Source organism: Kribbella pittospori, from assembly GCF_004331465.1.
Lineage (GTDB): Bacteria > Actinomycetota > Actinomycetes > Propionibacteriales > Kribbellaceae > Kribbella > Kribbella pittospori.
Genome location: NZ_SJKB01000001.1, coordinates 57,150 through 282,860 on the forward strand (window position 1 = coordinate 57,150; position 225,711 = coordinate 282,860).

At 67.9% G+C, this 225,711-nt stretch carries 225 protein-coding genes, 1 tRNA gene and 2 pseudogenes (2 of these 228 running past the window's edge); 129 read left to right on the plus strand and 99 right to left on the minus strand.

The window, feature by feature from the left end; genetic code table 11:
* On the plus strand, window positions 1–738 hold the 3' portion of the coding sequence (locus E0H73_RS00270; protein WP_131349762.1) for an HAD-IA family hydrolase. It extends 597 nt beyond the left edge of the window; the window shows 738 of its 1,335 coding nt (coding positions 598–1,335); the start codon falls outside the window, past its left edge; its stop codon occupies window positions 736–738.
* Window positions 739–784: 46 nt separating this feature from the next.
* Window positions 785–1,162, plus strand: coding sequence for a hypothetical protein (locus E0H73_RS00275; protein ID WP_131349764.1), 378 nt, complete (start codon window positions 785–787; stop codon window positions 1,160–1,162).
* Window positions 1,163–1,199: 37 nt separating this feature from the next.
* Here the strand turns inward: E0H73_RS00275 and E0H73_RS00280 are convergent, their stop codons facing one another.
* A complete protein-coding gene (locus tag E0H73_RS00280) occupies window positions 1,200–1,943 on the minus strand; it encodes an alpha/beta fold hydrolase (protein ID WP_131349766.1) in 744 nt (247 codons plus the stop codon).
* Between the two features lie 28 nt (window positions 1,944–1,971).
* The gene (locus E0H73_RS00285) at window positions 1,972–2,382 is read right to left on the minus strand and encodes a DUF2000 domain-containing protein (RefSeq protein ID WP_165555439.1); all 411 of its coding nucleotides are present in this window, start codon (window positions 2,380–2,382) and stop codon (window positions 1,972–1,974) included.
* Window positions 2,383–2,461: 79 nt separating this feature from the next.
* Between E0H73_RS00285 and E0H73_RS00290 the strand changes: the two genes are divergently transcribed.
* Entirely contained in the window at window positions 2,462–2,914 is a 453-nt protein-coding gene (locus E0H73_RS00290) for an Lrp/AsnC family transcriptional regulator (protein WP_131349770.1), read from the plus strand.
* A 54-nt stretch (window positions 2,915–2,968) separates the two neighbouring features.
* On the opposite strand, the gene E0H73_RS00295 is transcribed toward E0H73_RS00290, so the two are convergent.
* Window positions 2,969–4,900: a TIGR03960 family B12-binding radical SAM protein gene (locus E0H73_RS00295; RefSeq protein ID WP_131349772.1), complete on the minus strand. Its 1,932-nt coding sequence runs from the start codon at window positions 4,898–4,900 to the stop codon at window positions 2,969–2,971.
* A 53-nt stretch (window positions 4,901–4,953) separates the two neighbouring features.
* Window positions 4,954–5,955 (minus strand): LacI family DNA-binding transcriptional regulator, encoded by a 1,002-nt coding sequence (locus E0H73_RS00300; RefSeq protein WP_131349774.1) that lies wholly within the window; start codon window positions 5,953–5,955, stop codon window positions 4,954–4,956.
* A 184-nt stretch (window positions 5,956–6,139) separates the two neighbouring features.
* On the opposite strand from E0H73_RS00300, the gene E0H73_RS00305 reads away from it, so the two are divergent.
* A complete protein-coding gene (locus tag E0H73_RS00305; protein WP_131349776.1) occupies window positions 6,140–9,709 on the plus strand; it encodes an alpha-glucuronidase family glycosyl hydrolase in 3,570 nt (1,189 codons plus the stop codon).
* A gap of 403 nt (window positions 9,710–10,112) precedes the next feature.
* On the opposite strand, the gene E0H73_RS00310 is transcribed toward E0H73_RS00305, so the two are convergent.
* From E0H73_RS00310 to E0H73_RS00320, 3 genes are read right to left on the minus strand one after another with little or no spacing between them, the layout of a single operon-like run.
* Window positions 10,113–11,105: a GNAT family N-acetyltransferase gene (locus tag E0H73_RS00310; RefSeq protein WP_238163727.1), complete on the minus strand. Its 993-nt coding sequence runs from the start codon at window positions 11,103–11,105 to the stop codon at window positions 10,113–10,115.
* 40 nt (window positions 11,106–11,145) lie between these two features.
* Window positions 11,146–12,024: a prephenate dehydratase gene (locus tag E0H73_RS00315; protein ID WP_131349778.1), complete on the minus strand. Its 879-nt coding sequence runs from the start codon at window positions 12,022–12,024 to the stop codon at window positions 11,146–11,148.
* Window positions 12,025–12,063: 39 nt separating this feature from the next.
* The gene (locus E0H73_RS00320) at window positions 12,064–12,867 is read right to left on the minus strand and encodes a lysophospholipid acyltransferase family protein (protein WP_131349780.1); all 804 of its coding nucleotides are present in this window, start codon (window positions 12,865–12,867) and stop codon (window positions 12,064–12,066) included.
* A 148-nt stretch (window positions 12,868–13,015) separates the two neighbouring features.
* On the opposite strand from E0H73_RS00320, the gene E0H73_RS00325 reads away from it, so the two are divergent.
* From E0H73_RS00325 to E0H73_RS00365, 9 genes are all read left to right on the plus strand, one after another.
* Window positions 13,016–15,277 (plus strand): M64 family metallopeptidase, encoded by a 2,262-nt coding sequence (locus E0H73_RS00325; protein WP_131349782.1) that lies wholly within the window; start codon window positions 13,016–13,018, stop codon window positions 15,275–15,277.
* A gap of 100 nt (window positions 15,278–15,377) precedes the next feature.
* Window positions 15,378–15,872 (plus strand): anthrone oxygenase family protein, encoded by a 495-nt coding sequence (locus tag E0H73_RS00330; RefSeq protein WP_131349784.1) that lies wholly within the window; start codon window positions 15,378–15,380, stop codon window positions 15,870–15,872.
* A 23-nt stretch (window positions 15,873–15,895) separates the two neighbouring features.
* Window positions 15,896–16,723 (plus strand): TIGR03936 family radical SAM-associated protein, encoded by an 828-nt coding sequence (locus tag E0H73_RS00335; protein WP_131349786.1) that lies wholly within the window; start codon window positions 15,896–15,898, stop codon window positions 16,721–16,723.
* 151 nt (window positions 16,724–16,874) lie between these two features.
* Window positions 16,875–20,165 (plus strand): Rne/Rng family ribonuclease, encoded by a 3,291-nt coding sequence (locus E0H73_RS00340; RefSeq protein WP_131349788.1) that lies wholly within the window; start codon window positions 16,875–16,877, stop codon window positions 20,163–20,165.
* Window positions 20,166–20,302: 137 nt separating this feature from the next.
* On the plus strand, window positions 20,303–20,620 hold the full coding sequence (gene rplU / locus E0H73_RS00345) for a 50S ribosomal protein L21 (RefSeq protein WP_131349790.1): 318 nt from the start codon (window positions 20,303–20,305) through the stop codon (window positions 20,618–20,620).
* Window positions 20,621–20,632: 12 nt separating this feature from the next.
* The gene (gene rpmA / locus E0H73_RS00350; RefSeq protein WP_131349792.1) at window positions 20,633–20,893 is read left to right on the plus strand and encodes a 50S ribosomal protein L27; all 261 of its coding nucleotides are present in this window, start codon (window positions 20,633–20,635) and stop codon (window positions 20,891–20,893) included.
* A 159-nt stretch (window positions 20,894–21,052) separates the two neighbouring features.
* Window positions 21,053–22,636 carry a GTPase ObgE gene (gene obgE / locus E0H73_RS00355; protein WP_131349794.1) on the plus strand — a complete coding sequence of 528 codons (1,584 nt, stop codon included), beginning with the start codon at window positions 21,053–21,055 and terminating at the stop codon, window positions 22,634–22,636.
* A 4-nt stretch (window positions 22,637–22,640) separates the two neighbouring features.
* A complete protein-coding gene (gene proB, locus E0H73_RS00360; RefSeq protein ID WP_131349796.1) occupies window positions 22,641–23,753 on the plus strand; it encodes a glutamate 5-kinase in 1,113 nt (370 codons plus the stop codon).
* Between the two features lie 22 nt (window positions 23,754–23,775).
* The gene (locus E0H73_RS00365; protein WP_131349798.1) at window positions 23,776–25,020 is read left to right on the plus strand and encodes a glutamate-5-semialdehyde dehydrogenase; all 1,245 of its coding nucleotides are present in this window, start codon (window positions 23,776–23,778) and stop codon (window positions 25,018–25,020) included.
* On the opposite strand, the gene E0H73_RS00370 is transcribed toward E0H73_RS00365, so the two are convergent.
* Both E0H73_RS00370 and E0H73_RS00375 read right to left on the minus strand, forming a co-directional pair.
* Window positions 24,992–25,624: a 4'-phosphopantetheinyl transferase family protein gene (locus E0H73_RS00370; RefSeq protein ID WP_165555440.1), complete on the minus strand. Its 633-nt coding sequence runs from the start codon at window positions 25,622–25,624 to the stop codon at window positions 24,992–24,994. The two genes, E0H73_RS00365 and E0H73_RS00370, sit on opposite strands and share 29 nt — an antisense overlap.
* Window positions 25,621–26,199 carry a PadR family transcriptional regulator gene (locus E0H73_RS00375; protein ID WP_131349802.1) on the minus strand — a complete coding sequence of 193 codons (579 nt, stop codon included), beginning with the start codon at window positions 26,197–26,199 and terminating at the stop codon, window positions 25,621–25,623. The genes E0H73_RS00370 and E0H73_RS00375 overlap by 4 nt, the downstream gene beginning before the upstream one ends.
* A 66-nt stretch (window positions 26,200–26,265) precedes the next feature.
* Here E0H73_RS00375 and E0H73_RS00380 point away from each other — a divergent pair, with 66 nt between their 5' ends.
* Window positions 26,266–27,153 carry an alpha/beta hydrolase gene (locus E0H73_RS00380; protein ID WP_165555441.1) on the plus strand — a complete coding sequence of 296 codons (888 nt, stop codon included), beginning with the start codon at window positions 26,266–26,268 and terminating at the stop codon, window positions 27,151–27,153.
* On the opposite strand, the gene E0H73_RS00385 is transcribed toward E0H73_RS00380, so the two are convergent.
* Window positions 27,140–28,003 (minus strand): winged helix-turn-helix transcriptional regulator, encoded by an 864-nt coding sequence (locus E0H73_RS00385; protein WP_131349806.1) that lies wholly within the window; start codon window positions 28,001–28,003, stop codon window positions 27,140–27,142. The genes E0H73_RS00380 and E0H73_RS00385 overlap by 14 nt on opposite strands.
* 79 nt (window positions 28,004–28,082) lie before the next feature.
* Here E0H73_RS00385 and E0H73_RS00390 point away from each other — a divergent pair, with 79 nt between their 5' ends.
* Window positions 28,083–29,282, plus strand: a complete 1,200-nt coding sequence (locus tag E0H73_RS00390) for an MFS transporter (RefSeq protein WP_131349808.1) — start codon at window positions 28,083–28,085, stop codon at window positions 29,280–29,282.
* On the opposite strand, the gene E0H73_RS00395 is transcribed toward E0H73_RS00390, so the two are convergent.
* A complete protein-coding gene (locus tag E0H73_RS00395; RefSeq protein ID WP_131349810.1) occupies window positions 29,215–29,664 on the minus strand; it encodes an Lrp/AsnC family transcriptional regulator in 450 nt (149 codons plus the stop codon). The genes E0H73_RS00390 and E0H73_RS00395 overlap by 68 nt on opposite strands.
* 146 nt (window positions 29,665–29,810) lie before the next feature.
* Here E0H73_RS00395 and E0H73_RS47855 point away from each other — a divergent pair, with 146 nt between their 5' ends.
* From E0H73_RS47855 to E0H73_RS00415, 6 genes are all read left to right on the plus strand, one after another.
* Entirely contained in the window at window positions 29,811–29,939 is a 129-nt protein-coding gene (locus tag E0H73_RS47855; RefSeq protein ID WP_272949102.1) for a hypothetical protein, read from the plus strand.
* Window positions 29,940–30,016: 77 nt separating this feature from the next.
* Window positions 30,017–30,175, plus strand: coding sequence for a hypothetical protein (locus E0H73_RS45675; RefSeq protein ID WP_165555442.1), 159 nt, complete (start codon window positions 30,017–30,019; stop codon window positions 30,173–30,175).
* Window positions 30,176–30,195: 20 nt separating this feature from the next.
* Window positions 30,196–30,807: a nicotinate-nucleotide adenylyltransferase gene (gene nadD, locus E0H73_RS00400; protein WP_131349812.1), complete on the plus strand. Its 612-nt coding sequence runs from the start codon at window positions 30,196–30,198 to the stop codon at window positions 30,805–30,807.
* A 9-nt stretch (window positions 30,808–30,816) separates the two neighbouring features.
* Window positions 30,817–31,194, plus strand: coding sequence for a ribosome silencing factor (gene rsfS, locus E0H73_RS00405; RefSeq protein WP_131349814.1), 378 nt, complete (start codon window positions 30,817–30,819; stop codon window positions 31,192–31,194).
* Window positions 31,191–31,838 (plus strand): histidine phosphatase family protein, encoded by a 648-nt coding sequence (locus E0H73_RS00410; RefSeq protein ID WP_131349816.1) that lies wholly within the window; start codon window positions 31,191–31,193, stop codon window positions 31,836–31,838. The genes rsfS and E0H73_RS00410 overlap by 4 nt, the downstream gene beginning before the upstream one ends.
* Before the next feature lie 621 nt (window positions 31,839–32,459).
* A tRNA-Ala gene (locus E0H73_RS00415) sits at window positions 32,460–32,532 on the plus strand.
* Window positions 32,533–32,603: 71 nt separating this feature from the next.
* On the opposite strand, the pseudogene E0H73_RS00420 reads toward E0H73_RS00415, so the two are convergent.
* From E0H73_RS00420 to E0H73_RS00435, 4 genes and pseudogenes are all read right to left on the minus strand, one after another.
* Window positions 32,604–32,852: pseudogene (locus tag E0H73_RS00420) on the minus strand (tyrosine-type recombinase/integrase); the annotation flags it as partial.
* A 229-nt stretch (window positions 32,853–33,081) separates the two neighbouring features.
* A complete protein-coding gene (locus E0H73_RS00425) occupies window positions 33,082–33,312 on the minus strand; it encodes a bacteriocin immunity protein (RefSeq protein WP_131349820.1) in 231 nt (76 codons plus the stop codon).
* Window positions 33,313–33,397: 85 nt separating this feature from the next.
* The gene (locus E0H73_RS00430) at window positions 33,398–33,724 is read right to left on the minus strand and encodes a hypothetical protein (protein ID WP_131349822.1); all 327 of its coding nucleotides are present in this window, start codon (window positions 33,722–33,724) and stop codon (window positions 33,398–33,400) included.
* A gap of 71 nt (window positions 33,725–33,795) precedes the next feature.
* Complete coding sequence (locus tag E0H73_RS00435) at window positions 33,796–34,194, minus strand: hypothetical protein (RefSeq protein WP_131349824.1); 399 nt, start codon at window positions 34,192–34,194, stop codon at window positions 33,796–33,798.
* Window positions 34,195–34,733: 539 nt separating this feature from the next.
* Between E0H73_RS00435 and E0H73_RS00440 the strand changes: the two genes are divergently transcribed.
* Both E0H73_RS00440 and E0H73_RS00445 read left to right on the plus strand, forming a co-directional pair.
* Complete coding sequence (locus tag E0H73_RS00440) at window positions 34,734–34,949, plus strand: hypothetical protein (RefSeq protein WP_131349826.1); 216 nt, start codon at window positions 34,734–34,736, stop codon at window positions 34,947–34,949.
* Between the two features lie 167 nt (window positions 34,950–35,116).
* Complete coding sequence (locus E0H73_RS00445; protein ID WP_131349828.1) at window positions 35,117–35,413, plus strand: hypothetical protein; 297 nt, start codon at window positions 35,117–35,119, stop codon at window positions 35,411–35,413.
* A 73-nt stretch (window positions 35,414–35,486) separates the two neighbouring features.
* On the opposite strand, the gene E0H73_RS00450 is transcribed toward E0H73_RS00445, so the two are convergent.
* The 3 genes from E0H73_RS00450 to E0H73_RS00460 form a co-directional block, all read right to left on the minus strand.
* On the minus strand, window positions 35,487–36,716 hold the full coding sequence (locus tag E0H73_RS00450; protein WP_131349830.1) for a YwqG family protein: 1,230 nt from the start codon (window positions 36,714–36,716) through the stop codon (window positions 35,487–35,489).
* A gap of 140 nt (window positions 36,717–36,856) precedes the next feature.
* Entirely contained in the window at window positions 36,857–37,423 is a 567-nt protein-coding gene (locus E0H73_RS00455; RefSeq protein ID WP_131349832.1) for a hypothetical protein, read from the minus strand.
* Window positions 37,424–37,576: 153 nt separating this feature from the next.
* Entirely contained in the window at window positions 37,577–38,170 is a 594-nt protein-coding gene (locus tag E0H73_RS00460; RefSeq protein ID WP_131349834.1) for a GNAT family N-acetyltransferase, read from the minus strand.
* A gap of 227 nt (window positions 38,171–38,397) precedes the next feature.
* On the opposite strand from E0H73_RS00460, the gene E0H73_RS00465 reads away from it, so the two are divergent.
* Window positions 38,398–39,018 carry a DUF6985 domain-containing protein gene (locus tag E0H73_RS00465; protein WP_131349836.1) on the plus strand — a complete coding sequence of 207 codons (621 nt, stop codon included), beginning with the start codon at window positions 38,398–38,400 and terminating at the stop codon, window positions 39,016–39,018.
* Window positions 39,019–39,152: 134 nt separating this feature from the next.
* A complete protein-coding gene (locus E0H73_RS00470; RefSeq protein WP_131349838.1) occupies window positions 39,153–39,494 on the plus strand; it encodes a DUF6547 family protein in 342 nt (113 codons plus the stop codon).
* An 853-nt stretch (window positions 39,495–40,347) separates the two neighbouring features.
* Here E0H73_RS00470 and E0H73_RS00485 read toward each other — a convergent pair.
* Window positions 40,348–40,911 carry an NUDIX domain-containing protein gene (locus E0H73_RS00485; protein ID WP_131349842.1) on the minus strand — a complete coding sequence of 188 codons (564 nt, stop codon included), beginning with the start codon at window positions 40,909–40,911 and terminating at the stop codon, window positions 40,348–40,350.
* A 303-nt stretch (window positions 40,912–41,214) separates the two neighbouring features.
* On the opposite strand from E0H73_RS00485, the gene E0H73_RS00490 reads away from it, so the two are divergent.
* Both E0H73_RS00490 and E0H73_RS47860 read left to right on the plus strand, forming a co-directional pair.
* Entirely contained in the window at window positions 41,215–42,168 is a 954-nt protein-coding gene (locus E0H73_RS00490) for a cyclase family protein (RefSeq protein WP_202867147.1), read from the plus strand.
* A gap of 642 nt (window positions 42,169–42,810) precedes the next feature.
* Window positions 42,811–42,942, plus strand: a complete 132-nt coding sequence (locus E0H73_RS47860) for a hypothetical protein (RefSeq protein WP_272949103.1) — start codon at window positions 42,811–42,813, stop codon at window positions 42,940–42,942.
* Here the strand turns inward: E0H73_RS47860 and E0H73_RS00495 are convergent, their stop codons facing one another.
* The 3 genes from E0H73_RS00495 to E0H73_RS00505 all read right to left on the minus strand — a co-directional run bounded on the left by E0H73_RS00495 (window position 42,943) and on the right by E0H73_RS00505 (window position 45,163).
* Entirely contained in the window at window positions 42,943–43,749 is an 807-nt protein-coding gene (locus tag E0H73_RS00495; RefSeq protein WP_238163728.1) for an aminoglycoside phosphotransferase family protein, read from the minus strand. It lies immediately after the preceding gene.
* Between the two features lie 205 nt (window positions 43,750–43,954).
* Window positions 43,955–44,407, minus strand: a complete 453-nt coding sequence (locus tag E0H73_RS00500; RefSeq protein WP_131349846.1) for a hypothetical protein — start codon at window positions 44,405–44,407, stop codon at window positions 43,955–43,957.
* A 51-nt stretch (window positions 44,408–44,458) separates the two neighbouring features.
* Window positions 44,459–45,163: a GAP family protein gene (locus E0H73_RS00505; protein WP_131349848.1), complete on the minus strand. Its 705-nt coding sequence runs from the start codon at window positions 45,161–45,163 to the stop codon at window positions 44,459–44,461.
* Between the two features lie 188 nt (window positions 45,164–45,351).
* Between E0H73_RS00505 and E0H73_RS00510 the strand changes: the two genes are divergently transcribed.
* A complete protein-coding gene (locus E0H73_RS00510; RefSeq protein WP_131349850.1) occupies window positions 45,352–45,795 on the plus strand; it encodes an NlpC/P60 family protein in 444 nt (147 codons plus the stop codon).
* 97 nt (window positions 45,796–45,892) lie between these two features.
* Here E0H73_RS00510 and E0H73_RS00515 read toward each other — a convergent pair whose 3' ends face one another.
* Both E0H73_RS00515 and E0H73_RS00520 read right to left on the minus strand, forming a co-directional pair.
* Complete coding sequence (locus E0H73_RS00515) at window positions 45,893–46,474, minus strand: dihydrofolate reductase family protein (protein WP_131349852.1); 582 nt, start codon at window positions 46,472–46,474, stop codon at window positions 45,893–45,895.
* Window positions 46,475–46,539: 65 nt separating this feature from the next.
* Window positions 46,540–47,370 (minus strand): helix-turn-helix domain-containing protein, encoded by an 831-nt coding sequence (locus tag E0H73_RS00520; protein WP_238163729.1) that lies wholly within the window; start codon window positions 47,368–47,370, stop codon window positions 46,540–46,542.
* Window positions 47,371–47,966: 596 nt separating this feature from the next.
* Here E0H73_RS00520 and E0H73_RS00525 point away from each other — a divergent pair.
* Window positions 47,967–48,341: a VOC family protein gene (locus E0H73_RS00525; protein WP_131349854.1), complete on the plus strand. Its 375-nt coding sequence runs from the start codon at window positions 47,967–47,969 to the stop codon at window positions 48,339–48,341.
* Between the two features lie 481 nt (window positions 48,342–48,822).
* Here the strand turns inward: E0H73_RS00525 and E0H73_RS00530 are convergent, their stop codons facing one another.
* Window positions 48,823–49,434 (minus strand): macro domain-containing protein, encoded by a 612-nt coding sequence (locus tag E0H73_RS00530; RefSeq protein ID WP_131349856.1) that lies wholly within the window; start codon window positions 49,432–49,434, stop codon window positions 48,823–48,825.
* Window positions 49,435–50,025: 591 nt separating this feature from the next.
* Between E0H73_RS00530 and E0H73_RS00540 the strand changes: the two genes are divergently transcribed.
* Entirely contained in the window at window positions 50,026–50,898 is an 873-nt protein-coding gene (locus E0H73_RS00540) for a transglutaminase-like domain-containing protein (protein WP_131349860.1), read from the plus strand.
* Window positions 50,899–50,901: 3 nt separating this feature from the next.
* Here E0H73_RS00540 and E0H73_RS00545 read toward each other — a convergent pair whose 3' ends face one another.
* Window positions 50,902–51,543 (minus strand): hypothetical protein, encoded by a 642-nt coding sequence (locus tag E0H73_RS00545; RefSeq protein ID WP_131349862.1) that lies wholly within the window; start codon window positions 51,541–51,543, stop codon window positions 50,902–50,904.
* A gap of 143 nt (window positions 51,544–51,686) precedes the next feature.
* On the opposite strand from E0H73_RS00545, the gene E0H73_RS00550 reads away from it, so the two are divergent.
* Window positions 51,687–52,355, plus strand: a complete 669-nt coding sequence (locus E0H73_RS00550; protein WP_131349864.1) for a GPR1/FUN34/YaaH family transporter — start codon at window positions 51,687–51,689, stop codon at window positions 52,353–52,355.
* A 91-nt stretch (window positions 52,356–52,446) separates the two neighbouring features.
* Here E0H73_RS00550 and E0H73_RS00555 read toward each other — a convergent pair whose 3' ends face one another.
* The 3 genes from E0H73_RS00555 to E0H73_RS00565 all read right to left on the minus strand — a co-directional run bounded on the left by E0H73_RS00555 (window position 52,447) and on the right by E0H73_RS00565 (window position 54,904).
* Window positions 52,447–52,833, minus strand: coding sequence for an SHOCT domain-containing protein (locus tag E0H73_RS00555; protein ID WP_131349867.1), 387 nt, complete (start codon window positions 52,831–52,833; stop codon window positions 52,447–52,449).
* A 169-nt stretch (window positions 52,834–53,002) separates the two neighbouring features.
* Window positions 53,003–54,136, minus strand: coding sequence for an NAD(P)-binding domain-containing protein (locus E0H73_RS00560; RefSeq protein WP_131349869.1), 1,134 nt, complete (start codon window positions 54,134–54,136; stop codon window positions 53,003–53,005).
* A gap of 87 nt (window positions 54,137–54,223) precedes the next feature.
* Window positions 54,224–54,904 (minus strand): hypothetical protein, encoded by a 681-nt coding sequence (locus E0H73_RS00565; protein WP_165555443.1) that lies wholly within the window; start codon window positions 54,902–54,904, stop codon window positions 54,224–54,226.
* Between the two features lie 37 nt (window positions 54,905–54,941).
* On the opposite strand from E0H73_RS00565, the gene E0H73_RS00570 reads away from it, so the two are divergent.
* From E0H73_RS00570 to E0H73_RS00580, 3 genes are read left to right on the plus strand one after another with little or no spacing between them, the layout of a single operon-like run.
* Entirely contained in the window at window positions 54,942–55,454 is a 513-nt protein-coding gene (locus tag E0H73_RS00570) for a CGNR zinc finger domain-containing protein (RefSeq protein WP_131349871.1), read from the plus strand.
* 32 nt (window positions 55,455–55,486) lie between these two features.
* A complete protein-coding gene (locus E0H73_RS00575) occupies window positions 55,487–55,921 on the plus strand; it encodes a VOC family protein (protein ID WP_131349873.1) in 435 nt (144 codons plus the stop codon).
* A gap of 15 nt (window positions 55,922–55,936) precedes the next feature.
* On the plus strand, window positions 55,937–57,394 hold the full coding sequence (locus E0H73_RS00580) for a serine hydrolase domain-containing protein (RefSeq protein WP_131349875.1): 1,458 nt from the start codon (window positions 55,937–55,939) through the stop codon (window positions 57,392–57,394).
* Between the two features lie 10 nt (window positions 57,395–57,404).
* Here E0H73_RS00580 and E0H73_RS00585 read toward each other — a convergent pair whose 3' ends face one another.
* A complete protein-coding gene (locus tag E0H73_RS00585) occupies window positions 57,405–57,785 on the minus strand; it encodes a VOC family protein (RefSeq protein WP_131349877.1) in 381 nt (126 codons plus the stop codon).
* 87 nt (window positions 57,786–57,872) lie between these two features.
* On the minus strand, window positions 57,873–58,457 hold the full coding sequence (locus tag E0H73_RS00590; RefSeq protein WP_131349879.1) for a dihydrofolate reductase family protein: 585 nt from the start codon (window positions 58,455–58,457) through the stop codon (window positions 57,873–57,875).
* A 290-nt stretch (window positions 58,458–58,747) separates the two neighbouring features.
* Here E0H73_RS00590 and E0H73_RS00595 point away from each other — a divergent pair, with 290 nt between their 5' ends.
* Window positions 58,748–59,683 carry an ATP-binding cassette domain-containing protein gene (locus E0H73_RS00595; protein WP_131349881.1) on the plus strand — a complete coding sequence of 312 codons (936 nt, stop codon included), beginning with the start codon at window positions 58,748–58,750 and terminating at the stop codon, window positions 59,681–59,683.
* Window positions 59,680–60,429: an ABC transporter permease gene (locus E0H73_RS00600; protein WP_131349883.1), complete on the plus strand. Its 750-nt coding sequence runs from the start codon at window positions 59,680–59,682 to the stop codon at window positions 60,427–60,429. Before E0H73_RS00595 ends, E0H73_RS00600 begins: the two co-directional genes overlap by 4 nt.
* A 2-nt stretch (window positions 60,430–60,431) precedes the next feature.
* Here the strand turns inward: E0H73_RS00600 and E0H73_RS00605 are convergent, their stop codons facing one another.
* The 4 genes from E0H73_RS00605 to E0H73_RS00620 form a co-directional block, all read right to left on the minus strand.
* A complete protein-coding gene (locus E0H73_RS00605) occupies window positions 60,432–63,554 on the minus strand; it encodes an ATP-binding protein (protein WP_238163730.1) in 3,123 nt (1,040 codons plus the stop codon).
* A gap of 123 nt (window positions 63,555–63,677) precedes the next feature.
* A complete protein-coding gene (locus E0H73_RS46960) occupies window positions 63,678–64,151 on the minus strand; it encodes a GNAT family N-acetyltransferase (RefSeq protein WP_131349888.1) in 474 nt (157 codons plus the stop codon).
* An 8-nt stretch (window positions 64,152–64,159) separates the two neighbouring features.
* Entirely contained in the window at window positions 64,160–64,420 is a 261-nt protein-coding gene (locus E0H73_RS46965; protein WP_131349889.1) for a hypothetical protein, read from the minus strand.
* 288 nt (window positions 64,421–64,708) lie between these two features.
* Entirely contained in the window at window positions 64,709–65,593 is an 885-nt protein-coding gene (locus E0H73_RS00620) for a LysR substrate-binding domain-containing protein (protein WP_131349890.1), read from the minus strand.
* Window positions 65,594–65,675: 82 nt separating this feature from the next.
* On the opposite strand from E0H73_RS00620, the gene E0H73_RS00625 reads away from it, so the two are divergent.
* Window positions 65,676–66,143 carry a cupin domain-containing protein gene (locus tag E0H73_RS00625; protein ID WP_202867149.1) on the plus strand — a complete coding sequence of 156 codons (468 nt, stop codon included), beginning with the start codon at window positions 65,676–65,678 and terminating at the stop codon, window positions 66,141–66,143.
* Here E0H73_RS00625 and E0H73_RS00630 read toward each other — a convergent pair.
* Entirely contained in the window at window positions 66,140–66,586 is a 447-nt protein-coding gene (locus E0H73_RS00630) for an iron chaperone (protein ID WP_131349892.1), read from the minus strand. The two genes, E0H73_RS00625 and E0H73_RS00630, sit on opposite strands and share 4 nt — an antisense overlap.
* A 169-nt stretch (window positions 66,587–66,755) precedes the next feature.
* Between E0H73_RS00630 and E0H73_RS47865 the strand changes: the two genes are divergently transcribed.
* The 3 genes from E0H73_RS47865 to E0H73_RS00640 all read left to right on the plus strand — a co-directional run bounded on the left by E0H73_RS47865 (window position 66,756) and on the right by E0H73_RS00640 (window position 68,486).
* Window positions 66,756–66,956 carry an NAD-dependent epimerase/dehydratase family protein gene (locus tag E0H73_RS47865; RefSeq protein ID WP_202867150.1) on the plus strand — a complete coding sequence of 67 codons (201 nt, stop codon included), beginning with the start codon at window positions 66,756–66,758 and terminating at the stop codon, window positions 66,954–66,956.
* Window positions 66,953–67,771, plus strand: a complete 819-nt coding sequence (locus E0H73_RS00635; RefSeq protein WP_272949104.1) for an NAD-dependent epimerase/dehydratase family protein — start codon at window positions 66,953–66,955, stop codon at window positions 67,769–67,771. Before E0H73_RS47865 ends, E0H73_RS00635 begins: the two co-directional genes overlap by 4 nt.
* Before the next feature lie 106 nt (window positions 67,772–67,877).
* On the plus strand, window positions 67,878–68,486 hold the full coding sequence (locus E0H73_RS00640; protein WP_238163731.1) for a TetR/AcrR family transcriptional regulator: 609 nt from the start codon (window positions 67,878–67,880) through the stop codon (window positions 68,484–68,486).
* Here the strand turns inward: E0H73_RS00640 and E0H73_RS00645 are convergent.
* Entirely contained in the window at window positions 68,483–69,589 is a 1,107-nt protein-coding gene (locus E0H73_RS00645; RefSeq protein WP_131349894.1) for an NAD(P)/FAD-dependent oxidoreductase, read from the minus strand. The two genes, E0H73_RS00640 and E0H73_RS00645, sit on opposite strands and share 4 nt — an antisense overlap.
* Window positions 69,590–69,643: 54 nt before the next feature.
* Here E0H73_RS00645 and E0H73_RS00650 point away from each other — a divergent pair, with 54 nt between their 5' ends.
* Genes E0H73_RS00650 through E0H73_RS00660 form a run of 3 tightly spaced genes read left to right on the plus strand, consistent with a single transcriptional unit; the run spans window position 69,644 to window position 71,681 of the window.
* Complete coding sequence (locus E0H73_RS00650; protein WP_238163732.1) at window positions 69,644–70,249, plus strand: cupin domain-containing protein; 606 nt, start codon at window positions 69,644–69,646, stop codon at window positions 70,247–70,249.
* A complete protein-coding gene (sigJ, locus tag E0H73_RS00655; RefSeq protein ID WP_238163733.1) occupies window positions 70,249–71,139 on the plus strand; it encodes an RNA polymerase sigma factor SigJ in 891 nt (296 codons plus the stop codon). Before E0H73_RS00650 ends, sigJ begins: the two co-directional genes overlap by 1 nt.
* The gene (locus tag E0H73_RS00660) at window positions 71,136–71,681 is read left to right on the plus strand and encodes a GNAT family N-acetyltransferase (RefSeq protein ID WP_131349895.1); all 546 of its coding nucleotides are present in this window, start codon (window positions 71,136–71,138) and stop codon (window positions 71,679–71,681) included. Before sigJ ends, E0H73_RS00660 begins: the two co-directional genes overlap by 4 nt.
* A gap of 30 nt (window positions 71,682–71,711) precedes the next feature.
* On the opposite strand, the gene E0H73_RS00665 is transcribed toward E0H73_RS00660, so the two are convergent.
* Complete coding sequence (locus E0H73_RS00665) at window positions 71,712–72,107, minus strand: VOC family protein (protein ID WP_131349897.1); 396 nt, start codon at window positions 72,105–72,107, stop codon at window positions 71,712–71,714.
* A gap of 39 nt (window positions 72,108–72,146) precedes the next feature.
* Between E0H73_RS00665 and E0H73_RS00670 the strand changes: the two genes are divergently transcribed.
* Entirely contained in the window at window positions 72,147–72,671 is a 525-nt protein-coding gene (locus tag E0H73_RS00670) for an NUDIX domain-containing protein (RefSeq protein WP_131349899.1), read from the plus strand.
* Here the strand turns inward: E0H73_RS00670 and E0H73_RS00675 are convergent.
* From E0H73_RS00675 to E0H73_RS46970, 5 genes are all read right to left on the minus strand, one after another.
* Window positions 72,664–73,269: a mobile mystery protein B gene (locus E0H73_RS00675; RefSeq protein WP_131349901.1), complete on the minus strand. Its 606-nt coding sequence runs from the start codon at window positions 73,267–73,269 to the stop codon at window positions 72,664–72,666. The genes E0H73_RS00670 and E0H73_RS00675 overlap by 8 nt on opposite strands.
* The gene (locus tag E0H73_RS00680) at window positions 73,266–73,613 is read right to left on the minus strand and encodes a helix-turn-helix domain-containing protein (RefSeq protein WP_131349903.1); all 348 of its coding nucleotides are present in this window, start codon (window positions 73,611–73,613) and stop codon (window positions 73,266–73,268) included. Before E0H73_RS00680 ends, E0H73_RS00675 begins: the two co-directional genes overlap by 4 nt.
* A gap of 75 nt (window positions 73,614–73,688) precedes the next feature.
* Window positions 73,689–74,516 carry a MauE/DoxX family redox-associated membrane protein gene (locus tag E0H73_RS00685; protein WP_131349905.1) on the minus strand — a complete coding sequence of 276 codons (828 nt, stop codon included), beginning with the start codon at window positions 74,514–74,516 and terminating at the stop codon, window positions 73,689–73,691.
* A 13-nt stretch (window positions 74,517–74,529) separates the two neighbouring features.
* Window positions 74,530–75,132: a cell wall protein gene (locus E0H73_RS00690; protein WP_131349907.1), complete on the minus strand. Its 603-nt coding sequence runs from the start codon at window positions 75,130–75,132 to the stop codon at window positions 74,530–74,532.
* 13 nt (window positions 75,133–75,145) lie between these two features.
* A complete protein-coding gene (locus E0H73_RS46970) occupies window positions 75,146–75,379 on the minus strand; it encodes a septal ring lytic transglycosylase RlpA family protein (protein WP_238162977.1) in 234 nt (77 codons plus the stop codon).
* 601 nt (window positions 75,380–75,980) lie between these two features.
* Between E0H73_RS46970 and E0H73_RS00700 the strand changes: the two genes are divergently transcribed.
* Window positions 75,981–76,967, plus strand: a complete 987-nt coding sequence (locus E0H73_RS00700) for a TerC/Alx family metal homeostasis membrane protein (RefSeq protein ID WP_131349911.1) — start codon at window positions 75,981–75,983, stop codon at window positions 76,965–76,967.
* A gap of 58 nt (window positions 76,968–77,025) precedes the next feature.
* Here the strand turns inward: E0H73_RS00700 and E0H73_RS00705 are convergent, their stop codons facing one another.
* Window positions 77,026–78,300 (minus strand): MFS transporter, encoded by a 1,275-nt coding sequence (locus E0H73_RS00705; protein WP_131349913.1) that lies wholly within the window; start codon window positions 78,298–78,300, stop codon window positions 77,026–77,028.
* Window positions 78,301–78,643: 343 nt separating this feature from the next.
* Between E0H73_RS00705 and E0H73_RS00710 the strand changes: the two genes are divergently transcribed.
* Window positions 78,644–79,381 carry an SDR family NAD(P)-dependent oxidoreductase gene (locus tag E0H73_RS00710; protein WP_131349915.1) on the plus strand — a complete coding sequence of 246 codons (738 nt, stop codon included), beginning with the start codon at window positions 78,644–78,646 and terminating at the stop codon, window positions 79,379–79,381.
* Here the strand turns inward: E0H73_RS00710 and E0H73_RS00715 are convergent.
* A complete protein-coding gene (locus E0H73_RS00715) occupies window positions 79,378–80,151 on the minus strand; it encodes a GNAT family N-acetyltransferase (protein WP_131349917.1) in 774 nt (257 codons plus the stop codon). The genes E0H73_RS00710 and E0H73_RS00715 overlap by 4 nt on opposite strands.
* Window positions 80,152–80,537: 386 nt before the next feature.
* On the opposite strand from E0H73_RS00715, the gene E0H73_RS00720 reads away from it, so the two are divergent.
* Genes E0H73_RS00720 through E0H73_RS00740 form a run of 5 tightly spaced genes read left to right on the plus strand, consistent with a single transcriptional unit; the run spans window position 80,538 to window position 87,525 of the window.
* Window positions 80,538–81,536, plus strand: a complete 999-nt coding sequence (locus E0H73_RS00720; protein ID WP_238163734.1) for an ABC transporter permease — start codon at window positions 80,538–80,540, stop codon at window positions 81,534–81,536.
* Entirely contained in the window at window positions 81,533–82,477 is a 945-nt protein-coding gene (locus E0H73_RS00725; protein ID WP_131349919.1) for a carbohydrate ABC transporter permease, read from the plus strand. The genes E0H73_RS00720 and E0H73_RS00725 overlap by 4 nt, the downstream gene beginning before the upstream one ends.
* Window positions 82,478–82,531: 54 nt before the next feature.
* A complete protein-coding gene (locus tag E0H73_RS00730) occupies window positions 82,532–84,193 on the plus strand; it encodes a type 2 periplasmic-binding domain-containing protein (protein WP_131349921.1) in 1,662 nt (553 codons plus the stop codon).
* Between the two features lie 6 nt (window positions 84,194–84,199).
* Window positions 84,200–86,482 carry a glycoside hydrolase family 95 protein gene (locus E0H73_RS00735; protein WP_131349923.1) on the plus strand — a complete coding sequence of 761 codons (2,283 nt, stop codon included), beginning with the start codon at window positions 84,200–84,202 and terminating at the stop codon, window positions 86,480–86,482.
* Window positions 86,483–86,508: 26 nt separating this feature from the next.
* Window positions 86,509–87,525 (plus strand): ABC transporter substrate-binding protein, encoded by a 1,017-nt coding sequence (locus E0H73_RS00740; protein ID WP_131349925.1) that lies wholly within the window; start codon window positions 86,509–86,511, stop codon window positions 87,523–87,525.
* Between the two features lie 272 nt (window positions 87,526–87,797).
* Here E0H73_RS00740 and E0H73_RS00745 read toward each other — a convergent pair whose 3' ends face one another.
* A complete protein-coding gene (locus E0H73_RS00745) occupies window positions 87,798–88,217 on the minus strand; it encodes a carboxymuconolactone decarboxylase family protein (RefSeq protein ID WP_131349927.1) in 420 nt (139 codons plus the stop codon).
* Between the two features lie 25 nt (window positions 88,218–88,242).
* The gene (locus E0H73_RS00750; RefSeq protein ID WP_131349929.1) at window positions 88,243–88,857 is read right to left on the minus strand and encodes a hypothetical protein; all 615 of its coding nucleotides are present in this window, start codon (window positions 88,855–88,857) and stop codon (window positions 88,243–88,245) included.
* Between the two features lie 151 nt (window positions 88,858–89,008).
* Here E0H73_RS00750 and E0H73_RS00755 point away from each other — a divergent pair, with 151 nt between their 5' ends.
* The 8 genes from E0H73_RS00755 to E0H73_RS00790 all read left to right on the plus strand — a co-directional run bounded on the left by E0H73_RS00755 (window position 89,009) and on the right by E0H73_RS00790 (window position 97,576).
* On the plus strand, window positions 89,009–90,004 hold the full coding sequence (locus tag E0H73_RS00755; RefSeq protein WP_131349931.1) for an endonuclease/exonuclease/phosphatase family protein: 996 nt from the start codon (window positions 89,009–89,011) through the stop codon (window positions 90,002–90,004).
* A 92-nt stretch (window positions 90,005–90,096) separates the two neighbouring features.
* Window positions 90,097–91,776, plus strand: a complete 1,680-nt coding sequence (locus E0H73_RS00760) for a sodium:solute symporter family protein (protein WP_131349933.1) — start codon at window positions 90,097–90,099, stop codon at window positions 91,774–91,776.
* A 14-nt stretch (window positions 91,777–91,790) separates the two neighbouring features.
* On the plus strand, window positions 91,791–92,060 hold the full coding sequence (locus E0H73_RS00765; protein WP_131349935.1) for a hypothetical protein: 270 nt from the start codon (window positions 91,791–91,793) through the stop codon (window positions 92,058–92,060).
* Between the two features lie 64 nt (window positions 92,061–92,124).
* On the plus strand, window positions 92,125–93,018 hold the full coding sequence (locus E0H73_RS00770; RefSeq protein ID WP_131349937.1) for a hypothetical protein: 894 nt from the start codon (window positions 92,125–92,127) through the stop codon (window positions 93,016–93,018).
* Window positions 93,018–94,787: a GMC oxidoreductase gene (locus E0H73_RS00775; protein ID WP_131349939.1), complete on the plus strand. Its 1,770-nt coding sequence runs from the start codon at window positions 93,018–93,020 to the stop codon at window positions 94,785–94,787. The genes E0H73_RS00770 and E0H73_RS00775 overlap by 1 nt, the downstream gene beginning before the upstream one ends.
* A 97-nt stretch (window positions 94,788–94,884) precedes the next feature.
* The gene (locus tag E0H73_RS00780) at window positions 94,885–95,652 is read left to right on the plus strand and encodes a phytanoyl-CoA dioxygenase family protein (protein WP_131349941.1); all 768 of its coding nucleotides are present in this window, start codon (window positions 94,885–94,887) and stop codon (window positions 95,650–95,652) included.
* A complete protein-coding gene (locus E0H73_RS00785; protein ID WP_131349943.1) occupies window positions 95,649–96,539 on the plus strand; it encodes a helix-turn-helix domain-containing protein in 891 nt (296 codons plus the stop codon). Before E0H73_RS00780 ends, E0H73_RS00785 begins: the two co-directional genes overlap by 4 nt.
* Before the next feature lie 152 nt (window positions 96,540–96,691).
* Complete coding sequence (locus E0H73_RS00790) at window positions 96,692–97,576, plus strand: LLM class flavin-dependent oxidoreductase (RefSeq protein ID WP_131349945.1); 885 nt, start codon at window positions 96,692–96,694, stop codon at window positions 97,574–97,576.
* A gap of 4 nt (window positions 97,577–97,580) precedes the next feature.
* Here the strand turns inward: E0H73_RS00790 and E0H73_RS00795 are convergent, their stop codons facing one another.
* Window positions 97,581–98,039, minus strand: a complete 459-nt coding sequence (locus E0H73_RS00795; RefSeq protein WP_131349947.1) for a hypothetical protein — start codon at window positions 98,037–98,039, stop codon at window positions 97,581–97,583.
* Between the two features lie 63 nt (window positions 98,040–98,102).
* Here E0H73_RS00795 and E0H73_RS00800 point away from each other — a divergent pair, with 63 nt between their 5' ends.
* From E0H73_RS00800 to E0H73_RS00820, 5 genes are all read left to right on the plus strand, one after another.
* Window positions 98,103–98,735 (plus strand): TetR/AcrR family transcriptional regulator C-terminal domain-containing protein, encoded by a 633-nt coding sequence (locus E0H73_RS00800; protein WP_238163735.1) that lies wholly within the window; start codon window positions 98,103–98,105, stop codon window positions 98,733–98,735.
* Window positions 98,736–98,903: 168 nt separating this feature from the next.
* A complete protein-coding gene (gene leuS / locus E0H73_RS00805; RefSeq protein WP_272949105.1) occupies window positions 98,904–101,384 on the plus strand; it encodes a leucine--tRNA ligase in 2,481 nt (826 codons plus the stop codon).
* Between the two features lie 48 nt (window positions 101,385–101,432).
* Complete coding sequence (locus tag E0H73_RS00810) at window positions 101,433–101,852, plus strand: secondary thiamine-phosphate synthase enzyme YjbQ (RefSeq protein WP_131349949.1); 420 nt, start codon at window positions 101,433–101,435, stop codon at window positions 101,850–101,852.
* 100 nt (window positions 101,853–101,952) lie between these two features.
* Window positions 101,953–102,159 carry a hypothetical protein gene (locus E0H73_RS00815; protein ID WP_131349951.1) on the plus strand — a complete coding sequence of 69 codons (207 nt, stop codon included), beginning with the start codon at window positions 101,953–101,955 and terminating at the stop codon, window positions 102,157–102,159.
* Between the two features lie 168 nt (window positions 102,160–102,327).
* Entirely contained in the window at window positions 102,328–104,889 is a 2,562-nt protein-coding gene (locus E0H73_RS00820) for an ATP-binding protein (RefSeq protein WP_131349953.1), read from the plus strand.
* A gap of 668 nt (window positions 104,890–105,557) precedes the next feature.
* Here E0H73_RS00820 and E0H73_RS00825 read toward each other — a convergent pair.
* Window positions 105,558–106,085: a pyridoxamine 5'-phosphate oxidase family protein gene (locus tag E0H73_RS00825; RefSeq protein ID WP_131349955.1), complete on the minus strand. Its 528-nt coding sequence runs from the start codon at window positions 106,083–106,085 to the stop codon at window positions 105,558–105,560.
* 104 nt (window positions 106,086–106,189) lie between these two features.
* Here E0H73_RS00825 and E0H73_RS00830 point away from each other — a divergent pair, with 104 nt between their 5' ends.
* The 3 genes from E0H73_RS00830 (at window position 106,190) to E0H73_RS00840 (ending at window position 110,439) form a co-directional block, all read left to right on the plus strand.
* Window positions 106,190–107,032, plus strand: a complete 843-nt coding sequence (locus E0H73_RS00830; RefSeq protein WP_131349957.1) for a DegV family protein — start codon at window positions 106,190–106,192, stop codon at window positions 107,030–107,032.
* A 70-nt stretch (window positions 107,033–107,102) separates the two neighbouring features.
* Complete coding sequence (locus E0H73_RS00835; protein ID WP_238163737.1) at window positions 107,103–108,011, plus strand: ComEA family DNA-binding protein; 909 nt, start codon at window positions 107,103–107,105, stop codon at window positions 108,009–108,011.
* Window positions 107,998–110,439, plus strand: coding sequence for a ComEC/Rec2 family competence protein (locus tag E0H73_RS00840; protein WP_131349959.1), 2,442 nt, complete (start codon window positions 107,998–108,000; stop codon window positions 110,437–110,439). Before E0H73_RS00835 ends, E0H73_RS00840 begins: the two co-directional genes overlap by 14 nt.
* Before the next feature lie 128 nt (window positions 110,440–110,567).
* Here the strand turns inward: E0H73_RS00840 and E0H73_RS00845 are convergent, their stop codons facing one another.
* Window positions 110,568–111,134 (minus strand): isochorismatase family protein, encoded by a 567-nt coding sequence (locus tag E0H73_RS00845; protein WP_131349961.1) that lies wholly within the window; start codon window positions 111,132–111,134, stop codon window positions 110,568–110,570.
* Window positions 111,135–111,207: 73 nt separating this feature from the next.
* Between E0H73_RS00845 and holA the strand changes: the two genes are divergently transcribed.
* Window positions 111,208–112,206: a DNA polymerase III subunit delta gene (holA, locus tag E0H73_RS00850; RefSeq protein WP_131349963.1), complete on the plus strand. Its 999-nt coding sequence runs from the start codon at window positions 111,208–111,210 to the stop codon at window positions 112,204–112,206.
* 500 nt (window positions 112,207–112,706) lie between these two features.
* On the opposite strand, the gene rpsT is transcribed toward holA, so the two are convergent.
* Window positions 112,707–112,967 (minus strand): 30S ribosomal protein S20, encoded by a 261-nt coding sequence (rpsT, locus tag E0H73_RS00855; protein ID WP_131349965.1) that lies wholly within the window; start codon window positions 112,965–112,967, stop codon window positions 112,707–112,709.
* Between the two features lie 324 nt (window positions 112,968–113,291).
* The gene (locus E0H73_RS00860) at window positions 113,292–113,804 is read right to left on the minus strand and encodes an SRPBCC family protein (RefSeq protein ID WP_337590309.1); all 513 of its coding nucleotides are present in this window, start codon (window positions 113,802–113,804) and stop codon (window positions 113,292–113,294) included.
* A gap of 153 nt (window positions 113,805–113,957) precedes the next feature.
* Between E0H73_RS00860 and E0H73_RS00865 the strand changes: the two genes are divergently transcribed.
* The gene (locus E0H73_RS00865) at window positions 113,958–116,792 is read left to right on the plus strand and encodes a S8 family peptidase (protein WP_238163738.1); all 2,835 of its coding nucleotides are present in this window, start codon (window positions 113,958–113,960) and stop codon (window positions 116,790–116,792) included.
* A gap of 65 nt (window positions 116,793–116,857) precedes the next feature.
* Here E0H73_RS00865 and E0H73_RS00870 read toward each other — a convergent pair whose 3' ends face one another.
* The 3 genes from E0H73_RS00870 to E0H73_RS00885 all read right to left on the minus strand — a co-directional run bounded on the left by E0H73_RS00870 (window position 116,858) and on the right by E0H73_RS00885 (window position 119,484).
* Complete coding sequence (locus E0H73_RS00870) at window positions 116,858–118,015, minus strand: hypothetical protein (RefSeq protein WP_131349971.1); 1,158 nt, start codon at window positions 118,013–118,015, stop codon at window positions 116,858–116,860.
* Window positions 118,012–118,311: an RNA polymerase sigma factor gene (locus E0H73_RS00875; protein ID WP_202867152.1), complete on the minus strand. Its 300-nt coding sequence runs from the start codon at window positions 118,309–118,311 to the stop codon at window positions 118,012–118,014. Before E0H73_RS00875 ends, E0H73_RS00870 begins: the two co-directional genes overlap by 4 nt.
* Window positions 118,312–118,584: 273 nt before the next feature.
* Window positions 118,585–119,484 carry a protein kinase family protein gene (locus tag E0H73_RS00885; protein WP_131349977.1) on the minus strand — a complete coding sequence of 300 codons (900 nt, stop codon included), beginning with the start codon at window positions 119,482–119,484 and terminating at the stop codon, window positions 118,585–118,587.
* A gap of 114 nt (window positions 119,485–119,598) precedes the next feature.
* On the opposite strand from E0H73_RS00885, the gene lepA reads away from it, so the two are divergent.
* Genes lepA through E0H73_RS00905 form a run of 4 tightly spaced genes read left to right on the plus strand, consistent with a single transcriptional unit; the run spans window position 119,599 to window position 124,269 of the window.
* Window positions 119,599–121,485, plus strand: coding sequence for a translation elongation factor 4 (lepA, locus tag E0H73_RS00890; RefSeq protein WP_202867154.1), 1,887 nt, complete (start codon window positions 119,599–119,601; stop codon window positions 121,483–121,485).
* The gene (locus E0H73_RS00895) at window positions 121,485–122,390 is read left to right on the plus strand and encodes an aminoglycoside phosphotransferase family protein (RefSeq protein ID WP_131349979.1); all 906 of its coding nucleotides are present in this window, start codon (window positions 121,485–121,487) and stop codon (window positions 122,388–122,390) included. Before lepA ends, E0H73_RS00895 begins: the two co-directional genes overlap by 1 nt.
* A gap of 44 nt (window positions 122,391–122,434) precedes the next feature.
* On the plus strand, window positions 122,435–123,061 hold the full coding sequence (locus E0H73_RS00900; protein ID WP_131349981.1) for an MOSC domain-containing protein: 627 nt from the start codon (window positions 122,435–122,437) through the stop codon (window positions 123,059–123,061).
* Window positions 123,058–124,269 carry an MFS transporter gene (locus E0H73_RS00905; RefSeq protein ID WP_131349983.1) on the plus strand — a complete coding sequence of 404 codons (1,212 nt, stop codon included), beginning with the start codon at window positions 123,058–123,060 and terminating at the stop codon, window positions 124,267–124,269. Before E0H73_RS00900 ends, E0H73_RS00905 begins: the two co-directional genes overlap by 4 nt.
* Here the strand turns inward: E0H73_RS00905 and E0H73_RS47870 are convergent.
* On the minus strand, window positions 124,254–124,991 hold the full coding sequence (locus E0H73_RS47870) for a MerR family transcriptional regulator (RefSeq protein WP_131349985.1): 738 nt from the start codon (window positions 124,989–124,991) through the stop codon (window positions 124,254–124,256). The genes E0H73_RS00905 and E0H73_RS47870 overlap by 16 nt on opposite strands.
* A gap of 49 nt (window positions 124,992–125,040) precedes the next feature.
* Here E0H73_RS47870 and E0H73_RS00915 point away from each other — a divergent pair, with 49 nt between their 5' ends.
* From E0H73_RS00915 to E0H73_RS00925, 3 genes are read left to right on the plus strand one after another with little or no spacing between them, the layout of a single operon-like run.
* The gene (locus tag E0H73_RS00915; protein WP_131349987.1) at window positions 125,041–125,871 is read left to right on the plus strand and encodes an ABC transporter ATP-binding protein; all 831 of its coding nucleotides are present in this window, start codon (window positions 125,041–125,043) and stop codon (window positions 125,869–125,871) included.
* Window positions 125,868–126,635 carry an ABC-2 family transporter protein gene (locus E0H73_RS00920; protein ID WP_131349989.1) on the plus strand — a complete coding sequence of 256 codons (768 nt, stop codon included), beginning with the start codon at window positions 125,868–125,870 and terminating at the stop codon, window positions 126,633–126,635. The genes E0H73_RS00915 and E0H73_RS00920 overlap by 4 nt, the downstream gene beginning before the upstream one ends.
* Window positions 126,636–127,415: an ABC transporter permease gene (locus tag E0H73_RS00925; protein WP_131349991.1), complete on the plus strand. Its 780-nt coding sequence runs from the start codon at window positions 126,636–126,638 to the stop codon at window positions 127,413–127,415.
* Here the strand turns inward: E0H73_RS00925 and E0H73_RS00930 are convergent.
* The 3 genes from E0H73_RS00930 to kduI are packed head-to-tail and all read right to left on the minus strand — an operon-like array spanning window position 127,412 to window position 129,791.
* Window positions 127,412–128,167, minus strand: coding sequence for an IclR family transcriptional regulator (locus tag E0H73_RS00930; protein WP_131349993.1), 756 nt, complete (start codon window positions 128,165–128,167; stop codon window positions 127,412–127,414). The genes E0H73_RS00925 and E0H73_RS00930 overlap by 4 nt on opposite strands.
* A gap of 29 nt (window positions 128,168–128,196) precedes the next feature.
* The gene (locus E0H73_RS00935; protein WP_131349995.1) at window positions 128,197–128,958 is read right to left on the minus strand and encodes an SDR family oxidoreductase; all 762 of its coding nucleotides are present in this window, start codon (window positions 128,956–128,958) and stop codon (window positions 128,197–128,199) included.
* Window positions 128,955–129,791, minus strand: coding sequence for a 5-dehydro-4-deoxy-D-glucuronate isomerase (gene kduI / locus E0H73_RS00940; protein ID WP_131349997.1), 837 nt, complete (start codon window positions 129,789–129,791; stop codon window positions 128,955–128,957). Before kduI ends, E0H73_RS00935 begins: the two co-directional genes overlap by 4 nt.
* Window positions 129,792–129,931: 140 nt before the next feature.
* Between kduI and E0H73_RS00945 the strand changes: the two genes are divergently transcribed.
* The 4 genes from E0H73_RS00945 to E0H73_RS00965 all read left to right on the plus strand — a co-directional run bounded on the left by E0H73_RS00945 (window position 129,932) and on the right by E0H73_RS00965 (window position 137,279).
* Entirely contained in the window at window positions 129,932–131,332 is a 1,401-nt protein-coding gene (locus tag E0H73_RS00945; protein WP_238163739.1) for a sodium:solute symporter family transporter, read from the plus strand.
* Between the two features lie 99 nt (window positions 131,333–131,431).
* Window positions 131,432–132,457 carry an aspartate-semialdehyde dehydrogenase gene (locus E0H73_RS00955; RefSeq protein ID WP_131350001.1) on the plus strand — a complete coding sequence of 342 codons (1,026 nt, stop codon included), beginning with the start codon at window positions 131,432–131,434 and terminating at the stop codon, window positions 132,455–132,457.
* A 90-nt stretch (window positions 132,458–132,547) separates the two neighbouring features.
* Entirely contained in the window at window positions 132,548–135,313 is a 2,766-nt protein-coding gene (locus E0H73_RS00960; RefSeq protein WP_131350003.1) for an AfsR/SARP family transcriptional regulator, read from the plus strand.
* A 142-nt stretch (window positions 135,314–135,455) separates the two neighbouring features.
* The gene (locus tag E0H73_RS00965; protein WP_131350005.1) at window positions 135,456–137,279 is read left to right on the plus strand and encodes an AMP-dependent synthetase/ligase; all 1,824 of its coding nucleotides are present in this window, start codon (window positions 135,456–135,458) and stop codon (window positions 137,277–137,279) included.
* 203 nt (window positions 137,280–137,482) lie between these two features.
* Here E0H73_RS00965 and E0H73_RS00970 read toward each other — a convergent pair whose 3' ends face one another.
* A complete protein-coding gene (locus E0H73_RS00970) occupies window positions 137,483–137,998 on the minus strand; it encodes a hypothetical protein (RefSeq protein ID WP_131350007.1) in 516 nt (171 codons plus the stop codon).
* Between the two features lie 126 nt (window positions 137,999–138,124).
* Between E0H73_RS00970 and E0H73_RS00975 the strand changes: the two genes are divergently transcribed.
* Window positions 138,125–138,991, plus strand: coding sequence for a phosphotransferase family protein (locus tag E0H73_RS00975; protein ID WP_202867155.1), 867 nt, complete (start codon window positions 138,125–138,127; stop codon window positions 138,989–138,991).
* A gap of 47 nt (window positions 138,992–139,038) precedes the next feature.
* Here the strand turns inward: E0H73_RS00975 and E0H73_RS00980 are convergent, their stop codons facing one another.
* Complete coding sequence (locus E0H73_RS00980; RefSeq protein ID WP_165555444.1) at window positions 139,039–139,908, minus strand: alpha/beta fold hydrolase; 870 nt, start codon at window positions 139,906–139,908, stop codon at window positions 139,039–139,041.
* A 226-nt stretch (window positions 139,909–140,134) separates the two neighbouring features.
* Between E0H73_RS00980 and E0H73_RS00985 the strand changes: the two genes are divergently transcribed.
* Window positions 140,135–140,893: a dienelactone hydrolase family protein gene (locus E0H73_RS00985; protein ID WP_131350011.1), complete on the plus strand. Its 759-nt coding sequence runs from the start codon at window positions 140,135–140,137 to the stop codon at window positions 140,891–140,893.
* Between the two features lie 185 nt (window positions 140,894–141,078).
* On the opposite strand, the gene E0H73_RS00990 is transcribed toward E0H73_RS00985, so the two are convergent.
* Together E0H73_RS00990 and E0H73_RS00995 are read right to left on the minus strand one after the other, a co-directional pair.
* Window positions 141,079–142,299, minus strand: a complete 1,221-nt coding sequence (locus tag E0H73_RS00990; protein WP_131350012.1) for an MFS transporter — start codon at window positions 142,297–142,299, stop codon at window positions 141,079–141,081.
* A complete protein-coding gene (locus E0H73_RS00995) occupies window positions 142,296–143,558 on the minus strand; it encodes an ATP-grasp domain-containing protein (RefSeq protein ID WP_131350014.1) in 1,263 nt (420 codons plus the stop codon). The genes E0H73_RS00990 and E0H73_RS00995 overlap by 4 nt, the downstream gene beginning before the upstream one ends.
* Window positions 143,559–143,724: 166 nt before the next feature.
* Here E0H73_RS00995 and E0H73_RS01000 point away from each other — a divergent pair, with 166 nt between their 5' ends.
* On the plus strand, window positions 143,725–144,201 hold the full coding sequence (locus tag E0H73_RS01000) for an NUDIX domain-containing protein (protein ID WP_131350016.1): 477 nt from the start codon (window positions 143,725–143,727) through the stop codon (window positions 144,199–144,201).
* A 17-nt stretch (window positions 144,202–144,218) separates the two neighbouring features.
* Here the strand turns inward: E0H73_RS01000 and E0H73_RS01005 are convergent, their stop codons facing one another.
* Together E0H73_RS01005 and E0H73_RS01010 are read right to left on the minus strand one after the other, a co-directional pair.
* Window positions 144,219–144,758 (minus strand): DinB family protein, encoded by a 540-nt coding sequence (locus E0H73_RS01005; RefSeq protein ID WP_131350018.1) that lies wholly within the window; start codon window positions 144,756–144,758, stop codon window positions 144,219–144,221.
* Window positions 144,759–144,779: 21 nt separating this feature from the next.
* The gene (locus E0H73_RS01010; RefSeq protein ID WP_131350020.1) at window positions 144,780–145,376 is read right to left on the minus strand and encodes an aromatic-ring hydroxylase C-terminal domain-containing protein; all 597 of its coding nucleotides are present in this window, start codon (window positions 145,374–145,376) and stop codon (window positions 144,780–144,782) included.
* A 25-nt stretch (window positions 145,377–145,401) separates the two neighbouring features.
* Between E0H73_RS01010 and E0H73_RS48310 the strand changes: the two are divergent.
* Window positions 145,402–145,455, plus strand: a pseudogene (locus E0H73_RS48310) (FAD-dependent monooxygenase); the annotation flags it as partial.
* On the opposite strand, the gene E0H73_RS01015 reads toward E0H73_RS48310, so the two are convergent.
* Window positions 145,454–146,041 (minus strand): FAD-dependent monooxygenase, encoded by a 588-nt coding sequence (locus tag E0H73_RS01015; RefSeq protein WP_165555445.1) that lies wholly within the window; start codon window positions 146,039–146,041, stop codon window positions 145,454–145,456. The pseudogene E0H73_RS48310 and the gene E0H73_RS01015 sit on opposite strands and share 2 nt — an antisense overlap.
* Between E0H73_RS01015 and E0H73_RS01020 the strand changes: the two genes are divergently transcribed.
* The 5 genes from E0H73_RS01020 to E0H73_RS01040 all read left to right on the plus strand — a co-directional run bounded on the left by E0H73_RS01020 (window position 145,997) and on the right by E0H73_RS01040 (window position 149,351).
* Window positions 145,997–146,560 (plus strand): TetR/AcrR family transcriptional regulator C-terminal domain-containing protein, encoded by a 564-nt coding sequence (locus E0H73_RS01020; RefSeq protein WP_202867156.1) that lies wholly within the window; start codon window positions 145,997–145,999, stop codon window positions 146,558–146,560. The genes E0H73_RS01015 and E0H73_RS01020 overlap by 45 nt on opposite strands.
* Window positions 146,561–146,627: 67 nt before the next feature.
* Window positions 146,628–146,903 (plus strand): hypothetical protein, encoded by a 276-nt coding sequence (locus E0H73_RS01025; RefSeq protein WP_131350022.1) that lies wholly within the window; start codon window positions 146,628–146,630, stop codon window positions 146,901–146,903.
* Between the two features lie 37 nt (window positions 146,904–146,940).
* A complete protein-coding gene (locus E0H73_RS01030; RefSeq protein WP_131350024.1) occupies window positions 146,941–148,314 on the plus strand; it encodes a DUF4331 domain-containing protein in 1,374 nt (457 codons plus the stop codon).
* Between the two features lie 5 nt (window positions 148,315–148,319).
* Window positions 148,320–148,721: a hypothetical protein gene (locus E0H73_RS01035; RefSeq protein ID WP_131350026.1), complete on the plus strand. Its 402-nt coding sequence runs from the start codon at window positions 148,320–148,322 to the stop codon at window positions 148,719–148,721.
* A 150-nt stretch (window positions 148,722–148,871) separates the two neighbouring features.
* Entirely contained in the window at window positions 148,872–149,351 is a 480-nt protein-coding gene (locus E0H73_RS01040; RefSeq protein WP_131350028.1) for a GNAT family N-acetyltransferase, read from the plus strand.
* 13 nt (window positions 149,352–149,364) lie between these two features.
* Here E0H73_RS01040 and E0H73_RS01045 read toward each other — a convergent pair whose 3' ends face one another.
* Window positions 149,365–149,697 carry a YqfO family protein gene (locus tag E0H73_RS01045; RefSeq protein ID WP_131350030.1) on the minus strand — a complete coding sequence of 111 codons (333 nt, stop codon included), beginning with the start codon at window positions 149,695–149,697 and terminating at the stop codon, window positions 149,365–149,367.
* Between the two features lie 189 nt (window positions 149,698–149,886).
* Here E0H73_RS01045 and E0H73_RS01050 point away from each other — a divergent pair, with 189 nt between their 5' ends.
* Complete coding sequence (locus E0H73_RS01050; protein ID WP_131350032.1) at window positions 149,887–151,416, plus strand: SulP family inorganic anion transporter; 1,530 nt, start codon at window positions 149,887–149,889, stop codon at window positions 151,414–151,416.
* On the opposite strand, the gene E0H73_RS45680 is transcribed toward E0H73_RS01050, so the two are convergent.
* A complete protein-coding gene (locus tag E0H73_RS45680) occupies window positions 151,413–152,201 on the minus strand; it encodes a hypothetical protein (RefSeq protein ID WP_165555446.1) in 789 nt (262 codons plus the stop codon). The genes E0H73_RS01050 and E0H73_RS45680 overlap by 4 nt on opposite strands.
* A gap of 231 nt (window positions 152,202–152,432) precedes the next feature.
* On the opposite strand from E0H73_RS45680, the gene E0H73_RS45685 reads away from it, so the two are divergent.
* The gene (locus E0H73_RS45685; RefSeq protein WP_165555447.1) at window positions 152,433–153,197 is read left to right on the plus strand and encodes an inositol monophosphatase family protein; all 765 of its coding nucleotides are present in this window, start codon (window positions 152,433–152,435) and stop codon (window positions 153,195–153,197) included.
* 138 nt (window positions 153,198–153,335) lie between these two features.
* On the opposite strand, the gene E0H73_RS01060 is transcribed toward E0H73_RS45685, so the two are convergent.
* A complete protein-coding gene (locus E0H73_RS01060; RefSeq protein WP_131350036.1) occupies window positions 153,336–155,354 on the minus strand; it encodes an MDR family MFS transporter in 2,019 nt (672 codons plus the stop codon).
* 83 nt (window positions 155,355–155,437) lie between these two features.
* Between E0H73_RS01060 and hemW the strand changes: the two genes are divergently transcribed.
* The 3 genes from hemW to E0H73_RS01075 all read left to right on the plus strand — a co-directional run bounded on the left by hemW (window position 155,438) and on the right by E0H73_RS01075 (window position 159,335).
* The gene (gene hemW, locus E0H73_RS01065; protein WP_131350038.1) at window positions 155,438–156,643 is read left to right on the plus strand and encodes a radical SAM family heme chaperone HemW; all 1,206 of its coding nucleotides are present in this window, start codon (window positions 155,438–155,440) and stop codon (window positions 156,641–156,643) included.
* Between the two features lie 274 nt (window positions 156,644–156,917).
* A complete protein-coding gene (locus E0H73_RS01070) occupies window positions 156,918–158,246 on the plus strand; it encodes an extracellular solute-binding protein (RefSeq protein ID WP_131350040.1) in 1,329 nt (442 codons plus the stop codon).
* Window positions 158,247–158,327: 81 nt separating this feature from the next.
* A complete protein-coding gene (locus E0H73_RS01075; RefSeq protein ID WP_131350042.1) occupies window positions 158,328–159,335 on the plus strand; it encodes a LacI family DNA-binding transcriptional regulator in 1,008 nt (335 codons plus the stop codon).
* 3 nt (window positions 159,336–159,338) lie between these two features.
* Here the strand turns inward: E0H73_RS01075 and E0H73_RS01080 are convergent, their stop codons facing one another.
* Together E0H73_RS01080 and E0H73_RS01085 are read right to left on the minus strand one after the other, a co-directional pair.
* Window positions 159,339–160,175: a hypothetical protein gene (locus E0H73_RS01080; protein ID WP_131350044.1), complete on the minus strand. Its 837-nt coding sequence runs from the start codon at window positions 160,173–160,175 to the stop codon at window positions 159,339–159,341.
* Between the two features lie 3 nt (window positions 160,176–160,178).
* Entirely contained in the window at window positions 160,179–160,838 is a 660-nt protein-coding gene (locus tag E0H73_RS01085; protein WP_131350046.1) for a hypothetical protein, read from the minus strand.
* 87 nt (window positions 160,839–160,925) lie between these two features.
* Here E0H73_RS01085 and E0H73_RS01090 point away from each other — a divergent pair, with 87 nt between their 5' ends.
* Window positions 160,926–163,508, plus strand: a complete 2,583-nt coding sequence (locus E0H73_RS01090; protein ID WP_131350048.1) for a DUF3376 domain-containing protein — start codon at window positions 160,926–160,928, stop codon at window positions 163,506–163,508.
* Here the strand turns inward: E0H73_RS01090 and E0H73_RS01095 are convergent.
* The 3 genes from E0H73_RS01095 to E0H73_RS01105 all read right to left on the minus strand — a co-directional run bounded on the left by E0H73_RS01095 (window position 163,483) and on the right by E0H73_RS01105 (window position 166,883).
* On the minus strand, window positions 163,483–164,304 hold the full coding sequence (locus E0H73_RS01095; RefSeq protein ID WP_131350050.1) for a DUF3097 domain-containing protein: 822 nt from the start codon (window positions 164,302–164,304) through the stop codon (window positions 163,483–163,485). The genes E0H73_RS01090 and E0H73_RS01095 overlap by 26 nt on opposite strands.
* Window positions 164,305–164,454: 150 nt before the next feature.
* Window positions 164,455–165,996 carry an NCS1 family nucleobase:cation symporter-1 gene (locus tag E0H73_RS01100; protein ID WP_131350052.1) on the minus strand — a complete coding sequence of 514 codons (1,542 nt, stop codon included), beginning with the start codon at window positions 165,994–165,996 and terminating at the stop codon, window positions 164,455–164,457.
* Window positions 165,997–166,112: 116 nt separating this feature from the next.
* On the minus strand, window positions 166,113–166,883 hold the full coding sequence (locus tag E0H73_RS01105) for an MBL fold metallo-hydrolase (RefSeq protein WP_131350054.1): 771 nt from the start codon (window positions 166,881–166,883) through the stop codon (window positions 166,113–166,115).
* Between the two features lie 154 nt (window positions 166,884–167,037).
* Between E0H73_RS01105 and E0H73_RS01110 the strand changes: the two genes are divergently transcribed.
* The 5 genes from E0H73_RS01110 (at window position 167,038) to E0H73_RS01130 (ending at window position 171,876) form a co-directional block, all read left to right on the plus strand.
* Window positions 167,038–167,679, plus strand: a complete 642-nt coding sequence (locus E0H73_RS01110) for a ThuA domain-containing protein (protein ID WP_238163740.1) — start codon at window positions 167,038–167,040, stop codon at window positions 167,677–167,679.
* A gap of 8 nt (window positions 167,680–167,687) precedes the next feature.
* Window positions 167,688–168,791 (plus strand): Gfo/Idh/MocA family protein, encoded by a 1,104-nt coding sequence (locus tag E0H73_RS01115; protein ID WP_202867157.1) that lies wholly within the window; start codon window positions 167,688–167,690, stop codon window positions 168,789–168,791.
* A 120-nt stretch (window positions 168,792–168,911) separates the two neighbouring features.
* The gene (gene hrcA / locus E0H73_RS01120; RefSeq protein ID WP_131350056.1) at window positions 168,912–169,934 is read left to right on the plus strand and encodes a heat-inducible transcriptional repressor HrcA; all 1,023 of its coding nucleotides are present in this window, start codon (window positions 168,912–168,914) and stop codon (window positions 169,932–169,934) included.
* A 25-nt stretch (window positions 169,935–169,959) separates the two neighbouring features.
* Complete coding sequence (gene dnaJ / locus E0H73_RS01125) at window positions 169,960–171,102, plus strand: molecular chaperone DnaJ (protein WP_131350058.1); 1,143 nt, start codon at window positions 169,960–169,962, stop codon at window positions 171,100–171,102.
* 57 nt (window positions 171,103–171,159) lie between these two features.
* Entirely contained in the window at window positions 171,160–171,876 is a 717-nt protein-coding gene (locus E0H73_RS01130) for a 16S rRNA (uracil(1498)-N(3))-methyltransferase (protein ID WP_131350060.1), read from the plus strand.
* On the opposite strand, the gene E0H73_RS01135 is transcribed toward E0H73_RS01130, so the two are convergent.
* The gene (locus E0H73_RS01135; protein WP_131350062.1) at window positions 171,873–173,012 is read right to left on the minus strand and encodes a Gmad2 immunoglobulin-like domain-containing protein; all 1,140 of its coding nucleotides are present in this window, start codon (window positions 173,010–173,012) and stop codon (window positions 171,873–171,875) included. The two genes, E0H73_RS01130 and E0H73_RS01135, sit on opposite strands and share 4 nt — an antisense overlap.
* Window positions 173,009–173,518: a SigE family RNA polymerase sigma factor gene (locus tag E0H73_RS01140; RefSeq protein WP_238162982.1), complete on the minus strand. Its 510-nt coding sequence runs from the start codon at window positions 173,516–173,518 to the stop codon at window positions 173,009–173,011. The genes E0H73_RS01135 and E0H73_RS01140 overlap by 4 nt, the downstream gene beginning before the upstream one ends.
* Before the next feature lie 291 nt (window positions 173,519–173,809).
* Between E0H73_RS01140 and E0H73_RS01145 the strand changes: the two genes are divergently transcribed.
* The 7 genes from E0H73_RS01145 (at window position 173,810) to E0H73_RS01175 (ending at window position 179,278) form a co-directional block, all read left to right on the plus strand.
* Window positions 173,810–174,736 (plus strand): PhoH family protein, encoded by a 927-nt coding sequence (locus tag E0H73_RS01145; RefSeq protein WP_238163843.1) that lies wholly within the window; start codon window positions 173,810–173,812, stop codon window positions 174,734–174,736.
* A complete protein-coding gene (gene ybeY, locus E0H73_RS01150) occupies window positions 174,733–175,215 on the plus strand; it encodes an rRNA maturation RNase YbeY (RefSeq protein ID WP_131350064.1) in 483 nt (160 codons plus the stop codon). Before E0H73_RS01145 ends, ybeY begins: the two co-directional genes overlap by 4 nt.
* A gap of 175 nt (window positions 175,216–175,390) precedes the next feature.
* Entirely contained in the window at window positions 175,391–176,695 is a 1,305-nt protein-coding gene (locus E0H73_RS01155) for a hemolysin family protein (protein WP_131350066.1), read from the plus strand.
* Between the two features lie 18 nt (window positions 176,696–176,713).
* Window positions 176,714–177,049 (plus strand): cytidine/deoxycytidylate deaminase family protein, encoded by a 336-nt coding sequence (locus E0H73_RS01160; RefSeq protein WP_131350068.1) that lies wholly within the window; start codon window positions 176,714–176,716, stop codon window positions 177,047–177,049.
* Window positions 177,033–177,962, plus strand: coding sequence for a GTPase Era (gene era / locus E0H73_RS01165; protein ID WP_131350070.1), 930 nt, complete (start codon window positions 177,033–177,035; stop codon window positions 177,960–177,962). The genes E0H73_RS01160 and era overlap by 17 nt, the downstream gene beginning before the upstream one ends.
* 24 nt (window positions 177,963–177,986) lie before the next feature.
* Window positions 177,987–178,652 carry a GNAT family N-acetyltransferase gene (locus tag E0H73_RS01170; protein ID WP_238163741.1) on the plus strand — a complete coding sequence of 222 codons (666 nt, stop codon included), beginning with the start codon at window positions 177,987–177,989 and terminating at the stop codon, window positions 178,650–178,652.
* The gene (locus tag E0H73_RS01175; RefSeq protein WP_131350074.1) at window positions 178,649–179,278 is read left to right on the plus strand and encodes a DEAD/DEAH box helicase family protein; all 630 of its coding nucleotides are present in this window, start codon (window positions 178,649–178,651) and stop codon (window positions 179,276–179,278) included. The genes E0H73_RS01170 and E0H73_RS01175 overlap by 4 nt, the downstream gene beginning before the upstream one ends.
* A 1-nt stretch (window position 179,279) precedes the next feature.
* Here the strand turns inward: E0H73_RS01175 and E0H73_RS01180 are convergent, their stop codons facing one another.
* Window positions 179,280–180,269 carry a GNAT family N-acetyltransferase gene (locus tag E0H73_RS01180; protein WP_238163742.1) on the minus strand — a complete coding sequence of 330 codons (990 nt, stop codon included), beginning with the start codon at window positions 180,267–180,269 and terminating at the stop codon, window positions 179,280–179,282.
* Window positions 180,270–180,430: 161 nt separating this feature from the next.
* Here E0H73_RS01180 and E0H73_RS01185 point away from each other — a divergent pair, with 161 nt between their 5' ends.
* The gene (locus E0H73_RS01185) at window positions 180,431–180,880 is read left to right on the plus strand and encodes a Fur family transcriptional regulator (protein WP_131350078.1); all 450 of its coding nucleotides are present in this window, start codon (window positions 180,431–180,433) and stop codon (window positions 180,878–180,880) included.
* 2 nt (window positions 180,881–180,882) lie between these two features.
* Window positions 180,883–183,087, plus strand: coding sequence for a catalase/peroxidase HPI (gene katG / locus E0H73_RS01190; protein WP_131350080.1), 2,205 nt, complete (start codon window positions 180,883–180,885; stop codon window positions 183,085–183,087).
* Between the two features lie 41 nt (window positions 183,088–183,128).
* Here katG and E0H73_RS01195 read toward each other — a convergent pair whose 3' ends face one another.
* Entirely contained in the window at window positions 183,129–183,545 is a 417-nt protein-coding gene (locus tag E0H73_RS01195) for a PPOX class F420-dependent oxidoreductase (RefSeq protein WP_131350082.1), read from the minus strand.
* A gap of 54 nt (window positions 183,546–183,599) precedes the next feature.
* Window positions 183,600–183,770 (minus strand): hypothetical protein, encoded by a 171-nt coding sequence (locus tag E0H73_RS45690; protein ID WP_165555448.1) that lies wholly within the window; start codon window positions 183,768–183,770, stop codon window positions 183,600–183,602.
* A gap of 591 nt (window positions 183,771–184,361) precedes the next feature.
* Between E0H73_RS45690 and E0H73_RS01200 the strand changes: the two genes are divergently transcribed.
* The gene (locus E0H73_RS01200; RefSeq protein ID WP_131350084.1) at window positions 184,362–185,672 is read left to right on the plus strand and encodes a DUF1800 domain-containing protein; all 1,311 of its coding nucleotides are present in this window, start codon (window positions 184,362–184,364) and stop codon (window positions 185,670–185,672) included.
* Between the two features lie 17 nt (window positions 185,673–185,689).
* Complete coding sequence (locus E0H73_RS01205) at window positions 185,690–186,940, plus strand: DUF1501 domain-containing protein (RefSeq protein WP_131350086.1); 1,251 nt, start codon at window positions 185,690–185,692, stop codon at window positions 186,938–186,940.
* A gap of 175 nt (window positions 186,941–187,115) precedes the next feature.
* Here E0H73_RS01205 and E0H73_RS01210 read toward each other — a convergent pair whose 3' ends face one another.
* Together E0H73_RS01210 and E0H73_RS01215 are read right to left on the minus strand one after the other, a co-directional pair.
* Entirely contained in the window at window positions 187,116–188,408 is a 1,293-nt protein-coding gene (locus E0H73_RS01210) for a HAMP domain-containing sensor histidine kinase (RefSeq protein WP_238163743.1), read from the minus strand.
* On the minus strand, window positions 188,405–189,073 hold the full coding sequence (locus E0H73_RS01215) for a response regulator transcription factor (RefSeq protein WP_131350088.1): 669 nt from the start codon (window positions 189,071–189,073) through the stop codon (window positions 188,405–188,407). The genes E0H73_RS01210 and E0H73_RS01215 overlap by 4 nt, the downstream gene beginning before the upstream one ends.
* Window positions 189,074–189,415: 342 nt before the next feature.
* Here E0H73_RS01215 and leuA point away from each other — a divergent pair, with 342 nt between their 5' ends.
* From leuA to E0H73_RS01260, 9 genes are all read left to right on the plus strand, one after another.
* Window positions 189,416–191,089: a 2-isopropylmalate synthase gene (gene leuA, locus E0H73_RS01220; protein WP_202867210.1), complete on the plus strand. Its 1,674-nt coding sequence runs from the start codon at window positions 189,416–189,418 to the stop codon at window positions 191,087–191,089.
* A gap of 332 nt (window positions 191,090–191,421) precedes the next feature.
* Window positions 191,422–192,525, plus strand: coding sequence for an ABC transporter permease (locus E0H73_RS01225; RefSeq protein ID WP_238163744.1), 1,104 nt, complete (start codon window positions 191,422–191,424; stop codon window positions 192,523–192,525).
* A 4-nt stretch (window positions 192,526–192,529) separates the two neighbouring features.
* The gene (locus E0H73_RS01230; protein WP_131350092.1) at window positions 192,530–193,435 is read left to right on the plus strand and encodes an ABC transporter permease; all 906 of its coding nucleotides are present in this window, start codon (window positions 192,530–192,532) and stop codon (window positions 193,433–193,435) included.
* A gap of 14 nt (window positions 193,436–193,449) precedes the next feature.
* A complete protein-coding gene (locus tag E0H73_RS01235; protein ID WP_131350094.1) occupies window positions 193,450–194,565 on the plus strand; it encodes an ABC transporter ATP-binding protein in 1,116 nt (371 codons plus the stop codon).
* The gene (locus E0H73_RS01240) at window positions 194,562–195,620 is read left to right on the plus strand and encodes an ABC transporter ATP-binding protein (protein WP_131350096.1); all 1,059 of its coding nucleotides are present in this window, start codon (window positions 194,562–194,564) and stop codon (window positions 195,618–195,620) included. Before E0H73_RS01235 ends, E0H73_RS01240 begins: the two co-directional genes overlap by 4 nt.
* Window positions 195,620–195,823, plus strand: a complete 204-nt coding sequence (locus E0H73_RS01245) for a hypothetical protein (protein ID WP_131350098.1) — start codon at window positions 195,620–195,622, stop codon at window positions 195,821–195,823. The genes E0H73_RS01240 and E0H73_RS01245 overlap by 1 nt, the downstream gene beginning before the upstream one ends.
* Before the next feature lie 64 nt (window positions 195,824–195,887).
* A complete protein-coding gene (locus E0H73_RS01250) occupies window positions 195,888–197,747 on the plus strand; it encodes an ABC transporter substrate-binding protein (protein ID WP_131350100.1) in 1,860 nt (619 codons plus the stop codon).
* Between the two features lie 45 nt (window positions 197,748–197,792).
* A complete protein-coding gene (locus E0H73_RS01255) occupies window positions 197,793–199,250 on the plus strand; it encodes a GNAT family N-acetyltransferase (protein ID WP_131350102.1) in 1,458 nt (485 codons plus the stop codon).
* A 75-nt stretch (window positions 199,251–199,325) separates the two neighbouring features.
* Entirely contained in the window at window positions 199,326–199,625 is a 300-nt protein-coding gene (locus E0H73_RS01260; protein ID WP_131350104.1) for an SAV_915 family protein, read from the plus strand.
* On the opposite strand, the gene E0H73_RS01265 is transcribed toward E0H73_RS01260, so the two are convergent.
* The 3 genes from E0H73_RS01265 to E0H73_RS01275 all read right to left on the minus strand — a co-directional run bounded on the left by E0H73_RS01265 (window position 199,584) and on the right by E0H73_RS01275 (window position 204,254).
* Entirely contained in the window at window positions 199,584–200,246 is a 663-nt protein-coding gene (locus tag E0H73_RS01265; RefSeq protein WP_131350106.1) for an ATP-binding cassette domain-containing protein, read from the minus strand. The genes E0H73_RS01260 and E0H73_RS01265 overlap by 42 nt on opposite strands.
* Window positions 200,243–201,079 carry an ABC transporter ATP-binding protein gene (locus E0H73_RS01270; protein ID WP_131350108.1) on the minus strand — a complete coding sequence of 279 codons (837 nt, stop codon included), beginning with the start codon at window positions 201,077–201,079 and terminating at the stop codon, window positions 200,243–200,245. Before E0H73_RS01270 ends, E0H73_RS01265 begins: the two co-directional genes overlap by 4 nt.
* Window positions 201,080–201,155: 76 nt before the next feature.
* Complete coding sequence (locus tag E0H73_RS01275) at window positions 201,156–204,254, minus strand: ABC transporter permease (protein WP_131350110.1); 3,099 nt, start codon at window positions 204,252–204,254, stop codon at window positions 201,156–201,158.
* A gap of 183 nt (window positions 204,255–204,437) precedes the next feature.
* Here E0H73_RS01275 and E0H73_RS01280 point away from each other — a divergent pair, with 183 nt between their 5' ends.
* From E0H73_RS01280 to recO, 3 genes are all read left to right on the plus strand, one after another.
* Window positions 204,438–205,427, plus strand: coding sequence for an aldo/keto reductase (locus tag E0H73_RS01280; protein ID WP_131350112.1), 990 nt, complete (start codon window positions 204,438–204,440; stop codon window positions 205,425–205,427).
* The gene (locus tag E0H73_RS01285) at window positions 205,424–206,251 is read left to right on the plus strand and encodes an SDR family oxidoreductase (RefSeq protein WP_131350114.1); all 828 of its coding nucleotides are present in this window, start codon (window positions 205,424–205,426) and stop codon (window positions 206,249–206,251) included. The genes E0H73_RS01280 and E0H73_RS01285 overlap by 4 nt, the downstream gene beginning before the upstream one ends.
* Before the next feature lie 393 nt (window positions 206,252–206,644).
* Entirely contained in the window at window positions 206,645–207,412 is a 768-nt protein-coding gene (gene recO, locus E0H73_RS01290; RefSeq protein WP_131350116.1) for a DNA repair protein RecO, read from the plus strand.
* 596 nt (window positions 207,413–208,008) lie between these two features.
* On the opposite strand, the gene E0H73_RS01295 is transcribed toward recO, so the two are convergent.
* The 3 genes from E0H73_RS01295 to E0H73_RS01305 form a co-directional block, all read right to left on the minus strand.
* Window positions 208,009–208,512, minus strand: a complete 504-nt coding sequence (locus E0H73_RS01295; RefSeq protein WP_131350118.1) for a hypothetical protein — start codon at window positions 208,510–208,512, stop codon at window positions 208,009–208,011.
* Between the two features lie 39 nt (window positions 208,513–208,551).
* Window positions 208,552–209,385, minus strand: coding sequence for a hypothetical protein (locus E0H73_RS01300; protein WP_131350120.1), 834 nt, complete (start codon window positions 209,383–209,385; stop codon window positions 208,552–208,554).
* A gap of 158 nt (window positions 209,386–209,543) precedes the next feature.
* Window positions 209,544–210,149, minus strand: a complete 606-nt coding sequence (locus E0H73_RS01305; RefSeq protein WP_131350122.1) for a hypothetical protein — start codon at window positions 210,147–210,149, stop codon at window positions 209,544–209,546.
* 363 nt (window positions 210,150–210,512) lie between these two features.
* On the opposite strand from E0H73_RS01305, the gene E0H73_RS01310 reads away from it, so the two are divergent.
* Complete coding sequence (locus E0H73_RS01310) at window positions 210,513–211,319, plus strand: isoprenyl transferase (protein WP_420323418.1); 807 nt, start codon at window positions 210,513–210,515, stop codon at window positions 211,317–211,319.
* Here E0H73_RS01310 and E0H73_RS01315 read toward each other — a convergent pair.
* Genes E0H73_RS01315 through E0H73_RS01330 form a run of 4 tightly spaced genes read right to left on the minus strand, consistent with a single transcriptional unit; the run spans window position 211,312 to window position 214,953 of the window.
* Window positions 211,312–211,956 (minus strand): response regulator transcription factor, encoded by a 645-nt coding sequence (locus tag E0H73_RS01315; RefSeq protein WP_131350126.1) that lies wholly within the window; start codon window positions 211,954–211,956, stop codon window positions 211,312–211,314. The genes E0H73_RS01310 and E0H73_RS01315 overlap by 8 nt on opposite strands.
* On the minus strand, window positions 211,953–213,269 hold the full coding sequence (locus E0H73_RS01320) for a sensor histidine kinase (RefSeq protein WP_238163745.1): 1,317 nt from the start codon (window positions 213,267–213,269) through the stop codon (window positions 211,953–211,955). The genes E0H73_RS01315 and E0H73_RS01320 overlap by 4 nt, the downstream gene beginning before the upstream one ends.
* Window positions 213,269–214,078 carry an ABC transporter permease gene (locus E0H73_RS01325; RefSeq protein ID WP_131350128.1) on the minus strand — a complete coding sequence of 270 codons (810 nt, stop codon included), beginning with the start codon at window positions 214,076–214,078 and terminating at the stop codon, window positions 213,269–213,271. The genes E0H73_RS01320 and E0H73_RS01325 overlap by 1 nt, the downstream gene beginning before the upstream one ends.
* The gene (locus E0H73_RS01330) at window positions 214,075–214,953 is read right to left on the minus strand and encodes an ABC transporter ATP-binding protein (protein ID WP_131350130.1); all 879 of its coding nucleotides are present in this window, start codon (window positions 214,951–214,953) and stop codon (window positions 214,075–214,077) included. Before E0H73_RS01330 ends, E0H73_RS01325 begins: the two co-directional genes overlap by 4 nt.
* Window positions 214,954–215,078: 125 nt before the next feature.
* On the opposite strand from E0H73_RS01330, the gene E0H73_RS01335 reads away from it, so the two are divergent.
* Window positions 215,079–216,173, plus strand: coding sequence for an S-(hydroxymethyl)mycothiol dehydrogenase (locus E0H73_RS01335; RefSeq protein WP_131350132.1), 1,095 nt, complete (start codon window positions 215,079–215,081; stop codon window positions 216,171–216,173).
* Here E0H73_RS01335 and E0H73_RS01340 read toward each other — a convergent pair.
* The 7 genes from E0H73_RS01340 to E0H73_RS01370 form a co-directional block, all read right to left on the minus strand.
* Entirely contained in the window at window positions 216,170–216,655 is a 486-nt protein-coding gene (locus tag E0H73_RS01340) for a GNAT family N-acetyltransferase (RefSeq protein ID WP_131350134.1), read from the minus strand. The genes E0H73_RS01335 and E0H73_RS01340 overlap by 4 nt on opposite strands.
* Window positions 216,656–216,750: 95 nt before the next feature.
* Complete coding sequence (locus E0H73_RS01345) at window positions 216,751–217,725, minus strand: aldo/keto reductase (RefSeq protein ID WP_238163746.1); 975 nt, start codon at window positions 217,723–217,725, stop codon at window positions 216,751–216,753.
* A gap of 79 nt (window positions 217,726–217,804) precedes the next feature.
* Window positions 217,805–218,281, minus strand: a complete 477-nt coding sequence (locus E0H73_RS01350) for a MerR family transcriptional regulator (protein WP_131350138.1) — start codon at window positions 218,279–218,281, stop codon at window positions 217,805–217,807.
* Between the two features lie 58 nt (window positions 218,282–218,339).
* Window positions 218,340–218,735 (minus strand): Fur family transcriptional regulator, encoded by a 396-nt coding sequence (locus E0H73_RS01355; RefSeq protein WP_131350140.1) that lies wholly within the window; start codon window positions 218,733–218,735, stop codon window positions 218,340–218,342.
* A gap of 61 nt (window positions 218,736–218,796) precedes the next feature.
* Window positions 218,797–219,801, minus strand: a complete 1,005-nt coding sequence (locus E0H73_RS01360; RefSeq protein ID WP_131350142.1) for a metal ABC transporter permease — start codon at window positions 219,799–219,801, stop codon at window positions 218,797–218,799.
* Window positions 219,798–220,559 carry a metal ABC transporter ATP-binding protein gene (locus tag E0H73_RS01365; RefSeq protein WP_131350144.1) on the minus strand — a complete coding sequence of 254 codons (762 nt, stop codon included), beginning with the start codon at window positions 220,557–220,559 and terminating at the stop codon, window positions 219,798–219,800. The genes E0H73_RS01360 and E0H73_RS01365 overlap by 4 nt, the downstream gene beginning before the upstream one ends.
* Window positions 220,556–221,527, minus strand: coding sequence for a metal ABC transporter substrate-binding protein (locus tag E0H73_RS01370; protein WP_131350146.1), 972 nt, complete (start codon window positions 221,525–221,527; stop codon window positions 220,556–220,558). The genes E0H73_RS01365 and E0H73_RS01370 overlap by 4 nt, the downstream gene beginning before the upstream one ends.
* A 52-nt stretch (window positions 221,528–221,579) precedes the next feature.
* Here E0H73_RS01370 and E0H73_RS01375 point away from each other — a divergent pair, with 52 nt between their 5' ends.
* Entirely contained in the window at window positions 221,580–222,878 is a 1,299-nt protein-coding gene (locus E0H73_RS01375) for a YibE/F family protein (protein WP_131350148.1), read from the plus strand.
* A gap of 111 nt (window positions 222,879–222,989) precedes the next feature.
* Window positions 222,990–224,141, plus strand: coding sequence for a metabolite traffic protein EboE (gene eboE, locus E0H73_RS01380; protein WP_131350150.1), 1,152 nt, complete (start codon window positions 222,990–222,992; stop codon window positions 224,139–224,141).
* A gap of 41 nt (window positions 224,142–224,182) precedes the next feature.
* Here eboE and E0H73_RS01385 read toward each other — a convergent pair whose 3' ends face one another.
* The gene (locus E0H73_RS01385) at window positions 224,183–224,491 is read right to left on the minus strand and encodes a DUF6703 family protein (RefSeq protein ID WP_131350152.1); all 309 of its coding nucleotides are present in this window, start codon (window positions 224,489–224,491) and stop codon (window positions 224,183–224,185) included.
* A gap of 39 nt (window positions 224,492–224,530) precedes the next feature.
* On the opposite strand from E0H73_RS01385, the gene E0H73_RS01390 reads away from it, so the two are divergent.
* Window positions 224,531–224,815, plus strand: coding sequence for an antibiotic biosynthesis monooxygenase family protein (locus tag E0H73_RS01390; protein ID WP_238163747.1), 285 nt, complete (start codon window positions 224,531–224,533; stop codon window positions 224,813–224,815).
* Between the two features lie 95 nt (window positions 224,816–224,910).
* A protein-coding gene (locus tag E0H73_RS01395) for a glycine--tRNA ligase (RefSeq protein ID WP_131350157.1) crosses the window boundary here: on the plus strand, window positions 224,911–225,711 show its 5' portion. Its footprint extends 585 nt past the window's final position; 801 of the gene's 1,386 nt are visible here — the first part of the coding sequence; it begins with the start codon at window positions 224,911–224,913; its stop codon lies beyond the right edge, outside the window.

The following is a 225,711-nucleotide window of genomic DNA, read 5'->3' on the forward strand; positions in this document are numbered from 1 at the left end:
GGCCTCGGGTTGAGCCAGCTGCAGATTCACCGCCTGGCGACCCGCCTCGTGCCGGTCGGCGTGCGGGCTGTGGTGTTCGACTTCGACGGTCTGCTGATGGACACGGAATCTACGTCGGTGCTGAGCTGGCAGGCCGAATGGGCGCACCACGGGCTCGAGCTGGATCTCGAGGACTTCTGGCCGGGCCACGGTGGGGACACCTCCGAGATCCGGTACGCGCGGCTCGCCTCGGCCGTCGGCGCCGGCTTCGATCGGGAGGCCAGTCATACGCGGAGGATGGCGCATCGCGAGCGGATGCACGCCGAGCTGGACTTCCGGCCGGGGGTCCGCGAGTGGGTGACGACGGCGCGCGAGTTCGGCCTGCAGGCCGGGATCGCCAGCAGCTCACCGAGCCCCTGGGTGCGCGGTCATCTGGAGCGGGTCGGGGCGATCGACCTCTTCGACGAGATCGTCACCGGCGACGAGGTCGGGACCCACAAGCCCGATCCGGCGATCTACGAGCTGGCTCTGCGTCGTCTCGGCGTACCGGGAGAGGAAGCGATCGCGGTCGAGGACACCGCCCACGGCGTTGTCGCGGCGCAGAAGGCCGGCATGTTCGCGGTCGCCATCCCCAATCCGTACGTCGCGCCGGCCACGGTCGCGGCTGCCGACCTAGTTCTGAGCAGCGCTGACCAACTCCTGCTCAGCGAGCTGCTTCTTTCAGCGACATCGAAAGGGTCGACGATCGTAACCGAGTGACCTAACCTGCTGACCTTCTGTAAATTTCCAACCGGAGGGAAAGCAGATGCGGAAGCTTCTTGGTGCTGCCGTGATGTCGGGGGCGGTTGTGGCAGGTCTGATGGTCGGGACGCCGGCCCAGGCGTCGACCACTGGGACGCAGGCGTGCGACCTGGTGACCGCGCCGAGCGTCGGCTACAGCGCACTGATGCTGTACGTCGCCGTCGGCCTGGAGGGTTGTTCGACCAGCGTCACCGAGGTCAGGGTCGAGCTGCAGAAGGGTCCGGGCGCGTCCGGCCCGTTCACCACGGTCGCTGAGACGTACGCGTACTCCGGCGGCGGTGCGTGGTTCGACGAGGGCACCGGCTGCGGCTACTACGTCGGTGTCGCCCATTGGCAGGACCAGACCGAGACGTCGCCCAACCCGGCGTACTACTGCAACTGAATCCACCGGCGCCTGGGCTCGGCGACGAGCCCAGGCGTCAGGTCAGGTGCGTGAGTAGCAGCGGATTGATGATCTCGGGGTGCGAGTAGGTCACCAGGTGAGCCGCGTTCGGGATGATTTCGAGGTGCGCGCCGGGGATCTGACCGGCCAGCGGTACGACGGTCTCGGGCGGGATCGAGGTGTCCGACTCGGCGGTGACGAGGAGGACCGGCGCGGTGATGTCGGACAGGCCGGGGAGCAGGTTGGTGCTACCGAGTGCCTCGCAGCAGGCGGCGTACCCCTCGTCGGGACTGTCGAGCAGCATCTGCCGGATCGCCGCGGTCTCGGTGAACTCGGGCAGGAACCACCGGCCGAGCGTCGCGTCGGTGATCGCCTGGGTGCCCTCGGCGCGGACCTGGGCCGCGCGGTCGGCCCACATCTGCTTGTTCTCGGCCGGGTTGGCCGGCGGGCAGATCAGCGCGAAGCGGTTGAACCGGTCCGGCGCGTTCTGGGCCAGCCACAACCCGACCGCGCCGCCGAGTGAGATACCGACGTACGACGCCTGCTCCACGAGGAGCGTGTTGAGCAGCTCGACCACGTCACCGCCGAGGTCCTCGATCGTGTACGGCCCGAGCGGTACGTCGGACCCGCCGTGGCCACGGTGGTCGAAGGTCACCACCCGGAACCGCTGCGCCAGCACCTCGAGCTGCGGCGCCCACATCGCCTGCGTCGCCCCGAGCGACGATCCCAGCAGGACCACCGGCGCGTCGTCGGAACCCGTCACCTCGTAGTTCAGTTCCATGCCCCCACACTACGGATGCGACCGCTTTCTAGCGGTATAGCGCGAGCGCGCCGGTCAACGAGTCCACGGTTTGACGGGGGCCGAAGAGGGCGAGGCCCAGGTACTCCACGTCGTCGGGCTTGGTGCCCCTCAGCGTGGTGGACATCTGGTCGTACGTCCGTGCTTGCTGGGCGATCTGGTGCATGTCGTGCACGGTGACGTCGTCCCGCGCGGCCGCCTGGGTCCGGAGGTAGTGCAGTTGCTCGGCGGATGCCCGCAGTACCGGGATCGGGTAGGCGCACATGCCGGTGTGTGGGTTGCCGGCGGCGTCCTCGGTGTCCGGGCCGACCACCTGATCGTGGTGGTGGCCGAGTCCGACGCCGAGCAGAGCAGCAGTGTTCAGGGCGACGCCGATCGGCGCTTCGGCCGCGATGACCACGACCATCTTGTTCGTCAGCACGGCGGCAAACCTAGCTTCGTGGGCGGCCGATCGCGATCGCTCCCGAGCGTCGTTCGGCAGATCTGCGAAACTGCCTGTCATGGACGAACTTGATACGGCGCTCCTGCGGATGCTGCAGAACGATGCCCGCCGGACCAACCGCGACATGGCGGCCGAGCTCGGCATCGCACCGTCGACGTGCCTGGAGCGGATCCGCGGCCTGCGCGACCGCGGCGTGATCAGCGGGTACCACGCCGAGGTCGACCTGAAGGCCATCGACCGCTCCACTCAGGCGATCATCTCGATCAAGCTCCGTCCACAGGCGATGGCTGTCGCGACCGCCTTCCAGGACTACGTGAACCAGCTACCCGAGACGCTCGCGATGTTCATGGTCTCCGGTGGCTCCGACTTCCTCGCTCACGTCGCCGTCAAGGACACCCAGGCGCTGCGCGACCTCGTCCTCGCTCTGGCCAAGCGCCAGGAGATCGCCGACATCCGCAGTTCGGTCGTCTTCGAGCATCACCGGCGTACGACGATCATGCCGCTGCGCTGACGTGCTTGTGATGGGCAGCCCCGCGCGGCGCCGGCCGGGGCTGGGTACGTTGGGCTAGACGACCGAGAGTGGCAGGAGCTTCTTGCCGGTGGGGCCGATCTGGATCTCGGTGCCCATCTGGGGGCAGACGCCGCAGTCGAAACAGGGGGTCCAGCGGCAGTCCTCGACCTCGATCGCGCCGTCCTCCTCGAGCGAGTCCTGCCAGTCCTCCCACAGCCAGTCGCGGTCGAGGCCCGAGTCCAGGTGGTCCCAGGGCAGGACTTCGGCGTACTCGCGCTCGCGGGTGGTGTACCAGGCCAGGTCGACCGGCTCGCCGGCCAGCGCCTTCTCGGCGGACGCGACCCAGCGGTCGTAGGAGAAGTGCTCGCTCCAGCCGTCGAAGCGGCCGCCGTCGCGCCAGACCTGCTCGATGATGCGGCCGACCCGGCGGTCGCCGCGGGACAGCAGGCCCTCGATGATGCCGGGCTTGCCGTCGTGGTACCGGAAGCCGATCGCCTTGGCGTAGCCCTTGTCGGAGCGGATCGCGGCGGCCAGCTTGGACAGCCGCGCGTCGGTCTCCTCGGCGCCGAGCTGCGAGGCCCACTGGAACGGCGTGTGCGGCTTCGGCACGAACCCGCCGATCGACACCGTGCACCGGATGTCACGCCGGCCGGACACCTCGCGTCCGGTCGCGATCACCTTCTTGGCCAGGTCGGCGATCGCCAGCACGTCCTCGTCGGTCTCGGTCGGCAGGCCGCACATGAAGTACAGCTTCACCTGCCGCCAGCCATGCCCGTACGCCGCCGCCACGGTGCGGATCAGGTCCTCCTCGGTGACCATCTTGTTGATCACCTTGCGCATCCGGTCCGATCCGCCCTCGGGGGCGAAGGTCAGGCCGCTGCGCCGGCCGTTGCGGGAGAACTCGTTGGCCAGCGTGATGTTGAACGCGTCGACCCTTGTCGAAGGCAACGAAAGCGAGACGTTGCTGCCCTCGTACCGGTCGCCGAGGCCCTTGGCCACGTCTGCGATCTCGCTGTGGTCGGCGGACGACAGGCTGAGCAGCCCGACCTCCTCGAAGCCGGACTGCTTCAGCCCGTTCTCGACCATGTCTCCGATCGTGGTGATGCTGCGCTCACGCACCGGCCGGGTGATCATGCCCGCCTGGCAGAACCGGCAGCCGCGGGTGCAGCCGCGGAAGATCTCCACCGAGTACCGCTCGTGCACAGTCTCGGCCAGCGGGACCAGCGGCTTCTTCGGATACGGCCAGGCGTCCAGGTCCATCACCGTGTGCTTGGCCGTCCGCCACGGCACGCCCGGACGGTTCGGCGCGACGCGCTTGATCCGGCCGTCGGCGAGGTACTCGACCGTGAAGAACTTCGGGATGTAGACGCCACCGGAGGCCGCCAGGCGCATCAGCACCTCGTCGCGCCCGCCCGGGCTGCCCTCGTCCTTCCACTCCCGGATCACGTCCGAGATCGCCAGCACGATCTCCTCGCCGTCACCCAGTACGGCGGCGTCGATGAAGTCGGCGATCGGCTCAGGATTGAACGCGGCGTGCCCGCCGGCCAGCACGATCGGGTCCTCGTCGGTCCGGTCGGCGGCGTACAGCGGGATCCCGGCCAGGTCGAGCGCGGTGAGCATGTTGGTGTAGCCGAGCTCGGTGGAGAACGACAGCCCGAACACGTCGAAGGCCCGGACCGGCCGGTGGCTGTCGAGGGTGAACTGCGGGATGTCGTTGTCCCGCATCACCTTCTCCATGTCCGGCCAGACGGAGTACGTCCGCTCGGCCAGGATGTGGTCGCGCTCGTTCAGCACCTCGTAGAGGATCTGGACGCCCTGGTTGGGCAGACCGACCTCGTACGCGTCCGGGTACATCAGGGCCCAGCGGACGCTTGCCGAGTCCCAGTCCTTGCTGACCGAGTTCAGCTCGCCTCCGACGTACTGGATCGGCTTCTGCACGCTCGGCAGCAGCGCCTCCAGGCGCGGGAACAGGGATTCGACGCTCATCGAGTACTTCCGGTCGGGGTCAGAGCGCCTACCAGCCTAACGCCGGTGACCGGCTATCCCCGCATCGGAGCGGGACCTGTGCTGGGCCGGATGACCAGCCGGGCCTGGAGGGTCCGGGTACGACGGCCTTTGCGGCCCTGGAGGAAGGGTGACAGCAGGCGCCACGCCTCCTGGCCGAACTCCGTCTGCGGCATGGCGATGGTGGTCAGGCCGGGGGAGGTGTACCGGGCGTAGACGATGTCGTCGAAACCGGCCACGGACACCCGGTCGGGGACCGCCAACCCGAGCTCCTGCAGCCGGGCCAGCGCGCCGAGCGCGACCAGGTCGTTGAAGCCGATCAGGCAGGTGGCGCCGGTGGCGAGGGCCTCGTCGGCGGCCGCGTGGCCGTCGTCCAGCATCGCGCCGGCGGGAATCCGGAGGAGCTTCGTCCGGCTCCGGATCGACGACTGGAGGGCGGACCAGCGATCACTCTCCGCCGCGGCCTCGGCGGGACCGGCGAGGTAGCAGAGCCGGGTGTGACCGAGAGCATCGAGATGACGGCAGAGCGCATCGACCGCGTCCTGGCTGTCGACGGTGACCGAGGGGAACAGGCTGCGGGCCGGCTTGCGGTTGACCACCACGATCGGCTCGTCGAGCTCGGACAGTCCGGCCAGGTCCGGCGTACTCATCCGGGGGCCGCAGAGGATCAGGCCGTCGCTCTGGCGGGCCAGCTCGTGCAGGTGGCGCATCTCTTCGCCGGGCTGCTCGTTGGCGTCGGCGACCAGGGTGCGGTAGCCGTCCTTCTCGGCCTCGGCCGAGATGCCTTTGAGGATGGCGGCAAAGAGTGGGTTGGCCAGGTCGGGGACCAGGACGCCGACGATGCCGGTCCGGCCGCGGGAGAGGTTCTGCGCGGTCCCACTCGGGCGATAGCCGAGCCGGGTGGCGACGTCGCGGACCCGGGTGACGATCTCCGGATCGACGGTGGGGGTGCCGTTCATGACCCTGGACACGGTGGACTTCGAGACGCCCGCAGCCGCCGCGACGCTCAGGATCGTCACCTGCCTGGTCCGGCGCACACAACCTCCACGTGACTAGGAACCGGTTCCTGAAAACCTACCGCGCCGACTGTGTATTCGACAGCTCACGGACCAGGAATCCCTGCCATGACACGTGTTTCATGACTCCGCGCCCTTGACTGTGGTCTATGCCGAACCTACGGTCAGGAACCGGTTCCTGACCGCCCACAGGAAGGACGTCGACATGAAGTTCACCCGGCGACAGGTGTTGCTGACCGGCGGAGCGCTCACAGCGGCCGGCCTGATCCGCCCCGAATTCGCCGCGGGGCTTCCCGACGAGGACGGGTACGAGCTGTGGCTGCGGTACCGCAAGGTCGACCGGGCCGATCTGCTGGCGGAGTACCGCCGGACCTTCACCCATCTCGTCGCTCCGACTGCCGCCAACGGCGACGTACTGCGCTCCGCGGCGACCGAAGTACTTCAGGGCCTGTCAGGTCTGACCGGGCGCACCGTCACGCAGCAGTCCAACATCCAGCGTGACGGCGCAGTCATCATCGGGACGCCTGCCACCTCGGCGCTGGTCGCGCAGTACGTCGACCGGGCCGAGCTCCGCGCCCTCGGCCCGGACGGGTACGTCGTCCTGAGTCGACGGATCGCCGGGCACGCCACGACTGTGGTCGCCAGTGAGGGAAAGCGCGGGGTGCTCTACGGCATCTTCCACCTGCTGCGGCTGCTGCAGACACAGCGTGACGTCGGCGGGCTCGACATCCATGAACGGCCGGCCAACGCGCTTCGCCTGGTCGACCACTGGGACAACCTGGATCGCAGTGTCGAACGCGGGTACGCCGGTGAGTCGATCTTCGACTGGGACGCGCTGCCGACGACTGGGCAGCGGATGACCGACTACGCCCGTACCCTCGCGTCAGTCGGCCTCAGCGGAACGGTGGTCAACAACGTCAACGCCGATCCGGTCTTCCTGTCCACCGACATGCTGCAGAAGCTGACCGGCCTGGCCGCTGTCCTGCGGACGTGGGGTCTCACCTTGCATCTGTCCGCCAACTTCGCCGCGCCGATCAGTCTCGGCGGTCTGGCCACGGCGGACCCGTTCGACGAGGGCGTGCAGGCCTGGTGGCGGGACAAGGCCCGCGAGATCTACGAGCTGATCCCGGACTTCGGTGGTTTCCTGGTCAAGGCCGACTCCGAGGGGCAACCCGGTCCGGTCAGCTACGGCCGGACCCACGCCGACGGCGCGAACCTGCTGGCCCGCGCGGTCAAGCCGTACGGCGGCATCGTGATGTGGCGCGGGTTCATCCACGACTTCGATCCGGTCACCTGGGCGAGCAAGTCGTACCTGACCTTCCAGCCGCTGGACGGGAAGTTCGACCCCAACGTCATCGTCCAGGTCAAGAACGGGCCGATCGACTTCCAGGTCCGCGAGCCGGTGCATCCGCTGTTCGGTGCGATGCCGCAGACCCGGCTGATGGCCGAGCTCCAGATCACGCAGGAGTACACCGGGCAGTCGACGCACCTGTGTTACCTGGTGCCCGAGTGGAAGCAGGTCTACGACTTCGACACGCACGCGCCCCGGCCGGAGTCGACGGTGGCAGGCATCGTCGAGGGCGCCGCCGGAGTGATGAACTTCGGCTCGGACCGCAACTGGACCAGACACCCGCTCAACGCGGCCAACACCCACGGCTATGCGCGACTGGTGTGGAACCCGGCGCTCGCGGCGGAAGAGGTCGCCGAGGAATGGGTGCGGATGACGTTCGGGTCCGACGACCGGGTGGTCCGGACGCTGACCTCGATGCTGCTCGGGTCGTGGGAGACCTATGAGGACTACACGTCTCCGCTGGGCTCAGGATTCCTGATCGGGATCGATCACTTCGCGCCCAGCCCGGAGAGCAACGCGCCCTGGAATCGCGCCGACGCCGAGGGGGCCGGCTTCGACCGGACCGTCGCGACCGGCGTGGGCTTCACCGCCCACTACCATCCGCCGCTGTCGCAGCAGTACGAGTCCTTGGCCTCCTGCCCGGACGAGTTGCTGATGTTCATCCACCACGTCCCGTACAGCCATCGGTTGCACTCCGGCAAGACCATGATCCAGCACATCTACGACACCCACTTCGACGGACTGGACGCCGTACACGGTCTGCGCGCGTCGTGGCGGTCGCTGCGGTCGCGGGTGGATCGGCGGCGGTACGACACCACGTTGGAGCGCCTGGATCAGCAGGTCGTGCAGGCGACCCTGTGGCGGGACTCGATCGTCGGTTACTACTTCGACAAGGGCCGCGTGCTGGACGAGTCGCGGTCCTGGGTGCAGCTCAAGCAGGCCGGGGACGAGCCGCTGCTCGGGGGCTGGCCCAACCTGTTCGCGATGACCGCGAGCAACGCGTCGCCGCGGCAGGCGGAGGTGAGCGCCAAGGTCGTCGAGACCGGCGGATGGAAGAGCAGCGATGGCCATGTCTCGGTGCCGTCGCGGGAGACTGTGCCGTTCACGGTTCCGGTCACGCCGCCGCTGCTGCCGCAGATCACGATGATCGACCTCGAGTGCGAGGCCGGAGGCATGCCCGCCCTCGGAGTCAGCACCCAGGTCTTCGTCACCCCGGCCGGCGGTCGCTGCCGGCTCGCCCTGGACGCCGGACCCGAGTCGAGTCCACTCCTGCCGGGCTATCAGCGACTGTCCCCGTCGGACGCCTGGGATCCGGACCGAGGATTCGGCTGGGTCGGTACGGCGCCCCAGGCCCGGGACCGGGGCAATCCCGACGTACTGCGCCGCGACTTCGTCAACGACACGGCGGCGCGGGTGCTGCGGATCCGGATTCCGGCCGGAAAGACCGATGCCTATGCACTGATTGGTGAGTCGCTCGTCCACTGCCAGCCGATGACCATCCGGTCCGAGGGCAAGGTCCTCGCAGCACTCGAGTCCCTCCTGCTGCACGGCACCTACACCTGGCTCAAGCTGTCGCTGGATGGCGGCGCGGGTGGCCGCGATGTCGACCTCGAGTTCAGCAGCATTCCCGACGAGCACTGGCATCTGGACGCCCTGGTCATCCCTGACCCGAGTCTCGAAGCCCCGGCCCTGGTGGTGACGGATGCCGCCGCGCCGTCACCGATGCTGTGTGGCCGCGACAACACGGTGACCGTCAGCATCGCCAACACCACCAGCGCGCCCCAAACCGCAACGGTCCGAATCCCGGCCCCATCCGGTTGGACGGCGGGCGAGACGAGCGCGGTCGTACCAGCCGGAGCGATCGTGCAGGTGGCCGTGACCGTGGTGCCCGGACCGGAACCCGCGGTACTTGCCCTGGACGTCGAGGCCGTACTGAACGGTGAGGTGACCGATCACCGTCGTACCAGCGAGATTCTGACCACGCCACCCGGCGACGCCGCCGTACTTGCGCTGGACGCCGGCACGGACACCAGCCCGCTGCACGCTGGTTACCAACGCCTGGCTCCGGGCTCGGCGTGGACTGCGTCGGCCGGCTTCGGATGGGCCGGGCCGGCTCCGATGGCGCGGGACCGGGAACTGCTCGACGACGTACGACGAGACTTCGTCAACGACACCACGGTCCGCACGCTCCGTCTCACCCTGCCCGACGGACCGCACGACGCTTGGCTCCTGATAGGCGACGCCACCCAACCGTCGGACCCGGTCACCATCAAGGCCGCGGGCACCGAGCTCGCTGTCAGCCCTTTGTTGCCGACCGCAACCTTCGCCTGGCTCAAGTTCACCGTCCCCGGCGGCCAGGCCGACCTCGAACTGTCCGCACCCACCGGCAAGAACTGGCGCCTGAACGCCTTGGTGATCAACTAGCTGTAGTCGGCCGGAACGTTGGTGAGGCTTGGGACACCTGTCCGGAAACCTCTCGTCGCCCGCTGTCCACCGCCGACTCTGTGCACCGGTCAACCACCAAAGACCGTCCCGCGTGGCCAGTCCGTGCACAAGGTCGCGTCAGGACCCACTCGGAGACTGGCCGATCCGCAGGGCCGTGCTAGCAGGCGATGGTCGCGTCACGGCGGACCCGCCGCACTCACCAGCCACCCGGAGGCTGAGGTCGCCACGCCCACTTCGGGCGTGGAGGTCAGCCGACGCGCAGGTTGGTGAGTGCGGCACGTCCGCACCCCGGCGGCTCCGAGATTCTGGGTGGCTCCTCGGCCAGGTGATCGCCGCGTCGACCTAGTGATCCGCCTACAGCCAACCCCATGACCGAGTTCATCTAGAGCCGGCGTTCCCAAGCGGTTCGCTGGGCGGTGGGGCGGAAGCCCAGCTTCTCGTTGACGGCGATCATCGGGGTGTTCTCCGGGGCGTTCCAGGTGTGCAGGACGGCCGATTGGGTGAGGCGGGACTGGAGGGAGCGGAGGTTGGGGAGTTTGACGGCGATGCCGAGGCGGCGGCCGCGGTGAGGCGGGTGGACGTAGGTGTCGTACTGGTTCAGGCGCTCGGGTCGCTCGGGCGTGCCGCCCATCTGGGTGTACGCCGCCAGCGCGCCTGAGTCGGTGTGGACAGCTGCAGTGGTGTAGGTGAAGCGGCCTTGCGCTACGCGGCGTGCCTCGGCCTCGCGGACGAGCTCGGGCGTCCACTGCGTCGCCTCGACCGTACGGTCGCCATGCGGTACGTCGGCGTACATCCCGGTGATCAGCTCGGCGAACTGGTCGATCCACTCGTCAGGCGTGTGCTCACCCCACTGCACGATCTCGTAACCGGGCACCGGCCGCTCCACCGCAGCCAACTGCTCCTCGGACAACGGCAGCTCGATGACCTGGTGCAGTTCGGCGTGCTTGCGAACGAATCCGCGCGCCGAGGCGAACGCCGTACCGGAACTCTCGCCCGTCACCGGATCGCCGGCCACGTTGATCCCGGTCAGCATCCGCCGACCCTCGGCTCGGGCCCGTTCGATCACGGCCTCCAACAGGCGCGACGCGACCCCACGCCGCCGGTACGCCGGATCGACCGCGAACTCCACGTCGACCGTGTCGGTGTTGTCGAGCAGCCACCAGTCGAGCCACGCGATCCCCAGCCAGGTGTCACGGTCCACCAGCGCCAGACCGTCCGCCCGGAGGTCGGAGTGGTCGCCGGTCATCAGGACCCGGGCCTCCTCCAGCCCGAGACCCACGGGGAACTCGAGCTCCTCGCGGCGTACGGCGTCCTTCACCGCGAAGAACTGCTTGAAGATGTCTGGATCCCGGCCGTCGACCGTCACGATGCGCACCCGGGAACCCTACGGGCCCCGCCGAATGGCCGCGCCCGAATTAGTGATGCGGACGCAGTGCGCGGTTCGCAGCCGGTTCGGCGATCTGGGCGCGGAACGGGTGCGAGGGGTAGACGCCGAGGATGCGGACCTCGACCGAGAAGAACGCGAGCTCCTCGAGCGCCAGGGCGACGTTCGGGTCGTCCGGGTGCCCCTCGATGTCGGCGTAGAACTGGGTCGCGAAGAACATCCCACCGAGCTGGTAGGACTCCAGCTTCGTCATGTTGACGTTGTTGGTGGCGAACCCGCCGAGCGCCTTGTAGAGCGCGGCCGACACGTTCCGGACCCGGTAGACGAAGCTGGTGATGATCGGCCCGGAGCCGACCGGAGGTACGTCGGGCTCCCGCGACAGCACCAGGAAGCGGGTGGTGTTGTGGTGCTCGTCCTCGACGTCGCTCGCCAAGGTCTCGAGGTCGTACAGGCCGGCCGCGGCCCGTGGGGACAGCGCGGCGACCGTCGGGTCGGCCAGCTCGGCGACCTCGCGGGCGGCGCCGGCGGTGTCGTCGGCGACCACCGTGGACCAGCCGTGCTCGCGGATGATCTTGCGGCACTGGCCGAGCGCGTGCACGTGGCTGCGGACGGTCTTGATCCGGTCGATCGACGTACCCGGTACGGCCAGCAGCTGGAAGTGGATCGGCAGGAAGTGCTCGCCGACGATGTGCAGCCCGGACTCCGGCAGCAGGTGGTGGATGTCGGCCACCCGGCCGGCGATCGAGTTGTCCACCGGGATCATCGCCAGCGCGGCCCGGCCGCTGCTGACCGCCTCGAGCGCGTCCTCGAACGTCGTACAGGGCAGCTGCTCACGGTCGGGAAACATCTCGGTGCACGCCATCGCCGAGTTGGCGCCTGGCTCACCCTGATAAGCGATCGGTCCGTCCACGATCTACCAGCCTAGACCAGCGCTGTCTCACGTCCCGGATCAGGTGTCCGACTTGCGGACCTTCTTCGGTGCGCCGGTGGTCGCGCGGCCCTCCAGTTGCTTGGCCTTGGTGGCGTACATGTCGATGTACTCCTGGCCGGACAACTCCATGATCTTGTACATGATCTCGTCGGTGACCGCGCGCAGGATCAGCCGGTCGCCCTCCATCCCCTCGTACCGGGAGAAGTCCAGCGGATCGCCGAACTTGACCGTGGGGGAGGCGAACGAGGCGACCACCTTGCCGGGCGGGGCGACCACGTCGGTGCCGATCACGCCGCACGGGATCACCGGTACCTTGGCCTCGAGCGCGAGCCGGGCGACGCCGGTGCGGCCCTTGTACAGCCGGCCGTCGTGGGACCGAGTGCCCTCGGGGTAGATGCCGAACAGCTCGCCGCGCTCCAGCACCTTCATCCCCGCCCGCATCGCACCCTCGGACGCGGACCCACCGGACCGGTCGATCGGCACCTGGCCGGTGCCCTTGAAGAAGCCGCGCTGGAACCGGCCCTTGATCCCGGCGCCGGTGAAGTAGTCGGACTTGGCCACGAACGTGACCCGCCGGCGCAGGACCAGCGGCATGAAGATCCAGTCGGAGTACGAGAGGTGGTTGCTGGCGATGATCGCCGGACCGAGGTCCGGGATGTTCTCGGCGCCGACGACGATCGGCCGGAAGATCCGCTTGACCGGCGGACCGACCAGCACGTTCTTCAGCACCCAGTAGATGCCCTTGCCGTCACCGTCACCGGCGTCGACCGCGTGTGGTTCGCGGTCCGGCTCGGACCGCGGCGCCTGGGCCGGTTCCGTCATCGATGTCCCTTCCTCACAGTTCCCCGACCCCTCATGATGCCGCACCGCGGCCCGGTTGGCCCGCAAGTCGCCGCGCGGGAACTCCTGACACGGATCGCCGCCGCTTCGTAAGCTGCTGACGGCAGTGTCGCCCACACTGGGAGGGGTCATGCGGACCAGACGATTCGTGGCGGTTCTCGGGGTGGTCGCGGCGGTGTTCGCGGGCCTGCCCACGGCGGCCGGAGCCAGTACGACGGAGGCCTCGGCGACCGTGGTCCCGATCCAGGTCACCGGTCCGGCGGCGTCCCGTTTCAACCTGGTGGTGATGGGCGACGGCTACACCGCCGCCGAGCTGCCGAAGTTCCGCGAGCAGGTCGACAAGCACCTGAACATCCTGTGGAGCATCGAGCCGTTCAAGTCGTACCGCGACTACTTCAACGTGTACGCCGTCGAGATCACCTCGCCGGAGAGCGGCGTCGACTGCGACCCGGACCTCACCTCGCCGCAGGTCGACACCCCACTGCAGATGGGCTTCTGGGGCGGCTGCAACCCGGGCAGCGTCCAGCGCCTGCTCACCGTCGACACCGCCGCCGCGACCCAGTACGCCAACCTCGTCCCCGGCACCACCAGTGCCAACCGCCAGATCCTTGCCATCGGCAACAGCGATACGTACGGCGGCGCCGGTGGCAGCTACGCGACCGCGTCCGGCGGCAACGCGCTGTCCGCGCTGATCACCCCGCACGAGCTCGGCCACTCTCTCGGCGGCCTCCAGGACGAGTACGACTACTACGCTCGCGGAGACCGCGGAGCGCCGTACGAAGGGCCGGAGCCGTCCTCCATCCACCACACTTTGCTGACAGAGCAGCAGATGCGGGACCAGCAGAAGAAGTGGTACCGCTGGCTGGGTGAGCCGTCCGAGTCCGGCGGCACGATCGGCCGCTACGAGGGCGGCATGTACGCCGGCTCCGGTGTCTGGCGGCCGAGCCGGCACTCGATGATGAAGGCGCTCGGCTACTACTTCGATCAGGTCGCGCGGGAGCGGATGACGCAGCGGATCTCGTCCCGGACCAACCTCTTCCAGGACAGCACGCCAGTCGGTCAGGTGGCCGGCGACCAGGTCGTCTGGCTGCAGACCCTGCACCCGCTGAGCCACGAGCTCGACGTCACCTGGACCTTGGACGGTACGGCGCTGCCGACCGCGACCACCCGTGCCATCGACCTCGCGGCCCTGGACCTGACGCCCGGCCAGCACACGCTGACCGCGAAGGTCGTCGACCCGACCGAGTTCATCCGGGATCCCGCGGCACGACCGACTGCCTCGCGATCCTGGACCGTCGACACAAGCCTGACCGCTCAGCCTTCGACTGCGCCGGTGACGTTCACCGGGTCGACGTCGACCGAGCATCCGGTCAGTGCCGACGAGGTGGTGTACGCCGAGACGACGCAGTCTTCGACCGAGCAGCCCTCGATCACGTGGCGGCTGGATGGTGCGCCGGTCGCCAACCCGGGCAATGACCGGGACTTCGACCTCGAGCCGCTGCACCTCATCGGGAAGCACACGCTGACCGCGAGTGTGGCCGGCGAGACGCTGACCTGGTCGGTCGACGGCGTCGAGCCGGTGGTGAAATCCACGCTCTCGAAGCCGTTGCTGACCGTGCAGAAGCCGACCGGGCCGGAGTACATCTACAACGACGCCTTCACCATGGGGCTGGCCGCGACGGACGACAGCGCCGGGTACGTCGTTCCGGAGTTCCGGGTCGACGGGGACGGTTGGTACAACTACTTCGGCTGGCCGACGGACGCGTCCGCGCCGTTCCGGTTCACCGCCGAGGGGACCGAGATCGACCAGCTCGTCTACGGCAAACTCGGGGTACCGCGGGTGGTGCCGTGGGACGACGTACCGCCTGGGTACGGCCGGCACCAGGTCGAGTACCGCGCCATCGATGCCACCGGCAACATCGGGACGCCGCGCCGGTTCGCGGTGACGCTGCTGCGGCCGGCTCCGGCCTGTACGTCGACCGTGACCGGAGTCCACAGCGGTCCGCTGGTGGTGAGATCCGGCGTCACCTGCCTGGTCGACGCAACGGTCAACGGTCCGCTGCTGGTCCAGTCGGGTGCGTCGTTGGTTGCCACCGGCACTCGGATCGTGGGTCCGGTCCGGGCCGACCGTGCAGCCGATCTCCAGTTGCTGCGGAGCACAGTCGCCGGACCGGTGACAGCCGATGGCGTGACCCGGAGCGTGGTCGCGGTCGGGTCCTCGGTCAACGGGCCGGTGTCCGTGACCAGGGGACGTACGACGGAGGCCGCCGTACTGGCTGGGAACACGGTCGACGGGCCGCTCAGCTGCTCGGGGAACGCGCCGGCGCCGGTGAACCTGCAGGCTCCGAACCAGGTCTCGGGACCCCGTTCGGGGCAGTGTGCGGGGTTGTGAGTTGCGCGGACATGGACGTGAGATTCGCTGACATGTCCGTGGGCTGCACGGTGCCATAGCTTTCCGGTGCGGGGTGTTCCCGCCGTACTGGAGGAGAGAGATGAACGGACTGCGGGTGGCGGCGCTGATGGCGGCCACGATCACCACCGGGCTGATGGCGGGCGTGTACGCGATCTACTCGAACGCCTTCATGCCCGGCCTGGCCACCACCGACGACAAGACCTTCGTCGGCGCGTTCCAGGCAGTCGACCGGGCCATCCTCAACCCGGTCTTCCTGCTCCTCGGCTTCGTCGGCTCGGCGGTGTTCACGCTGCTGGCCGGTCTGCTCAGCCTGAAGGAGCCATCGCTGCCATGGCTCGCGGTGGCCTTCGCCCTGAACCTGATCACGATCATCGTCACGATCGCGGTCAACGTCCCGCTCAACGACGCCCTCAAGGCGGCCGGCGACCCGAACGCCATCGACGTCGCCGCCGCCCGAGCGGCCTTCGACGAGGCCCGGTGGCGCGCGTTCAACCTGCTACGCACCGTGCTCATGGTGGTCTCCTTCGGGCTGCTCGGCTGGGGGCTCTACCTCACCGGCAAGTCCGCGGCCTGAGACGGGCCTGAGACAATGCCTGCGTGGCACCTGTTCAAGCACCGCCCTCGCAGCAACTGCCCGCGGTCCAGAAACTGCGGGTCCGGTTCGCCAAGCGCGGGCGGCTGCGATTCACCTCACACCGCGACTTCCAGCGGGCGTTCGAGCGCGCCGTCCGCCGCGCCGAGCTCCCGGTGGCGTTCTCGCACGGCTTCAGCCCGCACCCGAAGATCTCGTACGCCGGTGCCGCGCCGACCGGAGCCGCGTCGGAGGCGGAGTACCTGGAGATTTCGCTCACACACGAGCGGGACGCCGAGCAGGTCCGGGCCGCGCTGGACGAGGCGCTGCCGCCCGGGCTCGACGTACTCGAGGTGGTTGTCGCCGGCCCCGGAGCGCTGGCTGAGCGGCTGGAGGCGAGCGAGTGGCGGATCGCGTTGCCTGGGGTGGATCCCGAGGTAGCCGCCGCTGCGGTGGAGGCGTTCCTGGCCCGGGAGGAAATTCTGGTCGAGCGCATGACCAAACGGGGTCTTCGCTCGTTCGACTGTCGGGGTGCCGTTCTGCGACTCACCGTCGCGCACGAACCGGCGCCGGTTGCGACGTGTGCGATACTGCAAGTGGTGTTACGGCACGGAACCCCGGCCGTGAGACCCGACGACGTTCTCGCCGGCGTGCTAGAGGTAGCGACGCTCCCGGTGACGGGCCCGGCTCTTCTGACCAGGCTCGCCCAGGGCCCGCTCATCGCGGCCACCGGCACGGTGGACGACCCGCTCGCTCGTGACCGCGACGCCACCCAGGCGACCGCGACCGGCCAGGTAGGTCCCCACCAGACGCATCCAGCGGAGGGCGACGCCGCCGCTCCCTCTGTGCCCTGAGCGCGGTCGGAGCGGATCCAGCAGGCTTCCGCCGCGCGGGCACCGGAAAATGTGCCGCACGGCGAACCGTGACCGTCTTTCGGAGTGGCTGCGCCGGACCCGTGACAGGGGTCGCAGGCTGCGCCGGAAGGCTTGAGGAGACCCGTACCGCATGCTCGACAACGAGCCGACTACCGAGGCAGCCGAGACGGCTGCCACCGCCCAGCAGCCCAGCGCCGGCAGGACCGCCAAGAAGGCTGCCGCGAAGAAGACCACCACCCGCAAGCGCACGGCCAAGACGGCCGCCGCCGACGTCGTTCCCACCCAGTCCGACGGCGAGACCGCCGACCCGGCTCCGGTGAAGAAGACGGCCGCCAAGAAGGCCGCCGCCAAGAAGACCACGGTGAAGAAGGCCGCGGCCAAGACCGCCGCGAAGAAGACCACCGCCAAGCGCACGGCGAGGAAGACCGCCGCCCAGGACACGTTCCCTGAGCTGAACGAGGACGCCGCGCCCGACACGACCACCGCCGACGCAGGCCCGGTCGTGGAGAACGCCCCGGCGCCGGCGAAGAAGACCACCCGGAAGCGCACCTCGAAGAAGGCTGCCGCGACCGATCTGACCAGCACGGACTCACCCGTCACCGACGGGCCTGTCGCCGACGCCAGCCACCCGTCTGACGCCGCGGCCGAGGCTGCGCCGGCTGCGAAGCGCTCGTCTCGCCGCCGCGGCGCCAAGCTCACCACGACCGCCTCCGACGAGGCGCCCACCACGATCTTCCCGAAGGCTGAGGAAGAGGCCGAGACCCCGGCTGAGGAGACGACCACGCGTCGTACCCGCCGGCGTGCTCCGGCCGCTGCGGCGGTCCTGTTCCAGGCGCCCACCGACGTACCGGCTCAGGCTCCTGCGCAGGCCGCGGCGACCAGCCCGGTCGAGGCGACCGCCAAGACGACGACCCCTGAGACCACTCCGGAGACTGCCAAGGCGACCCCGGAGGCGACCCCGGAGGCGGGCGCCGACGAGCAGCCGACGACCACGCGGCGCCGCCGCAGCCGTCGCGGTCGTGACGCGGAGGCTCGTGAGGCCACCGCCGAAGAGACCACCGAGGCAGCCGAGACTCCCGCCACCCAGCAGCCCGCCGCCCGTAAGGGTGCGGAGCCGGCTGCGGACGACGAGTCCGCCGACGCTCAGCCGGAGTCGGACGCGCAGTCCGAGGACGGCGAGGAGGGTGGCGAGGGCACGCGTCGTCGCCGTCGTCGCCGCGGCGGCCGTCGCCGCCGCAAGTCCGGTGACGCCGATGGCGCCGAGGACAGCGCGGACGAGCAGTCCGACGACGACGAAGCGGACGAGCAGGACGCCGAGGCCGGCTCCGACGACGAGCAGGACGCCTCCGCCGATGGCGATGAGGAAGGCGCGGGCAGTTCGTCCCGGCGCCGCCGTCGCCGTCGTCGCCGCAAGGGCGAGGAGGGCGCGACGTCGCCCGACGACCCCGACGAGACCGTCGTCCGGGTGCGCGAGCCGCGCAGCAAGAACACCGCGAACGAGATCACCGCGGTCGAGGGCTCGACCCGGCTGGAGGCGAAGAAGCAGCGCCGCCGCGAGGGCCGGGCAGCCGGCCGCAGGCGCGCGCCGATCGTCACCGAGGCCGAGTTCCTGGCCCGGCGCGAGTCGGTCGAGCGGACCATGGTGATCCGGTCCCGCGAGGACCTGACCCAGATCGCCGTGTCCGAGGACAACGTCCTGGTCGAGCACTACGTCGCCCAGGCCGAGCAGACCTCGCTGATCGGCAACGTGTACCTGGGCCGCGTGCAGAACGTGCTGCCCAGCATGGAGGCCGCGTTCATCGACATCGGCAAGGGCCGCAACGCCGTCCTGTACGCCGGTGAGGTCGACTGGGCCACGCTCGGCGGGGCCAACGGCCCGCGCAAGATCGAGCAGGTGCTGAAGTCCGGCCAGGCGGTCCTGGTCCAGGTGACCAAGGACCCGATCGGCCACAAGGGCGCGCGGCTGACCAACCAGATCAGCCTGCCCGGCCGGTACGTCGTCTACGTACCGCGCGGCGGCAACGGCGGCATCAGCCGCAAGCTGCCCGACACCGAGCGGAACCGGCTGAAGACGATCCTCAAGGACATCGTCCCCGACGAGGCGGGCGTGATCGTCCGGACCGCGGCCGAGGGTGCGTCCGAGGAGGAGCTGACCGCGGACGTCAGCCGCCTGCAGTCGTTCTGGGAGGACATCGAGAAGAAGTCCAAGAACGGCCAGGCCCCGCAACTGCTGTACGGCGAGCCCGACCTGCTGATCCGGGTCGTCCGGGACCTGTTCACCGAGGACTTCGCCAAGCTCGTGATCTCCGGCGACCGGGCCTACGACCAGGTCCGTGAGTACGTCACCAGCGTCGCGCCGCACCTGGCCGACCGGGTGCAGAAGTGGAGCGGCGACGGCGACGTCTTCGCCAGCTTCCGGATCGACGAGCAGATCAAGAAGGCGCTGGACCGCAAGGTGTGGCTGCCGTCGGGTGGTTCGCTGATCATCGACCGGACCGAGGCGATGACGGTCGTCGACGTGAACACCGGCAAGTTCACCGGCTCCGGCGGCAACCTCGAGGAGACCGTCACCAAGAACAACCTGGAGGCGGCCGAGGAGATCGTCCGGCAGCTCCGGCTCCGCGACATCGGCGGCATCATCGTGATCGACTTCATCGACATGGTGCTGGAGTCGAACCGTGACCTGGTGCTGCGCCGGCTGGTCGAGTGCCTGGGCCGGGACCGGACCAAGCACCAGGTGGCCGAGGTCACCTCGCTCGGCCTGGTCCAGATGACCCGGAAGCGGATCGGCACCGGTCTGCTCGAGGCGTTCAGCGAGAACTGCGACCACTGTGGTGGCCGCGGCCTGATCCTGCACGACGAGCCGAAGGAGTCCCGTCGCCGGGACAGCCGCAACGGCAACGGCCAGGACAACAACAAGCCCGCGGCCGCGCAGGCGGACGAGGGTGGCCGCAAGGGCTCGCGCCGCCGGCGGGGCAAGGGCCGCGGCGAGGACGAGCAGGCGGCCGAGGACACCGCGCAGCACAACGCCGACGCCGCCCAGCGACTGGCCCAGATCGCCGCTGCTTCGGCGCTCGACGCGAAGAAGTCCGACGAGGCCGGTACGACGGAGACTCCGACCGGCTACCCGGTCTCGGGGACGGACGACGTACAGGTGAGCCCGGAGGCGACCGGATTCCCGACCGAGACTGCTGAGTCGACCACCACGGTGGGCGCCGAGGCGGCTTCGGCCTCGGCTGAGCCGGCTTCGGGCGAGGCGGCTCCGGCTGAGGCGGCTCCGGCTGAGGCGGCGAAGAACGGGAGCAGCAGGCGCCGGCGGAGCAGCCGGGGCCGTGGCAAGGCGGCGACCGAGGGTGATGCCGGTAACACCGAAGCCGGTGCGACCAGCGACGCCACGGAGCTCGTCTCCACGGGGAGTTGACCCGGTTTGACCCGTCTGTGAGCCGACCCGTAAACTTGAGCTTCGGCGCGCGTTCCGCGTGCCATGTTTGTGTGGGCCGCTAGAGGTCTGTGCAGGCCCCCGTAAGTTTTCCGAACCAGCAGAGAGCGAGATCCACGGTGTACGCGATCGTGCGCAGTGGCGGCACCCAGCAGAAGGTCGCCGTCGGCGATGTCATCGAGATCGACAGCCTGACGGACGAGGTGGGCGACACCGTGTCCCTCCCGGCGGTCATGGTCGTTGACGGCGACACCGTGACGACCGATGCCGCGGCGCTGGCCAAGGTGGCCGTTTCGGCCGAGGTCCTGGGTCGGACCAAGGGTCCCAAGATCCACATCCTCAAGTACAAGAACAAGACCGGTTACCGCAAGCGCCAGGGGCACCGTCAGCACTACACCCAGGTCAAGGTCACCGCGATCGACGCGAAGAAGAAGTGAGCTGATCCAGACATGGCACACAAAAAGGGAGCGGCGTCGACCCGTAACGGTCGCGACTCCAACGCGCAGCGCCTCGGCGTGAAGCGGTTCGGCGGTCAGCTGGTCAACGCCGGCGAGATCATCGTCCGCCAGCGGGGCACGCACTTCCACCCGGGCAACCTGGTCGGCCGTGGCGGCGACGACACGCTGTTCGCACTGGCCGAGGGCAAGGTGGAGTTCGGCACCCGGCGCGGTCGCCGCGTCGTCAACATCGTCCCGGCCCCGGCGGAGTAACACCGCCACCCGGTACACAAGCTCTGTCGAAGGGCGGGTCGCGGAATACCGCGGACCCGCCCTTCTGCTGTGTAAGACAGTGCTACGTAAGGGAAGACAAGAACCTCGTCCCTCGCTCCGCTCGGGGCGGGAGGCGAAGACAGGAAGTAGAGAACACCGATGGCGATTCCCAGCTTTGTCGACCGGGTCACGGTGCATGTCACCGCGGGCCGCGGCGGAAACGGCTGCGCCTCGGTGCACCGCGAGAAGTTCAAGCCCCTGGGCGGCCCGGACGGCGGCAACGGCGGCGACGGCGGCAGCGTGATCCTGCGCGTCGACCAGGACGTGACCACGCTGGTCGACTACCACCGCTCCAGCCACCGCACCGCGACGAACGGTGCCCAGGGCAAGGGTGACAACCAGGCCGGCAGCAACGGCGGCGACGTGGTCCTCGGCGTCCCCGACGGCACGGTCATCAGTACGGCGGATGGCGTCGTCCTCGCGGACCTCGTCGGGACCGGCGCGGAGTTCGTCGCGGCGCAGGGTGGCAAGGGCGGCCTCGGCAACGCGGCGCTCGCCAGCAGTGCCCGCAAGGCGCCCGGTTTCGCGCTGCTCGGTGAAGACGGCGAGGAGCGGACGCTCGTCCTCGAGCTCAAGGTGGTCGCGGACATCGGTCTGGTGGGCTTCCCGAGTGCCGGCAAGTCGTCGCTGGTCGCGTCGATCAGCCGGGCCCGGCCGAAGATCGCCGACTACCCGTTCACCACCCTGATCCCCAACCTCGGGGTTGTCGTTGCGGGTGACACCACGTTCACCGTGGCCGACGTACCCGGGCTGATCGAGGGTGCGAGCGAGGGCCGCGGGCTCGGGCATGACTTCCTGCGGCACGTGGAGCGGTGTGCGGCGCTCGTACACGTCATCGACTGTGCGACGTACGAGCCTGGCCGGGATCCGCTGAGTGACCTGGACACGATCGAGGCTGAGCTGCAGGCGCACGGCGGTCTGGAGGATCGGCCGCGACTCGTTGCCCTGAACAAGATCGACGTACCGGACGCCCGCGAGATCGCGGAGATGGTGCAGGCCGAGCTGGAGCAGCGCGGGCTGCGGGTGTTCCCGATCTCGACCGCCTCTCATGAAGGCCTGGAGGCCTTGAAGTTCGCGATGGCGGAGATCGTCATGCAGCGGCGGGCCGAGGAGGAGAAGCCCGACACCACGCGGATCGTGATCCGGCCGCAGGTGCACGGCGGGCCTGAGTTCAAGGTGAAGAAGCTGCCGGACGACGGCGGCTGGCTGGTGCAGGGCGAAAAGCCCGAGCGCTGGGTCAAGCAGACCGACTTCGCGAACGCGGAGGCGACCGGCTACCTGGCCGACCGGCTGAACCGGCTCGGAGTGGAGAAGGAACTGCTGGAGCGCGGCGCGATGGAGGGCGACGCGGTCGTCATCGGCGACGGGCCGAACGCGATCGTGTTCGACTTCGCACCCGAGGTCCAGGCGGGCGCGGAGATCCTGGCCCGGCGCGGCGAGGACCACCGGCTGGAGGAGGCGCGTCCCGCGGTCCAGCGGCGGCGGGCGAAAGACACCGAGTACCACGCCCACCGGGCCGGGGAGTCGTCGACCGACCTGTCGGAGTACGGCGCGGGCTGGGTCGAGGACGAGGTGGACCTGTCCCCGGCCGAGGCCAAACGAGCAGCTGAAGCTGCGGCGAAGCTGGCGCGCAAGGAAGCACGCGAGCTCGAACTGCAGAAGGAACTCGACCAGAACGGTTGATTTCATGAAGGAACGCGCGGAGGCCGTCGAGGCCACGCGGATCGTCGTCAAGGTCGGCTCGTCGTCGCTGACCCAGCGCGGCAAGATCGACCTCGAACGGCTCAGGCTGCTCGTCGACGCCATCGCGTCGCGACGGGTGGAGGGGGCCGAGGTCGTGCTCGTCTCGTCCGGCGCGATCGCCGCCGGCCTGGCCCCGATGGGTCTGCGGTCGCGACCGCGTGACTTGGCGACGCAGCAGGCGGCTGCATCGGTCGGGCAGGGGCTGCTGATGGCCCGTTACAGCGATGCGTTCGCGGCGCATGGTTTGCGGGTCGGTCAGGTGCTGCTCACCGTCGACGACGTGACCCGGCGGAGCCACTACCGCAACGCCTACCGGACGTTTGCGCGGCTGCTGGAGCTCGGCGTCGTACCGATCGTGAACGAGAACGACACAGTCGCCACCACGGAGATCCGGTTCGGCGACAACGACCGGTTGGCCGCGCTGACCAGTCACCTCGTGCACGCCAATCTGCTGCTTCTGCTGTCCGACGTGGACGGGTTGTACGACGGGGATCCGCGCAAGCCAGGGACGTCGATGGTCACCGACGTACACGGCCCCGCTGATCTGGCGCCGTTGCGGATCGGACGTACCGGCTCGTCGAATGTGGGCACCGGTGGCATGCAGACGAAGGTCGAGGCGGCCGCGATCGCCACGGAGGCAGGGATTCCGGTCCTCCTCACGTCGGCAGGTCGCGTGGGGGAGGCGCTGAAGGGCCTGCCCGTCGGCACCCTCTTCCACCCCACCGGCCGTCGTCGCAAGACCCGCCTGCTCTGGCTCGCCCACGCCACCTCGGGTCAGGGCCGGCTCCACCTCGACGAGGGCGCCGTACGAGCGGTGACAGAGCGCCGTACGTCGCTCCTTCCGGCCGGAATCACGAAGGTCGAGGGCACATTCTCGGCCGGCGACCCGGTCGACCTCGTCTCGCCTTCGGGGGCGGTCATCGCCCGCGGCCTGGTCAACTACGACGCGACCGAACTCCCTGACCTGCTGGGCCGATCGACGCGCGACCTCGCGCGGGAACTCGGCGCGGCGTACGAACGCGAGGTCGTCCACCGAGACGACCTGGTCCTGCTGTGAACCGATCGACCTAGGATGAATCATGAGCGAGATCATCGAGCTGGCCAGGCGGGCGCGGGAAGCGTCGTACGCGTTGGCCGAGGCTTCGCGGGCGACGAAGGACGCGGCGCTGCACGCGATGGCGGCGGCGTTGCGGGCGAACACGGACGCGATTGTCGCGGCGAACGCGAAGGACGTCGCATCGGCCCGTGAGGCGGGTACGCCGGAGTCGACCGTGGACCGTTTGGCGTTGAACCCGGCTCGCGTAGACGCGATGGCCGCTGGTCTGGAGCAGCTTGCCGGCCTGACCGACCCGGTTGGTGAGGTCGTGCGCGGCTACACGCTGCCGAACGGGCTGGAGCTTCGCCAGGTCCGCGTGCCGTTCGGCGTCGTCGGGATCATCTACGAGGCCCGCCCGAACGTGACCGCCGACGCGGCCGGCATCTGCCTCAAGTCGGGCAATGCGGTGCTGCTGCGCGGTTCGTCCTCGGCCGCCGCGTCCAACGAGGCGATCATCGCCGTACTGCGGTCGGCCGCCGCATCGGCCGGATTGCCCGCGGACGTGGTCCAGGGTGTGCCGACTGAGCGGGCCGCGGTGAAGGAGTTGATGCAGGCGCGCGGGCTGGTCGACGTACTGATTCCGCGCGGTGGTGCTGGGCTGATCCAGACCGTGGTCAGCGAGTCGACCGTGCCGGTGATCGAGACCGGCGTCGGCAACTGCCACGTTTATGTGGACCAGGACGCCGACCTCGACCTGGCGCTGACGATCCTGCTCAACGCGAAGACTCAGCGTCCGAGTGTCTGCAACGCGGCCGAGTCGCTGCTGGTGCACTCGTCGGTCGCCTCGGACTTCCTGGCTCGAGCCCTACCTGCGCTGGCTTCGGCCGGAGTCACGGTGCACGGCGATCCGGCTGTAGTTGCTGCGGGCAAGAATGTCGTCGTGGCGACGGAGGAGGACTTCGGCGCGGAGTACAACTCGCTGGATCTGTCCGCCGCCGTGGTCGACTCGCTCGAGTCCGCGGTGCAGCACATCCGCCGCTACAGCTCCGGTCACACCGATGCGATCATCACGCGCTCGCAGGCCGCCGCGCGCCGGTTCGTGCAGGCGGTCGACTCGGCCGCGGTCGTGGTCAACGCCAGCACGCGGTTCACCGACGGCGGCGAGTTCGGCTTCGGCGCCGAGATCGGCATCTCCACCCAGAAGTTGCACGCCCGCGGCCCGATGGGCCTGCCGGAGATGACCTCGACCAAGTACGTCGTCACCGGCGAGGGTCAGATCCGAACCTGAACGTCCTCACCACGGGCGGCTCGGCGGACACCACCGCCAGAGCCGCCACGTGGTCGGGATCCACATCGAGGTCCTCGATCTGGATTCCCGCTGTGATCTTGCGTGGCTTGGCGGGTAATCCCTCGCCGGTCGCCTTCACCGCGGCCTCCCTGCGCGTCCAGTACGTGAGGAATGCGCGCACCCTCTCGGTCTCGGCGTGCCGGCTGAGTTCGTCGATCTCCTCAGGAGTCAGCGCCACTTTCGCGAGCCCGTCGACGTCCAGGTGCGGGTCGAGCTTCTCCACATCGATCCCGACCGGCCGGTCACCGATCGCGACACCGACCAGGTCGCCGGCGTGGGTGACCGACAGTTCGACGCCGTCCGCACGCACCTTGCCGTGCGGCTTCCCACAGCGCGGGCAGGTCCGGTCCAGCCGGATACTTGCTGCAGGCAACGAGAACCGTGCCGCGAGCAACCGCCGTACCATCGTGCAGCCGAGCAGGAACCGCTTGCGGTCGTCGGCGTGGACGTATGCCGCCAACCGCCCCCGCTCGACGTCGTCCAGGTCTGCGGCGAACTCGTCGCGGGCCTGGTCGATCCGGGCCCACCAGACCTCGACCGTCATACCGGTCCGGGTGTCCAGGTCAGGCTCCCGCTGCGCAAGTCCTCGAGGATGCCGTCGATCCATTCCGCCTCGGCCACTGTGACGGACCGCTGGTACTCCGTTTCGAGCAGCGCGAACCGGGGGATCGGCGCGCCCTCGACCTCCAGCGTCAGCTCGGCGTCGAGCTCCGCCACCCGCTTGGTCAGGTGGTCCCGCCGTTGAGCCAGCAGCTCGCCGGCGGCCTCCGGAGGCACCAGCATCACGAACGACAGTCCGGCCGGGAACTCGGGGAACTCGTTGCGCGGCGTGGTCAGGATCTCGGCCAGCCACTCCCGGCAGACCGTCCGCCCGTCCTCGGTGAGGTGGTAGACGGTCCGCTCCGGGTAGCGCTCGTCCCGCTCGGTCGCGCCGGCGGTGATCAGACCGGCCTCTTCCAGCCGGACGATCATCCGGTACAGGCTGGTCCGTTGGCCGACGTTGACGACCTGGTCCTTGCCCCACTGCTTGATCAGCCGCTGGATCCCGTACGGGTGCAGCGGCCCGTTCTCCAGCAGGCCGAGGATCGCGAGCGCGAGGGGTGAGCGTCGGAAGGTCACGCCGTCAGCTTACGGGGTCAGAGATACTAGTTGCAATGCAACTAGAGGATGTGTGACTATCGAGCCATGAGAACAGCAGAACTGACCCAGGGTGCGGTCGAATCCCGCGACGGCACGTCGATCGGCTACTGGAAGGCCGGGCAGGGACCGGCGGTCGTCGTACTGCACGGCAGCATGGAGTCCGCCCGCAGCCACACGCTGCTCGCCGAGGCGCTGGCCGGCGACTTCACCGTCTACCTCCCGGATCGCCGTGGACGCGGATTGTCCGGGCCGCATCGGCCGGGCCACACCGTGCGTACCGAGGTCGAGGATCTCGAGGCGGTCCTGAACGCGGCGGGTGCGGATTGCGCTTTCGGGGTGAGCGCCGGCGGAGCCGTCGTACTCGAGGCGGCGCGGACGCTTCGGGGCCTGCAGAAGGTCGCATTGTATGAGCCTGCGATTGTTGACAATCCGACGCCGCATCGGGAGTGGCTCCTCCGCTTCGACCGAGAGGTCGCTGAGGGCAATCTCGCCGGTGCGATGGTGACGAGCATGTACGGGTTGCAGTTGGCGCCGGCGTTCTTGAAGGTGGTCCCGCGGCGGCTGATGACGCGGATCACCGAGAAGATGCTGGTCAAGGACGAGCGGCAGGCCGGCCCCGACGCCATCACGATGCGCAAGCTCGCGCCGACCATTCACTACGAAGGTGCGCTGATCGCCGAACTGGCCGGGACCTTCGAGGCCTTCCGCGATGTGTCGGCGGACGTGCTGCTGATGGGTGGCAGCAAGGGCCTCGCGGCGTTGAAGCCCTGGCGGGACACGCTGGAGAAGGTTCTTCCACACTGCCGGCGGGTCGAGTTCGACGGCCTCGACCATGGCGGGTCCAGTGACCCGGGTGGGATCAATCCAAGCGGCAGTGCTGAGGCGGTCGGTCGCGTGGCGGACGAGCTGAAGTCGTTCTTCAAGCGGTCTTGAAGGCCCAATCGACTGCGTCGGCGATGTCCGTCACGGGGTATCGCGCGGCTTTCACCACACGGTCGGCTCCGATCACCAGTACGACGCGCTTGAGTCGCTCGTACCCGCCCGCGCGGAAGGTCGGCAGCCGGAGCGCCGCGGTCAGCTCCAGCTCCAGATCGGACAGCAGGACATGTGGAATCTCCTCGGCCTTCGCGAACGCCAACTGTTCGTCGGTGCGTTGGGTGCTGACTCCGCGCACCGCGATTCCCTTGGCGACGAATTCGTCGTACCGGGCCGCGAAGAGGCGGTTCTCCAGCGTGCAGCCGTTCGCACCGGCGATCTCGCCCCAGCCTTCCGGCAGCGGAGTCGGCCGACCGGTCGCCGGGTAGCCGAACAGCACGGTCGCGCGGGCGTTCGCGTCCACCACATCCAGCGTCGTACCGCTGATGGAAGGCAGAGCGATCTCGGGGACTCGGCGGCCGACGAGTTCGTGGATCCGGTGCGTGGGCGGCTCGGCGGCGTCGTTCGTGCCGGTGAGTGAACCGTCGCCGAGGACCCAGCGGTCACCCCAGTCCTGCAGCGCAACCAGCACCGGCAGCAACGCGCGGCCGCGTGGCGTGAGGCGGTAGGCGTAGCGCGTCGGGCGGTCCTGGTACGCCGTTCGCTCGACGATCCCGCTCTCGAGCAGACCGGTGAGCCGCTCGGTCAGGACCTTGCGGGAGATGTGCAGCGAGTCGGCGAGTTGGTCGAAGCGATCGAGGCCGCGGGCCAGGTCGCGCACGATCAGCAGCTCCCAGCCGTCGCCGATCACGCCGAGGGACTGCGCGATCGCGCAGTCGGGCTCGGGGGAGAAACTGCTCCGCCGCACGTCGACCCCCAATCCGGTTGCCACCACGCTAGCTGTCCGACTAAGTTCCTGTTAGGAACTCACTCTAACTGGGGGCGGAATGTACTGGCGTCGGATCGCTGAGCTGCCGGCATGGCTCAAGGCCGTCATGCTCGGGCAACTCGTCAGCGCGGCCGGTGCGCTGGCGTGGATCTACCTGACGCTGTACCTGGTGGAGGACCGCGGCATGTCGGCGCAGGAGGCCGGGTTCGCAGCAGCGGCGTACGGCGTGGGACTGCTCGGAGGCAATCTCGGCGGTGGCTGGTTCGGCGACCGCTTCGGCCTCCGCCGGGCCGCGGTGGGCAGCCAGTTGGCCTGGTCGGTCTGCTGCTTGGCCATGCCTATCGTGCCTGGCGGGCTGCTGATCGTGGTCGGGATGCTGGCCGGTCTCTTCGGTGGGGCTGGGCGGCCCAACATGAGTGCGCTGGTCGCGACTGCTCTTCCAGCTGAGCGCCGGCGGGAGGGGATCGCGTTGTCGCGGACCGCGAGCAACGCCGGGTTCACCATCGGGCCTCCGCTGGGCGGACTGCTGGCGGCGTACAACTTCTCGCTGGTGTTCGTGATCGACGCCGTCACCAGTCTGGTGCTGGCGGCCGTCATCTGGCGGTGGGTGCCGCAGGCGTCGCGTGCTGGTTCGGCTGTTGCTCGTGGACTTTGGCGGGTCCTGCTTCGGGATCGGCAGGTGCTGATTCTGCTGGTGTCGATCGTTGCCATCGACACCGTGTACCGGCAGCTGTTCGCCACCATGCCGCTCCTGCTCCGGGACGCTGGTACGCCGGCAGTTGCCTATGGACTGCTGATCGGCCTGAGCTCTGCCGTCATCGTGTGCTGCGAGGCGCCGCTCGCCGTACGGCTTCGTGAGCACCGATCGACTCGGGTGATCGCTGTCGGCTTCGCGCTTGTGGGTCTGGGGCTGGCAGTGCTGGGCGTCTGGCCGGCGCTGGTCGGAGCGACGGTTGCGATGGTGGTCATCACAGCGGGGGAGATGCTCTACAAGCCGACTGCCACGGCTCACGTCGCCGATGCGGCTCCGGAGGGCATGGTCGGGCGCTACTCCAGCCTGTACGCCGCCGCGTCCATCAGTGGCATGTTCTTGGCGCCCGCCCTCGGTGGTGCGGCCTATCAGCACGCTCCCGACCTGCTCTACACGGTTGCGGCTGCCATTGCCTTCGGTGCGGCCGTCGTACTGCTGCTCACTCGGGCAACGGCGCGGGACGCCCTTCCCATCGGGTCGACAGCACCACAGTCGTCCGGGTCCTGACCACGCCGTTCACCCGGCGCAGCGTGCCGACGACTGCCTCGAGGTGGGTGACGTCGGCGACGCGGACCTTCACCACCAACTCCTGATCTCCGGCGACGAACCAGCAGTCCTCGACCGCCTCGATCTCCCGGACCTGGTCGACGATGTCGTCGGTCTCCACGTCGTCGCGCTGGAACAGCCCGATCAGCGCGCTCGTCCCGAGCCCGACGTGCTCGGGGGCGACCACCGCGCGGTAACCGAGCAGTACGCCGCGTTCCTCCAGCCGCCGGACCCGTTCCTGCACGCTCGGGCCGGACAGACCGACCACGCGGCCCAGCTCGGCCCAACTGGACCGGCCGTTCAGGCGGAGTGCCTCGATCAGCTGCCGATCGATCGCGTCCATGGCGCGAACCTCCCGTTCACCACAGATTCGTAGGCATATCACTCGATCTGCCTTTAATTCGTTTGTGTGAGCGTAACTCACGCCGTACGATGTGAAGTGTCGAGGCCAGCCCGCCACGATCCCGCCGTACAACCAGTGAAGGAATCATGATCACCCCCGAAGTTGCCCGTGCCCACATCGACGAGCGCCAGCGTGCCGCCGCGCAGGCCCGGCGTGCGCACGCCGTACCGTCCCAGTGGCGCCGGCTGCTGACCCGTCACATCCGCCACAGCTGACGTCCTCCGTGCGACCGGCCGGCCGATGAGGCCACCGGTCGCGCTCGTACGTCCGGGCACGAGATAGGCTCTGGGGCATGCAATCGCACATTCTGCCGCTGCTGGCGACCGTCGAAGAGGCCGGCTCCGAGGCCAAGCACATCTCGGAGTGGTGGTTCGGCGGGTTCGCCCTGTTCGTACTGGTCCTGCTGCTCCTCGTCACCGTCATCATGGGCAAGGGCCGGCCGCACTCCTGAGCGGCTGAGAACTGGCTGATATGGCTTCCGTCGAGCGGGTCCGTCGCTTGGGCGTGATGGGCGGCACGTTCGACCCGATCCATCATGGCCACTTGGTCGCGGCCAGCGAGGTACAGGCGTACTTCGACCTGGACGAGGTGATCTTCGTCCCGACCGGCCAGCCGTGGCAGAAGACCGACCGGGCGGTCTCCCCGGCCGAGGACCGGTATCTGATGACGGTCATCGCGACCGCGTCGAACCCGCGGTTCTCGGTCAGCCGGGTCGACATCGACCGGCCGGGGCCGACGTACACGATCGACACCCTGCGCGACCTGTCGGCGCTGTACCCGGACGCGGAGTTGTTCTTCATCACCGGCGCCGACGCGCTCGCCCAGATCCTCACCTGGCGCGACGTGGATGAGATGTTCAAGCTGGCGCAGTTCGTCGGCTGCACCCGGCCCGGGACCGAAGGCCTCGAGCTACCGCTGGACAAGCTACCGATGGATCGGATCACACTGCTCGAGGTGCCGGCGCTGGCGATCTCCTCGACCGAATGCCGGGCCCGGGTCGCCAAGGGCAACCCGACCTGGTACCTGGTGCCGGACGGCATCGTCCAGTACATCGCCAAGCGCGAGCTCTACACCAACCGTTAGAAGGAACCTATGCCAGCAAGCGATCGTGCCATCGAGCTGCTCACCGCGGCCGCCGAGGCCGCCCATGACAAGAAGGCCGAGAACGTCCTCGCCTTCGACGTGTCGGAGCAACTCGCCATCACCGACGCGTTCCTCGTCGCCTCGGCCTCCAACGACCGCCAGGTCCGAGCCATCGTCGACGCGGTCGAGGAGAAGCTGCGGGTCGACTTCGACGCCAAGCCGGTCCGCCGCGAAGGCGCTCGGGAAGGCCGCTGGGTGCTGCTCGACTACCTCGAGATCGTCATCCACGTTCAGCACGACGAGGAGCGCAGCTTCTACTCCCTCGAGCGCCTCTGGCGCGACTGCCCCGCCATCCCGCTGCCCTCTCCGATCCCTTCGGCTGAATGAGCGCGGGGCGACTGATCGTCTGGCGCCACGGCCGGACCGAGTGGAACCTGCAGGACAAAATGCAAGGCCAGGCCGACATCCCTCTCGATGAGGTCGGCATCGAACAGGCCCGCGCGGCAGCCGCACGGCTCGCCTCCCTCGCACCGACGCGCCTCTTCGCCAGCGACCTCCAGCGCGCCGCCGCCACCGCCGGCGAACTGGCAGCGCTCACCGGCCTCAAAATCGAGTACGACGACGCCCTCCGCGAGATCCACGTCGACGACTGGGCCGGCAAGACCTCGGCCGAAATCGCCGCCACCCAACCCGAGGCCCTCGCCCGCGTCCGCGCCGGCCAAACCCAGCGCCGCGGCACCGCCGGCGAAACCGCCGAAGAAGTCGCCGACCGCATCTCCGCTGCCCTGACCCGGATCTCTGTCGAAGGCACCTCGGAAGACACCGTCGTCATCACCACCCATGGCTTCGCCGCCCGCGTCGGCATCTGCCAGTTCCTCGGGATCCCGCAGGCGCACTGGTCGGCGTTCGGAGGGCTCGCCAACTGCAACTGGATCTCGCTGCTGCCGAGCCGCAACAACGGCTGGCGCATCGAGGAATGGAACGCCGGCTCCCTCCCCGAACCAGTAATGAGCGACGACCCCCAACGCTAGGTTTGGGGAAAGAAGCAAAGGACACCGCTGCGCGGCGGCAGTCTTGTTGGCCGCCTTCGGCGGCGCCGCAGACCGCTGTCCGTCGGGCTGTCCTCGGCGGGTGAACTCGGGTGCGGTCGAGCCGATCGGACACCGCTTCGCGGCGGCTGTCTGTTGACCGCCTTCGGCGGCGCGCAAGTCGTTCTCGGCGTACCCGCACCCGGCGGACGGACCGCCGGGATCGCGGAAAGGACACCGCTACGCGGCGGCTGGCTTATCGGCCGCCTCCGGCGGCGCCGCAGACCGCCCTCCGACGCGCTGCATTCGGCCAGTGAATCCGTGACGGGCCAGTCGGACACCGCTATTCGGCGGTGCTCTTCTCAGCGGCCTCCGATGGTCCGACAGCGCGCCTCGGCGTACTGCTCTCGGGCCAGCTAACACGGGCTGACTTCGGCGCATGAACTGGCTAACGTGAGTCAGAGTTCAGGCTCCGCCCGGCGGCGACTTGAAGCGGTTGAGCCGCCGCTTGCGAGCCGAATCCGCCTGTGTACAGCCTGCTTCCGGGGTGCCTCCGAGCGAGGGGTATCCGATTTTTCTTTGGCACCCGGTATCCGCTAAACTTCCGGAGTCGCAAGACACCGCGGGGCTTTGGCGCAGTTGGTAGCGCGCTTCCATGGCATGGAAGAGGTCAGGGGTTCGAATCCCCTAAGCTCCACCGCAGGTCAGAGGCCGGTTTCCTAGTCGGGAGACCGGCCTCTTGCATGACCCGGGAGGCAAAACGGGAGGCTAAGTCTCCGAGAGCAGCAGATCGGGGAAGATCTCGTCCATCTTCTTCGCCCCCGTTCGGAGCACCGGCCGCAACTCGTGTCGGTAGACCTTCTCCGTCACGACCGTGCTGGCGTGTCCTGCTAGCGCGGCGATGTCCTCGATGGATACGCCCTGGCTTGACAGCAGGGACACGAAGCTGTGTCGCAGCTCTCGGGGAGTCCAGTCCTCAGCGGCCAGCCCGGCCGCCTTCGCCACCTTCCGGAAGGCTCGCCGTACGTCCGGCCAGCCCCCCGTCTCTGTAGCCGCTCCAGGAACCGATCAGGATCAGCGGTTCTTAAACGGGTTCAGGGAGGCACGCCAAGATGATGGCAGCCTTTCGAAGGCGTTGGTGGGTCTTGAGCCATCTCGGTAGGCATGAGCCTCCGGGTAGACCGGAGGGTCCAGGAACATCCTGACATCGGCATGAGCGGGTGGGGACCGCGGCACGAGGGGATGTTCAGATCTCGATCGGCCGGTAGGCCAGCGCGATGTCCACGACTTCGTGGGGCGTCAAGTCGTGGTCGAAGCCCTCATGGTTCGGCCAGAAGATCAGGTTCGACACGCGCGGATGGAGCACCTGGGCCACCAGCTCTCTAAGCGCGGTGTCCTGCTCTTCGTCCGTGCCGTCACCCGACATCAGGTACGTCACGAGACGCACCAGTTCCTCGCGCTCAACCTCGGACGACATGGCGACAGCATGCCTGCTGCGGGCGCAGCTGTCATCGGCATGAGCGGGCTTCACTCTTCGCGGCATGAGCGTGCAAGGTGCAGGTTCATCTGCTCATGGCCGCCGCAAGCAGTGGCCCTGCGTACTCCTCAACGAGAGGCATCCATTCCAGCGAGTCCAACGTCCGATCAAGGAGGCGTACTGCAGTCCAGTACTCGATCGTGCTGTCAGTGGACCGCAGCAATCGCTCAATCCAGGCGAAGACATCGCGCAGCGCCGCCGGGTCGCCAATGGCGTGGCGCATCACCTCGTGGCGGAACACCCAGTCGACTCGCCCCGCGGGATCTATGCCGTCGTCGGCCTCAAGAGCGGCGGCTGCCTGCGGAAAGGTCCTTAGGAACTCCGTTTGGATGTTGTCGCTTGTGAGGAGCACGCGCACACGCTAGCTCAGGGCCCTGGTCGACTTCAGCTGCCATGGGGCTTGCCCAGCGGGATCTCGGCTGCTCAGTCGTCCGAATCCAGGCCGGCCAACTTGAGTGCCTTGCGCCATTCTCGGCTTGAGGGATCTGGCCCGATGCTGGCGTAGAGCGCGCGCCGAGCCTCCCGCTTGTCGAAGTAGATCTTGTCGTCCACTCGCCACGCCGTCAGCGGTTCCTCGGTGGAGCCGTGGGGAACCTCGACGAGGAAATAGTCCATGCCGAGCCGAGACGCGATGTCCAGTGGACTCGGCTTGGTGTGTCTCGTCGCCAACTCCCTGGCGCACGCTCGATGGTCACGGTCGGCTGGAATGACATCGGCGGCCGGGAAAAGCTTGCCCGCGGAGCGAACATAGAAGACCGGCGACTCGCTACCGTCTTGCATGACCGCGAACAGTCGTACGTCGGAGATTTCGCGTCGGCTCACGGTTCGCCCCATCGCTGCGATGGCACTCTTCTCGAGAAGTCTACGGCCCAGACCTCCGAGGCGCCCGCCCTTCGACATCACCACGCCTTACTATCCGCGGCAGATCCGTGCGTTCAGCCCTGGCCCCGCGCGCCCGACTCGGCAAGGGCGTCGCGTCTGCGCTGCTCGTCCTTCGCCCGCCTTTCGGAACGATCAGGCATCGTTACGTGGTCGACCTCGGCGTCTACATCGAAGGCAGGATAGAAACGGCCAGGGCAGGACGTACCAACTCAAGGCGCGCACCGTGACTGAGTAGCCACCAGAGCACGTCCTCCGGGGGCCTCCTCCAACGCCTCATTCACGGCGAACAGTGTTGCAGCAGTGATCGCAATCAAGGCACGAACATCGGCATGACCGTGCGGAACAACGCGGCATGGTCGAGTGCCGGACGGGAATGCCTGGGGCCGGTGCGGGCACAGGAAAGGAAGCAGCGCGTCAGGGGTCGTATGCGCGGGGAAGAACGTGGCCCGTGGTGCGCGATCCGACCCGAAGGAGCAACGATGAGCCCCGACCCGACCCAGCCCGTCAAAAAGGCGACGAAGGCCACCACCAAACCGGCCAGTCAGGCGGCGAGCACGGTCAAGCCCAGTCGGCTGACGAAACGTCTGGCCAAGCTGCTGCCCCTGAGTTTGCGCACGAGGATCCGACTGCTCTTGGCACGGCTGTGGGCCAAACTGAAGACGTGGCGCCTGCGCCGGCGCGCACGCAACGTCTAGGGAACCCGGGCCGCCTGCTGCTGGGCGTTGTGGAACGCGACACGCACTCCGCTCGGCTGTGCTCGCCAGCATGGCGCGCCCGCACGACGGCATAACCGCGCCCTACTATCTGCGGCAGATAAGTGCGATTGAGGGGACGGCGACGGGTCCTGGTGGACTATTAGTGCGTGAACCGACTTGTAGACCGGTGGCCGAAGTTGTCCATCGAGTTGCGTGACGCACTGACCGCGGAGGACGAGGCCGGCCTCGCGAGGTCCGTCGACTCCCTTGAGGTTGTGCAGCCGTGCGGATGTGGCGATGACTTCTGCCAAAGCTTCTACACCGCCGATCCACCCGACGGTGCTTATGGCCCTGGCCACCGCAACGCCCTTCTCGACCCGCCTTGGACCGGAATGCTGATCCTCGACGTCGTCGACGATGAGATCGTCTACGTGGAAGTCCTCGACCGGCCACCACTTGACTGACGCCTCCGTCTCGACAGCGGCAGATCTGGGCGTGTGCGCCGGGCGGGTTCCGCTCCACGCCGTCGCCGCGGTGTCAGCCACACTGCCAGGTGAACAGAGCGTCCTGTGGCTGTTGGGCGTTCTGGACGAGGTAGTACAGCTGACCCACATCGCCCCACATCATGCCGGCGTCGTCGTCCGAGGCCACCTGCAGCAACAGTTGCCACTCGGACGCGGCCGAGTGCACGCTCGGGTCGCTCCACTCGAACGGTTCGCCGACGAGTCCGCGCCGCAACTGTTCGACTTCCATCTCGACTGAATTCTGCTGGGGGCAGGGATGGCCCCCGATCTGATGGGTGTCGTAACCGCCGCCCGGTAGTTTCCACAGATCCTCATACAGAGCACCCACGGCTGGCGCCGGAACGCCGGGCCTTGGACCCGTCAGCCCATGCCTGTTCCAGACGGCCTGTGCCAACGGCGTCTCGTGCGACGGCCAGGTCACCGTTCGCACTGCCGCAAGAGCGACTACCGGAAACGGGGCCAGACCGGGTGGCACCGGAGTCGCGGCGTCGGTGATGCTGGCTCGGGTGCTCAGTTCCGGGTGCAGATGAAGCACCCGAAACCCGGGGTGGCTCGAAGGGTCCCAGGATCCGACCGTGCTCTCGCAGTCGTCGTACCTGTCATCGAAGTAGAAGAAGGCCAACCGGCCGTCGGTTGGCAGCCCCAGCTCGGGCAACATCGCCGCGACCGGCGCGCAATCGAAACTGAGCACGTGGCCGAGCGGTCCATGTCCTCCCCAGACCGGCCAGGAATTGATCGGCAGCGTGGGCAGTCCGCCGAGCTGCGCCACAGCCTGCTCATTCTCGCCCGCGTGGACCAGCCGAAGGGCCGGGCGCAGCATGACAAGGAAATCGTCGGCGGCACCTGTCGACAGGTGTTCTCGCGCGAGCGCGGTCACGATGCTGCGGCGCTCGTCAGACTCGTCGCGCGTCTGGATCGGCGCCACAACCTCTGACTCATTCTCTTCGGCGGCGTACTCCTCGACCTGTCCGCCCGGATCGGCGCGAAGGGTGACAGTCGACGTCACGCCGTCGACGTCCCGAAACGTCAACGTCGCTTGCAACGAGCCGTTCGCAGTCAGGCGAATGCCGTCCGTGCGGCCACTCACGGCCTCTGTCGACCCGCTCGCGAGCGGCAACTGCCTCAGCACCTCCTCACTGTGGCGCGAGAGCCGCCGGCGCACCTCCTGCTCCAGCGCCGCACGCCGCGCCATCAGCTCGTCGTACAGGTCGGCCGGATTATTCGGGTCCACACCGTTCACCATGACAGCAACCTAACCTCCTCGGCTGTCACGGACCCGATCTTCCCGCAGCATCCGAATGCGCGCACATCGGCAGTTCCGCGCTTCACCATCAGCGGCACGAGCGGACGTCTCCAAGTTAGGCGTGTCGCCTCCGGCGATCGTCAGCGGGCGCCTCGAACCAAGATGACTCGGTCGGGCTCCCCAAGACCTTCAGTTTGGATCCAGCCCGCGCCGTGCACGAAGCCCTTGGCGATGAGTTCGGCTTCCTGTCTCCGCGGCGCCCAGTCGCTGCGGTACATGTCGGCCAGCCGTTCACCCGTGTCCTCAAACAGATGGCACGTCGCGTACACCCTCCGTCGGTGCAGCCACTCGTACCTAACGACCGGCCGACGGACGTAAGTGTCCAGCAACTCGCATCCCCGGGCTGCGAGGTCGGTCGGGGTGCCTTCTAGAACGAATCCATCACGGGTTGGTGTAGGCGGGAACGTCCGATCGTCGACGCTGATCCGGTCTCCTCGCAGCCGATTCCCGCTGAGTTCCAAACCGACGTTGACCAGGGCAACGTCGGGCGCGTCGATGTCCAAGGCGAGCAGGAGTCTGTCGTCGTCAAACTCAACGCAATACGGGCGAAGGCGGCCGTCAACTAAGACACGCAGTGCCGCCAGGAACTTGAGTTGGAACGACGTCAGCTGTGCATCCTCGAACTCGAAGTATTCGCGGTCGTCCACGTTGCACACGATAGTTGAACGTGTCGTCCCCTCACGGTCTAGAGCGCGACCTCTCATCGGCAGATGAGCGCACTGTCTGCGGCATGAGCGGGCGCTTCCGGGTCAGGTGTGAGACTGCGGAATGAAGTCCTGGGCTGGCTAGGTTGGCGACGGTCATGAGGCGCCGCTCAGTCGTCGCCGCACCACGCGCCGCCGCAGGGTGGGCGAGGCGACCACCTCGTAACCGGCCTCGAGGAAGACCTGCACCAGCCCCACCGACGCCTCGTCCCAGATCACGGACTTCCCTGGTGCTGGCTCGATCGGGTAGCCCTCCAGGACGCGGGCGCCGACCTGCTGGCCGTACTCGACCGTGGCAGCGGCAAGCTCGTAGGTCAGCCCCGACTGGCGCCGCCCCTTGCGCACGACGAAACAGGTGACCGACCAGACGCCCTCCAGTTCGGGGTCCATCCGCATCCACGCCTGCTTCCGGCTCCACAGCCGGGGGTAGTTCTCCCGCTTCTCGACCGCCACCCAGCCGGCCGCCTCGCCGTCGACGTACCCGATCAGCCCGGACGTCGGGCCGGTGGTGCCGCAGGCGGTCTGCTCGAGCAGCGCGGCGTCTCGCTGCTCCTGGGTGGTGTCACGCCAGATCCATCCCGGCACCTTCAGGGCCTGGCAACGGCACTTGCGGGCGCCGCCCGTGGCGAACACCGCGTCGACGTCATCAGTCGTTGCGCGGTTGGCCGGGAGCCAGGTGAAGTCAGCCATACTGCGATCCTAGAACCGGACGGATACTTTGCAGCCAAACGTGCGCGGACCAAGGCGGCGCGGACCGGGCAAAGGCAAGCGGAACGCCCCCGCCGGCGGCGCGCGTCTCTGAGGGCTCGGAATCGGATGCGGCGGAGCGCCGCAACCCCACATCGGCATGATCGTGCACGCTCAGCGGCAGATCCGTGCGTTGCTCACGAGGTGACGTCCTGGCGACACTGCGGTACGTGGCCTCGCACATCGCTCAGGACGGCCACGTCGCGGCAGAAGAGCGCGGATCTTCACCAGGCGACCCGAGTGCGCTCGAAGGGGCCGATACTTCGCTCATGATCGTCACCATTCCGGGCCTAGGCGCACTGTCTGAAGATGAGTTCGATTGGCTAGCCAGTGAGCCGCTGGACGTTCAGGCGTTCGGAAACCGCTGCCGATTCATCGTCGACGGGTTCGAGCCTTCCGAGGCAGTGAGCCTCACCGCGACCGTCCAGTCGTTTTGTGCCCTTACCGCGGCCGGATTGAAGCGCGAAGCCGGCGATCATGTGTGGGCTTACTATCGCGACTTCGCAGTCCGCTACGCCGACGAGCCACGGTTTCCATCGATATCCGGCGCCGACCGGGTCTGGGGCTTCGTAACCTTCGGCGACGAGGTGTGGGTCAAGCGCGGCGGATCGCATTGGTACGTGAGCGTTGAGAACGAATGTGCCTGGGAGGCCGAACACGGGCTGGAGCTCGTGTTCAAGGACGGCTGGCAGTTGTTGAAGGTGGGGCAGGTCGACGGCCACCTGACGAACAGGGCGGCATTCGGCGATGACGCGATCCCCGAGGACGCCGTCTACTGGAGCCCGTTCTAGAAGAGCGCGTCTATCCGCACATCGGCATGATCGCGCCTCAGTATCGGCGGCAGGTGCGTGCGTTCCCCGCGTGGTGGCTGGGACGGCGGCTGTGGGCCAGGTCGCGCGCTGGGGCATCATTCGTGGCGTGACCGATGACCGGACTGGCTACAGGGCCACTTATCGACCGACTTGCTCTGGCCTGCAGGGTTGGGCAGGGGCAGATTGGTGCCAAGCGTGTCCGCTCCGGGCTGTGGAACGCCAGGATCGACGTGCCGGCCCAGCCGGCCGTAAACCAACTGTTGCGGAGATTGACGCCGGCCGAGCGAGAGGTGCTCGCACAGATGCTGGCGCAGGAGTTCGTCGGTGGCGTTCACGAGACGCTGGTCGTCTTATATGAAGCCCAGGTCGAGCCATTCCAAGACGGCTATGAGGGAACACCGTTCCACGACTTCGTCGGGCGCCTCGACGATTGGCCCTGGCCATCGGAACGATGAGCCCGGTCCTCAACGCGTTGCCCGGCCAGACCCAGCAGCCCGTTGATGGTGGCTAGGATGACCGGCACTCGGATCGCTAGGGGGTCGTTTCCGCAACGTCCTGAATTCGGCAGATCCGAGCGATGCGGGTCAGGCGCATCCCTACAGTGGAGGGGTGGATCGTCTTGCCAGCAGTGGTGCCCGCGCCGCTTTGCGACTGTGGGACGACTTCCCGGTGGATGCCGAACCCCGGCCCATCGTTCTGACAGCTCCGGCGAGGGCACCACGGGTCTGGCTGACGTGAACCTCCCAGGCGGGCAGATTTCGCAGGCCGCGGTCGGTGTGGAACGCGGCGGTGACGCGCGAGACTGCGAGCACCTGGACGGTGTGGCCGCGGTAGTCGCCGAGGTCCCTCGCCCCAAGCGCCCTCAGTACCTCGGGTGTGATGCCGCTGCCTGGCGCAATCGCTCCGTCCTGGAACGCGACCTTGGCCTCGTCCGAGATGAACGCGTCTGGGCCGGTAATGGGCGAATCGGGTCGCGGACACGTGTCGCGGGTCTACTGGCGGATCACATTCTGAGTGACTAACTCAGTGACCACGGGTGGCGGGCGGCCGGATATCTAGGGCCGTTGACGGGCGGTCGCCGGGCGCGCAGCCTTGACCCTCCAGGGCCACGTGTGAATGGCATGGACTTGGCTGGTCTTGCGCCCGACCAACTTTGAGATCTGTTCGATGCTGACACCCTTGGCACTGAGCAACGACACGAAGCCGTGCCGCAGCTGCCGAGGCGTCCAGTCCGCAGCGCTCAAGCCCGGTGTCAGATCGTCCGCCCTGTCGGGGGAATGATCGGGCGTTGTGAAGGGCTCAGAGAGATCACAGGCCGAGCGTCACTGGTGTGCGTGGGATGTCACCGGCGATCAGGGCCGCCAGCGGTGTGGCGATGTCTCGGGGTGAGAACAGGTCGGTTCCGCCATACTCGGCGATGTCTCCGTGCCGCCACCATCGCATCCCGCTGATGTGCTCGGCGGCGAGGTCGTCATCGGACAGCGCGCCGCGGGGATCAAAGCGCGTGGTGCGGACGAGGAAGTAGTCGTTGACCAGCCCGTCGTAGCCGTCCGCACGGCTCGGAGCGGCGACCTCCTGATGCCAGACGTGAGGCGGGTCGGCGTCAATGACAAGCCCCGTCTCCTCGTGCAGCTCCCGGCGCAGTGCCGCCAACGGCAGTTCATTGGGCTCGATGCCGCCGCCGGGGGCCGCCCATACGCCTGCTGCGCCCGTCGGTACAGCTGGATGCGGGAAGCTGAAGCGGCACAGCAGGACGCTGTCATCATCGGCCAGGATGACCGCCCGGACAGCACGTCTGAGCCTCGTCGTGGCAGGCGACTTGTTGATCGACACATCATCAGAGGGCCAGTCGCCGGCCCGCAAGCCTGTCATAGGCAGGGGACGACCGGATGTACTGGCAGATCACATCGTGAGTGACTGGCCGAGTGACAACGGGTGGCATGCGGTCGGACATCCATGGACGTTGACGGACGGTCGCCGGACGCGCAGCCGTGAGCCTCCAGGGGGCCAGTCCACCGCTGCCGGCTGATCGGTCCCTGGCAATATGAACGGCTACCGGTGCCAGAGGTGTGACCGGCCCCCTGACCGGCCGACTGATGACCCGCTGCTCTGGTGTCATACCAGCTCAGCGGCCTTGGCGGCTCGGATCGCGTGACCTGAGGAGTTGATGGTGGGATGACGGCAGAGCGAGCGATGCCCACACAGGACGACGTGCTCGGGTACTTCGACACGCTGTCGAACTGGGGGCGGTGGGGTGACGATGACGAGCTCGGCACTCTGAACCACATCACCGACGACGTCCGGCTGGCGGCAGCGCGGGCCGTGCGCCACGGCAGGAGTGTTTCGTGCGGATGGGAGGTCGCCGTACCAGAAGAGATGGAGCGGTCCACGACGACGTGCCCGTGCGCCGCCGAGATGCCGGGCGCCGAGCACATGCCGGCTGCATTCCACAACGACCGGCGCTGGGGCTTTTCGAACGAGCGGCTCGGAATCATGTTCCACGGCAACACGATCACCCACGTCGATTCGCCGTGCCACATCTTCTGGGACGGCGCGATGTACAACGGACGGTCGCATTCCCTGGTCGCCGCCGCGAAGGGATCGGCGTGGGCGGCCGTCACGGCGGCGGCGAACGGGATCATCACGCGGGGTGTCCTGCTGGACGTTGCAAGGGTCCGCGATGTGCCGTGGCTGGAACCGGGTGAGGGTGTGTTTCCCGAGGATCTCGAGGAGGCCGAGCGCCGCCAGGGTGTGCAGGTGCGCCCCGGCGACGCAGTACTCCTGCGGACTGGCTATGGCCGCGCTCGGCACGAAGCCGGTGCGGCCGGCGGTATCACGCAGGCCGGCTGGCACGCGTCCTGCCTGCCGTGGCTGCACGAAAGGGAGGTCGCGCTGATCGGCGCTGACACCCCACAGGACGTTCAGCCGTCGGGGTACGACGACGTACTGATGCCGGTTCACGCCGTCAGCCTCGTTGCGATGGGTCTGTGGCTGCTCGACAACTGCGACCTGGAGGTGTGCGCGACGACGGCTGCCGAGCTCGGCCAGTGGGACTTCCACCTCGCAGTCGCACCGGTCCGCTTCGCCGGTACGTCGGGCAGCCCGGTCAACCCAATCGCCACCTTCTGACCCACCGCGGCCCCCGGCTTCGACATCCGGTTACCATTCCCAGCTGGTCTTTGCGCGGCTATGTCTGTTGCCCGGTGCAAGAATGTTGGCATGTCACGGGATCGGGCGGGTGGCGGGCGGGTGCTCGTCGAGGTTGGTGAGTACTCCGACGAGGCTTCGGTCATGATTGCGGCGACTCAGCTAGGTTCGGCCTACTCGGAGCGGCGCAAGCGCCAGATCGTCGACGAGTGGGTTGAGTTCTTCAGGTCGGGGCCGACTCCAATCCGGTCGCTGCGCTTCACGACTCGGACACCTAAGCGGCTCTTCGACGCGTTGCCCGATCAGCACCAGTTGACGTCGCTCGCGGTCAAGTGGGGCGACTACGACGACCTCTCCATCTCAGCAACATGTCTCAGCTGCACACCCTGCGCCTCGGCGGGGCCTCCAGGATCCGGAACGTAGCTCAGCTTGCAGGTCTTCAGCGCGTGGAATCCCTTCTGGTTGAGGGGCTACGGGGTCTCGTCGATGCCAGTCCTGTCGGGAAATGCGAGCGGTCAAAGACTTGGAGCTCGGCGGAGACTGGGTGGTTCACGGAACGTCCGCCTGGAGTCGGTCGCGTTCCTCTCCCAGCTGCCCCAACTCGAGCGTCTCGTACTCCACACCTTGATCGCCGACGACCTGGACTACAGGCCGCTGCTGTCACTTTCGAACCTGAAGAAGGTGCGCGTGATGGCAGCCCGAGGGATGACACCGACCCATGACGAACTTAAGCGCCGCCTGCCGTGGGACGGCTGACTACGCCGTGAGGCGGTCCGCTTCGGCCAGCAGCAGATCGCCGAAGGGCTGAAAGCCAATACTGCAGGCATAGACGCCGCTGACGACTCGGTGGATGGTTCCCCATTCCCAGATGGCGGTGGCATCCACGCCCGTGCGAGAAGCCAGCAGCTCGGTCCGCGCCCAGAGGTCATCGCCGAGATCCGGGTTGCAACGCACGATGGTGCCGAGATCGCAGGCCGGTTCTGCCCGCAGCCCGGCTGGATCGATGAGCTTGTAGCTGCCGTCACTCGCCTGCAGGGCGTTCATCTCGTGGACATCACCGTGGACCAGAACCGCGGACCGATCGTCGTGGGCAAGGCGACGACGATTCATGCAATCCAGCGCGTCCGCCACGGTGGCCGGCGTACACGGTCGCCCCGCCTGCTCCCAGAGTTTCGGCAGCCGATCGGCGTACTGCTCAGCCAACTTCGCGCCGGTGGGAAGGTCAACGTCGGGACCGATCGGACGCCACAGGCGAACCGCCACATCGCACAGCAAGTCGTGGCGGCTTGCAGGGTCGGCCACGACGTCGTACATCGGAGCTCCGAGGCGCTCCAGCAGAAGGGCTTGTCGACCCACGTCTTCGTTCAACAGCTTGGCGCATCCCCCTCCGTTCGCCAGGCGGAACACCGTGGCCTCCGGCCCGACGTCCCGACCTGGCACACCGATCTTGAGGACCGCCGGAGTTCCGTCAACCAGCGTCACCTCGACGACCAGGGCGGCGTGACCGCCCGCGAAGCTGGGCCCGATCATCAGAGACCACTCCTGGGCCAGCGAGTCCACCACGCCCGGCAGCTCGTCCAGCCAGGATTCGTTCCCGTCGGCTATGACCGTTCTGCGGACCTGGTCAGGAATGTCGAGGCTCACACCGGCAGCCTAGAGCGAGCGAACCCGCCAGTCGCGATCTTTAACCGCCACGGCCACCACCGCAGCGGACCGAACGCGTAGCCTCGCAAGCTGGACGGCCGACGTGATATTCGCTCACCGAAGCTCAGCGGACAGGGTCGCCGGGGAGGAGGGCTCGCCACCAGGGGGTGTGGAACCATCGGTCGGTGCGGGCCGACTGCTCGTCGACGGTGGCGATCTTGGCGGGCGGGGCGTAGTCGAAGACAAAAGCCTTGTGCCGGATCCCGAGCATGGTCCGCCGGCTCAGAATGTCGACGATGTCGCCGCCCGTCCATCTGCCACCGCGCATGTGCGCGTCGATCCTCGCGCCCGCACAGCACATCCGGTGACCGAGTGGTTCGAGCTGACGCCGCAGTTCAACAAACGCTGTCCACAGGCCCTGGCCGGCTCCGGTCCACTTCGTCCCGTCGGGAGTTGTCAGGACCAGCGTCCAGTGTGAGTCCGGCGTCGCGGTCTCCTCCAGGGAGCACACGTGCTCGACGCCGTCGATTAAGCAGGTGACCGACTCCACCTCGTGATGATCGATCTGGTCGTTCATCCTCTGAATCCTAGGTTGGATATGGGATCTCCGAGCCGGCGCGCGGCGGGCTCAGCCGGTCACCCCGACGCCGATGACGAAGGCGCCGATCAGGATCATCATCGTGGCACCGACCGTGCTGGAGTGAGCGGCGATCCACCCCTTCGCGGAGAGGAGGCGAGGCTCCATCCGCCGCGGAAACAGGATCGTCGCGACGATGGGAACACTTACGGTGCAGGTGGCCATCGCTGTGTAGATGACCACCAGACCGAGGTTGTCGTAGAACCCCAAGTCCACCCCGACGATTGCCAGGCCCGCGGCCGCCGCCAGGAGGATCGCCTTCGGACGAAGGTTCAGCGCCAGGCCGATGCCGAACACGGGCAGGATGCCGACCGTGCCGAGGCTGTCCAGCCAGCGCGGTCCACGTCCGCTCCCTGCGCGGGACCGACGCGCTAGGGTCACCACGCCCAGCAGCACCAGGGCACTGCCGATCACCACCTCCAACTTCCCGACGAGGGCCTCATGTTCGCGAGGTCGTCCGGGAAGCGCATGGCCTGCCACAGCCGCCAATGCGACGGTGGCGAAGGTGCCGATCACCGTGCCGGCCAGGAAGCTCAGGCCGGAGCGGCCGCGGCTCTCCGACAGCAGGATGAAGATGGTGGCGGTGATGGGGACGCTGCTCAGCGCCGCCGCGAGGGCCAGCGGTATCAGCGTCAGCAGCGCCTGCCCCATCGCATCTCCGATCTCGACCCGCGACGAGGCTTCCCGGACTGGCATCCCCGGCCGTCCCGTCACCCGCAGTATCCCGCACCCGAAACGCAACGCCCCAGTGGAGAAGCCCCAGCCAGCAAGTCGGCAGCTCCCGCTGCCCCGCAGCCCATCAGCGACCACCACGTTCCCGCAGCCGTCGAACAAGACGGTCGCCGCCACCCAGGTGAAGTTCAGGACCCCTCCATGATGTGTTCATGGATCGGGTGCTCCAGCAACTACCGGCGGCCTTCTGGACCGTCCCGTACGTCGGCAGCCGCTTTCCGGGGTCCCGCGCAGTGACCGATCGTCCCGGCCTCGCGCTGGGTGCGAACTGCCAACTGTTCGCCTACGAGGTTCTTCGGTACTTCGATCTGGCTCCGCCTACTCTGCGGTCAAGTGAACTATGGACCGATACGAAGACGACAGCCCGCGTATCGGTCGCCCAGCCGCTTGACCTGCTGCTATTCAACGCCACCAACGATGCCTACGGCGCCCACGTAGGGGTCTGTGTGGACGACGGACGAGTGCTGCACCTCTGTGCAGAGACAGGACACCCGGCCGTCTGGAAGATGACAGGATTCGCGTCACGAGAGCGCTACCGGGTCTTGATCGGCATCAAGCGCGTGATCGCTACCCAGCCTCCCGGAAACCAGAACTAGCAGGCAGAAGCGCGCCGCGTCACGTGATCGCCATAGTTCATCGATCCCAGCTCAATACCCGCCCGTGAGCCCACGTGGCGCGCCCCGCTCGGATCGGTTAACGGCGCACCCGATGGCGCAGGTGAAGCACCCGGTTGCCCTGAATCACCACGTCAGGATCCTCCAACAGGTGCTGCGCGTGGACCGACCCGAAGTAGCGCTTGCCGGACCCGAACACGACGGGTACGACGTCCATGCGCACCTCGTCGATCAGGCCCGCGGCAAGTACCTGGCCACCGACGTCGCCGGCGGCGACCTCGACCATGCGGTCACCCGCAAGCTCCTGCGCCTTGGCCATGGCTGCCTCGACGCCGTCGACGAAGTGAAACGGCGCCTCGGGGTCCCAGCCCTCGGGCTGCGGCCGGTGCGTCACGACGACCACATTGTCGATCCCGGCCGGAGGCTTCCCATCCCAACCGTCCGTCAGGTCGAAGACGTGGCGACCGGCGACCGTCACCCCGATCTGGTCCCAGTACGCCCGGGTGTAGTCGTAGGACACCTGCGACACCTTCAACGCGCCGCTCTCGTCCAACGGGACGTCACCGCTGGTCAACCAGTCGAACAGCGGTCCGGGCTGATCGTTCTCGTCCGCGATGAAGCCGTCCACCGACACCGAGCTGTACATGACCACCGTGCCCACGGGGCGCTCCTCTGCTTGGGGTGCCCCAAAATTAGCGTGTCGTGAGCTGTCGCTCTTGTAAGAAATCAATCGGCCGGCAGCGGCCAGCCGTCGAACACGTGGCCGGGATGTTCGCGCAGAAACCGCCGCCGAACTTCGACGTACCGGGTCGGCGTGAGCCCGGTGAACGCCCGGAACTCATGGCCGAAGTGGGCCTGGTCGAAGTAGCCTGCGCGACCCGCGAGTTCGCCCCAGTCGATCGGTCCGGCAGGGTCGATCGCGAACGCGGTGGCGGTGAAGCGGTAGGTGCGGGCCAGCCGCTTCGGCGTGACGCCGATGAGCTCCTTGAACCGCTGTGCCAGATGGGTAGTGCTGACACCGGCCGCCGCGCTCAGGTCGCCGATCGCCACCGCCCCGCTGGTCGCCGCGATGACGCCGCTCGTGTGGCGGACCAGCCCCAGGCCGGAAGTCTCGGACAGCCGTCGCATCAGCTCCTCCTCGAGCAGCGTCAGCATTTCGTACGGTCCGTCCGCCGTGGCCAGCCGGTCTCGCAGCTCAGCAATAGCAGGCCGGCCCCAGACCTGCTCGATCGTCACCGGCCGGTCACACAGCTCGGCCGCGGGCATCGGCACGAACGGCGCCAGCCCCCACGGCTTGAGGTGCGCGCCGACGGACCGGGTCCGGAGTGGGTAGCCGAACTCGAACGCGCGGGTGGGCATGGTGACCACGCAGCCGTCGGCGTACTCGGCCGTCTCGTTGTCGGTGCCGCCGCGGATGCGGAACGGCGCCCCGAGGTTGACGATGAGCAAGGCCGACGGCGACGGCGGCAGCGTCAGCCGGGCGTACGGCGGCGCGCCCTCCAGGTAGTAGAGGTCGTCAATCAGGCCGTCCAGCGGTGGCCGCGGCACTCTGGACACGTACTCCACCCCCACAGCATCGCCGACACCCCGCCCGCATCGCGACCTTGGATGGTCCAGCCGCACTGCCGCCAGGATCGAGCTGGCGCCGATCCCGGACGAGCGCCCGCCCGCAGCCGCGGTCACCCTGATTGCTTGCGCCGAGGCGAAGGCGAGCACGCACCTCACCTGCGGTTCAGCGCATCTGCAGTAGCTGGCAGCGAGGTGGGGACCGCGCCAGTCGCTCGACCCACCCGCAGCACCTGACCGGTGGACATACCGGAGCTGCTCGAACCGCTGCATGTCGGGCGGGCCGTCGACCGGGCGCCCGGTTCGGGAGCACGCCTGGAGGGGGCGACGGCAAGGATTTCCCGCGCGCTGTCGATTCTCAGGGTGCCTGCTCGACGTACCGGTAGAGAATCGAGCCGGCGCCGGGAGACACGATGAAGCTCATAGTGCAGTGCAGATGTTCGTGACACTCGATGGAGCCGTGCAGTCGCCTGGCAAACCCGGTGAGGCGGCGGCGTCGCGAGCTACCGGCCGACTGGAATCCCGAGCTACGGCTCCTTCTGATAACCATCCGGGCGGAGAGAGCCGCACGGAAGGAGAGGAAAACCATGTCGGAAACCCCCAGTCCTGACTTTCTCGCGTTGCAGGTGCGCGACCTCCAGCGTTCGGCCGACTTCTATGAAGGGCATCTCGGGCTCGAACGTGAGCCCGGCGCGCCGCCTGGCGTGATCGTGTTCAGGTCGGCCACGATCCCGTTCGCGATCCGGGAACCGTTGCCCGGCACAGACCTCGACGCGGGACCGGTAGGGGTTGGCATCGCGGTGTCGCTGCGGGTCAGCGACGCGCAGCTACTGCACGACAATCTCGAAGGGGCCGGCGTCACGATTCTGATGAACCCGTTCGACACTCCGTTCGGCCGCACGTTCATGTTCCAGGACCCCGACGGGTACGCCCTGGCGGTCCATGGTGCGCTGCCGTCCTGAGGGTTCGGCGCACGAATCCCTGCGCCGCCGGGGGATTCCATGGGGACTTGAGGCCCCGGACGATTTGCGTCCGGGGCCCCTTGCGTAGCGACCCCGCCTACTGGCCGTCCCAGGACGCAAGAGTGACCAGCAAGCGAGCCATCACCACTGCGACCACGACTACAACCGCCGAGCGACGCTTGCGTCTTGTTCTTTGAATTGTCCTACTCTGACCTTCCACGGTGTCTTGGCGCTCGCGCGGGTGAGCGTGACGAACAGGGCGTGCTGCTGCGGCGCGCAGGGGTGACGGCGATGGTGCGATCAGCGCGAGCGGCGGTATCCGGTGGTGCGCCGTCTTTGGTGGCGTCGACAGCAGTGCTGGTGGTGTAGGCCCGGTGCTGGATCCAGGCGTTTCATTCCGCTCCGGGTGCGGCGACTTGACCGAGCTCAAGCAGTCGCGCGAACCGCCCAACCGGCTGAGCAGAAGCGAGCTGCTCGATGGTCAGTTGGTGTTCTCCGAGCTGATTCGGTGAAGTAGCTCCTCGCGTTGTGAGATGCGCGTGGCGGCTGGTAGGCGCCACATGGTGTAGGCGGCGGCCATGAGTTGTGCGGCCCGGCCAGGTGGCACGCGGCCGTATCCCGTACCGAAACCAGGCGCCGCGATTCTCGTGACCGTGTTGGCTGCCGGGTGACGATCGACGGCCAACAGGGCGGCCCAGAAAGCGTCGTGTACGGCGATGTCCAGCTCGCCTGACAGCGGCATCGGCACGCGCATGGTCGGTGCGTAGACAAGCCACCGACAGGGCTCGCCGCCAGACGGAACCACGCTCGCTGCCCCCACTGGTTGGTAGCCGTGATAGTCGTCAGCCACCGCTGCCCAGACCGACCGCTGAACGTTGGGCCAGTACCTGGCGAGTGCTCGATCGACACCGCCGTCCATTTGCCCGTAGCTGTTTCCTGCCGTCAGTACGGCGTCGACTTCCGGCAGCACGTCCAGCAACGATCCTTGCTGAACCTCGATCAGGCCCTCGCCGATCTGCTCGGCGAAGACCCCGCACCAGGCTGAGACGAGATCAGCATCGAGGTCGACAAGGAGCAGGTTAGGCGGCGTCACGCCGCCGCCCCGTGGGAGGAGACCAATGATGTGCCAGGACTCGGGTCAGGGTGCCGGCATGTTCTGCCGGCTTCGGTGCGTACTGCATGGATCATGTGCCGACGTTACGACACGAGTCCGCTAAGCCCTACCGCAGATCGGAGCCGGTTCCCACTCGGGAGAGTTCATCGGTCCCAGCCCCCAGTCCTGATGGTGGTAGTAGAGCGTCATCGCCTCGAAGTGGCTCGCGGCCTCGACTGTCCAGACCAATCGTGCGGAGGGTGAAAGCGTGCCTCGCGCATCGTCGCCGTGCGGACCGGCCAAGCAAAAGAGGAAAAGACCTTCGTCTTCGGGGTCGTCCCAGAGCTCATGAAGCACAGGTCAGTTCTCCTGGATTGCGACGGCGTGGAAGCCGCTGCAGGAGGCGAAGAAGTCCATGCCAGCCCTCGGTGTTGTTGGCAATCATCCGGGGCAACCCTCCTGGAACACGCGATTCGACCTCTGCCGCATTCCGGCCGGGACCATACTCGTGGCGATGATAGTGCGTGCAGCACGGAGGCGCCTGACCTTAAATGCCTGAAATGTCACCAGAAATCCGGGCAGGATCGTCGGATGACCACTCTGGACCGACTCGCGCGACATTCCGCATTCTCCGATCCGGGCCGGCATGGTCGGTTGCTCCGTGAGCTGTCCGGGATCGAGGAGATCTGCAGGGCCGTGAACAATCTCGTCCTCCACTATCGCGCCGAAGCGCACCTGCTCCGCGATGACCGTCGCGGCGAGATCAACTCGCGCTGGGTCCAAACCATCCTGGACCTCGATCAGGCGCGGCATTCCGGCCCGCTACTGGATCCGAGGCCGCCTGGCGACCGGGTAGCGGGATGCTGTCGTGATGATGCCCTGCTCGCGGTCGCTGCTCTTCGCGAGCAGGAGACCCCGGCGCGGACCCGGGTGGGTTTCACTGGGTACTTCGCTCCGGACTTCCGGGGTGATCACGTCGTCGCCGAATGGTGGAACGGTGCGCGGTGGCAGCGGTTCGATCCGGAGCTGGAGCCGGGGAGCCGTTCCTTCGACGTACGCGATCTGCCGACCGGTGAGGGAGCGCTGTTCGAGACCGCCGCGGAGGTCTGGACGGGCTATCGTTCCGGCCGCCTCGATCCCGCAGGCTATGGCGTGGCTCCGGGGTCGGAGCTGTCTGGTCCGGGATTCATCCGGACGTACGTCGTCATGGAAGTCCTGCACCGGTACGGCCATGAGGCACTCCTGTGGGACGAGGTCGGCACTGGGATCACAGATTCCGATGCCGACGAGGTCGCCCGGCTACTGCTGGCCGCCGATGCCGGAGATCTGGCGGCCGAAGACCACCTGGTGCAGCGGTTTCGGAGCGATCCGAAGCTCCGACCGGGGACAAGCGTCACCCAACTCTCGCCGTACGGCGACCCACCGGTGACGATCCAGCTCACGCCGCGCCCCGGCCGTGAATAGGTGCTACGGCGTGATGGTGAGCGGCAGAGGGCTCGACAGCATGTTGCTGTTCTCGGTGTGTAGGGCGATGACCAGCTGCCATTGGCCGGGCGGTACGGCGTACCCCAGGTCGGGGACAACCGAGGCTGTGCCGATCAGGACGGGGACGGGGCGGCTCTGGTGAGGCTCGATCGCGAATCCCACCCGAACTGCGTTGCTCGGGCCGACGTACAGACCGACGACAGTGCCGGAGTTGTCGGTCACCGCCGATGTCAGGGAGCGGTTGCTGAAGAGCACTTGCTCGTGCTCGGCTCGATTCGTTACCAGTACGTCGTTGTGAGCGAACCGACCGGTCCGGACCGACAACGGCGATGAGGATTCCACGTAGAGCCCGGCGGATTCGGCGGGGTCTCCGCGTAGCTGGCATGCCTGCTCGCTGACCCATAGCTGTCTGGCCGGAAAGGTCATCGCCCCGACCTGTAGATCCACGAGGCTCCCGTACTTCGCGTCCAGCGCGGCCGCGATCTCGGCTGCCCACGCGGCCAACTCGATGCGGAACCGCCGCTCAGACCGCTCGCTCTCGGGATGGGGAAATACCACGAGCGCGCCCGGTGACTCCTCGAGCAACCGGCGCAGGTCCACGCGCAAGCCGTCCCATCCGGCCATGGCCTGACGGTATCGAAACCGCGTCGCGATCAGCAGTGCGTGAGCGTCCGGGTGCGAGCCGTGTCTCAAATCGAGACAGATTGCCGGGGGCGAAGTGGAGACCCTGATCCGATCCGGGATACGCCCCCGAAAGGAGTTCGCCCATGACCACTATCGACGCCGATGCCTTCGGCGCCCACGAGGAACGCGCCAAACATGCCGCTGAGGCGGCTGAGGCCGAGGCCGCGGTCCCAGCGGTGACCGGAGACCCGTCGCTGATCGGTCTCCCCAGTTTCATTGTGGGATCGGTCGCGCTTGGTCTCGTCCTTGTCGGCTACGTGCCGGCGGCGGCGGTCGGTGCCTCGCTCTCCATCATCGTCGCGGCCACCGGCCTGGGCCTGGTGATCGCGGCCGTCTGGGCGGCCGGCGTCGGCCAGAGCGCGGTCGCCGGGGTGTTCGGCATCTTCGCGGGGTTCTGGCTCAGTTACGCGATGCTCGTACTGGGCCTCACCCACAACTGGCTCGGCATCGTCGCCGCGGACGCCGTCGACACACAGGGGCTGTTCCTGATCTCGTGGCTGGTCGTGATCGGGATGCTGACGCTGGCCACACTCCGGTTGCCGAGCGCCTACACGGTGCTCTTCGCGCTCATCGAAATCGCCCTGGTGCTGGTCTTGATCGGCACCCTGCAGGCATCAGCAGGCGTGCTCCACATCGCAGGTGTGGTGGTCTTCGTGTTCGCCGCGGTGGGTGTCTACCTGTTCTTCAACTCGGCTTCGCAGGCGACAGGTGGTGGCGCGCTTCCGCTCGGACCGCCGCTCGTCCACGGTTGAGCCGCCTTGTCACTGAGCTCCACCGCAGGTCGGAGGCCCTGTCCCGCTCGGGAGAGGGCCTCTGACATGTGAGCCGGTACGCCGGTTGTGGTCAGGCAAGCGCCTTGGTCTTGATGGATTCGTACTCGTCCTGCGTGATCGTTCCGGAGTCCAGCAGTTGCTTGGCGCTGGCAATCTCGTCGGTCGGGCTCTTGGAACTGCCTGCAACATCCTGGATGTACTTCTTCTGGTCGGCCTGCGCCTCCTCGAACGCCGCCTGCCGCCGCTCGTTCATGCTCCGGCCTCGGGCGATGAGGTAGATCAGTGCCCCCAGCCACGGTACGAAGATGAGCAGGATCGCCCAGCCGGCCTTGGCCCAACCGCTGAGCGAGCGGTCGCTGAACAGGTCCCACAGACAACGGAACCACACCATCAGTGCGGCGATCCAGATGAAGAACCAGAAGCTCCACAGGAGAACTTCGCCGAAGTCATTCGTCATTGCGTCCACGGTCATTCCCTCCAGAGATGAGCGCACGCGCCAGCCGGCTCACCCAGGTCGAGCCTCATGACCTGCGCCTCCGATAGGCGTCTCGGTCGCATTGCAGCAGGTCCGGACTGCCCGCGGCGTCACCCATAGTGGATGAACTCCGTTGCCATCGGCAGAGAAGTCAGCCCAGCATGTCGGTGATGGCGATGTGGGCGGCTGAGGGGCAGCCCTTGGTGAAGCCGTAGAAGGGGCCGAAGTCGCGGGTTGCCGCGAACCCGGTCAGGTAGAGGCCGGCCAGGGACGTTTCGAGGCCTTCGGTCAAGGTCGGGAAGCCCTCAGTTATGGAGACTCGATCCAGAACGCCGCCCAGGTAGGGCACGCGAGCGAGGTCGGCCCGGTAGCCGGAAGCGAAGACCACGTGATCGGCAGTCAGCGTCGTGCCATCGGAGAGAGTCAGAGTCACGTCGTGTTCGCTGATTGCTGTGGCGACCACCGCACACCCTGGATGACTGGTCACGACGGCTTCAGGGATTCGCGGTACGAGCCAGGGTTCGAGGGTGAGGCGGCCGACCTGCCAGAACTCGGCAGCGATTGCCCGCTGCCGCTCGACCGGGAGTCCTCGCCACCATCCCCGGTGCGCCAGCGTCTGGTCGACGTACTGGTCGACGAAACCCCAGCTCACCTTGGCGAACGTCGGCGTGCTGTGGCGATGTACTACGTCCACCTGCGCCGCGTCGTGGTCACACAGCAAAGCCGCCCATTCGTAGGCGCTTTGCCGGCCGCCGATGATCACGACCCGGGCACCGGCGAGCGCATCGAAGGAAACCAGTTCACACGTATGCGAGCGGCGAGCCGGGGGGACCTCGGCGTACCACTCCGGCAGGTTGAGGAAGTAGCCGATTCCGGGTGAGGCGAGAACCTTGTCCGCGGTGATCGTCGTACCGTCGTCCATCGTGGCCACGAAGCCCGCGTTCGGCTTGGTCAGGCCGGTCACGAGACGCTCGTCCACGTCGAGCCTCTTGCGCCCACGGAACCACTCCGTGTAGTCGAGGAAGACCGAGATCGGGATCGGGTCGACGTCTTCGGGTCGCAGGCCTCGATCCTCGAAGAATGCCTCGAACGTGTACTCGCCCTTTCCGTCGAGATGCCAGTCGGGACCAGATCGCAGGAACATCTCCACCGGCATGTTCTTCCGCCAGAACGCCATCGGGAGGCCCACGATCCGGGTCTCGATGCCGTTGTCACGGGCAAGGGCCGCCGCAGAGTAGGCATACGGCCCCGCACCGACGACGAGCAGATCCGTCCGGTCCGGCATCGTGTCTCCTGAAGGTGCGGCCGATCAGCGGGCGGTGAGGCCAAGAATCCTCTTCCTGATCCGTTGGCGCCAGCCACCCCGGGCGGATCAGTTGTCGGACAGGAGCCAGCCGATACGTAGTTCTTCTGCGCCCGGACGGAAGGTCCGGATGAGTTCGGCGCGCTCGGGATCGTCTTCGGGGAGGTCTTCGGCGAGGGCGGCCTGGGCGGCGATGGTCTGGGGCCGGGCGCCGAGTGCGGCGCGCAGGTGGAGTGAGCGGCGCAGCATCGCGATCCCCTCGGTGGGCTCCTTCAGATGGGCGAGGTGCCGGATGATGTACGACTCGAAGTAGCCATCGCCGTACTTCTTGGCGATCTCGAGTGCTGTCTCGTAGCGCGCGAGGGCGCCGGCCGGGTCCTCGTCGATGTTGTCCAGCAGGACGCCCCAGTGGTACTCCGCCCAACCGCGCTGCAACTCGTCGCCGCTCTGTGCCGCCGCGCGATAGCCGGCCTCGGCCACGGCGCGGTCGTCGGCCCGCGCGTCACGCTGGAACAGCAGGCGGCTGTACGCCATTCGTGCCGTGAGCAACTGCGCGGTCGGCGATGCGGGATCGAGTGCCGCGACGGACTTCTCGGCCTCCTCATGACCGTCGGTCTGGAAGAACCAGCGGTCAACGGCGATCTCCGCGCGCAGTTCGGGTTCGGAGTCCGGGTCCAAGACGGCGAGTGCGGCATCCCACTCGCCGAGCAGGTGCAGGCGTCGGGCGATGTAGGCGTCATCAGTTAGCATGGCGCCTACCATAAGAACCGATGATGTAGGTGGTCAAGTGGAATACGGCGACTACATAGGGAACGTGACGCGGCTGGCCGTCGAGCTGGCCAACACCGGCACGCTCAACGAGCACGGTGAACTGGTCGCCGCGTTCATCGCCGAGCACGAGATCGCTCCGCCGCCGGACGGCGACTACGGCGACCTGCCGGACCTCGTGCGTACGGCGCTGGCGCAGTCGGTCGACGGCGCTGCCCCCGACGCCGTGCACCGCCTGCTGCGCGATTACCCGCCGGACATGCATCTGTCCGACCACGACGGCGGCTGGCACATCCACTTCAGCCGCAACGGCACCCCGGCCAAGCGCTGGGCCGGCCAGTTGATCGCTGCCAAGCTCGCGCTGGTCGCGGCCGGGGATCCGGCGGTGACGCTGGGGCGGTGCGCCGCGGCCGGGTGCGGAAACTACTTCGTGGACCAGTCGCGGAACCGGACGCGCCGGTTCTGCTCCAACGCGTGCGCGAGCCGTACGACGGTCGCGGCGTACCGGGCGCGGGCGGCCAAAAACTCCTAGCCGAGGGTTGCGCTGTCCAGGACGATGGGCGGATGGCATCGGTCAGGCAGGTCCAGGTCACCTTCGATTGCGCGGAACCTGAGCGCGTCGCTCGCTTCTGGTGCGAGGTGCTGGGGTACGTCGTACCGCCGCCACCCGAAGGGTTTGCCACGTGGACCGATTTCCATCGCTCGCTGCCGCCCGAGCGTCAGGGGGCAGGGTTCTCCTGCGGCGATCCCAACGGTGTAGGTCCGCGGCTGTACTTCCAGCGCGTTCCCGAAGGCAAGGTCGTCAAGAATCGGGTGCATCTTGACGTGCGGGTCGGCACGGGGCTTGTGGGTGAAGAGCGCGTAGCTGTGCTCGAGGCTGAATGTGCACGACTGGTCGCGCTCGGCGCGAAGCGCGTGGGACTCCTACGGGCCGACGAGTTCAACGAGTCCTGCCTTCCGATGCTGGATGTCGAGGGCAACGAGTTCTGTCTCGACTGAATCAGGGAGTGGGGCATGGATCTTCGGGGGAGCGTCGAGGCAGGGTTGTGGCCGCTGGTCGAGTCCTTCGTCGGCTCGCACGATGTGGCGGGCCTGGCCGTCGCGGTGGTACGCGACGAGGAGGTGGTCGCGCGCGGGTTCGGCGTTCGTGACGTCGGAACGGGCGCGCCGGCCACCCCGGAGACGATGTTCCACCTGGCGTCGGTGTCCAAGCCCTTCGTCGCGACCGCCATCGTGTCGCTGGCAACCGGCCGCGAACCGGTGCTCGATCTGGATGCTCCGATCACCGATTGGGTGCCTGAGTTCACGCTGGCTGACGGTCGGGCAGGCGAGGTCACAGCCCGGCGATTGCTGAGCCATACGAGCGGTCTTCCCGACGTCATGGACTATGGCTGGCACGACCCTCAGCTCGGCGACGACGCCCTCAGCGAGTTCGCGCGCAGCCTGTCGGATTGGCGACTGCAGGCGGAGCCCGGTTCGGCGTTCGCCTACTCCAACGCCGGATTCGAGCTTCTCGGGCTGGTCTTGTCCAGGGTCACTGGGACGACGTTCGAGGACGCCGTACGGCGCAATGTCCTGGCACCACTGGGGATGCGGGACAGCACCTTCCTGCGCGGCGACGTGCCCGCGCACCTGGCCGCCTCACCGCATGTCGGGATGCCGCTGTCGGTTCCCGAGGGCTCCTGTCCGTACACCAGGCGCCATGCCCCGAGCTCGACCCTGCACTCCAACCTCGTCGAGCTGTGTCGCTGGATGGTGGCCCACTTCGAGCCGGCTTCCGACGGGCAGTGGGCGCGGCTGGACCCTGAGCTGCTCGACCTGATGTCGCAACCCGTGGTGTCGGTCGGCAACCCCCCATGGCAGGAAGCGGCGGGACTGGGCTGGGCCATCGGCAGCTACAGCGGGCATCGAACGCTGAGCCACAGTGGTTTGGACCCAGGGTTCGGGTCGAGACTCGTGCTGGTTCCTGAGCGGCGTACGGGCGTCGTCGTACTGGCGAACTCCAACACGATCCCTGCCTCGCCCATCGCGAAGGCAGCACTCGACATCGCCCTCGCGGATCACCACGTCTCCGGTGTGACGCCCGAGGGGGTGGCGGCCGTGCGCGCCTTGCTGCGCTCGGTCGTCGGCCCTGTCGCCGAGGCGCTGAAAACGTCCGGTCCGGATGCAGCAAAGGCGGCGTACCACCGATTGATCGCGGTCGAGCCGGCCGAGTTCGACCTCGACGACGAGGGGTTCGACGACGCCGTGTGGGGAGCGATCGAGCTGCACCGCACAGACCTGGTCTGGCCGCTGTTGCGAGTGTGGACCGAGTTGCGTCCGGACTCATCCGCCGCTTGGACGATGGCCGGGTGGGCGCATCAGATGGACGGGCGGCTCGACCTGGCGAGGACTGCGCTCCGACGCGCCGTCGACCTCGACCCCGGGAACGAAGACGCCGCGCAGGTCATGAACAGCCTCCCGCCGGAGTGACTGACGAGCATCAGAGTGGATTCAGGCGCGCGTTGAGCAGGCAGAACACATTGCCCTCGGGGTCGGCCAGGACATGCCAGTTCTCGTCGCCGGTCTGGCCGATGTCGGCCGGGCGCGCACCGAGCTTCAGCAGGCGTTCGAGCTCGGCGTCCTGATCGCGGTCGGTGGCGTTGACGTCGATGTGCAGCCGGGTCTTCCCCGGCTCCGGCTCGTCCCTGCGACTGATGATGATCGTCGGCTGCGGACCGCCGAACCCTTCGCGCGGCCCGATCTCCGTCGAGCCGTCGTGCATGCGATCAAGGACGACGAAGTCCAGCACCTCGCACCAGAACGTCGTCAGCACCTCCGGGTCGCGGCAACCGAGCACGAGCTCACTGATCCGACACGCCATGGGCGAAACCTGCTCTCAGCCTCGGTGGAACAATCCCGCGAGCCTACCGAACGAGGTGAGCCCGGGCGAAGTGATTTCAACGCTGACTCAGACGTGAAGGGTGGGTCGGTAGGTGAGCTCCTGGGTATGGCCGTCGAGGGTGCGTTGCTCGATCAGTTCGAGGTCGAAGTCGGCCGCGCCCTGGAAGACCGGGTCCACTCCGGTCTGACCGCTGATGACGGGGAAGATCGTCAGCTGAACGCGGTCGACCAAGCCGGCGGCCATCAGCGACCGGTTCAGCGACAGGCTGCCGGCCGAGACCATCGGTACGTCGGACTCCTCCTTGAGCCGGGCGATGACGTCGACGGCGTCGCCGTTCTCCAGAGTCGCGTTCTTCCAGGCGAGGGGTCCTTCCAGTGTCTTCGACACCACCGTTGTCGGCAGGCTCCTCATCAGGGTGTTCACCGGGTCGCGTACCTCGGACTCCTCGATGCTCGGTCCCAGAATCTCCAGGAACTGCCGGTAGGTGGTTGCCCCGAGCACCAACCGCGGATTCTCGCCGTACAAGGCAAGACGGCGGTCGAGGAACTCGGGACCTTGCTTGCCCCAGTAGCCACCCCAGTCGCCGCCCTCGCCGTACGAGCCGAAACCGTCGAGGGTGGAAAAGACGTCGAAGGTATAGACAGCGGTCATGGCGTTCTCCTTGAAACAGTCAAAGCTGGGTTGCTACCGGGACCTGTTCGGAGGGGTCGTCCAGTCGGTCGTCCTGGGCGGCTCTCACCCCGTCCACGAACGCCGCCGCCCCGATCCGACACCGACCCGCGGATTTCCTGAGAACCTCTGGTACGCCGATCGTGAGCGCCCCCGCTTTCAACAACCTTTCAGCGCGCCTTCCACCGTTCCACGAGCCTGCCGGAAGCGTGTCAGCGGGCGTGTCAGGGGCGTGTCAGTGGGGTGTCTGGGCGGGCGCCGATGGTTGGGACATGAACAGCTCAGCGATTGCAGTCTCGGGACTGCGTAAGTCTTATGGCGACAAGGTCGTGCTCGATGGCATCGATCTGGAGGTCCGGGCCGGGACGGTGTTCTCGCTGCTCGGTCCGAACGGCGCGGGCAAGACGACCACGGTGAACGTGCTGACCACCTTGCTGAAGGCAGACGGTGGGACGGCACGGGTTGCCGGCCACGACATCGACACCGAGGCCAAGGCCGTACGCTCGGTCATCGGCGTCACCGGTCAGTTCGCGGCGGTGGACGAGCTGCTGACCGGGCAGGAGAACCTGCAGTTGATGGTCGATCTGCTCGGGGTGAAGTCCGGCGGGCAGATCATCGCGGGGCTGCTGGAGCGGTTCGATCTGGTGGAGTCGGCGCAGAAGCCGGTGTCGACGTACTCCGGGGGTATGCGCCGCAAGCTGGACCTGGCGATGACCCTCGTCGGCAACCCGAAGATCATCTTCCTGGACGAGCCGACCACCGGACTCGACCCGCGCAGCCGGCGCACGATGTGGACGATCATCCGCGGGCTGGTCGCCGACGGCGTGACCATCTTCCTCACCACCCAGTACCTCGACGAGGCCGATCAGCTCGCCGACCGGATCGCCGTACTCGACCAGGGCAGATTGGTTGCCGAGGGCACCCCGGACGAACTCAAGCGCCAGCTGCCCGGGACGCACGTCCGGCTCCGGTTCAGCACCGTCGAGGAACTCGACGCGGCCGCCCGGATCTTCACCGACTCGACCCGGGACGACGAAGCGATGGACCTGCGGGTTCCGAGCGACGGCGGGACGAAGTCGCTGCGGGCGGTGCTCGACCGGCTCGACGAGTACTCGATCAGCGCCGAAGAGTTCTCCGTCCACACCCCTGACCTTGATGACGTTTTCCTCGCCCTGACGGGCCACAACACGGAGGTAGTCGCGAAATGAGCGCCCAGAACCACTCGATCGTCATGCTGCGCCGCAACTTCAAGCACATCACCCGGAACCCGACCTCGGTGTTCAACGCGGTGCTGATGCCGGTCGTGATCATGTTGATGTTCGTCTACATGCTCGGCGACGCCTTCAACGTCGGCGTCGACTACGTCGACTACGCGACACCCGGACTGATGCTGCTGGCCGTCTGCTACGGCCTGGGGGCGACCGCGACCGCGGTGAACTCCGACATGACCAAGGGCATCATCAACCGGTTCAAGGTCATGGATGTATCGCGCGGTGCGGTGCTGACCGGGCACGTGATCGCCAGCCTGCTGACCAACCTGATCGCCATCGCCGCGATCGTCGGGGTGGGTTTCCTGCTGGGATTCCGTCCGTCGGCGAGCTTCGTCGACTGGCTCGGCGTGATCGGTCTCGTCGTACTGCTCGGGTTCGCGGCCGGATGGCTGACCGTCGCCCTCGGATTGTTTGCGAAGTCGCCGGAGACCGCCGGTCTGGCCGCCGTACCGCTGGTCATGCTGCCGTTCTTCAGCAGCGCGATCGTCCCGGCGGACAAGATGGGGGCCGGCCTCAAGCAGTTCGCGGAGTACCAGCCCTTCACCCCGATCATCGAGACCCTGCGTGGGTTGCTGAACGGCGCACCGGCCGCCGGCGACGTGATCCCGGCCCTCGCGTGGTGCGTCGGAATCGCCCTCGTCGGGTACCTGTGGGCACGCTCCACCTTCGCGAAGCGAGCCTGACCTCACGAGGCGAGCGTGATCTCGACCAGGTCAGACCAGTCCGACTCCGTGCCTTCCTGCGTCACCTCGGCGAACCGTGCGTCGCCGAGGTGACGTCGTACGTCGTGCTCGATCCTGACCGCGGCCGGGTTGGACAGATCCGGCAGTCCGCGTACGCCGTCGCTGGCCGCGAGCAACCGCGCCGCCTGCTCGTACTGTTCGCGGCGCAAGGCCAGATCCGCGACCCCGACGATGGCGTGCGCGATCGTGGTTGCGTGCCCGGCCTCGGACGCCGCCTGGATCGTGGCGGCCCGGTGTTCGCGGGCCTGCTCGAGGTCGTCGGCGAAGTCGCCGAGCAGACTCTGAACGGTCGCGCGGACGTTCGCCTGATCCGCTTCGTCTCCCAGAACAGTCGTCGCGACCCCGAGTTGGCGACGTGCCTCCTCGGCGTCTCCGCGCCAGCCGGCGAGTTCCGCCTTCGCGAGGGCCAGCACGGCCAGCGCACCCGGCCAGGGGATGCGGTCCGCGTACCGTTGCGCATCTCCCATTGAGGCCTCGCTGGACTCCTCGTCGCCGAGCAGCCAGTACAGCTGAGCCTGCCGCGCGCGCAGCCGAATGACGTCGTCGACAGCACCGAATTCGGTGACGACTCCGACCGCCTGTTCGAGGTACTCGCAGGCGGCGGCGAACTCGCCGCGCGTGGCGAAGCGGTCCGCCAGCTCGGCCAGGGCGAACGAGATCCCGAACCGTTCGCCGACTGCCCGGAACTCGGTGAGCGCCAGCTCGAGATCCTTGTCCGCCTCCCACCCGGCATAGCCGAGCATGATCCGCATCTTGCCGAGCTGCAGGCGGGCCATCGCGCGTCCCCAGGGATCCTCGTGGCTGAGCAGCGACTCCCACGCGGGCAGGATCTGGTCCGGCGCCTGCAACATGCTCTCCAGCGGCGCGATCAGCCCGAGCACCGGATGAGGATCCTTGCTCTGCTGGCTGTAGCGGTACGCCTTGTGGATCCAGTCCGCGACCTGGTGCTCGTCGCCCGGCCCGGAGGTCAGGAACTGCACGACCAGGGCGTACACCATCGCGCGGACCTCGTCGGTCACCTCACCCGGTGTCGCGGTGGCCGCCATGATCAGTTCGTTGCCCTCGGTCTTGTCTCCGGCGAGCCACCAGTACCAGCCGGCGGACGCGGCCAGCCGCATCGCCCCCTGGGCCTCGCCGGCGGCAATCGCAGCACGCATCGCGGCACTGATGTTGTCATGCTCGGCCGCGAGCTTGGCGAGCCATTCCAGTTGCTCGGCGCGACGAAGGTGCGGCTCCGCGGTCTCGGCGAGCTCGGTGAAGTAGGCAAGATGCGCATGACGCGCGAGCTCCGATTCGCCGGCCTCCGCGAGCCGTTGCGCGGCGTACTCCTTGATCGTGCCGAGCATCCGGTACCGCGGCGCCTTGTCGGTGTCGGCGACCAGCAGTGACTTCTCGGTCAGTGCGGTCAGCAACTCGAGCACGTCACTCGCCTCGACCGCATCGCCGGCGCAGACTCGCTCGGCTGCCTCCAGGCTCGCGCCGCCGTAGAACACCGACAGTCTGCGCAGGACCGTCCGTTCGGCGTCGGACAGCAGCTCCCAGCTCCAGTCGATCACCGCGCGGAGGGTCCGTTGCCGCGGCAGCGCCGTACGGCTGCCGCCGGTCAGGAGACGGAAGACATCGTCGAGCCGGTCGGCCAGCTGATCGAGGGACATGGTGCGGAGCCTGGCCGCGGCCAGTTCAATCGCGAGCGGCATCCCGTCCAGCGCGCGGCAGACCCGCGCCATGGTCGACAACGTGTGGGCATCCACCGCGAAATCTGTGCGTACGGCGGCCGCCCGGTCGCGCAGCAGCTGGACAGCCGGAGAAGCCTCGATCTCACTCAGGTCCGCTTCGCTCTTGGGCAGGGCCAGCGGTACGACGTGCCACAGCGCCTCGCCGGTGATGCCGAGCGGTTCCCTGCTCGTCGCGAGGATCCGCAGCCGCCGGCACTCCCCGAGCACCCGATGGGCGAACGTCGCGGCCGACTCGATCACGTGCTCGCAGTTGTCCAGGACCAGCAGGGCGTCGCGCTCGCGGAGCGCAGTGATGACCCGATCCGTCGGCTCCGTGTCCGATGCGTCGGTGAGCAGCCCGTCCCGCAGGCTGAGCGCGGCGAGCGTCGCCTGCGCCACGTCGCCGTCTGCGCCGATGGGTGCGAGCTCCACCAGCCACACGCCGTCGGCTACGTCACCGACCAGCGTGCGTGCGGTCTCGGAGGCGAGCCTGGTCTTTCCCGCGCCGCCCGGCCCGACCAAGGTGGTGAGCCGATGACCGGCGACGAGGTCGCGGACCGTTGCGACGTCGGCGTCCTTGCCGATGAAGCTGGTCAGCTCGGCGCGCAGATTGGTGGTGCGGGTTTCCTCCCGCCGTCCCAGCTCGCCTCGCAGCAGCGCGACGTGTACGGCGGACAGCTCGGGGGAGGGGTCGACTCCCAGCTCGTCGGCCAGGGCTTCTCTCGTGCTCTCGAACAGGAGGAGCGCGTCGGCGTTGCGACCGGCCGCGGCGAGGGCACGCATCAGCGCCCCGACGAGCCGCTCTCGGACTGGGTGCGCAGCCACCAGGTCGGTCAGTTCCGTGACCATCTCCGCGCCGTTGCCGAGGTTGATCTCCGCGTCGAACCGATCCTCGAGGGCAGTCAGACGTAGTCCTTCGAGCCGCGTGACTGCTGCGTCGTACGCCGTACTGTCCTGCAAACCGACGTCCTGCAAGGCCGCGCCTCGCCACAGCGCGAGGGCTTCGCGCAGTAGTCCTATCTGAGCTGGCTGGTCGTTGCGGGCCCGGCCGAGGAGGCGTTCGAACCGGATCGCGTCGACGGCGTCGGGATCCACCATCAGCCGGTAGCCGTCGGTCTGGCCCTCCACCGATGCGTCTGGCAAAGCCTTCCGCAGCCGGGAGACCAAGCGCTGCAAGGCATTCGCGGCCTCGGCGGGCGGCTGCTCACCCCAGATCCAGTCGACAAGGGTCGCCTTCGGAACCACCTGCCCCGGGCTGAGCGCCAGCGCGATCAACAACCCCCGCAACCGGGCACCCGGCACGTCGGCGACGACCCCGTCGTCCGACCGAACCTCAAATGACCCCAGCATCCCAATCCGCACCCGCCCGATCTTGCCAGCACGGCCGGTTGCTTCGCGATGTGGGATCACGGAAACAAACTGGCGCCAGGCGGATGTTCCGGAAAGCTGAGGTCCGCGAGGCGCCCACTGCTGCTAGTCCTTGCGGAGGATGGTTTCTTCTATGGTGGTGTTTCTGGCGGGGGCGAAACCGCGATCGGTGCCGATGGTCTTGAAACCCGCTTTCGCGAGGACCCGGAGAGAGCCGGCGTTGTCGCTGGCTGCGCGGGCGTACAGAGGTCGGGTGGGGACGAGCTCGAGGAGCAGTTCCAGTGCGCGGGTCGCGATGCCCTGGCCCCAGGCTGCTCGGTCGATCCAGTAGGTGACCTCGGTCTCGCCTTCCATGACGAAGGCAGCGGTCGTGCCGACGAACTGGCCATCGCAGGTGATTGCGCGCGTGGTATTGGTCGTCGAGGCCCTGATCTTGGCCATGTGCGCGTCGAACGCCGACCGATCGTCCGGGTCCTTCGCCGTGAACGCAGCCATCCGGACCGACTCAGGGTCTCGCATCAGCTCGAACAGTCGGTCGAGATCGGAGTCCTCGATCAGCCGGAGCGCGATAACTGCCACGTCTCTCCTCAGGTCAAGCGCGGGACGATCATGATCAAGCCCATGATGAGGGCGAGCACCGACAACATCCAGCCGACAACGGCGAGGGCCTTGCCGCGACGGCGGCCGATGCAGCCGAGTACGGCGAGCAGGATGCCGAGCACCGCGAACGGGATCGGTGTGTACGCCCGGATGCCGTCCATGTTCATCGGAAGCAGCGGAACCACGCACCCGAGCAAACCGACGATCAGCGCGGCAACACCCAATCCCGCGCCCTTCGGCGGCTCCACCGGAGCCGGCCCACCTGGCCATCCCCGGCCGTGGGGATCAGTCCAAGGCTGCTGCGCTTGTGCGTATGGCGGTGCGGAGTACACGTTGGGTTCGGGCGGCGGGTTCGTCATCGGGACTCCAGGCAGGCAGAACTGCGTCGACGCTGACAGGTGTGATCGTCCGGGAACGCCACGTGTGAACGGTATCCCGCGACAGGCTCAGTACCCCGCAAAGCAAGGCCCCACGGGCGATTGCCGTACGTGCATCCGCTGAACCCGTTGCCAGCTGCAACGGCCCTATCGAGGGGCTCAGACCTTGACTTCTACCTGCCTGGCCGTCTCCAGGAAGCCGGGGAGCGCCGTGTTCGCGTTGTCCGCAGCCCAGGCGAGCTGGAGCGCGAGCTCATACCCGACGACAGGCACGAACCGGACGCCCTCCAACGACACCGCCTGGTACGACGCCGCCACGATGGTCACCCCGAGTCCAGCCGCGACGAGCCCCAACGCGGAGATGCCACTCGCCTCCTGCACGATGGCCGGGCTGAAGCCGGCACCGCGGCAGGACGCGATGAACTCGTCGTACGCCAGCACCGAGCGGTGACGCGGGAAGAACACGAACGGCTCGTCGGCGAGATCGCCCAACGCGATCCGGTCGCGCTGCGCCAGCCGGTGATCGGCGGGCACCCCAGCCAGAACCGGCTCGGTCAGCAACGTCTCCAGTTGGATGCCCGGCGGCGCCGCGGCCGCCCGCAGAAACCCGGCGTCGATCCGCCCGGCCGTGAGCGCCGCCAACTGCTCGTCGTCGAAGCTCTCGCTGATCCTGACCTCGATCGCAGGATGGGCGTCGCGGTACGAGCGAATGATCGCGGGCAACAACGCCAGCGAGACCGCCGGAAGCGCCGAGATCGCCAGCTCACCCCAGTCGCCCTCAGCGGCCAGTTGGGCCAGCCGAACTGCGCGGTCGGACTCAGTCAGCGCCCGCCGTGCCTGCTCGAGCACCGCCCGCCCGGCTGGGCTCAAGACGACTCGCCGGCTCGTCCGGTCGAAGAGCCTGACGCCCAGAATCCGTTCGAGGTCGCGGATCTGCCGCGACAGCGCGGGCTGGGTGATGTGCAGGCGCTCAGCGGCCCGGCCGTAGTGCAGTTCATCCGCCACCGTGGCGAACGACCGCCACAACCGCGCGTCCACATCCATGCACTGACGTTATCAATCAAGTACAGATCGGCCTTGGACAACATCGATGCGGCACGGTTGGCTGGTCATCGTGACTCGAGGTGTGATTTCGACCCAAGACACCCAGACGGCCCTCTGGTTCCTGGGCGTCCTGTCCCAGGTCCGCGTCAGCGGCGAACAGACCGGCGGAGCCTTCTCCATCACCGAGAACCTCGCCCGTCGCGGCAACGCCAGCCCGGTCCATTCCCACGACCACGAGGACGAGACGATCTTCGTCCTCGACGGTGACCTGCGGGTCTTCACCGGCGAGGAGGAGCACTCCGCGGGACCCGGTACAGTCGCCGTCCTGCCGAGCAGGATCAGCCACGCGTACGTCGTCACGTCCGCAACGGCTCGGTTCATCACGTTGCACATGCCCGGTGGGTTCGAGCAGTTCGCAGCCGAGGTTGGAGAGCCCGCTCAAACGCTCACGCTGCCGCCGGAACCCGCCGTACCGCCGGACTTGGCGGAGTTGACCCAGATCGCGGCCCGGCACGGCATCACGATCCTGGCCCCACCGCCTCGGCCCTAGCTCGCAGCCTTCTTCACCAGGGCGCGGATCTGCTTCTCCTCGGCGGCGGTCAGCTTCGCCAGGGCATAGGCGATCGGCCACATAGCGCCGTCGTCGAGGTTCGCCGAGTCGTTGAAGCCGAAGGTGCTGTACCGCGACTTGAATTTGCCCGCGGGCTGGAAGAAGCAGACAACCTTGCCGCCCTTGGCCCACCCGGGCATCCCGTACCAGAGCTTCGGCGTGAGCCCAGGCGCATCCGCTTTGATGATGGCGCCGATCCGCTCGGCCATCGCACGCTCGTCCGCCGGCATCTCCGCGATCTTCTCCAGCTGAGCCGCTTCCTGAGCCGCCCCGAGCGCGGCCGCCTTCATCTCCCGGGCATGCTCCTTCATCGCCCCCCGCTCCTCGTCGGTGAACCCCTCGTACGACTTGCCCTTCGAGGCCGCGGCCTTCTTCGCGTTCATTGACTTTCCCGTCTACGAGATCCACTGAGAACACTCCCCATGCTAGGAACGCCCCCGCCGCCCGAGCTTCTTCAAACCTGATCGATCTGTAAGTGGAGAGACTGTCTCCGGTTCTGTGGTACCTTGAAAGCGGAGATCACATCTCCGTTCAGGGAACTGGAGGGTGGAGATGGCTGAGACGGTGCTCGTGACCGGTGGGACCGGGTACGTCGGGGGATGGGCGATCGTCGCGTTGCTGGAGCGCGGGTACGACGTGCGTACGACGGTTCGGGCTGCGAGCAAGGAGCAGGCGGTCCGGGATGCGGTGGGGAGCGGGTGGGATTCGCGGTTGCGGATCTGGCGAAGGATGACGGGTGGGATGCGGCGATGAAGGGTGTGGATTACGTGCTGCATGTCGCGTCGCCGCTCGGGGATGAGGGGGCGAAGGATCCGGATGCGCTGATCGTGCCGGCGCGCGATGGGGCGTTGCGGGTGCTGCGGGCCGCGACTCGGGCGGGAGTGAAGCGCGTGGTGATGACCTCGGCTGCGAACTCCGCGAGTCCGGCGTCGTACAAGTCCGAGGGCGTCACGGACGAGACGCTGTGGACAATCGACTCGCCGTCGCTGCCCGCGTACCGGCGTTCGAAAACCCTTGCGGAGAAGGCGGTCTGGGACTTCATGGAGGGGTACGACGGTCCGACCCAGCTGACGACCGTGCTCCCTGGTGCGGTGTTCGGGCCGATCCTGACGTCGGACAACGTCGGTACGACGCAGATCATCCAGCGGATGCTGATGGGGAAGATGCCGGGTACGCCGAAGATCGGGCTGGAGGTTGTGGACGTCCGCGACCTGGTGGAGCTGCACATCCGCGCGATGGTTGCGCCGGAGGCGGCGGGTCAGCGGTTCCTCGGCACCGGCGAGTTCGTCTGGATGCGGGAGATCGCGGCAGCGCTCAAGGAGGCGCTCGGTCCGCAGGCTGCGAAGGTGCCCACCCGCCAGCTCCCGAACTTCATGGTGCGGCTTGCCGCGATCACCGACCCGTCGCTGCGGGCGATCACGATCTCGCTGGGGCGCCGCAACCGCCACAGCACGGAGAAGGCTGAGCGTGTGCTCGGTTGGAAGGCGCGCCCCGCCGCCCAGACGGTCGTTGAATGCGCCCAGAGTCTGATCGCGCACGGCGTCGTACCCGAAGTTGCCGCCCGGTGACCTGTCGGCTCGAGGCGATTGTGGACGAGTCGATTGTCGACAACCTTGGTCGTGACAGGGTTGCCGTATGAACGACGCTGCCCCGAGGAGTGCCCGGCGAGACTCTGTGCGGAACCGTGAGCGGCTCGTCGAAGCCGCGCGGGAGGTGTTCGCCGAGCACGGGTTCGGCGCCACCCTCGACGACATCGCCCGGCATGCGGGCCTCGGCACCGGGACGGCGTACCGGAACTTCCCGAACAAGCGCGCGATCGCCGCCGAAGTACTGCGGGAAGCCACGGAACAGCTCGCGGTCGACGCACGTGAGGCCCTGGAGGTCAAGGACCCGTGGGATGCGCTCGTGCAGTTCTTCGAGCGCACGGGCGCTCGGCAGGCCGCCAACCGAGGACTGTACGAAACCCTTACCGGGCAAGGCGATGACGAGGTCCAGGCCCGCATCTGGCCCGAGATCGTTGCCGCAGTCACCGAACTCTTCAACCGTGCGTACCGCGCCGGCGCGATCCGCCCCGACGCCGCGGTCCAGGACATCGCCGCGATCTTCGCCCTGCTCGGCCCCGCCTTCGAGCTGAGCCGAGCCATCGACCCCAACCTGTGGCGCCGCTACCTGGCCCTCCTCCTCGACGCCCTCCGCCCCGCGAACCACCCCGACCTCCCCGTCGGCCCGCCCCCCGTCGAATCCCTGGACCTCATCCTCCGCGCCAGCAAACGCAACCATTAGGTCAGGGCGGTCAGTGCTGGGTGGCGTTGGGCCAGGTAGGCGCTTCGGACGATTGTTTCTTTGTACTTCGCGGCGGTCCGGCCGGTGAGCACGGCCTCGACTGGGGTGTCGTCTGCGCGGACGAACTGGATCAGGGCGTCGTGACGGCCCAAGCTGATGCACTGGTTGAAGTACCGGAAGTGCAGATCCCGCGGCTCGCGCCCCGCTAGGCGATCGGTCAGAGCGCGGACGGCGTGCGCCGCAGCGGGGATCCCGGTTGCGCAGGCCATCCGCAGTTCCTGGCCGGTGTTCCGTCGTACGGCGGCTGCATCGCCCACTGCGTAGACGTCTGGATGCGACACCGATCGCAGCGTCCCGTCCACAACCATCCGGCCCCGTGAGTCGACTGCGAACCCCGCCTCCGCAGCCAGCCTCGACACCTCGAACCCGGTCGTCCACACCACGATGTCGGCCTCGAGCCGATCATTGCCGTCGAGCGGCAGACCCGAACCGTCGACCGACGCCACCCGCACACCTTCGACGCGCGAGATCCCGAGACGCTTGAACGTCCTGTGCAGATGCCGTCGCCCACGATCCGACAACCCGGCGCCGAACTCGCTGCTCGTCACCAGCCGCACCTCCCGACCCGGGTAGGTCTCAGCGATCTCGGTCGCGACCTCGATGCCCGTCAGACCACCACCCACGACCGCGACCGACCCCTCCTTCTCCAACCGCTCCCGCAGCCGCGTCGCATTGTCGACATCCGCCACCGTGTACGCGTACTCACTTGTCCCAGGCACCGAACTCAGATCGGTACGACTCCCCAACGCATAGATCAGTACGTCGTACCGCAGCTCCTGCCCGGTCAGTACGACGGTCCGCCGGTCCGCGTCGATGTGGATGACGCGATCGGCGACGAAGTCGACCCCGGTGCCTTCGAGCAGCTCCTTGATCGGACGCTCCGGCAGCTCCTGCCCGGACGCCAGCTGATGCATCCGGACCCGCTCGACGAACGTGTCCCGGGCGTTGACCAGCGTGACCGGCGCCCCGGTACGGCGAGCAGCCAGCTTGGACGCGACCATCCCGGAGTACCCGGCTCCCAGTACGACGATGTGCGGTGTCATGTGCGCACTCCTTTCGACATGACACCTGACAAATCGAGACGGCCCGAACGTGACGTGACGACGGTCACGTCCGAGGCCTGTCACGCACGCAGACCGCTGCCCGGTCAGGTCGGCATCGTCTACGAGGAGGAAGACATGCCACAGCAGAAGGCGGTCCTGATGCGCGGCGCGGAGGCCGAGCGGCTCGGCGATCCGCCGAACATGACCTGGCTGATTGCCGACGCCGAGCACACCAACGGCATCATGAACGTCGTCCGCACCACGCTCGGAGCCGGCGTCGACGGACCGCCGCCGCACTTCCACAAGGAATCGCCGGAGATGTTCTACCTGCTCGACGGCGCGCTGCGAATCCTGGCGGGCGACCAGGTCGTCACGGTCGACAAGGGCGACTACCTGCTCGTCCCGCCGCTGATGCCGCACGCCTGGGGTACGCCGATGGAGGTCGGCGCGGACGTGCTGATCGTCAAGGCGCCCGGGAACAACCGGTTCGACTACTTCCGGCTGGGCGACAGGATCCGTCGCGGCCAAGCGGAACCTGCCGAGGTGCTGGCGACAGCGGAGACGTTCGACAATACTTTTGTCGACAATGAGGTGTGGCGGCACGAGCTCGCCGTTCGGGAAGGTGAGCGGCGACAGTTCATCCCCTTCCCGGAGAACTGATGCCGACCGGCACAATCGGGGTCATGGACGACCTGGCCGAGTTCGAGGCGCAGCGACCCCGGATGTTCGGCATCGCCTACCGGATCATCGGTGAGGCGAGCGAGGCCGAGGACGTCGTACAGGACGCATACCTGCGCTGGCGGTCGGCCGAGGGCGTCACCACCCCGGCCGCCTGGCTGACCACGGTCGTCACCAACCTGTGCATCAACCGACTCACCTCGGCCCGGGCCCGGCGGGAGCGGTACGTCGGCCCGTGGCTGCCGGAGCCTGTTGCCACGGGCAATGACCCGCTGGAGCTGGCGGAACGCCGGGACACCATGACCATGGGCTTCCTGGTGCTGCTGGAGAAGCTGACGCCGCCGGAGCGGGCGGTCTTCGTACTGCGGGAGGCGTTCGACTACTCGCATCGCGACATCGGCGAGGTACTCGGGATCGACGAGGCGAACGCCCGGCAGCTCTACCACCGCGCGCTGACCCGCGTCGGCGACGCGCGGCGCCGGTTCTCCGCGACACCCGCGGACGGGGTGAAGCTGGTGGAGCGCTTTCTGGCCGCAACCGTCGAGGGCGATGTGGCCGGGCTGGAACAGATCCTGACCGAGGACGCGTCGGTCTGGGCCGACGGCGGCGGGAAGGCAACTGCTGCCCGCCATCCGATCTTCGGCCGCGTCGAAGCCGCTCACTACCTGACCGGCCTCGGGAAGACCCGGCGCGCGCTGACCGCGACCGTTGCCGTGGGCGAGATCAACGGTGAGCCCGCGATCCTGGTCCACGAGTCCGGTGAGCTCACCGTCATACTTGTGCCGGAGATCCACGGCGACCGGATCAGCACCATCCGCGCCGTGCTGAACCCTGACAAGCTCGCCTATGTCAAAGGACAGCTCGCAGCATGACGACGTACAGCGACTTCCCGGCCGAACTGCTGACCGAGCGCCTGCGACTCCGGAGATGGAAGCCCTCGGACGCCGAGGAGCACCGCGGACTGTGGACCGAGCGCGATCCACGAGCAGCACACCGGATCGACGCCGACGGACGGCCGACGGTCGAGGAGATGCGCGAGTGGCTGGAGGCGAACCCGCTGGGCACCGAGCCCGGGCTTGGGTTGCTGCCGATCGAGCGGCGCGACACCGGCGAGTTCGTCGGGTACTGCGGGCTGACGGTAGGGGAGGGGTCGTTCGACGAGCCCGAGATCGCCTACGAGTTGGCCCGGCGGGCGCATGGACACGGCTACGCCACCGAGGCAGGCCGAGCGGTCGTCGAGGCAGCCGAAGCCACCGGGCGTCGGCGCTTGTGGGCCACTGTGCGGGAGTGGAACGCGCCGTCGTTCCGGGTGCTCGAGAAGCTCGGTTTTCACCGCAGCGACCGGGTCACCGAGGACCCGGAGCGCGGCGACCTGATCTGGATGACCCGCGAGCTCGGTCAGCCGACGGAGTAGAGCTCGGTCAGCTCTCGGCGCAGAGCTCGGTCAGCCGTCGGCGTAGAGACAGAACGGATGGCCGGCCGGGTCGAGGAGGACGCGGACTTCCTTCTGCGGCTGGAAGTCGGCCACAGTCGCGCCGAGCTCGACGGCATGGGCGACGGCCGCCTCGAGATCGCCGACCTCGATGTCGAGGTGCATCATCATGTGCTGTTTGCCGTCCTCGGCCGGCCAGGTCGGGCGGACCCACTCGGCCGACGTCTGGGACTGGAAGGCCAGGTAGGTCTCGGAGTTCCCCGGCACGGCCAGGGTGAACTCGTTCGGCTCGTTCTTGTGGATCTCCCAGCCGAGCACCGCGTGGTAGAACAACCCGAGCGCCTGCGGATCCGGCGCATCGATCACGGTGCCGAACCAATGACCCTTCGACGAACGTCCCCGGAGCATGCGTCCTCCTAGTCTGGAAGTCTGTACGAGACTAGACCCGTGAACCGACAGGACGACCTGGCCGCCGAAGGTGAACCGGAGAAGGAGTTCAACCCCGGAATCGCGGCGAGGTTGCCGCGCAAGACCGTGGCCGGCGGCGCATTGATCCGCGACGAGGCCGGCCGCATCCTCTTCCTCGAACCGACGTACAAACCGACCCTCGACATCCCCGGGGGCATCGCCGAGTACGACGAATCGCCGTACGACGCCTGCTGCCGCGAGGTCAAGGAGGAGATCGGCCTGGACCTCGAGATCGGCCGCCTCCTCGTCGTCGACTGGGTCCCGGTCCTCGGCGTCTGGACCGACGCCCTCGCCTTCGTCTTCGACGGCGGCACCCTCGACGACCACCACCTGTCCGCGCTCACCCCCGACCCCACCGAGGTCCGCACCCACCACTTCCTCACCCTCCCCGAAGCCACCCCCAACCTCCGCCCCTCCATGACCCGGCGCCTGACCCTCGCCCTCCAAGCCCTCACCAACCCCACCCCCACCTACGCCAACTTCGGCCGCACAACCTTCAGCTGACAGCATTTGCGAGGAGAGCTGCGTAGTCTCCACCATCCGCAGCACGGAGCGCATCGAGATAGTGGCGTCGGGCCTCGCTTGCCGGCAGGCCGCTGCGAGCGCCCCAACTGAGATGGTCCGGACCGAGGCCCAGGGATTCCGCGAGTGCGCTCGCGACGAGCCGGGCATGCCGGCCGTTGCCGTTCACGAACGAATGGATGTACACGAGCCGATGGTGAAACCGTACGCAGGTTTCCGAAGAACTGAACGTTCCCCACTCGATCCAGAATCCGGCATCGCCTAGGAGGGCTTGCAACTCCTCCTGAATGCGCGCAGGTGGAAGGCCGATGGTCGTGTCGCGCTGACGAAGCCGTCCCGCCCACGTCCACACGTCACCGAACATCCGGCGGTGAGTCTCACGAAGGAAGGTGTGGTTGAGCAGATCCTTGGGCTCGAGGTCCTGATCGCCAAGCCAGAGTAACCCGTCGGCGATGTTGGACGCCTCGGCCTCGTTCAGGTCGTCTCGCGTCCGGATCCACGCGAACTCCTCGGTCAGGTGCTGAGCATCGTCGGCGTCGACCGGAGTCTGGCCGTCCTCCGAACCGCCGAGCTCAGTCACGCGGCGGAGCGTCCGATCCGATGCGCGACGATCTTGCGCAGTACACGCTGGAAGCCCTCATCCGTCAGGGCCTGAGCCTCCAGTGCCATCGTCCAAGCGACCTTCTGCGCCTTTGCGATGTCCGACTGGGTCGGCTGCTCGTCCTGCGCGAGGAGACTGAAATCAAGGATCCGCAGAACGCTGATGACCTTGTCCGCCTCCAACCGAGGGGCTCCGTTCTCCAGGCGGCTGAGCCATTCGCGCGAGACTCCGGCCTGCGCCGCGAGGGCAGCCTGCGACAACTGCCGCCGCCGTCGCTCGGCCCGAACGGCCGCACCGAGGTCGTCCATCTGCCCGATCGCCATCTCAGCGCCCTTCGTGTGTGATGGTACTGTCACACTCTAGCTGCTGTGACAGTACCATCACAACCGAGCACCGTCCTAGGCAGTGACCAGCAAGGTCGGCCGATACAGCGTCTGACCTGACGTCTCGTCGACGACGGCGACCCGGACCGATTCCGGAGTGTTGTCGTGATGCGGTACGGCGAAGACGGCGGTCGCCGGGCGGCCGTCATACCTGGCGGTGTAACTGACGAATCGCCAGTCCTCGTCGTCCCAGTAGTCGTGGATGTCGGATCGCAACAGCCCGTTGACTGCGCGGTACGCCGGACTCAGCAACAGCCGTCGCTGAGTAGCAGCAAGCGGTACGCCGTCAGTCGCAGTACCGGCGAGCGGATGCGTGATCTGCACCCGCAACCGACGCAGCGGCAGCAGCCAGTACCGATCCAGTTCAGCCGACAGCATGACGAACGCGGCGGCCTCCAGCACCAGCACCGCCACCACCGCGACAGAGCCGACCGACCACCACCCATCATCCGCAGCCGTCGCCGCCAAAGCCGTTGCCAGCAGCAACACCGCACGGCCGATCGCCCGCCGGCCAACGGGTCTGGCCGACGAACCGATGCACCCACAGGACGCATCCGGCACCACGATCTTGGCGTAGATCAAGTACCCGGTGAACCCCACCACGAGCGCCACAGCCGCAATAGCCTCGACAATCCATGCCGGCGGCAACAACAAGGCCAACGCGATCACGGCCTCAATCACACCGACCGCGCGGTACGCCGGTGCCGCGCGCGTCTCGCCAACCAGGCGAGGCAAGGCGGTCCGCTCCGCACTGTCCCGTCCGACAACTTTGCCGTACGACGACCAGAGCAGGAGCAATCCGATGAGCAGCGGCTGGGCAGCCGCCACCTGAGATGCGAACATCACAGCCTCCCGGTCAGTTCGAGGCGTAGACGGTCGCGATGTCGATCTCGTTGGTGCCCGGTCGCCAGGCACCGATCACCTGGGCATGCCGGCCGACCTTGAGCATCGACAGATCCGACACCGCCGGCGTCCCGTTGTAGACGGCCGAGGTGAGCCCGGGCTGCACGTACCCCACGACCTTCTGGCCATGGTGCTCGAGTTGCAGCGCGGACCGTCCGATCGAGGTGATGCTGACCGTCAGGTTGACGATGTTCACCCACACCGACTCGGCGGCCAAGGTGCCGTCCGGCATCAGCACGCCGCGGGCGTACAGGCCGTCGCCGACCCGGACCTGGTCGAGTGTGGTGGGCCGGAGCTTCCAGACACTGGTGACACCGGTCAGCTGGATCCGGTGCAGCCGGCCGTCGGATCCCTGTACCTGCAGGAGATCCTGGTTCCGGCCGATGATCAGGCCTTCGGCGAAGTGCGGGTCCGGCTGTCCGGGTTCGGGGTACTGCGTGGCCGCGGCGAACGCGGTCTCGGGGGCGAGTGAGCCCATGGCGCTGGCGGCGACCAGGCCGGTGGCACCGAGTGCGGCGCGGGTGAGCAGGGACCTGCGGTCCATCGTTGTGGTCATCTCAGCTCACCTCTCAGCCGACGTCGATCGTGCAGGGGATCAGTCCGGCGCTCAGGCTCGCGATCGCGGAGAACGCGGCCGGAGTCAGGTCGACGATCCGGTTGGAGGCGCACGTGCCGCCGCAGCAGGCACGCTCACCGCAGAACAGGTCGGTCTGCGGACCGCAGTCCGCGATCGACGTGACCACCCGTGATCCGTTGCACAGGTTGGTCGTGGAGTGCCGGAACCCGCAGGTCCGGCGCGACATCCCGGTGACCCCGCAGGTGTCGGGGTGGGTGATCGCGAAACAGGCGGCCGATGCGTTCGGCCACGCGTGCTGGAAGTTGCCCGAGTGGCAGGTTCCGCAAGCACCTCGTCCGGTGCTCGCACAGGGTCCCCATGCGTTGCCGCAACAGAACCATGAGACTTCGCCGTTGAGTCCGGCCATGACAGATTCCTCCAGGTCTAGGGGCGGTAAGACCTACAGAAACGTTGTACTCCGATCCGGGGGAATCTCCCAGAGCTCAGGTCGAAACGGAAACTTTTTGCCTAGAGTTCATGGAGAGATTCGATCGGAGTCGAATGCTTCAACCTCTGGCGTTGGAGTCTGTATGCGGTATACGATCCTGGCGAACGCGCTGGTTGTGACCCGGTGCACGGTGCGATGCATCGGTACCGGATAGAATCAGGGTGTTTGTGGAGGGGAGTATTCCTCTCGGGCGCCGCCCCCAGTGCGCCCGAAGCGGCAGCGTCGTCATCACGGGAGGCCCGGGCGGCCGAACCGGTGCTGCCGGCCCGGAGTTCCGGGCGGAAGAGACCTCCGGACCAAGCTGTGTGCCGTCGTCCGGAGGTTAGTCATGGTCTCTGTCATGTCCCCTGCTGTCTGGGTCTTCACCATCATCGGGTTGCTCGCGATCGTCGCCTTCGACCTGATCGTGATCGCGCGGCGCAATCACACGGTGACGATCAAGGACGCGACCCGGTGGGTGCTGTTCTACGTCGGCCTGGCCGCGCTGTTCGCGGTCGGCCTGTTCGTGTTCAGTCCGGGCCAGACCGGCGGCGAGTTCGTGGCGGGCTACATCACCGAGTACAGCCTGAGTGTCGACAACCTGTTCGTCTTCGTCATCATCATGGCCCGGTTCGCCGTACCGAGCCTGGCCCAGGACAAGGTGCTCTACATCGGCATCGTCGTCTCGATGCTGCTGCGGGCGATCTTCATCCTGGCCGGCGCGGCCGCGATCTCCGCGGCCAGCTGGGTGTTCTACATCTTCGGCGCGTTCCTGGTCTATACCGCGATCCGGCTGGCGCTGGAGGGTGAGAACGACGAGACCGACTTTCAGGAGAACGCCGTACTGCGCGGGATGCGGCGGATCCTGCCGCTGTCGCACGACTACGACGGCTCCAACCTGACCACCCGGATCGACGGCCGGCGGATGCTGACGCCGCTGGTGATCGTGATCTCCGCGATCGGGATGGCGAACGTGATCTTCGCGCTCGACTCGATCCCGGCGATCTTCGGGCTCACCCAGGACGCCTACATCGTGCTGACCGCAAACGCGTTCGCCCTGATGGGGCTGCGCCAGCTGTACTTCCTGATCGGCGGTCTGCTGGAGCGGATCATCTACCTGAACGTCGGCCTGTCGGTGATCCTCGCCTTCATCGGCGTGAAGCTGATCATCGAGGCGCTGCACGGCTCGCACATCGACGACATCGGCGCGATCCACCTGCCGCACATCGGCATCCTGACCTCGCTCGGCTTCATCGCCGGCACCCTGTTCGTGACCACGGTCGCCAGCCTGATCAAGTCGTCGTACGACCGGCGCCGGGTCGAGGTGAAGGTCCGGATCGACGACTGAGCGGACCGCCGGCACTCACCAACCTCAGCCGACGGGCTTCCCCTGAGCGGTGAACTGCTCAGGGGAGTGTGGTTGGTGAGTGCTGGGAGTCCGCCTCCTCAGTACGGCGTACCTCCCGCAGGCGCAGGTAGAGGGCCGGGATCGGCGTCAGGATCAGCCCGGAGGTGACCAGGGCGGCCCGGAGGCCGGACCGGCCCGCCAGCGCGCCGAGCGGCGGGCCCCCGGCGACCTGACCGATCGCGTTCGCCTGGGACACCATCGAGATCACCGTTGCCCGCGATCGGGAGTCGACGTGGCGGTTCAGCCAGGCCGATTCGATCGGCCAGGCGAGGGTGTCGGCGATCGTCCGCAGCCACATCGCGGCCAGTGCCAGCCAGAGGTGGTCGAGCAGCGCGAACGCGACCACGCCGACCACCTGCAGGAGGCTGAGCAGCGCGAGTACGCCGTTCGGATGCGATGCGCCGACCCGTGCCGGGGTCAGCTTGTTCAATCCCAGCGAGCTGATGAGCGACAGCAGTGTCCCGACCAGTGCGAGTACGGCGAACCAGAACGCCGGGTCCGACGTACCGAAGACTGTCGGGAAGGTGAAGTTCAGGATCTTCACCGACCACAGCCGGTCGAACGCCTCGCTCGACAGGCCGGCGATGAGGCTGATCAGGACCAGCGTCCGGACGACGGGACGCCGCCGGGCGACCGACAGGCCGTGCTTGAAGGTGTCGGCCATCTCCCGGAAGGTCTCCCGCTCCGCGGCCGGAGTCCGGTGGAAGTTCTCCTCGCGCATGAACGCCGCCAGAACAAGAGCGACCAGGATCATCCCGGCGCCGGACAGGACGAGGGGGAGCGGCAGGCTGATCAGGCCCAGCGCGCCCGCGGAGACGATGCCGGCGATCGTCGCGGCCAGGCTCACCTGCTGGCTGCGGACCATGACCGAGCCGACGCGGTCGGTGCCGATCTCGTCGGTGATCCAGGCCTGGTCGGCGCCGGAGGTGAAGGTGTAGCCGAGGCCCCACAGCACCTGGGCGGCGAGGATCGCGAGGAAGGCCGGCACCAGGCCCTGGAGCACGTAGCCGACGCCAATGAGCGCGACGCCGATGATGATCGACAGCCGTCGGCTGTACAGGTCGGCGACGATGCCGGTCGGGATCTCGAAGAGGAAGCAGGCCAGCTCCAGGGTGGTCCCGACCAGGACCATCTGGAGTGGGTCCAGTCCGGCTTCGCGGACGTAGTACACCATGCTGAGCGTGGTGGTCAGTGCGCCGAAGAACGCCCAGGCGGCGTTGTAGGCGTAGTAGGTCCGAACGGGGTCGGCGGACCGGAAGGCAGGACGAGACATCGCGGGTAGCTCCCGAAAGCGTGTGCGGGACATGACAGAGCGCGACCCGAGTAGGTCAAACGCTTGGCGTGACGCACTACGGCGGCCTACCGGCAGTGGCCCGGAACAGCGGCGGTGGTGCGCTTTCAGGAGCTACGTTGCATGGGGCTCAGAGTAGGGCAGCGACGGCGAGTCCGCCGCTCAATTTCCCGCCTCAGAGTGGTGTTGAGGAGTACCATCAGTAATGCCTGGCCCGGCCGTTCCCCCGTGATGGTCGGGTCAGGTTTTTCGTGTCAGGGATGTCGAGAACGACACGTCGGCTTCGTCCCCCGGTAGACAGTCAGTCCTACCGGAAGGAACAGCCATGCTGCTCGAGAACAAGGTCGCGATCGTGTACGGCGCCGGCGGCGCGATGGGTGGCGCGGTCGCCAGGGCGTTCGCCGCCGAAGGCGCCACCGTCCATCTGGCCGGCCGCACCCTCGCCAATCTGGAGAAGGTCGCCGCGGACATCGGTGCGGCAGTAGGTTCGATCACGGTGCTGGACGCGTACGACGTACAGGCGGTCAACGATCACGTGGCGTCGATCGAGGGTCCGATCGACGTCGTCTTCAACGGCGTCAGCATCCGGGTGAAGCAGGACATCGCGCTGGTCGACATGGATGTCGAGGACTTCGTCCGCCCGGTCGAGGACGCGGCCCGGACCAACTTCATCACGTCGACGGCGGTCGCTCGGCGGATGATCGCGCAGCGCTCCGGCGTGATCATCCTGCTGTCGTCGTCGGCCGCGCGGGAGTCCGGATTCGAGATGGGTGGGTTCAGCCTGGCGTGCGCGTCGATCGAGTGCCTGACGCGGTCCATGGCCGGCGAGGTCGGCAAGTACGGCGTGCGCGTGGTGGCGCTGCGGCCGAACTTCACCCCGGACACGCATCCGGAGTGGGACATCCCGGAGGACGGCCTCGACCACCTGCTCGAGCGCACCGCGCTCGGGCGGCTCCCGCAGAAGGCCGAAGTGGCGCGGACAGCCGCCTTCGCTGCCTCCGACCACGCCGGCCCGATGACCGGGGCCGTCCTCAACCTCAGCTGCGGCTCGATCGTCGACTAGAAGGGTTTGCGGTACCTCGGCTGCCGGTCTGTGATCCGGTAGCCGAGGCTTTCGTAGAGGGCGACGCTGCCGGTTGGGTTCTCCAGGATTGTCCACAGGGACGCCGTGCGTACGCCGTACTCCCAGAGGCTGGCGTGGTTGGCGCGCAGCAGTGCGGACGCGAGGCCGCGTCGGCGCCAGTCGGGGCGGACTCCGACCCAGGGTGTGTCGTCGACGCCGCTGATGACCCATCCGGCGAGCCGGTTGCCATCCCACGCGAGTGTCCACAGCGCGTACTCCGGGAAGTCCTCGGCCACATCGGCCTCGAACTCCTCGAAGGTGGCCTGGATGTAGCCGAGCGAGCTCCCGCCGAACACCTCGGCGTTCGCCTCGAACACCGCCCGATGATCGGCCGCCGACGCTTGTCTCAGCGCCATCCCGGCCGGTAATGCGGCTTCAGCGGGCGCGTTGAGTGGCATCGTCATTCGGACCCTGGTGAAAGCGACCCGATACCCAGCCGCCTCGAACAACGCCACCTGCCGCTCGGATTCCGGATTCCCGCCAAACATCGGCGTACCGGCACTGTCGTCCGCCGCCACATGCTCCCGCGCGCGATCCTCCTGCCAACCCAGCAACTCTCGCCCGATTCCCTTCCCTTGGTGCTCAGGCTCCACCGATCCCGTCAACAGATACAGCCGAGTCCCGTCCGCCTCATCCCACCACCGCATCCCGGCCGCTCCCACCACAACCCCGTCGACCTCAACCACCTCACCCCGCACCACCAATTCCATCCCCGCACTATCGCAGCAACTGGGGCTTGGTCAGGTCTTGACATGGGTGGGTTGCGGCGGGTTGACTGCGACATAGTTCACAGGAGAAATAAATTCTGGTCCGGACCGAAGTCGTTGGCTCAGAGCGACTTCTGCCGGGATCGTTGTCTGCCCGGATCCACTGGCGATGCCAGTGGATCATTCGGCGTTCGCCGAGGGTCGTTGCTCTCAGCAACACGGGAAAACCCTTGTGGACAAGCGGTCTGAGCGCATCGGTCAAGGTCCGGTATCGACCCGGTGCAGAAGTCTTCCGCTGCCGGGGGTTCTGTGTCATTCTCCGGGATAGCGAAACCCGAGATCCTATCGGATATCGGTTCTACTCCAGCGCGTGACGGAAAGGATGCGGAGTGAGCGCAACCTTCGAGGTGAAACCGGCGCCGGTGACACCGGCCAGGACCGAGGCGGTGAAACGCACCCCGCCGCCTCGGCCGAGCCGGCGGACCGCGGCCCGCCGCAGCCTGCGCCGGCACTGGCAGCTCTACCTGCTGATCATCCTTCCGCTGGCGTACTTCGCCATCTTCAAGTACATCCCGATCGCCAACGCGGTGATCGCGTTCAAGAACTACAGCCCGGTCAAGGGCCCGTGGGGCAGTGACTGGGTCGGGTTCAAGAACTTCGAGCTGTTCTTCCAGAACCCGGTGTTCTGGACGCTGGTGAAGAACACCTTCTTCCTGGCCGCCTACACCGTGCTCGCAAGCTTCCCGATCCCGATCATCCTGGCGATCGCGCTGAACGAAATCCGCAACGGGCGGTTCAAGAAGACCGTCCAGCTGGTCACCTACGCGCCGTACTTCATCTCCACCGTGGTGGTCGTCTCGATGACGATCCTGGTGCTGTCGCCGCGGCTCGGCTTCGTGAACGACGCGATCGGCCTGTTCGGGGTCCCGCAGATCGACTTCCTCGGCCGGCCGGACTACTTCCGGCACATCTACGTCTGGTCCGACGTCTGGCAGACCACCGGCTACTCCGCCGTCATCTACCTGGCCGCGCTGTCCGGGATCGACCCGGCGCTGCACGAGTCGGCCCGGATCGACGGCGCCAGCCGGCTGCAGCGGATCTGGAACGTCGACCTGCCCGGGATCATGCCGACCGCGGTGATCATCCTGGTCCTCGGCGTCGGCAACATCATGTCGATCGGGTTCGAGAAGGCCTTCCTGCTGCAGAACCCGCTGAACACCGCCCAGTCCGAGATCATCGCCACCTACGTCTACAAGACCGGTCTGCTGAACGCCGACTTCAGCATGGCGACCGCGATCGGGCTGTTCAACTCGGTGATCAACCTCTTCCTCCTGCTCGGCGTGAACTTCGTCGCCAAGCGGATCACAGGGAACGGACTCTGGTCATGAGTATTACCTTGCAGGGATTCCGGCGTACGGCGAGCGGCCGCTCGGAACGCACCGCGATCGAGGAGACCAAGACCGACCGGATCTTCCTGATCGGCGTGAAGATCATGCTCTGGATCGCGTTGATCATCGTCGCGGTGCCGCTGATCTACATCGTCGCGAACTCGTTCAGCAGCGCGTCGGCGGTGAGCGCCGGCCGGGTCCTGCTCTGGCCGGTCGAACCGAGCATTCGTGCGTACAAGGAGGCGTTCAGCGATCCCCTCATCATGAAGGGCTACCTGAACTCCTTCATCTATGCGATCGGCGGCACCCTGATCAGCGTCACGCTGACGATCGCGATCGCCTATCCGTTGTCGCGCCGTACCTTCTTCGGCCGCAACGTGATCATGAGTCTGCTGGTCTTCACCATGCTGTTCTCCGGCGGCCTGATTCCGACGTACCTGGTGGTGCAGGACCTGGGCATGCTGAACACCCGGTGGGCGATGGTGATCCCGAGCGCGATCGGGGTCTGGCAGGTGATCATCGCGCGGACGTTCTTCCGCTCGACCATCCCGGACGAGCTGTACGAGGCGGCCACCATCGACGGTGCCAGCGACCTGAGGTTCCTCTGGTCGATCGTGCTGCCGCTGTCCAAGCCGGTGATCGCGGTGATCGCACTGATGTACGCGATCTTCCAGTGGAACAGCTACTTCGACGCCCTGGTCTACCTGAAGGACCCGAGCCTGTATCCGCTGCAGATCGTGCTGCGGAACGTGCTGATCCTGAACACCCTCACCGGGTCGACCACTACCACCAACCTGGCCCAGCAGCTCGAACAGCAACAGCTGGCCAACGTTCTCAAGTACGCGCTCATCGTCATCTCGAGTCTGCCCGTACTGGTCATCTACCCGTTCGTCGCCCGCCACTTCACCAAGGGCGTGATGGTCGGCGCGGTCAAGGGCTGAGGCCCATTCAGAGCGGTCACGGGCTGTAAGCCCATTTCAGAAGGGAACACCGCAATGCGCTCATCCGTGAGCAAAATCGCCGCGCTGGCCGCGGCCGGAGCACTCGCCCTGGTGGCGTGCAGCTCGGACAAGTCGGCGAAGGGGGCGGCGAACGAGACGACGGCGGACGGCAAGGTCGTCATCGACACCTTCACGCCGTCGGACCAGACGATGAACCTGGACACCAACCGGGTCACGAAGATCATGAGCGACAAGTTCAAGATCCAGTTCCGCTGGCAGACCACCACGTTCGACGCCGGGCCGGCCAAGGAGAAGCGCCAGATCGCGCTGGCCAGCAACGACTACCCGGACCTGTTCTTCCTGATCCCGTGGGTCGACGCCTTCACCCAGGCCGAGGTGCTCAAGCTCGGTCAGCAGGGTGTCGCGGTCCCGCTCGAGCAGCTGATCAAGGACAACGCGCCGAACATCCAGAAGGCGCTGGACTCGAACAAGACCTACAAGGAGATGTCGACCGCGCCCGACGGTCACATCTACGCGCTGCCGCAGTGGGCCGACTGCTACCACTGCACGTACTCGGACAAGCTGTGGATGAACAGCACCTGGCTGAAGAAGCTCGGCCTGCAGGTGCCGAAGACGACCGAGGACCTGCGCAAGGTGCTCGAGGCGTTCAAGACCAAGGACCCGAACGGCAACGGCAAGGCCGACGAGATCCCGATGACGTCCGACGTCCAGGACAGCGCGCTGATCCCGTACCTGATGGGCGCCTTCGCCTACGACCCGGTCGGCGCGAACAACGGCGTCCGGTCGCTGCTCACGCTGAACGGCGACAAGGTCGTGACGCCGGTGACCTCGCCGGAGTGGAAGGAGGGGCTGAAGTACATCGCCTCCCTCTACAAGGAAGGCCTGATCGACCAGGCCGCCTTCACCCAGAACGCGCAGGCACTGCAGGCCCAGGGCAACAACCCGAAGGCGATCACGCTCGGCTCGGTGCCGGTGCTGCACCCGTACATCTTCGTCCAGGCCGACTCCAAGGACGGCCGGGACAAGCAGTACGACGCCGTACCGCCGCTGACCGGTCCGGACGGCAAGAGCTTCACGGGCTGGAACTACCCGACCTCCACCGGCTACACGTTCATGCTGACCAACAAGGCCAGCAAGGAGGCCCAGGTCGCGGCGATCAAGATGCTCGACTACATCTACACCGACGAGGGCCAGATGATCACCAACATGGGCCCGGAGGGTGTCGGCTGGACGAAGCCCGGGCCTGGTGACATCGCGCTGGACGACAAGACCAAGCCGCTGTACAAGCCGGTGCAGAACGCGCCGAAGAACATCAGCTGGGGCGCGCTGGGTCAGTACAACAACACGCTCGCCTACCGCAACGCGCAGGTGGTGCCGGCCGATATCTACACCGGCGCAGGCTACGAGCGGCGGCTGTTCCAGGCGACCAAGCTGTACGACGGTCACCAGGACAAGGCGCAGTACTTCCCGCAGACCTCGGTCTGGCCGGACCCGAGCCTGAGCGGTGAGCTCGCGACCCTGCAGACGAACCTCAACACCTACGTGAACCAGAACCAGTTGGCCTTCATCACCGGGTCGAAGAACATCGACACCGACTGGGACGCGTACGTGAAGGGACTCGACAGCACCGGGATGCCGCGGTACCTGGAGATCAACCAGCAGGCCTACGACAAGTACAAGTCCGGGAGCAAGTAACTCCTCATGTCCCACGAACTGTGGTTCCGCATGCCCGCGCCGGACTGGTTCGAGGCGTTGCCGCTGGGCAACGGTCACCTCGGTGCCAAGGTGTTCGGCCGGGTCGGTGTGGAGCGGATCGCCCTCAACCTCGACGACGTGTGGTCCGGTGACGGCCCGCGCGAGCTGACGGTGCCGGACGGTCCCGAGGTGCTGGCCGACGTACGGCGGTTGTTGCTGGAGGACGGTGATCGGCTGGCCGCGACTGAGCGGACCCGGGCGTTGCAGGGACCGCTGGTGGAGTCGTACCAGCCGCTCGCCGACCTGCTGATCAAGGCGCCCGGAGAACCACAGGAGTACCGACGGAGTCTGGACCTCCGAGCCGGGATCGCCGCCGTCGACTACACAGTCGACGGCGTGCGATTCTGCCGGGAGACGTACGTGTCCACGCCGGACCAGGTGATGGTGTGGACGATCACGGCCGACCGGCCGGGTGCGATCGATCTCGACCTGAGCCTCGAGAGCTCGCATCCGGTTCGGGTCGAGGTTGCTGATGGCACCTACGGTGTCGTCGGTCACGCGCCGTCTGATCTGACGATCGAGTACCGGCAGAGTCCGGACCCGATCCGGTACCGCGACGGTCACGGCATCGGCTTCGGTGCGGCCCTTCGCGTGGCCAACCTGGGCGGCATCGTGGACGTTGCCGATGCGGGTGTCTCGGTCCGCGGGGCCGACAGTGTGACGGTGTTGTTGTCGGCGGCAAGTACGTTCGCCGGATGGTCCGTGCCGCCCGGCCGTGATCCGCTGGTGGCATTGCGGGAGGCGATCGGCGTCCTGGATGCGGTTGCCTTGGACAAGCTTCGTGAGCGGCACGTCGAGGATCACATCGAGTTGTACGACCGCGCCGAGTTGGTGCTGGGTGAGCCCAGTGATGTGCCGACCGATGAGCGGATCAAGGCGGTGGCTGCCGGGGGCAACGATCCGGATCTGGTCGCGTTGATGTTCGGTTTCGGGCGGTATCTGCTGATGGCGTCATCTCGGCCCGGGACTCAGGCCGCCAACTTGCAAGGCATCTGGAACCAGGACCGCCGGCCGATGTGGGCGAGCGACTGGACCAACAACATCAACACCCAGATGAACTACTGGCCGGCGGATCTGACCGGCCTGGGGGAGTGCTTCGACCCGCTCACCGACCTGCTCGAGGGCCTGGCGTCGTCGGGCGCGGAGACTGCGCGAATCCTCTACGACGCTCCCGGCTGGGTCTCGCATCACAACGCTGACATCTGGCGTGCGACCTGGCCGGTCGGCGAAGGTGGCGACGACCCGGTGTGGTCGATGTGCGCGACCTGTGGCGTTTGGCTGACCGCGCATCTCATGGAGCACTACCGCTTCCAGCTCGACTCGGGCTTCTTGCGGGACCGCGCGTACCCACTGATCGCGGGTGCGGCGGAGTTCGTGCTGTCGATGCTGGTCGAGGATGACGACGGCCGGTTGCAGTTCATTCCGTCGACCGCGCCCGAGCACCACTTCATCCTTCCGTCCGGTGAGAAGGCGTCCGTCGACCTGACGTCGACGTACGACATCTGGTTGATCCGCGAGCTGTTCGCGAACCTGTGCGAGGCCGAGGAGGTGCTGGGGATCAGTTCCGACCTCGCCGTACGGGCCGCGGCCGCACGAGACCGTCTGCCTTCGGTTCGGATCACGCCGGACGGACGGCTGTTCGAATGGCCGACCGACTGGAAGCCGTCGGAGCCCGACCACCGCCATCAGTCGCATCTCTATGGGCTCTATCCGGGCGCGGAGATCGACCCAACGCGTACGCCGGAACTGGCCGCGGCCGCTCGTACTTCGCTGGAGTTGCGGACTGCGGATGCGACCAACGGTGGATGGACTGCTGCGTGGTTGGTCGCTCTCTGGGCGCGGCTGTTTGAGCCGGAGAAGGCGGCGGAGGTGATCCGTGACTATCTGAGCCGACTGGTCTCGGACAACCTGCTGCATCGCGACGGCGACATCTTCCAGATCGACGCGAACTTCGGTATGACCGGGTGCATCGCCGAGTTGTTGATCCAGAGCCACACCGACACGATTCGGTTGCTGCCGGCGTTGCCTGCGGATTGGCCGGACGGATCGTTCCGCGGCCTGCGGGCTCGGGGCGGTCTGAGCTTCGATGTCAGTTGGAGGGATGGTCGGTTGACGGCCGCGTCTGTGGTCGCGGCGCAGGGCGGTACTTACCGGATCGCGTTGCCCGACGGCGAGGTGACGGTGGAGTTGCCGGCGGGCCAACAGGTGGACCTGGTTAGGACTGCCTAACCAAAGTTGTTGTAGTCTCAACGTCCGTGAAGACGCGCATCGTAGTAGTCGTTACGGCAGCCCTGCTGGTGCTGGCCGGATGTGGTGGTGGCAACGACACCGGCAGTGCCGACACCGGGGTCGGTGACACCGACGTCGCGACCGGCGGACGGTTGTTCAAGACCGCGGACGAGGACACCGCCAAGCTCGGCTCGGACGCGCAGCCGGGTGTCTTCCCGCGGACGGTCAAGCACGCGCTCGGTGAGGCGAAGCTGGACAAGAAGCCCGAGCGGGTCGTCGTACTGGACAGTGGTGAGCTGGACGACGTACTGGCGCTCGGCATCACCCCGGTCGGGATGGCGACGACCGCGGGGCAGGCCGGCGTCCCGTCGTACCTGGCCGACAAGGCGCAGGGGATCAAGACCGTCGGTGGGATCAGCGAGCTGAACCTGGAGGCGATCGCGGCGCTCAAGCCGGACCTGATCCTCGGCAGCAAGCTCCGCGCGAACGACCTGTACGACAAGCTGAACGCGATCGCGCCAACGGTGATGAGCATCCGGCCCGGGTTCCCGTGGAAGGAGAACTTCCTGCTGGTCGCGGACGCGGTCGGCGAGGAGGACAAGGCCACCGGGATCCTGAACGACTACCAGAAGCGTGCCGACGAGGTGAAGTCGAAGGTGGACGGTTCGCCGACGATCTCGCTGGTCCGGTTCCGGCCGGCGGAGATCCGGCTGTACGGGAACCTGTCCTTCATCGGTGTGATCCTGAAGGACATCGGGCTGCCGCGGCCGAAGATCCAGGACGTCCAGGATCTCGCGGTGGAGGTGTCGCAGGAGAACATCTCGCAGGCCGCCGGTGACTGGATCTTCTACTCCAGCTACGGCAAACCGAACACCACCGCCGAGAACACCGTTGTCAACGGCAACCTCTGGAAGGCGCTGCCGGCGGTGAAGGACGGTCACGTGGCCCGCGTCGACGACGAAGTCTGGTTCCTCGGGCTTGGGCCGCTCGGCGCCATGGACGTCCTCAACGACCTCGAAAAACTCCTCGGTACCACGGGATAGTTCTTTCCCCAGCGAGCTACGCAGCCACTCCTTCGTCGCGACCGCTACGCGCGCTCCCGCCCACCCGTCATTCCCTGCGGGCTCATCGCCCGCCGGGTGACGGACGGGTGGTTGCGGCCGGAGGTGGTTCGTTGAAGGCCTGCGCTCCCGCGGACCGCCAGGCCCATCACAATCGGTGGCACGGCGGCGCGACCAGCGGGGCGGACCTCGTACCCGACGCACTTGTGCTGGCCCGGCGGTCCGTCTGCCCCGGCGCGCTTCCCCGTCGGCCGCTAGTTGGTGATTGGGAGGAGGTCGCGTTCGGCGAAGACCTTCTTCGCTGCGGTGACGGCGTTCAGGGCTCGGGGGAAGCCGCAGTAGCCGGCGGCGTGGGTGAGGGCTTCTACGATCTCGGTGGGGGTGAGGCCTACGTTGAGAGCGGTCTTCACGTGGACTTCGAGTTGTGGTTCGCAGCCGCCGAGTGCGGTCAGGATGCCTAGCGTGACCAGTTGCCGTTGCTTGGGGTCGAGGCCGGGGCGGGCGTAGATGTCGCCGAAGCCGAAGGCGACGATGTGGTGAGCGAGAGCGGGGGCGACGTCGGCGAGGCTGTCCATCACGCCGGGTGCTGATCCACCATCCACAGTGGTCAGTACCTCGAGACCTCGCTCGTACCGCTCTTGTTCCGCAGGGCTGTTGATGTCGGGTGCGGTCATCCCCCGACGCTAACCGCGCCCGGGCTCAGTCCTGGGTGCGGCCGCGGTCGGTGACGGTGACGTCGGGGGCGTAGCGAGCGACGGCTGCTACGAGGTCGTCGTAGGGGAGGGGCCGGCCGAGGATTTCGACGGTGCCGGGCCAGCGGCAGGACGGGCCCCAGGTCCTCGAACTCCGGGCGAGCGAGGTTTCGTCGTGCACCAGGACGACGAGGTACGGTTCCCAGACCTCGTCGCCTTCGGCGTTCACCTCGTGCCGCTCCACCCGGCAGACACCGTGGACGTCGGGCCAGGCGATCATGCGGCGTTGCTCACCGCCCAGGTGAATCCCGGCCGCGTCGATCGACAGCAGTACGTCGTCGGAGTCGGCCTCACGCCGTTCCTCGATTGTTGTCACGGCACCGACCAGCAGCAGGACCGGAAGGCCGACCGCGAAGATCAGCGGTGTTCCGCCGAAGGACAGCCAGATGGCCTCGAGCGGATCGCGGATCGGTTCGCCCCTGATCAGTTGCACGACGACGCAGAGCACGGTGAGCAGGACCATCAGCGCGAACAGCAGCGTGCCGAGGTACAGAACAGTCTTCGTCGTCCCGAGTCCGCGACGCTTGACGACGAACGGCTCGGCGGTCTGCACAGACGGCATAGTCGCATTGTCGGCGCGCTCCGCAGTTCGCACCAGCCTCCTCACAGAACGCTAATCATTTCGGTCCGGACCGGTCCTTCGTACGGATGAAAAGGCGCGCCGGACCCTGCGTCGGCTTTGGTCCGGACCGTGTGTCCGCAACAATCGCTGCATGCCGGACCGCCAGACCGCTGTCGCAGCACCGAAACCGCCGTCGCGGGCCACTACCCGTGGGCGCGGCAAGAACGGCAAGTGGCGTCGTGGCTGGTTCATCGCCGTCCTCGCGGTGCTGTCCGCCCTACCGCTGCTCTTCCACCGCTGGGTGCCGAACTCGGTCGGCAACCTAGGCAGCCTGCTCGACACCTTCCTGCCCTGGGTGGGCGTCGCCGTACCGGTTCTCGGTATCGCGGCCCTGGTACGACGCTCCGCCCTCGCCGGTGTCGCGTTGCTGGTGCCCGCGGTGGTGTGGGGCCTGATGTTCGGCAACCTGCTGATCCCCGGCAAGGGCGGCGGTGCGTACGACGTACGTGTCCTGTCGCACAACGTCGACGCGGACAACTCGAACCCGAAGGCGACCGCGCAGGACCTGCTCACCGCCGACGCGGACGTGATCGCCCTCGAGGAGGTCACCACGGCGGACATGAAGGTCTACAAGGCGGCGTTCGCCAAGACGTACCCGTACGAGGTGGCCCGCGACACCGTCGCCCTCTGGTCGAAGTTCCCGGTCGCGCAGAGCGAATCGGTCGACGTCGGCTTCAAGTGGACCCGCGCGCTGCGGGCCGAGGTGAGCACCCCGCAAGGCAAGGTGGCGGTGTACGTCGCCCACCTCGCCTCCGTCCGGGTCGGCACCAGCGGCTTCACCTCGGACCAGCGCAACGACACGATCGAGGCGCTCGGCCGGCAGATCTCCGACGAGAAACTGGCCGGGGTGATCGTGATGGGCGACTTCAACGGTACGGCGAACGACCGCAGCCTGGCCCCGTTGACCACCGGACTGCGCTCGGCCCAGGGCGCGGCCGGCTACGGGTTCGGCTTCACCTGGCCGGCCAAGTTCCCGATGGCGCGGATCGACCACATCATGGTGCGCGGCGTCACACCGACCAAGGCCTGGGTGATGAGCTCCACCGGCAGCGACCACCGCCCGGTCGTCGCCGAGATCCGCATCTAGCGCCGTGCGTCGGCGCGACCGTAGTTGAAAGCAGGAGTAACGTTCCTCACCGGTAATGCCACGATGCGTCACATCGAGGATCCGGAGGGCCGATGCTCGCACTTGAATCCATCCTGAGGCTGGATGCCACGGCGATCGACTACATCATCATCGCGACGTACTTCGTCTTCGTGCTCGGGATCGGGTACCTGGCCAAGAACGCGGTCTCCAACAGCCTGGACTTCTTCCTGTCCGGCCGCTCGCTGCCCGCCTGGGTGACCGGTCTGGCCTTCATCTCGGCCAACCTCGGCGCGATCGAGATCATGGGTATGTCGGCGAACGGCGCGCAGTACGGCATGCCGACCGTGCACTACTTCTGGATCGGCGCCGTCCCGGCGATGCTGTTCCTCGGCGTCGTGATGATGCCGTTCTACTACGGCTCCAAGGTGCGCAGCGTGCCGGAGTTCATGCTGCGCCGCTTCGGCAAGCCGGCACACCTGGTGAACGCGATCAGCTTCGCCGTCGCCCAGGTGCTGATCGCCGGTGTGAACCTGTTCCTGCTCGCAACCATCGTGAACGTGCTGCTCGGCTGGCCGATCTGGGTGTCGGTGATCGCGGCCGCGGCGATCGTGCTCAGTTACATCACCCTGGGCGGCCTGTCCGCGGCGATCTACAACGAGGTGCTGCAGTTCTTCGTGATCGTGGCCGCGCTGCTGCCGCTGACGCTGGTCGGCCTGCACAAGGTCGGTGGCTGGGAGGGCCTGGTCGACAAGGTCAGCGCGTCCCCGGGCGGCGCGGAGCAGATGAGCGCGTGGCCCGGTAACGCGCTGAGCGGGTTCACCTCGGACTTCCTGTCCGTCATCGGTCTGGTCTTCGGTCTCGGCTTCGTGCTGTCCTTCGGCTACTGGACGACGAACTTCGTCGAGGTCCAGCGGGCGATGGCGTCGAAGAACATGTCGGCGGCCCGGCGTACGCCGATCATCGGCTCGTACCCGAAGATGTTCATCCCGTTCATCGTGATCATCCCCGGCATCATCGCGGCCGTCATCGTGCCGGAACTGGCCCAGTTCAAGGCCAACGGGACCGGCGAGGTCACCTACAACGACGCGTTGCTGCTGCTGATGCGCGACCTGCTGCCCAACGGCATGCTCGGCTTGGCGATCACCGGTCTGCTGGCCTCCTTCATGGCCGGTATGGCGGCCAACCTCAGCTCGTTCAACACCGTCATGACCTACGACCTGATCGAGCGGTACATCGTCAAGGAACGCAGCGACGGCTTCTACCTGCGCACCGGTCGCTGGATCACCGTCGGCGGCACGCTGATCGCGATCGGTACGGCGGCGATCGCGTCCGGCTACAGCAACCTGATGGACTACCTGCAGCAGTTGTTCTCGTTCTTCAACGCACCGCTGTTCGCCACGTTCATCCTCGGTATGTTCTGGAAGCGGATGACCGCGACCGCCGGGTGGACCGGTCTGGTCAGCGGTACGGCGACGGCGATCCTGGTCTTCGTCCTGTCCGAGAACGGCGTGATCGACCTGCCGGGCCAGGGAGCCAGCTTCGTCGGTGCTGGTGCCGCGTTCGTGGTCGACATCCTGATCAGCGTGCTGGTCAGCCTGGCGACGGTGCCCAAGCGGGACTCCGAACTGGTCGGCCTGGTCTATTCGCTGACACCAAAGGAACAACGGACCGAGGTGGCGCAGGTAGGCGACCACGGCTGGTACCGCAGGCCGGTGCTGCTGGCCGGCATCTCACTGACGATGGTCATCGCCCTCAACATCATCTTCGGCTGACGGGAGGTTCAGAAATGGCTGAGCAGCAGAAGAAGACCGGAGCATTCGACATCCGGGTGGTGATCGCCGCGCTGGTCGGGATCTACGGTTTGGTGCTGACGATCCTCGGCATCATCGCCGACCCGGACGAGGTCGCCAAGGCGGCCGGCATCAACATCAACCTGTGGGGCGGCATCGCGATGCTCGTGTTCGCGGCCCTGTTCGTCCTCTGGGCCCGGCTCCGGCCCATCGTCGTACCAGTCGAGGAGCAGGCACGGGCCGAGGCCGCAAAGACCGAGGAGTAACCCCGATCCACGCGACTCGTTGTGGGACCAACAGCACAACTGGTCCCACAGCGGAGGACGGCGCATGGTCGGTGCTCGGGTACATTCCAGAAGAGCCTTCCTGGCTCGGGTCGGCGTGCTCGGCGCGGCCGTCGGTGGCGGCGGCCTGCTGACTCGGAGCCTGCTCGCTCCGGCTGACGCGGCGACCGACTCGCTGCTGCCGCCGGCCGTCGATCTGATCCGGCCGGTGCTGGCGGAGCTCGCCCGGGACACGCTGAACGGGCTCACCGTCTTCGCGATGCCCGGCCGGGATCCGTACTCGCGGACCCAGGGCACCCCGAGCCCGACGCCGGGTGCGATCGAGGCGGGCGCGACCGACTTCATCATCAACTCGCTGGACAACTTCGTCCCGTTCCCGGACGCGATCGCCCAGCCGGTCGGGGCCGCCCTGGTGACTGGCCTCGCTGACGCTGGCATCGCACTGCCGGGACTCGAGGTGCTCCCGGTCGACCTCCGCCGGTTGGATCGCGCGCTGGCGGCGTACCTGGAGAGCGACGAGGCGCTGCCGCTGTCGTTCCCGATCGCCGGCCTGCTCAACCTGATGGCGACCCAGGTCAACCCGCTCGCGGTGAACGGGCCGCACCTGTCGCCGTTCGCGCGGCTCTCGTACGCCGAGAAGGCGACGGCGTTCGAGCCGATCGAGCGGACCGACGCGGATCTCGTCGAATTGCTCGACGTGCAGTTCCCGGAGCCGCTCAAGGCGTCGGTCTCCGGGCTGCTGAAGTTCGTCGGCGGCGCGCTGATCGAGTTCGCCACCTTCGGCGCGTACGGCGAATCGGCCGTCTACGACAAGGTGACCCGTACGCTGCGGGAGCGGCCGGTCGGCTGGCAGCACACCGGCTACCAACCGGACGGCCCGGTCGAGGGCTGGGACGACTTCATCGGCTACTACGAGGGTCGGCAGAAGGTGAGCGACTGATGCGCGACGTCATCGTGATCGGGGCCGGCGGCGGCGGTCCTGTGGTGGCCAAGGAACTGGCGGCGCAGGGCCTCGACGTACTCCTGCTCGAGGCCGGCCCACGGCACGCGAAGCCGCGCGAGGAGTGGACGACGTTCGAGGACGACGCGAACAACCCACTCACCGGCTACCTGCGCTGGGGCCCGTCCGACCGGGACAAACCGGCCTGGTACCGGGAATGGCCGCAGAACTCGTTCGTCTGGCAGCTGTCCGGCGTCGGCGGCACCACGCAGCACTTCTACGGCAACTACCCACGCGCCTACCCGGGCGTCTTCGAGGGGTACGACGGCCCGGACCGCAACGGCTACGACGTCGATCACCGGTTCCCGTTCACGTACGGCGACCTGGTGCCGTACTTCGAATGGGTCGAGGCGACCATGCCGGTGATGACGGCAGCGATGGGCCACAAGGAGCAGACGTTCTTCCGCGGTGCGGAGACGCTCGGACTGCCGGTGCAGACCACCAAGACCACGCATCGGCCGTCGTACCGCCCGCAGGAGAACGCGATCCTGCAGCCGGGCGGGACGGCCGGGAAGACCGCCGACAAGGATCTGCTCGTCTATCCGAAGGCGACCGGCTGCACCTTCTGCGGCTACTGCTTCCAGGGGTGCATGCGGCCGAACGGTGCCCCGCGCAACCAATTCGCGAAGCGCTCGACGGACAACAGTTACGTCCCGATGGCGCTGACGGCGGAGGTGTGGTCGCGCGGCGGCAAGCCGGTCGACCTGATCGCCGACGCCTTCGTCACCCAGGTGCACACCGAGAAGCGGCACGGCGTACTGACCGCCACCGGGGTGACGTGGCGCTCCGGAGACACCGAGCGTCGCGAGGACGCACGCGTCGTCGTCATGTCGGGCGGCTGCACGGAGAACCCGCGGCTCTGGTTCAACAGCGGCCTGCCGAACCCGAACGGCTGGGTCGGTCGCGGCTACACCGATCACTTCTTCGACTGGGTGTTCGGCGTCTTCGACGACTACACCGGCAACCCGAAGGGCGTCGGTTCGAGCGCGCGGCTGGACTACCCGCCGTACGGCGGTCTGGAGAACGTCGGCCTGCCGCCGGCGCTCGCGGCGTTCGCGGGGACCTTGTCGGACAGCGGGATCCGCGGGCAGTACAAGAACGGTCGTGGGCGGACCGGGCCGTGGGACGGTCCAGCCGGGCGGGTGATGGGGCCGGAACTGAAGGAGGTCCTGTCGCACGGGATGGACCGCCTGCTGAGTGTGCTGGTGATCACCGACGACGACGTCGAGGCGCAGAACCGGGTCACCCTGTCGGCGCTGCCCGCGGACGAGAACGGGCCGATCCCGAAGGTCACCTTCAAGCAGCGCCGGCGCACCACGCGCACGCTGAAGAACCGCGAGTTCATGGCCCGCAAGGCGGCCGAGTTGCTGCGCGGTGCCGGTGCGAAGAAGGTGTACCGGATCGATTGGGCGCCGCTGATCCTGCACGTCCAGTCGTCGATGCGGATGGGCTCGTCGGAGAAGAACTCCGTGGTCGACCCGCGTGGCGAGACCCGCGCGGTCAAGGGCCTGTTCATCGCCGACAACTCGGCGCTGTCGAACGGTCTGGGCGGCCCGAACCCGACGCTGACCTCGCAGGCGCTGGCAACCAGGACGGCCGAGAAGATCTTCGAGACGTACTTCGACGGCGACCCGTGGGTGCACTCGAGCTCGCCCGTCGTGTCCACGGATCCGCGGATCAGCGTGCGGCTGGGACAGCTCGGTTTGTAGTCATGTCCGTTTGACGAACATCGGCGTCCGGTCCGGTCCTGCCGCCCGGGCGCCGGTGTTCGTAGTCTCGAAGTACCCGAGGAGGAGGAACTTCGAGATGACTGTCACCTCTGCCAAGCCCGATCTGTCGACCCTGGCGCAGCAGTACGCCGAGGACGGCTTCGTCCTGGTGAAAGGCCTGCTCAGCAAGGAGGAGGCGGCCTACTACCGGCAGCGCAGCCACGACCTGCTGGCCCAGTTGAACAGCAACGAGGACGCCACCTGGAAGTCCGCGATGGGACTGTCCGACGGAGCGACCCGGCTGCAGCATCTGCACGACGCGCAGTTCTACGACGCCGAGTTCAGCAAGCTCGTGATCGACCCGCGGTTCGCCGACGTGGCCGCCGCGGTGATGGGGGTGGACAACGTCCAGTTGCACCACACCAAGCTGTTCGTGAAGCCGCCGGAGAACGGCTCGCCGTTCCCGCTGCACCAGGATTACCCGTTCTTCCCGCACAAGTATCACCGGGTCGGCGCCGCGATCTTCCACTTCGACGACGCGCCGGTGGAGAAGGGCTGCGTCCGGGTGATCCCGGGCAGCCACAAGGCCGGGCCGCGCGAGCACGAGGCGGAGGGTTCGTACCACCTGATCGATCCGCCGTTCGAGGCGGCGACGCCGCAGCCGGCCGAGGCGGGCGACGTACTGTTCTTCACCTACCTGACCGTGCACGGATCCGGGGTGAACACCAGCGACGAGGCCCGGACGACCTGGCTGATCCAGTACCGCGACCCGGCGGACCCGCCGACGGTGAAGACGCACGACAGCTCGCTCGGGCAGGGCATGATGCTGCGAGGAGTCGACCCGACCGGCAGGAGTGCTGTTTGACCCTCGCGGATGTCGCGACCGCGGACCGTTTCGTCGACCTCGCCGGACTGCTCGAGTCCTGCGAGGTCGACGGGTTCCGCGCTGACTTCCTCAGCTGGGGGCACTACCAGCCGGAGTACTGGCGCAACTACTGGCACAGCCACTCGTTCCACGAGATCTGCCTGGCCTACTCCGGCTCGGGCCGCTTCGACTCAGGAGACGTGAGGTACGACGTCCAGCCGGGCTCGGTGTTCCTGGCCCGCCCCGGCGACGTCCACGAGATCGAGTCCAGCCGGACCGAGCCCCTCGGAATCGCCTTCTGGGGCTTCACCTTCCGGCCAGGCTCTGACGAACCCGGATGGTGGTCCGGCCTGACACGTGCCGATGGACCCGTGATGTCGGACCGGACCGGCTCACTCCCTGCACTGATCACAGCCCTTGCGGCTGAGGCAGCAGCACCTGTGTCCGGCTACAGCACCGCACTGGGCGCACTCGGCGCCACTCTGGTCATGGAGACCGCCCGAGCCTTCGCCCTCGACGAGGACCTCGCAGTGGAGCCGGTACGGCGGGACCGCGGCCCTCTGGTCGTGGAGGCGATGCAGCGCCACCTCCGCGACAACCTCTCCCGCCCGATCACCGTTCGGGACGTGGCCGCCGCCGCACACCTGTCAGAGCGCCATGCCGAGCGACTCTTCCAGCAGCAGACTGGCTCATCGATCATGTCTACCCTCCGCCGCCTCCGCCTGGAGCTGGCCGCCCAGCTACTGCTCGACCCCACGGTCACTGTCACGGAGGTGGCCCGGTCCTGTGGCTATTCCGACGTACGCCCGTTCTCTACTGCGTTCCGCCGCCACTACGGGCGTACTCCCGGCGAGCATCGACGCGCCGGTGGCACCGAGTTCGTGTAGACGCGGCGTGCAGCTCGACAGGAGGTGTCCACTCAAGGCGTCGCTCGGACGGAGCCGACGAGCGTGACCTGGTCATGCCGCCGGCGACACCTCCTGTCCGTGTGCACAACATCCTTGACCTCGACTTTGGTTGAGGTTCGAGGCTGGTTCCCATGCTGAAGATCGGTGTCATCTTGCCCTCCGTCGACGTCCAGCGAACCGAACACCTCGACCTGCGCGAGGCTGCGCGTTACGCCGAAGAGGCGGGGCTGGACAGCATCTGGATGGGCGACCACCTCGCCACCGGTGCCGCGACCTTGGACATGACGATCGGGCTGTCGACCGCGGCGGCTGTCACGGAGCGGATCGCGATCGGCGCGAGTGTGTTCGTGCCGGCGATCCGCCCGCTGGCCTGGGCTGCCAAGCAGATCGCCTCGCTGCAGTACGTCTCTGGCGAACGACTGATCCTCGGGGTCGGATCGGGTGGTGGCGAGGAGCAGTGGCGGGCGGCCGAGGTTCCGTTCGCCGAGCGCGGGCGACGAACCGACCGGGCTCTGCGCGCGTTGCCCGACCTGCTGGCCGGGAAGCCGGCGGAGATCGGTGTCGACGGACAGGCCGTGCAGTTGGCGCCCGCCGTCGCGAGGCCACGGTTCTGGGTCGGCAACGACTCCGCGGTGGCTCGGCGACGGGCGGCGCAACTGGGTGACGGCTGGTTCCCCTCGCTCGTGCCGGTCGAGGACGTGGCCACCGGCCGGGAGCATCTCGAGGAGCTCGCGGACCGGTTCGCGAGGCCCGTGCCCACGATCGCCATCGGCGGGGTGTCAGCCGGAGGTGCCGACGATGCTGCCGTCCGAGCGTTGGCAGCGGTGATAGCAGCCGGCTACGGCATGCCGTACGAACGGGCGCTGTCCCTGCCGCTCACGGGCACTGCCGAGCAGGTGGCCGATCAGCTCGGTCGGTACGCCGACGCCGGCGCGAGTCACGCCGTACTGGGTGTTGCTGGCACCGACTGGCGTACCCAGGTCGACCACCTCGCCGCCGTACGTGCACTGCTCTGACCGGTCAGTCTCTCCGGCGGCGCCAGAGGCCAATGACCGCGACTAGTCCGGCCAAGGACGGCAGTACGCCGATGATTCCGTGCAACGGCGGCACGATCGTGGTGTACGCCTCGCCGCCGATGGACAGACCGACCAGCTGGATGGTCGCACCAACGACGAACAGCACAGTGCTGATCGCGCGGACCCGGCGCTTGCCGCGGGCGACGCCCCAGATCGCGTACAGCCAGCCGACGAGGCCGACGACTCCGACGGCGGTCAGGTAGATGGCGATCGCGTTGCGGTCGGCTAGGACCGACTTCTGCGGCCACGCCGGGTACGCCGCCCGGACGTGGTCGGCGATGACGTCGATCGTGACGATGTCGATCAACGGCGCGAGCGTGGCGAGAACGGTCAGCAACAGGCCGACGTACAGAGCAGGTCTGACGTACGACGGTGAGCGGGGTGGTGCGGCGATGGTGGTCATCGCGATCCTCCTGATTCTTACGGTGTATGTTTCAGGGTATACTTACGCCGTAAGAATGATCAAATGAGATTCAGGGACCCGATGACTGCACGCCGTACCCGTGGCCACAGCGTGGGGCTGACCCGTGAAGCAGTACTACGGGCCGCACTCGCATTGGCCGATCGCGAAGGGCTGAAGGCGCTCTCGATGCGCCGGCTCGGCGCCGAGCTGGACGTCGAGGCCATGACGATCTACCACCACGTGCCGAACAAGGACGCCCTGCTGGACGGCCTGGTCGAGCAGCTCGTCGCCTCGATTGCCCCGCCGGTGTTCGCGACGCCTTGGCAGGACGGGATCCGCAGATACGCGCTGGATCTGCGGGCCGCACTGCTCGCGCACCCCAATCTGGTCCCACTGATCGCATCCCGACCGGCCATCACCGCACAGAACCTTCAGACGCTGGAGACCGCGTTGGAGAGCCTGCGGTCTGCTGGTCTCGCACCGGCTGACGCGCTGGATGTCATTTACGCGGTGACCGGCTTCGTCGTCGGCCAGGTCGTCACCGCATCGGAGGGCGATCCGGTCGATCAGCTGGCGCCGCTCGACCTGTCCGAGTTCCCGTTGCTGGCCGAGGCGGCGAAGGGACCGCGGGATGCGGAAGCACGCTTCGTGTTCGCCCTTGACGCCCTGGTGTCCGGTCTAGGCTCGACGCGCTAGACTGGTCGCATGCGAGTGAGCCTGCTCCTTAGTTAGCCGTACTGGCATCCAGGCGCCGATGAGCGCCGGTCAGTGCGGCGTCCCCTCCTGTGTGAGGGGCTTTTTCATTTCTGGGAACGCCGTCTGGCAGATTTAGGCTCAACAACACACGAGTGCGGGAGTAGGACCGTGAGCGAGCAGGTGGAGGACGCCCCGATCGACCGGGGTGGGTACGACTTCAACGTCATGCAGGCCAAGTGGCGGCCGGTGTGGGAGAAGCTGGACCCGTTCAAGGCACGTGACGACGGCTCGGCCGAGCGGCGTTACGCGCTCACGATGTTCTCCTACCCCTCCGGCGACCTGCACATGGGCCACGCCGAGGTCTTCGCGCTGCACGACCTGCTGTCGCGGTACTGGTTCCAGCAGGGGTACGACGTACTGAACCCGATCGGCTGGGACTCCTTCGGGCTGCCCGCCGAGAACGCGGCGATCAAGCGCAACGAGCACCCGGCGACGTACACCTACGCGAACATCGAGACGCAGGCCGAGTCGATCCGGCGCTACGGCATGAGCTTCGACTGGTCGCGCCGGCTGCACACGTCCGACCCGGAGTACTACAAGTGGACGCAGTGGCTGTTCCTGCGGTTCTACGAGCGCGGGCTGGCGTACCGCAAGGCGTCCTTCGTCAACTGGTGCCCGCACGACCAGACCGTGCTGGCCAACGAGCAGGTGATCCAGGGCCGCTGTGAGCGGTGCGGGAACGAGGTCACCAAGCGCGAGCTGACCCAGTGGTACTTCAAGACCACGGAGTACGCCCAGCGGCTGCTGGACGACATGGAGCTGCTGCAGTGGCCGGAAGAGATCCTGCTGATGCAGCGCAACTGGATCGGCCGGTCCGAGGGCGCGTTCGCGGACTTCCAGGTCGAGGGCCGGGAGGAGCCGATCCGGGTCTTCACGACCCGGCCGGACACGCTGTTCGGCGCCACCTTCATGGTGGTCGCGCCGGACGCGAAGCTGGCCGCCGAGCTGGTCACCCCTGACCAGCAGGCCGCGTTCGACGAGTACCTGACCGCGGTCAAGTCGACCACCGAGATCGAGCGGCTGAGCACCGAGCGGGACAAGACCGGTGTGTTCCTGGGGTCGTACGCGATCAACCCGGTGACCGGGGAGCGGATCCAGATCTGGGCCGCCGACTACGTGCTGGCCGACTACGGCACCGGCGCGATCATGGCAGTGCCCGGCCAGGACACGCGGGACTGGGAGTTCGCGGAGAAGTTCGGCCTGCCGATCGTGCGGACCGTGCAGCCGTCGCCCGATTTCGAGGGCAAGGCGTACACGGGCGAGGGCCCGGCGATCAACAGCGCGAACGACGAGATCAGCCTGGACGGGCTGGGCGTCGACGAGGCCAAGGCCCGGATCATCGACTGGCTGGACAGCAAGGGCCTGGGCGAGCGGACGATCAACTACCGGCTGCGCGACTGGCTGCTGAGCCGGCAGCGGTTCTGGGGCGCGCCGATCCCGATCATCCACTGCCCGACGTGTGGCGAGGTGCCGGTCCCGGACGACCAGTTGCCGATGGAGCTGCCCGACCTGCGCGGTGCCGACCTGGCGCCGAAGGGCGTGTCGCCGCTGGCCGCGGACCGTGAGTGGGTCGAGGTCGACTGCCCGAAGTGCGGTGGCAAGGCCGAGCGCGACACCGACACGATGGACACCTTCGTCGACTCGTCCTGGTACTTCCTGCGCTACCTGTCGCCGGAGTACACCGACGGCCCTTACGACCCGGCCGCGGCCGAGCGGTGGATGTCGGTCTACCAGTACGTCGGCGGCAAGGAGCACGCCGTACTGCATCTGCTGTACGCGCGGTTCTTCGTCAAGGCGCTGCACGACATGGGCATGCTGACCGTCGTCGAGCCCTTCACCCGGCTGCTGAACCAGGGCCAGGTGATCAACCAGGGCAAGTCGATGAGCAAGTCGCTGGGCAACGGCGTCAACCTGGGCGACCAGATCGACCTGTACGGCGTCGACGCAGTCCGGCTGACGATGGTGTTCGCCGGTCCGCCGGCCGACGACATCGACTGGGCCGACATGTCGCCGGGAGGCTCGCTGAAGTTCCTGCAGCGGGCCTGGCGGCTGGCGGGATCGGTCGAGGCGCCGCTGGGATCGGATCCCTCGACCGGTGACGTCGAGCTGCGCCGGATCACCCACCGGACGATCGCGGACTCGGCCGAGCTGATCGACTCGATGCGGTTCAACGTGATGGTTGCCCGGATCATGGAACTGGTGAATGCGACCCGGAAGGCGATCGACGCCGGACCGGGTGCGGCCGATCCGGCGGTCCGGGAGGCGGTCGAGACGGTGGCGGTGCTGCTGAGCCTGGTCGCGCCGTACACGGCCGAGGACATGTGGGAGACGCTGGGGCACGAGCCGACCGTCGCGAAGGCCGGCTGGCCGAAGGTCGACCCGGCGCTGCTGGTCCAGGAGACGGTCACCTGCGTGGTCCAGATCGCCGGCAAGGTGCGGGACCGGCTGGAGGTCGCGCCCGACATCAGCGACGCCGACCTGGAGCAGCTGGCGCTCGCCTCCGATGCCGTCCAGAAGGCGCTGGACGGCCGTGGTGTCCGCAAGGTCATCGTCCGCGCGCCGAAGCTGGTCAACATCGTTCCGGCCTGATCTTTCCGGCCTGGCCCGTGCCGAGGTGGCACGGGCTAGGCTGCTCAGATGCGTTCTGACCTGATCGATGTCACGACCGGCGGTGCGGAAGTCGTCTTCGACCTGACGAGCAGGTGTGAGCGGTTCGTCGACTCCGAGGCTCATCAGGCCCAGGGCGACGGACTGCTGCACATCTTCGTCCCGCACGCGACGGCGGGGATCGCCATCCTCGAGACCGGGGCCGGCAGCGACACCGACCTGCTCGCGGTGTTCGAGCAACTGCTGCCGCGCGACTTCAAGTGGCAGCATCGGCACGGTACGCCGGGGCATGGGCGCGACCACGTGCTGCCGGCGCTGATTCCGCCCTCCGCGACCATCCCGGTGCTGGACGGGCGGATGATGCTCGGCACCTGGCAGTCGATCTGCCTGGTCGATACCAATGTCGACAATCCCCGGCGGCAGGTCCGGCTTTCCTGGCTTCCCGGTTAACGGACTACCCGGTAACTCGCCGGGAGGGATTTCGGTGACTTATCGTGATGTTGCCGATCGCGTTACGTTCGCGAAACACGGCTCCGATTGAATTACCCGCATGGCAGCCCTTGAGACTCTGCGGGACCACTGGCATGGCCTCGGCACCGAACTCCTGATCCGCGCCACCCGCGCTATTTGTGACGGCAGCCTGACGAATGCCGATTCCGGCCGCGCGGACACCCGGGCCCGGCTCGACGACTGGGCCGGAATTCTTTCCCTCTACGCCGGCGACAATGAATCCGGCTCGGTTCGCGCAAGTGCTTGAATCACCGGATGGGACGTTTTCTGCGCGTTCAGTAATTGCGTTCTGAAGTAGACCCGTTGCCTTGGTCAACAGTTCTGTGTGATACCGCTCACTGGACGCACCCGGCACCGATCGCTCAGTCACGCTATGTTGTGACAGGAACGTGAGGCTCTAGAGGGGTGACGGGCTTTGTCGGACACGGATGGCCGGGTTGAGGGGCGGCGGGGCTTCGCCGATCTCCTGCTCGACTTGAGAGTCCAGTCGGGCCTCTCCCAGGAGGAGCTGGCCGACCGGGCCGGGCTCAGCGTGCGGAGTATCCGCGAGATGGAAGCCGGCCGGGTGGCGCGTCCCCGGAAGGACTCCGTCCGGCTGCTCGCCGAGGGTCTCGGGCTCGGACCCAGCGACGCGGACCGCTTCATCGCCGCGGCCGGGCACGGCGCCGTACGACCGGTGATCTCGGTCGCAGACCCGGCACCTACCGGACTGCGCTGGCGCGGGACGCGGCCGATCCCGGACGGCCTCGTCGGCCGTGAGCAGGAGCTGCTGGAGCTGGAAGGGCTGCTGCGGCAGAACCGGCTCGTCACGCTCGTCGGACCGGGTGGAGTCGGCAAGACCGAGCTAGCGCTGGCCGCGGCCGACAAGTTCTCCGGTGCTGACACCACCGTGGTGGTCGTCGACCTCACGACCGTCCAGCGGGACGCCGCCGTACCGTCCGCGATCCTGGACGCGTTCGGCACGGCTCCCGGTACGTCGGACCTGGACGACGTATTGTCCGGCCGCCGACCGGGCGACCTGGTGATCGTCGAGGACAACGCCGAGCACGTGCTCGACGGCGTCGCGACGGTGGCGAACCGGATGGTCCGCAGCTTCCCGGGGATCGGCGTGCTGGTGACCTCGCGGATCCCGCTCGGGCTGCCGGATGAGGTGGTCCGTCGGGTGCAGGTGCTCGGTGTACCGGAGAACGACAGGGACTTTGCGGACATCGCGGCGAGCCCGGCGGTGGAGATGTTCTGCCGGCGGGTGGCTCGGGTCCGGCCCGATTTCGTACTGAGCGAGGAGAACGCGTCGATCGTCGCCCGGCTGTGTCGCCGGTTGGATGGGCTGCCGCTTGCTCTGGAGCTGGCGGCCGCGCGGGCCGGGTCGCTGTCGGTGGAAACGATTCTGGCCGCGTTGGACGACCGGTTCCGGCTGCTGTCCGGGCCCCGTCGGTTCGGTGCGCCTCACCAGCGGACACTGGCCGACACGATCGCGTGGAGCGTGGACGCGCTGTCCGACGCCGCGCGGCAGTTGCTCTACCGCGCCTCGGTGCTCGGGTCGCCGTTCACGCTGGATGCGGTGGCCGGCGTGTGTACGGGCGATCCGATCGACGCGGCCGACGTACCGATGCTGCTGGCCGAGCTGGTGGACAAGTCGCTGCTGCAGCCGGTGCACGAGTTCGAGCAGTTGTACGGCGCCCGCTACAAGCTGCTGGAGACGATCCGCGAGCACGCCTACGCCGGTCTGTCGTCGCAAGGGGACGACCTGATTGAGTTCCGCGACCGCGCGGTGGCGTGGTGCTCGAACTATGTCTCCGGGCTGGAGGGCGCGTGGTCCTCGCCTGATCGGGAACGGCGCTACCGGGCCGCGAACGCCAACTCAGCTCTGTTCGAGGTGGCGCTTGCTCGCGCTGCCGAGCTTGGGCAGTGGGACGTCGCCGCGCGGATTGTGCTCGGGTTCCGGATCGCCTGGCAGTACCAGGCGAGTGTGGCCGAGAGCGGGATCCGCTGGGCGACCTTGTGCGCGGACAACGTCGCGGACAAGGAAGTCAGCGGCATGCTGCGCGCGATCGCCGGGCGGCTGTCCAGCCTCACCGGTGACGTCCGCGGTGCGCGGCGGCACTACGGCGAGGCCCGCACACTGATCCCCGGCGAGACTGAGATGGGTCTGGTCGCGCGCGGCGGATGGGTGTCGTCCGGTTCGCATCTGCTCGACACCCAGAGCCTTGCCGAGATCCCCGCGCTGGTGGACGACGCACGCAAGCACGGCGACGTGCAGCGGTCCGCGACCGTGCAGGCCATCTGCGGCCTCGCTCTGCTGCGTTGGGGTCGCCTGCCCGAGGCCAAGGAGCTGTTGCTCGCCTGGCAGGCCGCACTGGTCAACCCAGGCGTGTACCCGGACGAGATCGCGTACATGGCGCTCAGTCGCGTTGAGCTGGAGCTCGGCAACCTGGCCGACGCGCGGCGCTGGGCGCTGCTCGCCCGCGGCAGTCAGGCCTCCGACGACCCGGAGCGCACCAAGGTGGCCGGCTGCCTGGCCATGGTCGAGTACCACGACGGCCAGTACGACGAGGCGCGGGCGCTGCTCGACGAGGCGGACGCCGACATCCGCGGGCATCGCGGGTACTTCGACTACCAGGTGATGCGCTACCGCAGCCGCATGGCCCGCGACGCCGGTGACGCGGAGCAGGCCCGGATCTGCATCCGCGACGCCGTCAACCGGCTGGTTGTCGAGGGCCGGGTCGTGTACCTGCTCGAGGTCCTGCCGGAGGCCGTGGCCGTCCTGCACGCCCTCGGGAAGTCCGAGGACGGCGACGCCCTGTGTGGCCAACTGCTGGCCTGGCAGCGGTCCATGGACCCGCCGATGCTGCCGACCGCGTGGGCGGTGCTGCAGGAGTCCTGTGAGAGCGCGTCCGTGGCTCCTGGCTGGCCGGAGCCCGACCCCGCCGCGGCAGTGCTGCGGCTGGCGAACGACGTACTCGCTGCGCTTTCGTGACGCCTATCCGCTGAAGCTGCCGGACAACTGCCGGTTCTTCTGCCTCGTCCTGACATGGCCGCCGGACCAAGAATTACAGCCGTAGGACAGGTTCCACGAAGCAGAGTCCGACACCGGCAGCGGCGGCAGGAAGGGGTGGTGAACCATGACGAGGCCTTGGTTCATCGCAGCACTGGCGTCGAGTTCGGGAGAGGCAACGCGGAGGGTATCCGGTGGCCGAGTGGTGGGGGCGCCGATCGGCTGCCGAGAGCTCCGGAGTGCTGCACAGTGCGGATCTGTCCTGCCTGAACCGGGTGCCGTGCGCCGTCAGGGCGCCGGACCCGGGGCGAGGTCCCAGTATTGGGCCGGGCACACGACACAGGGGACGAGTGCCGGTCCGGCTGACACGGGGAAGCGGTGGGTTTGGTCACCTGCCGCGGTGGGTCGGCTGCTGGGGCCTCCCGGGACCTCGACGGGCTCGCGGTCAGACCGGTACTTCGCGGAACCGGCACGGGGAGTAGCTCGCCGAGGTTTCTGAGCTCAGCTGACAACAAGGGGGAGTCAGCACAAGAAGTTGGAACGCTGGCAACGAGGGGAGTCAGCGTGACGACGTGAGGGGGCCGGTCCAGTGGGGGGCGCCGGCACAACGAGGTGGAGGCCACCGGAGGGGTTGGCCTCCACCTCGTCGCTCAGTGTTTGGCGGAGTCCGCCTGCTCCAGGACTGCCTTCTTGTCGAAGGCGTAGCCGACCATCCAGGTCGGCTGGAGGCGGTAGTAGACGATGTCGTCGCCCCAGCTCGACGGTGAGCTGCCGTAGTGCTTGGTGAGGTGCGCCTCGATCTCCGCGAAGTCCGGGTGCTCCGGGGTCAACGTCTCCACCTGACCGTGGCTGAACACGCCGATCCGCTCGCCGTCGACGTACGAGACGCTGGCCGCGGGCCGGACCTTGAGGTGCCGTGCCTTGGCCGCGGACCCGGAGGTCGTGAACACCCACCGCGCGTGCAGGAAGTGTCCGTCGACCGCACTGATCCGTGGCTCACCCCGGGCGGTGACGGTGGCCAGGTTCAGCGTGCACATGCCGGTCAGAACCCGTACCAGCTCGCCGGCGTCCAGCCGGCGCGAGTCCGTGATGATGTTGTGCAGATGCTCCGTCGAGCGCTGGTACGCCGCGTCGAGGAGTTGCTGCAGCTCGGTGACTTCTGCCGCTGTCTCCTTCATCTGCGCAGTCTGGCACTGCGCGCCGACAAAGGACGTGTCTCCCGGTCCCACGCCGTCGCGTGGGACCGGGAGACACGTCCTAAACTGTCCGGTAACCTCGCTTCATGTCAGCCCGCGTGCACGTCGTCACCGACTCCACGGCTGGGCTGGCCACGCACGAGGTGCTCCGCCACCCGCTGACCGTCGTACCACTCCAGGTCGTGATCGGCGGGACGTCGTACGACGACGGCGCCACCTCCACCGACGCGGTCGCCGAGGCGCTCAAGACCTTCACCCCCGTCTCGACGAGCCGTCCGGCGCCGCAGACCTTCGCGGACACGTACGCCGCCTGTGCGAAGGACGGGGCGGAGTCGGTGGTGTCGATCCATCTGTCCGGTGACATGTCCGGCACCGTCGAGGCCGCCATGATCGGCGCCAAGGAGTCGCCGATACCGGTCCGCGTGGTCGACTCCCGGTCGCTCGGCATGGGGCTCGGGTTCCCCGTCCTGGCCGCGGCCGCCGCAGCCGCCGCGGGGGAGGACCAGGCCGGCGTCGAGGCCGCGGCCCGCGCCCGGATGGCGTCGATCTCGGCGTACTTCTACGTCGACACCCTCGAGTACCTCCGCCGCGGCGGACGCATCGGCGCGGCCCAAGCCCTCCTCGGTACGGCGCTCGCCGTCAAACCACTGCTGACGATCAGCGGCGGCCGGATCGTCCCGCTAGAGAAGGTCCGCACCTCCAGCCGAGCCATCGCCCGCCTCGCCGACATCGCCGTCCAACGCGCCGGCGACACCCCCGTCCAGCTCGCCGTCCACCACCTGGCCAACCTGGAAAAGGCCCAAACCCTAGCCGACGGCCTCGCCGACCGCCTCCCCGCCGCCGAAGAAATAGTCCTCCGAGAAGTAGGAGCCGTAATAGGAGCCCACGTAGGCCCCGGCCTCCTAGCCGTAGTAGTAGCCCCCCGCTGATCTTCTGTGGGTTCTCCACAGGTTTGAATTCGCGATTTCTGGCTGGCCTCAGACTCGTACTTTCTCAGGCGTGAAAGTCACACGTCGTGCTCCGGCGCCCGACCCGGGCGCCCGTGAGCGTGCGCTGGCGCGGCTCGCCGCCAACGCACGCGAGCACGCACCCGACGAACACCTGGAGGAGCGTGATGAGGACGTGCGCGGTGGATGGATCCCCGAATCGATCCGGCCCGAACGACTACGAGACGCCCGCTGGACCCTGTCGCCACGGCACGTCGTGGTGCTTGCCGCCGTACTCGCCATCGGCCTGTCCTGGGCCGCCTGGCAAGTCTTCCGCGCCCGCCCCGAAACCCTCCCCGACGCCCGCCCACCCACGACCATCACCTCAGGCTCACCCGTCGCCGGCGCTCCCTCACCCGGCCAGCCAAGCGCGACCTCTTCATCCGGAGCACGGCAGCCGACCGCCGGAGCGGGCCAGCCATCGCCGGGTGCCGGCCAGCCGTCGGCCGCCACCCAGGGCTCCGGCACCGGTCAGTCGCCAGCCGGTGTGGTCGTCGTACACGTCGCCGGCAAGGTCCGCCGCCCCGGCCTCGTCCGAGCCCCCACCGGCTCCCGGGTAGCCGACGTACTCACCCTCGCCGGCGGCCCACTCCCCGGCGTAGACCTCACCACCCTCAACCTCGCCCGCCCAGTCACCGACGGCGAACAAATCCTCGTAGGCATCCCCACCCCGCCCGGCGCGACCACCGCTCCAGGCGCCAACCCCACAGCTCCGCCCACCGCCGCCAACGCCCCCGTCAAGCTCAACACCGCCGACCTCACCCAACTGGACACCCTCCCCGGAGTTGGCCCAGTCCTAGCCCAACGCATCCTCGACTACCGCACCCAGAACGGCCCGTTCGCCACCATCGACCAACTCCAAGAAGTCCCAGGCGTGGGCCCCAAGAAGTTCGACTCCCTGAAGTCCCATGTCCGCATCTGACGAAGCTCCTGAGCAGCCGGGGAACACGCTCGATCTGCGGTTGCTGGCGCCGGCGGGTGCGGGTTGGTTGGCGGCCGTCGTCCTCGTCGGCGAGCGACCACTCGCAGGTGTCGTGACCGCAGCGGTGTCACTTGCCGTCGCTTGTGTGGCCGCCGTCTTCCTGCGACGCCGGCTGGAGGCCACCAGATCCGGCGGGAGACCTGCGGTCTGGGCTGTCGTGGGAGTACTTGTGGTGGTCGCGGGCATGGGAATGGGAGCCGCCCTGCAGGTGAAGGGATTGCAGGCCGGCCCGGTCCAGGGGCTGGCGGCGGAGGGCGCAACGGTTGGCGTTCGGTTGAGGATCGACGGAGATCCAGCCGTACGCCGGAGTCCGGGCGGCCGGCGCCCGCCATACGTGGTGCTGGAGGCAACCATCGAGGAGGTTCGAACTCGGAGTACGACGTCGTCAACCGGGAGCCCGCAGGCCGCCGGGGAAATGACTACTCGGGTCAGGACTCGGGTGTTGGTGGTGGGGGACGAGGCGTGGAAAGGAGTGCGGTTCGGGGAGCGCGTGGACGGAAGGGGGCGGTTAGAGGCGGCCGAACGTGGCGGTGACGTGGCAGCCATGCTGTCCGTTCGCGGCGACCCGCGGATGGTGGACGAGCCAGCCTGGTGGTTACGCGCGGCTGAGCAGGTGCGAGCCGGCCTGCGCGGAGCGGTGGCGGGAGAGCCGGATGACGTGAAGGGCTTGGTCCCCGCACTCGTGATGGGCGACGAGTCCGGCCTCTCCGACGAACTCGCCGACGACTTCCGGACGACCGGGCTGACCCATCTGTCCGCAGTCTCGGGCACCAACCTGACGTTGCTGTTGGCGTTCATCCTGCCGTTCAGTCGGCTGATCGGCGTACGGGCGCGAGGGCTGACTGCGGTCGGCCTCATGACGGTCGTCGTGTTCGTCATCCTGGCGCGCCCCCAACCGAGCGTGTTGCGAGCGGCCGCAATGGGCCTGATCGCCCTGGCCGCAATGACCAGCGGAGGCGGCCAACGCCGTGCGGCGCGCAGCCTGTCGGTCGCGGTGATTGTGCTCCTGCTCCTCGACACCTCGCTCGCGCGATCAGCCGGGTTCGCCCTGTCCGTCCTCGCAACCGCGGGCATCGTGCTCCTCGGACCGAGCTGGCGGGACGCGCTCTCGAGCTGGCTTCCGACCTGGCTCGCCGAGGCGATCTCGTGCCCGCTCGCCGCCCAACTCGCGTGTACGCCGATTGTCGCCTGGCTCTCCGGCCAGGTCTCTCTCGTCGCAGTCGCCGCGAACCTGCTCGCGGGTCCCGCAGTAGGCCCGGCAACCATCCTCGGCTTCGCAGCCGCGGGCGTCGCACTGGTGAGCACAGAGGTAGCCCATCTCGTCGGCTGGGCCGCCGGCTGGCCGGCGCGCTGGATCATCCTGATAGCTCGCGAAGGCGCAGACCTCCCCGGCGCATCCAACCCCTGGCCGGCCACGGTGATCGGCGTCGCCGTACTCACGATCCTCTGCCTAGCCATCGTCATCGGCCTGCACCGCATCCTGGCTCGCCCGATCGCAGCCATCCTCGCGGTGGTCCTGCTGGCGGTCGTCGTACTGCGTCCAGTCGGTTCGATCGGCTGGCCACCGGGCGATTGGCTCCTGGTGATGTGCGATGTCGGACAAGGCGACGGGTTGGCGTTGCGAGCAGGTGAGAAGGCGGCAGTGGTGGTCGACACCGGTCCGGATCCAGCTGCGATGGATCGATGCCTGCGGGATCTCGGAGTCGAGTACATCCCGGTGCTCGTGCTGACTCACTTCCACGCGGATCACGCCGGTGGGCTGGCCGGCGTACTGAAGGATCGGCGCGTGGGCGAGATCGAGGTGACGCCGTACTTCTCGCCGCGCGCGGAGTACGACCGCGTCGTCGACCTCGCGGCGCAGCACGGCATCCGCCTGCGGACGGTCATGTACCACGAGAAGCGCGTCGTCGGCGCACTCAGTTGGACCACACTCTGGCCGGCCCGCGTGCCGGCGCTTCCGCCACCGGGTACGTCGTCCGCGACCTCGAGCGACGAGGGTTCGCCTGAGAACAACGCCAGCATCGCGATGATGGTCGAGGCGTCCGGCCTCCGGATCCTCCTCACCGGCGACCTGGAACCCGAATCCCAGCGAGCCATCCTTGCCTCCGGCGCCGACCTCCGAGCCGACGTCCTCAAGGTTCCGCACCACGGCTCGGCCCAGCAGGACCCGACCTTCATCGCCGCCACCGGCGCCCGCCTCGCCCTGATCTCGGTCGGCCGCGACAACGACTACGGCCATCCAGCACCCAGGACCCTGACGCTCCTGGCCCACCAGTCCACCCGGACCGCCACCACCAGCACCAACGGCCCCCTAACCGTCACCAACCCCGCCAACCATCTAACCCTCACCACCGCCCACAACCCATGAGCACCAGCCACGAGCCTGGTGCCAGCACCTGACGCTCACGACCACCCGCGACCCATGAACACCAGCTCCAGCCAGGAGCCAGGTGCCGCATGCCGGTGTCGGCAGCCCAGCATGCGGTAAGCGGAGGGTCAGGAGAAGGTGACGGCTGCGGCTGGGACTGTGCTTTCGGGTTCGTCGCCGAGGGACCAGGCGGCTACTCGGGAGACCACATGGGCCGGGACTTGGTCGCTGATGCCAGTGACAGCGGGGATGTCGTAGGTGCCGTGCGCGTCGTACGGGAGGACGACGCGGTAGCCGCGCGCCAGGGCAGTTCGCGCGGTGGCCTGCACGCACATCTCGGACATCACGCCGCAGATCGCGATCGACCTCACCCCGGCGGCGATCAAGAGCTGACCGAGCGGTGTTGAGTCGAAGCCGTCGTCCCGAGGCTTGCGAATCACCTGCTCCCGAGGCCCCGACTTCACCGGCAAGTACAACTCCCAACCCCGCGTCCCCGGCTCATCGGCCGCGCCCGGCGCACCGTCGTTCTGCAGGTGCACAACTACCGCCCCAGCCGCCTCCCGCGCACGGTCGAGCAGCTGGGTCGTCCGGTCGAGCAGACGATCGGCTCGGGGTACGGCGTTCTCGCCGGAGACGAAGGCCGATTGCAGGTCCACCAGGATCAGGGCGTCGACAGGAGCAACGGGGTCGGTCATGCCGCCATCCTTGCCGGTCGGTGCAAGCGACCTCCAGCGAGTTTCTGTCGACGCGACATGGGATGCTGGCCAGGTGGCTGCTCGTAGGGGTTCCGCGCCCAAGCTGGGCGACGTACTGCTGGTGACCGGTGCCGAGGCGTTCCTCGCGGACCGGGCCGTCAAGTCGGCGATCGCTGCGGTGTCCAAACAAGCAGCGTCGAACGGCGACGGCGAGATCGAGGTCACGGACGTCGACGCGACCGGGCTGGACGTGGGCGTGTTCGCGGAGCTGACCGGTCCGTCGCTCTTCGCGAGCGAGCGCGTCCTGGTCATGCGGGCGCTGGAGAACCTGCCGTCCGACATGGTCCCGCACTTGCTCGAGTACGCCGGGAGCCCGTCGGACGACGTACTGGTCGTGCTGGTGCACTCGGGAGGCCAGAAGGGCAAAGGCGTCCTCGACAAGTTGCGCAAGGCATCGGTCAGCGAGGTCGTGGCGACGGCTCCGAAGGCATGGGAGCTGCCGCAGTTCGTGGCGGGGGAGATCCGGCTGCTCGGCGGCAGCGTGGACGAGCGGGCGTCCTCGGCGCTGGTCGATGCGGTCGGTCATGATCTGCGCGCGTTGGCGGGGGCGTGTTCCCAGCTGGTGTCCGACTCGGGCGGGCAGGCAGTCACGGCCGAGCTGATCGGGCAGTACTTCGGTGGTCGCGCGGAGGTGACGAGTTTCGCGGTCGCGGACGCGGCGATCGCGGGCCGGACCGAGCCGGCGCTGGAGCAGTTGCGTTGGGCGCTGGACTGTGGCGTCGCGCCGGTGCTGGTGACGAGCGCGATGGCGGGCGGTCTGCGCGGGCTGGCGAAGTTCTCGAGCGCGCCGGGCGGGCTTCGCGAGGCGGATCTGGCCCGTGAGGTCGGCGTACCGCCGTGGAAGCTGAAGCAGTTGAAGCAGCAGGTCCGCGGCTGGACCCCGGGCGGGCTGGCGACCGCCATCAAAGCGGTGGCCCAAGCCGACGCCGACGTGAAAGGCGCCTCAGGAGACGCCGGCTACGCCCTCGAACGAATGGTCATCACCGTAAGCCACTCCCACGGTCGCCGCTAACCACATTCGGCCGCCCGGGCCGGTCGGCACACAAGCCGAGGTCCGAGCACGCAAAGCCGACCAGTGCCGGCAGCGTGGCTGGGGAGTCGGCGCGCGAACCGACAGGTGCGTGCACGCGAACCTAGGTCCAAGCACACCAGCCGAGGAATGCCAGCCGCGTGAGCCGGGGTGCCGGGAGCGTGAGCCGGGGAGTGCCGGGAACCCGGGGAGTGCCGGGAGCGCGAGCTGCGAAGCGGACGGCCGGCGACGAGGGCAAGCCCGGCCGGCGGCGGTCAGACCGAGCTCAGTCCGGGCGCGCGAACTGCGTCCGAGCACGCCAGCCAAGTAGTCGCCGGGCGCGAGCCTAGAGGTCCGGGCACGCAGCCAAGGAGTCGCCGGGCGTGGGAGCCGAGGTGTGCCGGGTGGGCGAGCTGCGGAGTGCCGGGTGCGCGAGGGTGGAGGTTCGGGCACGCAAAAACGATCGGCCGGTCGAACGACGGGCCGATCGTTGGCGGGCTGCCTTAGAGAGAGGCGGCCTTCTTGAAGATGGCCGACTTGCGGTTGGCGGCCTGGTTGGCGTGGATGACGCCCTTGCTGACGGCCTTGTCGAGCAGGCGGCCGGCCACGCGGGCGTTCTCCTGCGCCTTCTCGGAGTCGCCGCCCTCGGCAGCCTCGTTGAAGCGGCGAACTGCCGTCTTGAGGGTCGACTTCACCGACTTGTTGCGAAGTCGCGCAGCCTCGTTCTGGCGGTTGCGCTTGATCTGGGACTTGATGTTCGCCACGTGAGCAGAGCCTCGATCAGGAGTATGCGGTCATTAACAGGAAGGTGTCGCGCGCACGGCTGAACACCACCCGTGGGTGCGCGAAGAGCCAGATTACCAACAAGCCACCGCCAGCTCCAAACTCAGCCACCCCGGCGGCGACCTACGCCCACGACGGCGGCGACGTACGCGCGCACCCCGGCCGCGACGTACGCGCGCACCCCGGCGGCGATGTACGCGCACCCGGCCTCGACGGATGCGCACCCCCGGCCGCGACATACGAGCGCCCCGGCCGCGACGTACTCGGCGAGGTCAGCGCACCCGGCTGCGACGTACCCGGCGACGTCAGACCGCCTCGGCCGCGGCCTTGAGGCGCTCCAGGGTCACCCGGATCCCGCGCTGATTGAGCCGCGTCCGGTCCCCGAACACGCGCTGAAACACCGTCCGCATCACCACCGGCCGACGATCCGTCCACGACTCGGTCACCTCACACCCATCAACGGTCGGCGCGAACTCATAGCTCCACAGCGAGATCGGCACCGGCCCGAAGTGAATCCAGAACGCGAACCGCCGCCCCGGCTCAGCCTCCACCACCCGCCCCTGCGTGAACCACCGCACCGCACCCACCCGGTTGTGCCCAACAAACCGCGCCCCCACCACCGGCCCCGCCGTACCAGACGCCCAACTCACCCGAGTGCACTCCGGACTCCACTCACCCATCCGGGGCAAATCACTCACCAGCCCATAAACCCGCTCCGCCGAAGCCCCCACAACAATGGAGTCCGCCAAGTCCGCCATAGGTCTCCTCCGCCGACACACATCCTGCCCGAGCGTGACATGGCGGCTACTGGACGGCATACTCGGGCGCTCCGTCGCTGCCCTGGGAGATTTGTGTTTCGTCGTACGCCGGTTGTTGTGGTTGCTGGGCTTGTTGTGTCGTTGGTTGGGGTTCCGCTCATCGGCAGGGCGGCCAACGCGCAGGGGAGTGGTGGGACACCGGGTGATCCGCTGGTGAAGCGGTCTGACAGTGGGGCGTACATCGTTCAGCTCGATGACGCGCCCGTGGCGGAGTATGGCGGGGACATCGCCGGACTGCCTGCCACGCGTGTGTTGCCGGGTGGGAAGCTCAGCAAGACGGCCAGCCAGGTCGTCGGGTACGTCAAGCACCTGGCTGAGGAGCGCGAGCAAGTCCTGAAGGCAGTGCCCGGGGTGAAGAAGCTTTACGACTACAGCTACACGTACTCCGGTTTCTCCGCGCAGATGTCGTACGACGAAGCCGTCAAGCTGGCCAAGTCGTCCGGAGTGAAGAGCGTGGAGCCGAACGAGGTCCAGAAGCAGGACACCGTCGACACACCGCGCTTCCTGGGGATGGACAGCGCGTGGAAGCAGGCCGGTGGGGTGGACAAGGCCGGCGACGGCGTGATCATCGGCGTCATCGACTCGGGCTTCGTCCCCGAGCGGGCCAGCTTCGCGCCGATGACGACCAGCAAGCGGTCGGACGCGATCGTCGCCAAGAAGTGGAAGGGCACCTGCCAGGCCGGCGAGGAGGCGCCCGTCACGTGCAACAACAAGGTGATCGGCGCGCGGTACTTCGACAAGGGCATCGGCAGCCGCCCGATCGCGGCGGAGTTCAGGTCGCCGCGGGACTACGGCGGTCACGGCACCCACACGGCCAGTACGGCGGGCGGCAACCACGGCGTCGAGATGAGCATCATGGGCCGGGACTACGGCAAGGGTTCCGGCATCGCCCCGCACGCACGGCTGGCGATCTACAAGGTGCTGTGGGCCGTCGATCAGAGCGGTGGCGGCACCGGCACCGACGCGGACATCGTGGCCGGCATCGACGCCGCGGTCGCCGACGGCGTGGATGTGATCAACTACTCGGTCTCCGGCTCCGGCTCGACGTACGTGAACGCCACCGGCCTGGCGTTCCTGCGGGCCGCGAAGGCAGGCGTGTTCGTGGCGACGAGCGCCGGCAACACCGGCCCGGGCGAGTCCACCGTCGGCAAGAACTACCCCTGGGTCACGACGGTTGCCAACGGCACCCATGACCGCGACATCCAGACCACCGTCAAGTTTGGCGACGGCAAGTCCTACATCGGCGCGGGCATCGGCGCCGGTACGCCGTCAGCGCCTGTGATTCTGGCCAAGGACGCCGGGAACGAGAGCAGTCTGTGCCAGCCCGGCACACTCGACCCAGCCAAGGTCAAGGGCAAGATCGTGGTCTGCGACCGCGGTGTGAACGACCGAGTCGACAAGAGCGCGCAGGTGAAGAAGGCCGGCGGCGTCGGCATGATCCTCGTCAACGTCACCCCGGGCACGCTGGACGCCGACCTGCACACGGTCCCGACCGTGCACCTCGACGACAAGGTGGCGCCCGTAGTCAAGGCGTACGTCGGCGGTACGGCGAACCCGACCGCCACGATCGGCCCGGGTACGCCGGTCCGCGTGACCGCTCCGAAGGTCGCGACCTCGTCCAGCCGCGGTCCATCCGCGGCCGGCAACGGCGACCTGCTCAAGCCCGACATCATGGCGCCGGGCACCAATGTGCTGGCCGCCACGAGCGCGTTCAGCGCGGCCGGTGGCGAGTACGCGTTCATGAGCGGTACGTCGATGGCGTCGCCACACATCGCCGGCGCCGCGGCTGTGCTGAAGGGCAGGCACCCGGACTGGTCCCCGATGGCGATCAAGTCGGCGCTGCTGACCACCGGCACCGATCAGGACACCAGCGGCAAACCGATCCGGAACGAGTCGGGCTCGGAGGCCAACCCGTTCGGGTACGGCGCCGGCCTGGTGCAACCGAAGAAGGCGATGGACCCCGGCCTGGTCTACGACTCGACGTACGCCGACTGGGCCAAGTTCGTCTGCGGCTCGGGTCAGGTGCCGGTGACGCACGAGCTGTGTGCGGGCGGCAAGATCGACCCGAGCGACCTGAATTACCCGACGATCGCGGTCGGCGACCTGGCCGGCAAGCAGACCGTCACTCGCATGGTGAAGAACGTCGGCCAACTGCCGGAGGTGTACATCCCCAAGGTGGAGGGCCTCAAGGGAGTCAAGGTGACCGTCACACCGCGCCTCCTGATCACGCTGCCCGGCCACACGGCGACGTACAAAGTCACCTTTGAGAACACGGGTGCGCCGCTCGAGCAGTACTCGTTCGGCAAGCTGACCTGGAAGTCGAACCAGCATGCGGTGACCAGCACGCTCGCGATCAAGCCGCTCACGGTCAAGGCGCCAACGCAGGTCACGGCGACCGGCACCAGCGGCTCAACAAGCGTGCCGATCACTGCGGGCTACACGGGCACGCTCACCACGACGTCGGCCGGCCTGATGCCGGCGACCACCGCCGAGGCCGGCCTGAAGAACCCGGGCGGGGTGTCGTTCCCGACCGCGAACCCGCAGGTCAACGACCACGTCGCCAAGTTCACCGTGAACATCCAGGCCGGTGTGAAGTACGCCCGGTTCTCGACGTTCGACGCGGACCACCCGGCCGGCACCGACCTCGACGTCTTCGTCTACCAGGCGGGGACGAAGACTCTGCTCGGCAGCAGCACCGGCGGCACGGCCGAGGAGCAGGTCAACCTCCCAGCACCCGCCGGCGGCGCGGTCGATGTGTACGTCGATCTGTTCGCCGGAGCCAATGCGCAGCAGGTGAAGCTCGACCACTGGGAGCTGCAGAACCCCGAGGCCAACCTCACGGTCACCCCGGCGGCTCAACCCGTCGAGGTGGCAGGCGAGACCACTGTCACCGCCCAGTGGTCCGGCCTGACCGCCGGCACCCGCTACCTGGGCTACTTGCAGTACTCCGGGGGCTCCGCCGCGACCGTCCTCCGCGTGGACAGCTGACCGCGCCCCCGAGCACAGAACATCGGCTCAGCGCGCAACCAGCGTGCTGAGCCGATGTCTGGGGATCAGGGCTGTACCAGGGCGACGATCTCGTTGGACTTGGCGCTCACGAGCTGCTTGCACTCGCCGGTCGCGACGCCGCACCGGAAGATCCTCTGGGACTCATCGACCAGGATCACGTTGGCCGGGTCCTCGAACACCCCGCCGTCGGCCAGCACGGACTTGGCCGGGAGCTTCAGCTCGGTGGCCTTCCCGGTGGCGATGTCGACGGCGATCCCGGTGCTGAGGGCCATCGTCGCTCCGTCCGGCGACAGCGCCACGTACGGCGCGCGCTGGGTCGCGATCTCGAAGCAGTATTCACGCTTCACCTCGAGTCCGGGCGTTCCCAGCGTGGCGGCCTTGGCGCAGGCCTTCTGGCTGCCGGTGCTGCTCAACAGCACGACCGTGCCGCTGCTGCGCACCACCTCCAGCTCACCATCGAGGTTCCCGACCGTCCGTGCGTCCTTCGTACCGGGCTGCCACACGGTCACCGGCCGGGCGCCCGGGGAGTGCGGGTTCATCCAGATGCCGTCCTTGTTCCAGCCGACGAGCTCGAGGTTCGGAGTCCGGACGGTGATGCTCGACACCTCCTTGCCGTCCTCGAGGTTGACGACGACCACGCGGCCGGTCTTCTCGCCGTACGTCGAGAGCGCGACGGCGATCTGGCGTCCGTCGGGCGAGACCATGGGGCTGATGGCGCCGAGCGGTCCGATCGGCCGGATCTTGCCGGCCGGCGACACGACAGCGGCCTGGGCCTTCTTCGGATCGGGGTAGCCCGTGTCGACGAGCCAGCCGCCACCGACCCGCGCCCGGACGTCGCCCTTCACCCCCGGGTTCTGGACGGTCCGGCCGCGGTCGTGGAGGACGGCCCACCAGGTGTCGAGCGGGTTGCCGGGGTTGTTCTGGACGGTGACCGCGTACGGGATCGAAGGCGCCTGGGTCGACGCCGCGCCGGTGGCCGGAAGGCCGGACACGGACGGCTGGTGGTCGGACAGGCCGCGGAAGAACGGTACGGCCAGGAGCAGCGCGGCGGCGATGCCGGCGGCGGCCAGGGCCATCGGCGCCCAGCGCCGGGTCGAGCTGCCGGTGCTGTCCAGCTCCAGGCCCGGGCCTTGAGCGGAGCCAGGCACACTGCTGGCTTCGGCGTGCAGATAATCGCGCAGGCGGGTTTCGGTGTCGTTCATCGGACTTCCTCAAGCTTCTGGGTCAGGGCCGTGAGGCCGCGGGAGGCGGTCGCCCGGGCGGTGGACGGGCTGATCCCGAGGATCTGGGCGATCTCGTCGAACGGGAGGTCGAGGTAGTAGCGCAGTACGAGCACCTCCCGGCTGCGGGCAGGCAACGCCTGCAGTGCGCGTCTGACCTGCAGCCGGTCCTCACCGAGTACGGCGGTGTTCTCGGCGGAGTCGTGTGGTTCCTGATGCGGCGGGGTGTAGAGCTGCGCTGTCCGGCGACGGCGCAGTACCGAGCGGCAGCGGTTCACCACAGTGGTCCGCAGCCACCCCAGCGCCTTCGTTGTCCCGGAGGGGCCAGTGCCGATACAGGTCGGTGAAGGCCTCCTGTACGGCGTCCTCGGCCGCGGGCCGGTCGCTCACCACCAGCACGGCCAGGCGGACCAGCCCGGCCCAGTGCCGGCTGTAGAGCTCCGACACCGCGGTTCGCGCGTCGTCGTGCGCCAGAGACCGGACCGGACCTCTGATACTCACCATTGAATTCGTCACACCCAAGAGACGCGCAACGCGCCGAAACGCTGCGTCTAGGCGAGACGCTCCCGGACCCAGTCCAGGTGGATCAGGGCGTGCTTGCGTTGCCACTCCCGGATGGTCGGCAGCCCGGGCGGGGCCGGCTGGAACGCGCCCCACCACAGACCGCCCGCGACGGCCGCGAGGAAGCCGGTGATGGCCACGTCATCCGAGAGCGGCGGCAGCGTGACCGACTCGCGCATGTCCGCCTGCAGGATGACCTCGTCGGTCCAGGACGGGGCCAAGGCGGCGTGTGCCCAGTCGATGAAGACCACGCGGTCGTCGGTGAGGATGATGTTGTCGGCCCGCAGATCCCAGTGCGACAGCGCCTTGCCCTCCGCCAACGCCCGCAGCCCGGTCCGGGCAAGCTCCGCCAGCTCGTCCTCGCGTCCAGCCACCCAGTCGGGTACGTCGAGCCCGTCCGCGATGACGGAGTCCCAGCGGCTCAGGAACTCCTCACTCCGTACGGCGGCGACCGGAGCGTCCGGCCACGGCGAAGGATCGAGTGCTGCGGTCAGCTCGGCGAGGGCGTCCAAGACGCGGTCGGCCTCGTGCTGTTCCCAGGGGTGGGACGGCAGCCAGCCCTCGATGTCCTCCAGGAGCAGCCCGACCCAGTCGCCGTCGTCGTACACGTCGTACAGCGCCGGAGCCGTCGGCAACGGGCCGACGCCCTGGACCGCGGCGATCTCGTTGCGGAACAGCGTCGGAGTCTTCGGGTTGAGCGACGTACCGACGGTCTTGACGAAGGCGCGGCGGCCGGACGCGGTCACCAGGCGGGCGGCGACGCCGGGGGAGAATCCACCCTGCTGGGTCGTGGCGGACACCACCACTGACCCGAGCGCGCGTTCCACCCACGCCCGCACACCGGCGGGCACCTCCTCGAAGGGCAACCGGACCCCAGCAGCGTGCGCCATGCCCACAAACGGTAGGTTGCCCAGCCCCGGACCGCTCGCGATTTTCGAATCCGCTGGCCCCGCATGGGATGATTGACCGATTGTCCGTCACCCGAGCTGAACTGGATCCCCTCCGTGCCCGCTGGCCCCACGACCGTGCCTCAGCCGGGTCGTACCGACCCGTCGCTGATCCGGAACTTCTGCATCATCGCCCACATCGACCACGGCAAGTCGACGCTGGCCGACCGGATGCTGCAGATCACCGGGGTGGTCGACGACCGCTCGATGCGGGCGCAGTACCTGGACCGGATGGACATCGAGCGCGAGCGCGGCATCACGATCAAGTCGCAGGCGGTCCGGCTGCCGTTCACGCCCGGGCCGGACTCCCCGGGTGGCCTGCTCGCCCCGGACGGTACGACGTACATCCTGAACATGATCGACACCCCCGGGCACGTGGACTTCACCTACGAGGTGTCGCGGTCGCTGGAGGCGTGTGAGGGCGCGGTGCTGCTGGTCGACGCCGCGCAGGGCATCGAGGCGCAGACGCTGGCGAACCTGTACCTCGCGCTGAATGCGGACCTGCACATCATCCCGGTGCTGAACAAGATCGACCTGCCCAGCGCGCAGCCGGAGAAGTACGCCGCTGAGTTGGCCCACATCATCGGCTGCGACCCGTCCGACGTACTCAAGGTGTCGGCGAAGACCGGCGAGGGCGTCGAGGAGCTGCTCAGCGAGATCGTCGCGCAGGTCGAGCCGCCGAAGGGCGTCAAGGACGCGCCGCCGCGGGCCCTGATCTTCGACTCGGTCTACGACACCTACCGCGGCGTGGTCACCTACGTCCGGGTGGTCGACGGCGAGCTGACCCACCGCGACCGGATCAAGATGATGTCGACCGGCGCGGTGCACGAGATGCTCGAGGTCGGGGTGATCTCGCCGGAGCCGATGAAGACGCCGAGTATCGGTGTGGGTGAGGTCGGTTACCTGATCACCGGCGTGAAGGACGTCCGCCAGTCCCGGGTCGGTGACACCGTCACCGCGGCCGTGCACGGTGCGACCGAAGCGCTCGGCGGCTACAAGCACCCGCAGCCGATGGTGTACTCCGGCCTGTTCCCGATTGACGGCGACGACTACCCGACACTGCGGGACGCGCTGGAGCGGCTGCAGCTGAACGACGCGGCCCTGCAGTACGAGCCGGAGACCTCGGGCGCGCTCGGGTTCGGGTTCCGCTGCGGATTCCTCGGCCTGCTGCACATGGAGATCGTCCGCGAGCGGCTCGAGCGTGAGTTCGACCTCGACCTGATCTCCACCGCGCCGAACGTCGTCTACCGGGTCGAGATGGAGGACGGCAAGGAGCACGTCGTCACCAACCCGAGCGAGTTCCCCGAGGGCAAGATCGCCGAGATCTACGAGCCGGTGGTGAAGGCGACCATCCTCAGCCCGAAGGACTTCATCGGCGTGATCATGGAGCTGTGCCAGGCCAAGCGGGGCAACCTGCAGGGCATGGACTACCTGTCCGAGGACCGGGTCGAGCTCCGTTACACCTTGCCGCTGGCCGAGATCGTCTTCGACTTCTTCGACCAGCTGAAGTCGAAGACCAAGGGCTACGCGTCGCTCGACTACGAGCCGACCGGTGAGCAGGCCGCCGCCCTGGTCAAGGTGGACATTCTGCTGCAGGGCGAGACGGTCGACGCGTTCTCGGCGATCGTGCACCGCGACAACGCGTACTCGTACGGCGTCGCGCTGGCCGGCAAGCTGAAGGAACTGATCCCCAGGCAGCAGTTCGAGGTGCCGATCCAGGCCGCGATCGGGTCCCGCATCATCGCCCGCGAGTCGATCCGGGCGATGCGCAAGGACGTGCTGGCCAAGTGCTACGGCGGTGACATCACCCGTAAGCGCAAGCTGCTGGAGAAGCAGAAGGAAGGCAAGAAGCGGATGAAGATGGTCGGCCGGGTCGAGGTGCCGCAGGAGGCCTTCATCGCCGCTCTGCGCACCACCGACACCGGGGAGAAGGCCAAGAAGTAGTGCCGGTCGACATCCCCGCCGGGTTGCTGGTCGTCGCGTCGCGCGGTCAGGACTGGGCGGACTGGCTCGATCGCCTGCCCCGGTTGACCCGCGAGCTGCTCGACGAATGGCAGTTGCGCGTCGACGGTACGTCGGCGTACGGGAACTGTGCTCTGGTCGTCCCGGTGACCACGGCGGACGGGCAGCGCGCCGTACTGAAGGTGCAGTTCCCGCACTGGGAGGCGGAGACCGAGCATCTCGCGCTGCGGGCCTGGGCCGGGAATGGCGTGGTCCAGTTGTTGCGGGCCGATCCGCGGCGGTTCGCGCTGCTGCTCGAGCGGCTGGAACCGCGGGATCTGACCACCATCGATGCCCTCGACGCCTGCGAGATCGTTGGCAGCACCTACAAGCGGCTGCATGTCCCGGCCGGCCCGCAGTTCCGCACGTTGTCAGGTGAGTTGAAGCGGTGGCTCGAGCGGTTCCGGCAGTTGCCGGCCTCGGCTCCGGTGCCGCATCGGTACGTCGAGCAGGCGATCGCGCTGTCCGAGGACTTCGTCGCGGACCCGGCGACCGACGGCCGGCTGATCCACACCGACCTGCACTACGAGAATATGCTGGCGGCAGAACGCGAGCCCTGGCTGGTGATCGACCCGAAGCCGTTGTCCGGCGACCCGCACTTCGAGGTCGCGCCGCTGATCTGGAACCGCTGGGACGAAGTCGTTGCCTCCGGCGACCTTCGGTTCGCGGTCAAACAGCGTTTCTACACGGCGATCGACGCTGCCGGCCTGGACGAGGAGCGCGCCCGCGACTGGGTGATCGTCCGGCAGATGCTCAATGTCTTGTGGACGTTGGAGGACGCCGACGAATCGTTGCCCCAGGACTGGCTCACCCGCAACATCGCCATCGTGAAGGCCATCCAGGATTAGAAATTCGGTGGAGACCGCAGGCCGGGCGAGGGAGTATGCCCGGTATGCGGGTGCTGACGGTCAACGTGGTGGAGAAGCTCATTCCGGGTCCGAAGGAGACCGGTCTCACCGCCATCGACAAGCGACCGCAAGCGGGTCGAGTACAGGTCGGTGAGCTCGGGCTCGCCGGTGACCGGGTGTGCGACACCAAGAACCACGGCGGCCCCGACCTGGCGATCTACGCGTACGCCGACGAGGACGCGAACTGGTGGTCCGCCCAATTGGGCCGCGAGATCCCGACCGGCCTGTTCGGTGAGAACCTGCGCACCGAGGGCCTCGACATCACCGGCGCGTTGCTGGGCGAGACCTGGCGGATCGGTGCCGAGGTCGAGGTGATGGTCCGGGCGCCGCGGATCCCGTGCATCACGTTCCAGCACAGGATGCAGGAGCCGCACTGGGTCAAGCGATTCCACCAAGCCGGCCGTCCGGGCGCCTATCTGAAGGTACTGCGGACCGGATCGATCGGTGCCGGTGATCCGGTCGAGGTCCTGAGCCGGCCGGACCACGAGGTCACCATCGGCCTCATGTTCGGCCAGCAGGAGCCCGCGAAGATGCAGCGGATGCTGGACTCCGACGTCGACCTGATGGATGAGCTCCGCGAGACCGCGCAGCGCGTGGCGGCGCGCGCATGAGCGGCCTGCTGCCCGCACCTGGACCGCTTCGCCCGCTCGCACTGGCCACCCTGCTCAGCCGGGTCGGCAACGGGCTGCTGATGACGGTCAGCGTGCTGTACTTCACCCGGATCGTCGGATTGTCGATCGCACAGGTTGGTCTCGGGCTCACCGTCGCCGGGCTGTTCGGTCTCCTGTCGGCGGTGCCGATGGGGCATCTGGCCGACCGCCGTGGTCCGCGCACCCTGTTCGTCATCCTGAGCCTCATGCTCTGCGCGGTGTCGCTGCTCTATCTGCTGGTGGACACCTTCTGGCAGTTCCTGATCGTGTCGATCGTGCTGACTGCCTTCGACCGGGGAGCGGGAGCCGTCCGCGGCGCACTGATCGCCGCCATCACGCAAGGTGCGGGCCGGGTTGCTGCCCGCGCGTACCTGCGGGCCGTGACCAACATCGGCATCATGGCCGGCGCCGGAATCGGTGCGTTCGCCCTGCACTTCGACACGGCTACGGCGTACCGGCTGATGTTCGTGCTCGATGCGGTGCTCAGTGCGATCGCGGCGTTCGTCGTACTGGCTGTGCCTGCTGTCGCACCGCTTGAACGAAGCGACGACGGTCCGGTCTGGGTCGCCCTGCGCGATCGTGGGTATCTCGCGGTCGCCGCGCTGAACGCCGCGATGTCGATCCACTACGCCATCTTCGACGTCGCGATCCCGCTCTGGGTGGTCGACCACACCGAGGCGCCGCGCTGGATGGTCGCCCTGACGCTCATCATCAACACCGTGGTGGTCGCGCTCTTCCAGGTCCGGTCCTCGCGCGGGATCTCGGATCTGACCACGGCCGCGCGGGCCACCCGCACCGCCGGACTGTTGCTCCTGGCATCGATGGTCCTGTTCGCCGGCGCCTCCTGGGGCAACGCCGCCGTCGCGGTCGGCCTGCTCGCCCTAGGTGCTCTGGTCCAGGTGGCGGGCGAACTCCTGCAGTCGTCCGGTTCGTTCCTGCTCGGCTTCGAACTGGCCGCCGAGCACGCCCAAGGCCAGTACCAAGGCGTCTGGAACACCAGCATGTCCATCAGCACGATGGTCGCCCCAACCATCCTGGCCCTCCTCCCTCTATGCCTCGGTGTCCCCGGCTGGATCATCCTCGGCGTCTGGTTCGCCGCGGCCGGCATCCTCTTCGTCCCCGTAGTCCGCTGGGCCGGCGCTCGCCGTACGGCTCAGTTGGTCAGGTAGTCGTGGATCGTGGCGGTTGCTTCGATGCAGCGCCAGGTCCGGTCCTCGAGGGTCTCGAGGCGGTCGTGCAGCGCGCGTCGGACCTGATCGGGGCGGCCTTGTGAGAGCTCGTCCAGGACGTCTCGGATCACGTCGAACGGCTGGCCGACGTCCCGCAACAACGCAACGACTGTCAACCGCCTCAACTGCTCCGGGCTGTAGATCCGGTAGGCCGTGGACGCCTCGCGCTCGGGCTGCAGTAGCCCTTGCTGCTCCCAGAACCGCACCGCGGACGGCCTGACGCCAGCCATTGCGGCAGCTTCCGTGATCCGGAGACGGCGGGTCCGCAGATGCGAGGTGGTCGGGCGAAGAGCCGACTCGATCGCGTCGAGTGCGGCCTGCGTACGGACGCGCTGATGGTCCAGAGCGCCGTGGCTCGCGTTGACCAGATCGAGCGCCGCCGTCCGATCACCGGCGTGGATCGCGCGCATGACGTCGAGGGCGGGCAGCCAGCCGTAGCCGGCGATGACGATGCGCGCGACCCGCAAGGCCTCGACGTGTACGTCGGTGTAGCGGCGGTACCCGTTCGGTCCACGCTCGGCCGGTGGCAGGAAGCCGACCTTCTCGTAGGTCCGGATCTGCGTGACCCCCAGCCCGGCCAGCCGCGCCAGGTCGATCGGGCGCAAGTACTGCTTCGAGCGCAGACGAAGGCTTCTAGCCTCCTCACCGGCGGCTTCACGCACGGGATTCCTCCCAACCCTTCAGCTTGCATCAGCTTTCTAGGTTGAGCCTATGAGTCTTGACGAGGCGAGGACAGTGTGGGTCGACCGGCTGGGGATGCGGTATCGCGCACCGGTCCGACCGGCGGGTCTGAGGGCGGCGCTCCGCTCGGTGGTACGACGCGAGTACCGCGAGATCGACGCGGTGACCCACCTGACCTTCGGGCTGGACGCCGGCGAGGTGGTCGGGTTCCTCGGCCCGAACGGCGCCGGGAAGACCACGACCCTGAAGATCCTCGCCGGCATCCTGCATCCCACCAGCGGCGACGTTCGGGTGCTCGGTTGCGTCCCCTGGCAACGGCGCCGGAGCTACCTGCGGACGATCGCTTTGATCCGCGGGAGCCAGCCCATCGGCGGACCCGCAGAGCTGACGGTCATGGACTCGCTCCGCTATCAGCAACTGCTCTACGAGGTCCCGCGCGACGACTTCCGCACTGCCGTGGACGAACTCGTCGACCTGCTCGACATCAGCGAGCTGCTGCCGCGGCAGGTGCGGGCGCTGAGCCTCGGGGAGCGGATGCGTGCAGGCCTTGCGATGGCCATGGTCTACCGGCCGAAGGTCCTGTTCCTCGACGAACCGACCTTGGGACTCGACGTCTCGGCCGCCGCGACGCTCCGCCGGTTCGTCGCGCAGTACGCCGCCCGGACCGGGGCAACGATCCTGCTGACCAGCCACTACATGGCTGATGTGGAGGCGTTGTGCCGCCGGGTCATCCTGATCGACCACGGCCGTATCCGGTACGACGGCGACCTCGGCGCGCTGAGCATGACCCTGGCACCGGACCTCGTGGATCCGACGCTGGACGTCGTACTGGACCGGTTGTATCGGGACGGGGCGCGGTGACCGCGCACACCCTTCGGCTGCTGCGGGCGGGGATCTGGCGCAGCTCGGTGGAGTGGTGGAGCTACCGGAGCTTCGTGATCACTCTGGTGGCCGGCCAGACGGTGACGCCGTTGCTCGGTCTTTTCGTCTGGTCCTCGGCCGTCCCCGGCAGCAGCGGCATCACGACGTACTACGTTGTCCTCCTGGCTGTTCAACTGGTGACGGTCTCGTTCGAGCATCACACGCTGGCGAACGCCATCTACGGCGGTGAGTTCGCCGCCGAACTGGTGAAGCCGCGACCGGTGGTGCTCGACCTCCTGGCCACCAACCTCGCGCTGCGGTTCTGGCATCTGCTCTTCGGCCTACCGGTCATCGTGATCGTCGGTGTGCTCGCCGGGGTGTCCTTGCGAGCGCGAGATCTGCTGCTGGCGTTGCCTGCCGTCGTACTGGCGGCGGCCTTGCGTTTCGTCTTCACCTACACGCTGGCGCTGTCGGCCGTGTGGATGCAGCGTGCGCACGGCGCTGTCGGAGTGGGGGAGACGTTGATCTTCCTGCTGGGTGGGACCGCGGCGCCTCTGACCTACCTGGTCGGTCCGCTCCGGGAGATCGGCGCGATCCTGCCGTTCTGGTCGATGCTGGGCGCTCCGGCCGAGGTTGCCGCCGGCAACATCCGCGAACCGCTCCAGATCTACGCGACCCAGGCCGGCTGGCTGGTCACCTTCATCGTGATCGCCGTCATCGTCTGGCGGCGGGCCGTCCGTCGCTTCACTGCCTTCGGAGGATAGGTGTTCAGGCTCATCAGGCTCTTCGGCGCGCTGTTCTCGCTGTCGCTGCGACGCACGCTGGCATTCCGCGCGGACATGTTCTTCGAATTCGTCACCACCTGCATCGGCGCTGCCGCCTCGCTCACAGCGCTCGGCATGGTCTTCAGCCGCACGGACTCGCTCGGCGGTTGGTCGGCAGGTGAGGCGACAGTGTTGCTCGGCACCTTCCAGATCGTCACCGGACTTCGCAGTACCTTCGTCGAACCGAACCTGGCGTGGTTCGGCGGTCAGGTGAAGAACGGACAGTTCGACGCCGTGCTGCTGCAGCCCGCGCCGGCGATCTTCCTGGCGAGCTTCGGATCCTTTGCGCCGTTGGCGTTGATCCAGGTCGGAGTCGGCCTGTGCATCGTGGTCAGCGGGATCGTGCAAGCGGGCCTGACAATCACTGCGACCGGGGTGCTCGGCTGGCTCGTGGTGGTGGCCGCGGCGACCGTCGTCATGTGGGCGACGCGATTGATGCTGGCGTCCGTGGTCTTCTGGGCGTTCGGTCTCGACCTCGACGTGCTGTACGACGCGGTCTGGCAGTTCGCTCGCTATCCGGTGTCGATCTACAGCCCGGTGCTGCGGATCGCCTTCACCTACGCGCTGCCCGTCGCCTTGATCGCCACCGTGCCGGTCGAGGCGCTGACGAGAAGGGCTGGAGGTGTCGTGGGAGCGGTCGCCGTTGCCGGTGCCGCGGGCGGCGTCGCCTGGTTGATCTGGCGCCGCGGACTCCGCCGTTACACCAGCGCCACGAGCTAGCTGGTCGGTTCCATGTAGCCGAGGGCTGCGGAGATTTTGCGGGCGGCTTCGATGGCGGCGGGAGCCATGAGGGCCACTTGGGCGATGGATTGCTCGAGGGACAGGGTGGAGATGCTGACGGCGGCGATCGCCGTGCCGGTGTGGTCGTGGATGACCGAGGCGACGCAGCGGATGCCCGGCTCGTTCTCCTCGTCGTCCAGGGCGTAGCCGCGGGTGCGGACCTGGGCGAGGTCGGCCTTGAGCGCGGCCGCGGTGGTGTGGGTCAGGGGAGTGCGCGCGGGAAGGCCGGTGCGGGTGATGTGCGCGTCGAGGGCCTCGTCGTCCTTCTCGGCGAGCAGTGCCTTGCCGATGCCGGTGCAGTGCAGCCAGAACGCCTTGCCGACCCGAGACGGCATCCGGTACGGCTTCGGGCCATCGAGACGTGCGACGTAGATCGCCTCGTCACCGTTGAGCAGGCCGACATGGACCGTGCAGCGGGTCTGGGCAACGAGATCCGCGAGGACCGGGCGTGCGACGGTGGCGAGGTCGACGTTGGTGAGGGCGTGACCGGCCAGCCGGAGCGCCTTCGGTCCTGGGTGGTACGAGCCGTCCTCCGCCTGGGCGACGAACTCGTGCTCCACCAGCGACGCCATGATCCGGTGCACCGTCGACTTGGCCAGACCGGTGGCGTTCACGACGTCGGTGAAGCGCGAGTGCTCCAGTACGGCGTCCAGCACCATCAGCGTCTTGTCGATGGCCGAGGGCGAACTCATGCCGGTCATCCTGCCACTCCTCACGTCACCTACCGGGCCAGCCAGCCACCGTCGACCGCGAGCACGTGCCCGTTGACGTAGTCGGCCGCCGCCGAGGCCAGGAAGACCGCGGCGCCGACCAGGTCCTCCGCCCGCCCCCAGCGGCCGGCCGGGATGCGCTCCCGGATGGCGGCGTCGCGGGCAGGGTCCGCGCGCAGCTCGGTGGTGTTGTCGGTACTGATGTAGCCGGGTGCGATCGCGTTCACCTGAACCCCGGCCGGACCCCATTCGTTGGCCAGTGCCCGGGTCAGTCCCGCGACCGCGTGCTTACTGGCAGTGTAGGCCGGAACCCTGACCCCGCCCTGGAAACTCAGCAGCGAGGCGATCGTGACGATCTTGCCGGTACGCCGTTCGGCCATCGCGGCACCGATCGGCCGGGTCACCGCCCAGGTCGAGTTGAGGTTCACGTCGATCACCTGCCGCCAGTCGGCGGTGCTGGTCTCGCCCGCCGGCCCGCGCCGGATCGTGCCCGCATTGTTGACCAGGATGTCGATCCGCCGCGTCCGCGCCAGCTCGACCGCGGTCGCCTCGACCGCATCCGGATCGGCGAAGTCGGCGATCATGACCGTCGCCTCACCGCCGCCGTTCTGCTTGATCGCTTCGAGCGTGTCCTCGAGCGCCGCATCGCGCGCCATCAGGATCAGCTCGGCGCCGGCCGCGGCGTACCCAGCCGCGATCGCCGCCCCGATACCCCGCCGGGCTCCGGTGACGAGCGCCGTACGCCCGCGAAGGCTGAACGGGTCAGCCGTCACCGCAGGTCCCGGACGTCGACGCCGTCCATGTCCCCGAACGCCTGGTTCTCGCCCGCCATCGCCCACACGAAGCTGTACGACGAGGTGCCGGCGCCGGAGTGGATCGACCAGCTGGGCGAGATGATCGCCTGGCGGTCCGCGACCAGCAGGTGCCGGGTCTCGTCGGGTTCGCCGAGCAGGTGGACGATCCGCTCGGTCTCGGGCAGGCCGAAGTACAAATAGCACTCGGTACGACGGTCGTGGGTGTGCGCGGGCATCGTGTTCCAGGTGCTTCCGGCGTGCAGCGTGGTGACGCCGAGCACGATCTGGCAGCTGCGGACGCCGTCGGCGTGGATGTACTGGTCGATCGTGCGTCGGTTCGCGGTCTGCTGGTCGCCGAGCTCGAGGCGGTTGCCTTCACCGGGATTGACCAACCTGGTCGGGAACTCGGTGTGGGCGGCGGCCGAGAAGATGTAGAACGCCGCGTCCGAGCCCTCGAAGACGACCTCGCGAACCCCGCGACCGGCGTACAGGCAGGCTCCGGTCGGCAGCTCGTACTTGGTGCCGTCCGCGGTGACCGTGCCCGGGCCGCCGACGTTGACGATGCCGGCCTCGCGGCGTTCGAGGAAGTAATCGCTGCGCAGTTCCGGCCAGGTGCCGAGCGTCAGCGGACCGTTCGCGGGGCGGGCGCCGGCCAGCACGATCCGGTCGTGGTGAGTGAGCACCGCGGTGACCGTGCCGGGCGTGAACAGGTCGTCGACGAGGTAGTGCGAGCGCAGGGCGGCGGTGTCGAAGCCGGGCACCTGATCGGGGTGGGTGGCATGCCTGATCTGAAGGGGCGGCTGAGCATTCACGGAACAAGGTTCTAATTGACGGAACTTCCTGTCAACCGTGGAACAGGACAGGCAAAGGTTCCGGGTTCCGTATCTTGACACTCAGTTCTGTTCAGTGGAACCTTCCAGTCACTCGCCCATCGCCCCTGGGAGGATCTCTGATGACCGCACTGGATTGGACGGTCCTGGCCGGCTATTTCGTGCTGATGGTGCTGATCGGGGTCTGGTCGCGCACCAAGATCACAACGGTCGTCGACTACTTCACGACCGGCGGCCGGATCCCGTGGTGGCTGTCCGGCATCTCGCATTGGGGGATCCTGCTCACCGGCGTGGTCACGATGCTGTACGCGACGCTCGGCGGGCTGTGGGCCGACGTACTCACCGACTTCGGGCAGTTCGTCATCCAGTTCGCGGCCGGCATCGCGATGTTCGTCGGCGTGATGGCGCATCTGGACGGCGTACCGACGCTGTGGAAGATGTGGGACCAGTTGCCGGCCGGCCATGGTGACGCGCTGAACGGGCCGTACACGCCGATCTTCCTGATCGCGTTCCTGTTCATCAAGACGTTCGAGTACGACGGCGGCATGTGGAACCTGGCGCAGCGCTACATGGCCGCGCCGTCCGGGTCCGAGGCGAAGCGGTCCGCGCTGCTGTCGTCGGTGCTGTGGCTGGTCTGGCCGTTGATCCTGTTCATCCCGATGTGGGCCGCGCCGCTGCTGGTCCACCCGGGCAAGCCGGAGCAGTCGTACGTCGAACTCGCGCAACTGCTGCTTCCGACCGGACTGATCGGGCTCGTGCTGGCCGGGTTCTTCTCGCACACGATGGCGATGGTTGCCTCGGACGCAAACGTGATCTCGTCCGTCGTCACCCGCGACCTGGCGCCGGTGCTGGTGCCGAAGGTCCGCCGGCTGACCGACGCAGGTGCGCTGAAGTTCGCGCGGATCCCCGAGCATGCTGATCGCGATCGCGACCAACGGCGAGGGTGTGGTGCTGAAGATCGTCGTCGACCTGGTGGCCGCGACCATGGGCCCGATCTCGATCCCGTTGATGCTCGGCCTGCTGCCGTGGTTCCGGCGCTGCGGGGCGCGGGCCGCGCTGGCGTCGTGGGCGATCGGACTGGTGGTCTGGGCCATCGTCAAGTGGGGCTTCGACTCGACCGACACCACGCTGGTCGTCGCGTTGCCGCTGGCAACTTCCCTGGTCGTGTACGTCGGTCTCGGGCTGCTGCTGCCGGAGCGTCGTACCGGCGTGGACGAGCTGGTCTCGTCGCTGGACACCGACCCCGACGACCTCACGACGAGACGGGCCGCCGCCGTCGGCTGAACCCTGGAACACTGTCCCACAACACAGAACCGCCAACTCTCTGGAGAATCTGTATGCCGAACATCACCGTCGAACTCCTGTCCGGCCGCACCCTCGACCAGCGCCGCGAGTTCGTCGCCGCCGTCACCGAATCCGCGATCGCCATCCTCGGCGCCAAGCGCGAGTCCGTCCGCATCGTGTTCACCGAGATCGAGAAGACCGATGTGGCCAACGGCGGCGTCCTCGTCGCCGACGCCTGACAGGCCGGCCCGGCGCCTCTCCCGCCCCGAGGCGCCGGGCCGCCGCCGCATCCTGGAATTCCCTGCGATCAGGGCGACTCACCTACTACTGTCGTGGCCATGCGAGTAGGAGTTTTCGGAGCCACAGGACAGGTCGGCAGCGTCATGCGGGAGCTGCTGGTTGAGCGGGAGTTCCCGGTCGATGACATTCGGTACTTCGCGTCGGCGCGGTCGGCGGGGAGCAAGCTGCCGTTCGGGGACACCGAGGTGACGGTGGAGGACTCCGCGACGGCGGACTTCAGCGGCCTCGACCTCGCGCTGTTCTCGAACGGGAAGACGGCCTCCAAGGAGTACGCGCCGAAGGTGGCCGCGGCCGGGGCTGTCGTGGTGGACAACTCGTCGGGCTGGCGGATGGACCCCGAGGTGCCGCTGGTCGTGTCCGAGGTGAACCCGGGCGACCTCGACCACCTGCCGAAGAACATCGTCGCGAACCCGAACTGCACCACGATGGCCGCGATGCCCGTCCTCGCCCCGCTGCACCGGGCAGCGACGCTCACCCGGCTCGTCGTCTCCACCTACCAGGCCGTCTCCGGCTCCGGTGGCGTCGGCGTCAGCGAGCTCGACGACCAGGCGAAGGCACTGATCGAGTACGGCGGTCGCCTCGCCCGCGGCACCGACGGCGTCACCCTCCCCGAGCCCAAGGTGTACGCCGGCCCGATCGCCTTCAACGTCCTCCCGCTGGCCGGATCGATCGTTGCCGACGGCACCGGTGAGACCGACGAGGAGCAGAAGCTGCGCAACGAGAGCCGCAAGATCCTGCACATCCCGGACCTCCCGGTCGCCGGCACCTGTGTCCGGGTGCCCGTGTTCACCGGCCACTCGCTGAGCATCAACGCCGAGTTCGCGGAGCCGATCACCCCGGACCGGGCTACGGAGATCCTCGGTTCGGCGGCGGGCGTCGTACTCGCGGATCTGCCGACGCCGCTGCTCGCGGTCGGCCAGGACCCGTCGTACGTCGGCCGGATCCGGCAGGACCAGTCCGTTCCAGGCAACCGCGGCCTGGTGCTGTTCGTCTCCAACGACAACCTCCGCAAGGGCGCCGCGCTGAACGCCGTCCAGATCGCGGAGCTCCTCGCCCGGCGCTGATCGAGAGCATTCGTTTGAATGTTCGGCTCTCGTGCAGAGGGGCGCGATGGACCAGGCGCGAGGATAGGGTGAGGTCTCCTTCGTGCGGAGGTGACCGAGCTGGAGCAAGGGGCTGTGATCGGATCCGCGAATCTGCGGTTCCGGTTGCTGGGGACGGTGGAGGTTCGGACCGCCGACGGTGACGTCGTTCCGCTGCCGTCACATCGTCCGGCGGTACTGCTGGCCGCCCTGTTGCTGCGGCTGAACCGGACCGTGCGGGCCGACGATCTCGTCGACGTGCTCTGGGACGACGACGATCTGCCGACCAGTCCGCGGGCGGCGCTGCAGATCTACGTGTCGCGGTTGCGCGCGGCGCTGGGCGACACCGACCGAACGATGATCCAGACCGGCGACGGCGGCTACTCGTTAAGAGCGGACCCGTCCCGGCTCGACCTCGAGGTGTTTCGGGTCTTGGTACGACGGGCCGGCGAGACGACGGATCTCTCGGCCAGAGCCGAACTCCTCACCGAAGCCCTTGCGCTCTGGCGAGGCGAGCCGCTCGCCGGTCTCGACACCGGCGCCCTCACTCGGGAGATGACTCCGCGCCTCGTCGAGGAGCACCTCCGGGCCTTGGAGCTGTCGTTCGACGCCCGGCTCGCCCAGGGCGCCGCGGCCGACGTTATCCCCGAACTCACCGAGCTGGTCCAGCGATACCCGACCAGGGAGCGCTTCTGGGCCCAGCTCATGCGCGCCCATCACGCTGCCGGGCGGCAGGCTCTCGCGTTGGCGACGTACAGCGAGGTGTCGCGGCGGCTCCGCGATCTCCTCGGCGTCGGTCCCGGTGCCGAGCTGCAACGTCTGCATGCCGAGCTGCTCGCCGCGACCGACACCGAGAGCATGGTCGTACCGCGGCAGCTGCCGTCCGTCGCACCGGCGTTCGCCGGCCGCACCGAACACCTCCGGCAGCTCGACGACCTCCTGCCAGGCTCGCGGGTCGCGCTCGTCATCGGCCCGGCCGGAATCGGCAAGACCTCGCTGGCGATCCATTGGGCCAAGCAGGTCGCGGATCGTTTCCCGGACGGCATCCTGTACGCCGATCTGCTCGGCTACTCGCCTGCCGCCGTACCGGCGGACCCGCTGTCGGTGCTGCCGCGGTTCCTTGCCGCGCTGGGAATCCCGGCCGACCGCCTCCCGGTGACCGCGGACGAACAGGTCGGGTTGTACCGCAGCCTGCTCGTCGATCGTTCGGTCCTCGTCGTGCTGGACAACGCCCGTACGGCGGAGCAGGTCCGGCCGCTCGCGGCCACCGGCGCGACCTGTATCACGCTCGTCACCAGCCGCAACGAACTGGCCGGGCTGGTCGCCACCGAGCAGGCCGAGCCGATCCGGCTCGACGTACTGGACGCGGACCAGTCGAGACAGTTGCTCGTGGCAAGAGTCGGTGAACGGCGGTTGCGCGAGGATCCGGCCAGCGTCGACACCCTGATCGACCGCTGCGCCGGTCTTCCGCTGGCCCTGTCGCTGCTCGCGGCCCAGATCGCGCTGCGGCCGCGGCGAGATCTGAAGTCGTTCGTCGAACTGGTCAACGAGGCGCCGCTCGACGCCCTGGCGACGACCGACGGCGTCGACGTACGGACGATCTTCTCCTGGTCCTACCGGCAGCTGCGGCCCGAGCTGGCGCGGATGTTCCGGCTGCTGGCGCAACATCCCGGCAGCGAGATCACCACGGGTGCCGCCGCTGCCTTGGCAGGTACGCCGATCCGCGACGCGCGGAACATGGTCGCGGTACTGGTGGCCAATCATCAGCTGGTCGAGATCACACCGGATCGCTATGTGCTGCACGATCTGCTGCGGACGTATGCGCGCGAGCTGTGCGAGCCCGACGAGGCCTCGGCGGCGTTCACGCGGTTGCTTGGCTATTTGGTGCACACCGGGTTCGCTGGAGCATTGTTGCTTGCTCCGAGCCGGGAGCCGGTGGAGTTGCCTGGGCTCGATCCGGCGGTCGAGCTCGTGCTGCCGGCCAGTCGGGACGAAGCGTTCGCCTGGTTCGACTCGGAGCAGCCGAACAATCTCGCCGTACTGCAATCCGCTGCCGGGCGGGCTGATCAGTGGCTCTGGTTGTATGTGTGGGCCATCGCGGACTATCTCGACTTCCGCGGGCGGTCCGGATACATGGAGGCCGAAGGGCTGGCGCTCGAGGCGGCGGTGCGGCTCGGTGACCTGCGCAAACAGGCGCAGACGCGCCGCGACCTGGCCCGCGGCCACATGGCGATGCGGGAGTGGGACGACGCCATCCGGCACCACGAACTCGCGATGGGGATCGCGGAGGAGCTCGACGACCAGCCCGCGATCGCGCACGGATCGCTCAGCTTGGCCCGGGTGCTCACGCGGATGGGTAAGCATCGGGAGGCGATCGAGAAGACCGTCCGGGCGTTGCGGATCTACGAGCGCACCGGGCACACCGACGCCCGAGGAACCGCGCTCAACAACCTCGGCTGGTACTACGCGCAGCTCGGCGAGTACGAGGCCGCGGTCGACTATGCGCAGCAGGCGATGAAGCTCTTCCAGGAGCAGGACTCGGAGTACGGACGTGCCGTCGTCAGCGACACGATGGCCTACGCGCTGGCCGCGGCCGGACGGCTCGACGACGCCATCGCCAGCTACACGATCGCGGTCGACATCGTGCGTGCCCAGGGTCGTCGGCTGGAGACGGCCGAGTGCCTGATGGCGCGGGCCGGCGTCGAGGAGCGAGCCGGGTACGACGACGCTGCGCACGCCAGTTGGACCGAGGCGCTGGAGATCCTCGAGGCGCTGGATCACCCCGATGCCGAGGCGGCCCGGCACGCCCTGGATCAGCAGCGGTTGAACGGACAGTAAGACTGGAGCCACCGGCCGTAGGTACCTGTTACCTGTTGCGGAAACGTAATGCAGAAGGCTGCCCTGCGTACGCGAGTGCCATGGTCAGCGGTGCCCGGTACCGATTACTCTCCGGTTACTTGACCCCCGATGGAGGCCAGTTATGACGCCTGTCGCCGATTCCGGCCAGCTCGCGCTGCTCAGCAACCGCAAGGACACCATGGCCCAGATGTTCCTGGACCGGGTCGCCGCGACTCCTGACCGAGAGGCCTTCCGGTACCCGTCGGGTGACGCCTGGAAGTCGGTCAGCTGGCGCGACATGGACGTACTGGCGCGCCGCCGAGCGGCCGGCCTGGTCGCCCTCGGCGTCCAGCCCGAGCAGCGGGTCGCGATCGCGTCCAGCACCCGGATGGAATGGGTCGAGTGCTACCTGGCCGCCGTCCTGGCCGCGGCCGCGACGACCACGATCTACCCGACCACGATGTCCGTCGACGTCGCCTTCATCATCGCGGATGCCGACGTACAGGTCGTGTTCGCCGAGGACGCGGCTCAGGTCGACAAGCTTCGCGAGCGGAAGGCCGAGATTCCATCGGTCCGCAAGGTCGTCCTGATCGACGGCGAACCATTGGAGAGCGATGGAGACTGGGTGATCAGTCTCGACGCCTTGGACGCGCTGGGTGCCGACGAGGTGGACGCCGTCGACGGCCGGATCGCCAAGGTCAAGCCGGAAGACCTCTGCACGCTGATCTACACCTCCGGCACCACCGGCCGGCCGAAGGGCGTGCGGCTGCCGCACTCGGTGTGGACCTACGAGGGCGCCGCCGTCGAGGGGATGCGGGTGCTCAGCCCGGACGATCTGCAGTTCCTCTGGCTGCCGTTGTCGCACGTGTTCGGTCAGGTGCTGCTCGCCGTACAGTTCCAGCTCGGGTTCGCCACCGCGATCGACGGGCGGATCGACAAGATCGTCGAGAACGCCGCGATCGTCCAGCCGACGTTCATGGCCGCGGCACCGCGGATCTTCGAGAAGGCACACGGTCGGATCGTGACGATGATTGCATCCGAGGGTGGGCCGAAGGCCAAGCTGTTCGACTGGGCCTTCGGAGTTGGGGCTCGCGTGTCTGCGCTGCGCCAGCAGGGCAAGGAGCCGGGTGGTTTGCTGGGTGCGCAGTACGCCGCTGCGGACCGGCTCGTGCTGTCGAAGATCCGGGCCCGGTTCGGTGGGCGGATCCGGTTCTTCGTGTCGGGGTCGGCGGCGTTGGACAAGAAGCTGGCGGAGTGGTTCCACGCTGCTGGGCTGCTGATTCTCGAGGGATACGGGCTGTCGGAGACGGCCGCTGGGTCCACGCTGAACCGGCCTACGCAGTACCGGCTCGGCAGTGTTGGTCCGGCGTTCCCTGGTACGCAGTTCAAGATCGCTGAGGACGGCGAGATCTTGATCAAGGGCGACGGGGTGATGAGCGGGTACCACAATCAGCCCGAGCAGACGGCTGAGGTGATCGATGCCGACGGGTGGTTCCACACCGGGGACATCGGGCATTTTGAGGACGAGTATCTGTTCATCACCGACCGGAAGAAGGATCTGTTCAAGACGTCGGGTGGGAAGTACGTTGCTCCGCAGGTGATCGAGGGGCGGTTCAAGACGATCTGCCCGTACGCTAGCCAGTTTGTTGTGCATGGCAACAAGCGGAACTTCGTGTCGGCGTTGGTGACGCTGGATCCTGATGCTGTTGTTGGTTGGGGTGCGGCTAACGGTCTTGGTGGGAAGTCTTATGCGGAGATCGTGAGCTCGGATGCGGCCCGGGTGATGGTCCAGGGGTACGTCGATGAGCTGAACGCCGGGCTGAACCGGTGGGAGACCATCAAGAAGTTCACGATCCTGGAGCGTGATCTGACGGTGGAGTCTGGTGAGATGACACCTAGCTTGAAGCTGAAGCGCAAGCACGTGGAGGTCGAGTACGCCGCCGTACTGGACAAGATGTACGAGTAGTTTCTTTCCCACGCGGCCGCTACGCGCGCTCCTGTCGTCGCACGCTCGCGGTCGCTCCCGCCCGCCCAGCCTTGAGGGCGGGCTGCCGGCCGCGGACGGACTGCGTGATGTGGTCGTGGTGGTGGCGTGTTCGCCTGGGGTGACTGGTGTTCGGCGTACTGAATCCGGCGACTCGGTCTCGTGCCTGTCCTGCTGCTGAAGGCCTAGCGTGTGGCGGCCTGGAGTTTGGTTGGCCAGGGGAAGACGAGTGGGTCGGGGTTCGACTGCCAGCGGTGGCTGTGGTCGCGGAGGGTTTGGGTCGCGCGGTCCAAGTCGGTGTCGTCGTAGGGGCATGGGTCCGCCCGGGTGATGCCCCAGCTTTCGCGGGCGCGCGCGTACGGCGTCGGGCGATTGTTCTCGACGGCTTCGTGGATGACGCTTGTGAGGACTTCGCTGATGCCGATGCTGTTCGGGGCTTTCAGGATTCGGGTGCTGCGGGCCTTGGCATCGTGGCGTTTCTTGCCGGCCGTCTGTTGCATGCTGTCGAACACCGCGCCGGCCGCGATGCAGCCGAAGATTCCGTCGGGGATTCCGAGTTCGCGTTCGGTGACGGCGTGCGCCAGGTCGTGGGGGACGCGGTGCTTGCGGGAGTACGAGGAGAGGGTGAACACCGCGCCGTCCGCTCGCCGGATCAGCGTGAAGCATTCGCCGCGCGGGTCGTGATGGAACGTCAGGTGCATGACCACCACAGTGGACCTTCGCACCTCGGCGTACCACCGGATTTCCCGGCTGCACAGGACTCTCGGCCACCGCAGCCGGGCAAATACGAAAGACAGAACAAGATCCCGGAGGTAGCGTCACGAATCATGGAGATGTCCGACATCACACGGGCGATCGCGGCTGCGACTTCGATCGCCGCATCGTTCGACCTCCCAGTCAACGACGCAATCGTTCTCCACAACTCGAACAAACTGGCGCTGCGGCTGACGCCCTGCGACGTCTTTGCCCGGGTCGCCCCGGTGGGAGAACAGGCGGCACAGTTCGAGATCGAGATCGCTCAACGGCTCGCCGAGGTCGGAAGCCCGGTGGGAGCCTTGGAGCCTCGGGTGGACCCGCTTGTGTACAAGCGCGATGGCTTCGCGGTGACGCTGTGGACGTACTACGAGCCCGTGACACCTCACGTCCCACCGGCCGAATACGCCAAGGCGCTCGAGCAGCTGCACGCCGGCATGCGCAAGGTTGATGTGGCGAGCCCACGGTTCACGGATCGCATCGCGGAGGCGGAGGAGATCGTTGCCAACCCGGATCTCTCGCCGAAGCTCGCCGACGCGGACCGCGTGTTCCTCAGCAGCAGACTAGGACGTCTGCACCGGGCGATCGACGACCGCGGCGCCGAAGAGCAGCTGCTCCACGGCGAGCCGCATCCAGGCAATCTGCTCAGCACGAAGAACGGCCCGTTGTTCATCGACTTCGAGACGTGCTGCCGTGGGCCTGTCGAGTTCGATCTCGCCCACGTTCCCGAGGCGGTCTGCGAGCACTACCCGGGCGTTGACCAAGTACTACTGGACGAGTGCCGGCAGCTCGTTCTCGCGATGGTCGGAGCGTGGCGTTGGGACATTGGCGACCAGTTTCCGAACGGGAGGCGGATCGGAGAGGAATTCCTGCGCGCGCTGCGCGCGGGTCCTCCCTGGCCGACCCTCGACGCGATGGGCACGCGACTGGGCGACCTGTAGAACTCGCCGCAACGCGAGCCACTGACGGCTGCTCGTCGTACCAGGAGTCAGATGAAGCTGCTGATGGCTTCGATGTACTCGGACGGCTGTTCTTCGTCGATCAGGTGACCGCTGCGGTCGAAGATCCGCAGTACGGCGTTGGGCATGCGGTCGGCGAGGTCGCGGGCCATGTCGAAGCCCACGTGGCGATCCCAGAGTCCGATCATGACCAGCGTGGGGATCGTGATCGCAGCCAGATCGTCGGCAAGGTCGGGGCGTTCGGTGCCGACCAGCGCGAGGGCCATCTCCATGTTCATCTGCGGCGCGGCAGGGTCAGGCTCGGGTATGTTGGCCGGGTCGTAGTAGAAGAACCGCGCGGCGTTCTCGCTCGACGAGATTGTCCCGATCGCGGTCAGGGTCCGCTGGATCGGATCAGTCAGGCTGTCCAGCTGAGTCCGCAGTTCTGTGCGTTCGGCCGGCGCGAGGAGCGTGTCGACGGCGTTCGGTCGCAGCGACCAAAGACCCGGGTGCAACGGACCGACGACCGGGGGAGCGTGGAAGATCAGGCGCTCGACATTGTTGGAGTAGGCAACGGCGTACTCCGCGGCGAGCAGGCAGCCGAACGAGACGCCCCACGGGATGATCCGGTCCAAGCCCAACGCCGACCTGATCTCATCGAGGTCCGCCACCAACCGCGTCATGGTGTACGTATCCGGCTCGGACGGCTTCGCCGACCGTCCGCACCCACGCTGGTCGTAGAAGATCACCGTCGAGACCTTCGCCAGCTCCTCCCCGACCGACCGCTCGACCGAGTAACAGCTCTCACCCGGCCCACCATGCACCATCACCAACGGCACCCCACCGTGATGAGCCCCCACAACCCGAACCCAATGCTCGACCCCACCCGCCACCACACCCCGAACCCCATCACTCAACATGCCCGAGAGCATACGTCCCACCCCATGCCATCCCCGGCGAGAAAATGGTTGGGCGGGGTGAGGTGGGGGCTGGTAGTTTGCGGGGGCACGTGACACTGCTCTAGGAGGTGAGTCCCATGAACCTGCATCCCATGGGTGCTCCCCGGTCGTGGTCACGGTTGGGCGACTGACGTAGGTGTCGCCGGGAGCGCCTGAATCTGAAGGCACTTCCGAAAGGCGACACATCATGCATTTCACTACGCAGACATCATCGAACGGCGTCATCGAACGCGACTTCGTCCTGGGCGACGTCACCGGCGTTCTCTGGTCCCCGGAATCCGGGTCCGACGGTGCGCCACTGCACCTGATGGGGCACGGCGGCGGACTGCACAAGAAGGCGCAGGGGCTCGTGGCCCGTGCTCACTACTACGTCACCACTTGCGGTTTCACCGTGGCCGCGATCGACGCGCCCGGGCACGGCGACCGGCCGCGGTCGGTGGAGGACGGGAAGTGGGTCACTGCTCTCCTCGAGGCTCGTGCGGCCGGTCAACCGATCGGCCCGATCGTCATCGACTACAACTCGTCGCTGGCGGAGCGCGCCGTACCGGAATGGCAGGCGACCCTGGACGCGCTCCAGGCACTGCCCGAGATCGGTGCCGACGCGCCGGTCGGCTACAGCGGCATGACCTTGGCCAGCACGATCGGGCTGATGTGGACAGCGATCGAGCCGAGGATCAGCGCAGCGGTCTTCGGTGGGGTCTTCGTGTACGACGCCCTGACCGAGGCGGCACGGCAGATCACCGTCCCGGTCGAGTTCATCCTGCCGTGGGACGACGCGGAGATCGACCGCGAATCCGGGTTCGCCCTGTTCGACGCCTTCGCCTCCAAGGAGAAGACGTTGCACGCCAACCCGGGCGGTCATCACGAGGTTCCGTGGTTCGAGACCGAGATCTCGGGTCACTTCTTCGCCCGCCATCTGGGCCGATCCGTCCCATCGCCGGCCTGATCTGAAGCTGTCGGCGGCCGGCTCATACCCCGGCCGCCGTACAGCTGTGCTCAATCAGACACGCACTGGGCAGGTCGCCAGTCGAACGGCGAGCAACACTGGAGGTACGGACGGCCGACTTCGCCGAACCTGATTGAGCTCACCCCCCCAGCTCCAGGACGCGAGGCCGGCCGTCTGGTGTGTGCTCACTCGGACCTCGGACGGCGCCGCGGCAGGCAGAGCTGGGCGGACAGCACCCCGGCCACGCCGATCAGGATCCACAGCGCCCAGGGGCTGATCGCGTACACAGCACCGCCGATGAGCGGACCGGCGCCCGTACCGATCGTGTACGCGACGCCGTGCAGACCCTGATAGCGACCGACCAGGTGCGGCGGAGCCAGACTGCCCAGGTACGCCTGGGAGTAGGTGCTGGTCACCATCTCGCCGAACGTCCAGATCAGCACCGTCGCCGACAACAGGACCATGTCGGTCGCGAACCCGGTCAGCGCGAGACCGACCCCCACGATCAGGTTGCCGATCGCGAGGACGTACTCCGGCCGGTACCGCGAGACCCAGCCGGTGATGGGCAGCTCCAGCACGAGCACCAGCAGACCGTTGAGCCCGATCAGGAGGCCGAAGTCGCGCGCGCTCAGACCCGCGTCGTTGACATGCAGAGGCAGACCGACGGTGGACTGGATGTAGACGAACTCGGCGACCACGGTCATCAGCAGGAATCGCACCAGCAGGCGGTCGGACAGCGCCTGTCGATATCCCACCGCGCGGTCATCCTCTTCTTCCGCATCGTCGGCCAGCACCTGGGGCGCATCCCGCAGCAGCGCCGCCACGACCACGCCGAACAGCAGGCACGCTGCGGCATTGCCGAGGAAGAGCCCCACATAGGAACTGCTCGCCAGCACACCGCCGATAACGCCGCCCAAGGCCGCGCCGATGTTCATCGCGAACCGGTACACCCCGACGGCGGCGAGCCGTTGCTGGTTGGTCGTGACGGAGTCGATCAGTACTGCGGCCGCGGCCGGCCGGTAGAGCTGCGACGTCACGCCGATGAGACCGGCCACCGCGACGATGGCCAGCAGCGGTCCGAGGAACGGCACGATCGCGGTCAGCCCGGCGGTGGTCACTGCAGACAATACGATTGTCCACCGCCGGCCGAGCTTGTCGGCGAGATAGCCACCGACGGCGTTCCCGAGCACCTTGCCCAGACCCGTCACACCGAGCACGAGCCCCGCGGCACCAGCGGAATAGCCGCGCTGAGTCAGGTAGAGCACGATGAACACGGGCAGGAAGTTGCCGACCTGGTTGACCAGGATGCCGAGACTGATGATCCACACCCGGCTGGGCAGTCCGCGCACCGCGTCGCGGAATCGCGCCTCGTCGACGCCCGGCGGGTCCGACGGCGCCGTACTCATGGGACGGGCTCGGTACGTACGTGGATCGCGGCGGCGAGTCGCTTGCCGTTGGCAATCGCTTCGGCCGCGGTCGCGCCGCGAGCGATGACGTGGCCGACCTTGTCCTCGTTCCAGGTCAGCGGTGGTACGTCGTCGCCCGGCTTCACGTCCAACTGCAGATCGACGTACGCCGGGTCCGCACGGACCTCCTCGACGCCGGTCACCTCGACGACCCGTCCGGCCTCCGGTGTGATGAACCGTACGGCGGCTCCGCCCCGAGGCTCGGGTGACGTGGTCAGCGGTTCCACCAGGCCGAAGCCGACGCCCAGCGCGTAGCGCTCCATGTCGACGCCGTACGCGATCTCGGCCAGTTCATTGATCCGGTCACCGCCGATGCGGTTGTGCGATTCGACGATCCGCGGGCCGCGCGAGGTCAGCTTGACCTCGGTGTGCCCGGGACCGTTGCGCAGGCCGACCGCGTCGAGGAAGTCCGTCACCAACTGTCTGACCTCGCCGAGCGTCTCGGCCGAGAGGCCGCTCGGCTGTGAATGTCCGATCTCGACGAATCCGGTGCCGCCGACCTCTTTGTCGGTCACCGCGACGATCACATGCCGGCCATCGAACGACAGCGTCTCCACACTGATCTCCGGGCCGTCCAGGAACTCCTCCATGAGGAAATCGTGGAAAGAGTCGGCAAACGCCAGGTCGCTCGCGGTCCACTGCACGTCGTCGAGGGATCGGTACCGGTCGGCGACGACGTCCACGTCGGCCTGGTCGCGGATCCGGAACACCCCGAGGCTGCCCGATTCGCGGACCGGCTTGACGATGATCGGGAGCCCGTGCGTCTTCACGAACTCCCGGATATCTTGCCCGGACCGGCCGACCGCCGAGGCCACCGGGCTGAGATCCTTCGCGGCCAACTGCCGGCGCATCCGCCATTTGTCGAGGAGTAGCTCGACGGTTTCGACGGACTCGCCGGGGAGGCCGAGCGCCTCATTGATCCGCGCCGTCGGCAGCAGCCCGAGCTCGGACAGCGACACAGCCGCCTGGAACGGGTACGCCGCGTGCAGCGCCCGGACCAGCGGCAGGAGCCGGTCGATGTCGCCGTAATCGAGCAGCAGCGCCTGATCGACGTACGGCCAGTGGCCGCGGTCGTACTCGTTGGGGAACTGGACGTGGACCACATCCAGGCCGAGCTCCCGGGCCTTGCGTACATGCTTCAGCTTGCCGCCGACAACCAGAACGCGAGGCCGCCCGCTCGGCACAAGTTCGTCGATCACCGTGGCTCCTGTCAGAGAGGATTCGTGCGACCCAAACCCTGCCCGTCTGAGGTAGCTCCCGCATATCGGAACTCCTCCCTATCCCCGATCCCCGAGCACCGCCTAGGGATCCGCCGTACGGCGCGCGACCGTCTAAGTACCCACGTCGTTCGTGTAGCCTCCGCGCGTGGTCCCGAGATCCAGCCGACTGATGACGTCGGTCTTCCTTGTCCGCGGCGACCAGGTCCTGCTGCTGTACCGAAAAGGCTCGCGTGCGATCGCCGACTCCTGGGTAGGAATCGGCGGCCACCTCGAACCCAGCGAGATCGACGACCCCACAGCCGGCGCTCTCCGCGAGCTGCAAGAGGAGATCGGGGTACGTCCCGACCAGATCTCTGATCTCGCCCTGCGGTACGTCGCACTCAGGGACACCGGCACCGAACTCCGCCACACCTACTACTTCACCGCAACGCTCCGGCCCGACGCCCCACTTCCCGTCGACTGCTCCGAGGGCGATCTCCACTGGTTCGACCTAACAATGGATCCCTCGGCCCTGGACATGCCGCCAACGGCCCACCTCGCCTTAACCCACTGGCTGAACCACGGCCGCCACGACAACGAACTCCGCTTCATCACAATCACCGCAGATGGTTCATCAGGCTGAGGCCAACTGCGCGGCTGTCACTCGCCGACGAGGCCGTCGATGGATTCTCGGATGAGGTCGGCGTGGCCGTTGTGGCGGGCGTATTCCTCGATCATGTGCATGGCGATCCAGCGTGCGTTGGGCCTGGTGCCGTTTCTGCGGGGGCGGTCCGCTGGGCGGTCCAGGCCGCCGTCCGCCAAGGCCTCGGCGAGTAGATCGCGGGAGCGGGTCACTGCGGCCTGCCAGATCGCTTGCAGTTCGTCGGGGGAGTTCTCGGCGGCTGAGGTCCACTCCCAGTCGGGGTCGGCGTCGAAGTTGTCGTCGTTCCAGATGGGCTGGCGCTCGTTCCCCCGCAGGCAATAGGAGAACCAGTGGTCTTCGTAGAAGGCCACGTGCTTGAGCATCCCGCCCAGCGTCATCGTCGACACGCCCACGGTCGCCCGCAGCCCGGCCGAGTCCAGGCCGGAGCACTTCCAGGCGAACGTCGCCCGCTGGTACTCCAGGAAGCCCACGATTGTCTCGGTCTCAGCGCCCGCAAAAGGAGGCAACGGGCGTCCATGCTCGTCCAGGCCGGTCATGCTCAGCAGCGTAGGCCCGCTTCAGGTCGTGAGGTAGGCCGGACCGAAAAAGGTGCTCAGAGCATCGGTCAGACCGTCATCAGACCCGTTGGTGGCCCAAGCCACGTAGCCGTCCGGTCGGACAAGCACTGCTGCCGGCACGCTGATCTCACCGACGCCAGGGACCGTCCACGACTCGTCGGCACAAGTGGCCGTGACACAGTCGATCCGGCGTTCCCAACCCGTCAAGGAAGGTACGTCGCAGCCGTTCAGCGTCAGCAGGATCGGACGCCCCGCAGCCAACAGTTTGTGCACCCGACCGACTCCATCGGCGGTGACGAGGTCGGTATCGGGCACGCGGCGTCCGGCCAGCGGATGGTCGCACTTCGTGTCGTAACAGATGTCGAGCGCCGCGATCATCAGCCCGAGCCGGCGTCGTACGTCGTCAATGTCGAACAAGCCGGCGAACAACTCGCGCAACGCCTCGCTGTGCGGACCAGGACGCGACAGTGCGGTCTGCGCCCGCGTGTTGTGCAGAACCCGAGCAGCCACCGGATGCCGCTCGGTCGCGTAGCTGTCGAGCAAGTCGTCGTACGCCTCGCCGCGCAGGACAGCCGCCAGCTTCCAGCCGAGGTTCACGGCAAACGGCGATGCTGCGTGACAGGCCGATCGCTATCGCGAGGGGCGGGTGTTCCTGGCCGGCGATGCCGCGCACATCAGCTGTGCATGCCGAAGTCGGTGCCCGCGACCTCACGAAACAACTCGCGGAAGTCCTCGAACCCAGGCTCGACCGCACGGTCGAGAACGCGGTCGTGCCGCTGCACGATCAACCGGTACCAGCCCTCCTGGAATCCCAGGACGGAGAAATCACCAGGACCGCCGCGCTGGGAGAACAGTGGACCGGCCGGAGGAGCGGTCAGCTCGACGTCGGCCAGCATGCCGGTCATGGTGGCGTCGGTTCCGTCGAAGCCGATCCCGGCCAGTTTCCGTACGGCGCTTCGTCCGCCATCGCAGCCGACCAGGTACGCGGCACGGATCCAACCGCCGTCCGGACCGTCGATCTCCACGTCGACACCAGTCGCGTCCTGGCGGAACCCGAGGACCGGAGATGCCCACCGCACCGGTGCTCCCAGGTCGTGCTGGTCGAGTTCCCGTTCGATGTCCGCCTGCACGATGGCCAGCGTGTGCGGGTAGCGGGTGGGGAGGTCGGAGAAGTCCAGCGGCAGCCCGGCCAGGTGACCGGCCTGACGATGCGCAAGGTGGCGGCTGAGCTCGACGTACAGGCGCCTGCGCTCTACTGGCACGTCAAGAACAAGCAGGAGTTGCTGGACGCGATGGCTCGCGTGCTGTTCGTCTCCGCCGTCGACGGCATCGAGGCGCCGCGGCGCGGAACGCAGTGGCAGGACTGGCTGATCGAGTTGGCCGGCCGCCTGCGCGCGGCGCTGCTGCGGTACCGCGACGGCGCTCGGGTGCTGGCCGGCACCAACGTCAGTGACGACTCGATGTGGCGGGTGACCGAGCTGACGCTGCGCACCCTGGAGGACGCCGGTTTCCAGATGCGGGACGCCGTACGGATCTTCCCGATTCTGCTGCACTACACGATCGGCTTCGTCCTCGAGGAACAGGCGCAGACCGGCGTCGCATATCCCGACGGCAATCCCTACAACCCCGACGAGATCATCCAGGCCGTCGACGCTACCCGCTACCCGCTGACGGCACGGATGGTCGGCGACCTGTTCACCGCCGACCCCGACGCGGAGTTCGACCACGGCCTGCGGATCATCCTGGCCGGAATCGACGCGACCGTGCGACCCAAAGTCTGACCCATCCGCTGGTGAGAACGCCCCGAATGTCGGCTGCACGGGGTTTCTACCAGTGGGAGGTCAGCACATGAGTAACGCAACGCGCCGGGGGTTCCTGGTGTTCGCGGGCGCGGGGACGGTTGCGGCAGTGGGAGCGGTCGCAGCGGTTGGTGCGGTCGGCGACAAGGCCGCGGACGCGGCGAAGACATCGCTGGAACCGGGCGACCTGGCTGACGCCGAGTCGTTCGTCGTCCACGTCAAGGACGTGAAGTCCGGTCAACTGGCGATCATGGTCGGCCACCGCGAGGTGCTCGTGACCGATCGTGAACTCGCGGCCCGCCTTGCCGGCGTGACGACCGCCTGATCCCAGCCTTTCAGCATCTGTTCTTGGAGGAATTGTCATGTCTTCGCACCGCGAGGCACCGGAGATCTCGAAGGATCCGGTGGCCGACAACACCGATGTCTACGCGTTCGTCAGTCCGGACGCGCCGGACACGGTCACGATCATCGCCAACTTCATCCCGTTCCAGAACCCGTTCGGCGGGCCGAACTTCTACGAGTTCGGCGATGACGTGCTCTACCAGATCCACATCTCCAACCGCGGAACCGGTCAGGCCGACATCAGCTACCAGTTCCGCTTCCGCGCCGAGATCCGGAACAAGAAGACGTTCCTGTACAACACCGGTCCGATCACCTCGATCAGGGACCGCACCTGGAACCGGCCGCAGTACTACACAGTGGCCCGTGTCGAGAACGGCCGAGCCCGGACCCTCGCCCGGAACCTGACCGCGCCGCCGGTCAACGTCGGAGTGCGCAGTACGCCGAACTACGCCAGGCTCGCCCGTCAGGCGATTCACACCATCGGCACCGGTCGCAAGGTGTTCGCGGGGCAGCGCGCCGACGCGTTCTGGGCCGACCTCGGCAGCATCTTCGACCTCGGTACGCTGCGGCCGTTCCAGATGGCACACCTGATCCCGTCCGCCGCCGCCATGGGCGTGAACGGGCTGCAGGGTTCCAACGTGCACACCATCGCGATCCAGGTCCCGATCACCGATCTGACCCGGGACGGCCGTCGGCCCACGAACGTGCTGGATCCGAAGTCCGTCATCGGGGTCTACGCGTCGGCCAGCCGCCAGCAGTCCCGCATCGTCAACGGTGACGGCACCTCGGTGTGGCACGGCCCGTACAAGCAGGTCTCCCGGCTGGGCAACCCGCTGTTCAACGAGGTCATCGTGCCGATGGCGGAGAAGGACCGCTGGAACAGCCTGCCACCGTCCGCCGACAAACGGTTCGCCGGATTCGTCACCAAGCCGGAGCTCGCCGGCCTGCTGCCGGTGCTGTACCCGGGGGTGTTCCCGCGGCTGGCGGCGTACAAGAAGCCGCGTGCGGACCTGGCGGCGATCCTGCTGACCGGCATCCCGAAGGGTGTCGTCGACGGCTTCCAGAACTTCACCGGTCCGGTCCAGGCCGACATGCTGCGGCTCAACGTCGCCGTACCGCCGGCCAAATCGCCCAACCCACTCGGCCTGGTCGCGGGTGACGCGGCCGGATTCCCGAACGGGCGGCGCCTGATCGACGACGTCGTGACGGTCGAACTGCGGGCCGTCGCCGGCATCACGATTCCGCTGGTCGACAAGACGTTCAAGCCCGACGATGCGGCGGGTGCGATCAAGGACGGTACGTCGAACACCAACGGCCCGCTGCTCGACCGGTTCCCCTACCTCGGTACTCCGGGCGGCGGCTACCAGTCGCTGCCGGGCACCCCGGCCGCGTGATCACGATGAGCGGCCCAGGGAACAACGCGGTCGAGAATCCCCATGCGGGGAAGGGATCCTCGGTTCTGCTCGACATCGGCGGGGACATCGGCGCCCTCGTGATCGACATGCCGGCCGACCTCGAAGACGAGGAGGTCGAACTCCGCAAGGCCGGGTCCGATCACGATCACCATCACGACCACGACCACGACCACGGGCATGGAGATGGGCACGGGCATGGGCACGGGGTGGCGCCACACGTCGCCGTCGTACCTCGACCGAAACCCGATGGAACGATGGCGCACTCCGCCGTCTTCTCAGAAGTTGCCCAGGGCACCTACGAGCTTTACCTCCGCCCACACGGCCCGGTCCAGCTGACGGTCGAGATCCACGGCGGCCAGGTCACCGAGGCAACCTGGCCCAGCTGACCGCTTCTGCCGATGCCACAGCCTGTCGGTACTGCGCCTTGTACCGACAGGCTGTGGCTCCGTCATGTACTCGGTCAACTCGATCGCGCAGACTGTCGGTGGGCGGTGCGACGATCGGGTGGTCGGCGTACTGAGGTAAGGGAGCAGGAGATGATGCATGAGGTTCGGCTCAGGCCGGTCGAGGATCGGGACCTGGACGTCTTCTTCGATCACCAGGCCGATCCGATAGCGAACGAGATGGCGGCAGTACCGGCGCGCGACTGGGATGAGTTCGCGGCGCACTGGGCGAAGATCCGCGGCGACGACACCAAGATCCTGTGGACGATCCTGGCGGATGGCGCGGTGGCGGGCAATGTCGTGAGTTGGGAGCAGGACGGCCAACAAATGCTCGGCTACTGGGTCGGCCGTGACCTCTGGGGCCGTGGTGTCGCCACGCAGGCCCTCACACAGTTCCTGACCCAGATGCCGATCCGGCCCCTGACCGCCCACGTGGTAGCCCACAACGCCGGCTCGATCCGAGTCCTGGAGAAATGCGGCTTCCAGCGAGACCACGCCCAAGAAGCAACCGCACCCCCATCCGACGACGGCATCCAGGAGTACGTCTATGTCCTCGACGCTCTATCGACGTGACAGCTTCTCAGCGTCAAGGCTCGAGTTCGGTGGGCTGGTACAGCGGGATGAATCGGATGATCGGCTCCTCGTAGGGATGCGCCGCCTTCAGTGCCTTCAGGACGAGGGGTGCCGCTGAGGTCTCGCATTCGGACTCGACTCGGGTCTCGGTCCCGTGCATCAGCTTCCCGATCTCGCCGTCGAAGGGTTCGGCTCCGGGCATCGGCTTCCAGGTCCCGCCGATCTGCCAGAAGCTCGTCACCTGGTCGTAGCGGCCGACCCGACCGGCACCGGCGGATTCCAGCGCCGCCAGGATCGCGGGCACGTGGTCGTCGGGGACGCAGACCTCGATCTTGACTCTCGCCATCACGACTCTCCTCTCACACACGTCAGGGTAGGGTTTGGGGCGGTGAGGCGATCTGGTGCTCCTCACCCGCCCGTCTGCACCTCACCCCGCCTGTCCCGATCAAGCGACCCTCGAGCTGTGACGCCCGCGCAAGGACGCGCAGGAGCCGGCCCGCCCTGAGGCCCCCGCCTGTGCCTGTCTGGAGACCGCATGACCTCGCTGACGCCTGAGTCAGCCGCGCCCGAATCCGTTCCGTCCGCTACCGACATCACGTCTGTCCTGGCCGCGCTGCGTTCGCCACGCCGGCTGCGGACGGAGGTGTTGGCCGGCCTCGTCGTCGGGCTGGCGCTGATTCCCGAGGCGATCAGCTTCTCGATCATCGCCGGCGTCGACCCGAGGGTCGGGTTGTTCGCGTCCTTCACCATGGCGGTGTCGATCGCGTTCCTGGGCGGACGCCCGGCGATGATCTCCGCAGCCACCGGCGCCGTCGCGCTGGTGATCGCGCCGGTGATGCGCAACCACGGCTTCGAGTACTTCGTCGCCACGGTGATCCTGGCCGGGATCCTGCAGGTCGTCCTGGGTGTTCTCGGCGTCGCCCGGCTGATGCGGTTCATCCCGCGCTCGGTCATGGTCGGCTTCGTCAACTCGCTGGCGATCCTCATCTTCCTGGCGCAGCTTCCACACCTGACCCACGTCCCGTGGCTGGTCTACCCGCTCGTCGCGGCCGGCATCGCGGTGATGGTGTTCCTCCCGAAGCTGACCAAAGCGGTCCCGGCCCCACTGATCGCCATCCTCGCCGTCACGCTGTTCGTTGCGCTGACCTCGGTGACCGTGCCGACCGTGGGGGACGAGGGCAAACTGCCCGACAGCCTGCCCTCGCTGTTCTTCCCGAACGTGCCGCTGAACCTGGACACGTTGCGCATCATCGCGCCGTACGCCGTGGCGATGGCGCTCGTCGGACTGCTCGAATCCCTGATGACCGCCAAGCTCGTCGACGACATCACCGACACGCACTCGGTCAAGACCCGCGAAGCCTGGGGCCAGGGCGTCTCGAACATCATCACCGGCTTCTTCGGTGGGATGGGCGGCTGCGCGATGATCGGCCAGACGATGATCAACGTGAAGGCCTCCGGCGCCCGGACCCGGATCTCCACCTTCCTGGCCGGCGTGTTCCTGCTGATCCTCGTCGTCGGCCTCGGGGACCTGGTCGGCGACATCCCGATGGCCGCGCTGGTCGCGGTGATGATCATGGTCTCGGTCGGCACGTTCGACTGGCACAGCATTCAGTTCAAGACGCTGCGCCGGATGCCGCGCAGCGAGAGCATCGTGATGCTGTCGACTGTCGTGATCGTCGTCATCACCCACAACCTGGCCATCGGAGTCGTGGTCGGTGTCCTGGTCGCGATGGTGCTGTTCGCGCGCCGCGTCGCCCACTTCACCACCGTCAGCGAGGTGGCTCACCCCGACAGCGAGGACACCAAGACGTACGCCGTCACCGGTGAGCTCTTCTTTGCCTCCAGCAACGATCTGGTCTACCAGTTCGACTATCGCGGCGATCCTCGGAACGTGGTGATCGACCTGACCGAGTCCCACATCTGGGACGCGTCGACTGTGGCGACTCTGGATGCGATCACCACGAAGTACGCGCGGTACGGCAAGACCGTCCGCATCGTCGGCCTGAATGCCTCCAGCGCCGAACGCCACCAGCGCCTAGCCGGACAACTGAGCGGCGGTCACTAGATACGCGACAGGCTCCGCGTGATGAGTGTCGTTGTGTATCTGGTGTGCGGATGCGGGAGACCGAGAGTGCGGGCGTACTCACGCGCCTCGACCGCCAGCTTGAGCGGCGCGACCTGCAGCGCGATGTCAGCCAGGCGCCGGCTTCCCCAAGGTACGGCGTCCAAGTATGCGGCCATCACCTCGGGGACGTTGCCCAGCTCGTCGGCCTCCTGGACCAGCCGATCCAGCGAAAGCAACGGGCAACCGACCCTGGCCTCCTCCCAATCGAGCAGCACGACCGACCCGTCCTCGCGCACCACGCCGTTCGTGCTCTGAACATCCGGGTGATCGATCGAGCACGGCACGCTTGCGGTCAGTTCCTCGATGCCGCGTTGGACAGCGGGAAGGTGACGACGAAGCTCGCCAACCAGCTCTTCGTCGAGGTCGCCTTCACGGCCCAGGTCTGTCAGCAGTGTCTCCGGGATCGCGGCCAGGTCGTACTGCGGCAAGCCAGTGAGATCCGCGTCGGACATCGCACTCTGCAACTCGCCGAGCGTCGTCGCCTGCGTCACCAGCGCAGCGGGTCCCGCCTTCTCCACAGTCGGACCGCTCACAAACGCGAAAACACTTCGCTGCCAAGCAGGATCGTCGACATGCGCAAGCAACGCTGCCGATCCCTGTGGGTACGCGCGCTCCACCGCCCGATGCACTGCGGCAGCATGTGGGTAGATCACTGGAGACGTGTGCTTGACGACGACGTACTCGCCATCCACCTCGAACATCCCGGTAGCACCCCAGCGCTTCACCCTGAGCACCTCAACCGGCCCTCGAACTACCGCGGCTCCCGGCAAGACGGACCCCACCCACTCCGCCAATCCCGCAATATTCTCCCGATCCCCAGGCCACTCAGAAAGCTCAGGCACTACCCACCGCATCCTCTCTCGCCTTCAGGGAACATCGCTCGCTCGGTCCATGATGAGGTACGGCGGGTCGAGCCGGCCGTCGGACCATCGCTTGGGCTGATAGCGTCGTTCGTCGTGGACGGCGCTGACGACTTACAACTCGCGTTCGACACGGCGGATCTGGCGTCGGAAGTCGCGCTCGCCTACTTCGAGTCCGGCGTCTCCGCGACGCTGAAGGCCGACGGCACACCAGTCACGGAAGCCGACCGGGCCGTCGAGCGATTGATTCGCGAGACGTTGGCTGCGGCGAGGCCGCACGATGCGCTCCTCGGCGAGGAACTCGGCCGGCTCGGTGAGTCCGATCGGGTCTGGATCATCGACCCGATTGACGGTACGTCGTACTTCAGTCGGCATGACCCGAACTGGCGAGTTCAGATCGCACTGGAGGTTGCCGGGAGCATCGAGATCGCGGTCGTCACCGCCCCGGCGCTGCGCCGCTGCTGGTGGGCGACCCGCGGAGGCGGTTCCTTCGAGTCGTCCTGGCCACGCGAGGCGGCCGATTCGAGGCGCCTCGAGGTCAGCACCACGTCAACCTTGGCCGATGCCCGGCTCGAGGCCCTCGACGACACCTCCAGAGCCCGCCTCGCACCCAACGTGGCCCACCCACCGGCCACCCCTCTCCCGTTGATCGAGCTCGTCCGAGGCGAGCTAGATGCCTTCCTGGTGGAGCGCTACCACCTCTGGGATCACGCCCCCTGGATCCTCCTCGTCGAAGAAGCCGGCGGCCGCTTCACCAACCCATCCGGAGGCCACACCGGCGACCAAGCCGGCGGCCTCTACTCCAACACCAACCTCCACCCCCAACTCCTCACCACCCTCCACTACCCCCCACACCAATAGCCGGCCGACGGCCGCACCTGACTCCGACCTCACAACGATCGTGGCAGTGGAATCATGAGATGCCCGGCTCGCTGGCGGGTTGTTTCACCGCTGACGCCTAACAACCGGCCAGCCGGCACATAACCCGCTAGCGACGCGCTAGGTGGACGCGGTTGCCAGGGCGGCGGCGTGTTTGCCGGTGGTTAGGGAGTGGCCTTGGTCGATCATTTGGGCGGCCAGGCGGTCGACCGCGGCGGAGAAGGCTTCGGTGTTGTCGGGGTCCCAGTCGGCGAGGCGGTCGAGGATCCAGACGCGGAAGGCGCCGACGAAGCGCTGGAACAGCTCGAGGCCGTGGGTGGTGAAGCGGTAGTGGCCGAGGGTTTCGGAGAGGTAGCCGTCGGCAACTAGTTGGGTGGCGAGGGGCTCGAAGACGCCCGGGGGGACGCGGAGGTCGCCGGTGATCTCGGCAAGGGTGGCAGAGCCGGATTCGGCGCCGCTGCGGAAGACGCGCATGATCATCCAGGCCTGGGCGGCGTTCAGCGGTATGCCGGACTGGGCGAGCACCTCGGGCGCCGGACTACGACGGTGGTGCTGGATGACGAGCGCCGTAAGCTTCTGAAGCTCGTGCTCAGAGTCGAACGACGCAGGTGCGGCGAAGTTCTCGCCGACGTCCCGCACCGCCATCCGAGCAGTGTCGCGCAGCGGAACCTCCTTCAACAGCAGCGCAATCACAAACCCAAGCGCCGCGACCGGCACCGCCCACAGAAACACGACATGCAAGGACTCCGCGTACGCCGCTGTGATCGCGGGACGTACGTCGGGCGGCAGCGACCGCACTCCGTCGACCGTAGTGACGACCCGCGGATCGACACCGGTGGCGCGAACCGCCTCCTCCAAATGCACCGGCAACTGATGCGCATAGATCGACCCGAAGACAGCGACCCCGAACGAACTCCCCATGGTCCGCAGGAAGCTCACCCCCGACGTCGCAACCCCAAGATCCGTATAGTCGACAGTGCTCTGCACGACCACAGTCGGCACCGGCATACACAGCCCGACCCCCAGCCCAAGCACGACCATGAACGCGGCAGTCTCGACGTACGGCGTCTGGTTGTCGAGCAGCGACAGCAGATACAGCCCACCACCGATCAGCACAGTGCCGATGATCGGGAACAGCCGATACCGCCCGGTCTTGCTGATGATTTGACCAACCACGATCGACGCCACGAGCAGACCGCCGACGAGCGGTAGCATCTGCAGCCCGGATTCGGTCGCCGAGGCGCCATGCACGAACTGCAGGTACGTCGGCAGATACGTGACCCCACCGAGCATCGCGAACCCGATGATGAAGCTCATCACCGCGCACACCGTGAACACCCGGGACCGGAACAACCGCAACGGCAGCATCGGTTCGGCCGCTCGTCGTTCGACCACGACGAACAGCATCAAGGCGACCACCGAGCCGACAGCCATCGAGATGATGACGGTCGAGGTCCAGGCGTACTCGTTGCCTCCCCACGTCGTCACCAGCGTGAGCCCGGTCGCGGCCAGGCCGATGAACAGAATGCCCAGGTAGTCGATCTTCGGACTGACCGCAGCCTTGACCGACGGCAGCGTGATCGACGCGACGATGAGTACGACGATGCCGAGCGGGATGTTCACGTAGAACGCCCACCGCCAGCTGAGGTGGTCGACGAACAGCCCGCCGAGGAGCGGGCCGGCGACGGTGGAGACGCCGAAGACCGAACCCATCACGCCCTGGTACTTGCCGCGCTCGCTGAGCGGTACGACGTCCGCGATCACCGCCATCGCGGTCACCATCAGACCGCCGGCGCCGAGGCCCTGGATCGCGCGGGAGCCGACCAGCCACAGCATCGAGTCGGCCATGCCGCACAGCGCCGACCCGGCCAGGAACAGCACGACGCTGATCAGGAACATCGGCTTGCGGCCGTACAGGTCGCCGAACTTGCCGATCAGCGCGGTCATGATCGTCTCGGCGAGCAGGTACGACGTCACCACCCAGGACAGGTGGTTGGCGCCGCCCAGGTCGCTGACGATGGTCGGCAGCGCGGTCGCCACGATCGTCTGATCGAGGGCCGCGAGCAACATTCCGAGCATGATCGCGACCACGACGGCGTTCCGCGTGCCACGTCCCACCGGCTGAGCCTCCGTGTCCATAACTTGAATGTAACCAACTGAACACTCTCTGCCAGCACAGCTCCGCGGCGATCCCGTCAAAATCGAGTCCGTACGATGGGTGGGTGCCGTCGACATTGCCCGAGGGGGAGGTTGCGCCCCGGGATGGGGCGCTGCCGGAAACCGCAGTTCGCGAGGCCGCCACGCGGCCGCTCGGGTTCTACCTGCATGTCCCGTACTGCGCGTCCCGCTGCGGGTACTGCGACTTCAACACCTACACCGCGAAGGAGCTCGGCGGCGGCGCGTCCCAGGCGTCGTACGCCGACACCGCGATCGGCGAGGTCCGGATGGCGCGGCGGGTGCTGAACGACGTAGACCGGCCGGTCGACACGGTGTTCTTCGGGGGAGGTACGCCGACCCTCCTGCCGGCGAAGGATCTCGGCAAGATGCTGGCCGCCGTACGCGACGAGTTCGGACTGGCGCCGAACGCCGAGGTGACGACGGAGGCCAACCCGGAGTCGGTCGACCCGGCGTACCTCGAAGGTCTGCTCGAGGCCGGGTTCACGCGGGTCAGCTTCGGCATGCAGAGCGCCTCGTCGCACGTGCTGAAGATCCTCGACCGGCAGCACACACCCGGCCGCGCGCTCGACGCGGTGAAGGAAGCGACCGCGGCCGGGTTCGAGCACGTCAACCTCGACCTGATCTACGGCACCCCCGGCGAGTCGCTCGACGACTGGCGGGCCTCGCTCGAGTCGGCGCTGTCGGCGCAGCCCGACCACGTGAGCGCCTACGCGCTGATCGTCGAGGACGGGACCCAACTGGCCCGCCGGGTCCGGCGTGGCGAGCTGCCGATGCCGGACGACGACGACCTCGCCGACAAGTACGTGCTGGCCGACGAGATGCTGTCCGCCCAGGGCCTGACCTGGTACGAGGTCTCCAACTGGGCCCGCACCGAGGACGCCCACTGCCGCCACAACGAGCTCTACTGGCGCGGCGACACCTGGTGGGGGATCGGTCCCGGCGCACACAGCCACGCAGGCGGCGTCCGCTGGTGGAACGTCAAGCACCCCAGCGCGTACGCCGACCGCCTCGGCGCCGGCGACAGTCCGGCGTACGCGCGCGAAACCCTCGACGCCGAGACGCGTCGGGTCGAACGGGTCCTGCTCGAGATCCGCCTGTCGGCCGGCCTCCCGCTGGAGGTCCTCGACGACGAGGGCAGAGCCGCCGCCGCCCGAATGCCCGACCTCGTCACGCAAGACGGCGACCGCCTCGTCCTGACCTCACGCGGCCGGCTGCTCGCCGACGCCGTGGTCCGCGACCTCCTCTCATAGACAGGTCAGCCGAGCAGGGAGCGCGAGCCGCTCCGTGGCGGTGGGTCCAGCGATATACGTGATGAAGAGCCAGGCGCTCACTCGCTGTGGTCAGCGGTCGGTGATCGATGGCGTTCGCTGCGTGACGACACGCGGGAGTATGTACTGACCTGGTCGGTCTCGTTTCGCAGCGTGACGACGAAGTGCTTGACATATCCAGTCGCGACGCTCGAAACTCAGCACACTTTCGCGATCCGAGAGCGCTCTCAACTCCGTCCAGTCCAGGGAGCTTTTGATGCGGCCCAGAAACGGTGCCGGCCTCCGCCCCATCGCACTGCTGTGTGCTTGTTCGTTCGTCCTGCTCGCCACCGCCTGCGGTGGATCCGGGGGATCGGATGCCTCAGGCAACAATGCCAACGACGGCCCGAAGATCGAACTGACCATCGCCACGTTCAACGAGTTCGGCTACGAGGACCTGTACCGCGAGTACGAGGCCCAGCACCCGAACATCAAGATCGTCGAGCGCCGCGCGCCCACCGTCGACGCGCACATCAAGAACCTGGACACCAACCTGGCGAACGGGTCCGGTCTGGCCGACATCGAGGCGATGGAGGTCAGCTGGATCTACAACTACCTGGCCAAGGCCGACGAATTCGTCGACCTGCGCGACTACGGCGCCAACGATCTGAAGGACCGCTGGCTGGACTGGAAGGTGGCCGGCGCGACCACGCCCGACGGCAAGATCATCGGGTACGGCACCGACATCGGTCCGGAGGCGATCTGCTACCGCCGCGACCTGTTCGCGAAGGCCGGGCTGCCGACCGACCGGGCCCAGGTCGCCAAGTTGTTCACCGACTGGTCGTCGTACTTCGCCACCGGCCGGAAGTTCAAGCAGAAGGTGCCCGGCTCGGCCTGGTACGACTCCGCCGTACTGACCTGGGAGGCGATGCGCAACCAGCTGATCCAGGCCTACTACTCCAACCAGGACCGCTTCCTCGGAGCGGAGAACCCGCTGCTGAAGAAGACCTGGGACCAGGTGGTCAAGGGCACCGCCGACGGCCTGTCCGCCGGGCTGCCGGCCTGGAGCGATCAGTGGAACAAGGCGTTCCGCACCGACAAGTTCGCGACGATGGCGTGCCCCGGCTGGTTGCTCGGCGTGATCCAGACCAACGCAGGCAGCTACGGCAAGGGCAAGTGGGACGTCGCCGACGTGTTCCCCGGCGGTGGCGGCAACTGGGGCGGGTCGTACCTGACCGTGCCGAAGCAGTCGCCGCAGCCGGTCGAAGCGGCCCGGCTGGCTGCTTGGCTGACCGCGCCCGAGCAGCAGGTCAAGGTGTTCAAGAAGGTCGGCTCGTTCCCGTCGACGATCGACGCGTACGACGATCCGCAGGTCAAGTCGCAGGTGAATCCGTACTTCAACAACGCGCCGGTCGGGCAGATCTTCGTCAACCGCGCGAAGAACGTGATCCTCAAGCAGCACAAGGGACCACGCGATGGTGAGATCAACCAGGTGTTCAGTGCGGCACTGGCCAAGGTCGACGAAGGCAAGCAGCCTCCCGACGCGGCCTGGAAGCAGGCGCTCGACCTCGCCGACAAGGCCGCGAACACCCGCAAGAGTGGCTGACACCCCGGCCGTCGGCGCCGCGCGAACGCCTGGCCGAAGTACTACGGTGTGAGGGCACATCAACCGACGCGGGGAGGACCGATGGACCACCCTGGTTCTCCCACGCTCGAGCAGGTCGCGGCGCTCGCCGGCGTCTCTCGGGCGACGGTCTCGCGGGTGGTGAACGGCTCGCCGAAGGTGCTGCCGGACACGGTGGCCGCGGTCGAGCGCGCGATCGGCGAACTCGGCTACGTGCCGAACCGCGCCGCCCGCGCGCTGGTGACGCGCAAGACCGACTCGGTCGCGATCGTCGTACCGGAGCCGGACAGTCGCGTGTTCTCCGACCCGTTCTTCGCCGGCATCCTGCGCGGTGTGAGCCGGACGCTGGCGCCGACGTCGTCTCAACTGGTGCTGCTGATCGAGCCGGCCGAGGCCGACGACCAGCGCCTGCTGCGCTACCTGCGCGGCGGCCATGTCGACGGAGCGATCATCGTCAGCCACCACGGTCGCGACAACGTGCTGCAGGAGCTGGCGCAGTTGCCGCTGCCGATCGTGTTCAGTGCCCGGCCGATCGGTGTCGACGTACCGGTGGCGAGTGTGGACGTGGACAACGTGGCCGGCGCGCGGACGGCCGTGGAGCACCTGCTGTCGATCGGGCGCCGCAAGCTCGGGACGATCACCGGTCCGCTGGACATGACGGCCGGCCTCGATCGGCTGACCGGCTACCAGGACGTGATGAAGGAAGCGAAGCTGCCTGAGGCCATCGCGTTCGGGGACTTCACCGCCGACGGTGGTGAGCAGGCAGCGATACGGCTGCTCGACGAGCACCCCGACCTGGACGGTCTGTTCGTCGCGTCCGACCTGATGGCGACCGCGGCGCTGAGGGTGCTGTCGCAGCGCGGCCGCCGGGTGCCGGACGACGTCGCGGTGGTCGGGTTCGACGACTCGGTGCTCGCGACCACGACCACCCCGAGGCTGACCACCGTGCGGCAGCCGGTGGAGAAGCTGGGCGCCCGGCTGGCCGAGATCCTGCTCGCCAAGATCGGCGGCACGAAGCTCACCAGCCCCGAGATCTACGACACCGAGCTGATCATCCGCGACTCCGCCTGACCGCTACGGCGGATCGTTCTGGAACTGGAACTGCACCCGGATCGAGCTGTCGAGCGGGATGACGAAGGTGGTGTTGGACGCGTTCCACTGCCGCGGGACCAGGAAGAGCCGGTTCTCGCCGACGACGAGCAGCCGGAGCCCGCGGTAGCGGTAGTTGAAGGTCTGGCCGGCACCGGCCCGCAGCGTGGTCTCCTCGAGGCCGGGTGATCGCAGCGCGAGCTTCTCCTTGGTGTCGAGGATGACCACCGGGAAGCGGTCCAGGTGTTCGGCGTCGGACTTGGCCAGCCCGCGCCCGGAGTACTGCGCGGTGGTTGCCGTCGCCCAGAACGCGCACGTCACGACGACGACCGCAAGCAAGGCCATCAGGACCCGCTGGGTGCCTGCCCTCGGCGCGACCTGGCGGCGCAGATAGGTGATGTACGCGAGCGCGGCCGACGCCAGGCCGATCACCCCAGGCACGATCATCGCGTAGAACGGCAGCTGCCCGATAAGGGGGTAGGCGAACAGCCCGAGGACGCCGAGGAGCAGTACGGCTGCAGCCACTCGGGCGGCACGCCGTACGCCGAGCTCGGTCGGATGGATCGCGGTGTGCAGGAGCAGTCCGGCGACCGCGAGCAAGGTGATCACGAGCAGCGGGACCAGCAACGGCTGCGGACTGCGCATCACGTAGTCCTGCGTACTGAGGCCGATCGTGTCGACGTCGATGCCGAAGTACTCGTACTGCGATCGTGCGGACACGTAGCCGAAGTAGAACAGCAGCGCGCTGACCAAGGTGATCGGCGTGACGATACCTGCCGCGAAACTCACCCAGCGTTCGGCCTGCGACCGCTCGTCCGCCATCCGTCACTCACCCGAGGGCGTCTCAGCAGGCGACTCGGCCGGTGGCGTGTCGGGCTCCTCGGAGGGCGTCTCGGGCTCCTCGGTGGGCGTCTCGGGCTCCTCAGTGGGAGTCTCCGGCGGCACCGCCGTCAGCTGGATCTGGCTGCCCTCCTTCTTCTTCAGCTCGTCGCAGTCGTCCTGGGTCGCACACGTCACCTCCGCCGGGACCTTGAGCGTGACAGTGCCCTGCGTCCCGACCTGCTTGAATCCGACCGAGCAGGCGTCCTGGCTGTCCGCGGTCCATTCCAGGCCCTCGCACGACCGTTTGCCGCCACAGGCCGACTGGTCCACTTCGAAGATGTGCTTGGGATCGAACGTGGGCCTGCCGAGCTTCATCGTCGTCCCGGGCCGGATCACGTCACCACCCAGCCAGTTGACCGAATTGCAGTTGCCGTCGGCGCCGCCGCCGACCGGCAGTTGCGCGATCTTGACCGACGGCTTGTCCACCGGATCCTGCGTGCTCTCGGGATCGGTCGGTTCCGGCGAGGGTTCGCCCGTCTGCTCCGACGTGGTGACATCCTGGGTCGGTGTGCCGCCCTCACCTGACCCGCCGTCGCTCGACGTGTCCGAACAGCCCGCCAGCACGAGCGCGAGCACTGCGATCGCGATGGCCGGTCTTCGCATGACCATCACCCCCAGCAACAGGATGACCCTCAGTGGTGCCCGCGACAACGGGTCGTGGACCGCCTTCCCGGAGCGAAAGGTGAACCGATGACCGACCACGAGATCCGGATCGCGCTGGTCCTGAACGGCGGGGTCAGCCTGGCCGTCTGGATGGGTGGGGTGACCCACGAGCTGGATCTGATCCGGCGTGCGTCCGGTTCCAGCAGCGCGCCCGGTCCACAGCCGTACGACGAGGTCCTGGCGGAGCGCTGGCGTGAGCTGTGCCGGCGCGGTGAGGAGAACCGGCGCGTGGTCGTCGACGTGATCGCGGGGACGAGCGCCGGCGGGCTGAACGGTTCGTTGCTGGCGACAGCGATCTCGAACGGCTCGACCCTGGACCCCGACGGCGAGCACGGACCCTGGCTGCGGCAGAAGTGGGTCGGGCTCGGCTCCCTCGAGGTCGGCAAGCTGGTGCCGTCGACGGGCCAGAAGTCGACCTCGGTGCTGGACGGCAAGTACTTCCTGCAGGAGCTCGACAGTCTGCTCAAGGGCGTCGTCGACGCGGGCGAGACGGCGGCCGAGGAGCCGGTCACGTTGTTCGTCACCGCGTCCGGGCTCGGCGTCCAGCAGTTCGAGGCGAAGGACGCCGCCGGGCAGCGCTTCGTCGTACCCGACCATCGGTACCTGTTCGCCTTCACCAGTGAGAACGCGGCGACGTACGACGGATCGAAGCGGGCGTTCTCGGTTGCGGACAAGAACGGGCTGAACGACACCAAACTGCTGGCCCGCGCGGCCCGTGCGTCCGCGTCGTTCCCGGCTGCGTTCGGCCCGGTGCTCGAGACTCCGAATCTGGCCGACTCACCGCCGCGCGTGCAGCCCTCGAACGCGGGGTCGGGTGCCTGGCTGGTGGATGGCGGAGTACTGGACAACGCACCCTTCGGTCCGGTGCTCGACGTGGTGGCCAGGCGACCGGTCGCCGGACGAGCCAGCCGTTACGTGTTGTACGTCGTACCGTCGGCCGGGATCGGGAGTGCGTCGACGGCGTTGCCGGAGGCGAAGGAGCCGAGCTGGCGGGTGGCGGCACTGTCCGCCGTACAGTTCCCGCGCGAGGTCGACTTCCGGTCCGATGTGGAGCAGCTGGAGCGGCTGCTGCTGGAGGCGGACGCGTCGTGGTCGGACACCCAGCGGCTGTTCGATCGTTGTATGAAGCAATCAGTCGAGCGGGACCGGCTGCAGGCGGCGGCGAAGGCGCTGCAGCCGACGTACTCGCGCGGTCGCGCCGCCGGCGGTGTCTGGGAGGCGGTGACGGTCGCGAGCCACGACCAGTCGACCGTCCTCGACGCGGCGACCGCGCTGTCCGAGGAGGAAGTCGACGAGATCCTCGGGACCGACCACCCGTGGGTGCCCGACCCGGACGGCTCGACGGCTCCGCTGCGGAACGATGCCGAGGGCAACCCCAGCTGGCTGTGGGGGACAGGTGCGGCGGAACGCGTCGTCCGGCTGATCCTGCGCTCGCTGCGCAACCAGATCAGCGAGGCGCCGAGGGAGCAACGGGCTGAGCTCGAGCGACGGCTGAAGGCGGCCAGCGATGCTCTGCTGAAAACGCAGGCTGTGCGGGACGCACTCACCGAGCAGTTGACCGCGGCCGACCTCGACCTGAGCCCGGCCGGTGGCGCCGAGGCTGTCGCGGTCGGGCTGAACGACATCTTCACCGATCTGCAGATCCAGCGGGCGCTCGGCGACACGTTCGCCGACCTGATCGCGGCCGTCGGCCGGGACCTCGTCGAGACCGCCCTCGAGGTGGAGATCGTGTCGCGCTGTACGTCGGCGCGGACACCGCAGCAGCGCAGTGCGCCGTTCCAGTTCCTCCGGCTCGGGCCGGACATCCCGCTGCCGCTGCTGGATGACCAGCCGGAAGGCTCGATCGCCAACAACCTCAAGGACCGCATCCTCTACGGGTCGCAGGTCGGGCACTTCGGCGCGTTCGGTGCGGCGGACTGGCGGCGGTGGGACTGGCTGATGGGCCGGCTGCACTGTGTCGCGCACCTGGGCGCGATGCTCGGCGCCGACGAGAACTGGATCCGCGAGACGCAACGGCAGGTCCTGAAGGCGGAGGACTGGAGGGTCGAGGCGGTCGCGGAACGCGTCCAGCGGCTGGCCCAGGACTTCCCGATGGGCGCCGGTCTCGGTGCGCTCACCACGATGCGCAACGAACTGAACCAGTCGGACGAGGGCCGGGCGACGACGAAGGGTCTCGCGGACCGGATGGTCGACGTGTCCAGTGGACTCGGGCCGCAGGTCGGCGACTGGGTCAAGGCGATGGCAGGCCGCAAGGACAAGCCCGGTTCGTGGCTGTTGCAGTGCGCCCGCTGGTTCACCGAGCCGGCGCGGCAGTCGGTGTGGACCCGTTTGGTGCGCGGCGCCAAGGTGACGCCGGCCAAGCGCCCGTTGGTCTTCGAGCAGTGGTTGCCGGTGGTGGGCATCGTGCTCGGTGTGGCGCTGCTGGTCGTTGCCGGGCTCGTCGAGCAGAGCGCCGTACGGATCATCGCGGCCGTGCTCGCCGGAGTGGTGCTGGCGGCGACCGCCGTACTCGGTGCCGTGACCTGGTACGTCCGGCGCGCGCGGCGGCGGATCCAGGCCTGGGTCGAACGGCGGATGCCGGAGATCAGTCCAGCGTCACGAAATCGATGAGCTCCTCGACCCGGCCGAGCAGCGCCGGGTCGAGATCGGCGAAGCTGGTCACCTTCGACAGGATGTGTTTCCAGGCCGCGGCAACGTCAGCCTGGTCGGTGGCCGGCCAGCCGAACGACTGCAGCACGCCCTTCTTCCAGTCCTGCCCGTGCGGGATCCGCGGCCAGGCCTTGATCCCGACCGACGACGGCTTGACCGCCTCCCAGATGTCGATGAACGGATGCCCGACGACCAGCACATGCCGGTTGGTCACCTGGGCCGCGATCTTCGACTCCTTCGACCCCTCGACGAGATGGTCTACGAGGACGCCGAGCCGCCGGCCCGGACCAGGCTGGAACCGGTTGACGATGCCGGGCAGGTCGTCGACGCCTTCGAGGTACTCGACCACGACGCCCTCGATCCGCAGGTCGTCGCCCCAGACCTTCTCGACCAGTTCGGCGTCGTGCCGGCCCTCGACGTAGATCCGGCTGGCCCGGGCCACCTTCGCCCGGACGTTGTCCACCGCAACCGAACCGGACGCGGTCCTCTTCTTCGCCGGGCCGGCCTTCTTCGGCGGCTTCAGGCTGACCGGTTTGCCGTCCAGCCAGAACCCAGGCCCGAGCGGGTACGTCCGGACCTTCCCGAACCGGTCCTCGAGATCGACCACGCCGTGCTCCCAGCGCACGATCGCACCGACGAACCCCGACGTGGGCTCCTCGACGACCATGCCCTTCTCGATCTCGACCTCGACGGTCCGCCCGTTCTTGGGCTTGCGCCAGTCCCCACTCAGTACGTCGTTCCCATACCTGTCAGCCACCGCCCAACCGTATGTGCCCCCACCTCTCTTCTCTCTCAACCACACACCCTTCCCGTCTAATGGGTTGACCCATCAGACGGTGGGTTGGCCAGCCGTATTCGCGGTAGCCAACCCACCACCGGGTGGGTCAACCCATCAGAGGGGGTGGCGCTAGAACGTGGGAGCGGCTTGGGTTGTCGTGGGCTGGCGGGACGGGGAAGCGACGGTGAAGAGTAGATAGGTGAGGAAGCCGGCGACCAGGCCGACTGCCCAGGAGTAGTCGTAGAGCGGTTTGAGGAACGGGATCAGACCGTCCTCCGGGAACGGGCCGGCGCCGGGGTTCGAGTACGCGCCTCCGACGGCCAGGACCGAGCCGACAACGGTGGCGACGACGGCACGCCAGTTCCAGCCGGCGGAGTACCAGTAGCGGCCGCGCGGCAGGTAGAGGTCGGCGAGGTACAGGTTGGTGCGGTCGATCAGCCAATACCCCGCGATCAGTACGCCGGCGACCGAGGCGAGCAGGCCGCCGTAGAAAGACAGCCAGACGAAGATGTAGATCGACGGGTCGGAGATCAGCCGCCACGGCTGGATCACGATGCCGATCACGCCGGTGACCAGGCCGGCGGTCCGGAAGTTCAACCAGCGTGGGACCGCATTCGCGAAGTCGTACGACGGGCTGACCACATTGGCCGCCACGTTGCACGACATCGTCGCCAGGATCGCCATCACCAGACCGATCGTCACGACCACCGGGTTCTCGAACCGGCGGGTCAACTCGACCGGGTCCCAGATCGCCTCGCCGTACACCAGGACTGTGCCCGACGTGGTGATGATCGAGACCAGCGCGATGAACGACATCGTCGTCGGCAGACCGATGATCTGGCCGATCACCTGCTGGCGCTGGCCCTTGCCGAACCGGGTGAAGTCCGGCATGTTCAGGCTCAGTGTCGCCCAGAACGCGATCATGCCCATCAGCGACGGCGCGAAGATCTTCCAGAAGTCGGAGTCCCAGCCCAGCTTCGACGGCTGCGACAGGATCGGGCCGAACCCGCCGGCCTTGACCAGGATCGCCACCATCAGCGCGAGGAACGCGACCGTGACGAGCGGCGCCGCCCAGTTCTCGAACCGGCGCAGCCCTTCGATGCCGCGCCAGATCAGCACCATCTGGATCACCCAGAAGAACGCGAAGCTGAGCCATATCGTCCACGGGTGCCCGCCGACCGCGGACGCCTCGGTCCAGCCGTTGCCGAACAGTTCGCCGACGATCACGAAGATCGCCTGGCCGCCGATCCAGGTCTGGATGCCGAACCAGCCGCAGGCGATGAACGCGCGCAACAACGCCGGGAAGTTCGCGCCGCGGACGCCGTAGAACGCGCGGGCGAAGACCGGGAACGGGATGCCGTACTTCGTCCCGGCGTGACTGTTGAGCAGCAGCGGGACCAGCACGATCAGGTTCCCGAGCGTGATCGTGATGAACGCCTGCAGCCAGTTCATCCCGAGCGCGACCAGACCCGCGGCCAGCAGGTAGCTGGGGATGTTGTGCGCCATCCCCATCCAGAGCGCCGCATAGTTGTACGTCGTCCAGTGCCGCTCGGGCAATCGGGTCGGCGCGAGCTCCGCGTTGGCATACGGGCTGTCCGCGAGCACCGCGGGATCGGCCAGTTCGACTCTGCCGTCGGGATGAGTGGTCTGTTCGGTCGCAAGAGTTGCCATTTGTGCCACCCCATCCGGTCGTGGTTCGCACCGCACTTCGGAACAAAGTGCGGCAAACCTGACCCGGTGTCAACGGACAACTACAACTTGACCGCCGACCCGTGCGCTTTCTGCGATCAGCCGGGGCCGAGCAGGGGCAGCGTCGGTCGCCGCGGCGTACCCAGAGCCTCGTAGCCGCGCTTGATCGCGTCCTGGAGTTTCTCCAGCGGCCACGGCCAGTCGTCGGTGTGGGCGAGGGCCTGCTCCAGCGAGGTGCCGCCGTGGTGGAGACCCGAGATGGTGTTGGCGACCGTGCCCAGGTCGCCGGCCTGGTCGCGGACGAACTCGGCGTCGACGACCGCGCCGTGACCCGGGACGACCTTCGACGTGCCGGACAGCAGCCCGATCACCCGGTCGATCGTGTCCGGCCACTCCAGCGGGAACGAGTCCTCGCCGTACGACGGTGGCGCCGACTCCTCGATCAGATCGCCGACGAAGTACACATCCACATCCGGTACGACGACCACCACGTCGCCGTCGGTGTGCGCGTTGCCGAGATGCAGCAACTCGACCCTGCGGTCGCCGAGATCGATCACCTTCGCCACCGCGAAGGTCTGGGCCGTCAGCTTGGCGGCGGTCGCGGCGTTCTCGTGGGCGAGGACCTCGGCCTGATCGAAGACGCTGTTCCCGACGACGTGGTCGAAGTGCGCGTGCGTGTTGACGACCCAGCGCACCGGCTGGTCGGTCAGTTCGCGGAGGTGCTCGCGCAGTTCCTCGGCCTGCTCGGTGGTGGCCCGGGTGTCGATCAGGACCGCACCTCGTTCCCCGACGACCACACCGACGTTGAGGTCCCATTCGTCGTACCGGCGGACCCAGCAGCGATCCCCGACCTCGGCCCACGTACTCATGCCAACGACCCTACTTGCTCGGCACCTCCCGTCGAGCAAGCCCTATCCAGGGGGCGGATTCTGACTTGAAGGCCGGTCGGGCGGCGCTTAAGGTCGCGGTGGCGGCTCGCAATCTTTCCGAGCTCAGCGGCGAAACTTTCGAAGGGCGGTCGGCGTGACGACACGACGTGCACTGGTGGTCCGGGGCGGCTGGGAAGGGCACTCGCCGGTCGAGGCGACCGAGCTGTTCATCCCGTTCCTGGAAGGCAACGGTTACGAGGTGACCGTCTCGGACAGCACCGAGAGCTACCTCGACCTGGACGGCACCGACCTGGTGCTGCAGTGCGTCACGATGAGCGAGATCGACGCCGACCACTTCAAGGGCCTGGAGGCCGCGCTCCGCCGCGGCACCGGGTTCGCCGGCTGGCACGGCGGCATCGTCGACTCGTTCCGGGCCAACGCCGACTACAGCTTCATCACCGGCGGGCAGTTCATCTCGCACCCGCACGGCTTCACCGACTATCGCGTCGACGTGGTCGCCGACCACCCGATCGTCGAGGGCATCACCCACTTCGACGTCCACACCGAGCAGTACTACGTGCACTACGACCCAACCAACACCGTCCTTGCCACCACGACCTTCCAATCGCATCCGGACTACCCGTGGATCGAGGGTGCCGTGATGCCGGCCGTCTGGACCCGGACGTGGGGTGCGGGCAAGGTCTTCGTCTGCACCGTCGGCCACAAGCTGGACGACCTCGAAGTACCCGAGGTGCGGACCATCGTCGAGCGGGGGCTGCTGTGGGCGAGCAAGTGACGGGCCCCGTGACAGGCACCGGGACAGGTATTGGCATCGTCGGTACGGGCGTCATCTCCGGCACGTACCTCGACCACCTGGCCAAGCTGCCCGGCGTCGAGGTGGTCGCGGTCGCCGACCTGGACGTCAGCCGCGCGCAGGCGATCGCTGACAGCAACCCGGCGATCCGGGCGCTGACTCCGGCCGAGCTGTACGCCGCGGACGACGTCGAGATCGTGCTGAACCTGACCATCCCCGCCGCCCACGCACCGGTGCACCAGGCCGCGCTCGAAGCCGGCAAGCACGTGTGCGGCGAGAAGCCGCTGGCCGTGGACCGGGCCGAGGCGGAGCCGCTGCTCAAGTACGCCGCCGCGAACAACCTCCGTGTCGGCTGCGCGCCGGACACTGTGCTCGGCACTGGCACCCAGACCGCCCGGGCTGTCATCGACCGCGGCGACATCGGCGTACCGACGGCTGCCACTGCGTCCTTCGTCACGCCCGGACACGAGCTGTGGCATCCGGCGCCGGAGTTCTACTACCAGCCCGGCGGCGGTCCGGTCCTCGACATGGGGCCGTACTACGTGACCAGCCTGGTCACCCTGCTCGGTCCGGTACGACGCGTCACCGCACGGGCCGGTCAGTCGAAGCAGGAGCGGAAGATCCACACCGGTCCGCGAGCCGGCGAGACGTTCCCGGTCCAGGTGCCGACGCACGTGACCGGCGTACTGGAGCACGAGTCGGGTGCGTTGACCACGGTGCTGATGTCGTTCGACATCTGGGCCGCGCGGTTGCCGCGGATCGAGGTGCACGGGACCGAGGGCAGCTTGTCCGTGCCGGACCCGAACGGGTTCGACGGCAAGGTCGAGATCGCGACCGCGGCCAACCGCGACTGGACCGAGGTCCCGGTCGCCGGTGGGTACGCCGGAGCCGGCCGCGGCGTCGGGGTCGCGGACATGGCGCGTGCGGTCCGCACCGGTCAGCCGCACCGGGCCGACGGCGCACTGGCCTACCACGTGCTCGACGTACTCGAGTCCCTGCTCGAAGCGGCAGCCCAGGACCAGCCTGTGGATGTCGCGAGCACAGTCACCCGCCCCACCGCCGTACCGTTGGGAGCGTCCCCCGAGCTCGCCTGAGACCCGTCCCACGCCGCAACGCGTCGGTGCGAGCTACTACGGCTCGGTAGACTGGCACTCGGTTCAGCTGAGTGCCAAGGGTCACTGAGTCGTACGGTCGAGGCGAGGGAGGTGGTGCGCGTGCTGGACGATCGCAAGCTGGATGTTCTCCGCGCCATCGTCGAGGACTACGTGGCGACCCATGAGCCGGTCGGCTCGAAGACGCTGGTCGACCGGCACAACCTCGGGGTGTCGCCGGCCACCGTGCGTAACGACATGGCTGCGCTGGAGGAGGAGGGGTACATCACCCAGCCGCACACCAGCGCCGGCCGGATCCCGACCGACGCGGGCTACCGGCTGTTCGTGGACAAGCTGAGCACGGTCAAGACACTGTCGCCGGCGGAGAAGAAGGCGATCACCTCGTTCCTGGCCGGCGCGGTCGACCTCGACGACGTCGTACGCCGTACTGTCCGGCTGCTGGCCCAGATCACCCGCCAGGTCGCGATCGTGCAGTACCCGTCGCTCAACCGCTCCAGCGTCCGGCACATCGAGGTCGTCACGATGACCCCGCGCCGGCTGCTGCTGGTGCTGATCACCAGCACCGGGCGGGTCGAGCAGCGGATCGTCGAGCAGACGAACGACGTCGACGAGCAACTGATCGCCGACCTGCGCTCGCGGCTGAACACCGCGCTCGCCGGCCAGCGGCTCACCGAGGCGACGACGTCTCTGGCTGCGGTCACCGACCTCTTCGCCCCGGCCGACCGGCCGCTGGTGGCAGCGATCGTGACGACGTTGCTGGAGACGTTCACCGACGAGGTCGGCGAGCAGCGGATCGCGGTCGGTGGCGCTGCCAACCTGACCCGGTACGGCGACGACTTCGAGCGGAACGTGAAGCCGGTGCTGGAGGCGCTGGAGGAGCACGTCATCCTGCTCAAGCTGCTCGGCGAGGCCACCAACCCGCAGACCCTGACGGTCCGCATCGGGCACGAGAACCCGTTCGAGGAACTGGCCACCACGTCGGTGGTCGCGACCGGCTACGGGTCCAAGTCGGAGGCGCTGGCCACGCTCGGCATCGTCGGCCCGACCCACATGGACTATCCGAGCACGATGGGCGCCGTAAGGGCCGTCGCGCGCTACGTCAGCCAGATCCTGGCCGACTCATAATGACTACTACCCCCTGGCTTGGAGTATGAGCACCGATTACTACGCCGTCCTGGGCGTCAGCCGTGACGCCTCGCCGGACGAGATCAAGAAGGCGTACCGCAAGCTGGCACGCCAGTACCACCCGGACGTGAACGACTCCGAGGACGCGCACCACAAGTTCCAGGAGATCGGCCGCGCCTTCCAGGTGCTGAGCGACCCGCAGAAGCGGCAGATGCACGATCTCGGCGGTGACCCGTTCGCGACCGCAGGCGCCGGCCCGGGTGGCGCGGGCTTCGGCCAGGCCTTCACGTTCACCGACATCATGGACGCCTTCTTCGGCCAGACCGGCGGGGCCACCCGCGGGCCGCGGCCGCGGACCCGGCGCGGCCAGGACGCGCTGATCCCGCTGCGGATCGACCTGGCCGAGGCCGCGTTCGGCACCACCCGGGAGCTGAAGGTTGACACCGCAGTACTGTGCCCGACCTGTTCGGGTTCGGGCGCGGCGGCCGGCTCCGAGCCGGTGACCTGCGAGATCTGCCACGGTCGCGGCGAGGTGACCCACACTCAGCGGTCGTTCCTCGGCGAGGTCCGCACCATGCGGCCGTGCCCGAACTGCCGCGGCTTCGGTACGACGATCCCGAACCCGTGCGTCGAGTGCTCCGGCGACGGCCGGGTCCGGTCGCGCCGGACCGTCACGGTCAAGATCCCGGGCGGCGTCGACAGCGGCACCCGGGTGCAGCTGTCCGGCCAGGGCGAGGTCGGCCCCGGCGGCGGCCCGGCCGGCGACCTGTACGTCGAGATCGAGGTCGAGCCGCACGACATCTTCACCCGCAACGGTGACGACCTGCACTGCACGGTCACGCTGCCGATGACGGCGGCCGCGCTCGGCACCACGATCGACCTGCCCACGCTGGAGGGCGAGACGACGCCGCTGGAGATCCGGCCCGGCACGCAGTCCGGGACGGCGATGACGCTGACGGCTCGCGGTGTCCCGCGGCTGCGGCACGCGGGTCGAGGCGACCTGATCGTCCAGGTCATCGTCGAGACCCCGACCCGGCTGGACGACTCCCAGGTCGACCTGCTCCGGCAGTTGGCCGAGGCTCGTGGCGAGGAGCGTCCCCAGGGTCAGGTCCAAGCCGCCCACAAGGGCGTCTTCGGCCGCCTCCGCGACGCCTTCGGCGCCCACTAGATGCGCACCAGCCACCCGCGTACGACGTTGCGTGCGTGCTGAGGCAGGGGAGGCGCGGTGGGCGTGGCGGTGTTCTTCTCCGAGGAGCTGGGCGGGGACGAGCTGACCTTGGGTGGTGCCGAGGGGCGGCATGCTGCCGTCGTACGGCGGATCGGGCCGGGGGAGCGGATTCGGCTCACGGACGGCCGTGGAGCTTGGGCTGAAGGTTCGGTGACCGCGGCGTCGAAGACCGGGGTGACGGTTGCCGTTGACAACCGTGGAGTGGAGCCGGCGGCTTCGCCCCGGTTGGTAGTGGTGCAGGCGCTGCCTAAGGGCGAGCGCGCCGAGCTCGCGGTGGAGATGCTGACCGAGGTCGGGGCGGATGTGATCGTCCCTTGGAACGCGGAGCGGAGTCAGTTCCGCAGCAACCCCGAGCGGTCCGCGAAGACGTACGCGAAGTGGCAGGCCTGGGCGTTCGAGGCGAGCAAACAGTCCCGCCGTTCCTGGTTCGCCACCGTGGAGCCGATCGCCAGTACGCCGGACGTCGCGCGACTACTGTCCGCCGCGGCGCTGCCCGTCGTACTGCACGAGGAAGCCAAGACGCCGCTCGCCTCGCTCGACCTCCCGACCGAGGGCGACATCGTCATCGTCATCGGCCCGGAAGGCGGCATCGCCCCGGCCGAGCTCGCGACCTTCAGCGCCGAGCCGATCCGCCTCGGCGACACGGTCCTCCGCACCTCGACCGCCGGCGTCGCCGCGGCCGCCGCACTCCTGTCCCGCTCGCGCTGGACCTAGCGCACCTCGATGGTCTTCGAGTCGACGTCGGTGGTGGAGCCGTCGGCGGGGGAGATCAGGAAGGCCTCGATCTGCCAGGGGCCGGGCGTGAGCTTGAGGTTGAAGGTGAAGGGCGTGAACTTCTGGCCCTCCTTGGTGTTCGTGTAGCCCTTCCGCACCTCGCGGGTCTTCAGGTTCATGGCCTCGTAGTTCACCGTCGCCTCGTACGCCGCGGCCGTGCCCTCGACGGTGACCATCGACTTGGTCAGCTGACCCTGGGCCGGGGATGTGATCCAGACCAGCGCCTGGACGTTGGCGGCCTGGGCGCGGCTGAGCGGCGTACTGGTGTCGACCTGGCCGAACAGCCGGGCACCGGCCTCGCCGCCCTGAGTGATCCGGACCTGCTGGCTGCTGTCGTCGAGAGCGCCTTGCACGGTGTAGATCAGCTGCTGGGCGGCCACGTCCGCGGTCTCGGGGTCGAGCTTCGCCGTCGGGAGCCGCTTGAAGTCGACGGTGACCGTGCCGTCGGATCTGGTGACGGTGTTGACCTCGGCGCCCCGCCACAGTGAGTAGTAGTCGGGGTCGCCGGACTGCTTCGAGGTCATGATCCGGACCGCCTCGACGGCGGGCCGGCCGCTCACTTTCGCCCAGGTGCGGTAGAGCCGGACCTTCGGCGTGGCCTTGGTGGTGGCTCCCGGCGTGGGAGTGATCGCGGTCTTGTCGCCGAGCCAGTAGACCGGGACGAGGGTGCCCTTCACCATCGGCTCCGGCGTACCGCGGCGGTCCTTCGGCACCGACGTCGCCTGCGCCGTCGGTGGCTCCGTCGGCGCCTGGCTCGGCTCGGTGCTGGCCTGTGGGGTGGTCGAGGACGGCAGTGCGGAGGCGCTGGCCGACGTACTGGGACCTGCTGCGACGCCGCTGTCTCCGGCGGTGTTCGTGTTGTTGTCGAGGACGGTGAAGGCGCCGATCACGGCTGCGGTGCCGACCACGGCGGCGCCGGCGGTCAGCACCCACGGGCGCCGGGACGTCGTACGGCGCTGGGCCCGGGCGCGGGCCTGGATCTCGGGCAGCGAGTCGGTCGGCTCGACCCGGTCGGCCTCCTCGTGCATGGCCCGCCGCATCAGCTCGTCGAACGAGTCGTTCGAATGGTCACTCATACGTTCTGCTCCAGGAGCTGGCGCAGCGACTTGGTCGCCCGCGCGGCGTGGCTCTTCACCGATCCCCGGCTGATGCCCATCGTGTCGGCGATCTCCGCTTCGGAGAGGTCACCGTAGTACCGCAGCACCATCACGGTGCGTTGCTTCTCCGGCAGGGTGCGCATCGCTTCGATCACCCGGTCGGTCTCGGCCGTCCGCAGCGCGGCCTGCTCCGCGCTCGGCGCGTCCGGCAGCGAGCGGGGCGTGTGCTTGTCGACGACCACCAGGTGGCGCTGGCGGGAGCGGCAGCGGTTCACCACCGCGGTGCGCAGGTAGGCGAGGGCCTTGTGGGGGTCGCGCAGCCGGTGCCAGCGGCCGTGCATGGCGACGAACGCGTCCTGCACGATCTCCTCCGCCGTACCGGTGTCGCGCAGCAGCAGGGCGCCGAGCCGGACCAGCGACGTGTAGTGCGCCGTGTAGACAGCCGTCAACGCCTCGTCGGCATCCCACGAGGACTCATGTGTCACGCACTCTTCGTACACCACGGCTGGTTGCGCCACGACACGATGACGCGGAGACCCTCTTGCAGGTTGACAACGCACCCGGGTTGGCAACGGCCAGGCCTCGTTTCGGGGTGTTGAGGCGAATTACAAGTGAGGCTGTCGGGCGGGACGGCTAGCATGGGTGGGTCAGTCATCATCGGCATCAGGAGGAACAGGCTGTCCAGGCCACGCAGTATCGAACCGGAGGCGCGCAGTAGCAATGCCGCCACCAGCGCGCAGGCGTCGCACAAGATCGTCGTGCCGAACAGCATCGACATGGTGGCCCTGCTCGGAGCCCGGGACGAGTTCCTCCGCATCGTCGAGAAGGAGTTCGCCGCCGACATCATGGTCCGCGGCAACGAGATCACGCTCAACGGCGAGCCGGCCGAACTGGCCCTCGCCGAGCGGCTGATCGACGAGCTGATCGCGGTCGTGCGCACCGGGCACGGGCTGACCGCCGACTCGGTCGAGCGCAGCATCGCGATGATCAAGTCTGCCACGGCCGAGAGCCCGGCCGATGTGCTGACCCAGAACATCCTGTCCAGCCGCGGCCGCACCATCCGGCCGAAGACGCTGAACCAGAAGCGGTACGTCGACGCCATCGACAAGAACACCATCGTGTTCGGCATCGGCCCGGCCGGTACCGGCAAGACGTACCTGGCGGTGGCCAAGGCGGTCCAGGCGCTGCAGGCCAAGGAGGTCAACCGGATCATCCTGACCCGGCCGGCCGTCGAGGCCGGTGAGCGGCTCGGCTTCCTGCCCGGCACGCTCTCGGAGAAGATCGACCCGTACCTGCGGCCGCTGTACGACGCTCTGCACGACATGCTCGACCCGGAGTCGATCCCGCGGCTGATGACGGCCGGCACGATCGAGATCGCGCCGCTGGCCTACATGCGCGGCCGGACCCTGAACGACGCCTTCATCATCCTGGACGAGGCGCAGAACACCTCGCCCGAGCAGATGAAGATGTTCCTCACCCGGCTCGGTTTCGGCTCGAAGATGGTCGTCACCGGCGACGTCACCCAGGTCGACCTGCCGACCGGCACGAGCTCCGGCCTGCGCGTCGTCCAGGAGATCCTCGAAGGCGTCCAGGACCTGACCTTCTGCCGGCTCACCTCGCACGACGTGGTCCGGCACAAGCTGGTCGGCCGGATCGTCTCCGCCTACGAGAACTACGAAGGCAATGGCGAGCTGCGCAGATGAACGTCGAGGTCAACAACGAGTCCGGAGTCGAGATCGACGCGCACGGACTGATGCGGCTCAGCCGGTTCGTGATGTCGTCGCTGCGGCTGCACCCGGAGTGTGAGCTGTCGATCAAGCTGGTCGACGAGGACACGATGGCGCGGTATCACGTCGAGTTCCTGGACCTGCCCGGTCCGACCGACGTGATGTCGTGGCCGATGGACGAGCTGCGGCCCGGTTCCGCCGACAACGGCGACGACTCGGATCTTCCGCTCGGTCACCTCGGTGACATCGCGCTCTGCCCGACCGTGGCGGCCGCCCAGGGCGCCAAGGCCGGGCACGGCACGTGGGCCGAGCTGGAGCTGCTGACCGTGCACGGCATCCTGCATCTGCTCGGCTACGACCACGCCGAGCCGGCCGAGAAGGCGGAGATGTGGGACGTGCAGGGCCGTCTGCTGGAAGCCTGGCGAGCGCCGGCGAACCAGGTTGAGGGTGTCTGATGGTTCCCCGCCTACTCCGCGGCACTCGGCACGGCACCTCGCCGCACTGGAGCAAGGGCCACGATGAAACCACATCGAGGCCCTCGCTCCAGCACGCCGATGCACCGCACCGAGCACCTGCTCGCTACGGCGCGGAACCATCAGACACCCTCAGCCGGACAGGAGTGACGTTCCGGTGAGCTCCCAGGACCTCGTCCTGCTGGTCGTGGCCGCGGTGCTCGTGCTGCTCGCCGGATTGTTCGCCGGTGCCGAGGCGGCGCTGTCGTCGTACTCGAAGGTCCGGGCCAACGAGCAGGTCGAGCGGGGGAACCTGCGCGCGGTCCGGCTGCGGGACCTGCTGTCCGACGCCCCGCGGTACCTGAACTCGCTGCTGCTGCTCCGGCTGAGCTGCGAGATCACCGCGATCGTGCTGGTCACCCAGGCGTTGTCGAACGTCTTCGACGTCACCTGGGAGCACGTCCTGATCACCGCCGTGGTGATGATCGTGGTCTCGTACGTCATCATCGGCGTCGCCCCGCGGACGCTCGGCCGGCAGCACTCGGACCGGTTCGCGATCATCTCCGCCGGTCCCGTGATGGCGCTGACCCGGGTGCTCGGCCCTCTGCCGAAGGTACTGATCCTGCTCGGCAACGCGCTCACCCCGGGCAAGGGCTTCGCCGAGGGCCCGTTCGCGACCGAGGCGGAGCTGCGGGCGCTGGTCGACTACGCCGAGAAGTCCGCGGTGATCGAGTCCGGCGAACGTCAGATGATCCACTCGGTGTTCGAGCTCGGCGACACCATCGTCCGCGAGGTGATGGTGCCGCGCACCGACATGGTCTACATCGAGCGGCACAAGAAGCTGCGCCAGCTCACCTCGCTGGCCCTGCGCTCCGGCTACTCGCGGATCCCGGTGATCGGTGAGTCGCTGGACGACATCCTCGGCGTCGTCTACCTCAAGGACGTGATGCGCCGCGTCTACGACAACGCGCAGGCCGAGTCGACCGAGCGGGTCGAGTCGGTGATGCGGCCGTGCATGTACGTGCCGGACTCCAAGCCGGTCGACCAGTTGCTGCGCGAGATGCAGGCGGCCCGGATGCACGTCGCGATCGTCGTCGACGAGTACGGCGGTACGGCGGGCCTGGTCACGATCGAGGACATCCTGGAGGAGATCGTCGGCGAGATCACCGACGAGTACGACGAGGACCCGGACTCGGTGCAGGAGCTGTCCGACGGCGCGTACCGGGTCTCCAGCCGGCTCCCGATCGACGAGCTCGGCGAGCTGTTCGGCGTACCGCTGGACGACGACGACGTCGACACGGTCGGCGGCCTGATGGCGAAACTGCTGGGCAAGGTGCCGATCCCCGGTGCCGAGGTCGAGATCGAGGGATTGTCGCTGACGGCGGAGCGGCCGTCGGGGCGCCGCAACCAGGTCGGTACTGTGCTGGTGCGTCGGGTCGAGACCGCGACCCGGCCGCAGGACCAGAACCACCAGCCCGCCTGACCCTCTTCTTTGGAGTACGTGTTGTCAGACCTTTCGGCGGAGGACGCCAAACTCGTCACGCTCGCCCGCGCCACCCGCGCCCGGACCCGGGCGGCCGAGGGTGCGGCCGTGCGCGACTCCGACGGGCGGACGTACGCCGCCTGCACGGTGGCGCTCGACACGGTCGAACTGACCGCGCTGCAACTCGCGGTCGCGATGGCCTTGTCGTCCGGCGTGAAGGGTCTCGAGGCCGCCGCGGTGGTCACCGATGCGGAATCCGTCGACGTCAACGTGGTCCGCCACTTCGCCGGCGCCGCCATCCCCGTAGTAGTTGCGCAAGGCACCGGAGAGGTCCGCGATGTCGTCCACACCTGAGCCGTTCAAGTCCGGTTTCGCCTGCTTCGTCGGTCGCCCCAACGCCGGGAAGTCCACGCTCACCAACGCCCTGGTGGGCCAGAAGATCGTCATCACCTCGTCCAAGCCGCAGACGACCAGGCACGCGGTCCGCGGGATCGTGCACCGGCCCGACGCCCAGCTCGTGCTGGTGGACACGCCAGGTCTGCACAAGCCACGCACGCTGCTCGGCGAGCGGCTCAACGACCTGGTGAAGGCCACCTGGGCCGAGGTCGACGTGATCGCGGTCTGCCTGCCGGCCAGTGAGAAGATCGGGCCGGGCGACCGGTTCCTGGTCAACGAGGCGGCGAAGGTCGCGAAGACCCCGAAGGTGGCGCTGGCCACCAAGGCCGACCTGGTCGAGCCGGACCGGATGGTCGAGCACCTGGCCGAGATCTCCGCGCTGGGGGAGTCGGCCGGGATCGAGTGGGCCTCGATCGTCCCGGTGTCGGCGACGTCGGGCTTCCAGGTCGACGTGGTCGCGGACGAACTGGTGAAGCTGCTGCCGGAGGGTTTCGCGCTCTACCCGGACGGCGACATCACCGACGAGCCCGAGGAGACCCTGGTCGCGGAGCTCATCCGGGAGGCCGCGCTGGAGGGCGTCCGGGACGAGTTGCCGCACTCGATCGCGGTCACCATCGACGAGATGGGCCTGCGCGAGGACCGGCCGGAGGACAAGCCGCTGCTCGACATCTACGCGAACATCTTCCTCGAGCGGGACAGCCAGAAGGGCATCGTGATCGGCCACAAGGGCGCCCGGCTGCGCGAGGTCGGCGCCGCCGCCCGCCACCAGATCGAAGCTTTGCTCGGGACGCCGGTGTACCTCGACCTGCACGTCAAGATCGCCAAAAACTGGCAGACAGACGCGAAGCACTTGCGCAAACTGGGATTCTGACCAATCTGTCGGGGGGATGACCGAGTGCTGACCAATCCTGTGTACGCCGCTCTGACCGGTCCGCACGCCGGCGTCGCCGAGGTCCGTGGCAACGCCCGTCGGTATCCGCCCGCCGCCGCGCCTTTCCTCGGGCTGCCCGATGATCCGACGCCGCAGGACTGGGCTGACGCGGGCGTCCTTCTCGGCCCGGGGACCACGGCCGCGCTGATGCGGCCGGAGTTCCCGATCCCTGACGGCTTCAAGCTGGACCTGCACATCGACCTGGTCCAGTTCGTCGCGCCGGCAGACCTCCCGGCCGAGGACCCGGAGGCGGTCCTGCTCGGTCCGGACGACGTACCTGAGATGCTCGCGCTCGTTGCTCTCACCGATCCTGGGCCGTTCCGCACGCGCACGATCGAGCTGGGCACCTACCTCGGCATCCGCCGCGAGGGCGAGTTGATCGCGATGGCCGGCACCCGCTTCGCGTTGCCGGATCACACCGAGATCAGCGCCGTCTGCACCCACCCGTCGTACCAGGGTCAGGGCCTCGCCACCCGACTCATCCGCGCCGTAGCCGCCCACATCACCGCAGCCGGCCGCACCCCGATGCTCCACACCGGCGGCAGCAACACGAACGCCATCCGCCTCTACAACTCCCTCGGCTTCACCCTCACCAACCGCATGAAGGTCACCCTGGTCCAGGCGCTGTGAGCGACCTGTCCCACGTCTTCTGGCTCGGCGGCGGTACGGGCGGCGGCAAGTCCACCGTCGCCCGCCACCTGGCCGAACGCTTCGCCGTCCGGCTCTACGACACCGACCGCGCGATGGCGGATCACACCGCCCGCAGTTCGCCGGGCGATACGCCGTACCTGCAGAGGTTCCTCGCCATGGACATGGACGAGCGGTGGGCGGACCGGTCACCGGAGACGATGCTCGAGACGTTCCACTGGTTCCGGGGCGAGGCGTTCGACCTGATTGTCGACGATCTGCTGCGGTTGCCGCCGGAGCCGATCGTGGTGGAAGGATTCCGCTTGCTGCCCGCGCTGGTCGAACCGCTGCTGGCCGATCGGCGGCAGGGCGTCTGGTTGCTGCCGACGCCGGAGTTCCGGCGGATGGCGGTGGAGCAGCGGGGGTCGCTGTGGGCGATCGCCGGTCGGACGCATGCGCCGGAGCGGGCCCTGGGCAACTTGTTGGAGCGGGACCGGAGGTTCACCGAGCAGGTCGCGGTGGAGACGCGGCGGCTCGGGCTGACCAGCGTGGTGGTCGACGGCAGCCGGACCGAGGACGAGGTCACGCTCCGGGTGGCCGGGTTGTTCGGGCTCGGCCGCCCTGGGTGAACTACAGCGTCTTCTGGTAGGCGAGGATGCGCGCGATGATCCGGTAGTTGAGCTGTTCGTTGATCGAGATCATGTGGTCGTTGGACTCGGCGTTCCAGGTGTCGATCAGGCCCAGTGCCGGTTCCTCGTCGCGCAGCCACAGCAGCATGGCGGACTTGAGCAGCGCGCCGAGACGGTGACCACGGTGGTCGCGCGAGACGGCCGTGTCGTTCTGGATACCGATGTGCGGGCGCTCGCGCTCGACCGTGATGGTCGAGTGGCCGGCCAACTCACCGGACGCCTTCTCCCGGGCGATCACCCGGTGGATGGTCCGGTCGCTCTTGAGCTGCGCCTGCTCGTAGGCCCGCAACCGCTCCGGGCTGTAGACGTCGTCCTCCATGTCGAGGTCGTCCTTCGGCGCGTCGTTGATCGACTCGGTCACCGCGACCATGCCGTCGAGCAACTCGTCCGGCAGCGGACCGGTGACCCTCACCAGTTCGTACGCCGACGAGCGCGCGACCGCGGCGTCGTACAGGCGCTGCACGACGGACCAGTCCAGGCCGTCGAGGTCCTGCCGGCGGTTCACCTCGATCGCCTTCTGCTCGAACCCGTGCCGCCGGGCGAACGCGTCCGCCTTCGGCAGGTCGTACCCGCCGAACCCGACGACGTTGCGGCCCAGCTCCCGGGTCAGCCGCTCGGCGTACTCGACGAGCGCGGACCCGACCTCGCGACCGCGATGGTCCGGATGGACATGGACGTCGATCCAGACCTGGTTCAGGTTGTCGTACGCCGGCGCTCCGAGGACGAGCAGCCCGATCGCGGTACCGTCGCTCTCCCGAGCCAGATACGCCTGCTCGGGGTTCATGTCCCAGCCGTACCGGAGCATGTTGGCGAACCCTCGTGGGGTCTGGTCCAGCATCTCCGGACAGTCCAGTTTCGTGCCGGCGTTCTGCACGGCTACGGCATCGATGCACCCGGCCTCGTCGTCGGGTGACAGTCTCGTGATCTCCACGCCCACAGAGTCCACCACGGCGTCGGTTACCGCGAGTGGTTTATCCGCCGTGGAGAAGTTCCGCCGCCCGGTCGCCGGCCGGTGCTGTTGCCTGAGGCAATCGTTGGGGTGACTGCGGCGGAAACTTGACCGATTCCAGAAGAGCGGGCAGAGTGCGAAGGGTGGCTGTCGAGTCCGGCGTCCAGCACCTTCTGCGCGAAGCCGCGCTGCGAGTCACCCGGCCCCGGGTGGCGGTGCTGAACGCTGTGCACTCGCACCCGCACGCGGACACCGACGCGATCATCCGCGCCGCCCGGCGGGAGCTGCCCGACGTGTCCCACCAAGCGGTGTACGACGTCCTCCGCGCGCTCACGGACGCGGGTCTGCTGCGGCGGATCCAGCCGGCCGGTTCGGTCGCGCGGTACGAGGCCCGTGTGGGAGACAACCACCACCACGTGGTGTGCCGATCGTGTGGCGCCATCGACGACGTGGACTGCGCCGCGGGTGACGCTCCCTGCCTGTTCCCGTCCGAAGACCACGGTTTCGCGATCGACGAGGCCGAGGTCGTCTACTGGGGACTGTGTCCCTCCTGTTCTGCCGCTCCTGACCCAGCGACCACAGCGAAAGGTTGAGCATGACCGAGACGCCCGACGTGTCCCAGCACGGCAGCGAGAGCGAGAATCCCGCCATCCCCGCGCCGACCGCGAAGGCGGGGCGGCCGCGGACGAACCGGGACTGGTGGCCGAACCAGTTGGACCTGTCCGTGCTGCACCCGCACGCGACCCGGTCCAACCCGATGGAGGACGGCTTCGACTACGCCGAGGAGTTCGCCAAGCTCGACGTCGACGCCGTCAAGCGCGATCTCGTCGAGGTGATGAGAACGTCCCAGGACTGGTGGCCGGCCGACTTCGGCCACTACGGCCCACTGTTCATCCGGATGAGCTGGCACGCCGCCGGAACGTACCGGATCGAGGACGGCCGCGGCGGCGCCGGGGACGGCGCCCAGCGGTTCGCGCCGCTGAACAGCTGGCCCGACAACGCCAACCTGGACAAGGCGCGCCGGCTGCTGTGGCCGGTCAAGCAGAAGTACGGCCGGAAGATCTCCTGGGCCGACCTGCTGGTGCTGGCCGGCAACGTCGCGCTGGACGACATGGGGTTCCAGACGTTCGGATTCGGGTTCGGCCGGGAGGACGTCTGGGAGCCCGAGGAGATCTTCTGGGGCCAGGAGGACACGTGGCTCGGCGACGAGCGCTACAGCGGCGACCGCGAACTCGCCGGACCGCTCGGTGCCGTCCAGATGGGCCTGATCTATGTCAACCCCGAGGGCCCCAACGGCACCCCGGACCCGCTCGCCGCGGCGCGTGACATCCGGGAGACGTTCCGCCGGATGGCGATGAACGACGAGGAGACCATCGCGCTGATCGCCGGTGGTCACTCCTTCGGCAAGACTCACGGTGCGGCCTCGGCCGACGAACACGTCGGCCCCGAACCCGAGGCCGGCCCGCTCGAGGCGCAGGGTCTGGGCTGGAAGAACACCTACGGCACGGGCGCCGGTCCCGACACCATCACCAGCGGCATCGAGGTGACCTGGACCAGCACGCCGACCCGCTGGGGCCACGAGTTCTTCCAGAACCTCTTCGGCCACGAATGGGAGCTCACCAAGAGTCCCGCGGGCGCACACCAGTGGGTCGCGAAGGACGCCGAGGAGACGGTGCCGGACGCGCACGACCCGGACAGGAAGCACCGGCCGACGATGCTCACCACGGATCTGGCGCTGCGCGTCGACCCCGAGTACGAGGTGATCTCGCGGCGGTTCCTGGAGCACCCCGAGGACTTCGCTCTGGCCTTCGCCAAGGCCTGGTACAAGCTGCTGCACCGCGACATGGGACCGGTCTCGCGCTACCTCGGTCCGTGGGTGCCGGAGCCGCAGTTGTGGCAGGACCCCGTACCGGCCGTCGACCACGAACTGGTCGGCGACGAGGACATCGCGGCGCTCAAGGAGAAGCTCCTCACCTCCGGCCTCTCGGTCCCACAACTGGTTCGCACCGCGTGGGCAGCGGCAGCCAGCTTCCGCGGGACGGACAAGCGTGGCGGGGCCAACGGCGCGCGGATCCGGCTCGAGCCACAGCGCAGTTGGGCGGTGAACGAGCCGGCCGAACTCGCGACGGTGCTGCAGACCCTCGAAGAGATCCAGCAGGACTTCAACGGCTCCGGCGCCAAGCGGGTGTCGTTGGCCGACCTGATCGTGCTCGGTGGTTGCGCCGCCGTCGAGCAGGCCGCACGCAATGCCGGGCAGGACGTCACCGTACCGTTCCGCCCGGGACGGACCGATGCGTCCCAGGAGCAGACCGACGTCGATGCGTTCGCCGTCCTCGAGCCGAGGGCCGACGGCTTCCGCAACTACCTGCGGGCCGGGGAGAAGCTCTCGCCGGAGACGCTGCTGCTGGACCGCGCCTACCTGCTGACCCTGACCGCTCCGGGGCTGACAGTTCTGGTCGGTGGCCTCCGGGCCCTCGGGGCGAACGCCGGCGGTTCACGGCACGGCGTGTTCACCGACCGGGCCAACACCCTGAGCAACGACTTCTTCGTGAACCTGCTCTCGGCGGGGACGGAGTGGAGGGCTTCGGAGACGGAGGAGAACGTCTTCGAGATCCGGGACCTGGCGACCGGTGACCTCAAGTGGACCGCGACGGCCGTCGACCTGGTCTTCGGCGCCAACTCGCAGCTCCGGTCGCTCGCGGAGGTGTATGCCGCCGCCGACGCGCAGGACAAGTTCGTCCGGGACTTCGTCGCGGCCTGGACCAAGGTGATGGAACTCGACCGCTTCGACCTGCGCTGATCCTGCCGTCCGGGCCGGCGATCGGAGCCGGCCCGGACGGCTCAGGGCTGCGGCATGCCGTACGCGTGGTCGACGACCATCGAGAACATCAAGCGTTTCTCACCGATCATCGCGCGGCGGTAGTCGTCCCAGTCCGGGTGCTCGCCGGACGCGGTCCGGTAGTAGTCGACCAGGTCCTCGACGACCGCATCGTGTGGTTCCGCGGCCACCGGACTCAGTTCGGCCTTGCCTTCCAGTACGACGTACGAGCGGCCACCGGGACCGTCGACGTACAGGCTGGCGCGCGGATCGCGGCGCAGGTTCTTCGTCTTGGCCCGGCCGTCGGTGAGCGACACCCGGATCCGTTCGCCGTCGAACACATAGGTGACGTTCGACAACTGCGGCCGCCCGTCGCGTTTGAGCGTGACCAGGACGCCGAGCCCGTGAGTGCCGATCCGGTCCGCGAGAGTTCGTGTCATACCTAGAAGCTTAAGATTTCAAGCACACTTGAAGGCAACTCAGACTGTTCCGTCTCAGGTGGTGACGATCAGGACGCCGGAGATGACGGTGGCTAACCCCGCGAGGCGAGTGAGGCTGAGTCGCTCGCGCAGTACGACGAGACCGGCCACCGCGCCGAGGACGACGTTCAGGGTGCGGCCGATCGCGACGGTGCCGACGGACGCGACGGACAGCGCCAGCAGCACGAGCCCGTAACTCGCCGACAGTGCAGGTCGCGACCGCCAACCCCAACCCGAGACCGAGCGCCATCCTGCGGTGCCGGTGCAGTCCGTCCATCACCAGCACGCCGCACACCACCAGTACGACGCCACCCCACGCCTTCGCCGCCGGCCAGCCCTGCCACGGGATCGCCGCCACCGTCACGAGGACGGGCGCCACGCCCCGGCTGACCGGGTAGACCGTCGAGAACTCGCCTGCGCCGTACGCCTTCTGCAGCGTGACTGCGTACGTCGTGTGCAAGAGCATGCTGACCAGACACGACCACCAGGCAGTCCCCAGGCTGCCGCGCAGGCCTGACCAGATGAGCAGTGCGACCGAGAGTGGGAGGGTGACGAGACCGCACAGCCAGACGAACGCCGGGCCGGTCTGGGAGGTCTTCTTCACGAGCAGGTTCCACGCTGCGTGGCAACAGGCGGAGGCGGTCAGGAGGCCGAGAGCGATCACGTAGACAGTGTCTACAGGATCGAGATAGACACTGTCTACCCGGACCTGTGGGTTGGCTGAAGAAAGCCGCCGGAGACTGGTCCGGGCGGACCCGGCTGGAAACGATCGGGAGTATGACCGAGATCAGCGAGCGGGCCGCGGTACGGCGGCTGAACGACCGGCTCGGATTCGGGCCGGCGCCCGGGGACCTGACGGCCGGGTTCGACGCGACGCTGCGGCGATTGCTGGGTCCGGCGACGGACGCGGCGGCCGCCGCCCTGCCGCCGCCGACCGGGCTGGCGCCACCGCCGCCGATGGGCAAGAAGGATCCGGACGCGAAGAAGGACAAGGACGCCAAGAAGGCGGCCGCGAAGGCGCGGGCAGCGCAGGAGCGGAAGCTGACTGTGTGGTGGCTGGACCGGATGGTCGCGAGCCGGACGGCGAGCGAGCGGCTGACCTGGTTCTGGCACGGGCACTTCGCGACCAGCAACCAGAAGGTCCGCAACGCCGCGTGGATGCTGGCGCAGAACCAGACACAGCGCACGCACGCGCTCGGCCGGTTCGGCGACCTGGCCCAGGCGATGGTTGTCGACACGGCGATGATCCGCTGGCTCGACGGCCAGAAGAACCGCAAGGGTTCGCCGAACGAGAACCTGGCCCGCGAGTACATGGAACTCTTCACGCTCGGCATCGGCCACTACCAGGAGACCGACGTCGCCCAGGGCGCACGCTGTCTGACCGGGTGGGTGCTCGGCCGCGACGGGAAGGGCGCGACGCTCCAGCGGAAGCGGTTCGACTCCGGCTCGAAGACGCTGCTCGGCAAGACCGGGAACTTCGACGCCAAAGGGTTTGCCGGGCTGGCGCTGGCCCAACCCGCCTCGGCCGGCTTCGTGATCGGGCGGCTGTGGTTCCGGCTGGTCTCGGCGACGCCACCGGATGCGGCCACGATCGCCCGGCTAGCCACGGCGTACGGTGCCGAGCGCAACATCCTGTCGTTGCTGACGGCAATGGTTGCCGAGGCCGCATTCCGGGATGCGGAGTCCGCGCTGGTGAAGCAGCCGGTGGAATGGGCGGCCGGCTTGCTGCGCGCCTTGCGGATCCAGCCGGGGAAGCTGGCCGAGAAGGAGCAGACCAAGCTGCTGGCCGGACTGCGCGGCATGGGACAACTGCCGTTCCGTCCGCCGAGCGTCGGTGGCTGGCCGGCCGGTGCGAGCTGGCTGACGACGTCGGCCGGTGTGACCCGGCTGCAGCTGGCCCAGCATCTGGTGAAGCAGGCCGAGATCCCCACTGTGGAAGGCGCCAAGGACAAAGTGGCCGCGGCCGCGACCCTGCTCGGTGTCGATACCTGGACCGAGCGGACCAAGGCAGCACTGGCCGGCGTGAAGGATCCCAAGCAGCTGACGGCACTCGCCGCCTGCACCCCCGAGTACGTGGTCAGCGGATGAGCGGCCGAGGAGGACCGATGGACAACTTGACGAGAAGGCGGTTCCTGGCGCTCAGCGGCGTGACGGCGGCCGGAGCGCTGGCCGTCGGGGCGACGCAGGTGAACTGGTCCGACCTGATGGCCGCGGCGGTCGACAATCCACTGCCGAGCGACCAGTCCGTGCTCGTCGTCATCACCTTGTACGGCGGCAATGACGGACTCAACACAGTCGTGCCTGCAGCCGATCCGGCGTACCAGAAGGCGCGTCCGGACCTGGCCTACGAGCAGAACGAGGTGCTGGATCTGGGGGACGGGCTTGGCTTGAACCCGGGCATGAAGGGCCTGAAGGGTCTGTGGGACGAGAAGCGCCTCGCGATCGTGCGCGGTGTTGGGTATCCCGATCCGGATCGCAGCCACTTCCGGTCCATGGCGATCTGGCAGACGGCGTCCCCGAAGTCTCCGGTCCCGACCGGATGGCTCGGCCGCTGGCTGGACGCGACCGGCGCCGATCCGCTCCGGGCCGTGTCGGTTGAGCCCACCCTGCCGCCGCTGTTGGCCGGCGAGACCACTGCCGCCGCATCGCTGCCGTTGCGCGGACTGGCGCTGCCCAAGGGCCCGCTCGGTACGGCGTACGCGGCGCTGGGCAAGCCGAGTCCGGGGGAGGGGCACTGGCAGGCGCGAGCAGCTAAAGCTGTGCAGGACTTGCAGGACGCGACGAAGGTTTTGGGCAACGCGGTGCGCACCGGTCACGAGAAGGAAGAAGACGAGGACGAGCAGCGCACGCAGGGAGCGTCGGCGGGCGGGACGTCGCAGCTCGGGGCGCAGCTCGAACTGATCGCGGGACTGATCGAGGCTGGTGTGCCGACGCGGGCCTACTCGGCGTCGCTCGGGGGCTTCGACACGCATGCGGACGAACGCGGGACGCAGCAGCGGTTGCTGACCGAGCTGGACGCTGCGGTGACGCCGTTCGTGCAACGGCTGCGGAAGACGGATCGCGGGAAGAACGCGGTGGTGCTCGTGTACTCCGAGTTCGGCCGGCGAGTGCACGCGAACGGGAGCGACGGGACGGATCACGGCACTGCCGGCCCGGTGTTCGTGGTTGGGGACAAGGTGTTCGGTGGTTTCTTCGGCGAGCAGCCGAGTCTCACCGACCTTTCGAACGGCGACCTGAAGGCGACCACCGACTTCCGCGACGTCTACGCCACCGTCCTCCGCGACGTGCTCGGCACCGAACCCGCCAAGATCCTCCCCGACCACAAAACCACCATCGACGGCCTACTGAGGGTGTAGGAGGTGGGGGAACGGTGTGAGTGGTCGGGAACCGCGCTGGCTGTACCCATGGGGTTCCGATCGCCGTACACCCCGCGACCTTGTGCACCGACCAACCACCAAACGCCCGCCGAGCTGGTCGACCCGTGCTCAAGGTCCCGCGGCATCGCCCGGCCCAGCAGTCCGCGCCCTACAGCTAGGTGGTGGCCGGCAGGGCCAGCCTGAAGGCGGCGCCTCTGCGGCCGTCGGCCCGGTCTGCGACCGTCAGGTCGCCGCCGTGGGCTCGGGCCACTCCGCGGGCGATCGCGAGGCCCAGGCCGGCGCCCTTGCTCTGGGGGCCGTGCACGAGTCTGTGGAAGATCCGCTCGCGGACCTCGACCGGCACTCCCGGGCCGTCATCTTCGACCAGCAGGCCCGTCGGGCCGACCGAGATCCGGACGGAGCGGGCGCCGACCTGGCGGGCGTTGTCGAGGAGGCTGGCGAGAATCTGCGCCAGGCGTTCAGGATCGCCGGTCGCCGTCGCGGTGCCGGTGACCTCGACCGTCATTTCGGGTGCGACGAGACGAACTCGGGCGGCCTGGGCCTCGGCGAGGTGGCGGAGGTCGACTTGGGAGAGGTGGAGTTGGAGGCCGGCGTCGATGCGGCTGAGTTCCAGGAGGTCGGCGACGAGGGTCCCCGCACGCCGGGACTCGCGCACCAGCAGGAGTTCGAGCTCTTCGCGGCGTTCCGCCGGAGCCTCGGGACCGAGCTGGATCAACGTCTCCGCGGCGGTCTGCAACCCCGCGACCGGCGTACGCAACTCGTGCGCGGCGTCGGCGACGAACTCGCGCATCCGGTCCTCCGACCGGCGCGCCGAGCCCTCAGCCCCCTCCAGCGCGTCCAGCATCTCGTCGAACGCAGCCGCCGTACGCCCGAGCTCGGTGTCGGCCCGCTCCGGCTGGAGCCGCTCGCCGCGCCGCCCCGCCACGATCGACCGCGCCAAGCCGGTCATCGCATCCAGCGGCGCCAACGCGAACCTCATCCCGATGATCAAGGCCAGTGCGGTGATCAGAATCGCCGCCGCGCCCGACACCAGCAGGACCGTCCGGAGCCGCGCACTCGCATCCGACAGCAACGCGGTGTCCGCCGACAACAGCAACGTCGCACCGCGCGTCCGCTGCCCTGTCTGCAACGTCGCCCGCACCTGCCGGACTGTCCCACCCGGGTCGACCGGTGGCGCGCCGAGCTGCTGACCCGATCGCAGGATCAACGTCACCCGGACCCCGTCCGCGTCGATCCGCCGCACGAGGTTGCTTGGGGCAACGTTCTGCCGGGCGAGCTGCTGAGCCAGCTGCGCTCGCCCGGTCAGCAGCGAGTCGAGGCTGCGCTCGGCCTGCGCGTCGAAGACCGCCTTCACCACCAGTCCCGTCACCGGCAACACGACGAGCAGTACGGCGATCGCCGTCAGCGTCACGCGGACCCGCAGGGACGCCGTACGCAGTGGCCTCATGACGGCGGCCGCAGTACATAGCCTGATCCGCGGACGGTGTGCAGCAATCGCGGTCCGTGCGCCTCCAGCTTCCGGCGGAGCGCGCTCACGTGAACCTCGACCAGGTTGGCCGCGTAGTCGTCGTACCCCCAGACCGCGGTCAGCAGCTGGGTCTTGCCGACCACCTTGCCGCTGCGCCCGGCGAGGAACGCGAGCAGTTTGTACTCCGTCGCCGTCAGCTCGATCTCCTGCCCGGCCCGCCGTACCAATCCCGCCTCGACATCGACTGCCAGGTCGCCGATCTCCAGCACGGTCCGGAGCCGGCCCATCCGCCGCAGCAGAGCCTCGACCCGCGCGATCAGCTCGGCAAGAACGAACGGCTTCACCACATAGTCGTCAGCCCCGGTCCGCAGCCCGTGCAGCCGATCCTCGACGCCATCACGCGCGGTCAGCAGGATCACACCCGCGTTCGACGTCTCCCGCGCCACCGTCAGCAGCTCGAACCCGTCCCGCCCCGGCAGCATCACATCGAGCAGCACCAGGTCCGGCTGCCACTCCGCCAGCTCCCGCTCGAACCCGTCGCCGTCCGCCTGCGTCCGCACCGTGTGGCCCGCCTCGGTCAGCGCGATCCCGACGCCGGTGCGGATCGGTTCCGCGTCCTCGACCACCAGCACCCGCGCCGCCATCCGGCCATCCTTGCACCGCCACGGCTCCTGCCAAGGACCGCAGGACGCACATCTTCAGCACTTCTTCAGCACCCGGTCCGGCACAGAGCCGTCACGCTCCGTGTCTCGCCGATCGAGACCCCCGGTTCGACGGCCGAGCGTGGTTGTGCATAGACTCACTGGCATCATGCGGCACCAGCTTCTCCTCCTTCGCTGCCGCGGCGAGGCCTGACAAGGCCGGTTCCCTCGCCGCGGAGTTCGGTCGTACGCCGGTCGTCCCTCACGACCCCGCAGTACACCTTCCCGAGGAGAACCCCCGTGGCACCGCAGAACCAGCCCAAGCCCGTCCAGCAATCCTCCGGTATGCCGATCCAGCGCTACCGGGCGTTTCCGCCGATCGACCTGCCGGACCGCACCTGGCCGACCAAGTCCGTCGACCGCACTCCGCGCTGGCTGTCCACCGACCTCCGGGACGGCAACCAGGCCCTGGTCGAGCCGATGTCGCCGGCCCGCAAGCGGCGGATGTTCGACCTGCTGGTGAAGATGGGCTACAAGGAGATCGAGGTCGGTTTCCCCAGCGCCAGCCAGTACGACTTCGACTTCGTCCGCAGCCTGATCGAGGACGACGTCATCCCCGACGACGTCACCATCTCGGTGCTGACCCAGGCTAGAGACGAGCTGATCGAGCGGACCGTGCAGTCGCTGCAGGGCTCGCCGAAGGCGACCATCCACCTGTACAACGCGACCGCACCGCTGTTCCGCCGCGTCGTGTTCAACGTCGACAAGGCCGAGTGCCTCAACATCGCCGTACGCGGCACCGAGACGGTGATGAAGTACGCCGACGACATGCTGGGCGACTGTCAGTTCGGGTACCAGTACAGCCCGGAGATCTTCACCGGGACCGAGCTGGAGTTCGCGCTCGAGGTGTGCGAGGCGGTCAGCGACCAGTGGCAGCCGGCCGAGGGGCGGGAGATCATCCTGAACCTGCCGGCCACCGTCGAGATGTCGACGCCGAACGTGTACGCAGACCAGATCGAGTGGTTCAGCCGGGGCCTGACCCGGCGCGAGCACAGCACGATCAGCCTGCACCCGCACAACGACCGCGGTACGGCGGTGGCGGCGACAGAGCTGGCCCTGATGGCCGGTGCGGACCGCGTCGAGGGCTGCCTGTTCGGCCACGGTGAGCGGACCGGCAACGTCGACCTGGTGACGCTGGGGATGAACCTGTTCAGCCAGGGCATCGACCCGCAGATCGACTTCGCCGACATCGACGAGATCCGCCGTACGGTCGAGTACTGCACCCAGATGCGCGTCCCCGAGCGGCAGCCGTACTCCGGTGACCTGGTCTACACCGCTTTCTCCGGTTCGCACCAGGACGCGATCAAGAAGGGCCTGGAAGCGCTGGACAAGCAGGCCGCGGCCGAAGGCCGGCCGGTGTCCGAGATCACCTGGGAAGCGCCGTACCTGCCGATCGACCCGAAGGACGTCGGCCGCTCGTACGAGGCCGTGATCCGGGTGAACTCGCAGTCCGGCAAGGGCGGCGTCGCGTACATCATGAAGTCGGAGCACCGGCTCGACCTGCCGCGCCGGCTGCAGATCGAGTTCAGCCGGGTGATCCAGCAGCACACCGACTCCGAGGGCGGCGAGGTCGGCCCGCAGGAGATGTGGGACATCTTCGCGGCCGAGTACCTCTCGCCCGGCAAGCTGTCGCTGCTGAGCGTCAACTCGTCGTCGGGTGAGGGGCAGGGCGATCAGCTCCGCGTTCAGGTCTATTCCAATGGGGTTCCGCACGAACTGTCCGGCGAGGGCAACGGCCCGGTTTCGGCGTTCGTCGACGCGATCCAGCCGCTGAAGTACGACGTACGCGTGCTGGACTACCACGAGCACGCGCTCTCCGCGGGCGGCGACGCGCTCGCCGCGGCGTACGTCGAGTGCGAGGTCGGCGACGAGGTCTACTGGGGCGTCGGCCGCGACGCCAACATCCTCACTGCCTCCCTGAAAGCCGTCGTCTCGGCGATCAACCGAGCAACTCGCTGACTTATCAAATGTTCGCCCGTCACCGCTAGAGGTGGCGGGCGACGTTTGCGTTGCGGCGTCCGGAATTTCGGCACTGAGGGTGTCAGAATCGGTGCATAGAGCAACCGAATACTCACGATTCGGTGACCGTGGCCTCGGGTACGAAGAAACCGTTGACTCGGTGTATGTGGTTGCGCAAACTAGCGACACTGCGCGCAGATGAATGCAAGACAGCATGCGTTAGTACGGCTTGCATGAGAGCGTCTGCGTTGACACGCCGTCGGTATCCCGCGTGGAGGTGAGCTGTGAGCGGTGCGGTCGAGACTCCGGCCTCGAAGCTGATAGAGAGGCCGGTGGAGGAACCGAAACCCACGGCCGCCAAGAGATTCTTCAACGCCTGGCTGGTGCGAAGACTAGCCAAGGCGGTGCTGACTGTCTTCCTCGTGACGACGGGAACGTTCTTCCTGGTCAGGTTGCTGCCCGGTAACCCGGTCGACACCTACATCCAGACCCAGATCGCGCAGACAGGTATCTCGTACGACGCCGCTGCCGCGCAGGCCAAGAACCTGTTCTCGCTGGATCCGGACCAGCCGCTGATCCAGCAGTACGCCACGTACATGCTCAACCTCCTGCACGGCGACTTCGGCAACTCGCTGCTGTCGCCGGGGACGACCGTGGCACAGGTGATCAAGACCTACCTGCCCTGGACGCTGTTCTCCGTCGGCGTCGCCACCATCCTCAGCTTCATGATCGGCATCGTGGCCGGGATGGTGATGGCCTACCGCCGCGAAAGCTGGATCGACCACCTGCTGAGCTCGATCGGCTCGTTCCTGCACGCGATCCCGAACTACATCCTGGCGATCCTGATCGTCGTCTTCCTCGGAGTGAAGCTGCAGGTCTTCGACCTGACCGCGGCGCGTGGCTCCTACACGCCGGGGGTGGAACCGTCGTTCAGCCTGGCCTTCCTGAACGACATCTTCTACCACGCGACGTTGCCGATCCTGGCCTACCTGCTGACCACGGTCGGATCCTGGGCGCTGGTGATGAAGTCCTCCACGGTGGAGACCCTCGGCGAGGACTACGTCACGGTCGCCCGCGCGCGCGGCCTGAGCGACTCGCGGATCCGGTCCGGGTACGTCGGGCGCAACGCCGTACTGCCCCTGTTCAGCGTGCTGGCCATCTCGCTCGGGTTCGTGGTCGGCGGGTCGATCTTCGTGGAGCGGATCTTCGGCTATCAAGGCATCGGGTTCAGCCTCTACAACGCGATCTCGGGCCGCGACTACCCGGTCCTGCAGGGGATCTTCCTGGTCATCACGATCTCCGTGGTGATCGCCAACCTGCTCGCCGACATTCTGTACAGCCGACTGGATCCGCGGATCCGCGTCAGATCCGACAAAGCGCGCGCGATGGGCGCGGGCGACTCAGGAGGAGCGGGCGACGCAGGGGGAGGGGAGTGACGAGATGACCGAGACCGCTGCCACCGGCGGCGCCGTTGCCGCCATCGGGACGACGGGCGTCTCCCGCTTCGCCGGCATCATGCATGGGTTGCGGCGCAGCCCGGCCGGCTTCATCGGCTTCATCATCGTGGCGCTGCTGGTGCTGATCACCGCGATCGGGCCGTTCTTCACCCCCGCGGTGGAGCCCAACGTCAAGGAGATCCTGCTGCCGTTCGGGTCACCCGGGCACTTCCTCGGGACCGACAACGAGGGCAAGGATGTGCTGATCCAGATGATCGACGGCGGCCGGTCCGTCATCTTCATCGGGTTCTTCGCCGCCGCGATCTCGACCTTCATCGCGATCGTCCTCGGTTCACTGGCGGCTTACCTGGGCGGCGGCACCGACTCCGTGGTCACGACGGCGGCGGACGTCGTCCTCACGGTCCCGACGATCGTCCTGCTCGCGGTGCTCGGTGCGATGTTCAAGCTGGACTCGCCGATCCTGCTCGCCATCCTGGTCGGGGTGCTGAGCTGGCCGGTGCTGACCCGGGCGGTGCGGTCCCAGGTGCTCTCGCTGCGGGAACGCGAGTTCGTCGAGGCGGCGAAGTTGCTCGACCTCGGCACGATCCGGATCGTCTTCGTCGAGATCCTGCCGAACATGGCCAGCTTCATCCTGATGAACTTCATCATCGGCGTGACGAACGCGATCTACGCGCTGGTCGGCCTCTACCTGCTCGGGCTGGCGCCGCTGACCGGATCCAACTGGGGCATCATGCTCAACCGCGCCTGGATCGCGGGCGCCATCTTCAACGACGACAGCCTGCCGTTCATCCTGAGCCCGATCGTCGCGATCATTCTGCTGCTGCTCGGATTGGTGATGATGACGAGATCACTCGAAGAGATCCTCAACCCGCGTCTCCGGGACCGGTGAGCATGGTGACCTCGATGCCTCAGGGAACAACCAGCGCCCGCGCGGTGCGCGGCGGTCAGGGCAAGCCACTGCTGTCGGTCCGCGACTTCAACGTCGAGTACCGGACCGGTGCCGGCGCCACCGTGCGCGCCGTCCGCGGGATCGACCTCGACCTCTACCCCGGCGAAAGCCTCGCGCTGGTAGGCGAGAGCGGCTGTGGGAAGACCACCTTCGGGCTCGGCCTGCTGCGGTTGCTGCCACGGTTGGGACATGCCAGCGGCAAGGTCACCTTCAACCGCGGTGACGGTGCCGAGATCGACATCCTCGGTCTGGACGGGCGCGACCTGCGGCAGTTCCGCTGGCGGGACGCGGCGATGGTCTTCCAGGGCGCGATGAACGCGTTCAACCCGGTGCTGAAGATCCGCGCGCACATGCACGACACGATGCGCGCGCACACGAAGGCCACCAAGCGGGAGATCGAAGAGCGTGCCGCTGAGCTGCTTCGGCTGGTGCGGCTGGAGCCGGAGCGGGTGATGGACTGCTACCCGCATGAGCTGTCCGGCGGGATGCGGCAGCGAGTGCTGATCGCGATGAGCCTGCTGCTCGAGCCGGAGGTCCTGATCCTCGACGAGCCGACCACGGCGCTCGACATCCTCACCCAACGCTCGATCGTCGAGGTGCTGCACGAGGTCCGCGAGCGGCTCGGCTTCTCGATGATCTTCATCTCGCACGACTTGTCGCTGGCAGCCGAGCTCGCCGACCGGGTCGCCACCATGTACGCCGGTCGCATCGTCGAAACCGGTGGCGTCCGGGACATGTTCTACCAGCCGCGGCATCCGTACACGCTCGGCCTGATCAAGGCGGTGCCGCCGATCGTCGGTGACCTGCCGGATCTCCAGTCGATCCCGGGCGGCCCGCCCAGCTTGGCCGCGTTGCCGACGGGCTGCAAGTTCAATCCGCGGTGCGGGTACGCCACCGCGGAGTGCAAGGAGACCGACCCGCCACTGATCCCGGTGACCGATCAGCAGGGTGCCGGGCACGAGGTCGCCTGCATCCATTCCAAAGACGTGCATCTCGAGCGACGGGTGCAGGACGACCGACGGGTGCAGGACGACCGACACGTGCAGGACGACTTGGGGACCGCATCATGACCGCGACCGACACTGTTCCGGCGGCCAAGGCCGACGGACGTACGCCGCTGATGACGCTGGACGGGGTCAGCCAGGTGTTCGGCACCAAGGCCGGGCCGATCCGTGCATGCGACGAGGTCAACCTGTCGATCAACCCCGGTGAGGTGCTCTGCCTGGTCGGGGAGAGTGGCTCCGGGAAGACCACCGCGGCGCGGATGGCGGCCGGCCTGGCCAAGCCGAGCGACGGCACAGTGGCCTACAACGGCACCGACATCTGGTCGATGAACCGGAGCGACTTCAGCACCTTCCGGCGTGGCGTCCAGTATGTTCACCAGGACCCGTACGCCTCGCTGAACCCGACCCGGACCATCCAGCAGACGATGACGGCGCCGCTGCTCAAGCACGGCGTGGTCAAGGGCGCGAAGGCCGCCGCCCAGCGCGCGGCCGAGTTGCTCGCCAAGGTCGACATGACCCCACCGGAGAGCTACCTGTCCAAGTACCCGCACCAGTTGTCGGGTGGCCAGCGGCAGCGGATCTCGGTGGCCCGGGCGCTGACCCTGGACCCGAAGATCATCATCGCGGACGAGTCGACGTCGATGCTGGACGTGTCGATCCGGATCAGCGTGCTGGCGATGCTCGGCCGGCTGCGCGACGAGCTCGGGGTCGGGTTCTTGTTCATCACCCACGACCTGGCGATCGCGAAGTACTTCGGCTGGAACGGCAACACCGCGGTCATGTACCTGGGCCGGATCGTCGAGTTCGGCCCGACCCAGCAGATCATCAACGCGCCGACGCATCCGTACACCCGCGCGCTGATCGACGCGATCCCCGAGCCCGATCCGGACCTGACCAAGACCAAGGGCTCGGGATCCCTGCGGAGCCTGGAGATTCCGAGTCTCGCCCACCTGCCGGTCGGGTGTTCGTTCCATCCGCGCTGCCCGAAGTTCGAGGGCGGCCTGTGCGACGGAGCGGTGCCCGAGCTGGTCGCCGTACGTCCCGGTCAGTCGACCGCGTGCCACGTGGTGGCGCGCGACGGAGCCGGAGATGCCGAGGTCCGCGATGAGCCGGTGGCCTGATGGGACCACAGATCGGCCGAGTGGCATTCGGCTGGGCGGCGTTCCTGGTACTGGCCAGCGGAGTTCTGTTGCTCACGCTGACGCCCGGTACCCCGGAGTTCGTCGTCACCCTGTTCACCTTGTGTTTGGGCCTGCTACTGGGCCTCATCGTCGTCGCCGCGGTACTCATACTGCGGCGCCGGGAAAAACGCGAGGGCGGTTAGCAGTACCCCAAACCAGTAGTGCCTGACCCACATGGGCGTGTGGTCAGATCAGAAAGGACGAAGGATGAGTCCCACCGGCACCAACGATTCCGGCTCGAAGGGTTCGGGCGCGAGCGCCCTGACCAACGCGATCTCGCGCCGGCATGTGCTCCAGCTCTTCGGCATCGCCGGTGTCGGCGTCGCCGGCATCGGGTCGCTGGAGGCCTGTTCACCGAGCGAGCCGAACGCGGAAAGCGACAACAAGTCGTCGGGCAACAAGGAGTTCCACGGCGCGTACCCCTACCAGTTGCCGCCCAAGGGCCACTTCAACCTGGGCGCCGGCGTCCTTGACGGCATCCAGCAGCAGAGCCCGTACCTCGACCTGATCTACCCGAGTGCCGGCATGTACTACTGGGCCGACAAGAAGTGGGAGTACCTGCTGGCCGAGTCCAACACCCTGGACGAAGCGGCCAAGACGTACACGATGAAGCTGCGGTCCGGCCTGACCTGGAGCGACGGCTCGCCGCTCACGGCCAAGGACGTCGTCGCGACGTTCAACCTGCGCTGGCTGATGCGCCAGCAGGACTGGACCTTCCTGTCCGACGTCAAGGCGCAGGACGACACCACCGTCGTGTTCACCATCGGCACGCCGTCGACGGTCCTCGAGCGCTTCATCCTCCGCGCGCCGATCCTGCCGGAGTCGGTCTACAAGGACTGGTCGACCAAGGCCGAGACGCTCCGCAAGGCCAACGGCAGCCTGGACACCGGTGAGGGCAAGCAGCTGAACGCCGACTTCCAGAAGTTCCGGCCGGAGAACCCGGTCGTGTCGGGGCCGTTCAACTACGACCCGAAGACCATGACCAACGCCCAGATGACGCTGGTGAAGAACGACAAGGGTCTGTTCGCCGACAAGATCGCGTTCACCAAGGTCGTCCTGTACAACGGTGAGACCTCCGACATCACGCCGGTCGTGATGAACAAGGACGTCGACTACGCCACCCACGGCTTCGCGGTGGCCAGTGAGAAGACCTTCCAGTCCAACGGCTTCCGGATCCTCCGGCCGCCGGTGTACTCGGGCCCCTCGCTGGTGTTCAACTACACCACCCGCCCGGAGTTCTCCGACGCCCGGGTGCGGCAGGCGATCGCCTACGTCCTGGACCGCCAGGAGAACGGCACCGTCGCGCTCGGCGACTCGGGCAAGCCCTGCAAGTTCATGGCCGGCTTCTCCGACATCCTCGTGCCCGACTGGATCACCGACGCCGACCAGCAGAAGCTCCAGGCCTACGAGAAGGACCTCGACAAGGCCACCCAGCTGATGCAGGCGGCGGGCTGGAAGAAGTCCGGCGACAAGTGGATGACGCCGGCCGGCAAGCCGGCCGCGTACGACATCAAGTTCCCGACCGAGTTCGCCGACTGGAACCCGGCCGCCACCAACGCGGCCGACCAGCTGAACAAGTTCGGGTTCAACATCACCAAGCGGGGCATCACCTTCACCCAGCTGAACCCCGACGTCCTGGCCGGCAAGTTCGACATCGCCATCCAGGGCTGGGGCGCCTCGAACCACCCGCACCCGTACTTCGCGTTCGTCCAGGACCTGTACACGTTCAACTACGTGATCGCGGCCAACCAGGGCGGCAAGGGAATGAACTTCCCGCTCAAGCAGACCACGTCTGCCGGTCCGATCGACCTGCAGGCCGTGGTGGACAAGTCGGCGCAGGGCCTGAACGTCGACGAGCAGAAGAAGAACATCACCGCCGCGGCGCAGGCGTTCAACGAGCTCCTGCCGATCATCCCGCTGTGGGAGCGCTACGGTAACAACCCGGCGCTGGAAGGCCAGCGGGTGGCGAAGTTCCCGGCCGACGACGACCCGATCCTGAAGAACGCGCCGTACGCCGACAACTTCGTGATCATGTACATGTACCAAGGCAAGGTCGCTCCAGTCTGAGTTAATGACTAGCGCCTGACCCGTTCGTTTGGTTGGGTCGGCCGGGTGATCATCGTTCGCGAGATCGACCCGGCCGACCTGGCGCTGTTCGACGAGTGGTACGACGCCCTGCGGGCCGGTGTGGTCGCGGGGCGCGAGGCCGCGCTCGTGGTCGGGCGGGAGGCGCTCGGCTTCTCGCTGCGTACCCCAGGCCCGCTCAAGCGCCGGATCGCGGTCGGCGCCTTCGAGGACGACCGGGTGCTCGGCGCGATGCTGTTCGAGTACCGGTTGACCGACAACCTCGACATCGTCGAGGTCGAGATCGACGTACCCCCGCAGCACCGTCGGCGGGGGATCGGGACGGCCCTGTGGCAGTGGGCCGTGACCCGGGCGGCGCAGCTCGGGCGGACCATCTTCCAGTCCGAGATCGGGGTGCCGGGCGAGTCGTCGCCGGGCAGCGCGTTCGCCGAGCGGCTCGGGTTCGCCGTCGAACATGTCGAGGACCATCTCGTCGTACCGCTGCCGTACGACGAGCTCCGGCTGGAGGAGCTGCGGTGGTCCGCCGGGACGCTGGACGGCTATCGGCTCACCTCATGGGCGGGAGTGTGCCCGCCGGAACATCAGCAGGCGTACGCGGATCTGCACACCGCGATGGACGAGGACGTGCCGACCGGCGGGATGACGCGCGACGTCGTGCCGTGGACGGTCGAGAAGCTGCAGACGAGTGAGCAGCGGATCGATCGGAACTACCTGGCGCTGGTGACGATGGCGCACACGCTGTCCGGTGCGCCGGCCGGCTACACGCTGCTGTACCTGCCGCGGGCTGATGCCGAGCATGCCCAGCAGGACGACACGCTCGTACTGCGGGAGCACCGCGGGCACAACCTGGGCACGCATCTGAAGCTGGCGAACCTCGATCAGTTGGCGAAACATCGCACCACCCAGCGGTTCCTGCACACGTGGACGGCACTGTCGAACGCTCCGATGCAGAAGGTCAACGCCCGCTTCGGGTTCCGCTCGGTTGAGCAGAACCGCGAGCTCGAGCTCACCTGTCCGCGGCTGCGCCCGGCCGCCCGTGCTCTCGTCGTCGATCCGGACGACCGCATCCTCCTGGTCCGCTTCGAGTTCGACGACGGGCCGCTGTGGACGACGCCCGGCGGTGGCCTCGAGGCGGACGAGACGCTCATCGAAGGACTGCGCCGCGAGCTGCGGGAGGAGATCGGTCTCGAGACTCCGGAGGACCCGCCGCACCTCTGGCACCAGGAGGTCGTTGCCGAGGGCCACGCCACCGGATACGACGGCGTCCTCAACGACGTCTTCCTGATCCGCACCGACCCCTTCACCGTCGGCGGCACCCTCACCGAAGCCGAACTCCAGGCCGAGAACCTGCACGGCCACCGCTGGTGGACCCTCGCCGAACTCCAGTCCGCCGAGGACCGCTTCGCCCCTCGCTCCCTCCCTTCTTTGGTGGAGGCGGTGTTGCGCAGCGGACCGCCCACGACGCCGCTGGCGCTCGGCCTGTGAGAGCGACGTTCGGAAGTTGTGGGAAGTGTGTGAGGACGCGGGACTCGGGGGTTGTGGTCGGCCTAGTTTTCAGGTGTGAAGTCTCGACATAGTGATGACTGGTTTGTTCCGGTTCGGTCGGTGGGCGCGGCGGCGACGCTGCAGACCGGCCGGTTGCCGGAGGGGCCGCGAGTGGGCATCGCGTTCACGACGCTGGCGCAGCTGCGGGCCGCGACCGGACCACGGCAGGCGTGGCTGCGGATGGACGAGGAGACGCTGCACGAGGTGCTCGCGCCGCTCGGAGTCACCAGGATCCAGCTCGACCCGGTGCTCGTCGGTCCCGACGTGGGGAGCTCACAGCCGTCGTACCCAGCTCAGCCGGCCTTCGTCCATTAGCGCGTGGCCGTCGGCGCTGTCCGCGACACTCGGGTCGTGGGTGGCGATGATGACGGCGGCGCCGCGGTCGGCCTGAGTCCGTAGCAGGTCGAGGACGCGTTCGCGGTTGGTGCTGTCGAGCTCGCTGGTGGACTCGTCGGCCAGGATCGCCTTGCCCTGCTGGGCGATCCCGCGCGCGACCGCGACCCGCTGCTGCTCGCCGCCGGACAGTTCCTCGACGAGGTGGTCGCCGCTGTCCGCGAGCCCGACATCGGTTAGCGCCCGCTCGATCGCGCGGTCGACCTCCTCCAGCTCCGCGTCGCCGCTCGGCTTGCGGTCGGCCAGCAGCGGGATGGTCAGGTTCTCGCGCGCGGTCAGCACCCGCGCGAGCCCGTTGCCCTGCGGGATGAGTACGACGCCGTGCGCGGCGGCCGTCGGCCGGTCGGTGATGACGAGCCCGTCCACCTCGACCTGGCCGGACTTCACCGGCACCGCGCCGGCGATTGCCCACAGCAACGAGCTCTTGCCGGCGCCGGACGGCCCGCTGACCGCGAGCACGAACCCGGGCGGCACCGTGAACGACACATCCGCCACGGCGACCAGGTCGCCGTACGCGACCGTCACATTGCCGACGATGATCACCGTGGGCCCTCCTGCTCGATCGGGGTCAGGCGGATCTCGCCGTCGTCGGTGGTGACCTGCACCAGCGTCCCGGCCGGCAGCAGTTCGGCCACGTGCGGAGGGAGTGGCAAAGAGCCGTCGGTTGCCACCACGGCGTACTCCTCACCGGACCGGCCTTCGGAGGCGATCCGCCCGTCTCGGATGGTGATGGTCCGCGGCAGCGTCGCCGCCACCTCCGGGTCGTGCGTGATCAGCAGCACGGTCATCCCGGTCTCGGCGTTGATCGTCCGGATCGCGGCGAGCACCTCGTCGCGGGCCTGGTGATCCAGCTGACTGGTCGGCTCGTCGGCCAGCAGCAGACCGGGCATCGTCGCGATCCCGACGGCCACCGCACACAGCTGGATCTGCCCAGGTGTCAGCGACGTCAGCGGCGTACTGGCGTGGTCGCGCAATCCGACCATGTGCAGTACGTCGTCCGGTTGCGGCAGGTCGTGGCCGCGTGGTGCGGCGCGTTGTGCGTAGCGGATGTTGTCTGTGGGCGTCAGGTAGGGGATGAGGTTCCGGCCGGCGCCCTGCAGCACGATGCCCACGTCGGCGGCCCGCATCCGGTCCAGCTCGACCTCAGTCATCGTGGCGACGTTGTGCTCACCGATCTGCAGGCGCCCTGCGCTTGGCGTCAGCAGACCGCCGCACAGCTGCAGCAGCGTCGACTTGCCGGCACCCGACGGGCCGAGGAGTCCCACCAGCTCGCCGGGGCGGACCGTGATCCCGATCCCGGACAGCGCCGCCACGTCATGCCCGTGTGCACGGTAGATGTGCACCAGACCCGTCGTACTGATCGCCAACCCACTCATCCGCGTCCTCGCTTCGCTGCGGGCGCGGCTGAGTGGGAGCCACTGCTCTGCTTGATGGTGAACTCGCTTCGCTCGTTCACGTCAGCTCCTCCCGGATCCGGCTGTAGCCAGCGCGTCGGTTGACCCCGGTGCCGAGCAGCAGGGTGGCTGCCGCGAGCACCGCAGTACCGGCAACCCACAGCACCAATGCGACTGGCCAGTTGGTCGCCAGTTCCAGGGGTATCGGCCCACCGGTGTCAGCGAACAGGGGTATGAGCGGGAGTGCGATCTGCGCGCCGACCACACCGCACAGCGACCCGAGCAGAACGGCCAGCGCGACCGGACCGGTCTGCTCCCAACGGGCAGCTCGACCAGTGGTGTTGGAAGGTACGCCGGTGATCCGGAGGCTCGCGTAGTCCTGCGCCCGCGACCGCCACGACGTCACCACAGTCAGCAGCAGTACGACGAGTGCCAGCGCCCACCCCGCGATGCCGACAACCGGCGTCAACTGCAGCGCGAGCGCACTCGCCGACCGCCCGTACGACGCGATTCGGTCGGCTCGGCGGTCGACCAGATCGGCCGCAAACCCTGCCTGGCTGAGCTTCTGGGTGATCGTGTCGACATTCGCCAGGCCGTCCGCATTCAGCCACAGCTCGTAGTCCGTCGCGCCCTCGTCGACGCTGCCGGCCAGGCGCCGTACTGTCTCGAGATCGACCACCGCGGTGCGATCGGGGTAGCGATCCACCGGGCCCTTCAGCCGGTCGACCTTGGCCAGCGTCAGCGGGGTGCTGTCGATCGCAGGGCTGGTGCTCGCGCCGTCGTCGAACGGGAACTCCGGCGTCACCAGCGCCGGGATCACGGGCGGCACCGTCGCGTACTGCAGGAATTGGTCGTTGCCCTGGCTCTTCACGGCGATTGTCAACAATCCGCCGGCCTTGGCGGTGACGGTCCCTTGGTCGGAGTCCAACTGCCGGACCGCCTGCCAGTTGTCCGGCGATCCGATCGTGATCGACGGGCGGTCGTCGCTGGAGATCTTGCTGATGGTCACGTCGCCCTGGACGCCGGCTTGGTCGAGCGGTTCGCGACCGATACCGAGCCGGAGCAACTGGCAACCACCCAGGCAGTCGACCGCGGCCTTGAGTTGGACCGGCTTGTCCGGGACCAGCGGCATGGCCGGGAACGTGACCAGGTAGCGGCCGCCGTTGCGCAGACTCACCACGTTCGCCCGCAGGACGACCGACTTCGGCGGCTCGGTGGCCGTTTGCGCGCCGTTCGGCGTCTGCGATGCGAGCGGCTTCATCGGACCGGTCGAGGCGGTGACGGTGAGCTGGGAGCTGCGGAACTCGATCGGCTTCAGCCCGGCCGGTGCCTTCAGCGTCTGCCAGCCCTCTGCGTCGGTCATCAGATCGCCGCGGTACGCGATCCGCCGGAAGCTGTCCGGCTCGATCATCATCGACTTCAGCGAGTCCGGTGCCGCGGGGCGCGACGTAACCACCGGGGTCATCCAGCGCCGGTCCGGATCGATCTGGTCGACCGCTTGGGTGAACTCGTTCAAATACAGGGCATTCATCCGCAGTACCGCTTGGGCTCCGGTCTCGTAGCCCGCCCGGGTGTCCCGGTTGTGGTCGCCGACCGACGCGGCCTGGCCGGCGAACGCAACCAGTCCGCCGGCCACCGCGACCGCTGCGACGATGCGAGTGACCGCGGGCCGACGGGAGACCTGCAATGCGCCGAGCGCGAGGCCCAGCCGTCCGCGTCGCGCGGCCTGCCGGCTGATCAGCCCTGCGATGGGCAGCAGCAGGTGAGCGAACGTGAGCCCGACCGCCAGCGCCAGCAGGGCTGGGGTGAGAACTGGCAGTGGACCGCGGCCATCACCCGTCAGCGCGGCGCCGAGACCGGCCACCGCGAAGACGATGATGCAGAGGTCCAGCACCCCGATCGCCCTGCCACGCCGTCGTGGGACCACTCGACGCAGCAGGTTCGAGATCGGCTGCCGTACGCCACCACGAACCTGCAGCGCCACGACGATCAGCGAGAGGACGACGGCAACGGCCAACGCCAGTGGCACTGTCCACGGCAACTCGATGGGGGAGCCGTGGCGCAACCAGGTCGCCCGGACGATTGTCAACAATCCGAATCCGCCGAGAGCACCCGCAAGTCCACCGACCAGCACGGGCAAGCCCAGTTCGACGGACAACGAGCGTGCAGTACGGCGGACAGACGATCCACGTAGACGTGCGAGGGCGATCTCCGGCCGCCGCTGGTCGACCACAGCCCCCAGTGCCAGCGCTAGCACGACCACACCGAAGAGGGCGACCTGCACCATGATCAGCGGGATGATCGTGGTGGCCTGCTTGCGTTCACTCTGGATCCGGTCGACCAATGAGGCCAGTGCCGACGTGGTTTCCGCGTAGACGCCTTGCTCCACCGCGTTGCCGTTCACCGTCGCTGTGGCGTTCTGCAACCGGGGCAGGTCGTTGATCCGCGCCACACCGGGGATCGGTGCGGTGTCCGCGGTCATCCGCGGCGACCATTGAGTCCCGTCGAACGTCGTACGCGGAGTGAAGAGGAAGTCCGCGGAGCCCGGATCCTTGCCGCCGGGCTTGCGGGAGTGCCCGGTCGGGTAGGCGCCGAACCAGTAGTCGCCACGCGGCTGTTTCGGCTTGTACAGGCCGACGACCGTGAGTTTCTGGTCCCCTTCGGCGAGGTCCGACGACTTACCGGTGAGGACAGTGCCGACCTTGAACTGCCAGGTGCCGGTGTCCGCGGTCGAGGCCATCACCTCGTTCGGGGCGGTCGGGCAGCGGCCTTCGGTGAGCACAAGCTGCTCGCAGTACCCGTCGCGCCAGGTCAGCCGGCCGACGACCGCGTCATCGGCAGGCTGGAGCCGCCAGCCGATGTCGGTGTAGATGCCGTGCACCGGCGGCGAGAAGAGCGGCTTGAGGTCGGCCGGGAGAAGTTGGTCGAGGCTCTCCGGGCGATCGGTTCCGGGGCCCTGCGCCCGGCTGCGGGGCAGTCCCTCGATCTGCCAGGCCGCGGTCAGGCGCTGCGAGGACAGAGTCTCGGTCATCACGGTCTGCTCGACCGCCCGGGCGTACCAGGGCGCGAACACGGCGCAGGTGCCGATCAGCAGGCTGACGCCCGCCAGCACCAGCGCCTGGGACCACCGGTACCGCAGCGCCTTCCGGAGAAACATGTGTTCAGCCACCCCCAGTGTTCCGCTCGCCTCGCCCGCCCTGAAGATACGGAACCCGGCGACGGGTGGGACTGAGCGTCGCGAAATGTCACAGAGTTGTTGTCTAGGCAGGAACGCGATCACGGACGGTGACGGCCCGAGGGTGTTGCCCTGTGCAACCGGTGACGGCGGTAGGTTCGGCACATGCGTGAATCCCAGCTCGGTGACCTGACCGTTTCCTGCCTCGGCCTCGGCTGCATGGGGATGTCCCAGTCCTACGGTGCGGCCACGGACGAGGCGGAGTCCATCGCCACCCTGCACGCCGCCATCGACGCCGGCTGCACCTTCATCGACACCGCCGACGTGTACGGCGACGGCGCGAACGAGGAACTCGTCGGCCGCGGACTGGCCGGCCGCCGCGACCAGGTGGTGCTGGCGACCAAGTTCGGCTTCAAGAAGCCCGCCAGCGGCACCGCACTCCCGAACGTCGTCGACGGCTCGCCGGAGTACGCGCGACAGGCGATCGATGCGTCGCTGCGACGCCTCGGCGTGGACCACGTCGACCTCTGGTACCTGCACCGCAAGGACCCGCAGATCCCGATCGAGGAGACCGTCGGCGCGATGGCCTCGATGGTGGAGGCCGGCAAGGTGCGGTACCTCGGCCTGTCCGAGGTCAACGGCGACACGGTCCGGGCCGCGCACGCGGTACACCCGATCAGCGCCGTGCAGAGCGAGTGGTCGCTGTGGACGCGCGACCCGGAGACCGTCGTACTGCCGGCGCTGCGCGAGCTCGGGATCGGGTTCGTGCCGTTCAGCCCGCTCGGGCGCGGATTCCTCACTGGGCAGCTGAAGTCGCCGGACGACTTCGAGCCGGACGACATGCGGCGCGGGCTGCCGCGGTTCATGGGCGAGAACTTCCAGCGCAACCTGGACCTGGTGGAGAAGGTCCGGGAGCTGGCGGCGGCGAAGGGCGTCACGGCCGGTCAGCTCGCGCTGGCGTGGCTGCTTGCTCAGGGCAACAACGTGGCGCCGATCCCGGGAACGAAGCGGCGCAAGTACCTGGCCGAGAACCTCGGTGCCGCCGACATCACGCTGACGGCCGAGGAGCTCGCCGCGCTGGACGCGGCGTTCCCGGCCGATGTGGCGACCGGGCAGCGTTATACCGACGGCGGGATGGACCTGGTGGGCAAGTGATCGGCGTCACCGGATCCACCGGGCAGCTCGGTTCCCGGATCGCCCGGTTGCTGGCGGATTCCGGCGTACAGCAGCGGCTGCTCGTCCGGGATCCGGTGCGGGCTCCATCGCTCCCCGGCGCCGAGGTGGTGCAGGCGGCGTACGGCGAGCATGCGGCGCTGCTGAACGCGCTGGACGGGGTCGACACCCTGATGTTGCTCAGCGCAACGGAGTCGGCGGATCGGGTGGCGTTGCACAAGGCAACGGTCGACGCTGCGGTAGCGGCCGGCGTACGGCGGATCGTGTACACGTCGTTCGCCGGGGCCGCACCGGGAGCGACGTTCACCTTCGCCCGCGACCACTGGCACACCGAGCAGCACATCCGGTCGCTGGACGTGGAGTTCACGTTTCTGCGGGACAACCTGTATCTGGACTTCGTGCCGGGCTTCGTCGGTGAGGACGGCGTGATCCGAGGTCCGGCGGGGGACGGGCGCGTGGCGGCGGTCGCTCGTGACGACGTGGCTGCCGTTGCGGCCCGGGTCCTCGCGGACTCCGGGCACGCCGGAGCGACGTACGAACTGACCGGGCCTACCGCCTTCACCCTGGCCGAGGCGGCCGGCGTACTGTCCGACGTACTGGGCCGAAGGATCCGCTACGAGCCCGAAACCCTGGACGAGGCCTACCGCTCTCGCGAAGGCTACGGCGCCCCCGCCTGGGAGGTCGCCGGCTGGGTCACCTCCTACGCCGCCATAGCCAGCGGCGAACTAAGCCACCTCACCACTACAGTCCAAGACCTAACCGGCCACCCCCCAACCACCCTCCAACAAGTCCTCACCCACCAGTAGCCCTACCGGCCCGAGCGGCTCCCACCGGCTCCCGGCCGGCCCCGCGCGCGCCGCGGCCAGCTCCACACCGGTCCGGCCGCTCCTACGCCCGCCTCCGGCTAGCCCGCCCCCGCCCGCCTCGGCGAACTCCACATCGCCCCGCCACTCCCACACCCACCACCGGCGAGCCCGGCCTGCCTCCGGCCAACTCCACACAGCCGCGCCGCGGGCTAACCCCGCACCCGCCCGCGGAGGGCCTGGCCTTGTCGCCGCGGGCCGAGACGCTGCCTCGTGCCGCTCGTACAGACCCCACCCCTGCCGCCCTAACCCTTCCGACATGAGTTGCCCACCCCCGCCTTGGCCCCGGGGTGAGTTGGCGGGGGAATGGTCGGTGGTGGGTGAGAGACTGACTTCGTGCCGCTCTATCGGGATGAGGCGATCGTGCTGCGCACCCAGAAACTGGGTGAGGCGGACCGGATCGCGACGCTGCTGACCCGCGGCCGCGGCAAGATCCGCGCGGTCGCCAAGGGAGTCCGCCGTACCTCCTCCCGCTTCGGCGCCCGCCTCGAACCGTTCAGCCACGTCGACCTCCAACTCGCCACCGGCCGAACGCTCGACGTAGTCACCCAGGCCGTCTCCATCGCGGCGTACGGCGAAGGAATCGTCGGCGACTACGCCCGCTACACCACCGGCACCGTCCTCCTCGAGACCGCCGACCGCCTCGTAGTAGAGGAGAAGGAACCCGCCACCCAGCAGCACCTCCTGCTAGCCGGCGCGCTCCGAGTCCTCTCCACCGGCGAACGCGAACCAGCCCTCGTCCTCGACTCCTTCCTCCTCCGCTCCCTAGCGATCTCCGGCTACGCCCCATCCTTCGCCGACTGCGCCCGCTGCGGCGAACCAGGCCCGCACCGAGCCTTCAACCCCGCCTCCGGCGGCATGGTCTGCTCCTCCTGCCGCCCCCCAGCCTCAGCCATGCCGGCCCCCACCACCGTCACCCACCTCTCCGCCCTCCTCACCGGCGACTGGCCCGCCGCCCTCCAAGCCGACCCCCGAACCCGCCGAGAAGCCACCGGCCTGATAGCCGCCTTCTTCACCTACCACCAAGACCACCAACTCCGCTCCCTCCCCCACCTGGACCTAACCCCCGACCGGCCGACCGCCCCCACCCCGGCCACCCAGTAGGCCCACTCCGCGCCCCGACCGGCCGCCGCCCCGGCGCCTCACTCGGAGCTCCGCCCCTCCGCCCACCAACGCCAAGCGCCCGCGAACTCCCCAACGGCTGCTGCCCGTCCCACGCATGAGCAATAGCCCGCTTAACATCCATCTCCGCCCGCCTGGCTTCCTCACTCCCGCCTGAGTCAGCCCGGCGCTCCCCAAACCGATCCAGGCCCGGCTGCCGGTCGTACGGGTGCCGGTTCAGCCGAGCGCAGACGTGAGCGTAGATGTTGTTCCGCCCCCGCCGCGGCTTGATCGCCAGCAACTCCCGACGTGGCAACTCACCTGGCCGCGCCGGCTGGCTCTCCCGAAACACAAGCCGGTAATCGGCCTTCCGCCCCGGATCGGACCGCACGTACGACGTCACGCTGTCACGGAGATCGCCCTTACCTGGCTCATATCCGAGCGCATGATGACCGTCCGAGCTCCCGGTCCGCAGCCTCTCGATCTCGCGAAGCACTTCGCGGTACAGGTGCCGATAACCCACTGCCGCCTTCGCCTGCTGACGGAGCAGATGCAGATCCTGGTGAAACTTCTCGTGCCCGACGACCAGATACCTGCCGTCATCGCTCATCGTTCGGCGGTCTCTCCTCGGCACGAATCTCGTCGAGAAGCTCCCGAGTGAACGGATCGCCGGCCGCCCACTCATCCAGATCCAACGGTCGACTACCAGGCAACGGCCCACTCGCATACGCACGAACAGTCGGATCATCAACCACCCCCACCGGCGGCTGATCATCCCCCCGCAGATCCCGGTATTGCGCCGTAGACATCACCACTGCCTCCGGCTGCCCGTCGTACCCCCAAACAACTGGAGCTCCGCGTCCGACCCGCCACGCCTCTACAACTCTGCGCAACCGCGCGGCCAGTTCGCCTGGGTCCACCGCCTCGCCCGGGCTTCCGAACTTGGCCTCCCCGCCGAGATCTTCGAACTCGTCGTACGTGAGCATCACAGCCTCCGGCTCACCATCCCCAAAGCTGAAGGCCCGAGTACGCCCACGCCGGAATCTCACCAGCACGCCAGCCAGATCCGTGCGTAGCTCGTCAACGCCAAGCAATCCGCTCATGCTCTGAATGTATTCGTTCCGCCGCGACGAGAGTCCGAGTTATCCACAGCCACCCTTGGCCGGCGCTGCGACCTCGCCTCCGTCGGGATCGACCAGCACAGGTACTGCCTCTCCGATCCGCAGTTGCGTGGCGGCCTGCTGGGTCATGGAGATTTGGCCGGTGTCGCCCAGCGTGCTTTGCCAGGTGATGTCCCATTGCGCACTGGCGGTCACGGGATAGGTGCACTTCGGGAGCTCTCGCGAGGTCTTCTTGTATCGATGCCCGCAGTCGGGGGAGTCCTTGATGCCTATCGCCTTGTTGTACGGTGTACCTGATCCCTCACACCGAACTGTGTTCCCGTCCCCAAGAGCCCAGTTGACCGCCTTCACGTGTGCAGTAGCCGTCACCGACAACCCCGGCACACTCGCACTCCGCACAATCGGCCCCCAGGTGTTCTCCGTCTTCTCCACCCACAACCAAACCGGCATATTCACCAGCCCGATCTGCCCTACCCCAGGCGCCGACTTCACCAACGGCGGAGCCAACTGCATCTCAGCCACAGCCCGATACGCCAAGGTCACCGGATCAATCACCACGGTGTCCGGCTCCCCGGGCAACCACACCCACTCGGTCACGAGATGCCGACCCTCGTCGTACCCCTGCTCTCTGACACAGGCCCAGATGCTGCCGTCCGTGTGGCCTTGCCATCGGTAGTCGCCTGGCGGGGGTTGCGGCACTTCGCGGCGCATGTAGCACTGTTTGCCGTTCGACCAGTTACCGAGCTGTGCGTCGACGCATGCCTGCGCGGCGCCGTGGAACTCGCACACAGGTTTCGTCTTCTTACCGCCCTTGTCATCGGTGCCGGGCTCATGGGGTGTGTCTGAGGGAGTCACAGAGCTGCTAGCGATCCATTGGCAGTAGTGGAGGGCACAGACCCATTCGTAGCCGGGACCTGGCGGTGGTGGTTTGTCCTCCGCCGACGCAGTTACACCGCAGAGAACGAGACCGCCCAGAGTCACCAACACGATCCAACAGAGTCGTATCGCTCGCCTTAGCATGTTCCCTTGTCCTTGTCGGAGATCAAGAACCAGATGCTTCGTCCGCCCGGTGCGGGTGGGGCGTAGACCAGACGGGACGCGAACTGATGACGACGTCCGTTGCCAGGTCCTAGCGGGACGGGTTTGCCGTCCTTCTTGAACCTGAGGACCAGCTTCGAGCTGTCCAGGCAGTTACTGAGATTCACCTCCGGTTGCTCTCCGTCGAGCTTCACGGAAGTCACCTTCGTGTTGGTGATTCCTGTGTTGCCGGTCTGGTACCAGCCGCTGCGTGTCATCGATCTCGCTTGGTCGATGATCGTGATGATCCACTCGCCGCCGATGCCAGCCTTCTCAAGCGCCGAACGATCTAGCGTCGCCGGGTTAACGAGTGCGTGATCGACTGCCGCAGTGGCGGCGGCGTAGCGCGCTTTCGCGGCTGTGATGGCTGCCTGTTCCTCGGGGGTCCAACGGGGAGCTGTGGGGGTCGGGGTGGAGGTCGATGAGGTCGAGGTGGGAGTGCTGTCGGGCCGTCCGGCTTCTGGAGAGCCTTCGCAGGCGGTTAGCGCTAGGAGGGCGCAGATGGCTGCGGCGGCGGGTCCGAGGGCCGGGCGGCGGGTCATGCAGGGCTCCGATCTGGGTTGCTGTTGGTGTAAGGGTGTCATACGGAGGGTGTTCGGCGGCTGAGTTTTCCACAGGGGTGGGCGTGACCGTGCGTCGGCGAAGCAGGGTCGGGGAGGCCTCTGCGTTGGTCTTGTCTGGAGGCGGGTGGGGGGTGGGCGGCGGGTGGCTTGCCCTGGGCAATTGGTCCTTTTGGACTCGATCGGCCGAGCGCGTGCCGTGGTGGTTGGCGTGGGCGCGGGTGGAGTTGCGTGGTGGTCGGGGGGCCTGCGCCTGGAGGTGGGGCCGTGGGGGAGGATTTGGGTATGTCGCCTATTGGTCGTCGTCGTCGGGGTGTGGAGGGTTTGCGGGGGGAGAAGAAGGTGGTGGTGGCGCCGGAGGGGCATCCTTCGGGGGCTCGGGCGCCGGGGGTGCCTAAGGAACTGGTGCCGAAGCACGTGGCGATTGTCATGGATGGGAATGGGCGGTGGGCCAAGCAGCGCGGGTTGGCTCGGACGGAGGGGCATCGGGCGGGGGAGGCTTCGCTGCTGGATGTGATCAAGGGTGGGATCGAGATCGGGGTGAAGTACATCTCGGCGTACGCGTTCTCGACGGAGAACTGGGCGCGGTCGCCGGAAGAGGTGCGGTTCCTGATGGGGTTCAACCGTGAGGTGATCCATCGGCGCCGGGATGAGCTGGATGCGATGGGGGTCCGGGTGGTGTGGTCCGGGCGCCGGCCGCGGTTGTGGAAGAGCGTGATCGACGAGCTCGAGTACGCACAGGAGCGGACCAAGGACAACGACACGATCACGCTGCAGTTCTGCGTGAACTACGGCGGCCGGGCCGAGATCGCCGACGCGATGCGCAAGATCGCGGCAGAAGTTGCCGAGGGCAAGCTCAAGCCGGACCGGATCAACGAGCAGACGATCGCGCGGCACCTGTACGCGCCGGACATCCCCGAGGTCGACCTGTTCGTCCGTTCGTCCGGGGAGCAGCGGACCAGCAACTTCCTGGTCTGGCAGCTCGCGTACGCCGAGATGGTCTTCCTGGACACCCTGTGGCCCGACTTCGACCGCCGCGACCTGTGGCGTGCGATCGAGATCTACGCCCAGCGAGACCGCCGCTACGGCGGCGCAATCCCCAACGAGGTCAAGCAAAACCCCAACGAGGTCAACCCAAGCACCGTCAAGTAGTACGAGGATTAGGCAACAACCCGCGCTCATAAGCGACCGTCACCGCACGAGTCCGGTCGTCCACATCGAGCTTCGTGAAAAGCCGCTGCAGATGCGTCTTCACCGTAGCCTCCCCGATATACAGCTCCCGCCCGATCTCCGCATTACTCAGCCCCCGAGCCACAGCCGCCAGCACCTCGAGCTCCCGCGGCGACGGCTGCGCAGCCGGCGGGGCAGCAGGCGTACGCAACCGCGACATCAGCCGCGCCGCAACCGGAGGCGCCAGCACCGTCTCCCCACGCGCAGCAGCACGAATCCCATCCAGCAGATCGGCATGCGGAGTGTCCTTCAACAGATACCCAGCAGCCCCCGCCTCGACCGCATGCAGGATGTCGGTGTCAGTGTCGTACGTCGTCAGCACCAGCACCCGCGTCGACGGGTACCCGGACACGATCGCCCCCGTGGCTGTTACCCCGTCCGTCCTCGGCATCCGCAGATCCATGAGTACGACGTCAGGCCGAGCCGACTCGACCAGCGCAAGAGCCTCCGAACCGTCTCCGGCCTCGCCGACCACCTCGATGTCCTCGGTCACGGAGAGCATGCCGACCAGCCCTGACCGCACCACCGGATGGTCGTCGACCACCAGAACCCGAATCACGCATCCTCCTGAACCGGCATCAGCACTTGCACCTTGGTACCGCGGCCCGGCGCGCTCTCCACCTGCACCGAGCCCCCGGACTCCTCGACCCGCCCGCGCATCGCGGCCAGCCCGAACCCTCCGGACACCGTCGCGGGTGCGAACCCGGACCCGTCATCCCGGATCTCGATCCACACGCGCCCGTCGGACAGTCCCAACGTGATCAGCACCTGAGTCGCCCGAGCATGCTTCCGTACATTCGCCAGCGCCTCCTGAGCGGCCCGCAGCAACACCACCTGTTGCGCCTGCGGAAGCGCCGCGACCTCCTCGTCCGGCAGATCGAGCGACACCTGTACGTCGACCCCGGTCTCAGCCGCGAACCGTTCGGCCAGGCGGCGCAGTACCTCGGTCAACGTTGCCTCCGACAACGCAACCGGGGTGAACGCGGCAACCAATGCACGGGCCTCGGCGAGGTTCTCCCGGGCCGTGTCCTCGATCGCGGCCAACCGCGCCGCCGCTCCGTCCGTACCGCCGCGCTGCAGCTCGACCGCGGCCGCCTGGGCGAGCATCACGATGCTGGTCATGCCCTGCGCGAGCGTGTCGTGGATCTCGCGCGCCATCCGCTCCCGCTCAGCCATCACGCCGGCGCTGTGGTGCGCCTCGGCGAGCTCGTCGCGGGCCGACTCCAGCTGCTCGATCAGCTCGGCCCGCTGCTCGCTCTGCGTGATCACCCTCTCGATCCAGATGCCGAACAGCAGGCTCACCACCAGGCTGACCAGCATCCACGGCAGGACCTCCCAGAACGTGTCCCAGCCCCACCCCGCGCTCCACAGCTGTGCGGCGCCGACCCCGATCACCAGCAGCACACTGAACGCCGCACCCTCGCGTACGTCGTCGCCGAGCAACCAGATCTGGGCCGACACGATGAACATCAGGAACACCGACTGCGGGAACAGCCCGACCAGCACCATGAGGCACGCGATCATGATCAATCGATAAACGTGCGACGGCAGCCGCCGCCGGGACCTGATCGCGGGCAGCCCGATGAACTGGTACGCCGCCCCCAGCACCACCACCGCGCCGACGAAGAAGGCACGCCGGACCGGGCTGAGGTCGACCGTGAAGGACACCGCCAGCGTTGTCGCCAGCAGGACCCAGAACACGACGTGCCAGCCGACCAGCGTGCGCGTCCAGACCGGCTGGTCCACCCGCTTCGTCGCTTCCACGGTCACCATCTTCCTCCACGCCAGGACCCACACCCGAGGTACGCCCCAGGTGGACACGGTACGACGCCGGGCCACCGGGGCCGGCGTCGTACCGAGTTCCTGCTTCATCAGCCCGCGTCCCGGCGGGTCCAGCGGAAGACGCGCTGGGCAACGAAGAGGCCGACCACCAGCCAGACCGCGAGCACGATCGCACCGGTTCCGAGCTGCCACGAACCGCCCGGCTCATTCACCTCGAAACCGTCCGGCAGGAACACCGAGCGCATGCCCTGCGCGAGCCACTTCAGAGGGAAGATCTCCGCCACCGTGCGCATCCAGGCCGGCAGGCTGCTGTAGACGAAGTACACACCGGAGATGAACTGCAGGAGCAGGACCACCGGCGTCACCACCGCGGAGGCGGCCCGCCCGGACTTCGGTACGACGGAGAACGCGATCCCCAGCACGCACCCGGACGCCGTACCCAGGATGAAGATCCAGACGAAGTTCAGCCACTTCTCCGGCTCGCTCGGGATGTCGACGCCGAGCAGCAGACCGGCGATCGCGAGCAGCAGGCCGAACTGCAGGACGGAGGTGACCAGGACGACACCGATCTTGCCGATGAAGTACGACTGCGAGGACATCGGCGTACCGCGGAGCCGTTTCAGGACGTCCTGGTCGCGCTCGATCGCGATGCCGATGGACAGCGACTGGAAGCTGGTCAGGAAGATGCCGGAGGCAATCATTCCGGGGGTGAAGTAGGTGGCTGCGTCGACGCCGCCGGAGAAGTCGGTGCCGCTGAACACGGCGGAGAAGATGCCCAGGAAGATGATCGGGAAGAGGAACGTGAAGATCAGCTGCTCCCGCTCCCGGAAGAACTCCTTCACCTCGAGGCGGGTCCGGGACAGGCCGATCTTGAGGGGGGAGGGCAACGCCGTGCTCATCGAACCGCTCCTTCCAGGACCGGAGCGGCCACGACCGAACCGATCAGTTCCAGGTAGATGTCTTCCAGGCTCGGCCGGAGTACCTGCAGCTCCGGCACCTCGCCGTCGTACTCGGCCATCAGTCGCGCGACCTCGGCGGTCGGTTGGTCGGTGCGCACCTCGCGCATCCCGTCGGCAGACAGCCAGGAGACACGGGCGGTCCGAGCGCCGCGTCCACCGAGCGTGTCGGGGGTCGCGACCTCGATCATCCGGCCGTCGGCGATCACGCCGACCCGGTCGGCCAGGTGCTCGGCCTCGTCCAGGTAGTGGGTGGTGAGCAGGATGGTGGTGCCCTCGGTGCGCAGGTTCTCGATCAGCGTCCAGAACTGCCGCCGCGCCTCGGGATCGAACCCGGTGGTCGGCTCGTCCAGGAACAGCAGTTCTGGGTTCCCGACCACGCCGAGCGCGACGTCAAGGCGGCGGCGCTGACCGCCGGACAGCTTGCGGGTCCGGGTACGGCGCTTCTCCTCGAGACCGGTCGCGGCGATCACCTCGTCGGGGTCCCGCGGATTCGGGTAGTACCCGGCGAAGTGGTGGACCAGCTCGGCGACGGACAACTCGGCCTCGTCGCGGGAGGTCTGCGACACGATCCCGAGCTGCGCCCGCCACTGCCGTCCCCCGTGCGCCGGATCGGTGCCCAGCACGCTGACCTCGCCCTCGTCGGCGTGGCGATACCCCTCCAGAATCTCGACGGTCGTCGTCTTGCCGGCGCCGTTCGGCCCGAGCAGGGCGAACACTTCGCCGTGATGGATGTCCAGGTCGACGCCGTCGACCGCCACCTTGTCCGGGTACCGCTTCACCAGGCCCCGCACCCTCACTGCGTTGTCTGTCTGCATGCCTCAACCTTCCCGTCCGCACCCCGTCCCCCGGGAGCGTCACCCGGCGGACCCCGTGTCCCCCGACCGGTGGACACGCGGAGGGGGGCTGACGGGATCGCCCTCGGCCGGTTAGCGTCTGGGGCATGGCTCAGACGGTGCGTGGAGTGGTGGCGGCAGGCAAGGGTAATCCGGTGTCGATCGAGGAGATCACGATCCCCGATCCCGGCCCGGGCGAGGCGGTGGTGAAGATCCAGGCGTGTGGTGTCTGCCACACGGACCTGCACTACCGGGAGGGTGGCATCAACGACGACTTCCCGTTCCTGCTCGGTCATGAGGCGGCAGGCGTGGTGGAGTCGGTCGGCGAGGGTGTCACCGACGTCGAGCCCGGCGACTTCGTCGTACTGAACTGGCGGGCCGTCTGCGGCAACTGCCGGGCCTGCCTGCGCGGGCGTCCGTGGTATTGCTTCAACACCCACAATGCCAAGCAGAAGATGACGCTCAAGGACGGCACCGAGCTGAGCCCGGCGCTCGGCATCGGCGCGTTCGCCGAGAAGACCCTCGTCGCGGCCGGCCAGTGCACCAAGGTCGACCCGGCCGCCAAGGCCGAGGTAGCCGGCCTGCTCGGCTGCGGCGTGATGGCCGGCCTCGGCGCCGCGATCAACACCGGGAACGTCGGCCGCGGTGACACCGTCGCCGTGATCGGTTGCGGCGGCGTCGGTACGGCGGCCGTGGTCGGCGCCCGGCTCGCGGGCGCGGCGAAGGTGATTGCCCTCGACATCGACGAGCGCAAGCTCGCGGTGGCCCGGGAACTGGGTGCGACCCACGCGATCAACTCCAAGGACCTCGACCACGACGGGGTCGTCGAGGCGGTCCAGGAGCTGACCGGTGGGTTCGGTGCGGACGTGGTGATCGACGCGGTCGGCCGGCCCGAGACCTGGAAGCAGTCGTTCTACGCCCGCGACCTGGCCGGCACCGTCGTACTGGTCGGCGTACCCACGCCGGACATGACGCTCGACATGCCTCTGCTCGACTTCTTCGGCCGCGGCGGTTCACTCAAGTCGAGCTGGTACGGCGACTGCCTGCCGACCCGGGACTTCCCGCTGCTGATCGACCTCCACCTGCAGGGCCGGCTGCCGCTGGACCGCTTCGTCTCCGAGACGATCGCCCTGGACGACGTGGAGGCCGCCTTCACCAAGATGCACCACGGCGACGTACTGCGCTCGGTGGTCGTGTTCTAGACCTTGAACGAGATCCAGGCGTCCGGAGTCGTCTCGGGCTTGCCCTGGATCGGCCGGTGTTCCTTGGTCCAGGCATCGCCGGAGAACTCGGTGGCGACCCGCTGCCAGAACCGGACGGCCTTCTCGTTGTTGTCCTGGAACGCGACGTCGCACGGTCCAGGGTGGTGCGCGAGCACCTCCTGGACAGCGCGAAGGCCCAGTCCGTTCCGCCGCATCGGCCGCACCATGAAGAAGGCGTTCAGCACCCGCACCGGTTGGGTCAGCGCCCGCATGAAGCAGAAGCCGATCGGGCTCTCGCCGTTGAAGAACACGTAGCCCGCCCAGTCCGGATCCCCGGTCAGGACCTTCTCCAGCCACGCGCTCCGGTAGCCGCCGTCCGGCAGAGGCAGCTGCCCCTGGAACTCGGACATGTCATGCCGGAACATCAGCCACAACCGCTCCAGCACCACTCGGTCCTCGGCGGTGCTACGTCGTACGAACATCGGTCTCCTCACCCAGCAGCAAAAGGAATCAGAACGCAGAAAAGCCTCCCGCCGGAACGAGATCCGGTACGGAAGGCTTACTGCGAAGAAGTTTATCAGTCCAGCGGGGCAGTACTGCGGCCGACCCAGCTCATGTCCGGGTACCGGGTGCCCGCCGGGGTCAGCTCCGACAGCGAGGCGAGGTCGTCCGCGGACAGCTTCAGATCGACCGCGGCCCAGTTCTCCTCCAGGTAGCGGCGCCGCTTCGTCCCCGGGATCGGCACGACGTCGTTGCCCTGCGCAAGCACCCAGGCGAGCGCCACCTGCCCCGGAGTCGCCTCGTACGACGCCGCGATCGCGCGGACCTGCTCCACCAGCGCCAGGTTCGTCTCCAGGTTCTGGTCGTTGAAGCGGGGGAGAGTACGCCGGAAGTCGTCGTCCGCGAGGTCAGCCGGCAGCGCACCGGTCAGCAGCCCGCGACCGAGTGGCGAGTACGGCACGAGCCCGATCCCGAGCTCACGACAGACCGGCAGCACCGACTCCTCGATGTCGCGGCTGAACAGCGACCACTCCGACTGCACCGCCGTGATCGGGTGTACGGCGTGCGCCCGCCGGATCGTGTCCGCGGACGCCTCCGACAGACCGAGGTACCGTACCTTCCCGGCCGCGACCAGCTCGGCCATCGCGCCGACCGTCTCCTCGATCGGTACGTCGGGGTCCGCGCGGTGCTGGTAGTACAGCTCCACGTGGTCGGTGCCGAGCCGGGTCAGTGATGCGTCGATCGAGGACCGCACGTACTCGGGCGATCCGTTCACACCGCGCACCTTGTCTTTGAGCGGGTTGCCGACGATGCCGAACTTGGTCGCCAGGAACACCTCGTCCCGGCGGTCCGCGATGGCCCGGCCGACCAGTTCCTCGTTCGCACCGAACCCGTACAGGTCGGCGGTGTCGAGGAAGGTGATGCCGAGGTCCAGGGCGCGGTGCAGGGTCGCGACCGACTCGGTGTCGTCGGTCTCGCCGTACGCGAAACTCATTCCCATGCAGCCCAATCCGATCCGGCTGACTTCGGCTCCGCTGCTTCCCAGATTCATTTTCTGCTCCATCAGTTGGCATGGCTCCGCCCGCCGACGGACCTCGAGCGGGTCCGCCGGTCCGGCGAAAGGGGATGTACTAGGTGGCGCTGCCGCCGTACACGGAGATCTTGTAGTCGGTCACCGCGAGCGCGAGTTGCAGATCGCTCAGCTGCTGCTGGATCTTGGCCCGGTGGTCCTGCATCAGGGCGAGCCGTTGTGGCTCGGTGTGCTCACCCTGCTCGACCAGGTCCACGTAGTGGCTGATCGTGGCGACCGGCATGCCGGACACCCGCAGCCTGGTGATCAGCACGATCCGGGCCAGCGCCCGCCGGTCGTAGCTGCGGTGGCCGGCCTCGTCGCGTCCGACCCGGACCAGCCCGATCCGCTCGTAGTACCGCAGTGTGTGCGCAGTCAGCGCCGTGACCTCGGCCGCCTCGGCGATCGGCAGCCGCTCGGGCAGGTCCGTGGGCAGATCGAGCAGACAGAACAGGTCCGCGTCGATCGGCTCCGGGCCCTGGTGATGAGCGGCGATCGCCTGCCATCGTTCCCGGGCGGTGAGGTCGGTCGTGGTCATGTCTTCGACCGTACGCCTTTGAGCGCGCTCAAACACAAAGGTGACCTGGGTCACGCGGCTACGACGAGGGCTGGCAGTCCTGACAGGTGCCGAAGATCTCCAGCGTGTGGCTGATGTCGGCGTACCCGTGTTCGGCCGCGACCTTGTCGGCCCAGCGCTCGACCGCCGGCCCCTCGACCTCGACGGTTCGGCCGCAGTTACGGCAGACCAGGTGGTGGTGATGGCCCTTGGAACAGCGCCGGTACGCCGTCTCGCCGTCGGCAGTCCGGAGTACGTCGACCTCCCGCGAGTCGGCCAGCGCCTGCAGGGTCCGGTAGACGGTGGTCAGGCCGACTGCCTCACCGGAGGACCGGAGTTCCTGGTGGATCTCCTGGGCGGTCCGGAAGTCGTCGAGATTCTCGAGCGCCGACGCTACCGCCGCGCGCTGACGGGTCGAGCGTGTTCCGATGGCCACCGTTCCTCCTGTTCTCTGGTCCGGGTCAATTCTCGCAGAGGTCGGCAAGTCAGCATTCATGTCAGTGCTCATCCCAGTGGTCACCGTGCGCAGCGTGCAGGTGACCGTCGTGGACGTAGTCGACGTGGTCGTCGTGCTCGACCTTGGTGTGGCCGCACTGCGGATTGTGCGCATGTGGGTGTCCGGCGCTCACGACATGCGGCTCCGGCACCGGTACGCCGACCTCCGGCTCCGCGTCGGCCAGCGGCGCGACCCGGCCCTGCCGCCGGCGGATCAGGGTGCCCGCAGTTGCCGCCACCACGAACCCGGCCAGCGCCAGTACGACGATGGTCGCGCCCGGAGCGACGTTCGCGTTGTACGACGTGACGATGCCGGCCAGACAGGCGACCACCCCGATGACGCACGCGGTGACGAACGTACTGCGGAACGACCGGGTGATCTGCTGTGCCGTTGCCACCGGGACGACCATGAGCGCGCTCACCAGTAGCAGGCCGACAGTCCGCATCGCCACAGTCACCGTGACAGCAGCCATCACTGCGATGAGCAGGTTGAGCAGTTGAACCCGCAGTCCGGTCACCCGGGCGAACTCCTCGTCCTGGCACACCGCGAACAGCTGCGGTCCCAGCCCGATCGCCACCACCAGGACGGTCACAGCCAGTCCGACGACGACGTACAGGTCGCTGGACGAGACTGTGGTCAGCGAGCCGAACAGATAGGTGTTCAGGGTGGCTGCACCTTGGCCGGCGAGGCCGATCAGCAGCACACCGCCCGCGATGCCGCCGTAGAAGAGGAGAGCGAGGGCGACGTCGCCACTGGCCTTGCCGCGGGCCCGGACAAGCTCGATCGCTGTGGCGCCTGCGATCGAGACGATGACCGCCGTGAACACCGGTGCGGTGCCGGTGAGCAGGCCAAGGGCCACACCGGTGATCGCGATGTGCCCGATGCCGTCGCCCATCAGGGACAGCCGCCGCTGCACCAGGTACGTGCCGATAGCGGGCGCGGAGAGTCCAGTGAGCAGTCCGGCAATCAGCGCCCGCTGCATGAACTCCAGCTGGAACATGGTCATGAGGTCAGCCACCCCGGTTCGTCGCCGCCGTGTGAGTGGTGGACGTGAGCGTGGGTCTGGGAGGCGTGCGGCGGGCCGTCGTACACGATCCGGCCGCGGCGCAGGACGACGGACCGGTCGATCAGCGCGTCCATCGGGCCGAGGTCGTGGCTCACCATCACCACCGTGGTGCCGCGCGCGACCCGGTCCCGGATCGCGTCGGCGAAGATCTGCTGGCTGGCCAGATCCACTCCGGCCGTCGGCTCGTCCAGGACGAGCAGCTCCGGGTCGGACACCAGCGCTCGCGCGATCAGGACTCGCTGCTGCTGCCCACCGGACAGCTCAGCCACGGCGTCCTTGCGCCGGTCGGCCATGTCGACGATCCGCAGCGCGTCCTCGACTGCCCGCTTGCCGGACGCGTGCATCGTTGTGAACAGCCGCCGCTGCGACAGCAGTCCGGAGGACACCACTTCATACACAGTCGCGGGTACGCCGCCTGCTGCGGTGATGCGCTGAGGGACATACCCGATGCGCTTCCACTGCCGGAAGCGGGGGACCGGCGTACCGAAGAGGCGGACCTGTCCGCGGGCCGCGGGCAGCAGGCCGACGACCGTGCGGATGAGGGTGGACTTGCCGGAGCCGTTGGTGCCGAGGACAGCGACGACCTCGCCCTGGCGGACCTGCAGGTCGACGCCGCGCAGGATCAGCCTGCCACCCAGCTCGACCGAGAGATCGGCGACCTGGACGGCCGGTGCGGAGTCCGGTGGTTGTGATGTCACGCGCAGCTGTTCGCCTTCTGGAGCTCCTGCAGGTTCTCCCGCATCAGGGTCAGGTACGTCTCCTGCGAGTTCGCGTCGGACAGGCCCTCGATCGGGCTCAGTACGGCGGTCTGCACGCCGACGTCACGGGCGATCGTCTCGGCCACCTTCGGGCTGACCAGTTCCTCGTAGAAGATCGTGGTCACCTTCTGTGCCCTCACGATGTCCTGGACCTCCTTGATCCGGGCCGGGGTCGGCTCGGCGTCCGGGGTGAACCCGGCGATGCCGACCATCGTCAGACCGTATCGCTTCGCGAGGTACGCAAAGGCCTCGTGGCTGGTCACGAAGGTCTTGAGCCGGCAGTTGGCCAGGCCGGTCTTGTAGTCGGTGTCGAGCTTGGCGATGTCGGCGAGCAGGGCCTTGGACCGCTCCTGGTAGCCCGCCGCGTTCGCGCTGTCGGTGGCGACCAGCTTGTCGGTGACTGCCTTGACCACGTCGGCGTACCGGATCGGATCCAGCCAGAAGTGGGGGTCGAGCGCCTCTTCGGTGTAGGCGGCGGGCTGGGTGGTTCCCCCTGGCGTAGCCGCGCCCTGGGTCTCGTCGTGCTCCTCGAAGTCGGCGCCGGTCGCCTCCAGCTTTGCCGCCGGGACGACGTCGAAGCCGGCGTCCTTGGCGTTCTGCTCGACCGCCTCGTCGACGGCCGGCTGCAGGTTCTTCTCGTAGACGACGAGCTTGGCGGTCGCGATCGTGCCGACCTGCTTGGGGGTGAGTTCGAGGTCGTGCGGCTCGACACCAGGAGCGGTCAGCGTGGTCACGTGCACCGCATCGCCCCCCACTGTCCGGGCGATGAACTCGAGCGGGTAGAACGATGTCACGACGTCGAGCTTGCCGTCAGCAGAGCCGCTGGCGGACGAACCGCCGCACCCGGCCAGAGTGACAGCAGCCAGGGCGGTGGCGCCGGCGACGACAGCACGAAGACGAGATCTCATGACAATCATTTTCATTTAGTTGGAACTGATTGTCAAAACAGGGAGTTCATCTATGGCCAGTCGCAGCGTCGGACGCCGCCGTGCCGACCGTCGTCCCAACCGGCGCCGGAAGATCGATATTCCGCAGGGGCACGGCCATGGACACGGTCACGGTCACGGCGATCACGTGGTCGATACCTCGGTCGTCGACTCGGATGCGATCGTCGCCCGCCGTGTCCGCATTGTGGTCGCAGCGGTCCTCGCGCCGCTGCTCGCGGCCGCGGTGATCGCGATGATCGTGATGTGGCCCGGCGGTGGCGTGAAGGTCGCGTCGTACCAGACCGACTCGGCCAGGGGCGAGGTCACCGCGCTGAAGCCGTGCGCCCAGCAGAAGGATCAGTGCGACGAGGCCACGGTGAAGGTGACCAGCGGGCCGGACCAGGGCAAGTCGGTGGCGGTCCAGGTGCCGAAGGCCGGTCAGGCTCCGCTGAAGATCGAGGTCGGGCAGTCCCTGATGCTCGGTATTCAGAAAGGTGCTCCGCTCGAGCAGCGCTACCAGTACGTCGACCACGACCGGACGATGCCGCTGCTCCTGCTGGCCGCGATCTTCGCAGTCGCGGTGGTGGCGCTGTCGAGGTGGCGGGGCTTCGCGGCGTTGATCGCGTTGGCGGTGACCGCGGTGACTCTCACCCAGTTCATCCTGCCCGCGATCCTGAACGGCTCGAATCCACTCGTCGTCGCGGTCGTCGGCGGCGCGGTGATCATGGCGATCGCGTTGTTCCTCACGCATGGGATCAATGCCGAGAGTTCGATCGCGTTGTCCGGGACGATCGCAGCCCTGGGTCTGACCGTGTTGCTCGGGTGGTTCTTCACCAAGTTCTGCCAACTGAGCGGACTGGCGTCGGAGGGTGCGTCTGGGGTGCAGGCACTCGTGCCCGGCGTGGATCTGAAGGGCTTGCTGGTGGCCGGCATCGTCATCGGAGCGCTCGGCGTACTCGACGACGTGACCGTCACGCAGGCCGCGGCCGTCTGGGAACTGTCCGCCGCGAACCCGACCGCGACCCGGCGTGAGTTGGTTGGCGCGGGCCTGCGGATCGGCCGCGCCCATGTCGCGTCGGTCGTCAACACACTCGTGCTCGCGTACGCCGGTGCTGCCTTGCCGATTCTGATGACGTTCGCGATCCAGGGCGTTCCCGGCCGGTACGTCATCTCCACCGAAATGGTGGCGATGGAGATCGTCCGCGGCCTGGTCGGCAGCCTCGGCATCATCGCCGCGGTCCCGCTCACGACGGCCCTGGCCGCGATGGCGGTGGCCGACCGTTCCCGCGACCTGATCTCGACCGAGCCCGAACTTCTTCACGAACCGGCATAGTCGCGCACCATCCTCTTCCCCCGGGAGCAAGGGGCTCCTAGAGTGCTGAATAGGTCACGGAGAGTCCGCGTGCAAGTACCTTCCGTGGCTGCATCGGGGTGAGGAGTGCTGATGAGATTTCGGCATCGCGACGGTTCGGCCGTCCACCTGGGGTACAGCGCGAACGTCCATCCGGCCGGCGATCTGGACGGCGTGATCGCCGGTCTCGACGGCTGCGCGTCCTTGGTTCGCAAGGACTTGGATGTGGCGGTGCTCGGTGTCGGTCTCTGGTTCCCGAGCGCGCTGGCCGATCGATTGGCGAACTCGCCGGCAGCGCTGAACAGGCTGCGCCGGACGCTCGGTCGCAACCGGCTCGAAGTCGTCACGTTGAACGGGATCCCGCACAGCTTCTTCACCGAGGAGATCGTCGGCACCAAGGTCTACTGCCCGGACTGGACCGATCCCGAGCGGCTCCGCTACACCCTTGACCTGGTCGATGTCCTGGCCGAGTTGCTGCCGGACGATGCGGCGTACGGCTCGATCTCGACGCTGCCGCTGGCGTGGCGAGTGCCGTGGTCCAAGGCCCGGAACACCGCGGCGCGGGAGGCTTTCGACCGGGTCGAGCGCCATCTCGCCCGGACGGAGGCGCGCACGGGCCGCCGGATCCGGATCGCCGTCGAGCCCGAACCGGGCTGCGTCCTGGAGATGCTCGGTCAGGCCGCCGCCTGGCTCAGCCGCTACGCCGGCCCGTACGCCGGGGGATCGGCGATCGGACTGGGATTCGATACCTGCCATCTCGCCGTGCAGTTCGAGGAACCCGATCGTGCGTTCGAAACGTTGTGGCGAGCGGGCATCGATGTGGTGAAGGCGCAGCTGTCCGCGGCGCCCCAGCTCGTGGATCCGTCCGACTACGCGGGGCGTCGAGCGCTCGCGAAGCTGGGCGATCCGAAATACCTGCGTCAGGTTCGGGAGTGGTGCGGTCCCGGTGTTGACGACGTCGAGCTGGCCTACCAGTTGTCGGGTCATGCGGCGTGGCGGATGCATGCGCATGTCCCTGTGCACAAGGCGTTGCCGCCTCCGCTCACCGGGACGAACGGCGTACTCGACGACTGCTTGAACCGCCTTGTCGGTGGTGGTCACCCGTTGACGCACCATCTGGAGTCGGAGGTCTACACGTGGCCGCATATGCCACGGACACAGGAGAAACTGGCCGAACGGATCGCTGTCGAACTCGGTTGCCTCCGCAAACGCCTGCTGGGCTTGGGACTCGAGGCATCAGGCTGAGCTCAGCCTGGCAAGAAGGTGCCTGGGGCAACGGCCTTGGGTCAGCTGCTGGCGACCTTGGACACCGCGAAGAGCAGGATGATCAGGATCGAGAACACGCGCAGGAACCGCGGGCCGGTGCTGACGGCGGGCCAGGACAGGAACCCGAGCCAGGCCAGCAGCAGCGCGAGCAGGATCAGCGCCGGGACGGCGATCACCACCGGAGCGAAGACTCCGGCCAGGGCGAGCACCAGCGTGATGGCGGGGAGGGTAAGGGTGGGCATCCCGTGCAGCTTCGCCACGTACGGGTAACTGAACTTCGTGATCCGCTGCCGGAGCGGACTCGCCGGCTGACCGCTGGGGGAACTCATCCACCCATTGTTCCAGGTCTTATGGTGGACCCTGTGTTCGTGGTGATCAGGTTCCGGGTGGAACCAGGGGAGCAGCCGGAGTTTTTCGAGCGGCTACGGGGTGCGGTCGAGGTGCTGGGGAAGCAGAAGGGGTTCGTCGCCGCCCGGGCCGGGCGGAACGCGGACGACCCGGAACTGCTCGCCTTGACGATGGAATGGGAGAACATCGGCAGTTACCGTCGCGCACTGTCGCCGTACGAGGTGAAACTGGCCGCCGTCCCGCTGCTGTCCCAGGCGATCGACGAGCCCACCGCGTACGACGACGTACCCGAGTTCCTGCCGTAGCAGCGGTCGTTCGGCCGGATGCGACGGTGGCCACCCTGGACCGATAGCCTGGACCCTTCGTACCGCAACCTGTGCCCGTTATCTGGAGTCGAAAAGTGCCCGTGGAAACCGTCGATGCCGTCGTCAGCCTCAGCAAGCGGAGAGGCTTCGTGTACCCCTGCGGCGAGATCTACGGCGGAACCAAGTCGGCCTGGGACTACGGGCCGCTGGGTGTGGAGCTGAAGAACAACGTCCGGACCCAGTGGTGGCGGGCGATGGTGACGAGTCGTGACGACATCGTCGGCCTGGACTCGTCGGTGATCCTGCCGACCAAGGTCTGGGAGGCGTCCGGGCACCTGTCCGAGTTCGTCGACCCGCTGACCGAGTGCCAGTCCTGCCACAAACGGTTCCGCGACGACCACCTGCGCGAGGACTACGCGCGGCGGAAGAACAAGGACGCCGACGACGTCAAGCTGGCCGAGATCGCCTGCCCGAACTGCGGTAACAAGGGCACGTTCACCGAGCCACGGATGTTCAATGGTTTGCTGAAGACCTACCTCGGCCCGGTCGAGTCCGAGGAGGGGCTGCACTACCTTCGGCCGGAGACCGCGCAGGGCATCTTCATCAACTTCGCGAACGTGATGGGCACCGCCCGGAAGAAGCCGCCGTTCGGCATCGCCCAGGTCGGCAAGAGCTTCCGCAACGAGATCACTCCGGGCAACTTCATCTTCCGGACCCGCGAGTTCGAGCAGATGGAGATGGAGTTCTTCGTCGTCCCGGGCTCGGACGAACAGTGGCACGAGTACTGGCTGAAGACGCGCTGGGACTGGTACGTCGGCCTCGGGCTGAACCCGGACAACATGCGGTTCTACGAGCACCCGAAGGAGAAGCTCAGCCACTACTCGAAGCGCACCGTC

Coding starts and splice junctions, on each gene's coding strand:
- E0H73_RS00860 (WP_337590309.1), bottom strand. CDS start 113,804: ATGCCGTCCAGTAGCCGCCATGTCACGCTCGGGCAGGATGTGTGTCGG.
- E0H73_RS01135 (WP_131350062.1), bottom strand. CDS start 173,012: ATGAGTGACCATTCGAACGACTCGTTCGACGAGCTGATGCGGCGGGCC.
- E0H73_RS01325 (WP_131350128.1), bottom strand. CDS start 214,078: ATGAGCACGGCGTTGCCCTCCCCCCTCAAGATCGGCCTGTCCCGGACC.
- era (WP_131350070.1), top strand. CDS start 177,033: ATGTCGTCCACACCTGAGCCGTTCAAGTCCGGTTTCGCCTGCTTCGTC.
- E0H73_RS00555 (WP_131349867.1), bottom strand. CDS start 52,833: ATGACGAATGACTTCGGCGAAGTTCTCCTGTGGAGCTTCTGGTTCTTC.
- E0H73_RS00630 (WP_131349892.1), bottom strand. CDS start 66,586: ATGAACGCGAAGAAGGCCGCGGCCTCGAAGGGCAAGTCGTACGAGGGG.
- E0H73_RS00945 (WP_238163739.1), top strand. CDS start 129,932: ATGACCGCACTGGATTGGACGGTCCTGGCCGGCTATTTCGTGCTGATG.
- E0H73_RS00800 (WP_238163735.1), top strand. CDS start 98,103: ATGAGATTCAGGGACCCGATGACTGCACGCCGTACCCGTGGCCACAGC.
- E0H73_RS00915 (WP_131349987.1), top strand. CDS start 125,041: ATGAGTCTTGACGAGGCGAGGACAGTGTGGGTCGACCGGCTGGGGATG.
- E0H73_RS01330 (WP_131350130.1), bottom strand. CDS start 214,953: ATGCAGACAGACAACGCAGTGAGGGTGCGGGGCCTGGTGAAGCGGTAC.
- E0H73_RS01210 (WP_238163743.1), bottom strand. CDS start 188,408: ATGAGGCCACTGCGTACGGCGTCCCTGCGGGTCCGCGTGACGCTGACG.
- E0H73_RS01070 (WP_131350040.1), top strand. CDS start 156,918: ATGCGGCCCAGAAACGGTGCCGGCCTCCGCCCCATCGCACTGCTGTGT.
- E0H73_RS00275 (WP_131349764.1), top strand. CDS start 785: ATGCGGAAGCTTCTTGGTGCTGCCGTGATGTCGGGGGCGGTTGTGGCA.
- E0H73_RS00955 (WP_131350001.1), top strand. CDS start 131,432: ATGCGAGTAGGAGTTTTCGGAGCCACAGGACAGGTCGGCAGCGTCATG.
- dnaJ (WP_131350058.1), top strand. CDS start 169,960: ATGAGCACCGATTACTACGCCGTCCTGGGCGTCAGCCGTGACGCCTCG.
- E0H73_RS01040 (WP_131350028.1), top strand. CDS start 148,872: ATGATGCATGAGGTTCGGCTCAGGCCGGTCGAGGATCGGGACCTGGAC.
- obgE (WP_131349794.1), top strand. CDS start 21,053: ATGGCGATTCCCAGCTTTGTCGACCGGGTCACGGTGCATGTCACCGCG.
- E0H73_RS00600 (WP_131349883.1), top strand. CDS start 59,680: ATGAGCGCCCAGAACCACTCGATCGTCATGCTGCGCCGCAACTTCAAG.
- E0H73_RS01350 (WP_131350138.1), bottom strand. CDS start 218,281: ATGACCACGACCGACCTCACCGCCCGGGAACGATGGCAGGCGATCGCC.
- E0H73_RS00485 (WP_131349842.1), bottom strand. CDS start 40,911: ATGACAGGCTTGCGGGCCGGCGACTGGCCCTCTGATGATGTGTCGATC.
- E0H73_RS00760 (WP_131349933.1), top strand. CDS start 90,097: ATGCTCGCACTTGAATCCATCCTGAGGCTGGATGCCACGGCGATCGAC.
- E0H73_RS00985 (WP_131350011.1), top strand. CDS start 140,135: ATGCATTTCACTACGCAGACATCATCGAACGGCGTCATCGAACGCGAC.
- E0H73_RS00810 (WP_131349949.1), top strand. CDS start 101,433: ATGCGTTCTGACCTGATCGATGTCACGACCGGCGGTGCGGAAGTCGTC.
- E0H73_RS01235 (WP_131350094.1), top strand. CDS start 193,450: ATGCCTCAGGGAACAACCAGCGCCCGCGCGGTGCGCGGCGGTCAGGGC.
- E0H73_RS00590 (WP_131349879.1), bottom strand. CDS start 58,457: ATGACCGCTGTCTATACCTTCGACGTCTTTTCCACCCTCGACGGTTTC.
- E0H73_RS00325 (WP_131349782.1), top strand. CDS start 13,016: ATGCGGACCAGACGATTCGTGGCGGTTCTCGGGGTGGTCGCGGCGGTG.
- E0H73_RS00830 (WP_131349957.1), top strand. CDS start 106,190: ATGTCAGCCCGCGTGCACGTCGTCACCGACTCCACGGCTGGGCTGGCC.
- E0H73_RS00605 (WP_238163730.1), bottom strand. CDS start 63,554: ATGCTGGGGTCATTTGAGGTTCGGTCGGACGACGGGGTCGTCGCCGAC.
- E0H73_RS00795 (WP_131349947.1), bottom strand. CDS start 98,039: ATGACCACCATCGCCGCACCACCCCGCTCACCGTCGTACGTCAGACCT.
- E0H73_RS01050 (WP_131350032.1), top strand. CDS start 149,887: ATGACCTCGCTGACGCCTGAGTCAGCCGCGCCCGAATCCGTTCCGTCC.
- E0H73_RS00425 (WP_131349820.1), bottom strand. CDS start 33,312: ATGTCGTCCGAGGTTGAGCGCGAGGAACTGGTGCGTCTCGTGACGTAC.
- E0H73_RS01215 (WP_131350088.1), bottom strand. CDS start 189,073: ATGGCGGCGCGGGTGCTGGTGGTCGAGGACGCGGAACCGATCCGCACC.
- E0H73_RS01370 (WP_131350146.1), bottom strand. CDS start 221,527: ATGAGATCTCGTCTTCGTGCTGTCGTCGCCGGCGCCACCGCCCTGGCT.
- E0H73_RS01305 (WP_131350122.1), bottom strand. CDS start 210,149: ATGACCCGCCGCCCGGCCCTCGGACCCGCCGCCGCAGCCATCTGCGCC.
- E0H73_RS01035 (WP_131350026.1), top strand. CDS start 148,320: ATGAGCGGCCCAGGGAACAACGCGGTCGAGAATCCCCATGCGGGGAAG.
- E0H73_RS00280 (WP_131349766.1), bottom strand. CDS start 1,943: ATGGAACTGAACTACGAGGTGACGGGTTCCGACGACGCGCCGGTGGTC.
- E0H73_RS00965 (WP_131350005.1), top strand. CDS start 135,456: ATGACGCCTGTCGCCGATTCCGGCCAGCTCGCGCTGCTCAGCAACCGC.
- katG (WP_131350080.1), top strand. CDS start 180,883: ATGACCGAGACGCCCGACGTGTCCCAGCACGGCAGCGAGAGCGAGAAT.
- E0H73_RS00840 (WP_131349959.1), top strand. CDS start 107,998: ATGTCCGCATCTGACGAAGCTCCTGAGCAGCCGGGGAACACGCTCGAT.
- E0H73_RS00930 (WP_131349993.1), bottom strand. CDS start 128,167: ATGAGTTCGCCCTCGGCCATCGACAAGACGCTGATGGTGCTGGACGCC.
- E0H73_RS00560 (WP_131349869.1), bottom strand. CDS start 54,136: ATGCCGGACCGGACGGATCTGCTCGTCGTCGGTGCGGGGCCGTATGCC.
- E0H73_RS01375 (WP_131350148.1), top strand. CDS start 221,580: ATGGCCAGTCGCAGCGTCGGACGCCGCCGTGCCGACCGTCGTCCCAAC.
- E0H73_RS00705 (WP_131349913.1), bottom strand. CDS start 78,300: ATGTCTCGTCCTGCCTTCCGGTCCGCCGACCCCGTTCGGACCTACTAC.
- E0H73_RS01345 (WP_238163746.1), bottom strand. CDS start 217,725: ATGAATCTGGGAAGCAGCGGAGCCGAAGTCAGCCGGATCGGATTGGGC.
- E0H73_RS01045 (WP_131350030.1), bottom strand. CDS start 149,697: ATGGCGAGAGTCAAGATCGAGGTCTGCGTCCCCGACGACCACGTGCCC.
- sigJ (WP_238163733.1), top strand. CDS start 70,249: ATGCCGACCGGCACAATCGGGGTCATGGACGACCTGGCCGAGTTCGAG.
- E0H73_RS00775 (WP_131349939.1), top strand. CDS start 93,018: ATGCGCGACGTCATCGTGATCGGGGCCGGCGGCGGCGGTCCTGTGGTG.
- E0H73_RS01320 (WP_238163745.1), bottom strand. CDS start 213,269: ATGAAGCAGGAACTCGGTACGACGCCGGCCCCGGTGGCCCGGCGTCGT.
- E0H73_RS01280 (WP_131350112.1), top strand. CDS start 204,438: ATGCGTGAATCCCAGCTCGGTGACCTGACCGTTTCCTGCCTCGGCCTC.
- E0H73_RS00730 (WP_131349921.1), top strand. CDS start 82,532: ATGCGCTCATCCGTGAGCAAAATCGCCGCGCTGGCCGCGGCCGGAGCA.
- E0H73_RS00540 (WP_131349860.1), top strand. CDS start 50,026: ATGACCACTCTGGACCGACTCGCGCGACATTCCGCATTCTCCGATCCG.
- E0H73_RS00870 (WP_131349971.1), bottom strand. CDS start 118,015: ATGAACGACACCGAAACCCGCCTGCGCGATTATCTGCACGCCGAAGCC.
- E0H73_RS00885 (WP_131349977.1), bottom strand. CDS start 119,484: ATGGCGCACGCTGCTGGGGTCCGGTTGCCCTTCGAGGAGGTGCCCGCC.
- E0H73_RS46970 (WP_238162977.1), bottom strand. CDS start 75,379: ATGTCGCGCCGGACCTGCGGGTTCCGGCACTCCACGACCAACCTGTGC.
- E0H73_RS00660 (WP_131349895.1), top strand. CDS start 71,136: ATGACGACGTACAGCGACTTCCCGGCCGAACTGCTGACCGAGCGCCTG.
- rsfS (WP_131349814.1), top strand. CDS start 30,817: ATGCCAGCAAGCGATCGTGCCATCGAGCTGCTCACCGCGGCCGCCGAG.
- E0H73_RS00460 (WP_131349834.1), bottom strand. CDS start 38,170: ATGGCTGACTTCACCTGGCTCCCGGCCAACCGCGCAACGACTGATGAC.
- E0H73_RS47855 (WP_272949102.1), top strand. CDS start 29,811: ATGATCACCCCCGAAGTTGCCCGTGCCCACATCGACGAGCGCCAGCGT.
- E0H73_RS01205 (WP_131350086.1), top strand. CDS start 185,690: ATGGACAACTTGACGAGAAGGCGGTTCCTGGCGCTCAGCGGCGTGACG.
- E0H73_RS01060 (WP_131350036.1), bottom strand. CDS start 155,354: ATGGACACGGAGGCTCAGCCGGTGGGACGTGGCACGCGGAACGCCGTC.
- E0H73_RS00750 (WP_131349929.1), bottom strand. CDS start 88,857: ATGCCGTCTGTGCAGACCGCCGAGCCGTTCGTCGTCAAGCGTCGCGGA.
- E0H73_RS00510 (WP_131349850.1), top strand. CDS start 45,352: ATGGATCGGGTGCTCCAGCAACTACCGGCGGCCTTCTGGACCGTCCCG.
- E0H73_RS00970 (WP_131350007.1), bottom strand. CDS start 137,998: ATGCACCTGACGTTCCATCACGACCCGCGCGGCGAATGCTTCACGCTG.
- E0H73_RS00975 (WP_202867155.1), top strand. CDS start 138,125: ATGGAGATGTCCGACATCACACGGGCGATCGCGGCTGCGACTTCGATC.
- E0H73_RS01075 (WP_131350042.1), top strand. CDS start 158,328: ATGGACCACCCTGGTTCTCCCACGCTCGAGCAGGTCGCGGCGCTCGCC.
- E0H73_RS00715 (WP_131349917.1), bottom strand. CDS start 80,151: ATGGAATTGGTGGTGCGGGGTGAGGTGGTTGAGGTCGACGGGGTTGTG.
- E0H73_RS00825 (WP_131349955.1), bottom strand. CDS start 106,085: ATGAAGGAGACAGCGGCAGAAGTCACCGAGCTGCAGCAACTCCTCGAC.
- E0H73_RS00395 (WP_131349810.1), bottom strand. CDS start 29,664: ATGGACGCGATCGATCGGCAGCTGATCGAGGCACTCCGCCTGAACGGC.
- E0H73_RS00595 (WP_131349881.1), top strand. CDS start 58,748: ATGAACAGCTCAGCGATTGCAGTCTCGGGACTGCGTAAGTCTTATGGC.
- E0H73_RS00745 (WP_131349927.1), bottom strand. CDS start 88,217: ATGACCGCACCCGACATCAACAGCCCTGCGGAACAAGAGCGGTACGAG.
- E0H73_RS00370 (WP_165555440.1), bottom strand. CDS start 25,624: ATGACGGTCGAGGTCTGGTGGGCCCGGATCGACCAGGCCCGCGACGAG.
- E0H73_RS00770 (WP_131349937.1), top strand. CDS start 92,125: ATGGTCGGTGCTCGGGTACATTCCAGAAGAGCCTTCCTGGCTCGGGTC.
- E0H73_RS01080 (WP_131350044.1), bottom strand. CDS start 160,175: ATGGCGGACGAGCGGTCGCAGGCCGAACGCTGGGTGAGTTTCGCGGCA.
- E0H73_RS00690 (WP_131349907.1), bottom strand. CDS start 75,132: ATGACCACAACGATGGACCGCAGGTCCCTGCTCACCCGCGCCGCACTC.
- E0H73_RS01245 (WP_131350098.1), top strand. CDS start 195,620: ATGGGACCACAGATCGGCCGAGTGGCATTCGGCTGGGCGGCGTTCCTG.
- E0H73_RS01085 (WP_131350046.1), bottom strand. CDS start 160,838: ATGCGAAGACCGGCCATCGCGATCGCAGTGCTCGCGCTCGTGCTGGCG.
- E0H73_RS00550 (WP_131349864.1), top strand. CDS start 51,687: ATGACCACTATCGACGCCGATGCCTTCGGCGCCCACGAGGAACGCGCC.
- E0H73_RS00845 (WP_131349961.1), bottom strand. CDS start 111,134: ATGACCGACCCCGTTGCTCCTGTCGACGCCCTGATCCTGGTGGACCTG.
- E0H73_RS00470 (WP_131349838.1), top strand. CDS start 39,153: ATGACCGGACTGGCTACAGGGCCACTTATCGACCGACTTGCTCTGGCC.
- E0H73_RS01385 (WP_131350152.1), bottom strand. CDS start 224,491: ATGAGTTCCCCCAGCGGTCAGCCGGCGAGTCCGCTCCGGCAGCGGATC.
- E0H73_RS00585 (WP_131349877.1), bottom strand. CDS start 57,785: ATGGCGTGTCGGATCAGTGAGCTCGTGCTCGGTTGCCGCGACCCGGAG.
- E0H73_RS01275 (WP_131350110.1), bottom strand. CDS start 204,254: ATGTTTCTCCGGAAGGCGCTGCGGTACCGGTGGTCCCAGGCGCTGGTG.
- E0H73_RS01090 (WP_131350048.1), top strand. CDS start 160,926: ATGACCGACCACGAGATCCGGATCGCGCTGGTCCTGAACGGCGGGGTC.
- E0H73_RS00780 (WP_131349941.1), top strand. CDS start 94,885: ATGACTGTCACCTCTGCCAAGCCCGATCTGTCGACCCTGGCGCAGCAG.
- E0H73_RS00665 (WP_131349897.1), bottom strand. CDS start 72,107: ATGCTCCGGGGACGTTCGTCGAAGGGTCATTGGTTCGGCACCGTGATC.
- E0H73_RS00620 (WP_131349890.1), bottom strand. CDS start 65,593: ATGGATGTGGACGCGCGGTTGTGGCGGTCGTTCGCCACGGTGGCGGAT.
- E0H73_RS01230 (WP_131350092.1), top strand. CDS start 192,530: ATGACCGAGACCGCTGCCACCGGCGGCGCCGTTGCCGCCATCGGGACG.
- E0H73_RS00450 (WP_131349830.1), bottom strand. CDS start 36,716: ATGGTGAACGGTGTGGACCCGAATAATCCGGCCGACCTGTACGACGAG.
- E0H73_RS00365 (WP_131349798.1), top strand. CDS start 23,776: ATGAGCGAGATCATCGAGCTGGCCAGGCGGGCGCGGGAAGCGTCGTAC.
- leuA (WP_202867210.1), top strand. CDS start 189,416: ATGCCGATCCAGCGCTACCGGGCGTTTCCGCCGATCGACCTGCCGGAC.
- E0H73_RS00980 (WP_165555444.1), bottom strand. CDS start 139,908: ATGTTGAGTGATGGGGTTCGGGGTGTGGTGGCGGGTGGGGTCGAGCAT.
- E0H73_RS00490 (WP_202867147.1), top strand. CDS start 41,215: ATGACGGCAGAGCGAGCGATGCCCACACAGGACGACGTGCTCGGGTAC.
- E0H73_RS01240 (WP_131350096.1), top strand. CDS start 194,562: ATGACCGCGACCGACACTGTTCCGGCGGCCAAGGCCGACGGACGTACG.
- E0H73_RS01100 (WP_131350052.1), bottom strand. CDS start 165,996: ATGGCAACTCTTGCGACCGAACAGACCACTCATCCCGACGGCAGAGTC.
- E0H73_RS01295 (WP_131350118.1), bottom strand. CDS start 208,512: ATGAGCGGATTGCTTGGCGTTGACGAGCTACGCACGGATCTGGCTGGC.
- rpmA (WP_131349792.1), top strand. CDS start 20,633: ATGGCACACAAAAAGGGAGCGGCGTCGACCCGTAACGGTCGCGACTCC.
- E0H73_RS00735 (WP_131349923.1), top strand. CDS start 84,200: ATGTCCCACGAACTGTGGTTCCGCATGCCCGCGCCGGACTGGTTCGAG.
- E0H73_RS01200 (WP_131350084.1), top strand. CDS start 184,362: ATGACCGAGATCAGCGAGCGGGCCGCGGTACGGCGGCTGAACGACCGG.
- E0H73_RS01195 (WP_131350082.1), bottom strand. CDS start 183,545: ATGACACGAACTCTCGCGGACCGGATCGGCACTCACGGGCTCGGCGTC.
- E0H73_RS01145 (WP_238163843.1), top strand. CDS start 173,810: ATGGTGGCCCTGCTCGGAGCCCGGGACGAGTTCCTCCGCATCGTCGAG.
- E0H73_RS00305 (WP_131349776.1), top strand. CDS start 6,140: ATGAAGTTCACCCGGCGACAGGTGTTGCTGACCGGCGGAGCGCTCACA.
- E0H73_RS00700 (WP_131349911.1), top strand. CDS start 75,981: ATGTCCCCTGCTGTCTGGGTCTTCACCATCATCGGGTTGCTCGCGATC.
- E0H73_RS00295 (WP_131349772.1), bottom strand. CDS start 4,900: ATGAGCGTCGAATCCCTGTTCCCGCGCCTGGAGGCGCTGCTGCCGAGC.
- E0H73_RS00905 (WP_131349983.1), top strand. CDS start 123,058: ATGAGCGGCCTGCTGCCCGCACCTGGACCGCTTCGCCCGCTCGCACTG.
- E0H73_RS00330 (WP_131349784.1), top strand. CDS start 15,378: ATGAACGGACTGCGGGTGGCGGCGCTGATGGCGGCCACGATCACCACC.
- E0H73_RS00500 (WP_131349846.1), bottom strand. CDS start 44,407: ATGAACGACCAGATCGATCATCACGAGGTGGAGTCGGTCACCTGCTTA.
- E0H73_RS00710 (WP_131349915.1), top strand. CDS start 78,644: ATGCTGCTCGAGAACAAGGTCGCGATCGTGTACGGCGCCGGCGGCGCG.
- E0H73_RS00320 (WP_131349780.1), bottom strand. CDS start 12,867: ATGACGGAACCGGCCCAGGCGCCGCGGTCCGAGCCGGACCGCGAACCA.
- E0H73_RS00410 (WP_131349816.1), top strand. CDS start 31,191: ATGAGCGCGGGGCGACTGATCGTCTGGCGCCACGGCCGGACCGAGTGG.
- E0H73_RS45675 (WP_165555442.1), top strand. CDS start 30,017: ATGCAATCGCACATTCTGCCGCTGCTGGCGACCGTCGAAGAGGCCGGC.
- E0H73_RS00725 (WP_131349919.1), top strand. CDS start 81,533: ATGAGTATTACCTTGCAGGGATTCCGGCGTACGGCGAGCGGCCGCTCG.
- E0H73_RS00545 (WP_131349862.1), bottom strand. CDS start 51,543: ATGGCCGGATGGGACGGCTTGCGCGTGGACCTGCGCCGGTTGCTCGAG.
- E0H73_RS00340 (WP_131349788.1), top strand. CDS start 16,875: ATGCTCGACAACGAGCCGACTACCGAGGCAGCCGAGACGGCTGCCACC.
- E0H73_RS00635 (WP_272949104.1), top strand. CDS start 66,953: ATGAAGGGTGTGGATTACGTGCTGCATGTCGCGTCGCCGCTCGGGGAT.
- E0H73_RS01335 (WP_131350132.1), top strand. CDS start 215,079: ATGGCTCAGACGGTGCGTGGAGTGGTGGCGGCAGGCAAGGGTAATCCG.
- proB (WP_131349796.1), top strand. CDS start 22,641: ATGAAGGAACGCGCGGAGGCCGTCGAGGCCACGCGGATCGTCGTCAAG.
- E0H73_RS01340 (WP_131350134.1), bottom strand. CDS start 216,655: ATGTTCGTACGACGTAGCACCGCCGAGGACCGAGTGGTGCTGGAGCGG.
- E0H73_RS01105 (WP_131350054.1), bottom strand. CDS start 166,883: ATGAGTACGTGGGCCGAGGTCGGGGATCGCTGCTGGGTCCGCCGGTAC.
- E0H73_RS00990 (WP_131350012.1), bottom strand. CDS start 142,299: ATGAGTACGGCGCCGTCGGACCCGCCGGGCGTCGACGAGGCGCGATTC.
- E0H73_RS00390 (WP_131349808.1), top strand. CDS start 28,083: ATGTACTGGCGTCGGATCGCTGAGCTGCCGGCATGGCTCAAGGCCGTC.
- E0H73_RS01005 (WP_131350018.1), bottom strand. CDS start 144,758: ATGACCGGCCTGGACGAGCATGGACGCCCGTTGCCTCCTTTTGCGGGC.
- E0H73_RS00900 (WP_131349981.1), top strand. CDS start 122,435: ATGCGGGTGCTGACGGTCAACGTGGTGGAGAAGCTCATTCCGGGTCCG.
- E0H73_RS01270 (WP_131350108.1), bottom strand. CDS start 201,079: ATGAGTGGGTTGGCGATCAGTACGACGGGTCTGGTGCACATCTACCGT.
- E0H73_RS00685 (WP_131349905.1), bottom strand. CDS start 74,516: ATGTTCGCATCTCAGGTGGCGGCTGCCCAGCCGCTGCTCATCGGATTG.
- E0H73_RS00525 (WP_131349854.1), top strand. CDS start 47,967: ATGTCGGAAACCCCCAGTCCTGACTTTCTCGCGTTGCAGGTGCGCGAC.
- E0H73_RS00290 (WP_131349770.1), top strand. CDS start 2,462: ATGGACGAACTTGATACGGCGCTCCTGCGGATGCTGCAGAACGATGCC.
- nadD (WP_131349812.1), top strand. CDS start 30,196: ATGGCTTCCGTCGAGCGGGTCCGTCGCTTGGGCGTGATGGGCGGCACG.
- E0H73_RS00765 (WP_131349935.1), top strand. CDS start 91,791: ATGGCTGAGCAGCAGAAGAAGACCGGAGCATTCGACATCCGGGTGGTG.
- eboE (WP_131350150.1), top strand. CDS start 222,990: ATGAGATTTCGGCATCGCGACGGTTCGGCCGTCCACCTGGGGTACAGC.
- E0H73_RS00505 (WP_131349848.1), bottom strand. CDS start 45,163: ATGCCAGTCCGGGAAGCCTCGTCGCGGGTCGAGATCGGAGATGCGATG.
- ybeY (WP_131350064.1), top strand. CDS start 174,733: ATGAACGTCGAGGTCAACAACGAGTCCGGAGTCGAGATCGACGCGCAC.
- E0H73_RS47865 (WP_202867150.1), top strand. CDS start 66,756: ATGGCTGAGACGGTGCTCGTGACCGGTGGGACCGGGTACGTCGGGGGA.
- E0H73_RS00580 (WP_131349875.1), top strand. CDS start 55,937: ATGGATCTTCGGGGGAGCGTCGAGGCAGGGTTGTGGCCGCTGGTCGAG.
- E0H73_RS00755 (WP_131349931.1), top strand. CDS start 89,009: ATGCCGGACCGCCAGACCGCTGTCGCAGCACCGAAACCGCCGTCGCGG.
- E0H73_RS01030 (WP_131350024.1), top strand. CDS start 146,941: ATGTCTTCGCACCGCGAGGCACCGGAGATCTCGAAGGATCCGGTGGCC.
- E0H73_RS01360 (WP_131350142.1), bottom strand. CDS start 219,801: ATGACCATGTTCCAGCTGGAGTTCATGCAGCGGGCGCTGATTGCCGGA.
- E0H73_RS01025 (WP_131350022.1), top strand. CDS start 146,628: ATGAGTAACGCAACGCGCCGGGGGTTCCTGGTGTTCGCGGGCGCGGGG.
- E0H73_RS00790 (WP_131349945.1), top strand. CDS start 96,692: ATGCTGAAGATCGGTGTCATCTTGCCCTCCGTCGACGTCCAGCGAACC.
- E0H73_RS00380 (WP_165555441.1), top strand. CDS start 26,266: ATGAGAACAGCAGAACTGACCCAGGGTGCGGTCGAATCCCGCGACGGC.
- E0H73_RS01250 (WP_131350100.1), top strand. CDS start 195,888: ATGAGTCCCACCGGCACCAACGATTCCGGCTCGAAGGGTTCGGGCGCG.
- E0H73_RS00565 (WP_165555443.1), bottom strand. CDS start 54,904: ATGCTAACTGATGACGCCTACATCGCCCGACGCCTGCACCTGCTCGGC.
- E0H73_RS00575 (WP_131349873.1), top strand. CDS start 55,487: ATGGCATCGGTCAGGCAGGTCCAGGTCACCTTCGATTGCGCGGAACCT.
- E0H73_RS00680 (WP_131349903.1), bottom strand. CDS start 73,613: ATGGCGATCGGGCAGATGGACGACCTCGGTGCGGCCGTTCGGGCCGAG.
- E0H73_RS00815 (WP_131349951.1), top strand. CDS start 101,953: ATGGCAGCCCTTGAGACTCTGCGGGACCACTGGCATGGCCTCGGCACC.
- E0H73_RS00645 (WP_131349894.1), bottom strand. CDS start 69,589: ATGACACCGCACATCGTCGTACTGGGAGCCGGGTACTCCGGGATGGTC.
- E0H73_RS00440 (WP_131349826.1), top strand. CDS start 34,734: ATGAGCCCCGACCCGACCCAGCCCGTCAAAAAGGCGACGAAGGCCACC.